198 protein-coding genes, 8 tRNA genes, 3 rRNA genes and 1 other RNA gene (2 of these 210 running past the window's edge) are annotated in these 230,686 nt (G+C 43.1%); 97 read left to right on the forward strand and 113 right to left on the reverse strand.

The genetic code is table 11. From position 1 onward, the window contains the following. Nucleotides 1-477: the 5' portion of a HEAT repeat domain-containing protein gene (locus ABWV55_RS05055; RefSeq protein ID WP_353291098.1), read on the reverse strand. The gene continues 459 nt to the left of window position 1, outside the view; 477 of the gene's 936 nt are visible here — the first part of the coding sequence; its start codon is at nt 475-477; its stop codon lies beyond the left edge, outside the window. 45 nt (nt 478-522) lie between these two features. Here ABWV55_RS05055 and ABWV55_RS05060 point away from each other — a divergent pair, with 45 nt between their 5' ends. The 3 genes from ABWV55_RS05060 (at nt 523) to ABWV55_RS05070 (ending at nt 3,350) form a co-directional block, all read left to right on the forward strand. Continuing rightward, on the forward strand, nt 523-948 hold the full coding sequence (locus tag ABWV55_RS05060; protein ID WP_353291099.1) for a DUF2656 family protein: 426 nt from the start codon (nt 523-525) through the stop codon (nt 946-948). Nucleotides 949-1,322: 374 nt separating this feature from the next. Beyond that, on the forward strand, nt 1,323-2,642 hold the full coding sequence (locus ABWV55_RS05065) for a HEAT repeat domain-containing protein (protein WP_353291100.1): 1,320 nt from the start codon (nt 1,323-1,325) through the stop codon (nt 2,640-2,642). 78 nt (nt 2,643-2,720) lie between these two features. Continuing rightward, nucleotides 2,721-3,350, forward strand: coding sequence for a HEAT repeat domain-containing protein (locus tag ABWV55_RS05070; protein ID WP_353291101.1), 630 nt, complete (start codon nt 2,721-2,723; stop codon nt 3,348-3,350). A 1-nt stretch (nt 3,351) separates the two neighbouring features. On the opposite strand, the gene ABWV55_RS05075 is transcribed toward ABWV55_RS05070, so the two are convergent. The 4 genes from ABWV55_RS05075 to ABWV55_RS05090 form a co-directional block, all read right to left on the reverse strand. Next, complete coding sequence (locus tag ABWV55_RS05075) at nt 3,352-4,194, reverse strand: HEAT repeat domain-containing protein (RefSeq protein WP_353291102.1); 843 nt, start codon at nt 4,192-4,194, stop codon at nt 3,352-3,354. A 194-nt stretch (nt 4,195-4,388) separates the two neighbouring features. After that, nucleotides 4,389-5,270, reverse strand: a complete 882-nt coding sequence (locus ABWV55_RS05080; protein ID WP_353292590.1) for a phycobilisome rod-core linker polypeptide — start codon at nt 5,268-5,270, stop codon at nt 4,389-4,391. Nucleotides 5,271-5,463: 193 nt separating this feature from the next. Further along, nucleotides 5,464-5,961, reverse strand: coding sequence for a class 2 C-phycoerythrin subunit alpha (mpeA, locus tag ABWV55_RS05085; RefSeq protein WP_353291103.1), 498 nt, complete (start codon nt 5,959-5,961; stop codon nt 5,464-5,466). 50 nt (nt 5,962-6,011) lie between these two features. Next, nucleotides 6,012-6,548, reverse strand: coding sequence for a bleomycin hydrolase (locus ABWV55_RS05090; RefSeq protein WP_353291104.1), 537 nt, complete (start codon nt 6,546-6,548; stop codon nt 6,012-6,014). A 1,349-nt stretch (nt 6,549-7,897) separates the two neighbouring features. Here ABWV55_RS05090 and ABWV55_RS05095 point away from each other — a divergent pair. From ABWV55_RS05095 to ABWV55_RS05105, 3 genes are read left to right on the forward strand one after another with little or no spacing between them, the layout of a single operon-like run. Continuing rightward, on the forward strand, nt 7,898-8,218 hold the full coding sequence (locus ABWV55_RS05095; RefSeq protein ID WP_353291105.1) for a hypothetical protein: 321 nt from the start codon (nt 7,898-7,900) through the stop codon (nt 8,216-8,218). Further along, nucleotides 8,218-8,520: a Nif11-like leader peptide family natural product precursor gene (locus ABWV55_RS05100; protein WP_353291106.1), complete on the forward strand. Its 303-nt coding sequence runs from the start codon at nt 8,218-8,220 to the stop codon at nt 8,518-8,520. The genes ABWV55_RS05095 and ABWV55_RS05100 overlap by 1 nt, the downstream gene beginning before the upstream one ends. A gap of 29 nt (nt 8,521-8,549) precedes the next feature. After that, nucleotides 8,550-8,771 carry a Nif11-like leader peptide family natural product precursor gene (locus ABWV55_RS05105; RefSeq protein WP_353291107.1) on the forward strand — a complete coding sequence of 74 codons (222 nt, stop codon included), beginning with the start codon at nt 8,550-8,552 and terminating at the stop codon, nt 8,769-8,771. 3 nt (nt 8,772-8,774) lie between these two features. On the opposite strand, the gene ABWV55_RS05110 is transcribed toward ABWV55_RS05105, so the two are convergent. The 7 genes from ABWV55_RS05110 to ABWV55_RS05140 form a co-directional block, all read right to left on the reverse strand. Beyond that, entirely contained in the window at nt 8,775-9,080 is a 306-nt protein-coding gene (locus ABWV55_RS05110; RefSeq protein ID WP_353291108.1) for a CpeR family transcriptional regulator, read from the reverse strand. Between the two features lie 3 nt (nt 9,081-9,083). Then, nucleotides 9,084-9,695 (reverse strand): chromophore lyase CpcT/CpeT, encoded by a 612-nt coding sequence (locus ABWV55_RS05115; RefSeq protein WP_353291109.1) that lies wholly within the window; start codon nt 9,693-9,695, stop codon nt 9,084-9,086. A gap of 13 nt (nt 9,696-9,708) precedes the next feature. Beyond that, nucleotides 9,709-10,245 carry a phycobiliprotein lyase gene (locus ABWV55_RS05120; protein WP_353291110.1) on the reverse strand — a complete coding sequence of 179 codons (537 nt, stop codon included), beginning with the start codon at nt 10,243-10,245 and terminating at the stop codon, nt 9,709-9,711. 301 nt (nt 10,246-10,546) lie between these two features. Continuing rightward, complete coding sequence (locus ABWV55_RS05125) at nt 10,547-11,281, reverse strand: phycobilisome rod-core linker polypeptide (RefSeq protein ID WP_353291111.1); 735 nt, start codon at nt 11,279-11,281, stop codon at nt 10,547-10,549. A 91-nt stretch (nt 11,282-11,372) separates the two neighbouring features. Continuing rightward, nucleotides 11,373-13,016, reverse strand: coding sequence for a phycobilisome rod-core linker polypeptide (locus ABWV55_RS05130; protein WP_353291112.1), 1,644 nt, complete (start codon nt 13,014-13,016; stop codon nt 11,373-11,375). Between the two features lie 60 nt (nt 13,017-13,076). Further along, entirely contained in the window at nt 13,077-13,961 is an 885-nt protein-coding gene (locus ABWV55_RS05135; RefSeq protein WP_353291113.1) for a phycobilisome linker polypeptide, read from the reverse strand. Nucleotides 13,962-14,137: 176 nt separating this feature from the next. Further along, nucleotides 14,138-14,836, reverse strand: a complete 699-nt coding sequence (locus tag ABWV55_RS05140; protein ID WP_353292591.1) for a pentapeptide repeat-containing protein — start codon at nt 14,834-14,836, stop codon at nt 14,138-14,140. Nucleotides 14,837-15,238: 402 nt separating this feature from the next. Here ABWV55_RS05140 and ABWV55_RS05145 point away from each other — a divergent pair, with 402 nt between their 5' ends. Next, nucleotides 15,239-15,367: a hypothetical protein gene (locus ABWV55_RS05145; protein WP_353291114.1), complete on the forward strand. Its 129-nt coding sequence runs from the start codon at nt 15,239-15,241 to the stop codon at nt 15,365-15,367. A gap of 197 nt (nt 15,368-15,564) precedes the next feature. On the opposite strand, the gene ABWV55_RS05150 is transcribed toward ABWV55_RS05145, so the two are convergent. The 12 genes from ABWV55_RS05150 to psbB form a co-directional block, all read right to left on the reverse strand. Then, a complete protein-coding gene (locus ABWV55_RS05150; RefSeq protein WP_353291115.1) occupies nt 15,565-16,131 on the reverse strand; it encodes a phycobilisome polypeptide in 567 nt (188 codons plus the stop codon). 996 nt (nt 16,132-17,127) lie between these two features. Next, entirely contained in the window at nt 17,128-17,760 is a 633-nt protein-coding gene (locus ABWV55_RS05155) for a VTT domain-containing protein (protein WP_353292592.1), read from the reverse strand. Between the two features lie 1,404 nt (nt 17,761-19,164). Continuing rightward, nucleotides 19,165-19,237: transfer RNA gene (locus tag ABWV55_RS05160), tRNA-Phe, on the reverse strand. Between the two features lie 629 nt (nt 19,238-19,866). Continuing rightward, entirely contained in the window at nt 19,867-20,151 is a 285-nt protein-coding gene (locus ABWV55_RS05165) for a DUF2470 domain-containing protein (RefSeq protein WP_353291116.1), read from the reverse strand. 222 nt (nt 20,152-20,373) lie between these two features. Then, nucleotides 20,374-21,276, reverse strand: a complete 903-nt coding sequence (locus tag ABWV55_RS05170; RefSeq protein WP_353291117.1) for a phycobilisome rod-core linker polypeptide — start codon at nt 21,274-21,276, stop codon at nt 20,374-20,376. Nucleotides 21,277-21,435: 159 nt separating this feature from the next. Beyond that, entirely contained in the window at nt 21,436-22,680 is a 1,245-nt protein-coding gene (locus tag ABWV55_RS05175) for an FGGY-family carbohydrate kinase (RefSeq protein ID WP_353291118.1), read from the reverse strand. Between the two features lie 7 nt (nt 22,681-22,687). After that, a complete protein-coding gene (metK, locus tag ABWV55_RS05180) occupies nt 22,688-23,920 on the reverse strand; it encodes a methionine adenosyltransferase (protein ID WP_353291119.1) in 1,233 nt (410 codons plus the stop codon). 24 nt (nt 23,921-23,944) lie between these two features. Then, on the reverse strand, nt 23,945-24,718 hold the full coding sequence (locus ABWV55_RS05185) for an HAD-IA family hydrolase (protein WP_353291120.1): 774 nt from the start codon (nt 24,716-24,718) through the stop codon (nt 23,945-23,947). A 15-nt stretch (nt 24,719-24,733) separates the two neighbouring features. After that, nucleotides 24,734-25,840, reverse strand: a complete 1,107-nt coding sequence (locus ABWV55_RS05190; protein WP_353291121.1) for a 30S ribosomal protein S1 — start codon at nt 25,838-25,840, stop codon at nt 24,734-24,736. A gap of 102 nt (nt 25,841-25,942) precedes the next feature. After that, a complete protein-coding gene (nrdR, locus tag ABWV55_RS05195) occupies nt 25,943-26,419 on the reverse strand; it encodes a transcriptional regulator NrdR (RefSeq protein ID WP_353292593.1) in 477 nt (158 codons plus the stop codon). 217 nt (nt 26,420-26,636) lie between these two features. Next, on the reverse strand, nt 26,637-26,732 hold the full coding sequence (locus ABWV55_RS05200) for a photosystem II reaction center protein T (protein ID WP_353291122.1): 96 nt from the start codon (nt 26,730-26,732) through the stop codon (nt 26,637-26,639). Between the two features lie 38 nt (nt 26,733-26,770). Next, a complete protein-coding gene (gene psbB / locus ABWV55_RS05205) occupies nt 26,771-28,330 on the reverse strand; it encodes a photosystem II chlorophyll-binding protein CP47 (RefSeq protein ID WP_353292594.1) in 1,560 nt (519 codons plus the stop codon). A 200-nt stretch (nt 28,331-28,530) separates the two neighbouring features. Between psbB and ABWV55_RS05210 the strand changes: the two genes are divergently transcribed. Together ABWV55_RS05210 and psbM are read left to right on the forward strand one after the other, a co-directional pair. After that, nucleotides 28,531-29,007 carry a 2Fe-2S iron-sulfur cluster-binding protein gene (locus ABWV55_RS05210; protein WP_353292595.1) on the forward strand — a complete coding sequence of 159 codons (477 nt, stop codon included), beginning with the start codon at nt 28,531-28,533 and terminating at the stop codon, nt 29,005-29,007. 59 nt (nt 29,008-29,066) lie between these two features. After that, nucleotides 29,067-29,171 carry a photosystem II reaction center protein PsbM gene (gene psbM, locus ABWV55_RS05215; protein WP_353291123.1) on the forward strand — a complete coding sequence of 35 codons (105 nt, stop codon included), beginning with the start codon at nt 29,067-29,069 and terminating at the stop codon, nt 29,169-29,171. Between the two features lie 24 nt (nt 29,172-29,195). On the opposite strand, the gene ABWV55_RS05220 is transcribed toward psbM, so the two are convergent. Next, complete coding sequence (locus ABWV55_RS05220) at nt 29,196-30,047, reverse strand: universal stress protein (protein WP_353291124.1); 852 nt, start codon at nt 30,045-30,047, stop codon at nt 29,196-29,198. A 440-nt stretch (nt 30,048-30,487) separates the two neighbouring features. Here ABWV55_RS05220 and prmC point away from each other — a divergent pair, with 440 nt between their 5' ends. The 3 genes from prmC to ABWV55_RS05235 are packed head-to-tail and all read left to right on the forward strand — an operon-like array spanning nt 30,488 to nt 32,141. Next, nucleotides 30,488-31,381: a peptide chain release factor N(5)-glutamine methyltransferase gene (gene prmC / locus ABWV55_RS05225; protein ID WP_353292596.1), complete on the forward strand. Its 894-nt coding sequence runs from the start codon at nt 30,488-30,490 to the stop codon at nt 31,379-31,381. Continuing rightward, a complete protein-coding gene (locus ABWV55_RS05230) occupies nt 31,378-31,986 on the forward strand; it encodes an L-threonylcarbamoyladenylate synthase (RefSeq protein WP_353291125.1) in 609 nt (202 codons plus the stop codon). The genes prmC and ABWV55_RS05230 overlap by 4 nt, the downstream gene beginning before the upstream one ends. Further along, nucleotides 31,983-32,141 (forward strand): hypothetical protein, encoded by a 159-nt coding sequence (locus ABWV55_RS05235; RefSeq protein ID WP_353291126.1) that lies wholly within the window; start codon nt 31,983-31,985, stop codon nt 32,139-32,141. Before ABWV55_RS05230 ends, ABWV55_RS05235 begins: the two co-directional genes overlap by 4 nt. Nucleotides 32,142-32,166: 25 nt before the next feature. Here the strand turns inward: ABWV55_RS05235 and ABWV55_RS05240 are convergent. From ABWV55_RS05240 to ctpZ, 5 genes are all read right to left on the reverse strand, one after another. Further along, nucleotides 32,167-32,238, reverse strand: a tRNA-Thr gene (locus ABWV55_RS05240). Nucleotides 32,239-32,317: 79 nt separating this feature from the next. Continuing rightward, complete coding sequence (minE, locus tag ABWV55_RS05245; RefSeq protein WP_353291127.1) at nt 32,318-32,596, reverse strand: cell division topological specificity factor MinE; 279 nt, start codon at nt 32,594-32,596, stop codon at nt 32,318-32,320. Between the two features lie 4 nt (nt 32,597-32,600). After that, nucleotides 32,601-33,413 carry a septum site-determining protein MinD gene (minD, locus tag ABWV55_RS05250; protein WP_353291128.1) on the reverse strand — a complete coding sequence of 271 codons (813 nt, stop codon included), beginning with the start codon at nt 33,411-33,413 and terminating at the stop codon, nt 32,601-32,603. A gap of 56 nt (nt 33,414-33,469) precedes the next feature. After that, entirely contained in the window at nt 33,470-34,135 is a 666-nt protein-coding gene (locus ABWV55_RS05255; protein ID WP_353291129.1) for a septum site-determining protein MinC, read from the reverse strand. 446 nt (nt 34,136-34,581) lie between these two features. After that, nucleotides 34,582-35,871 carry a carboxyl-terminal processing protease CtpZ gene (gene ctpZ, locus ABWV55_RS05260; RefSeq protein WP_353291130.1) on the reverse strand — a complete coding sequence of 430 codons (1,290 nt, stop codon included), beginning with the start codon at nt 35,869-35,871 and terminating at the stop codon, nt 34,582-34,584. Between the two features lie 68 nt (nt 35,872-35,939). Here ctpZ and petB point away from each other — a divergent pair, with 68 nt between their 5' ends. Further along, nucleotides 35,940-36,596, forward strand: a complete 657-nt coding sequence (gene petB, locus ABWV55_RS05265; RefSeq protein WP_353291131.1) for a cytochrome b6 — start codon at nt 35,940-35,942, stop codon at nt 36,594-36,596. A gap of 51 nt (nt 36,597-36,647) precedes the next feature. Beyond that, complete coding sequence (petD, locus tag ABWV55_RS05270) at nt 36,648-37,130, forward strand: cytochrome b6-f complex subunit IV (RefSeq protein ID WP_353291132.1); 483 nt, start codon at nt 36,648-36,650, stop codon at nt 37,128-37,130. A 43-nt stretch (nt 37,131-37,173) separates the two neighbouring features. Here the strand turns inward: petD and ABWV55_RS05275 are convergent, their stop codons facing one another. Continuing rightward, nucleotides 37,174-38,679 carry a glycoside hydrolase 100 family protein gene (locus ABWV55_RS05275; RefSeq protein WP_353291133.1) on the reverse strand — a complete coding sequence of 502 codons (1,506 nt, stop codon included), beginning with the start codon at nt 38,677-38,679 and terminating at the stop codon, nt 37,174-37,176. A gap of 681 nt (nt 38,680-39,360) precedes the next feature. Here ABWV55_RS05275 and ABWV55_RS05280 point away from each other — a divergent pair. The 5 genes from ABWV55_RS05280 (at nt 39,361) to rrf (ending at nt 44,694) form a co-directional block, all read left to right on the forward strand. Then, nucleotides 39,361-40,846: ribosomal RNA gene (locus tag ABWV55_RS05280) — 16S ribosomal RNA — on the forward strand. A gap of 187 nt (nt 40,847-41,033) precedes the next feature. Continuing rightward, nucleotides 41,034-41,107: transfer RNA gene (locus tag ABWV55_RS05285), tRNA-Ile, on the forward strand. Nucleotides 41,108-41,117: 10 nt separating this feature from the next. Continuing rightward, nucleotides 41,118-41,190, forward strand: a tRNA-Ala gene (locus tag ABWV55_RS05290). 413 nt (nt 41,191-41,603) lie between these two features. Next, nucleotides 41,604-44,471, forward strand: a 23S ribosomal RNA gene (locus tag ABWV55_RS05295). Between the two features lie 106 nt (nt 44,472-44,577). Continuing rightward, a 5S ribosomal RNA gene (rrf, locus tag ABWV55_RS05300) occupies nt 44,578-44,694 on the forward strand. Together the 16S, 23S and 5S rRNA genes with 2 tRNA genes alongside form the textbook arrangement of a ribosomal RNA operon. Nucleotides 44,695-44,760: 66 nt before the next feature. Here rrf and ABWV55_RS05305 read toward each other — a convergent pair. The 4 genes from ABWV55_RS05305 to ABWV55_RS05320 form a co-directional block, all read right to left on the reverse strand. Further along, complete coding sequence (locus tag ABWV55_RS05305) at nt 44,761-45,597, reverse strand: DNA-formamidopyrimidine glycosylase (RefSeq protein ID WP_353291134.1); 837 nt, start codon at nt 45,595-45,597, stop codon at nt 44,761-44,763. Nucleotides 45,598-45,608: 11 nt separating this feature from the next. Continuing rightward, nucleotides 45,609-45,818 carry a photosystem I reaction center subunit IV gene (locus tag ABWV55_RS05310; protein WP_353291135.1) on the reverse strand — a complete coding sequence of 70 codons (210 nt, stop codon included), beginning with the start codon at nt 45,816-45,818 and terminating at the stop codon, nt 45,609-45,611. Between the two features lie 672 nt (nt 45,819-46,490). After that, nucleotides 46,491-47,450, reverse strand: coding sequence for a LysM peptidoglycan-binding domain-containing protein (locus ABWV55_RS05315; protein ID WP_353291136.1), 960 nt, complete (start codon nt 47,448-47,450; stop codon nt 46,491-46,493). A 95-nt stretch (nt 47,451-47,545) separates the two neighbouring features. Continuing rightward, nucleotides 47,546-48,925 (reverse strand): aldehyde dehydrogenase family protein, encoded by a 1,380-nt coding sequence (locus tag ABWV55_RS05320; RefSeq protein ID WP_353291137.1) that lies wholly within the window; start codon nt 48,923-48,925, stop codon nt 47,546-47,548. Nucleotides 48,926-48,979: 54 nt separating this feature from the next. Between ABWV55_RS05320 and ABWV55_RS05325 the strand changes: the two genes are divergently transcribed. Further along, nucleotides 48,980-50,641: an alpha-amylase family protein gene (locus tag ABWV55_RS05325; protein WP_353291138.1), complete on the forward strand. Its 1,662-nt coding sequence runs from the start codon at nt 48,980-48,982 to the stop codon at nt 50,639-50,641. Here the strand turns inward: ABWV55_RS05325 and ABWV55_RS05330 are convergent. Then, nucleotides 50,584-52,161, reverse strand: a complete 1,578-nt coding sequence (locus ABWV55_RS05330; RefSeq protein WP_353291139.1) for an FAD-dependent oxidoreductase — start codon at nt 52,159-52,161, stop codon at nt 50,584-50,586. The two genes, ABWV55_RS05325 and ABWV55_RS05330, sit on opposite strands and share 58 nt — an antisense overlap. Next, nucleotides 52,142-53,659 carry a glycerol kinase GlpK gene (glpK, locus tag ABWV55_RS05335; RefSeq protein ID WP_353292597.1) on the reverse strand — a complete coding sequence of 506 codons (1,518 nt, stop codon included), beginning with the start codon at nt 53,657-53,659 and terminating at the stop codon, nt 52,142-52,144. Before glpK ends, ABWV55_RS05330 begins: the two co-directional genes overlap by 20 nt. A 52-nt stretch (nt 53,660-53,711) precedes the next feature. Here glpK and ABWV55_RS05340 point away from each other — a divergent pair, with 52 nt between their 5' ends. Continuing rightward, nucleotides 53,712-55,163, forward strand: coding sequence for a glycoside hydrolase family 13 protein (locus tag ABWV55_RS05340; RefSeq protein WP_353291140.1), 1,452 nt, complete (start codon nt 53,712-53,714; stop codon nt 55,161-55,163). Nucleotides 55,164-55,166: 3 nt separating this feature from the next. Here ABWV55_RS05340 and ABWV55_RS05345 read toward each other — a convergent pair. Further along, nucleotides 55,167-55,238: transfer RNA gene (locus ABWV55_RS05345), tRNA-Thr, on the reverse strand. Nucleotides 55,239-55,248: 10 nt separating this feature from the next. Further along, nucleotides 55,249-55,330: transfer RNA gene (locus ABWV55_RS05350), tRNA-Tyr, on the reverse strand. An 85-nt stretch (nt 55,331-55,415) separates the two neighbouring features. Here ABWV55_RS05350 and aroQ point away from each other — a divergent pair. The 6 genes from aroQ to ABWV55_RS05380 all read left to right on the forward strand — a co-directional run bounded on the left by aroQ (nt 55,416) and on the right by ABWV55_RS05380 (nt 61,830). Next, nucleotides 55,416-55,856, forward strand: coding sequence for a type II 3-dehydroquinate dehydratase (gene aroQ, locus ABWV55_RS05355; RefSeq protein ID WP_353291141.1), 441 nt, complete (start codon nt 55,416-55,418; stop codon nt 55,854-55,856). 1,003 nt (nt 55,857-56,859) lie between these two features. Then, entirely contained in the window at nt 56,860-57,054 is a 195-nt protein-coding gene (locus ABWV55_RS05360; protein WP_353291142.1) for a hypothetical protein, read from the forward strand. Beyond that, nucleotides 57,044-58,000: a DnaJ C-terminal domain-containing protein gene (locus tag ABWV55_RS05365; protein WP_353291143.1), complete on the forward strand. Its 957-nt coding sequence runs from the start codon at nt 57,044-57,046 to the stop codon at nt 57,998-58,000. Before ABWV55_RS05360 ends, ABWV55_RS05365 begins: the two co-directional genes overlap by 11 nt. Before the next feature lie 39 nt (nt 58,001-58,039). Next, nucleotides 58,040-59,041 (forward strand): porphobilinogen synthase, encoded by a 1,002-nt coding sequence (hemB, locus tag ABWV55_RS05370; RefSeq protein WP_353291144.1) that lies wholly within the window; start codon nt 58,040-58,042, stop codon nt 59,039-59,041. Between the two features lie 4 nt (nt 59,042-59,045). Next, nucleotides 59,046-59,426 (forward strand): VOC family protein, encoded by a 381-nt coding sequence (locus tag ABWV55_RS05375; protein WP_353291145.1) that lies wholly within the window; start codon nt 59,046-59,048, stop codon nt 59,424-59,426. Continuing rightward, complete coding sequence (locus ABWV55_RS05380; protein WP_353291146.1) at nt 59,389-61,830, forward strand: endonuclease MutS2; 2,442 nt, start codon at nt 59,389-59,391, stop codon at nt 61,828-61,830. Before ABWV55_RS05375 ends, ABWV55_RS05380 begins: the two co-directional genes overlap by 38 nt. Nucleotides 61,831-61,920: 90 nt before the next feature. Here ABWV55_RS05380 and ABWV55_RS05385 read toward each other — a convergent pair whose 3' ends face one another. Further along, nucleotides 61,921-63,147 carry an ABC transporter ATP-binding protein gene (locus ABWV55_RS05385; protein WP_353291147.1) on the reverse strand — a complete coding sequence of 409 codons (1,227 nt, stop codon included), beginning with the start codon at nt 63,145-63,147 and terminating at the stop codon, nt 61,921-61,923. Nucleotides 63,148-63,206: 59 nt separating this feature from the next. Between ABWV55_RS05385 and obgE the strand changes: the two genes are divergently transcribed. Further along, nucleotides 63,207-64,196, forward strand: coding sequence for a GTPase ObgE (gene obgE / locus ABWV55_RS05390; RefSeq protein ID WP_353291148.1), 990 nt, complete (start codon nt 63,207-63,209; stop codon nt 64,194-64,196). Nucleotides 64,197-64,444: 248 nt separating this feature from the next. Here the strand turns inward: obgE and ABWV55_RS05395 are convergent, their stop codons facing one another. The 3 genes from ABWV55_RS05395 to ABWV55_RS05405 all read right to left on the reverse strand — a co-directional run bounded on the left by ABWV55_RS05395 (nt 64,445) and on the right by ABWV55_RS05405 (nt 68,011). Beyond that, nucleotides 64,445-64,663: a CP12 domain-containing protein gene (locus tag ABWV55_RS05395; RefSeq protein ID WP_353291149.1), complete on the reverse strand. Its 219-nt coding sequence runs from the start codon at nt 64,661-64,663 to the stop codon at nt 64,445-64,447. A gap of 1,711 nt (nt 64,664-66,374) precedes the next feature. Beyond that, a complete protein-coding gene (locus ABWV55_RS05400; RefSeq protein ID WP_353292598.1) occupies nt 66,375-67,031 on the reverse strand; it encodes a DUF2301 domain-containing membrane protein in 657 nt (218 codons plus the stop codon). Beyond that, nucleotides 67,031-68,011: a glutathione S-transferase C-terminal domain-containing protein gene (locus tag ABWV55_RS05405; RefSeq protein ID WP_353292599.1), complete on the reverse strand. Its 981-nt coding sequence runs from the start codon at nt 68,009-68,011 to the stop codon at nt 67,031-67,033. Before ABWV55_RS05405 ends, ABWV55_RS05400 begins: the two co-directional genes overlap by 1 nt. A gap of 91 nt (nt 68,012-68,102) precedes the next feature. On the opposite strand from ABWV55_RS05405, the gene ABWV55_RS05410 reads away from it, so the two are divergent. Continuing rightward, the gene (locus tag ABWV55_RS05410; RefSeq protein ID WP_353292600.1) at nt 68,103-69,014 is read left to right on the forward strand and encodes an aspartoacylase; all 912 of its coding nucleotides are present in this window, start codon (nt 68,103-68,105) and stop codon (nt 69,012-69,014) included. Nucleotides 69,015-69,032: 18 nt separating this feature from the next. Here the strand turns inward: ABWV55_RS05410 and ABWV55_RS05415 are convergent, their stop codons facing one another. After that, nucleotides 69,033-69,362 (reverse strand): hypothetical protein, encoded by a 330-nt coding sequence (locus ABWV55_RS05415; protein WP_353291150.1) that lies wholly within the window; start codon nt 69,360-69,362, stop codon nt 69,033-69,035. A 232-nt stretch (nt 69,363-69,594) separates the two neighbouring features. Between ABWV55_RS05415 and ABWV55_RS05420 the strand changes: the two genes are divergently transcribed. The 3 genes from ABWV55_RS05420 to ABWV55_RS05430 all read left to right on the forward strand — a co-directional run bounded on the left by ABWV55_RS05420 (nt 69,595) and on the right by ABWV55_RS05430 (nt 71,213). Beyond that, entirely contained in the window at nt 69,595-69,765 is a 171-nt protein-coding gene (locus tag ABWV55_RS05420) for a hypothetical protein (protein ID WP_353291151.1), read from the forward strand. Further along, the gene (psbA, locus tag ABWV55_RS05425) at nt 69,728-70,807 is read left to right on the forward strand and encodes a photosystem II q(b) protein (RefSeq protein ID WP_353291152.1); all 1,080 of its coding nucleotides are present in this window, start codon (nt 69,728-69,730) and stop codon (nt 70,805-70,807) included. The genes ABWV55_RS05420 and psbA overlap by 38 nt, the downstream gene beginning before the upstream one ends. 214 nt (nt 70,808-71,021) lie before the next feature. Next, complete coding sequence (locus ABWV55_RS05430; RefSeq protein WP_353291153.1) at nt 71,022-71,213, forward strand: hypothetical protein; 192 nt, start codon at nt 71,022-71,024, stop codon at nt 71,211-71,213. A 2,068-nt stretch (nt 71,214-73,281) separates the two neighbouring features. Here ABWV55_RS05430 and ABWV55_RS05435 read toward each other — a convergent pair. Then, entirely contained in the window at nt 73,282-73,551 is a 270-nt protein-coding gene (locus ABWV55_RS05435) for a hypothetical protein (RefSeq protein ID WP_353292601.1), read from the reverse strand. Between the two features lie 202 nt (nt 73,552-73,753). Here ABWV55_RS05435 and ABWV55_RS05440 point away from each other — a divergent pair, with 202 nt between their 5' ends. The 3 genes from ABWV55_RS05440 (at nt 73,754) to ABWV55_RS05450 (ending at nt 76,423) form a co-directional block, all read left to right on the forward strand. Further along, the gene (locus tag ABWV55_RS05440; RefSeq protein ID WP_353291154.1) at nt 73,754-73,996 is read left to right on the forward strand and encodes a hypothetical protein; all 243 of its coding nucleotides are present in this window, start codon (nt 73,754-73,756) and stop codon (nt 73,994-73,996) included. A gap of 1,179 nt (nt 73,997-75,175) precedes the next feature. After that, the gene (locus ABWV55_RS05445; RefSeq protein ID WP_353291155.1) at nt 75,176-75,850 is read left to right on the forward strand and encodes an SDR family oxidoreductase; all 675 of its coding nucleotides are present in this window, start codon (nt 75,176-75,178) and stop codon (nt 75,848-75,850) included. Between the two features lie 90 nt (nt 75,851-75,940). After that, nucleotides 75,941-76,423, forward strand: coding sequence for a DoxX family protein (locus ABWV55_RS05450; RefSeq protein ID WP_353291156.1), 483 nt, complete (start codon nt 75,941-75,943; stop codon nt 76,421-76,423). 2,195 nt (nt 76,424-78,618) lie between these two features. Here ABWV55_RS05450 and rpsU read toward each other — a convergent pair. Then, the gene (rpsU, locus tag ABWV55_RS05455) at nt 78,619-78,795 is read right to left on the reverse strand and encodes a 30S ribosomal protein S21 (RefSeq protein WP_009790002.1); all 177 of its coding nucleotides are present in this window, start codon (nt 78,793-78,795) and stop codon (nt 78,619-78,621) included. Between the two features lie 1,185 nt (nt 78,796-79,980). Here rpsU and ABWV55_RS05460 point away from each other — a divergent pair. After that, the gene (locus ABWV55_RS05460) at nt 79,981-80,103 is read left to right on the forward strand and encodes a hypothetical protein (protein WP_353291157.1); all 123 of its coding nucleotides are present in this window, start codon (nt 79,981-79,983) and stop codon (nt 80,101-80,103) included. A 310-nt stretch (nt 80,104-80,413) separates the two neighbouring features. On the opposite strand, the gene ABWV55_RS05465 is transcribed toward ABWV55_RS05460, so the two are convergent. From ABWV55_RS05465 to ABWV55_RS05480, 4 genes are all read right to left on the reverse strand, one after another. Further along, nucleotides 80,414-80,626, reverse strand: a complete 213-nt coding sequence (locus ABWV55_RS05465) for a DUF1499 domain-containing protein (RefSeq protein ID WP_353292602.1) — start codon at nt 80,624-80,626, stop codon at nt 80,414-80,416. Between the two features lie 1,129 nt (nt 80,627-81,755). After that, nucleotides 81,756-82,076 (reverse strand): hypothetical protein, encoded by a 321-nt coding sequence (locus tag ABWV55_RS05470; RefSeq protein ID WP_353291158.1) that lies wholly within the window; start codon nt 82,074-82,076, stop codon nt 81,756-81,758. A gap of 16 nt (nt 82,077-82,092) precedes the next feature. Further along, the gene (locus ABWV55_RS05475) at nt 82,093-82,860 is read right to left on the reverse strand and encodes a fatty acid desaturase (protein ID WP_353292603.1); all 768 of its coding nucleotides are present in this window, start codon (nt 82,858-82,860) and stop codon (nt 82,093-82,095) included. Next, nucleotides 82,850-83,806 carry an orange carotenoid protein N-terminal domain-containing protein gene (locus tag ABWV55_RS05480; protein WP_353292604.1) on the reverse strand — a complete coding sequence of 319 codons (957 nt, stop codon included), beginning with the start codon at nt 83,804-83,806 and terminating at the stop codon, nt 82,850-82,852. The genes ABWV55_RS05475 and ABWV55_RS05480 overlap by 11 nt, the downstream gene beginning before the upstream one ends. A gap of 2,977 nt (nt 83,807-86,783) precedes the next feature. Here ABWV55_RS05480 and ABWV55_RS05485 point away from each other — a divergent pair. Next, nucleotides 86,784-87,563: a DnaJ domain-containing protein gene (locus ABWV55_RS05485; RefSeq protein WP_353291159.1), complete on the forward strand. Its 780-nt coding sequence runs from the start codon at nt 86,784-86,786 to the stop codon at nt 87,561-87,563. Nucleotides 87,564-90,133: 2,570 nt separating this feature from the next. Here the strand turns inward: ABWV55_RS05485 and ABWV55_RS05490 are convergent. After that, nucleotides 90,134-90,361, reverse strand: a complete 228-nt coding sequence (locus ABWV55_RS05490; RefSeq protein ID WP_353291160.1) for a DUF3136 domain-containing protein — start codon at nt 90,359-90,361, stop codon at nt 90,134-90,136. A gap of 429 nt (nt 90,362-90,790) precedes the next feature. Between ABWV55_RS05490 and ABWV55_RS05495 the strand changes: the two genes are divergently transcribed. The 4 genes from ABWV55_RS05495 to ABWV55_RS05510 all read left to right on the forward strand — a co-directional run bounded on the left by ABWV55_RS05495 (nt 90,791) and on the right by ABWV55_RS05510 (nt 97,698). Further along, nucleotides 90,791-91,477: a response regulator transcription factor gene (locus ABWV55_RS05495; RefSeq protein WP_353291161.1), complete on the forward strand. Its 687-nt coding sequence runs from the start codon at nt 90,791-90,793 to the stop codon at nt 91,475-91,477. Nucleotides 91,478-92,505: 1,028 nt separating this feature from the next. Further along, the gene (locus ABWV55_RS05500) at nt 92,506-92,829 is read left to right on the forward strand and encodes a hypothetical protein (protein WP_353291162.1); all 324 of its coding nucleotides are present in this window, start codon (nt 92,506-92,508) and stop codon (nt 92,827-92,829) included. A 694-nt stretch (nt 92,830-93,523) separates the two neighbouring features. Beyond that, complete coding sequence (locus ABWV55_RS05505; protein ID WP_353291163.1) at nt 93,524-94,390, forward strand: NAD-dependent epimerase/dehydratase family protein; 867 nt, start codon at nt 93,524-93,526, stop codon at nt 94,388-94,390. 3,182 nt (nt 94,391-97,572) lie between these two features. Then, nucleotides 97,573-97,698 carry a hypothetical protein gene (locus ABWV55_RS05510; RefSeq protein WP_353291164.1) on the forward strand — a complete coding sequence of 42 codons (126 nt, stop codon included), beginning with the start codon at nt 97,573-97,575 and terminating at the stop codon, nt 97,696-97,698. 2,335 nt (nt 97,699-100,033) lie between these two features. Here ABWV55_RS05510 and nth read toward each other — a convergent pair. After that, entirely contained in the window at nt 100,034-100,705 is a 672-nt protein-coding gene (gene nth / locus ABWV55_RS05515; protein WP_353291165.1) for an endonuclease III, read from the reverse strand. Between the two features lie 199 nt (nt 100,706-100,904). On the opposite strand from nth, the gene ABWV55_RS05520 reads away from it, so the two are divergent. Beyond that, nucleotides 100,905-101,786, forward strand: a complete 882-nt coding sequence (locus ABWV55_RS05520; RefSeq protein ID WP_353292605.1) for a metal ABC transporter substrate-binding protein — start codon at nt 100,905-100,907, stop codon at nt 101,784-101,786. Then, nucleotides 101,786-102,526 (forward strand): metal ABC transporter ATP-binding protein, encoded by a 741-nt coding sequence (locus tag ABWV55_RS05525; RefSeq protein ID WP_353292606.1) that lies wholly within the window; start codon nt 101,786-101,788, stop codon nt 102,524-102,526. Before ABWV55_RS05520 ends, ABWV55_RS05525 begins: the two co-directional genes overlap by 1 nt. A gap of 1,085 nt (nt 102,527-103,611) precedes the next feature. Here the strand turns inward: ABWV55_RS05525 and ABWV55_RS05530 are convergent. Beyond that, nucleotides 103,612-103,734 carry a hypothetical protein gene (locus ABWV55_RS05530; protein ID WP_353291166.1) on the reverse strand — a complete coding sequence of 41 codons (123 nt, stop codon included), beginning with the start codon at nt 103,732-103,734 and terminating at the stop codon, nt 103,612-103,614. A gap of 17 nt (nt 103,735-103,751) precedes the next feature. Between ABWV55_RS05530 and ABWV55_RS05535 the strand changes: the two genes are divergently transcribed. Continuing rightward, nucleotides 103,752-104,621 carry a metal ABC transporter permease gene (locus ABWV55_RS05535; protein WP_353291167.1) on the forward strand — a complete coding sequence of 290 codons (870 nt, stop codon included), beginning with the start codon at nt 103,752-103,754 and terminating at the stop codon, nt 104,619-104,621. A 280-nt stretch (nt 104,622-104,901) separates the two neighbouring features. Then, a complete protein-coding gene (locus ABWV55_RS05540; protein ID WP_353292607.1) occupies nt 104,902-105,210 on the forward strand; it encodes a TIGR03894 family protein in 309 nt (102 codons plus the stop codon). 1,081 nt (nt 105,211-106,291) lie between these two features. On the opposite strand, the gene ABWV55_RS05545 is transcribed toward ABWV55_RS05540, so the two are convergent. From ABWV55_RS05545 to ABWV55_RS05560, 4 genes are all read right to left on the reverse strand, one after another. Beyond that, a complete protein-coding gene (locus tag ABWV55_RS05545) occupies nt 106,292-106,711 on the reverse strand; it encodes an NUDIX hydrolase (RefSeq protein WP_353291168.1) in 420 nt (139 codons plus the stop codon). After that, complete coding sequence (locus ABWV55_RS05550) at nt 106,712-107,200, reverse strand: hypothetical protein (protein ID WP_353291169.1); 489 nt, start codon at nt 107,198-107,200, stop codon at nt 106,712-106,714. 225 nt (nt 107,201-107,425) lie between these two features. Next, the gene (locus ABWV55_RS05555; protein WP_353291170.1) at nt 107,426-107,611 is read right to left on the reverse strand and encodes a hypothetical protein; all 186 of its coding nucleotides are present in this window, start codon (nt 107,609-107,611) and stop codon (nt 107,426-107,428) included. Nucleotides 107,612-107,752: 141 nt separating this feature from the next. Then, nucleotides 107,753-108,064, reverse strand: coding sequence for a hypothetical protein (locus tag ABWV55_RS05560; protein WP_353291171.1), 312 nt, complete (start codon nt 108,062-108,064; stop codon nt 107,753-107,755). 3,468 nt (nt 108,065-111,532) lie between these two features. Between ABWV55_RS05560 and ABWV55_RS05565 the strand changes: the two genes are divergently transcribed. Next, the gene (locus ABWV55_RS05565; RefSeq protein WP_353291172.1) at nt 111,533-112,189 is read left to right on the forward strand and encodes an SAM-dependent methyltransferase; all 657 of its coding nucleotides are present in this window, start codon (nt 111,533-111,535) and stop codon (nt 112,187-112,189) included. A gap of 2,668 nt (nt 112,190-114,857) precedes the next feature. Here ABWV55_RS05565 and nadA read toward each other — a convergent pair. Then, on the reverse strand, nt 114,858-115,790 hold the full coding sequence (gene nadA / locus ABWV55_RS05570) for a quinolinate synthase NadA (RefSeq protein WP_353291173.1): 933 nt from the start codon (nt 115,788-115,790) through the stop codon (nt 114,858-114,860). Between the two features lie 60 nt (nt 115,791-115,850). Between nadA and ABWV55_RS05575 the strand changes: the two genes are divergently transcribed. Next, on the forward strand, nt 115,851-116,693 hold the full coding sequence (locus tag ABWV55_RS05575) for a TIGR04168 family protein (RefSeq protein ID WP_353292608.1): 843 nt from the start codon (nt 115,851-115,853) through the stop codon (nt 116,691-116,693). A gap of 1,007 nt (nt 116,694-117,700) precedes the next feature. Here ABWV55_RS05575 and ABWV55_RS05580 read toward each other — a convergent pair. After that, on the reverse strand, nt 117,701-118,510 hold the full coding sequence (locus ABWV55_RS05580) for a TPM domain-containing protein (protein ID WP_353291174.1): 810 nt from the start codon (nt 118,508-118,510) through the stop codon (nt 117,701-117,703). A gap of 31 nt (nt 118,511-118,541) precedes the next feature. On the opposite strand from ABWV55_RS05580, the gene ABWV55_RS05585 reads away from it, so the two are divergent. Continuing rightward, nucleotides 118,542-119,735 (forward strand): SAM-dependent methyltransferase, encoded by a 1,194-nt coding sequence (locus ABWV55_RS05585; RefSeq protein WP_353291175.1) that lies wholly within the window; start codon nt 118,542-118,544, stop codon nt 119,733-119,735. Here the strand turns inward: ABWV55_RS05585 and aroB are convergent. Further along, complete coding sequence (aroB, locus tag ABWV55_RS05590; protein WP_353291176.1) at nt 119,689-120,804, reverse strand: 3-dehydroquinate synthase; 1,116 nt, start codon at nt 120,802-120,804, stop codon at nt 119,689-119,691. The genes ABWV55_RS05585 and aroB overlap by 47 nt on opposite strands. A 47-nt stretch (nt 120,805-120,851) precedes the next feature. Here aroB and ABWV55_RS05595 point away from each other — a divergent pair, with 47 nt between their 5' ends. From ABWV55_RS05595 to ssrS, 3 genes are all read left to right on the forward strand, one after another. Next, nucleotides 120,852-121,724 (forward strand): sugar ABC transporter permease, encoded by an 873-nt coding sequence (locus tag ABWV55_RS05595; protein ID WP_353291177.1) that lies wholly within the window; start codon nt 120,852-120,854, stop codon nt 121,722-121,724. A 77-nt stretch (nt 121,725-121,801) separates the two neighbouring features. Next, the gene (locus ABWV55_RS05600) at nt 121,802-122,962 is read left to right on the forward strand and encodes a 5-(carboxyamino)imidazole ribonucleotide synthase (RefSeq protein WP_353291178.1); all 1,161 of its coding nucleotides are present in this window, start codon (nt 121,802-121,804) and stop codon (nt 122,960-122,962) included. A gap of 7 nt (nt 122,963-122,969) precedes the next feature. Next, nucleotides 122,970-123,150: non-coding RNA, 6S RNA (gene ssrS / locus ABWV55_RS05605), on the forward strand. A 39-nt stretch (nt 123,151-123,189) separates the two neighbouring features. Here the strand turns inward: ssrS and ABWV55_RS05610 are convergent. Together ABWV55_RS05610 and clpS are read right to left on the reverse strand one after the other, a co-directional pair. Further along, nucleotides 123,190-123,465, reverse strand: a complete 276-nt coding sequence (locus ABWV55_RS05610; protein WP_353292609.1) for a DUF2103 domain-containing protein — start codon at nt 123,463-123,465, stop codon at nt 123,190-123,192. A 340-nt stretch (nt 123,466-123,805) separates the two neighbouring features. After that, nucleotides 123,806-124,102: an ATP-dependent Clp protease adapter ClpS gene (clpS, locus tag ABWV55_RS05615; RefSeq protein ID WP_353292610.1), complete on the reverse strand. Its 297-nt coding sequence runs from the start codon at nt 124,100-124,102 to the stop codon at nt 123,806-123,808. A 70-nt stretch (nt 124,103-124,172) separates the two neighbouring features. Between clpS and petN the strand changes: the two genes are divergently transcribed. After that, on the forward strand, nt 124,173-124,274 hold the full coding sequence (gene petN, locus ABWV55_RS05620; RefSeq protein ID WP_353291179.1) for a cytochrome b6-f complex subunit PetN: 102 nt from the start codon (nt 124,173-124,175) through the stop codon (nt 124,272-124,274). 943 nt (nt 124,275-125,217) lie between these two features. On the opposite strand, the gene psb29 is transcribed toward petN, so the two are convergent. Next, the gene (gene psb29, locus ABWV55_RS05625; protein WP_353292611.1) at nt 125,218-125,865 is read right to left on the reverse strand and encodes a photosystem II biogenesis protein Psp29; all 648 of its coding nucleotides are present in this window, start codon (nt 125,863-125,865) and stop codon (nt 125,218-125,220) included. 79 nt (nt 125,866-125,944) lie between these two features. On the opposite strand from psb29, the gene clpP reads away from it, so the two are divergent. Then, a complete protein-coding gene (clpP, locus tag ABWV55_RS05630; protein WP_353291180.1) occupies nt 125,945-126,538 on the forward strand; it encodes an ATP-dependent Clp endopeptidase proteolytic subunit ClpP in 594 nt (197 codons plus the stop codon). Beyond that, nucleotides 126,538-126,693, forward strand: a complete 156-nt coding sequence (locus ABWV55_RS05635; protein WP_353292612.1) for a DUF2256 domain-containing protein — start codon at nt 126,538-126,540, stop codon at nt 126,691-126,693. The genes clpP and ABWV55_RS05635 overlap by 1 nt, the downstream gene beginning before the upstream one ends. Here the strand turns inward: ABWV55_RS05635 and ftsH (ABWV55_RS05640) are convergent. From ftsH (ABWV55_RS05640) to ABWV55_RS05655, 4 genes are read right to left on the reverse strand one after another with little or no spacing between them, the layout of a single operon-like run. Then, nucleotides 126,683-128,599: an ATP-dependent zinc metalloprotease FtsH gene (gene ftsH / locus ABWV55_RS05640; protein WP_353291181.1), complete on the reverse strand. Its 1,917-nt coding sequence runs from the start codon at nt 128,597-128,599 to the stop codon at nt 126,683-126,685. The two genes, ABWV55_RS05635 and ftsH (ABWV55_RS05640), sit on opposite strands and share 11 nt — an antisense overlap. Before the next feature lie 59 nt (nt 128,600-128,658). Further along, complete coding sequence (locus ABWV55_RS05645; protein ID WP_353292613.1) at nt 128,659-129,888, reverse strand: ABC transporter permease; 1,230 nt, start codon at nt 129,886-129,888, stop codon at nt 128,659-128,661. A gap of 31 nt (nt 129,889-129,919) precedes the next feature. After that, the gene (pyk, locus tag ABWV55_RS05650; RefSeq protein ID WP_353292614.1) at nt 129,920-131,371 is read right to left on the reverse strand and encodes a pyruvate kinase; all 1,452 of its coding nucleotides are present in this window, start codon (nt 131,369-131,371) and stop codon (nt 129,920-129,922) included. Next, nucleotides 131,307-131,450 carry a hypothetical protein gene (locus tag ABWV55_RS05655; RefSeq protein WP_353292805.1) on the reverse strand — a complete coding sequence of 48 codons (144 nt, stop codon included), beginning with the start codon at nt 131,448-131,450 and terminating at the stop codon, nt 131,307-131,309. Before ABWV55_RS05655 ends, pyk begins: the two co-directional genes overlap by 65 nt. Here ABWV55_RS05655 and ABWV55_RS05660 point away from each other — a divergent pair. After that, the gene (locus ABWV55_RS05660) at nt 131,423-131,545 is read left to right on the forward strand and encodes a hypothetical protein (RefSeq protein ID WP_353291182.1); all 123 of its coding nucleotides are present in this window, start codon (nt 131,423-131,425) and stop codon (nt 131,543-131,545) included. The two genes, ABWV55_RS05655 and ABWV55_RS05660, sit on opposite strands and share 28 nt — an antisense overlap. A 432-nt stretch (nt 131,546-131,977) precedes the next feature. Here the strand turns inward: ABWV55_RS05660 and ABWV55_RS05665 are convergent, their stop codons facing one another. The 3 genes from ABWV55_RS05665 to ilvA are packed head-to-tail and all read right to left on the reverse strand — an operon-like array spanning nt 131,978 to nt 134,368. After that, nucleotides 131,978-132,274, reverse strand: a complete 297-nt coding sequence (locus ABWV55_RS05665; RefSeq protein ID WP_353292615.1) for a YggT family protein — start codon at nt 132,272-132,274, stop codon at nt 131,978-131,980. Between the two features lie 25 nt (nt 132,275-132,299). Beyond that, a complete protein-coding gene (scpB, locus tag ABWV55_RS05670; protein ID WP_353291183.1) occupies nt 132,300-132,797 on the reverse strand; it encodes an SMC-Scp complex subunit ScpB in 498 nt (165 codons plus the stop codon). 41 nt (nt 132,798-132,838) lie between these two features. After that, nucleotides 132,839-134,368 (reverse strand): threonine ammonia-lyase, biosynthetic, encoded by a 1,530-nt coding sequence (gene ilvA / locus ABWV55_RS05675; RefSeq protein ID WP_353291184.1) that lies wholly within the window; start codon nt 134,366-134,368, stop codon nt 132,839-132,841. Between the two features lie 80 nt (nt 134,369-134,448). Between ilvA and dxs the strand changes: the two genes are divergently transcribed. After that, nucleotides 134,449-136,374 (forward strand): 1-deoxy-D-xylulose-5-phosphate synthase, encoded by a 1,926-nt coding sequence (dxs, locus tag ABWV55_RS05680; RefSeq protein WP_353291185.1) that lies wholly within the window; start codon nt 134,449-134,451, stop codon nt 136,372-136,374. Between the two features lie 827 nt (nt 136,375-137,201). Here dxs and psaK read toward each other — a convergent pair. From psaK to ABWV55_RS05695, 3 genes are all read right to left on the reverse strand, one after another. Next, complete coding sequence (gene psaK / locus ABWV55_RS05685) at nt 137,202-137,459, reverse strand: photosystem I reaction center subunit PsaK (RefSeq protein ID WP_353291186.1); 258 nt, start codon at nt 137,457-137,459, stop codon at nt 137,202-137,204. 69 nt (nt 137,460-137,528) lie between these two features. Next, nucleotides 137,529-137,816, reverse strand: coding sequence for a DUF3593 domain-containing protein (locus tag ABWV55_RS05690; protein WP_353291187.1), 288 nt, complete (start codon nt 137,814-137,816; stop codon nt 137,529-137,531). A 3-nt stretch (nt 137,817-137,819) separates the two neighbouring features. Further along, entirely contained in the window at nt 137,820-138,095 is a 276-nt protein-coding gene (locus ABWV55_RS05695; protein ID WP_353291188.1) for a DUF2499 domain-containing protein, read from the reverse strand. A 63-nt stretch (nt 138,096-138,158) separates the two neighbouring features. Between ABWV55_RS05695 and csaB the strand changes: the two genes are divergently transcribed. Next, the gene (csaB, locus tag ABWV55_RS05700) at nt 138,159-139,214 is read left to right on the forward strand and encodes a polysaccharide pyruvyl transferase CsaB (protein ID WP_353291189.1); all 1,056 of its coding nucleotides are present in this window, start codon (nt 138,159-138,161) and stop codon (nt 139,212-139,214) included. A gap of 21 nt (nt 139,215-139,235) precedes the next feature. Here csaB and ABWV55_RS05705 read toward each other — a convergent pair whose 3' ends face one another. From ABWV55_RS05705 to ABWV55_RS05765, 13 genes are all read right to left on the reverse strand, one after another. Further along, nucleotides 139,236-140,207 (reverse strand): ABC transporter ATP-binding protein, encoded by a 972-nt coding sequence (locus ABWV55_RS05705; protein ID WP_353291190.1) that lies wholly within the window; start codon nt 140,205-140,207, stop codon nt 139,236-139,238. 701 nt (nt 140,208-140,908) lie between these two features. After that, a complete protein-coding gene (locus ABWV55_RS05710; RefSeq protein ID WP_353291191.1) occupies nt 140,909-141,133 on the reverse strand; it encodes a hypothetical protein in 225 nt (74 codons plus the stop codon). 518 nt (nt 141,134-141,651) lie between these two features. Beyond that, on the reverse strand, nt 141,652-142,485 hold the full coding sequence (locus ABWV55_RS05715; protein WP_353291192.1) for a carbohydrate ABC transporter permease: 834 nt from the start codon (nt 142,483-142,485) through the stop codon (nt 141,652-141,654). Next, the gene (locus ABWV55_RS05720) at nt 142,482-143,348 is read right to left on the reverse strand and encodes a sugar ABC transporter permease (RefSeq protein ID WP_353291193.1); all 867 of its coding nucleotides are present in this window, start codon (nt 143,346-143,348) and stop codon (nt 142,482-142,484) included. The genes ABWV55_RS05715 and ABWV55_RS05720 overlap by 4 nt, the downstream gene beginning before the upstream one ends. Next, nucleotides 143,345-144,622, reverse strand: a complete 1,278-nt coding sequence (locus tag ABWV55_RS05725; RefSeq protein ID WP_353291194.1) for an ABC transporter substrate-binding protein — start codon at nt 144,620-144,622, stop codon at nt 143,345-143,347. Before ABWV55_RS05725 ends, ABWV55_RS05720 begins: the two co-directional genes overlap by 4 nt. After that, nucleotides 144,619-146,109 (reverse strand): glucosylglycerol-phosphate synthase, encoded by a 1,491-nt coding sequence (gene ggpS, locus ABWV55_RS05730; RefSeq protein ID WP_353291195.1) that lies wholly within the window; start codon nt 146,107-146,109, stop codon nt 144,619-144,621. Before ggpS ends, ABWV55_RS05725 begins: the two co-directional genes overlap by 4 nt. A 51-nt stretch (nt 146,110-146,160) precedes the next feature. Continuing rightward, nucleotides 146,161-146,721 (reverse strand): peroxiredoxin, encoded by a 561-nt coding sequence (locus tag ABWV55_RS05735; protein ID WP_353291196.1) that lies wholly within the window; start codon nt 146,719-146,721, stop codon nt 146,161-146,163. Between the two features lie 12 nt (nt 146,722-146,733). Continuing rightward, on the reverse strand, nt 146,734-146,970 hold the full coding sequence (gene rpmB / locus ABWV55_RS05740; protein WP_353291197.1) for a 50S ribosomal protein L28: 237 nt from the start codon (nt 146,968-146,970) through the stop codon (nt 146,734-146,736). A gap of 80 nt (nt 146,971-147,050) precedes the next feature. Beyond that, nucleotides 147,051-148,955, reverse strand: coding sequence for a molecular chaperone HtpG (gene htpG / locus ABWV55_RS05745; protein ID WP_353291198.1), 1,905 nt, complete (start codon nt 148,953-148,955; stop codon nt 147,051-147,053). A gap of 713 nt (nt 148,956-149,668) precedes the next feature. Next, nucleotides 149,669-149,896 (reverse strand): ferredoxin family protein, encoded by a 228-nt coding sequence (locus ABWV55_RS05750; protein ID WP_353291199.1) that lies wholly within the window; start codon nt 149,894-149,896, stop codon nt 149,669-149,671. A 30-nt stretch (nt 149,897-149,926) separates the two neighbouring features. Next, nucleotides 149,927-151,105, reverse strand: a complete 1,179-nt coding sequence (locus ABWV55_RS05755) for an ATP phosphoribosyltransferase regulatory subunit (RefSeq protein ID WP_353292616.1) — start codon at nt 151,103-151,105, stop codon at nt 149,927-149,929. 22 nt (nt 151,106-151,127) lie between these two features. Beyond that, on the reverse strand, nt 151,128-152,015 hold the full coding sequence (locus tag ABWV55_RS05760; RefSeq protein ID WP_353291200.1) for an inositol monophosphatase family protein: 888 nt from the start codon (nt 152,013-152,015) through the stop codon (nt 151,128-151,130). Then, nucleotides 152,015-152,386: a 2Fe-2S iron-sulfur cluster-binding protein gene (locus ABWV55_RS05765; protein ID WP_353292617.1), complete on the reverse strand. Its 372-nt coding sequence runs from the start codon at nt 152,384-152,386 to the stop codon at nt 152,015-152,017. Before ABWV55_RS05765 ends, ABWV55_RS05760 begins: the two co-directional genes overlap by 1 nt. A 50-nt stretch (nt 152,387-152,436) precedes the next feature. On the opposite strand from ABWV55_RS05765, the gene ABWV55_RS05770 reads away from it, so the two are divergent. Further along, nucleotides 152,437-152,523 (forward strand) — tRNA-Ser (locus ABWV55_RS05770). A 106-nt stretch (nt 152,524-152,629) separates the two neighbouring features. Here ABWV55_RS05770 and pstB read toward each other — a convergent pair. The 3 genes from pstB to pstC form a co-directional block, all read right to left on the reverse strand. After that, the gene (pstB, locus tag ABWV55_RS05775; protein WP_353291201.1) at nt 152,630-153,448 is read right to left on the reverse strand and encodes a phosphate ABC transporter ATP-binding protein PstB; all 819 of its coding nucleotides are present in this window, start codon (nt 153,446-153,448) and stop codon (nt 152,630-152,632) included. A 71-nt stretch (nt 153,449-153,519) separates the two neighbouring features. Further along, nucleotides 153,520-154,437, reverse strand: a complete 918-nt coding sequence (pstA, locus tag ABWV55_RS05780) for a phosphate ABC transporter permease PstA (protein WP_353292618.1) — start codon at nt 154,435-154,437, stop codon at nt 153,520-153,522. Between the two features lies 1 nt (nt 154,438). After that, the gene (gene pstC, locus ABWV55_RS05785; RefSeq protein ID WP_353291202.1) at nt 154,439-155,377 is read right to left on the reverse strand and encodes a phosphate ABC transporter permease subunit PstC; all 939 of its coding nucleotides are present in this window, start codon (nt 155,375-155,377) and stop codon (nt 154,439-154,441) included. A 155-nt stretch (nt 155,378-155,532) separates the two neighbouring features. Between pstC and dnaK the strand changes: the two genes are divergently transcribed. The 4 genes from dnaK to murQ all read left to right on the forward strand — a co-directional run bounded on the left by dnaK (nt 155,533) and on the right by murQ (nt 159,878). Beyond that, complete coding sequence (dnaK, locus tag ABWV55_RS05790; RefSeq protein WP_353291203.1) at nt 155,533-157,524, forward strand: molecular chaperone DnaK; 1,992 nt, start codon at nt 155,533-155,535, stop codon at nt 157,522-157,524. After that, nucleotides 157,508-158,416, forward strand: a complete 909-nt coding sequence (locus ABWV55_RS05795; RefSeq protein ID WP_353292619.1) for a DnaJ domain-containing protein — start codon at nt 157,508-157,510, stop codon at nt 158,414-158,416. Before dnaK ends, ABWV55_RS05795 begins: the two co-directional genes overlap by 17 nt. 83 nt (nt 158,417-158,499) lie before the next feature. Continuing rightward, nucleotides 158,500-158,922, forward strand: coding sequence for a DUF3110 domain-containing protein (locus tag ABWV55_RS05800; RefSeq protein ID WP_353291204.1), 423 nt, complete (start codon nt 158,500-158,502; stop codon nt 158,920-158,922). A gap of 11 nt (nt 158,923-158,933) precedes the next feature. Beyond that, nucleotides 158,934-159,878: an N-acetylmuramic acid 6-phosphate etherase gene (murQ, locus tag ABWV55_RS05805; protein WP_353291205.1), complete on the forward strand. Its 945-nt coding sequence runs from the start codon at nt 158,934-158,936 to the stop codon at nt 159,876-159,878. Here murQ and mtnP read toward each other — a convergent pair. After that, nucleotides 159,869-160,780, reverse strand: coding sequence for an S-methyl-5'-thioadenosine phosphorylase (gene mtnP, locus ABWV55_RS05810; RefSeq protein ID WP_353291206.1), 912 nt, complete (start codon nt 160,778-160,780; stop codon nt 159,869-159,871). The two genes, murQ and mtnP, sit on opposite strands and share 10 nt — an antisense overlap. A gap of 62 nt (nt 160,781-160,842) precedes the next feature. On the opposite strand from mtnP, the gene ABWV55_RS05815 reads away from it, so the two are divergent. Continuing rightward, entirely contained in the window at nt 160,843-161,286 is a 444-nt protein-coding gene (locus ABWV55_RS05815) for a peptidylprolyl isomerase (RefSeq protein ID WP_353292620.1), read from the forward strand. A gap of 17 nt (nt 161,287-161,303) precedes the next feature. Here ABWV55_RS05815 and ribBA read toward each other — a convergent pair whose 3' ends face one another. Next, nucleotides 161,304-162,905 (reverse strand): bifunctional 3,4-dihydroxy-2-butanone-4-phosphate synthase/GTP cyclohydrolase II, encoded by a 1,602-nt coding sequence (gene ribBA, locus ABWV55_RS05820; protein WP_353292621.1) that lies wholly within the window; start codon nt 162,903-162,905, stop codon nt 161,304-161,306. Between ribBA and ABWV55_RS05825 the strand changes: the two genes are divergently transcribed. Together ABWV55_RS05825 and argC are read left to right on the forward strand one after the other, a co-directional pair. After that, a complete protein-coding gene (locus tag ABWV55_RS05825) occupies nt 162,828-163,049 on the forward strand; it encodes a hypothetical protein (RefSeq protein ID WP_353291207.1) in 222 nt (73 codons plus the stop codon). The two genes, ribBA and ABWV55_RS05825, sit on opposite strands and share 78 nt — an antisense overlap. Next, nucleotides 163,043-164,116, forward strand: coding sequence for an N-acetyl-gamma-glutamyl-phosphate reductase (gene argC / locus ABWV55_RS05830; RefSeq protein ID WP_353292622.1), 1,074 nt, complete (start codon nt 163,043-163,045; stop codon nt 164,114-164,116). The genes ABWV55_RS05825 and argC overlap by 7 nt, the downstream gene beginning before the upstream one ends. Here argC and purN read toward each other — a convergent pair. Further along, on the reverse strand, nt 164,107-164,799 hold the full coding sequence (gene purN / locus ABWV55_RS05835) for a phosphoribosylglycinamide formyltransferase (protein ID WP_353291208.1): 693 nt from the start codon (nt 164,797-164,799) through the stop codon (nt 164,107-164,109). The genes argC and purN overlap by 10 nt on opposite strands. 314 nt (nt 164,800-165,113) lie before the next feature. Here purN and ABWV55_RS05840 point away from each other — a divergent pair, with 314 nt between their 5' ends. Both ABWV55_RS05840 and ABWV55_RS05845 read left to right on the forward strand, forming a co-directional pair. Next, nucleotides 165,114-166,811: a signal protein PDZ gene (locus tag ABWV55_RS05840; RefSeq protein ID WP_353291209.1), complete on the forward strand. Its 1,698-nt coding sequence runs from the start codon at nt 165,114-165,116 to the stop codon at nt 166,809-166,811. Next, nucleotides 166,793-167,719 carry a peptidoglycan recognition family protein gene (locus ABWV55_RS05845; RefSeq protein ID WP_353291210.1) on the forward strand — a complete coding sequence of 309 codons (927 nt, stop codon included), beginning with the start codon at nt 166,793-166,795 and terminating at the stop codon, nt 167,717-167,719. Before ABWV55_RS05840 ends, ABWV55_RS05845 begins: the two co-directional genes overlap by 19 nt. Before the next feature lie 398 nt (nt 167,720-168,117). Here the strand turns inward: ABWV55_RS05845 and ABWV55_RS05850 are convergent, their stop codons facing one another. Next, a complete protein-coding gene (locus ABWV55_RS05850) occupies nt 168,118-168,294 on the reverse strand; it encodes a hypothetical protein (RefSeq protein ID WP_353291211.1) in 177 nt (58 codons plus the stop codon). On the opposite strand from ABWV55_RS05850, the gene ABWV55_RS05855 reads away from it, so the two are divergent. Continuing rightward, entirely contained in the window at nt 168,293-168,421 is a 129-nt protein-coding gene (locus tag ABWV55_RS05855) for a hypothetical protein (protein ID WP_353291212.1), read from the forward strand. The genes ABWV55_RS05850 and ABWV55_RS05855 overlap by 2 nt on opposite strands. A gap of 28 nt (nt 168,422-168,449) precedes the next feature. After that, complete coding sequence (locus tag ABWV55_RS05860; RefSeq protein WP_353291213.1) at nt 168,450-170,048, forward strand: glucose-6-phosphate isomerase; 1,599 nt, start codon at nt 168,450-168,452, stop codon at nt 170,046-170,048. Nucleotides 170,049-170,113: 65 nt separating this feature from the next. Here ABWV55_RS05860 and leuS read toward each other — a convergent pair whose 3' ends face one another. Next, nucleotides 170,114-172,735: a leucine--tRNA ligase gene (gene leuS, locus ABWV55_RS05865; protein WP_353292624.1), complete on the reverse strand. Its 2,622-nt coding sequence runs from the start codon at nt 172,733-172,735 to the stop codon at nt 170,114-170,116. A gap of 2,283 nt (nt 172,736-175,018) precedes the next feature. Here leuS and dapF point away from each other — a divergent pair. The 5 genes from dapF (at nt 175,019) to dacB (ending at nt 179,723) form a co-directional block, all read left to right on the forward strand. Next, on the forward strand, nt 175,019-176,008 hold the full coding sequence (gene dapF / locus ABWV55_RS05870; RefSeq protein ID WP_353291214.1) for a diaminopimelate epimerase: 990 nt from the start codon (nt 175,019-175,021) through the stop codon (nt 176,006-176,008). Beyond that, the gene (locus tag ABWV55_RS05875; RefSeq protein ID WP_353291215.1) at nt 175,995-177,167 is read left to right on the forward strand and encodes an aminotransferase class V-fold PLP-dependent enzyme; all 1,173 of its coding nucleotides are present in this window, start codon (nt 175,995-175,997) and stop codon (nt 177,165-177,167) included. Before dapF ends, ABWV55_RS05875 begins: the two co-directional genes overlap by 14 nt. A gap of 25 nt (nt 177,168-177,192) precedes the next feature. Then, a complete protein-coding gene (locus ABWV55_RS05880) occupies nt 177,193-177,846 on the forward strand; it encodes a DUF1995 family protein (RefSeq protein ID WP_353291216.1) in 654 nt (217 codons plus the stop codon). Between the two features lie 102 nt (nt 177,847-177,948). After that, entirely contained in the window at nt 177,949-178,458 is a 510-nt protein-coding gene (locus ABWV55_RS05885) for a DUF4330 domain-containing protein (RefSeq protein ID WP_353291217.1), read from the forward strand. Next, a complete protein-coding gene (gene dacB, locus ABWV55_RS05890; RefSeq protein WP_353292625.1) occupies nt 178,458-179,723 on the forward strand; it encodes a D-alanyl-D-alanine carboxypeptidase/D-alanyl-D-alanine-endopeptidase in 1,266 nt (421 codons plus the stop codon). The genes ABWV55_RS05885 and dacB overlap by 1 nt, the downstream gene beginning before the upstream one ends. Here dacB and ABWV55_RS05895 read toward each other — a convergent pair. Together ABWV55_RS05895 and coaD are read right to left on the reverse strand one after the other, a co-directional pair. Further along, entirely contained in the window at nt 179,704-180,603 is a 900-nt protein-coding gene (locus tag ABWV55_RS05895; protein ID WP_353291218.1) for a hypothetical protein, read from the reverse strand. The genes dacB and ABWV55_RS05895 overlap by 20 nt on opposite strands. A gap of 1 nt (nt 180,604) precedes the next feature. After that, nucleotides 180,605-181,096, reverse strand: a complete 492-nt coding sequence (gene coaD, locus ABWV55_RS05900) for a pantetheine-phosphate adenylyltransferase (RefSeq protein WP_353291219.1) — start codon at nt 181,094-181,096, stop codon at nt 180,605-180,607. Between the two features lie 75 nt (nt 181,097-181,171). Between coaD and ABWV55_RS05905 the strand changes: the two genes are divergently transcribed. The 6 genes from ABWV55_RS05905 (at nt 181,172) to ABWV55_RS05930 (ending at nt 187,013) form a co-directional block, all read left to right on the forward strand. After that, nucleotides 181,172-181,654 (forward strand): flavin reductase family protein, encoded by a 483-nt coding sequence (locus ABWV55_RS05905; protein ID WP_353291220.1) that lies wholly within the window; start codon nt 181,172-181,174, stop codon nt 181,652-181,654. Between the two features lie 43 nt (nt 181,655-181,697). Then, on the forward strand, nt 181,698-183,638 hold the full coding sequence (gene uvrC, locus ABWV55_RS05910) for an excinuclease ABC subunit UvrC (protein WP_353292626.1): 1,941 nt from the start codon (nt 181,698-181,700) through the stop codon (nt 183,636-183,638). 9 nt (nt 183,639-183,647) lie between these two features. Further along, nucleotides 183,648-183,803 carry a hypothetical protein gene (locus tag ABWV55_RS05915; protein ID WP_353291221.1) on the forward strand — a complete coding sequence of 52 codons (156 nt, stop codon included), beginning with the start codon at nt 183,648-183,650 and terminating at the stop codon, nt 183,801-183,803. Nucleotides 183,804-185,206: 1,403 nt separating this feature from the next. After that, nucleotides 185,207-185,779 (forward strand): protoporphyrinogen oxidase HemJ, encoded by a 573-nt coding sequence (gene hemJ, locus ABWV55_RS05920; RefSeq protein ID WP_353291222.1) that lies wholly within the window; start codon nt 185,207-185,209, stop codon nt 185,777-185,779. Nucleotides 185,780-185,798: 19 nt separating this feature from the next. Continuing rightward, nucleotides 185,799-186,431: a PHP domain-containing protein gene (locus ABWV55_RS05925; protein WP_353292627.1), complete on the forward strand. Its 633-nt coding sequence runs from the start codon at nt 185,799-185,801 to the stop codon at nt 186,429-186,431. 27 nt (nt 186,432-186,458) lie between these two features. Continuing rightward, entirely contained in the window at nt 186,459-187,013 is a 555-nt protein-coding gene (locus tag ABWV55_RS05930; RefSeq protein ID WP_353291223.1) for a hypothetical protein, read from the forward strand. On the opposite strand, the gene cobN is transcribed toward ABWV55_RS05930, so the two are convergent. Next, nucleotides 186,982-190,758 (reverse strand): cobaltochelatase subunit CobN, encoded by a 3,777-nt coding sequence (gene cobN / locus ABWV55_RS05935; RefSeq protein ID WP_353292628.1) that lies wholly within the window; start codon nt 190,756-190,758, stop codon nt 186,982-186,984. The two genes, ABWV55_RS05930 and cobN, sit on opposite strands and share 32 nt — an antisense overlap. 59 nt (nt 190,759-190,817) lie before the next feature. On the opposite strand from cobN, the gene ABWV55_RS05940 reads away from it, so the two are divergent. Continuing rightward, nucleotides 190,818-191,732 carry a branched-chain amino acid transaminase gene (locus tag ABWV55_RS05940; protein ID WP_353291224.1) on the forward strand — a complete coding sequence of 305 codons (915 nt, stop codon included), beginning with the start codon at nt 190,818-190,820 and terminating at the stop codon, nt 191,730-191,732. Nucleotides 191,733-191,786: 54 nt separating this feature from the next. Beyond that, nucleotides 191,787-195,416, forward strand: a complete 3,630-nt coding sequence (gene metH / locus ABWV55_RS05945; protein WP_353292629.1) for a methionine synthase — start codon at nt 191,787-191,789, stop codon at nt 195,414-195,416. A gap of 325 nt (nt 195,417-195,741) precedes the next feature. Here the strand turns inward: metH and ABWV55_RS05950 are convergent, their stop codons facing one another. Further along, the gene (locus ABWV55_RS05950; RefSeq protein ID WP_353291225.1) at nt 195,742-195,972 is read right to left on the reverse strand and encodes a hypothetical protein; all 231 of its coding nucleotides are present in this window, start codon (nt 195,970-195,972) and stop codon (nt 195,742-195,744) included. 129 nt (nt 195,973-196,101) lie between these two features. On the opposite strand from ABWV55_RS05950, the gene ABWV55_RS05955 reads away from it, so the two are divergent. After that, nucleotides 196,102-196,479 carry a DUF2237 domain-containing protein gene (locus ABWV55_RS05955; RefSeq protein ID WP_353291226.1) on the forward strand — a complete coding sequence of 126 codons (378 nt, stop codon included), beginning with the start codon at nt 196,102-196,104 and terminating at the stop codon, nt 196,477-196,479. On the opposite strand, the gene ABWV55_RS05960 is transcribed toward ABWV55_RS05955, so the two are convergent. From ABWV55_RS05960 to ABWV55_RS05970, 3 genes are all read right to left on the reverse strand, one after another. Further along, nucleotides 196,461-197,189: an SDR family NAD(P)-dependent oxidoreductase gene (locus ABWV55_RS05960; RefSeq protein WP_353291227.1), complete on the reverse strand. Its 729-nt coding sequence runs from the start codon at nt 197,187-197,189 to the stop codon at nt 196,461-196,463. The two genes, ABWV55_RS05955 and ABWV55_RS05960, sit on opposite strands and share 19 nt — an antisense overlap. An 11-nt stretch (nt 197,190-197,200) precedes the next feature. Further along, nucleotides 197,201-197,371, reverse strand: a complete 171-nt coding sequence (locus tag ABWV55_RS05965; protein ID WP_353291228.1) for a hypothetical protein — start codon at nt 197,369-197,371, stop codon at nt 197,201-197,203. A gap of 96 nt (nt 197,372-197,467) precedes the next feature. Next, nucleotides 197,468-197,614, reverse strand: a complete 147-nt coding sequence (locus ABWV55_RS05970) for a hypothetical protein (RefSeq protein WP_353291229.1) — start codon at nt 197,612-197,614, stop codon at nt 197,468-197,470. 174 nt (nt 197,615-197,788) lie between these two features. Here ABWV55_RS05970 and ABWV55_RS05975 point away from each other — a divergent pair, with 174 nt between their 5' ends. Together ABWV55_RS05975 and ABWV55_RS05980 are read left to right on the forward strand one after the other, a co-directional pair. Continuing rightward, on the forward strand, nt 197,789-198,004 hold the full coding sequence (locus tag ABWV55_RS05975) for a hypothetical protein (RefSeq protein ID WP_353291230.1): 216 nt from the start codon (nt 197,789-197,791) through the stop codon (nt 198,002-198,004). Nucleotides 198,005-198,040: 36 nt separating this feature from the next. Further along, nucleotides 198,041-198,946 (forward strand): ATP adenylyltransferase, encoded by a 906-nt coding sequence (locus ABWV55_RS05980; RefSeq protein WP_353291231.1) that lies wholly within the window; start codon nt 198,041-198,043, stop codon nt 198,944-198,946. 591 nt (nt 198,947-199,537) lie between these two features. Here the strand turns inward: ABWV55_RS05980 and ABWV55_RS05985 are convergent. Both ABWV55_RS05985 and ABWV55_RS05990 read right to left on the reverse strand, forming a co-directional pair. Next, complete coding sequence (locus ABWV55_RS05985; RefSeq protein ID WP_353291232.1) at nt 199,538-199,780, reverse strand: sigma factor SigF; 243 nt, start codon at nt 199,778-199,780, stop codon at nt 199,538-199,540. 1,054 nt (nt 199,781-200,834) lie between these two features. Then, entirely contained in the window at nt 200,835-201,017 is a 183-nt protein-coding gene (locus ABWV55_RS05990) for a hypothetical protein (protein ID WP_353291233.1), read from the reverse strand. 3,518 nt (nt 201,018-204,535) lie between these two features. Here ABWV55_RS05990 and ABWV55_RS05995 point away from each other — a divergent pair. Next, the gene (locus tag ABWV55_RS05995) at nt 204,536-204,976 is read left to right on the forward strand and encodes a DCC1-like thiol-disulfide oxidoreductase family protein (RefSeq protein WP_353291234.1); all 441 of its coding nucleotides are present in this window, start codon (nt 204,536-204,538) and stop codon (nt 204,974-204,976) included. A gap of 2,020 nt (nt 204,977-206,996) precedes the next feature. Here the strand turns inward: ABWV55_RS05995 and ABWV55_RS06000 are convergent. From ABWV55_RS06000 to pheT, 5 genes are all read right to left on the reverse strand, one after another. Then, nucleotides 206,997-207,578, reverse strand: a complete 582-nt coding sequence (locus ABWV55_RS06000; protein ID WP_353291235.1) for a hypothetical protein — start codon at nt 207,576-207,578, stop codon at nt 206,997-206,999. A 410-nt stretch (nt 207,579-207,988) separates the two neighbouring features. Further along, complete coding sequence (locus tag ABWV55_RS06005; RefSeq protein ID WP_353291236.1) at nt 207,989-208,312, reverse strand: Nif11-like leader peptide family RiPP precursor; 324 nt, start codon at nt 208,310-208,312, stop codon at nt 207,989-207,991. Between the two features lie 827 nt (nt 208,313-209,139). Next, on the reverse strand, nt 209,140-209,385 hold the full coding sequence (locus ABWV55_RS06010) for a hypothetical protein (protein WP_353291237.1): 246 nt from the start codon (nt 209,383-209,385) through the stop codon (nt 209,140-209,142). A gap of 310 nt (nt 209,386-209,695) precedes the next feature. Then, on the reverse strand, nt 209,696-210,190 hold the full coding sequence (apcD, locus tag ABWV55_RS06015; RefSeq protein WP_353291238.1) for an allophycocyanin subunit alpha-B: 495 nt from the start codon (nt 210,188-210,190) through the stop codon (nt 209,696-209,698). Between the two features lie 1,231 nt (nt 210,191-211,421). Next, nucleotides 211,422-213,845 carry a phenylalanine--tRNA ligase subunit beta gene (gene pheT, locus ABWV55_RS06020; RefSeq protein WP_353291239.1) on the reverse strand — a complete coding sequence of 808 codons (2,424 nt, stop codon included), beginning with the start codon at nt 213,843-213,845 and terminating at the stop codon, nt 211,422-211,424. Between the two features lie 116 nt (nt 213,846-213,961). On the opposite strand from pheT, the gene rpmG reads away from it, so the two are divergent. From rpmG to ABWV55_RS06035, 3 genes are all read left to right on the forward strand, one after another. Then, the gene (gene rpmG / locus ABWV55_RS06025; protein ID WP_353291240.1) at nt 213,962-214,156 is read left to right on the forward strand and encodes a 50S ribosomal protein L33; all 195 of its coding nucleotides are present in this window, start codon (nt 213,962-213,964) and stop codon (nt 214,154-214,156) included. A gap of 39 nt (nt 214,157-214,195) precedes the next feature. Beyond that, nucleotides 214,196-214,417, forward strand: a complete 222-nt coding sequence (gene rpsR / locus ABWV55_RS06030) for a 30S ribosomal protein S18 (protein ID WP_353291241.1) — start codon at nt 214,196-214,198, stop codon at nt 214,415-214,417. Between the two features lie 327 nt (nt 214,418-214,744). Beyond that, a complete protein-coding gene (locus ABWV55_RS06035) occupies nt 214,745-216,064 on the forward strand; it encodes a ribonuclease catalytic domain-containing protein (protein WP_353291242.1) in 1,320 nt (439 codons plus the stop codon). Here the strand turns inward: ABWV55_RS06035 and ABWV55_RS06040 are convergent. After that, the gene (locus tag ABWV55_RS06040; RefSeq protein ID WP_353291243.1) at nt 216,052-217,854 is read right to left on the reverse strand and encodes an FAD-dependent oxidoreductase; all 1,803 of its coding nucleotides are present in this window, start codon (nt 217,852-217,854) and stop codon (nt 216,052-216,054) included. The two genes, ABWV55_RS06035 and ABWV55_RS06040, sit on opposite strands and share 13 nt — an antisense overlap. A 124-nt stretch (nt 217,855-217,978) precedes the next feature. Between ABWV55_RS06040 and metG the strand changes: the two genes are divergently transcribed. After that, complete coding sequence (gene metG / locus ABWV55_RS06045; protein ID WP_353292630.1) at nt 217,979-219,523, forward strand: methionine--tRNA ligase; 1,545 nt, start codon at nt 217,979-217,981, stop codon at nt 219,521-219,523. A 3-nt stretch (nt 219,524-219,526) separates the two neighbouring features. Further along, nucleotides 219,527-220,702 (forward strand): LPS export ABC transporter periplasmic protein LptC, encoded by a 1,176-nt coding sequence (lptC, locus tag ABWV55_RS06050; RefSeq protein ID WP_353291244.1) that lies wholly within the window; start codon nt 219,527-219,529, stop codon nt 220,700-220,702. Here lptC and ABWV55_RS06055 read toward each other — a convergent pair. Then, on the reverse strand, nt 220,638-221,297 hold the full coding sequence (locus tag ABWV55_RS06055) for a cofactor assembly of complex C subunit B (RefSeq protein ID WP_353291245.1): 660 nt from the start codon (nt 221,295-221,297) through the stop codon (nt 220,638-220,640). The two genes, lptC and ABWV55_RS06055, sit on opposite strands and share 65 nt — an antisense overlap. 62 nt (nt 221,298-221,359) lie before the next feature. On the opposite strand from ABWV55_RS06055, the gene ABWV55_RS06060 reads away from it, so the two are divergent. From ABWV55_RS06060 to ABWV55_RS06075, 4 genes are all read left to right on the forward strand, one after another. Next, nucleotides 221,360-221,767 carry a hypothetical protein gene (locus ABWV55_RS06060; RefSeq protein ID WP_353291246.1) on the forward strand — a complete coding sequence of 136 codons (408 nt, stop codon included), beginning with the start codon at nt 221,360-221,362 and terminating at the stop codon, nt 221,765-221,767. 31 nt (nt 221,768-221,798) lie between these two features. Continuing rightward, nucleotides 221,799-222,470, forward strand: coding sequence for a TPM domain-containing protein (locus tag ABWV55_RS06065; protein WP_353291247.1), 672 nt, complete (start codon nt 221,799-221,801; stop codon nt 222,468-222,470). Between the two features lie 1,119 nt (nt 222,471-223,589). Next, nucleotides 223,590-224,105, forward strand: a complete 516-nt coding sequence (locus ABWV55_RS06070; protein WP_353291248.1) for a bifunctional adenosylcobinamide kinase/adenosylcobinamide-phosphate guanylyltransferase — start codon at nt 223,590-223,592, stop codon at nt 224,103-224,105. Between the two features lie 563 nt (nt 224,106-224,668). Next, a complete protein-coding gene (locus ABWV55_RS06075) occupies nt 224,669-225,727 on the forward strand; it encodes a M23 family metallopeptidase (protein ID WP_353291249.1) in 1,059 nt (352 codons plus the stop codon). An 88-nt stretch (nt 225,728-225,815) separates the two neighbouring features. On the opposite strand, the gene ABWV55_RS06080 is transcribed toward ABWV55_RS06075, so the two are convergent. Then, nucleotides 225,816-225,889: transfer RNA gene (locus ABWV55_RS06080), tRNA-Met, on the reverse strand. Between the two features lie 49 nt (nt 225,890-225,938). After that, nucleotides 225,939-226,232, reverse strand: coding sequence for a hypothetical protein (locus tag ABWV55_RS06085; protein ID WP_353291250.1), 294 nt, complete (start codon nt 226,230-226,232; stop codon nt 225,939-225,941). Between the two features lie 126 nt (nt 226,233-226,358). On the opposite strand from ABWV55_RS06085, the gene ABWV55_RS06090 reads away from it, so the two are divergent. Beyond that, entirely contained in the window at nt 226,359-226,961 is a 603-nt protein-coding gene (locus tag ABWV55_RS06090; protein WP_353291251.1) for a peroxiredoxin, read from the forward strand. A 1,743-nt stretch (nt 226,962-228,704) separates the two neighbouring features. On the opposite strand, the gene ftsH (ABWV55_RS06095) is transcribed toward ABWV55_RS06090, so the two are convergent. Beyond that, entirely contained in the window at nt 228,705-230,456 is a 1,752-nt protein-coding gene (gene ftsH / locus ABWV55_RS06095; RefSeq protein ID WP_353292631.1) for an ATP-dependent zinc metalloprotease FtsH, read from the reverse strand. Between the two features lie 135 nt (nt 230,457-230,591). On the opposite strand from ftsH (ABWV55_RS06095), the gene ABWV55_RS06100 reads away from it, so the two are divergent. Then, nucleotides 230,592-230,686 carry the 5' portion of a 50S ribosomal protein L32 gene (locus tag ABWV55_RS06100; protein ID WP_353291252.1) on the forward strand. 82 nt of this gene lie beyond the right edge of the window, so 95 of the gene's 177 nt are visible here — the first part of the coding sequence; the start codon lies at nt 230,592-230,594; its stop codon lies off the right edge, out of view.

Genomic DNA, 230,686 nt, shown 5'->3' on the forward strand with positions numbered 1-230,686 from the left:
AGGATTGTCTAAGACAGAAAGAATAGCTGTAACTCCATCCGCACCAGTAGATGCTATTGCTCCCATAGCAGATCCCTGAACAACAGAATCATTATCTGAAAGGAAAGCATTAACAAGATCTGGTAAACTTACAGGATCCGCTATCAATGTGAGTGTTTTTGCCGCCGCCCTTCTAACTGTAACTTGATTACTAGTTAGCATCGCTTGACAGAGAGCAGGTACTGCTGCTCTTCCAATGGAGCTAAGACTATTTGCAAACCGAAGACGCAGAAGTCCCCGCGGGTCACCGAGCCCAGCCACCATCGTTGCAATTGATTTTGGATCTGACTCAATTGAAAGACCAGCCTTTAGTTTTTTTCTGAGATGTGAGGCTAAGTCAAGAGCTTCGGCTTCATCCAGCTGGATATCAATGAGCGTTTGAGACTTGATTGCAGCGGAAAATTTTTGTTCCTGATCAAGTGTAGGCTCTATTGTCACTCGCAATCACTCCATTCAAGCCAATGACGACCATAGTCCTTAACCATGACAATTTTTGTAATTTCTCATAATCTTCAAATTGAGTCGGCTCTCGTGCCTCCAATTTCTGCGCAGGACCTGGCAGATGAGATCTTGGATAGCTCAAAATCTTTTCACTCAGTACAGGTTCTGAATCATCCTCATTGGCTGGTACAAAGCGAATCTAGCTTGTCAGCTCATGAGATGGCTGTTGCATTAATCAAAGCTTGGAAGCAATATCGTCAAAAGCAAGGGCATACTGTTAAGCACCATATGCTGGCACTTGGAGGTCGTAAAGATACTGCTAGTAATCCCGGATCTCCACTCTCGATTGGTAGTTGGGGCGTGGATGTTGTTGAATGTAGTGCCCCCGATAATTTTTTAAAGAGCATTAATTGGAGTAACCTTAAAGCTAAACGTTCTTTGGATGCAGTATTTGAAGTAAGAAATTAATTTGCTAAAAATTACTTCCATTATTTATTTCTTGCTAGCAAGAATATAGTTTTTTTGATTCTAGAATTTTATGATTTTGACTATAGTTTATTTAGTTTAATCTCTAATTTAATAATCTACTTAAATCACATTTTTTTATTTTAGAAAATAGCTTTATTAAAGCTAGTGATTAATAGACTAGTACAATGCATAATCTCATTTCCTTGTCTGGCCTATTAAAAATTTTAAATATATTTCTTAATGCAATTAGTTACTTTAAATAATAAGCTAAGCATTAGTGTAGTTTACATTTTTGATTAGGTTTTTAATAGTTTTATAATAAAATTTAAGGCAGGTAATCTTATATAATAAATACACAATTTCAAATTCTAACAATGAAACAATTTAACAATATTCATCCTGAACTCACTTGTGAGCGTGCATACAATATTCTTTCCACACCGCTTGATAAGATTGTTTCTCAGAGTGATTTTTATATGGCTGCTGCACATTTAATTAACTGCCACGGAGCTAAAACAGAGTATGCATTATTAAATTTGCTTGAGAAATCCTCTAATAACCAAGCGGTAAAAATTGCTAAAAGAAAAGCAGTAGAAGTGCTTGCTCGTCTTGGCTATATTTCTGCAATCTCTGCAATTGGTAAGTGTCTTTGGTCTGAAGATATCTATCTGGTTGAGAATTCAGTTTGGGCTCTTCAACAACTTCAGTGTAATGATTCAAAACTAATTGATCGAATGTTATACCTTTTAAAGGATGAAAATCAAAACCAACGTGTTTTGATTCAGTGTCTTGCAGGCTTAAGAGTTCAGTCAAGCCTTAAACTAATTCAAACCTTTCAGTGTTCTAAAACTCCAAATATTAGAAGTGCTGCGATTTCTGCAGTTGCCCAATTGACAAATAATATATCAGATGTACCAAAAATTATACAATATTTGACCTTTCCGAATCAAATGGATCGTCAATGCGCTGTGCAAGACTTAATTGATGCGAACGCGTCTGAGTTTCTACCGGCAATTGTAGCAGCACCAATTTCACCGTCTTTTCGGATGCGTGCTTGTCGTCAATTCTTCAACAAATTAGGCGTTGAATCTATTAATAATACTATTTTATCTTCAATTGATAGCATTTTAAAAGATGATCCAAATACTATTAATATTATTCATACATATAAAGATAAACCAAGTGTGAGATTTCTTATAAATAATTTATATAATACTGACTTTAGTCGTTGTTATCTAGCTCTTATTAATTTAAATCGATATCCAACTAATGTATTGTGGCCACTCTTAAAAGAATCTTGGGAGCAAAAGGCTAATAATGATTATGGAGCTCATTACTTTTTTATGCACGTACTAGGCTCATGTTGTAATTGGCCACTAACTGGACAAGAGTTTATTTTGCAAATATTACAAGAATCAGTTGTTAATCGCAGACCTCAGTTCCGAAAAAGTCGCTCTGCTGCGATCCAATCTCTCCAGTATCTTTATCCAAAACAATTTCTAGACTTTATTTTTGATTTTCTCTCTAAAGCTATTAATTTACCTTGGGATTGTCGTTATGTAATTATTATGTGCATTGAAAAGTTTTCCTATATAGATTATCATACAAAAAAACAGGTCTTAAAGCTATTGTTAAAGGATCCTGACACTTTTGTTCGTGCTAGGGCAGCTAAAAGTTTTTCAGAATTATTGTAGTCTACTTGCTACAGAATTACAATCTAATAGTTTTGTATGATGCTATAGTCAGATTGATTAGAAATCTTTGGTGTTGATATGAATTCCTTGCCTCCTTCCTTTAAGTCACTGATCCATGATCTGTCCCATCCTAATCCTAATATTAGAGATAAGGCTTGCGTCTTAATGGCTAAGCACTATGCCACTGAAGCTATGCCATATCTTTTTTCCCTGTTACACAGTCCAGATCCTATTGTATATCGTACGGCTGTAAAAGGACTGGGCGTTCTAGGTCATCAAACAGTTCCTGATATAATACAAACATTCAAATCATCTGATAGCAGCACGATAAGAGCATGCTGCATTAAAGTTATCGTGCAAATATCAGTCAATTTTCCTAAGGTTGCTTTCCCTCCAGAAATAATATCAATTCTTGAACAAGCTTTAGATGATTCTAGCCCTGTTGTTAATCAGTCTGCATTAATGACTCTTGGACATCTTTCTAAACATGATTCAGAAAAAAAACGTACTATTGATCTTCTAATTCAAGTTTGTGATAAATCTAATATTGCTCATATACAAGGCGCTACAATGGCACTAGCAGAGCTGGATTCTCCCTTGGCATCAGCATGCCTTCGGAAGTTAGCATCTGATAATTTGAAGGATCCTCTTGTTCGCGAAGTAGCCAAGGCTAGCCTTGAGAGAAGGGAAAGTCTTAATCTTCAATAGCCTAGTTTGATATATTTTTTAATTGATTCACCGCAACCTTCATTACAGCTTTAACGTTACTGTTTCGTTCAGAGGAAATTGCTTTATTCAAATGACTGACTGAGTTGACTGCTTCCATCTTCATTAATGCTAACGCGGTATTTTTTCTTACTTGCATACTGTTATCTTTTAATAATTGATTAAGCTTTTTAGCTACATCTTCTTCTGGTTCTAAGGATTGTCCTACCACTATTGCTGCTTCTGCACGTACTTCGTTGTCAATATCATTTAAGGCTTGTATTAGAAATTGCCTAGCGCTTTTATTCTTTGTTGATCTAACTTGCTCGGCTAGTGCAGTAATGGCAATAATTCTAATTGCTGGCCTTTCTGATTGAAAGGCTTGGCTAAACGCTTCGGGGGTTTTTGAAGCAATAAAATTTAATGCAAGATTAATAAGACCAATTTGAAAAGCACTACAAGTTTTACTTGTTAACATCATTAATAATGACTCGATTGCGGGTATACCTATTGTTGCCATTGCACCCGCAGAAGATCCTTGAACAACGGGATCATTATCGTTTTGGAAAGCCTTCACTAAACTGGGAAGTGCTTTTTCGCTACCAATAATATTCAGGGTTTTTGCCGAAGCACGTCTAATTAATACGTTAGGATTGCTTTGCAGTGCAGTACAAAGGATAGGTATAGCTTCTTCTCCAATAGAACCTAGACTTTGTGCAAATGTAAGTCGAACAGCCCCTCGCTGATCTCCTAGTCCTGCTACCATCTTTCTAAGTGAATCTTGATCCGATTTCGGCACTTTTTGCATTGTAAGTTGTGATTTTAAAGCTTCTGCCAGTTCAAACATTTCCTGCTCTGTCAATTTGTTAGTGTTGTCTGTCAAGTAACTAGTGGTTTTTTTAGGCACGAGCAACAGGATCAAATTTCATATTTAACTTAGTTGATTTAATATCAAACCCTCTTATCCAGTTATGCTTATAAAAAACTCTTCCGTAAACTACGAAGCAGCTTACTATACTCAGTCTTCTTAATTTTATATAATTAGAAGTGTACTCCAAAAGGTTGAAAAGGTACATAATCTGTCACCTTTACAGGATTATGACCAGTGTATTGCTGTTGCGGCAATTTGACAGGTATTCGAGTTATTGATGTGTAGCTAAATGGCATTGGTTTGGCACTTTCACGGGCAGCTATCGTAAGAGTATTAATCGTTCGACTATTCCGACCCTGTGCATTGTCGCTAATAGCAACCTTCGCTCCACCTAATGCTCGCATCATATTGAAGGACCGAGTGAACATGCCAGCATATGAATCCTTAGTACGCTCGTAAGGGACAATGTTTTTACCAAATACTTCAGTATATTCAGCTGAATTAGTCAGACTATCGATTAGTGCATTAAAGCCTGACTCAGCTTGAAGCTTGATAGCAGATTGAACTTCGCTTTGATCTAAAGGTGCACGTCCAAGCAAATGTTTAAAATTCAACTCGATACCGCGCTGTGCACCTACAGTATAGAAAAAATTTGATTTATAGAATTCAGATTTTGCTAAACTATTCACAAAATCTCGAATGTAAATTTCTCCATTTAGCAATCTAGCCTCTAATGACGTCTCACGTTGATTTTCTGTTAGAGAAAGGTTACCGAAAACTTGTCTATATGAAGCTGTGATTGAGCGTCTAAGAGCTTCACCATCACCCGGAGTGAAACTGTCAGCAATTACACCGAAAGGACACTCAGAATGAAGACGAGGGCCGATGCTAATTCTCATGGATGCGCAATGGTTGCGCTTGTACTCAGCAATAGTATCTTCGACAGTTCGGGGCATAGTGTTTCTGCCTGCCTTGCTATCTGTGGCAAATGAAGCAGGACCTGTACTTGTTGCTGAACTAAGACCTCTTAGGCTAGTGTCTATACCAAGCATGATAAAAAGAAGGGTTAAGAATACATATAAAATAAAAATATGAGGCTCTTTTAATATGCGGTAATCGCTTATGGTGAGATTCAAAGATCTACTGACATATAGCTGTAATTCTTGCTTAAGATTAGTAAAAAAGGATGGGCATCGGCCCACCCTAATTATTTGATACGTTCTAATAACACCCAAATTGATAGGATCAGCCGAGAGAGTTGATTACATAATCCAGCAGATTGTTATAAGCGGTCAGAGCCTGGGGGCTCATATCGCGAGGTGCACAACCGTCATTACGCATCTGAGAGAAGCCAGCCACATAGGTACCAGGATCGATGCTAAGAGCTTTATAAACCTCTTTCTGACCGTTGATAGCTAGCTCATCCAGGGGACCAGTGCCACCTGTAACCAGGCAGTAGTTGATCAAACGCAGATAGTGAATGAAGTCACGCTTGCACTTTTCTTTACCTTCAGTGGCGCACTGGCGAGGCTGACGACCAGTAGCGCCGTTAGGGTATTGAGCGTACACAGCGTCAACAGCGCGCTGTGCTATGGCGTCGTAGTTAGAAGCTAACTTTTCAGCAACTTCTAGGCGTGCAGCAGCACGTTGTATGGAGCCCTGTACAGACTCCATATCGGAAACAGAGGGAAACCGAGAAGAGCTGTCGGCTGCGCCAACAACAGTGGTAATAACAGACTTCATGGTCTATGCAGATTGTTCAGTGATAGTGGATAGTTTCGGTTGGATCTGGTTCAGCTGATAGCGCTGATTACCATGTCGAAATAGCTTGCCGCTTCGCTCGACAAACTGGCGCAGTCACCCTGGGTCACCGCAGCTTTCTTTGGTTGGCTGTTGGTATTTGTTATCAAAGCGCTAGAGGCAGCCTTCATGATTGCAACAGCACGCGCAGCAGACCCGGTAGGAACGCCCAAGGCTGCATAAGTTTCGCGTAAGCCATTCAAGCAACGGTCTTGCAGGACAGAAGCATCGCCAGCGAGAAGAGCATAACTAACATAGCGAAGGACGATCTCACCATCGCGAAGGCAAGCAGCCATCTTGCGGTTGGTATACACACCACCGTTAGGGGCAGTTAGACCGGTGTTCTCGCAACAGATGCCTGCAACAGCATCAGAAACGATGCAGGCAGCGTTGCTCGAAATAGCATTCACTGCATCAAGACGCTTGTTGCCATCAGCAATGAACGACTTTAAAGAGGACAGCTCGCCTCCGCCGATAAAAGCACCGCTGGCATCGGCCGAAACGGCCTTCCTGGAGAATGCGTCGAGCATAGTTAGGGGAATGTTTGGGTGGAATGCGAATTCGCATCAGGCTGACAGTAGCCCTAGTTTCTTGTCCACTAACGCGATGTAGATGTGTAGATAAAAAAGTTTGCAAACGCGAAATCTGATTTAAATATAAATATGAATCCGAATGAGTTCGCTTTTGCTTCTGACTTAAATTCTTTTCGAAAAATTCTATTCCTATTTATGATAGATTTAGTAGTATCTACCCGCAGTTTCCAGTTAAACAGTATACAAAATCTTAGTATGTGGTGTCATCTTATATTTTTTGTCAAGCTATTTGGCCTAATCTAAGAAATTAAGCTTTAATGAATGTGCATATTCGACCTGTTACATGACAGTAATTTTAATTAAGGAAATACAAGCTTAATCGTCGGACTAAATTTAGTTTCATGAGCACTATGAGTTATCATAAGGAGTTGACTAGTTTTGTAGTTATTTTAGTGATATGTCTGTAATATATAACTTAATTATATTAATCTATCTCTATTTATATATTCTTGATAAGCCTAAGTCCACTCTTATAATAGCTTTTGGCATATAACTATTGTATATTCTAATTACTTACTTGAAATAAACTCAAGCTGATTTTTATCAAAGTCAGTTGCTGTTATAATACGTAACAAATTTACAGAATGTATTCTAACTTTGTGATAAGTAACAATAATGCTGATACTATGTATTGCTAAACATTATTAGCAGGCTAACATCTTTGATTTAAATCAAAATCAATAATAATCAACTAATTTTATAGCTCCTGGCTAGCTAAAAAATTAGCTAGCTATCCAATAGTATGTTTTTAGTTTTTTAGTTTTCTTAAAACTAATGATTGCATATATGCAAATAAATTTGATAATTAAATACATTTAAATTATATTTTAGAAATTATCTGATTTACCGTTGTGATTGATCAACCACATTTGAATTCAAGTAATTAATTTCTTTATTATTGCTACTTTACTATTTTTCTAATTTTTGTTAACTAGTTATACTAATTGCTAATAATTTATTATTAAAAGCTTAGAATATTAAGTTAGTTACAGTAAAAACTTTTTATTTTTTGGTACTTAAGCGATGCGGGGGGCATTTACATCTTTAATTAGTTCTGCTGGTAAATAGTGACTATAAGAAATAACAAACCTAATGGTCGTAAATAGTTATCAACAAAGTTAGGAAAATTAAATATGATTATATCATTATCAATTTAACACTATATCTAGATATAATCTAACTTTAATTATATTTTTTAATGGGTAATTCAGATATACTTCATTATGTCTCTAATATTGTTTTAGAGGTATCAAGTCTGTTAGCCTATGCGGGGTTATATACATGCGATGCCAATTACTGCCAAAACAAATTCAGCCCTGTCTCATTGTATCGCAGCAATATCAAACAGTTCTAAAATTCGGGATGAATTGAATGAGGTCGACAGTTTGATGAGTCTTCGCATTATCATCCAATCTATCGATAGTTCTCTTACGGGAGCTGCTATTATCTCTTTAGAGCAAGCTACTCGTCCCCCAAAAAATCTTGTAGGTTCAGGTGTTGTTTTCAACGAAATACCCTGGCGTTTACTAAGCTGCACTGGCGGTCCTTTAGTGTTGCAATTAATTTGCAAAAAAGCTAATTTTGCTATTTGGGTTGAAAGTTGCTGATGGTCAACAATGACTTAAGTAGTTTTGTAAATAGTGTGGTTCGCTTTCATGAATTAGCCAAAGGCCTTAAATCTCTCAAGGATCATGATGAGATCATTGCTTATGGCCAAAGTCACGGTTTTCAGTTCACTAAATCAGACTGGGAGCTGTTTTATCAGACGGATCTAAGTTTGCAGTCAAACTCGGTGCGGAGAAAAATTCTGTTGGCAAATCCAGCTCATTGGTCGTGGGCTTTTCGACAGCTTTCAACATGGAGAGCTATGCTTATGGAGGGGGCTGATGACGGCAACGCCTCAATCTAGAACCTAACACTTTCTCATTAACACTTGCTATGTCAGATTTAGAGCAAGATCAATTATTGGAACAATTTATATCTTTGGCTCGTTCAGATAAAGAGCTTCGTTTAAAGATTAAGTCTGCACTGAACCAAGATGCAATACTTGAAATTGCACGTGAACGAGGATTTATACTTGAATCCACAGTCATATTGCGAAAGTGGAGTCAGCACACTGATTTTTCAAAACCTACGTGGTTGGGATGGTTTGATGAGTAATATTTAAGTATTAATCTCTGAATACCTTGTTTGTTGACTGCCTCGTTCAGCCCAATAAGTTACAAATGCTTCACCACCTGGACGTGGAACACTGGCAACTGCTCTTAATATTTTGAACGATCTTTTAGGTCCCATTGGCCAATTTCCTACTGCTTTAACTGTTCTAATTTTTCCCCCTATTGATTCAATATATCGTTCAAACTTTTCTAATTGAGTTTGGTCTACTGTTTCAAAAACAAAGTTATTTCTCTCGCAAATTAAATGCTGTGATCTAATCCATGACTTAATTTGTTTTTCAATATCGAGCATTTGCTATTCCTTATTTTGAATCCAACTTGAATTAATTATTTCCGAAATATTCTTTATGCGTTTAAAACGTAACAATCCATGTTCAGATCCCCATCTTGGCTGATTAGTTTCGAGATCAAAACCACGATCTCGACTAATCCAATTGTCTTGATCTACTTGAACTTCGCTAACTAAATATGTTAAGTAACCATCTCTTGGTATCAAACATTTTTTACCAGGTTCAACTGATCCTATGTAACAACCACTGGTTTTTTCTCTAAAATGCATAGCGCAACCAAAACGGCAAGAAAGACTATTAATGTTTAAATATTGCAATAATTCTGGATTGCGTCCAGCACCAGCTATTCGTTCCTTATCAGCAAATCCGTAGTTATTTAGAATATAAATTTTCTCTTTAACTTCTAAGCGATGAATGCCTTGTCGATAAGGTTGCCATGGAGCATAATTATAATATTGTTCCGAATAGAAACCAGGACCATTAAAAATTTCCCATGGGAGTGGACGAAATACAATATTTATCCTAGCGAAATTTTTTGGACTCTTTTGTGACTGTGCATAATTGTCATAAATGCCTGCTAGTGTGTTGGCAAATTTAAGACGTTTATTTATATCCATAATAATAGTAGCTTTAAATTTTTATTTTTCTTACTTCTGAAGCAAATGATGATTGCAATATACCTGAGCCAGCTGAAGTATTGAGAACTGAGGAGCGACAACGAACATTGTCTGAGACAAACCAAATTCTTTCCTCTGTTATAGATTGTTCATAATTAGTACTTAAAACAAAAGTGCCGTCTTCAAGAAATTTATAATTCGATTCTGCTGGTACTGATTCCGCATAACCAATACTGCGAAGTATTTGGCCTGAAGTTTTATTTGTTGGAATAGGAACAATGATGCATGAACCATTCGAAACCTGCGAAGGATCATCTGGTTCCCAATCACTTTCTGCCTGCCATTCAATTTGAAATGGAGAAGAAAATATACTATCGTCTCGGAGAGATGATGATCTAATTAGTTTTTTTATTATTTGATTGTTAGTTTTAATGCTTTTGATTGAGATCTCACTAAGAACATCTTCAAATTGTTGAAAAGCTAGTGAATGACCAGACCTCATTGAACGCCAATTGCCCAAACTTTGAGCAACAAATCGCTCAATATCCATTTTCATCTAGATTTAGTTTAGTAGCATTGTTACGTATAGAAATAAAATTATTCTGCATCATGTTGACTAAAGAATTAATCATCAATGACATAGCCATAGGGACCGATGCAATAGACTTGTTAAACGCTTCATTTTGATTAGACTGGCCTTTCGTAGTGTGGCGAAGGATGGGCATAATAAAAATTTAAATTAATAGAGTGTTTGCTAGATTAATTTATTTTAAGTAAAAGTTTGAGGATTCAGCACAGATTATCTATAATCAATTTTTCATAAGTTAAATGATTAATAGATACTTAAAAATTTAGATTTTTGAAATGGACAGAACTCGTCCGCCTTGACTCAGGATGCTCTGGATTGTCCTCGACATAGAGGTTTGAGCAATTACGGACTTTTGAATAGAGCGACGATTTGCTCCAACCTGGCGGTTAGAAACCCATCTGATACTTAAAGCATTAGAATTACCGATACCCTTTCTGTCAATGATACTTGGAGAAAGACCTGTCGACAAACTATTTAGTAATTTTGAATCTTTTTCGGCTCCATCAAATCCTGCATAACCTGCATCAAAAGCTCGTGCACGTGAGAAGCCAATTGTTCGTCCGCCTACATTAGTCTGTCTAGAACGATTGTAGGGCACTTGATCAACACCGAAAACATTAAGATATTCTTTGCTATAAGTGTAACTTACAATTTCTGCCTCATAACCGTCTCTATGCATCAATCGAACATGTGCCATAATCTCTTGCTGGTCATGTGGGGCACGGCCAAGCAAGTGTTTACAATTAAGCTCTACAAAGCGATAAGAATTGTTTGGTTCTAGAAATAATTTTTTATAGGTTTCAGATTGAGCCAGTGCTGAGACAAATCCCTGAACGGTGAGATCTCCGTTCATGAATAATGCCTCGAGGGAGGTGTTAATATCTAACTCCATCATATGACGGTTGCCAAACACTTGTTTATAAATATTTTGAATAATTTCCTTAGCGTGGTCGAGGTCTTTGTTGGCTTGAGTTGATAGCCTCTTAGCGCTTGTCATTACTATACTGGGTTAGGAAAAATGGCGTTGAGCTAACAAACCCTCTAGCAATTTGGAAAATAAAGGGTTTAGAAAAAACAGTAGATTCAAGCTACATTACTTCAGTGATGGCAATAATTTTTCCACCGCGTGCATGAATATACTTCATTTGACTAGACATGTCTTTACCTGAGACTAAGTAGATATTACCTGCGGCACGCTGACGTCTACGTGGCGCTTGGGCTCCCACAACGATGCGAAAACGCTTCTTGGTTGGATCTGAAGCGCCGGATTGAGTGCCTGTTCGGTTGATCCTAGTGGCAGTAGAAGTCCATCCTCCTGGCACCATACCAGTGGCGACAGATGTTACGAGTGCAGAACTGGACTGAACAGTGTCGCTAGCGGCGAAACCCTCAGCAAGTTTGAGGTGACGATTAAAAGCAACCTGAGAACGGCCGTTTTCAGACAAGATACGGGCGAATGGAACGATGTCTTCGCCAAAGGTGCTTTGATATTCCTCACAGTCGACGTAGCTCGAGATTTCAGCCTCGTAGCCACCTTCAGCTAGGATTCTGGTGTGTTCACTAATCTCTGATTGTGATTTAGGAGCCCTGCCAAGGAAGTGCTTGAAGTTCAGTTCGATAAACCGATACGGTGCGTTAGTTTCGAAGAAGCGTTTTTTGTATTCGGCTGAGAGTCCGATTGCTCTCACAAATTCACGGGTACTGAGGTACCCATCGATAAACTTGCTTTCTGCCGAGATGGCTCGCTCGAACTCCATGAGATGAGGATTACCCATTACTTGTTTATACGATGCACGGATCAGTGCGTTGAGCTGATCTGGAGTATCGCCTGGGCATCGCTGGAAGACTTCCTGCTCGCGCTGGCCTAAGCCGAAGAATACATAGGAATCACCGCGTATAGGCGCAGTATCTTTGCCGCTAGTAATACCGGGAGCCTTGCTAGCAATACGAAGGCCAACAAAGCTGGCAGACGGTCTTATGTTAATCGCCTGGGAGGGGATACTAATTCGTGGCGCCACGCCACGTCCGAGGCTGGTGGTAAGAAAACCACGTCGGCCGCGGGCGCTGTCGCTGCCGGCGAAACTCTTTTGAATAGTCGCCAGCATCGGAAAAGCTGCGGTTGAGAGGTCTGCGGGTGAACTCCATGCGCGTGCATAGGGGACTATCGCGCTGCCAAAGACCTCGAGATACTCAGCCGAGTCGATGATGCTATCGATCAGAGCATCATGTCCATACGCTGCTTGTAACGAAATTTTTGAAGACATTTCGGCCTGTGAGTGAGGTGCACGGCCTAAAAGATGCTTGAAGTTAAGTTCAATTCCCCGCTGTGGGGCGACTGATGAGAAAAAACGGTTCTTATAAAAATTAGACTTAGCAAGGCCGCGAATAAAATTACGAACATCGAGATTGCCATTGCGGAGCTGGGCCTCTAACTCCGCGCAGCGCTCATAATCCATGACATGAGCATTACCAAACACTTGTCGGTAAGAAGCAGCAATTACCTCATCTAGTGATAGTGAGTCGTCAGGGTTGTAGCAATCGGTTGTAATGCGGTGCGGACAGTCCTCATGACTCCGGGGTCCCACACCAATAGCAATTTGGTCGCACGATTGTTTAAGGAACTCACCAGTAGTCAAAGCAGCTCTTTTGCCCTGGCCTTTGCGTTCAAATCTGACTGGGCTACTCCACTTGGTTTCAGCGCCGAATTCGGTTGAGGTTTGGTTCGTGTCCATAATTGGAGAAGTATGAGGAGAGGTTTTAAGGAGTTAAAGCTAAGTAACTTTTGAAATGGCTCAGGTCACTGGAGTAATGCTTGCGATCTTTCCACCTTCGCGGTGAATTCGCTTGAATTGCTCAGAGAGTTTTTGGAAAGGCACGTAATAGACACGATTACTTCGTACGTAACGAGAGATTCGGCGCACATTATTGGCGCTGTACCCGGTTACTTCGATGCGATAAGTGATCCCTTCTTCACCGGCACCCACGCCGAGGCGGGTTGGTGCATCCTGTAGATTTCGAAGCGGACGGAAACTCCAGCCGGTTGTCCTAATAGAGGATGGAGGAACAACGGGGAGGGGACGATTTTGATAAGCGGCACCACCAAGCTTGCTGCTGACCCCGGCCAAATCACCTTTAAGGCTGCTGCTGCTATTACCTCGCAATAGCTGAAAACTCCAAGTGAATTCCTGAAGGGTGGCGCAACTCTCTGTCCTCCAGCCGCGCTGGAAGGGAACAATCCACTCACCGAACGTATCTTGATAGTCGGCAGAATCACAAAAGCTGTCGATATCGGCATCGTATCCCTTGGCGTCAAGGCGTTCCGCGTGGTCACGCATTTCCTGGAAATCCACGGGAGCACGGCCCATCAGATGACGAAAAGCCAGCTCGATGTAGCGGTATCGGGTGCATGTTTCAAAAAAACGACTGCGATATAGATAGCTCTTTGCAATGCGACGGACCAACTCACGCACGCTGATCTCGCCCAGCTTGAATTGAGACTCAGCGACAAGTTGACGCTCACTCTCCATGACGTAGGCGTTGCCTAATACCTGCTTATAAACAGCGCGAACAATCTGCTCTTTTTTGGCGTCCTCGTCGCCGGAGAGCAGCTCTAGAGGCGCCTCACTCTCTTCCGAGAAGCGCTCCACCCCAAGAAGTGAGGCAGGACCAAAAGGCATGAATGATCTCACGTTAGCACTATGCAATACTCTGTCAGAAACGCTGCCGTAGAACTGCTTCTTTATAAACCTCAATCAAGTATTTCTGAGTGTTGCGTGACGCGTTAACTAATTCTCTCTAAAAAGACTGTTGGGTGGATTTGGTACTATAGGTCTACGTTAAAAGCAGTCGGTCCTTAAATGTCGCGAAGTGATTCCAGGCTATTTCTAGTTGTGTTGCGCGTGAGAGGATTCCAATGGTCTAGTTCGGCGGTGGCCCGATTTAACAAGGCTGGTAGTTGGTCGTTCAGGCCGAAGCAACCACTGAAATCAGCTCCTTTGATTGAGTCAACGCTATCCAAAGTTGCACCTTGGAGATCAGCGCCGCGTAGATCGGCCATATCTAGTTGACTTGTACCAAATCGGGTTTTACGGCACATCGCGCCTCTCAAAGCAGTGAAACGGAGGTCGGATCCAGCCAAAGATACGCCGTCTAATAGTGCACCGCTCAAGTCAGCACCGCTCAGATATGCTCCCATGAGCATAGCCCCACGTAGGTCAATTTCACGCAGGTCAGAGTTGTTGAGGAAGGCTCCGTTAAGTTTAGCCCCCGGGCCAACGGCACCGCTGCTGCACAGATCGAAGCCCTCAGGAACTCTTGTTGCTCTATCAAAACGGGCTAAGCGAAGATTGGCTCCATCAAGTTGACATCGACTTAGGTTGCTGCCGCGCAGGTCACACCTACAAAGATTAGCGTTGCGCAAATCGTGTTCCCCGAGGTCTTGCTCACGCCAATCTGCACCGCGCGCATCGGTGGACGAGTCCCGAATCTGTTCAGGTTGAAGCGTTTCTGGGGCAGACCAAGTACGCAAATCGAGATAGCCTAAACCCACTATCGATAACCCAGCCGTGCACTACTTAGAATTGTGATGACAAGAATCATTCTAAGGATTTTAGAGCCGTTGATCGCGAGAAGCATAGTCAAAAAATTCAGCATTCAAGTAAGGAAGCTAGCCGTGCATCTACGTCAAAAAGTCAAAAATGTGAATGAGGCTGATGCTGTCAATTCGCCCTTAATCACAATCTTCTGCCAACTGAACTAAACGCTTCCTTATTCTACCCTATGAGCGAGAAAATTGCTGATGTATGGAGTCTTTACTAAACTTCTACCCGAGGTAAACCGTCCTTTTTGCTGAGGAAACGGATCATAAATGAATAGACCCAATATATTCAGTGCCATGCCATTGTGCCAAGTATATACAATACAGAACAAATTATTACTCAATTATTCAACGATCGTGACCAGCCCGGCGACTTGCTTTGTTTTGAAATGCACTAGGCCTGATTCAGCACCTGCCCCCCTACCGACTCTTGCCGGTAAGTTGGGTCGCATTATTTTGGTGAGTAGCCTTGCTAAAAATGCTTAGAAATAACAGGTTGTGAATGAAAAACTTCACATGACACTACCATTTATAGGTATAATTTTAGCATTCGACTGCAGCGCATCCTTGAAATCTTTGGGGGGGAACAGGACCGCGAAAGCATAGCTATGTCGTCAAAAGTAAATATTGCACTGCGTTCATCTCATACTTCTAGCGTTTTTTTGATTGATGCACGTCAGTCTTTAAACAAGATTCGTTTGTAGATTGCTTGTAAGGTGAGTGAAACAAGCCCTAATTAGAATTTGCTCTTCTAAGCTCTGGATTTCAAGCTGAGTTAAATTCAACAGTTCATTTAAAGCAAAATGAATTGCATCCACAGGTACCCCTATTAACGCATACAGTTCACGTAGAGCAGCCATCCCTTCCGGATTTGTGAATTTGGGTCTTCTGCAGGCCACGGCATAGACGATCACTCGGAAAAATTCTCGACAGTCTCTCCAACAGGCCTCGGCACGTTTAGGTTGAAATAAAGTACCGCCTGGTTGAACTAAATGCGATTGCTTCATCAAAAGAAACCGACGAGCTTGGTTAACCAGCCGGTCTGCGTTGTTTTGTAAGTATTCCGGCAAGTCTACGGCAACCTTTGAAGAGCTGCAAATTTGTTGCATTTCGCCGGTCGATAAAGGACGTCGCTCTTTATTAGCTTGACGTAGGATCTGGCAGTCGGCGTCTGGCAGCGAAGAGTCATTGTGTAACCCCAGTACCTGAACTGATGCTATGAGCTGCTGCTGCATCAAAGCCTCGGGCATGATATTGGGCTCAGGATTGAATAGATACTACAGGCGTCGTAATCAAGACACCCTGCCATTCTAAGTAGAAAGCCTAAATAAAGTTTCTCCCCAATCCTGGGCATTGCTCAATTGTTGTTTGGGCAAGTTCATAATTTATCCTCTATAGCTCGTATAGAGTCGTAGAACCTTGGTTAGAGAATCAACGGTGGTCCCACGGATTGCTGAGCCTAGAATCCAAGTGAGGCGAGTATTGATAAGAAGGCCCACATTATCTTCACATGTCAGTAAGAGATTTGTGGAGTCCATCATTTGTTCAAACGTTTTTTCCAAAGTTGAATATTGTTATCTCGTAAGTTGATACGAAAGCAGACGAGAACAATCGGAAAAATTAATTCATTGATTACATCTGCATGCTGTCGGATTGCCTCGATTCTTGGATCCACGAGACAATTCATCTCATTTGCATTAATTCAGAGGACCTCAGCTTAACCAATGCCGCAGCGTTTACTGCTTCTAGTTGTCATTGCTAATAGAAAAATGCGAAATTAGGTGCTGACCTTAGAAATATTTTTAGGTATTTTATTAGCAAGTAGAGCTAATTATACTCAGGTAAGTAGGCACGAGTAAAAATTTATAACAGAAAATTTTGAATTTCGCTAATGAACGAAGAGCTATCTCAACACGAGTTTTAAGCTAATCCTAACTTGTTTAGATTTACAAACTATAGTAGTACAAAATCTTACCCGAGATGCTCTACCTTTAGAAACTAAGTTAATTATTGTATCATAGAACCGTTTTCTTATTTAGTGCCTATATATTCTATCTTAGATTATCTAAAGTGCAATTAATGTAGCCGTGAATAAATCTAATTTGATTCAAAATTTTTAAGAGAATTAAATTTATAATACATTTTTGATCTCGCAGCAAGGATAACTATTAAAGAATAAGCATGTAAATATTATATGTTTTGATTTATATATCGTCAATACATATATTGAAATGCATCACTTATGATCATGAGTTATTTCTTCTTAGTATTCCGGTTAGTATTGCTAAAATAAACATGGCGAGTAGAACAAAACCCAACGTTACGCTTGCTCCTTGAGTAATCCCTGCCCCAACAGCAACTAGTATGGAATCACTGATTAGTACACTGATTAGTAAAGCTGGTGCAAAGACCTTCCAATTAGTTTGGCTAATTCCAATAGCATAACTTAGAAAGTCAAAGAGACCAGTCATTAATAAACCAGTTATTAAGAAGAAGTTACCCTCCAGTTGATTTTGACTGAAATTATCGATACGTTCCATGGCACGTTTTCCTACAAGTCGACTGACAGGTATACGTCCCCAAATGCGTGCCATAAAAAATGCTATATTGCAGAATGTTAGATCAGCTAAAATAATAGTTAAATAACCTGTCTTAAATCCTAAAAGAGATCCGGCTAGCAAAGAGTAAACTGAGCTGGGTAGCGCCGGTAAGATAATACTAATTCCACGGAGCAGAGCGATTCCTAGAGGTGCCCATAACCCCATATTTATAACAACTTTTTGCAAAGGCTTGATACCATATCGCTGTAGATAAAAAACGGTTATTATTAGAAATATTGTGATTAAAAATACTTTTAATCCGTTTTTAATACGTTGCATTAATAAATCGTAATAATCTAAGATAAAGTTTAAATCAGAAGAGATACTCACAAGAGATTATGCGTTTTTCATTCATACAAAGTTTTTTACACGCCATGGCCGGCCCTCAATAATTATCATAATAATGAAATCATTTTCATGATACAGACTAATCGAATTAAACTGGATAAGGTTAGGTTTATCACCGGTTATCTGTCGTAATTATTATGCATAGTTTATATGAGGCTAGCTATAATAGCTTAACGCAGTTTTATTCTGCATAAAGATTTAATGTGAACAGTTGATTTTAAGTGATAAGATCAGTAAACTATCTAATAGTTAAGTCTTTAAGCAATTATTTTCTCTTCTGTATTTTTAGTGTTCTAAGATAAGCAAGAGTTGCTTATTTAACTTCCCAGATTCAACAAAATAGCAAAAATCTTGAGAGATCAAGTTTTAGCTTTTAAAACAAAGTTACGAATTAATATAGAAAAGATTATTGATTCAAAATTATAGAACCTCAATACTCTATACAGACTAGCAAATTTTTGCATTCTATAAACGGGTAAAAATAAATTTATTTCACAATTATTTAGTTTCTAAGCAATACTCTTATAATCAAGACTCTTTAATTATAGATTAATTAGGAATTAGTATGTATTTACTGATAAAATCAGATCTCTAACTAAGATAATAGATAGGTTTACTTAAATAACTATATGAGATATAAAGATGAACTACGAATTTTTTGTTTAAAAAATTAAGACTGATACCAGTCAATATATATTTGGGATTCAACTATTTCTAGAGGTTCATAAAGTTTTAGTTGATCAGAAAAAATTATATTAAATAGGCTATCTTTTTTAAAAGCATTGATATTTATAGTAGAATACTACTTGCAGCCTTAAGAGTGGAAGCAGCTGGAAAAACATGTATGATAGGCTAATCCGCTAAATATCGCATCGGATATTAAAAGCTACTGCTAACGATTTTTCTTACATCCAGGTTAAATATGAAAAGATAAGTAAACTGATTTATCGAGTAAGTAAGCGTAAACATAATTATTTATTTGATCGTGAATATATTAGAGATCTTCTAAACCCTGTCCAATTTATAGGTTTGGTATTTGTCCCTATAAAAAATCTAGTTGAATACATAATATATCTGACTTATTCTTAGCAAAAGGGATAAGTTTTTATAGAAAAGTTTGCGGAAAACCTCTTTATTTCGTGTCTTGGTATTAGAAGGGTTGGAATTTGCGATCATGCTGCCTAAAAACTCTAGGCGCTGCAAAATCACTTTTATATTACCAATACTTATATTACTAGTTAATTATCCTCGCTTGTGCGAATACTTTTAGCGAGGACAGTGTGACACAACACAGCAAGTTGATCTCTACCTGGTGATGTTTGGATATTTTAAAAATGCCAGGACCCAGATTTGAACTGGGGACACGGCGATTTTCAGTCGCCTGCTCTACCAACTGAGCTATCCCGGCACGCCGCCTCGACAACAGGCTGAGTCTAAGTCACTGACTAAAAACAGCTGCATCACGGGAATAATGATCCCATGAGCAAGGATGCTAGTGATCCTATGGATTGATCTAATCAAAGACAGCGCCTGAGTCAGGTTAAAGAACTTCCTTACCCATTGTATACGACAACCATGCTAATGGGTGACGTTGGATGATGGCGAAACGGTAGCATTGCGGTCCGTCCGGCTGCTAGTGATGACCTAGAGGGGGTTGTTAAAGCAAATGCATACCGTCTGGAAGATTTTAGAAATAGATCGGAGATGGAAGTTTCTTTAAAGTTGCTACCCTAATGATGGATTAGTCAACATTGCCAGCCATAGCAGCAAGCTATCAATACTTTGACTCAGTAGACAAGTCCGAGCCGATACTTTGCACGGTCTAAATGTGTGATTAGTCGATGTAAAATTTTAACACAACTTGCAATCAACAGATTTGATCGCTTCGGTTTATGCCGGTCGTAGAACTATTTAGGAATCGTGGTCTCAGCTCGTTTATTGTAAGGTGATCGGCCGAATTTACATCTTTGAAGTTGCTGCGGGCTACGTCACAATTTTCAATAAAGTTCACTTGTAGCTTTAGGAAGGGATTTTCCCTTACGAGTCTTTGCCATTGCTACAGGGCATAGCTCTAAGCATAGCTACTAGAGTCCGGTGAGCATCCTCACTGTCCTTCAGGGTATGGTCAAACGGGATTTGAAGAGTGCTCCCATCGACCTCAAGCGTCATATAATCGGCCTCAACAGTAAGCATTCGAACTTGTTGAGGTGATTCTGCTCCTCCATAATACCTTGAGTAAGCTGCCACAGCATCAGCGTGACTATCATTCATATGGGCGCAGATACGCGCACTCACAGCAGGAGTTAAAGGATCAGTAGACATACTAGAGATTACAAAAGATTAACCCAGATACTGCCAAAGCAGTGCACTCAGCCGAACAACACTAAATCCAATGTAGCATGATAATATTACAAACAAGAGAATGGAAATCACTTTTTGTGGTTTTGTTGACATGATAAAATAGAAGAACACTATAAAGCATCGAGACTATGTGATTATAATGTTTTCATTCAAGACGATCTTGAAACTAAATACAAAGTGTATTCAGGTTAGAAATTTTGTCGTTTTCGGTGAAAATATTCTAGCAAATGCTCCAGAAGTTGGATCATTCATTGCACGTGAATAAGAAAAAGCTAGGACTTCATAGCCACCCTCGGCTGTACTCAAACGCCTAGCATTACTGAATTCCATTAATAGCTGACTGCGACTCTCGATCGTGGTGTCTGAAGCAGCATTGCCAGGAGTGACTCGTCCAAGGTTGGTAAATGTGGAGCAATAGGTACCTGCTGCCGAGGTCCAAGCGCGTAAATAAGGAACAGTATTGGTTCCAAATATTTCCAAATACTCCTCTGAATGTGTGATCTTCTCGATAAAATTATCAAACCCTTGCTCGGCGATAAGAGTGATAGCTGCGCTTACTTCAGTCTGATTGATTGGTGGGCGCCCAAGGAGATGTTTGTAACTCAACTCGATTCCACGGATGGGAGAGACTTGGAAGAAGTAATTTTGCTTATAAAAATCGGATTTGGCAAGACCAGCTACAAAATCGCGGATAGAGATACTTCCATGCCTCAATCGAGACTCAAGCTCGATACAGCATTGGTTTTCTGTTAGTCCAAGGTTTCCAAAGATTTGTTTGTAAGCCGCCGTAATGGCAGCTTTTAAGGCGTCATTTCCCGTAGAGGCAAATTCATCTGCATCCACAGTGAATGGACATTCGCTGTGGATGCGCTGGCCAATGCCAATGCCGGTGGTGTTGCACAAATTTTCCTTATATTGATAAACGGTTTTGGCAGCGAGTCCCTTTGTCAGAACTGGCTTACCAAGTCTTTCCTCTTCTCGATAGCGATTGATAGCAGTCTTTTGCTTAGGTTTCGCAACGTTGTTGAAGGTATATGAAACTCGGCTTAGACTAGTAAAGTCGCGTATCGGCTTGATGACGACCATTGGTGAGTTTTATCGAGAGACTTAAGTGTGAGAATAAAGCTATGCGGTTATTCAGCCTCTTGAGAGGGGAGGTTTGCAACAAAATGCTCGGCACGCAATTTGCTTGGGTTCTTATTTGAAGAATTGATTCTTTTTACAAATTATTCCATTTAGTCTTGCTTAGTCGATTGTTTGACCTTGGCCATCGCTAAGAGCTAATCGAGCTACTCCTGCTGCAGGCGGCTGATTACAGGTGATTACTGGACAGCCCAAACGACGCTCTCTGATCCTCCGCCACTGCGGATTGCGTGCCCCACCTCCAAGGCTGATCACTCTCTTGGGGCGATTCGCTCCTAAACATGCCAAGGTTTCCCAGCCTTGTGCCTCGATTTCGGCAAGTCCTTCTAACAAACCATGAAGATACAGTGCGTCACTTGTGGGGCGTGGTTCCAGTATTGGCTGCAGGGTCGGATCATCCACCGGGAACCTTTCCCCGGGTCGGGGCAGTGGGCGAAATACCAAGTTACTATCACTTTCGGGATTGATTTGGCGACTGAGTTCGTTTAGCTGCGTATCGGTAAAGAATCGACGCAACACGCCTGCTCCAGCATTGGATGAGCCGCCACAGAGCCATTTTCCTCTGATGTAGTGATTTGTTACGCCTTGCCCTTGAACTGGGTGCTTTGTGAAACGTTTCATCGCTAGGGTAGTTCCCAAAACTGTAACGCCGTCATCTTCACCGGGTTCTGCGGCTAACACCGCGGCATTAGAATCCGTCGTGCCAGTGCAGACTTGAAGATCAGCAGGAAGTCGAAGCTCTTTTGCTCTTGCTCTCGCTATTGTCCCCAGCCTAATGCCGCTGGAGCGAATGGTGGGCAGTCGGTTCTGCCATACTTGTTCAGAGAGTGAATTAAGCCAGCAACTATTTTCTGGGTTCCATCCCAAGCGGAAGTTGTTGCTTGCTTCGCCCCATCTCCAGTCATTTAAAAGCCAGCCACTGATCCAATCCGCCTGGTGACGTAGGAGCGTGGATGAGCCATACATTTTGGTTAAGTGAAGTGCACGTGCCAAGCTGCCACTGCTACTTGCAGCGGGGCCTCCTTCCGGTGCTAGCTCCTGCAGCTGCTGCTCATACCCCCGACAAGTCTGCCAATAGCCTAGAGCAGGTCCACAGGCCACTCCCTGCTCATCACAAGCGAGCAAAGTGCCCGATGTACCATCAACTGCGACGGCCCTAATTCTACGTCGTTGGTCAAAGGGGATCCCCTTGATTAGCTTTGAGCAACTCTGTATCCAGTCTTCGGATCTGCTTAGACCAACGTTATAAGAGATGGATTGTGAGTATCGGAGAGATTTCTTCTGATCAAGGACGGCAACACGAACACCACTAGTACCCAAATCGATGCCAAGCACCAAAACATTCATAACTCAATCAGGCCTTGCGCAGTTCTTCCGCTTTTGCGTCGACGTCTTCCCAGGGAAGATTGAGATCATTGCGGCCAAAGTGTCCATAGACCGCGGTGTTTTGGTAAAAGCGCCCGCCGCGTTGTTGAGGTAAATGACGCAATCCAAAGTTTTCGATAATGGCGCCTGGACGTGGATCAAAATGCCTTTGAACAAGGGCAGCTAGATCTTCATTAGATGCCTTTCCGGTGCCAAAAGATTCCACTAGAACTGAAACGGGTTTGGCAATACCGATTGCGTAGCTTAGCTGAACCTCAGCCCGTTTAGTTAGACCAGAGGCTACAAGAGCTTTGGCAACAAAGCGCGCAGCGTAGGCAGCTGAGCGATCCACCTTAGTAGGATCTTTGCCAGAAAAAGCGCCACCACCATGGCGAGCGTAGCCACCGTAGGTGTCTACGATGATTTTGCGTCCGGTGAGACCAACGTCCCCTTGAGGGCCACCCACGACAAACTTGCCTGTAGGGTTGACGAGGTATTTAGTGTTTTTTCGATTGGTCTCGAGGTCGAGGTTGAGACCGGAAATAGCAGGAATTACCACATGGATCCAGAGGTCTTCAGTGATATACCTGCGAATAGCTTGCTCGTCGCTCATTCCGCCCACTTCTGCAGTGTGCTGAGTAGAAATTAGAATTGTGTCAATGGCGACGGGTTGACCGTTCTCGTAAACCACGCTGACTTGGGTTTTACCATCAGGTAGGAGATAGTCGAGGGTTCTGTCGTGGCGCACTTCAGCAAGGCGACGTGCTAAGCGGTGCGCCAAACTGATAGGCAACGGCATCAATTCTGGAGTCTCATTACAGGCGTAACCGAACATAATCCCCTGATCACCGGCACCAACCTTGCTGAAAGGATCACCAACATGGTCACCTGCTTCATTCACACCCTTAGCAATGTCTGGAGATTGCTGATCCAATGCCACAAGCACAGAGCAGCTGCTAGCATCGAATCCGCTTGCTCGGGCTTCGCTATATCCGATTTCTTTGATCACATCCCGAACGAGACGGATAAAATCCACTCTCGCTTTTGAGGTTACCTCACCCATAATCATGCAAAGGCCAGTATTTACAACTGTTTCGCAGGCCACACGACTGCTAGGGTCTTGTGAGAGTAAAGCGTCCAGGATGGCATCACTTACCTGATCGCAAATTTTGTCCGGATGGCCTTCGGTAACAGATTCCGAAGTGAAGACGTAACGGCTCATGCAGATTGATGTCTTGCAAGGACTTTACAAGTCAGCTTCAAGATCAAGCTCATTCCAATGATCTAACCGATGGATCGCAGAAGGTAGATCGGGATTCAACTGCCATCCGCCAAAGTAACCAATGATGCAGCCAATACCGGCCCCCTTCGCCATCTCTAAATCTGTCTCCGCATCGCCGATCAAAGCGCACTGATACGGAGCAAGATTGAGGCGAGTACAGAGTTGTCGCACTGCATTCGGATCTGGTTTTCTTGGTCGATTATCGGCACTCCAGCAGTCGACGATGAGTGAATTAATGTCTTGATTTCGCAGAAAGGCTTGAATCGCTACAGTGGTATCATTGCTGATCACTGCGTTCTGGATGGATGCACGAGCTAACTTTTCCAGCAGTGCTTTTGCGCCTGTTAATAGCCGACGCGAGTCCCCACCATTATCGTGCTGCTGATCAACTTGTTTAAAACAGATATTTGCTAAAGCAATAGCTTCAGGCCAGCTAGAACCAAAAATGCATAAAATGGTCGCTGTTGAGATGAGATTATCCTGGCGAGTTGCTACGGCAAGGGTTCCTCCTGGATGAAGTGCTCCTCCTCGAAGTCCAAAGGCTTTACGTAAAGTGATCTCAAGTTGATCAAGATTAGAAGACCCTTTGTATTGGATCCAGAGATCCCGAATTACGCTAACCCTTCGCTCAAACAAGTCAAGGAGATATGGCTCGCTATGGCAGAGGGTGCCGTCTTTGTCAAACAGCACCCCGTCAACCGTACCAATGGGCTGTCCCTTTAGCAGTAAGGTAGCCATATAGCCATCAGCGACTCAAATCATCATCGAGCTGATTGGATCTTCTCCTTCTTCGGCTTGTTCTTGAAGCATCTGTTTGTAGCGAGCAGCCATTTCCTCAGCCTTGTCAAATACCTTCTGAGGATCAGTAAGCATGTCACCCGGTTCAGGTTCAAGAGCTTTGGTAGAAAGGGAAATGCGACCTCGCTCCGCATCAAGATCAATTATCATCACTTTCATTTGGTCATTCACATTCAGAACCGAATGGGGTGTTTCAATGTGCTCGTGACTAATTTCAGAGATGTGCAACAACCCACTTACGCCGCCTATATCGATAAAGGCGCCATAAGGCTTAATACCACGAACCGCGCCAACTACTACTTCACCCACTTCCAAGCGATTCATCTTGCGCTCTACTAAGGCGCGGCGATGACTCAAGACCAAACGGTTGCGCTCTTCATCCACTTCAAGAAATTTAAGTGGAAGGAAGTCGGCGACTAGCTCTTCTTTTGGCTTGCGTGTACTGATATGAGAGCCAGGAATAAAGCCACGTAATCCTTCGACGCGAACTAATGCACCACCGCGATTGGTTGCAAATACTTCCGAATAGATCGTAGCGTCTTCTTTCTGAAGCTGGCGAACCCGTTCCCAGGCGCGTTGATATTCTATCCTTCGAATGGAAAGCGCTAGCTGTCCGTCTTCATTTTCTTCGCTCATGATGAAGAATTCACGGATTTCTCCAGGTTGGAGAACATCACCTAAATCTTCTACCCGATTAATCGACACCTCTTGTAGAGGCATAAAAGCTGCTGTCTTTGCTCCTATATCAATCATAGCGCCTTTAGATTCCAGCGCAAAGACAGTACCGTTAACAACATCGCCGGGTTTAAAATTATAGTCGTATTTACTGAGCAATAACGCAAACTCATCTAAAGTAAAACCGGCATCCTCGAGATTGTTGCGGTTGGCCCTGTTGCTGGGATCATCAGCTGTCGGAACATCTTCAGGGAGACCCAGTTCTTCTATTTCGAATACTTGCTCAGTAGTAACAACACTATCTACCGCGGCAACAGCAGAGACTGCTGCGGTTGATGTTGCGCTGCTGAGATCTTGGGTCTGCTCTTCAATGGGCGTTGCGGTCATGGAGATCTGGCGGTCTACCTCGTGTGGGCAGTTCGAATAATTCACGCAGAACACCCGCCGACGCTCTACGGACAGTGTGCAATTCTACAGATATATTAGACTTCAAACCACTGCGGCCAGGTGCCCTTGTTCAGTATTCATTGTTTCAAGGGTGGAAACGAAATCGTCAATACCGCGAAACTGTCGATAAACAGAGGCAAAGCGGATATAAGCAACTTCATTGATCTGTTTGAGTCCTTCTAGAATCAGTTCGCCAATCTCAGCGCTTGCGATCTCTTTCTCTGCACGTTGCTGAAGGTGTAGCTCCAAGTGCTCGACTAGATTTTCGATCCGTGACTCATCAAGCCTTATTTTATCGCAAGCACGGTTCAGACCGTGAAGTACTTTATTGCGATTGAAGATTTCTCTGCTCCCATCGCGTTTGATAACCATGATTGGAACAGTTTCAACTCGTTCATAGGTAGTGAATCTAAAATCACAATTGAGACACTCCCGACGACGTCGCACACTGCGCCCACCATCTGCAGCCCTGGATTCAAGGACTCGGCTATCTGTGTTTTGGCAAGAGGGACACTGCAACCCAGTTCCAAAATGAATATGCATTGACTGTAAGCATTGATTTGTGACTTGAAAAGGGCAACCGCTCAATGTCTATTTTCAGTAAGAGTTTTTTGGCAGACTTGGACCGCTTCGTTCGGTTTTCGATAACTAAGTCCATGGTGCAACTGAACTTGCTCACATTTGCTGTTTGATTAAGCATAAAAAACCCCACCGAAGTGGGGTTTTGCCAATCTGATTACTTACCGATCTTTGGCGGATCGCGAAAGGCGATGGCAAAGAATAATGTCGCAATTGCAAAAAAGAGTATGAGGACGTAAGCGAAGCTTTCCATCGAGAGTTCTCCTTGACTTAATTAGATAGGAAAGATCATCAATTAAGAGGTGTCCCCGCTGGAGGTAGGTATCCCTCAGGCAAACGGCGTGTGGATCTGTCTCCTAATTTGGCGAACAAGCCGAACTCAACTTGATCACCCAGGTCTGGGTCAATACCCGCGAACACATCGCGATACAGGGTGCGAGCACCGTGCCAAATATGACCAAAGAAGAAAAGAAGCGCGAAGGTCGCGTGTCCAAAGGTGAACCATCCGCGAGGTGAGCTACGGAAAACACCATCGGACTGGTAGGTGTCACGGTCAAAGTCGAACGCTTCACCCAACTGAGATTTACGTGCCAAGCGTTTCACGTCTGCAGGATCAGCAAATTGCTGGCCATCAAGTGCTCCGCCGAATACCTGAGCGGTAACTCCTTGCTGCTCAAAAGAGTACTTGGCTTCAGCGCGTCGAAAAGGAATATCAGCACGAACAATTCCTTGTTCGTCTTCCAAAACGACCGGGAAGTTCTCGAAAAAGTTAGGTAAACGTCGCACTTGAAGTTCACGGCCGTTGCCGTCGGTAAACACGACATGACCAAGCCAGGATGTAGCTAGACCATCGCCATTCACCATGGGGCCAACTCGGAACAAGCCACCTTTCGCTGGGCTGTTACCGACGTAATCATAAAACGCTAGCTTTTCGGGAATCGAAGCAAAAGCTTCTCCTCGAGTAGCGCCGTTATCCATAGCAACTTCAACACGACGATTAATTTCCGATTTGAAATAACCCTGATCCCATTGGTATCGAGTAGGACCAAAAAGTTCAACGGGGGTGGCGGCAGAGCCGTACCACATAGTCCCTGCTACGATGAATGCGGCGAAGAATACTGCTGCAATTGCGCTAGCTAAAACGGTTTCAATATTGCCCATTCTCAGAGCTTTATAAAGACGCTCAGGGGGACGGGTTGTAATGTGGAAAATTCCAGCAATGATTCCGACAATTCCTGCAGCTATGTGGTGTGCAACGATGCCTCCGGGGTTAAAAGGATTGAATCCTTCCGGCCCCCAAGAAGGCTGCACAGCTTGCAAGTGACCTGTAATACCATATGGATCTGATATCCACATGCCAGGCCCAAACACTCCCGTGAGGTGAAAAGCTCCAAATCCAAAACAGCCAAGACCAGCCAGTAGAAGATGGATACCGAAAATCTTGGGTAGATCAAGCGCAGGTTCTCCGGTTCTAGGGTCCTGCCAGATTTCAAGATCCCAGTAAGTCCAATGCCAGATGGCGGCCAGCATTAGCAGACCAGAAAAAACTATGTGGGCGGCAGCAACACCTTCGAAACTCCAAAAACCTGGGTCAACCCCGGTTTCACCAGTGATGCTCCAACCACCCCAGCTACCGGTGACTCCTAGGCGGGACATGAAAGGCATCACGAACATGCCCTGACGCCACATCGGATTCAAGATAGCGTCAGACGGGTCAAAGATGGCCAATTCGTACAAGGCCATGGAGCCGGCCCAGCCGGCAACCAGAGCTGTATGCATGAGGTGCACAGCCAAAAGGCGACCCGGGTCATTAATGACGACGGTGTGCACCCGATACCAGGGCAATCCCATAGGTACAAGTTCGGGGGACAAGGCCACGTAAACACGCAGCCAAACGAAGGGGATCCTAAAGGTTTCTGTTCGGTAGTTGATCGTAATTATTGCGAATTCCGACAGTCCTGCAACTTCCGGTCACAAGGTTTTCACTCTACGAATGTGCACAAAATGCAAACTTTGACTACATGATGGGGGCTTGTGTGACGTTTAACCTCATGCCGGCAATCCGTTTTGTTCGTGAAGGTCGTGACGTGGAGTGCTACCCCGGAGAAAATCTACGTGAAGTAGCCCTACGTGAACGCATCGAGCTTTACGGTCTTAAAGGTCAGCTTGGTAACTGCGGTGGATGCGGTCAGTGCAGCACCTGCTTTGTTGCCGTCATTGATGGGAGCGATGCTGATGCTTTGACGGCTCGCACTCCTGTAGAAGACAACAAGCTTCGTCGCCGCCCTCAAGATTGGCGCTTGGCCTGTCAAGCGCTTGTTGAAAAATCGCTTTTGGTGTTGACCCGTCCTCAAGTGCGCTTACCAGAAGCAAAAGCCCGCCTTGCAGCTGCTCGTCAAGCTCCTTTACCCACAGGACCTATTGCCTGGCCAACTTCTCCCAATAGCGAGCCTGAAAGTGAAAAAGACATGGTCGGAAACGACTCTGATGAGAAAGTTTCGGGTGCTACCGCCAATGAAGAGGCATAACCCTGCTGCGCCCTTAGTCACCTGCCAGTGATACCTTCGCGGATACTCCTTCAGCGACCATGGAAACCAACGATCTCGGATTCGTCGCCAGCCTCATGTTCATTCTGGTTCCGGCGATCTTCCTGATCATCCTCTACATCGGTACAAATCGCAGCGAGAGCTGAATATTATTTCCATTTAAAAAACTTTTAACGACGTTCTGGTTCACGGACAAGCAAAACCGGAGCAGGAGCGTGGACACGGATGTAATCGCTGATAGATCCCCCGAGCAGCTTGTCGAGGTCGACAAGTCCACGTGCCACAAGGGGACGACGGTCTTGTGATGCAATTACGAGTAGGTCAGCATTTACGCTTTTGGCTGCTGTACACACGCAGCGGCCCACATTGGTCCCTTGGGCACGGATGGTTTTGATGCCTACTCCCAGACCCCGCGCTTTTTGAACTGCCGCATCGAGTACGTTGTCGTTATTCTCGGTTCGTCCTTCCCGGGATGGGGTTGGTTCTTGTCTCACCACATGCACACCGGTCAAGGTTCCGCCAGGTATATCGTTCACTAACTGGCAAGCGACTCGAATAGCATCGTCACTCACTCCGGTGCCGTCAATTGTCACCATCACTCGGTTGATGTGACGTATGTACAAGTCATCTCTTACGAGCAGCATCGGTCTAGTAGAAAGTTGAAAAACATACTGACTGGTGCTGTTGGCGAGGATAGACTGAAGGCGTCCAAGTCCTCTCGATCCCATCACAATTAAGTCGGCATCTAACTCATCGGCCACCTTGAGCACTACTTGTTTGATGTCACCCTCACGAACTAGGGTTCGGGCAGATCTAGGTTCAAGGCCCATGAGGCTGATCGCTCTGTCGAGAATGCATTGAGCGTCATTACGGTGTTTCTCGAAGCCTGCTTGGCTTTGCTCTGGCACGACATGCAGCAAATTTACGCGCGCTGCTTTTATGCTGGAGATGTCCTGCAACATGCGGATCATTTCTTCTACGTGGCCCTTACCTGAATCAGCAATAAGCAAGTTTCTAAACATGACTGACGAAGCAAACTCTGCAGAAGCTTACGGGCAGCAGTGATGTTGTTTCAGAGCGTAATCGATTAACATCAGCGCCGCCGCGATCTCTCACATAGGTGGAATATTCTAAGCGTGGTGTTGGCTTAATTTGCAAGTGACTTAATTTTATTAAATTAGATACCCGTGCAATTTGTCTCTCTCTAGGCCATACACGTCGCTGACTGTCCCGTGTCAGCAAGGCATCTAATCCAAAACCAAGCCGCCTTACTGATCCTATGAATTATCTCGATCCAATATTCAACTTAATTTGCTTTAGTGTGAACTCGCCCAAGGCGCACTAGATTGGCATCATTAGAAATTGAAGTGTTAGTCGTCCCACCCTTCAGATTTTGATTCTTAGGCATCAAGAGGTGTTGGCATGTGAGGCTGAAGGGTCTTTAGCGAAAGCACAGATTTTGATGGCATCGCAGCTTCTTGCTAGTACAGACCTGCTGAATTGGCGTCGCCATCAACTTCAGCGTGGGGGGCGTGCTGCAGATCTTGACTGGCTATTGGATCTTGGTGCCGGAGTATCCCGTTCTGTTTTGCAGCGACTTCTATTGGACCCTGAAGGAGAAGAAACTGTGCCCGTGCAGAAATCATTGAGCAAGCTGGAAAAGCTCTGGTTGCGCCATCTTGAGTATTCCCAGCCGCTTCAGCATTTGGTTGGTGTTTGTCCTTGGCGCGACCTACTGCTGGAGGTATCACACGCGGCCTTAATTCCTCGTCAAGAGACTGAGATTCTAGTGGACTTGGCCTTAGCTCATGCGGTGAAGCGACCACCGCGATGTTGGGCTGACTTGGGAACGGGTTCAGGTGCTATCGCTGTCAGCTTGTGCAGAGCCTGGCCCCATTCGGAAGGACATGCAGTGGATTTAAGTAGTGGTGCTTTATCGCTGGCAAAGCGCAACCTCCAGGCCTTAGCACCCCAACACAAATGTAGAATTCATCGCGGATCTTGGTGGACTCCATTACGCCCTTCATGGGGGCAAATTGAAATGGTGATTAGCAATCCTCCCTACATTCCCCAACCGCTAATGAGTGGGCTAGATCCAGTGGTGCGTGATCATGAGCCACACATCGCATTAGTAGGCGGAGAGGATGGCCTTGATGCGATCCGTTCTCTTCTTGCCGATGCACCGCGCGCTCTAGCTCCTAATGGGGTGTTATTGCTGGAACATCACTATGATCAAAGTGAGCGGGTTCGGAACTTGATGCTGGCATCTGGGCTGGTGAACGTCACCGCCGCTTCTGATCTTGAGGGGGTGTTGCGTTTTGCTTTGGGGCAGCGAGATTCGCGATCGGTCCCATGACCGTTCCTTTGAATCCAATCATGCTCGGCCCTACGTCTTTAGTGCGCCATTTACAAGCTTCTGAAGTAGTTATCATTCCGACAGATACATTGCCTGGATTGGCTGTTCTGCCTGAATATGCCCAGCGAATTTGGGAGTTCAAACAACGGCCTGCTGATAAACCACTGATTTTGATGGGAGCGACAGCTGATGCTCTCTTATGCGAAGTCGATCCTGTTTGCTACGACGATGCCAGGGCTCTGGCGGAACAGCATTGGCCTGGTGCACTTACTTTAGTGCTCCCAGCACAGGGAAATTACGTGGACCATCTTAATCCTGGTGGTGTCAACCTTGGATGTCGTCTCCCGGCCTGTTCAATGACACGGGAATTGCTTACTTTGAGTGGTCCTCTTGCCACCAGCAGTGCAAATCTATCTGGTAAGCCTGCCGCCACTAATGCCTTTGAGGCTGCTCAATGGTTTCCGGCTGTTGCTCAGCTTGGACCACAGCCCTGGCCATTGCATTCTGGCCAGGCCAGCACCATCTTGATCTGGACAGGTTTACACCGTTGGCACGTTGCACGCCATGGTGCTGTGATGCCGGAAGGATTGAATGAAGCGGAATGATCGCGCTAATTGGACTTTGTATTTTTGTAATGACGTTTCTCCACTGGGTAGTTGAGCCACTGGAACTCGCCTTAACCCCTTTATTTGAGTTCACCGTATTCCCTTGGCTTTTGGTGGGGTTCGGTCTCTGGTTGTTGGCTGCCCAAGACAACTAAGGACGGAAACTATTAGTTCCTCAAAAGCCGGCTAACGGACTTGAACCGATGACCTTCGCTTTACAAAAGCGCTGCTCTACCACTGAGCTAAGCCGGCACTCACACATTTTATCGATCAGTCTCTACCAGGCTATTTCGCTGAACTGCTTAGATACAGTAAAATAAAGTGTTTCTATTTATCGCCGAATACCCGAACAGCTTGATCCTCGAATTGGAAGATTTGCCACAAGGGTGGTCACACGGTCCTCGGTTTCGAGGCTCACCTCACCTTCTTCGATATCGATCTCAACATAACGAGCTACAACTTCAAAGATCTCGCGACGCATCTGCTCCAGCAGCTCTGGACTAAGATCGCTGCGATCGTAAGCTAGCATAAGGCGTAAGCGCCGCTTAGCTGTACTAGCGCTGGAGTCCTGGCGGCCCAGTAGTTTGTCGATGAAATCTTTGACAGTCATCGATTTAAAAAAGTCTGGTTTGCATCAGTTGACGCACCCTGGCGCGGATCCCTTGACGCGATTCAGAGGGATCTATCATGACAATGTCTTCTCCCTGGAGCCTGCGAGCAACATCGCTATAAGCTCTAGCCACGGGGGATCCACTATCTACCAGGGTTAGGGGCTCGCCCCTGTTAGTGCTAACAATCACTTGTTTATCCTCAAGAACTAAGCCAAGTAATGGAAGGGCCAAAATGTCCGTAACGTCATTAACGGAAAGCATCTCTTGGTTGGACATCATTTTGGGTCGCACCCTATTCAAAACCAGCTGTACTGGCGCTACCCCTCGAATGTTGAGAAGGCCAACGACACGATCGGCGTCGCGAACAGAGGCAACTTCAGGGGTGGTGACAACGATAGCCTCACGAACAGCTGCAGCTGCATTTTTAAAGCCGTCTTCTATGCCCGCAGGGCAGTCGATCAAAACATAATCGAACTGTTTTTCTAACAAAGACACAATTGCTTTCATGTCGCTTGGAGTAAGCCACTCGAGCATCCGAGGATTGCCAGCAGGCAATAAGGCTAGGTTGGGCTCTTGTTTGTGTTTAACGAGGGCTTGCTGCAACCGACATGTCCCAGCCAACACTTCCTGAGCGGTGAAGACGATCCTATTCTCGAGACCTAATAACAGATCAAGATTGCGCAGGCCGAAATCAGCATCCATAACAACAGTCCTTGCACCGAGCCTGGCTAAGGTGATACCGAGATTAGCTGTTGTGGTCGTCTTGCCGACACCACCCTTGCCGGAGCAGATCAGGATCGTTCGGGTCGTCGACACCAGGATTCCGCTTTGTTCTGATAAGAATAATCTCCTTACTGGGTGTGGCAATAAAATCAACCACGCCGAAGACTATGTACTTCGGCTGGCTCGATTGTGATGACGCCATCGATTAGAGTCGCCTGCTCTGCAAGTCCAGGTTGGGGAAAATCCTCTGGCCCACGGGCCACAACATCAGCAATACGTAGTTGTAAGGGTCGCAGTTGCATCGCCACGATCCGAGCACCAGTTCTCCTATCCAATCCAGCACCAGCATGGGCTACACCCCGTAACCGTCCCCATATAGAGATGTCTCCCGACGCAGTGATAACGGCCCCAGGATTGACGTCTCCATAGACAAGGACGCTGCGATCACTCTGAAAGTGGTCACCTGATCGCAACGTGCCAAAATGGAATGTCACTCCTTCGAGCTGTTGGCTCGAAATTTCGGAGGAGACTTTAGGCTGAGATAGTTCCACGGCATTAGGACAGTCCAGCTCTTGCAGACTCGCTTCTAAGCCCAAGGCTGACGCGCTCACTACAGTTTCGGGAATACTGCTAATCACGCGTCCCAACTGCCGCCCACTTTGATGGACTCTGGCTATCATTGCCTGTAAGTCCGTACAGTTAAGTAGCCAGTTTCCACAGTCAATGTCAACCCTCTCAACGGTTGAGGCGTCGAGCAGTTCCGTTACGGCCTCTTGCCAGTGTTTAGATCGATAGTCTGGAAGTTGCAATCTCATCCTTTAGGTTTTCGGTTCACGCTAGAAACTCATTCAAAGACTTTCACTTGACTCGCCGACGACACCGTAAGTGAGACGCGGTTTAGGCACTTGAATTCACGTACACTCTAAAGGAAGATCATAAATTGGTCTCGCGCGATGGTGCTGAAGTAACTCTAGCGTTTGGGATACTGGAATGGACTGGCGGAGCCCCGGCCCTGAAGCTTATCGGCAGACAGACTTAAAAATCGTGAGAAACCGAGTGAGATATATCCGGTGCAAATATTAAGTTAAGTCAGCTTGATTTGGCTCTATAGACCATGATCGAAGCTGGAGAACGCAAAACAAAACACCCGATTAATATCATTAACATAAAATGCAATGCCATTAGAGTCGGCAGTGATTTACTTTTAGTCATGCGGAAGCGTTGATCTCCTGGCGCAGCGGACCACGGTGCTTGCACTACTTTATGAAGTTGAAGAATTGTCTTTGAGTGCTAATAACGACGTCATCCACTGCTCAGCCTCGTTCAACCAACGGTCTCCTTCGCCACCCGGATTGAGGGGTTCCGGACTCGACAAAAATTTATCGGGTTCGATTCCTGCATTCTGAATATCTCGACCGCTGGGGGTCACATAACCAGCCACTGTGATAGCAAGCCCGCTACCGTCGCCCAGGCTGGTGAGCGTTTGGATTAGACCCTTCCCAAACGTGCGATTGCCTAGCAATACAGATCGACTGCTATCCTGTAAAGCACCAGCAAGAATTTCACTGGCACTTGCTGTTCCGCCGTTTACGAGAGTCACCATTGGTCCGTCGTATAGTGTCGATGCTCCGGCCTGAATGGTATCTGTGATTCCTTCTCGGTTTCGGGTTTCAACGATTGCGTTGCCACTCAGGAAATCATCAGCAACAGTCAGACCGGAGCTTACTAGACCTCCGGAGTTATTGCGAAGGTCCAGTACTAATCCTTCAATCTCCTTCTCCTGAAGTTCATTCAACGCCTCTGACACCTGCTTTGGCACCCCTTCTGTGAACTGCGTGACTCGGAGATAACCGAGAGTGTGGGACTCGGTACGTAAGCGGCGCGTGCGTACGGGGCGAAGGTCCACGTTGCGCCGTTCCAGAATCAACTCCTTGGGTTCACTGCTTCCCTGCTGCAGTGTCAAGATGACTTGTGTGCCAATTTCTCCTCGGAGGGCATTGGCAGCGCCTTCCAACCCAAGACTTTCAACTTCTTGTCCGTCCACCGCCAGTAGTCGCGTGCCACTCATTACGTCTGCATCAGCGGCAGGAGATCCATCCAAAGCCGAGATCACAATCAACTGATCCTGGCGATCATCAGGTCCAAGTCGAAGACCCACCCCACTGAGACTACCGTTAGTGCTATCTTTCAAGGCTGCATAATCTTTTGGCCGTAGTAGTCTTGTGTATGGATCGCCGATTTGTGCCAACATACTCTCTATAGCGGCATACGCCTCTTCGCTACTCTGAATAGTCTTCTCTAAGGTCCTTTGGCGTTGACGTCGCCAATGTACGTCTTCAAGCCGTTTTGGGTTCCAATAGGCTTGATTTATAAGTTGCCAACTGTCTACCACAAGTTTTTGGCTATCGCTCAAGGCCTGAATTCTAGAGATGGGCGTGAGTAGTAAACCAATCACCATTACAGTGGTTGCTAAAGACTCCACCAGCCGTCGGACTGCTCGAGATACAGCGTGTTGCGGGTATTGTGAGGGATCGTTAACAATTGGATACATCAGAGGTCTGTTCGCCTCAACGGTTGAAGCGTTTTTAGTAAACTTGCGTAACTTAAACTTGCCTGTGTATGGCGAACTCTTCGCCCGTTTACGACTGGTTCCAAGAACGTCTGGAAATCCAGGACATTGCTGACGACATCAGTACCAAATACGTGCCGCCTCACGTCAATATTTTTTATTGCTTGGGCGGCATCACCTTGGTGTGTTTCTTAATTCAGTTCGCGACCGGATTCGCGATGACTTTTTATTACAAACCGACTGTCGCTGAAGCCTACACATCTGTTCAGTATTTGATGACTGACGTCAGTTTCGGCTGGTTGATTCGTTCGGTGCATCGGTGGAGTGCCTCAATGATGGTACTGATGCTGATTTTGCATGTGTTCCGTGTTTACCTAACAGGCGGTTTTAAGCGTCCGCGTGAACTCACTTGGGTCACTGGAGTGACCATGGCCGTGATCACCGTTTCCTTCGGCGTGACCGGTTATTCCCTGCCTTGGGATCAAGTCGGTTATTGGGCTGTCAAAATCGTCTCTGGCGTCCCAGCCGCTATCCCTGTAGTTGGAGATTTTATGGTTGAGTTACTGCGCGGTGGTGAAAGCGTTGGCCAAGCTACCTTGACTCGCTTTTACAGTCTCCATACGTTCGTAATGCCTTGGTTGCTTGCGGTCTTCATGCTAATGCACTTTTTAATGATTCGTAAACAAGGCATTTCCGGCCCTTTGTGATTACCGCTTACCCCTTAACCGTTTCTAATCAACGCAACACCAAATTAATCGATGCACATTCTCAAGAAGCCAGACCTTTCTGACCCCAAGATGCGCGCGAAGCTCGCGAAAGGGATGGGCCATAATTACTACGGAGAGCCCGCTTGGCCCAATGATTTGCTCTACATCTTCCCTGTCGTTATTCTTGGGACGATTGCCTGCGTCGTGGGATTAGCCGTTCTTGATCCAGCCATGTTAGCTGACAAAGCAGATCCCTTTGCTACTCCCCTAGAAATACTCCCCGAGTGGTATCTGTACCCTGTATTCCAGATTCTTCGCGTTGTCCCTAACAAGCTGCTCGGAATCGCATTGCAAACTTTAATTCCTTTAGGATTAATGCTTGTCCCCTTTATAGAGAGTTTTAATAAGTTCCAGAATCCTTTCCGCCGTCCTGTAGCCATGACCGTTTTCCTTTTTGGGACAATTACGACGGTCTATCTAGGCATTGGTGCTGCTATGCCCATTGACAAGTCTTTGACTCTTGGCCTCTTTTGATTAATCGTTCCGCAACCATTAAAGCAAGAACCCCAGTCTTTTATTAGTTTGGGGTTTTTTTATTCCTAGTCGTTTTTATTTTGTACGGATTCGATCTGCTTGGTCCTGCATCTAAGTTTAACATTAGAGCGTCGTCAGAATTAACCCGGAGGAAATGATGTGTAAGCAAGAAACCTACAATAGTCCAAGTTTGATATGTTCGAGATTGCTGTCCAACCCACGTTCCTGTTGGTCCATCAAAATATTCAGCCCACTGTTGGCGTGGAAGCTGGTTGAGATGGGTTCGGTAGCACTCGTCTAAGAGAGTTTTCATTTGGCCCATCAACAACACATCAGCATTAGGATACATTTGTTCGTGCAAAAGGACTGAAGATCCAAAAAACCAAAGCAGACTTGGCCAATGCCCACCGTTGTGGTAACTCCATGGCCAATTTTTAGGGTCTGATCCCGTTTTATTTTCCCACTCAACCCCTTCCATGGGAGGGTGACAAATTCGCATAGGCATTTGTGCTATCAGGTGAGCACGGTTGTGTTGAACAAGTCGAAATAGAGCTCGTTGTTGTGGCGCAGTTAGGAGTCCAAACATAGATGCGAGTGAATTCCCAAGACTGTAAAAACGAAAATCTGGCCTACCAGTTCGGATGTTGCCAATTAAATATCCACCACGATTCTCAAGCCAATCTTGTAGCCAGTCGGGGATAACCTGCGGCTGAACGTTAAATTCGTTTTGGTGTTGATTATCTCCATATTGCTCAGTAGGACGTCGTCTAAGTACCTGTATAGTTTTGCTTGTAACCCAATAATGTTTCAGCAAAAATTGACGCAAATCATGTGTCCATTGTCGACTGAGTCGGAGCCGTTCTGCAAGAAGAGCGCTGGTATCATGACGTTGGCATAGCTCCATTAACTCTATGCAGCTACGTAGTGAGCCGTATAATAAAACTTCTACTTCGAGCGGCGCTCCCCAAACGTCCATTGGGCGGTCGATCATAAAAGCACAATCTGGAACGAATAGAACTGGCGTACCTTCAAAGCTAGGGTGGAGTACGAGATCAAGAAGCAGTTGAATACCACGCTGCACCTCAGGGCTACGGCCGAAGTCTTCATCGCCAATGCGTTTTACGTAGATCCAACAGAGAATTGGCCACCAAAGGCTGGCATCTACTGATGTGATGCGACCGATTGATCGCTGTCCGTAATCAGCAACAAGATTTCCTTCTTCTTCAACAAAGCTGGTAGGAAAAACACCGCGAGTTTGAACACTTGTGCTTTGTAAAGATAAACAAACCCGCAGAAATTGTTTGACAATAGAAAAACGACCTTGTGCCAATAGATAGATCATGACAGGAACATTATCCCTTACAAAAATCTCGCCGTAATTTAATTTTGTGTCGGCATTGCGACTCTTAAGAGCTGCAACGCTGCCAGCTAGTTTTCCCTGAATTGCTATCAAAGTGCGTTCGAAGTGTTCCTGGGCTCTCTGCACCACCTGATCTTCTTTAGAATTAAATCGAAACTGCCGACTTTGTTTCGTGAATCGCGTCTGCATCCCGCTTCGACTCCAGGTTTTTTCTTAGAATTCAGAGATAGCAACGTATTTAACTTGTAGGAGCAAGTTTACAGATGATTTCGTCGAATTACCCCTTGCGGATGGGGAACGAGTGGTGTTATACTACAGGCTTGCGCGGGACCGAAAGGCAAGCGCATGAAAAAGACCAAGAGCACTAGATGACGAAAGCCTGAAGGTGTTTTGAGGTCGGCTTACTAAGCTGAGCAGGGAGTGATCCCGTGATGTTGTAAGCTTCGGAAGTGGTTGCTTGCGACCACTTTGATCAACCGTTTACTTCCGAAAAGGACAGAAGCGTTAGTTGATCGCACCTAGACAACCGAAGTTTAGAAACCAGCGTTTTCATCGTGTCTAATTCTGAGTTTTGCCATAGAGCAAAATTAAGAGAGCGATGAAAGCGTGAAGTCCCGTCAAAAGTTTTTAGTTGCATAAAATACTGTGTATGTAGCCAAGAAGTCTTCACGAAACCTATTGGTTACCAATATACTCGGTATGTAAAGAAAGCAACGACCGGATCTGAGATCCTGGAAAGTCACAAAGAGAAATCTAAAGTGCACTCTTAAGAACCCCTCTCTGCATAACAGAGAAGGTTGCATCAGCTGTAATCAATGAGATGCAGATGAAGCAAGTCAAGTTGCGGCGAAAGCCAAAAGGATTTGATCTACAACGGAGAGTTTGATCCTGGCTCAGGATGAACGCTGGCGGCGTGCCTAACACATGCAAGTCGAACGAACCTTCGGGTTAGTGGCGGACGGGTGAGTAACGCGTGAGAATCTGCCCTCAGGAGGGGGATAACGGTTGGAAACGGCCGCTAATACCCCATGTGCCGCGAGGTGAAATGAATTTCGCCTGAGGATGAGCTCGCGTCTGATTAGCTAGTTGGTGTAGGTAATAGCTCACCAAGGCATCGATCAGTAGCTGGTCTGAGAGGATGATCAGCCACACTGGGACTGAGACACGGCCCAGACTCCTACGGGAGGCAGCAGTGGGGAATTTTCCGCAATGGGCGCAAGCCTGACGGAGCAACGCCGCGTGAGGGATGAAGGCCTCTGGGCTGTAAACCTCTTTTATCAAGGAAGAAGATCTGACAGTACTTGATGAATAAGCCACGGCTAATTCCGTGCCAGCAGCCGCGGTAATACGGGAGTGGCAAGCGTTATCCGGAATTATTGGGCGTAAAGCGTCCGCAGGCGGCTCTTCAAGTCTGCTGTTAAAAAGTGGAGCTTAACTCCATCATGGCAGTGGAAACTGTTGAGCTTGAGTGTGGTAGGGGCAGAGGGAATTCCCGGTGTAGCGGTGAAATGCGTAGATATCGGGAAGAACACCAGTGGCGAAGGCGCTTTGCTGGGCCATTACTGACGCTCATGGACGAAAGCCAGGGGAGCGAAAGGGATTAGATACCCCTGTAGTCCTGGCCGTAAACGATGAACACTAGGTGTCGGGGGAATCGACCCCTTCGGTGTCGTAGCCAACGCGTTAAGTGTTCCGCCTGGGGAGTACGCACGCAAGTGTGAAACTCAAAGGAATTGACGGGGGCCCGCACAAGCGGTGGAGTATGTGGTTTAATTCGATGCAACGCGAAGAACCTTACCAGGGTTTGACATCCTGCGAATCTCTTGGAAACGGGAGAGTGCCCTCGGGAACGCAGTGACAGGTGGTGCATGGCTGTCGTCAGCTCGTGTCGTGAGATGTTGGGTTAAGTCCCGCAACGAGCGCAACCCACGTCTTTAGTTGCCAGCATTGAGTTGGGCACTCTAGAGAGACCGCCGGTGATAAACCGGAGGAAGGTGTGGATGACGTCAAGTCATCATGCCCCTTACATCCTGGGCTACACACGTACTACAATGCTACGGACAAAGGGCAGCGAGTTCGCGAGTACAAGCAAATCCCGTAAACCGTAGCTCAGTTCAGATCGTAGGCTGTAACTCGCCTACGTGAAGTAGGAATCGCTAGTAATCGCAGGTCAGCATACTGCGGTGAATACGTTCCCGGGCCTTGTACACACCGCCCGTCACACCATGGAAGTTGGCCATGCCCGAAGCCGTTACTCCAACCCTTGTGGAGGAGGACGTCGAAGGTGGGGCTGATGACTGGGGTGAAGTCGTAACAAGGTATCCGTACCGGAAGGTGCGGATGGATCACCTCCTAAACAGGGAGACAAAACAGCAGTTTTGATGTCTAAGTACTTTTATTCTTTAGGCCAAAACCTTGTCACCTTAGGTCGATCGGTACTTCAAGATTCATTTCGGTCATCTATGAGAAATCATTGAAAAGCTGGGAAGAATATCTGGTTTCTAAACTTGTCTAGGTCACGCCCCGCAAGAGAAAAGTATCCTGGGCCATTAGCTCAGGTGGTTAGAGCGCACCCCTGATAAGGGTGAGGTCCCTGGTTCAAGTCCAGGATGGCCCATTCGGTATTGGGGGGTTTAGCTCAGTTGGTAGAGCGCCTGCTTTGCAAGCAGGATGTCAGGAGTTCGAGTCTCCTAACCTCCACTGCCCAGCAACTTGGAGGATCAATTTAAGTGAGTAAGTGAGCGTGATCTGGATATTTCCGTTAGATAAGATCCTAGCTTCTTATCATTCCAAAAGAAAGATTAACTTCAAACTTTGGTTGGTAAGACGCTAGGCTCCTTAAGCTAGTCGAAAGACTAGCTTGATAGTCTGGCAGAACCTTGACAACTGCATAGGTAAGTCTGAACAACAAAGCATCTTACAGATGTATTGTTCTGGGTTTGAGTTACCGTGAGGGACTCAGATTTAGAGCAGTAAAGATTCTTTTGCACAAGAGCCGAGTCTTTTGAGTGTTTTCTTGGTTTGTATTGAGCGAATCAAGTCTCACTTTGTTTTTAGTGATAAAAACTTATGAGTCTGCTTTTAGCAGCATTAAACACTTAAGAGATTGAATTGGTCAAGCTACAAAGGGCTCACGGTGGATACCTTGGCACACAGAGGCGATGAAGGACGTGGTTACCTGCGATAAGTCTCGGGGAGCTGGAAGCACGCTTAGATCCGGGAATTTCCGAATGGGGCAACCCTTAGTACGGTCAACTGAATTCATAGGTTGATACGAGCCAACCCAGCGAACTGAAACATCTTAGTAGCTGGAGGAGAGGAAAGTAAAAACGACTCCCTAAGTAGCGGCGAGCGAACGGGGAAGAGCCTAAACCGATGGTTTCGACCATCGGGGTTGTGGGACAGCGACATGTATTAGTGATGTTAGGAGAAGTGTTTGAATGGCACGCCACAGAGGGTGAAAGCCCCGTAACCGAAAACTAAACTGAGCTAGCTGTATCCCGAGTAGCACGGAGCACGTGGAATTCCGTGTGAATCCGCGAGGACCACCTCGCAAGGCTAAGTACTACTGTGTGACCGATAGCGAAACAGTACCGCGAGGGAAAGGTGAAAAGAACCCCGGGAGGGGAGTGAAATAGAACATGAAACCGTGAGCCTACAAGCAATGGGAGCCCTACTCATAGGGTGACCGTGTGCCTGTTGAAGAATGAGCCGGCGACTTATAGGCACTGGCTGGTTAAACCGGATATGGTGGAGCCTCAGCGAAAGCGAGTCTGAATAGGGCGTTTGTCAGTGTTTATAGACCCGAACCCGGGTGATCTAACCATGGCCAGGATGAAGCTTGGGTGATACCAAGTGGAGGTCCGAACCGACTGACGTTGAAAAGTCAGCGGATGAGCTGTGGTTAGGGGTGAAATGCCAATCGAACCCGGAGCTAGCTGGTTCTCCCCGAAATACGTTGAGGCGTAGCGTCTCGTGCTCCAGCAGGGGGGTAAAGCCACCATTTCGGTGCGGGCTGCGAGAGCGGTACCAAATCGAGATGAACTCTGAATACCCTGTGTGTAGCGAGGCAGTCAGACTGTGGGGGATAAGCTCCATGGTCGAGAGGGAAACAGCCCAGACCGCCAGCGAAGGTCCCCAAATCAACACTAAGTGATAAAGGAGGTGGGATTGCATAGACAACCAGGAGGTTTGCCTAGAAGCAGCCATCCTCAAAGGAGTGCGTAATAGCTCACTGGTCGAGCGATCCTGCGCCGAAAATGAACGGGGCTAAGTGTTGTACCGCAGCTGCGGATTTTTATGGTAGGGGAGCGTTCTGTGTGGGGCGAAGCACTAGCGTGAGCGGGTGTGGACTGCACAGAAGTGAGAATGTCGGCTTGAGTAGCGAAAACATGGGTGAGAATCCCATGCACCGAAACCCTAAGGGTTCCTCCGGCAGGCTCGTCCGCGGAGGGTTAGTCTGGACCTAAGGCGAGGCCGAAAGGCGTAGTCGATGGACGACAGGTCAACATTCCTGTACCGGTTGTGCTTTGGGAAGAGGGACGAAGGAGGCTAGCCAAGCCAGATTCTGGTTCCTGGTTTAAGCGTTCAAGGCGTTGAAGAGCGGTGAAAACGTTCTGAGCTAAGGCGTGAGTACGAGCTGCTACGGCAGCGAAGTTGGTGACGTCAAACTTCCAAGAAAAGCTCTATACCCGTTAAGGCATAGCTGCCAGTACCCGAAACCGACACAGGTGGGGTGGTAGAGAATACCGAGGTGCGCGAGGTAACTCTCTCTAAGGAACTCGGCAAAATGGCCCCGTAACTTCGGGAGAAGGGGTGCCATCGTAAGGTGGTCGCAGTGAAGAGGCCCTGGCGACTGTTTACCAAAAACACAGGTCTCCGCTAAGTCGCAAGACGATGTATGGGGGCTGACGCCTGCCCAGTGCCGGAAGGTTAAGGAAGCCGGTCAGCGTAAGCAAAGCTGGTGACCGAAGCCCCGGTGAACGGCGGCCGTAACTATAACGGTCCTAAGGTAGCGAAATTCCTTGTCGGGTAAGTTCCGACCCGCACGAAAGGCGTAACGATCAGGGCGCTGTCTCGGAGAGAGGCTCGGCGAAATAGAATTGTCTGTGAAGATGCGGACTACATACACCTGGACAGAAAGACCCTATGAAGCTTTACTGCAGCTTGGTATTGGGCCCGGGCTCTGAATGCGCAGGATAGGTGGGAGACGTTGATCTCGTGCTTGTGGGTACGAGGGAGTCAATGGTGAGATACCACTCTTTCAGAGCTAGGGTTCTAACGTTCACCCGTTATCCGGGGAGCGAACAGTATCAGGTGGGCAGTTTGACTGGGGCGGTCGCCTCCTAAAAGGTAACGGAGGCGCGCAAAGGTTCCCTCAAGCTGGTTGGAAATCAGCTGACGAGTGCAAAGGCAGAAGGGAGCTTGACTGTGAGACCTACAAGTCGAACAGGGACGAAAGTCGGCCTTAGTGATCCGACGGTTCTGAGTGGAAGGGCCGTCGCTCAACGGATAAAAGTTACTCTAGGGATAACAGGCTGATCTCCCCCAAGAGTTCACATCGACGGGGAGGTTTGGCACCTCGATGTCGGCTCATCGCAACCTGGGGCTGAAGTAGGTCCCAAGGGTTGGGCTGTTCGCCCATTAAAGCGGTACGCGAGCTGGGTTCAGAACGTCGTGAGACAGTTCGGTCCATATCCGGTGTATGCGTAGGAACATTGAGAGGATTTCTCCCTAGTACGAGAGGACCGGGAGGAACGCACCTCTGGTGTGCCAGTTATCGTGCCAACGGTAGACGCTGGGTAGCCATGTGTGGAGTGGATAACCGCTGAAAGCATCTAAGTGGGAAGCCCACCTCAAGATGAGTGTTCCCATGGGGTAACCCAGTAAGGTCACGGGAAGAACACCCGTTGATAGGCTCTACGTGGAAGTCTAGTAATAGATGCAGCGGAGGAGTACTAATAGACCGAGGGCTTGACCAATATTTTGGTACTTGTCTGAAGATAATTTTTTGTTTGATTCAGATGTACAATGTAAATTGTAATCCTATGCAGTTCTTAGGGCTCGCTCTCTAAAGAATGTATCTATCCTGGTGTTCATAGCGATGTGGAACCACTTCGATCCATCTCGAACTCGGTTGTGAAACGCATAAGCGGCGACGATATTTGGGGGGCAGCCCCCCGAGAAAATAGCTCAATGCCAGGTTAAAACACTCTTTTTATTAATTAAATTATTTTTATCCAAGTTTATTAGAAATCTTATCTTCTGTAATCACTGTTGACAGTCTGGGCACCAGTGAGTGCTGCGGCCTGATAACTTTCCTCGGCAAATGAGAGCTCCGCAGCGTTGACAAGGCTGTCCTCCGCGTTGATATACTAACAATTGTCTTTTATAGCTTCCATTGTTGCCTTCAAGATCTCGAAAATCACTAAAAGTAGTTCCTCCAGTTCTAATACTGGTCTTCAGTATACTTACAATCTCATCGCGCAAACGGTTGAGCTGATCAATCGTTAGTTTTTTCGAGGCTGTAAGTGGTGAAATTTTTGCAGCAAAAAGACTTTCATCGGCATAGATGTTGCCAACGCCAGCAACGAGAGTTTGATCAAGTAGAGCCATTTTAATCGGTCGGATTGAGTTCATGAGACGCTGTTTCATATAGTTTCCCGTAAACCTTTCGCTAAATGGCTCTGGTCCTAAGCGTTTCAATCCCGTGATTACAGTACTTAATGGTTCTCCTTCTTGTACCCACCACATTTCTCCAAAATTACGAGTATCTACAAAACGTAGTTCTTGTCCACTGCAATTCCATAGTCGCACACGCGTATGACGACAAGGCGAAATGGGCTCCGAACACCACTGAAATCGGCCTGTCATCCGAAAATGAATCCCCCAAGTACCTCGCTTGGGCTCCAGTTTTGCCAATAAATACTTCCCGCGTCGCAGCCAGGTTCCGATAGTTGATCCTTCTAAACCAGCCTTGAACTGTTCGATGCCACCCGGGCTTGCAATCACTCTAGATCCGTATACTTTCAGCCTAAAAATCTTGAATGAAACAAGACAATTCGCCAATCCTCGACGTATCGTCTCAACCTCCGGTAGTTCTGGCAACGGCTTTAGCTTTAAACAGATTCAAGTTCCGATTCAGAAAAATTATTGGTATTAATGCCACCATCAATACCCTGCATAACGCTGTAATTGACTTTTTCGAAGCGCACCACGACGGGGTAACGGATTCCTGAGGTATCCACAGTGGCAACTGTGCCAACTTCGTTAAACCAGTAAGACTCAGGACGCTTAATGCGCACCTTGGTTCCGCGAGAGATTGCCATCGCTGAATATAAAAGGGTACAGCTTTAAGTGTATCTCACTAGGTGTGGATAAGGTTTCTACTTTACAGAATGTCGTTTCTTTCCCTAATTTATTCAGATTCAAGAAAACGTTACATTAAGAGGCTAATGAATCCAGGGGTCTGTTATTCAAACTTTTTAACACAAGAAATTTGATTTAGAAAAACCGATACAAAGTGCCAACGCATAAATGATCCTGGGTTCTTCCAGAGGGCGGCTATTGGCTAGGTGCAAATCTAGAGTCGGTTGTCCGAGCACGTTTTCCAGCATCAGTTTGGAGACTTCGAGACAGCGGTAGTAATAACGCGTTCATTCCTTATCTCTTTAATGCATTAAACGATCTGGAATCCCTCAATGCAGTTACTACAGACCCTTTTCAGGCAAGCTGTCGATAAGCAAATAGGACAGACTCTCTCCTCCTACTAACCACACAGATCTAGCTTGTGACAAGCTGATAGCTGTGATTGTGCTTTCAGCAGTATTGATGGATGATACGGTGAGCGCTTGCTTTTCCAGTTACGGTCACTCTTTCGGCGACTCGTCTGCTTGTTATAGGTCTCTATCCAAAGTGCAGGTGACAGGTTGAAAGCCACTTCGCGGTAGTAGTCGCAATCTTTATTCTTTAGTCATTGAATTACACGGCTTGAACTTGTATTAGACTTTGAGCTGGCAACGATCTTTAACCAAGGCCTTTTCAAAGCGGTTTTGAGGATTGATCCATACTTTCCAGCTTCCATTAGATTCTGTGGCGTTGATCTTTTTGGCGAAGCAGTTCACCGCTAAATAAAATGCTTGGTCCTGAGCGTTAAGTGCAGGGACGACTTGACTGTCACCCATCAGTTGCCAATTTGCCCAGTCCACTTGAAGAGGTCCATATGTTCTCCAATCTGTCGATTTGGCAAGCTGAGTTTTGGTGGTTCTGGTTACAGCTGCTGCAGGTTTTTCTACGTTCGCTTTAGTTTCAACTGGTCGATTTACCATTGGCTTTGTTTGCATTGATAAAGCTTCTGAGGTAATACCTTTGGTTACTAAAGGAGTACTATGTTGCTTTAAATAAAGCCGTGTGCCAACTGTAATTTCGTTAGGATTAGTAAGTTCATTGATATTAATTAATGTGGCGATCGGAATTTTATAGGCTTTGGCTATTTGGGTAAGGGTTTGCCCTTTGGCAACGATGTGTTCTGTGGCCCCTAACACAGGTTTCACTGCAACAGGCTTAAAGCTAGACTTTGGCAACACTGCATTACTAGGTAATTTTAAGCTTTGGCCCACTTCCAGGTGATTAGCATTGTTGAGGCTATTCAGCATTATTAAATCCCATTTGCTCACTTTGTAACGTGCGGCAATAGTATTCAGGGTCTCTCCCCTTTGGATGTAATGCATCCCTTTACCTGCTTTCGTCCTAAGATCGCGCACTCGAAGCCGACTTCCAACTTCAATGTGGTCAGAACTATTTATGCTGTTTAGCCTCATCAAGTCTCTCACGCTCACGTTGTAGCGATCGGCGATCTCTGAGAGGGTTTCTCCCGATCGCACCGTAACCGTCGTAGCGAAGGCCGATAAAGGACACCACAGAGCTGTTAACGCAACAACGGCTAGATGAGAGCGGCGCATTTAAATACTTACAGATTCCTAAACCATACGCTTTCCGAGACAAAATGCTCTCCTTGTGGGATAGCTGCTGCGAAAGGAACGTTTCCTTACAGAAGTCATCCGACCATTTGCCTCAACGTTTTGAGGCCAATGTTATAAGGCGGATACCGTAGTTTGAAATCGAAGCGGAACCCTCGTTTCAACACTGCTTTGTAGTGGCTAAAAGTCCGAAAACCATTCTGACCGTGATAGCTTCCCATGCCGCTGGTGCCAACACCTCCGAAAGGAAGTTCCGGAATGGCCGCTTGCATGATGACGTCGTTGAGGCATACACCACCTGAGCTAGTGGTCCCCAAAATCTCCTTTTGTTGGGCTTTGCTTCCTCCAAATACATATAAAGCCAATGGTTTACCTTGACGTCGAATCTCTCTAAGGGAATCGCTAAGACTACCGATTTGAATTATTGGCAACAGGGGGCCAAAGAGTTCTTCTCCCATGAGTGGATCTTGGCGATCTTTCACATCTATTACTGTTGGAGCAATGCGGTTTTGCTCACGGCTGATTTCACCGCCGATCAAGATCCGGCCATCCTCTCTTGCCTGTTCGAGTAGCTTTTCGAGCCGATCGAATTGTTGTTGATTAATGATTTTCCCAAGTTGATCAGAAGCCAAAACATTCTCGCCGTACATGCGAGAACGTTGATTATGCATTGCGTCGAGCAATCCTGAACGTAAACTAGGCTCTACTAAAATATGATCGGGAGCAATGCATGTTTGCCCAGCATTAATGCCCTTGCCCCAAATTAAACGTCGAGCGCTCACGCTGAGATTAGCTCCTTGAAGAACTAGGGCTGGACTCTTACCCCCCAGTTCAAGAGTGACTGGTGTAAGATTTTTTGCGGCCCCAGCTAATACTTTGCGACCAATATTCTCCCCGCCTGTAAAAAAGATATGATCAAAAGGCATAGCTACTAGCTGTGCCGCGACAGTTCCGTCACCCTGTTGAACTCTGACGACTTCAGGTTCGAAATGATTTTCTACAAGTCGAGCAATCAGTGCAGAAACAGTCGGTGCATGTTCTGATGGTTTGAGAACAGCCGTATTGCCAGCTGCTAGGGCACTAATCAGCGGACGTAGCATTAATTGAAAAGGATAATTCCATGGCCCAATTACAAGAACACATCCCAGTGGTTCTGGAACCACCTGAGCTTGACCAGGGCTGAGAGTGATCGGAACTGGTATTCGTTGCGAGCGCATCCAGCGATGAAGATTGCGCTTTGTAAGTTTCAACTCTTGTCGTAGAGCAGCAATTTCAAAAAAGGCTTCTGCGGCTGGTTTCCCTAGGTCTGTTTTTAAGGCATGGAGAACGTCTTGTTCATGTTGTTCCACCAATGACATCAGACATCCAAGCTGCTTGTGTCGCCAAGCCAGCGATCGGGTGATGCCAGAGCCAACACTCTCTTGCATTTTTGTGATTTGTGGAATGGAAAGGACCACAGAGCTGACGATCGGGTCAAACGGGTCTAGCAGTGGTGAATCCGCATCCGAGAGATGACCACAAAACAACCATGGTGGTCAGGAACAGTCATTTATCAACTGATCGTTCGTAGTTATTCCGATGGGAATAGTGATGGTATCGGGGATTTCGATGGCTTGACAGCGCGTTTGTCGTACTTGCATTGGCTTGGAGTGAAAACCTTGTGGTTAACGCCTGTTTATCCATCGCCGCTTCGGGATAGTGGATATGACATTACCGATTTCAAAAACATCCACCCGGATCTTGGGGATTTAGCTTCTTTTCACCAATTTTTGACAGCAGCTCACAGCAAAGGGATACGAGTAATTCTTGATTTGGTTCTGAATCACACCAGTGATCTCCATCCTTGGTTCCAGCGAGCTCGTAGAGCTCCTAAAGGCAGCTCTGAGCGTAACGTTTACGTCTGGAGCGATAATCCTAGACAGTACAGTGATGCCCCTGTGCTGTTTTGGCATTTCGAATCATCTAATTGGGAATGGGATCCGGTAGCGAAGCAATACTATTTGCACCGCTTCTTTCGTCACCAACCGGATCTCAATTACGCCAATCCCCAGGTTCAAGAGACGATGCTTGAGATCGTTGACTTTTGGCTTGAGAAGGGAATAGACGGTTTTCGTCTTGATGCTGTGCCATTTCTATTTGAAGCAGAAGGTACTCGCTGCGAAGGACTTTTTGAAACCCATGCATTTTTGAAGCGGTTAAGAAAGCGAGTGGATGCCCATGGGCGTGATGTGCTGTTACTCGGTGAAGCAATTCAACCTATGAATGAGGTCGTACCCTATTTGACCGACGACGAGCTAAAGGGAGCCTTCAATTTCGTTCTCACAGCTCATCTGTTTGCTTCTATCGCGAGTGGGACTACTCAAAACTTATGCCAATGCCTAACTGAGGCTCAGCAGGCGGTCGATGGACCACGGTGGGCCATTCCACTTCGCAATCATGATGAGCTTTGGCTGGGAGATGGCTACTTGATCGCCGATGAGGTGATTCAGGCAATCCGCGCTGGGCTACCCCAAGGACAGGGGCACTGGTTGAACTGGGGCATCAACCGACGCCTTGCTCCTTTACTCAACGGAGATCCGCGGTCTAATCGCTTGCTACACAGCCTGCTATACAGTCTGCCTGGGATGCCTTGCCTTTACTACGGTGATGAGCTTGGTATGGGTGATTGGCCTGGTTTGAAGGATCGCGATACCAATCGCACTCCTATGGCATGGACCGCATCTAACGACGATTGCACATCGATGGGTCCGGGCTCTTTGCCGATGCCATTACCAATCACTACTCCTGGATATGACCACCGGGTAGTAAATGTAGAAGTACAAAAGCAGTTGCCTGATTCACTTTTGAATTGGCATCGGCGAATGCTGGCCTGCCGGCAGTTACTGCCACCTTTGAGTCACGGAGATTTCTTGTTGCTGTCTAGCAGCCATTCAGGCGTACTCATTTATACGCGATCAACGGAGAAAATGACTATACTGGTCGCTGCTAATGTGACCGCTGCTGGTGTTTCGTTAACTTTAAATCTCTCGCCTTGGCAAGGACAGCGAATTTGGGAGGTTATGTGGGGTTGTGAATTTCCGATGGCTAGTGACAAATGGTTTGTGAGCCTGCCGCCCTATGGATTCAACTGGTGGTCGATTGGCGAAGCGAAGGTAGTCGCCAACCCCGACTGAGCTAGATGTTTCTCAATAACTGGTTCTAATCGCTGAGCCTCTGTCAAATCCACCATGGCTAGGCGACACCGGCGCGCTAGCACGTCGGTGCTGCTTCGAGCTTGCTCCGCTCGAATTGCATAGGAAACCTCGGCTTCACATAGGGGAATTACATCGCTGAGGGGTTCTCGATCAGCGGGCGCAGCGGCTTCGATGAGCGGTAGAGCCTGAAGTCCATAGTTGCTCTGTAGGTGAGCAATCTGAGCACTTCTCGAGAAGGTATCTGGCAAGAGAGCTTTCAGTTGTGCAACCTGTTCTTTTAGGAGTCGATACGTGGTAGCCACAGTCGCCCCGCTTCCCCAAAGCGATAAAGCTTTAGCAGGAGGAAGAGGCCGCCCCCTCTGCCGCTCCACGGCAGCCAAGGTGTCGATCGCCATTGGCCGGCAGGTGGTCCATTTGCCGCCCATCACACTAACTAACCCGCAGGGCAGAGTCTCCACTTCGTGGTCTCGTACTATCCTGTTTTTGTCTATTCCGGCCCTGGAAGGCCTTAACAAAGGCCTACCGCCAGCCCAGCGACTAGTAACTTCTGGTTTTGTGACGCTGGGAAACCACTGGTGGACGTAATTCAGCAAATAGGCCTCCTCTTCCGAAGAGGGAACATTGGCCGTACCCAATTCACAGACTTCATCTGTGGTTCCTACTAACGTACGTCCAAAGAACGGCAGCATGAATAGGACCCTTCCGTCAACGGTGGAAGGAACAAGAAGCCCAAGCCCTTGTTGACATAGGTTTTGCTTCAGTACGATGTGACTGCCACGGCTGGTGAGCATGCGAGCCGGAGCTGTGGGGTCAGCCATGTGACGGAGCGTATCTGCACCCGGTCCAGCAGCATTCACAATAACGCGGGCGTTCCACCGTTCTTGTTGCCCATTTATGGTTTCACTAATGGCAGCAGCAACACGCCCAACGCTGTTGCGTTCAATAGCCATTACTTTGCAGCGGGTGCGCAGCACAACGCCGGCGCGCTGGGCAGTGAGGGCTAATAGCAAGTTCAGCCGAGCGTCATCGAATTGCCCATCGTTGTACGCGACAGCTCCTTGACAGGGTTTCAACTTCGGTAAGGCTTGCCTTAGTTGACGCCTGGATAGCAAGTGGCTGGATCCAATGCCTTGATGTCCAGCGAGAGCATCGTATATGCCGAGGCCAATGCGGTAATAGGCCTGGCCCCAGACGTTATCTGTAGGAAGTGCTAGGGTGAGTCGTCGGGCTAAAAACGGGGCTTGTTTTAACCAATGGCTGCGTTCTATTAACGCCTCTTTTACAAGCTTCAATTGCGCCGGGTTGAATGTTTTAAAAGCAAGTTCCAAATAGCGTACGCCGCCGTGTAGTAGCTTTGTACTGCGACTGCTGGTTCCTCCACCAATGTCTCCAGCCTCTAAGAGCGCAACGGATAAACCGCGCCGAACTGCTTCGTAAGCTACACTAGCGCCACTAGCCCCAGCTCCGACTACGAGCAAGTCAGTGGTATGATCGGCCATTCCAGTTTAAGCTACGAGCTAAAGCATCATTCCAATGTGTCCGCCAGGCGCGTCTATGATCAGCGCTGATACGCGGTTGAAACAGCTGAGCCCCATCATACCGACTTAAGGCCAGTTGTTTCAAGTCGTCAATGACTCCAGCTTGCAGGCCCGCGAACAGAGCAATACCTCGCGCAGTGCTTTCTGTATTGGCGGGGCGTCGTACAGTTAGACCTGTGCTGTCGGCCTGGGCCTGTAGAAGCGGATTGGATGCTGCTGCACCGCCGTCGACGGCGAGCTCCCTTAACTCACGGCCGAGTGCTTGCTCAGCAAGTTCCACCAGTGTAGCTACGGATAAAGCGATTCCTTCCAATGCAGCTCTAGCAATGTGACCGCGTTTGCTATTGCGAGTAAGGCCGACTAGTAAACCTCGAGCATTAGGATCCCAATGAGGTGTTCCCCAACCAGTAAAGGCTGGCACTAACATTACGCCGCCAGCATCGGAAACCTGTTCAGCGAGGTCGTTCACCTGTTCTGCTCGCTCAATGATTTCTAAACCGTCACGAAGCCACTGAATTACAGTGCCAGCATTAAAGAGACTGCCTTCAAGGCAGTAAGTGGGAACCCCGTTTGCGTCGGTCCATCCCAGAGTACTCAGTAGTCCGTTATCAGACCGATAAATATGTTCTCCAGTGTTGATCACGAGAAAGGCACCAGTGCCATAAGTACATTTGCTGTCACCAGGTTGCAAGCAGAGTTGCCCCAGAGTTGCCGCCTGCTGATCACCCAATATCGCTTGAATCGGAAGTCCTTCAAACGGCAAGCCTGAGGCGATTTCCCCAAAGTCTCCGCGGCAAGGAAGCAGCTCAGGTAAAGCGTTGGCTGGCAGCCCGACATGGCAGCGAAAATCTTCAACCCACTGAAGTTGCTGGAGGTCCATCATCAGTGTGCGGCTGGCATTGCTAAAATCGCTACCGTGCCGTTTTCCCTTGGTGAGTTGCCAGAGCAGCCACGACTCCACCGTGCCAAAGCAGAGGTCGTCTGCAGCTGCGGCTGCAGCAGCTTCCCCATGGTTGTTCAGCATCCAACGGATCTTGCTAGCGCTGAAATAGGGTTCCAGTAGCAATCCGGAACGTTGGCGCCAGTCGTGTTCCAAACCTTGGCATTTCCATTCTGCACAAATCGCCTCAGTGCGATTGTCTTGCCACACCAGTGCTGGTCCGCAGGGAACACCGGTACTGCGCCGCCATAACACTGTTGTTTCCCTTTGGTTTGTGATGCCACAACTCACAATTGCTCGGCGCTGGGCGTCATTCAGCTTTTGATAAAGGTCGATCTGGGCTTGCTGTTGGCTGGCCCAGATCGCGAGCGGATCCTGCTCTACCCAACCATTTGCTGGGTATTGGATTGGTAATGACACGCTGGCGCTCGCGACAAGATCACCTGCTGGATTGAATACAGCGGCTCGGGAGCTACTGGTGCCTTGGTCTAGAGCTAACAGGAGGGTCTGCTGTGCCATGGGCAGTGTTGTTTCTTCCCTGCTAGCGAGAGGATTGTCATTTGCAAAGGTCGTGAAGTTTGACACATTGTTTTCCAATCCACCGGTTTGGGTTGCCACTTCGGTGATCTACCAGATTTTTCCTGATCGTTTTCGCCGTAGCAATCGAGTCGAAACCCAGAAGAATCTATTTCTCAAATCTTGGGGCTCTAATCCTGAAGATGATGGTTTTCAAGGAGGAGATCTGTATGGAGTAATCGATGGCTTAGATCATCTTCAGGCCATGGGTATTAATTGCATCTACCTTACGCCGATCTTTAGTTCAGCGGCCAACCATCGCTACCACGTCTACGACTACTTCCAAGTTGATCCGTTATTGGGTGGCAATGCGGCATTGATCTCCTTAATTACCGAGGTTCATCAACGCGACATGCGACTGGTACTTGACGGTGTATTCAATCATTGCGGCCGTGGCTTTTGGGCATTTCACCATCTTGCTGAAAACGGGAAGTCATCACCCTATCGGAGTTGGTTTCATGTGCACCAGTGGCCGATTCGACCTTACCCATCAAAAGGGGAAGATTGCGGATATAAGTGCTGGTGGGGTTTGCCAGGTCTACCCAAGTTCAATCATGCCGATCCTGGGGTGCGTGAGTATTTGCTGGCGGTGGGTCGCTACTGGCTAGAGTGCGGGATCGATGGTTGGCGGCTTGACGATCCGGCAGAAGTACCCGAAGACTTTTGGGTTGCTTTTCGACAAGAGGTACGAAAGGTTAATTCGCAGGCCTGGATCTTGGGTGAAATATGGGGTGACGCGCGACCTTGGCTTCAGGGCGAGCACTTTGATAGTGTGACGAACTACCGTCTGGGTTGGAGTAGCCTTTGTTGGGCGGCCGGTGATCGATTATGTCAGAACTATCAAAATCCTGAATATCCCCTTAGTCCCATAAGCGGTAAAAAGTTAATAGAGATTTGGCATACAACGGCTGGTTGGTATCGGCCCGAGATCAATCGGGCTCAAATGAATCTCCTGGACAGCCACGATGTTCCAAGGGCACTACACACCCTCCAAGGCGACGTGAAGGCCCTAAAGTTATCGCTGCTTTTGCTCTTTCTTCATCCGGGAGCTCCCTGCATCTATTACGGCACCGAAATCGGCCTTAACGGTGGACCAAACGCCAGCCATTCGAATGGTCCGGAACCGTATTGTCGGGAAGCCTTTCCCTGGGATCAATTATGGGATGTTGACCTTTGCAACTACGTACGACGCCTCAAACAGTTGCGCGACAGCCGGCTCAACTGTGGTCAGGGGCCCCTTGTTTGGCAAGTAGCCGGGTTGGATAGTTTGGTAGCTTCCTCAGTAGGTTGGCAAATCTGGATTAATCGTAGCCGAGAGTCTGGAGTGGCGCTGCCAAAGCAAACCGAGATTCAGGAGTCGTTCTGCGGCACGTGCTGTGATGGCACTTTGGGTGTGCAGAGCGCTGTTTTAATTACAGCTACTAACTGTTGCAGAGTTGAGAGTTAATTAAGCCCTCGACGAGACTTGAACTCGTGACCTCTCCCTTACCAAGGGAGTGCTCTACCGCTGAGCTACAAGGGCGTGTGGAAGGTGGGCCGGGTTGGATTTGAACCAACGTAGGCAGAGCCAACGGATTTACAGTCCGCCCCCATTAACCACTCGGGCACCGACCCGAACCACACATTGAGAATGTACCAGCCGATGCGTTGTACCTGGTCATATCGATACGATCGGGCTAAATGAAACGGCTGCCCAGCCATGCACGTTTTGCTTGTTAACGGTCCGAATCTCAATCTGCTTGGGCAGCGGGAACCTGGGATATACGGTTGCGATACTCTGGCTACAATTGAGGCAGAGCTAACTGTTGAGGCCCAGGCGGATGGGATTAAACTGGCTTGCTTCCAGAGCAACTTTGAGGGAGCGCTTGTTGAGCGAATTCATCAAGCCATGGGCGTTAGTCAGGGAATCCTGATTAACGCAGGTGCTTACACCCATACGTCAATTGCGATTCGCGATGCTTTAACTGGCGTGGCTATCCCTTTTGTGGAGCTGCACTTAAGCAATACTTATGCAAGAGAGCCATTTCGCCATCGTTCATATCTGTCAGATCAAGCTGTTGGAATAGTGAGCGGATTTGGTTCTAAGAATTACTCGTTGGCACTGCAGGGCTTGACTCACTACTTGCGGCGCAATGGGTAAACGGATCTATCAACAGCGGTTTGCAGGGCACGGTTTCAATCCACTAAATCGATTGATTGCGTTGAATAGCTGAAGTTGAGTGGAATAAGCTAATATGCGACTTGACTGTTACATCCAGTTTGGTTAGCAAGCAACAGATTAAGAAGCGGTTCAGGTGATGTGTTTTATGCGTTCTACAAACCAGGCTTTTTAGATCTGTATAAAGTTTTGGTAGAGGAGCATTTCGGGTAGGAGGCACCACGGAGTGCTTGCGAATTTAAATAAAATGTCCCTAAATCTTCTTCTTAAATTTCAAGACTGACGCGAAAATTCTTGCAGTTCAGGTTGACAATAATAATCAGGATTCTACTTTTAGCTACCTGAATTAGCGTGCTACCCGCTAAATAAGTGGAGACTCCGAATGTATAATAAAACTAAAATCTTATAGTCTTGTATTTACACACAAGAATCATACGGTCATAACAAATTCAGATTTGAGTACACTGCGTTAACAATGTCAACTAGGTTTTAGCATTCATACCTTAGAGAATAAACCAACTTAACTAACACTGCTCAAACCAAATTATGAAAAGCTACCCCCGAAAAAACAGCGTGCATCAGCATCTCGATTCTGTTGGATATCCAGTCGGCTCATAGCAAAACCGAGAAGCCTTAATTAGAGGATATTTCAATCAATCTTGAATTAAGCTTCTGCCAGCAATGCTTTATAGATCTACGCAACTACGAGGATTAATGTCTTTGGGTAATCGTTTTTGTTAATCTCACAGTCAACACCTTGTAGAAGGAAGCTGTTAGAAACACAATATCCAACACAATATAACTCTTTTTCTCAGTCTATTAACTAAGCAAATGCATTTAGCGAGAGTAGAATGGACAATTAAAAAACCTATAAAAATAAGGTTAGACTATATTTAAGTGCGTTACCAACACGGTGCCTTGATTGCCAGATGGTCAAAGTAGTTTGTCGATAGAGTTTCTCTATGATTGGTCGGTTGAAACAGGTATGACTCAGCAAGCAGAACTCACAGTTAGTTCTGAAACAACAGCCCACTCAACTAACGACTCTCATGCTGTCGTTATACGACTGATAGGAGCCCGGCTAGACGGAACCGTTCGGACTTCCCTCCATCACGGATTCGCGCTGATAGCGCAGCTGCGGAGAATATTAGGTTTAGGGGACGTGAATCATGGCAGGTAGCGGATACAAAGATTATTTCCAGGTGCTTGGCGTCGATCGTTCGGTTGACTCCGAGGGCGTAAAGCGAGCGTTTCGGAAGTTGGCACGTCAGTACCACCCCGATGTAAATCCTGGCAATCAAGCGGCTGAAGAGCGCTTTAAAGAGATCAGCGAGGCGTATGAAGTCTTGTCTGATTCAGACAAGCGTCGCCGTTATGAACAGTTTGGTCAATATTGGAACCAGGTGGGTGGGACAGGAGGTCGTGCCCCTGGTGTGGATGTTGATTTCGGTCGTTACGGTAACTTTGACGACTTCATTAATGACCTACTCGGCCGTTTCGGGGGTTCCGGAGGTACACCTGGATTTCAGGGTGGTGGATTTCCCGGGGTCGGATTCCCGCGTGGAGGTCAGGCAGCACGTTCGCCGGCGAATCTTGATGCTGAAGCCTCTGTGAGGATCACATTTACGGAGGCTTATCGGGGTGGAGAGCGTACGTTGTCAGTAAATAACGAGCGGGTTCAGGTTCGTATTCCGGCAGGTGTACGTGATGGATCGCGTCTACGTCTTAGAGGCAAAGGTAATCTGCAACCCGGGACAGGTCGCCGTGGCGACCTCTACCTCAGTCTTACGATCAAGCCACACGCGATCTGGCGCTTTGACGGAGATCAACTTTGCGCAAATTTACCAGTGAGTTTCGATGAACTGGCTCTTGGTGGGGTGGTTACCGTAATGACTCTGGATGGAGAGGTTCAGGTGTCTATTCCAGCGAGGACTCCCCCTGGCCGTAGTCTTCGACTAAAGAATAAAGGCTGGCCTCTCAAAAATGGCCGCGGCGATCTCCTGTTGACGCTCTCACTAGATATGCCCAAGTCATGGAATGCAAAAGAACAGCAGTTGCTGGAGCAGTTGCGACTGCAGCGTTCCACTAATCCTCGCCATGATTGGTTACGCTCCGCCACTCTTTGAGCAGCCAGCCGTACGATCGCTCACTCCTCTTTGGGTCTGATGGAGCTCACCTATCGCCCCCGCCGTTTGCGTCGTACACCGGCACTGCGCTCCATAGTGCGCGAACACGCTCTTTCTGTTACTGACTTCATTTATCCGCTCTTCGTTCATGAAGCTGATACAGTGGAGCCCGTTGATGCTATGCCCGGCACTAGCCGATGGAGCATTTCTGGACTTGTTAGTGAAGTACAGCGCGCCTGGGACTTGGGTGTGCGTTGTATCGTACTGTTTCCTAAGGTCCCCAAGGAGCTTAAAACCCAAGATGGTGCGGAATGCTTGAACGAGGATGGTTTGATCCCTCGAACGATTCGTCGAATTAAGCAGGCGGTTCCCCAAATGATCATTATGACGGACGTCGCCTTGGACCCTTATTCCTGCGATGGTCATGATGGAATCGTGAGTGAGGCTGGGATAATCCTTAATGATGAGACAGTTGAACAACTTTGCAGACAAGCTCTCGTTCAAGCTCGTGCTGGTGCTGATTTAATCGGCCCAAGTGACATGATGGATGGGCGAGTAGGTGCCATTCGCGAAGCCCTAGATAACGAGGGTTTCGCCCACGTTGGCATTCTTAGCTATACTGCTAAATATTCTTCAGCTTATTATGGCCCCTTTCGAGAGGCCCTTGACTCGGCACCTAGTCCTGAGATTTCCAAGCCGATTCCGGAGAACAAAGACACATATCAGATGGACCCAGCCAATGCTCGCGAGGCCATTGTCGAAGCTCGACTCGATGAACAAGAAGGTGCTGACATCATTATGGTGAAACCTGGCCTGGCTTATCTGGACATTATTCGTTGTCTTCGCGAAGAGTCCACGCTACCGATTGCAGCGTACAACGTGAGTGGTGAGTATTCAATGGTAAAGGCGGCGGCCGAACGGGGCTGGATTAATGAAAAAGCTGTGGTTTTGGAAACTTTGCTTAGCTTTAAACGAGCCGGTGCTGATTTGATTCTCACGTATCACGCTTGCGATGCAGCTGTTTGGTTAAAGGAGGACTGATTTAGTGCTTTCTGTCGATCGCCTTGGTCATGTAGCTATTCGCGTTGAGGATGTAGAGCGCGCGGTAACTTTTTATCAAGGACTAGGCATGCGATTAGTTTGGAAGGCTGATGACTGGTGTTATCTCGAAACAGAAAAAGGTCGTTATGGGCTCGCGTTGCTCGGACCAAAATACAAGGCAGCAGGCCCTCATTTTGCTTTTCACTTCCGTGATCGTGCCGAAGTCGATGCTGTCCACGATCGACTCATGGCACAGGGAGCTCACGTGGGTAGGGTGCACGATCACCGGGACGGGACTGCTTCATTTTACTTAAAGGACTCTGAAGGTAATTGGCTCGAAATGCTTTATGAACCCCCCGGTGGTATTCCCTCCAACTGCAGTTGACAGCGTAGATGGCTGGGATCGTCAGGCTTTCCTCGAAACCCTTGAATTATTGGAGTGGCATTTAGTTTGTGAGCATCTGGCTAGTTTTGCTAGCACGCGTATGGGCATCGAGGCGGCTCGGACAGCGCCCCTGCCATCTTCTTTAGCCATAACGTTGCGACGTCAGGCAGAGACAGCCGAAATAGCGGTGTTGGACGAACTCATAGAGGGCGGACTCAGCTTTCGAGGGATACAAGATTTAAAGCCAGTGCTTTCGCGCTGTAGTAAGGGTGGTGTGGCTGCCGGGGAGGAACTCTTGACGGTAGCGGAGACCCTGGCTGCCTCCAGGAGACTTCGCTATCAAATTGATGATCGTGAGTTACGCCCAGTGTGCTCGGCACTGGTTGAAGCGATGGTAACTCTGCCTGGTTTGGAACAACGACTGAAGTTCTCTCTGGAGGAGGGAGGCCGCGTTGCGGACCGAGCCAGCGCTTCTCTGGCCGCTTTACGTCAACGTCGGCATGTATTGCGCCAAGAGCGTCGAGACAAGCTTCAGGCTCTTTTAAACAGCTGCGCCTCATTCCTACAGGATTCGGTGATTGCGGAGCGTCAAAGTCGGCCAGTTTTAGCAGTTAAGGCTGGTGCAGTCGGCCAAGTGCCAGGACAAGTTCATGACAGTTCAGCATCAGGCAACACTGTGTTCATTGAGCCTCGCTCAGTGTTGAGTATCGGCAATCAATTAGTTGATTTGGAGGCACGGATTAACGAAGAAGAGCAGCGAGTTTTAGGTAAGCTGAGTGCATTAATCGCGGCAGATGAGTTAGTCCTCAAAACCCTTGTTGATAGTTTACTGACCCTGGATTTGGCTTTGGCTCGTGGGCGTTACGGTCGTTGGCTAGGTGGAACTTGCCCAAGGCTAGAAGACACACCAGACGCCCCATTCCAACTAAACAATCTACGCCATCCTTTACTGGTCTGGCAGCAAAAACGGTCCGGAGGTCCCGCAGTGGTGCCAATCAGCGTGGATGTGTCGTCATGGCTGAGAGTTGTGACGATTACTGGGCCGAACACCGGAGGGAAAAGTGTTAGCCTCAAGAGTGTGGGACTCGCAGCTCTTATGGCTAGAGCTGGGATGTTTCTTCCCTGTTCTGGCCAACCTTCATTGCCATGGTGTGCTCAAGTCTTAGCTGACATAGGCGACGAGCAATCTCTTCAGCAGAGTCTATCCACCTTCGGTGGCCATGTTAAGCGTATTAGTCGCATTTTGGAGGCGCTTCAATCTGGCCCGGCTCCTGCTTTGGTGCTTTTAGATGAAGTAGGCGCAGGAACCGACCCCAGCGAGGGTACTGCGCTGGCTACCGCTTTGCTCAAGGCTTTAGCCGATCGGGCCCGGCTCACCATTGCTACAACCCATTTTAATGAACTTAAGGCTCTTAAGTACAACGATACTCGTTTCGAGAATGCTTCAGTGGCATTCAATGCTGAGACTCTGTCTCCGACATACGAGCTCCTTTGGGGAATCCCCGGCCGTAGTAACGCTTTGGCCGTCGCTACGTGCTTAGGTCTTGATCCAATGGTCTTGGAGCAAGCGCGAGCTCTGTTGGCACCGACACCTGAGAGCGAGGTAAACTCAGTGATTCAAGGACTGGAAGAACAGCGTCAACGTCAGCAAACCGCAGCGGAAGACGCTGCAGCTCTTTTAGCTCGTACGGAGCTACTGCACGAGGAGTTGCTTTTGTGCTGGCACAAGCAAAAGCAGCAGACGGCCTTATATGAAGAGCAGGGACGCCAGCGCCTGGAGCACGCAATTCGTGAAGGACAAAAGGAAGTGCGTTCTCTGATCCGACGCTTACGGGATGACAGCGCTGATGGCGAAACAGCGCGACAAGTGGGTCAACGGTTACGCAAGATTGAAGGTTATTATCGTCCAAATCGTGAGAAAAGTACGTCGAGATCTGTCTGGCGTCCTAAAGTAGGAGATAGGATTAGGCTGCTTGCTTTGGGGAAAGCAGCGGAAGTTTTGTCTATGTCAGATAATGGTCTACAGCTTACAGTTCGTTGCGGTGTAATGCGGACAACCGTAGACATTGGCTTGGTCGAAAGCTTGGATGGTAGGAAGCCAGAACCGTTTCCACCGCCGGTAGTGAAGGTAAAGGCTCGTCCTCAAGCAGCAGGAGGAGCACAGGTTCGAACGACCCATAATACCCTGGATGTTCGCGGTATGCGTGTGCACGAGGCCGAGGCAAGCGTCGAAGAACGGCTTCGGAATGCCAATGGTCCAATTTGGGTTATTCATGGAATAGGTACAGGCAGGCTTAAGCGAGGATTACGGACCTGGCTGGGTACCGTCCCTTATGTAGAACGTGTGGTTGATGCTAGAAACGAGGATGGAGGTCCCGGTTGCAGCGTCATTTGGGTATATTGATCCTGACTCGAGCTTCCGAGTGACTGAAGGATTGATAAAGCAATTGTTCTGGTCCAATCGTTGATTCAATGTCCAATAACTTTTGCCGAACTACGGCATCTTTGACGGTCGAAGACTTGGTGCCACTGCTTGTCCTGGTAACGTAACTATATTGCCAGTCTTATCAAATAACCTCCACCCGCTAGGATCTGGGGATAGATGCAAAATTTGTCCAGAATGGACGGCTGAATCTAGCTGGGTACGTATTTGGATTAAATGATTGTCTTTAAGTAGACGACAAGTGATTACTTGTTCATTTCCTAGCGTTTCACAGTGGTTGATTTCCGCGGACAAGCTATGGCTTGTAGCAGGGACTAGTCTCCACCCCTCTGGTCTTAATCCCGCCGTTAGTGGCTTCCCTTTAAGAGTTGATAAGAAAGATGCCATCTGACCTTCAACTGGAATTTCTCTGTCGCCGAGAAGCAAAGTGGAATTGGGTCCTACACGAACGGGTAAAAGAGCCATCGGCGGGTCACCAATGAACTGGGCAACAAACAAATTCGATGGCCAGTTGTAGAGCTCCATCGGGGTGCCTAGTTGCTGGAGCTTGCCTTGGTTTAAAACCGCAATGCGGTGCCCCATAGTCATGGCTTCAGCCTGATCATGGGTGACGTAGATTGTAGTAGTGCCGAGCTCTCTCTGTAATTCAATTATGCGGGTGCGCGTGCTGTTGCGGAGTTTGGCGTCGAGGTTACTAAGCGGCTCATCCATTAAGAAAACTGCTGGCCTCCGCACCATGGCACGACCTAAAGCTACGCGCTGTTTTTGACCTCCAGATAGCTCCTTTGGTAGCCGGTTAAGCAGTGGACCCAACTCCAAAACCTCAGCTACTGCTTCAACTCGTTCTGCAATTAATCTTTCTCGATCTGACCTGATGTGGAGTGAACTTGGCAGCTGGCGAGTGACGCGACTGCACTGATCTTGCAGCTGTTGCAACAGGGAACGAGTTTGACTCCGGCGTAGTCCAAAGCTGAGATTGTCCCTCACACTGAGATGAGGGTAAAGCGCGTAGCTCTGAAATACCATAGCCACGTTTCGATGAGCGGGTCGCACAAGGTTGACGGGACGATCGCCGATCAGGATTTCACCAGAAGTTGGGCTGTCCAAGCCTGCCAGCAAACGCAACAGAGTGCTCTTTCCGCATCCCGAAGGTCCCAGTAAGACAAGGAATTCGCCATCCTTAATCTTGAAATTAAGCCGTCTTAATACCTCTATGGGTGCTTGTCCGCGTCGCCTAGGGTAGGTCTTGCTGAGAGCTTTAAGGTAGACGCTGGACAATCGAGTGTTGCACCTAGCTTTAAGCCTAGGATCGGAGGCTAAATCTGAATCATGCTGCCGTGCAGTTTATTGATCAGGCGCGCGTCTCGGCGCGGGGTGGCCGCGGTGGTGATGGTATCATTAGCTTCCTCAGGGAGAAGTACGCTCCTAATGGGGGCCCTTCAGGGGGGAACGGCGGACATGGCGGACATGTGGTGTTGGAAGCAGATGGCAATTTACAAACTTTGTTAGATTTCAAATATAAACGTTTGTTTGCAGCAAACGACGGCCGAAGAGGGGGTCCGAATAAGCGCACCGGACCATCTGGGCGTGAACTAGTTGTAAAGGTGCCCTGTGGGACAGAAGTGCGTCATTTCACCACCGGTATTCTCCTGGGGGACCTTATTAACTCAGGGGCTAGGCTGACCGTAGCTTACGGGGGGCGCGGTGGCCTGGGCAACGCGCATTACTTGAGCAATCGTAACCGTAGCCCAAAGACATTCACTAAAGGTCATGATGGGGAAGAATGGCTCCTGCAGCTGGAGTTAAAACTACTGGCCGAAGTAGGAATTATTGGATTGCCTAATGCTGGTAAAAGTACGCTAATCGCTGTAATATCGGCAGCTCGTCCCAAAATAGCAGATTATCCTTTTACCACTCTCATCCCTAACTTGGGTGTAGTAAGACGTCCCAGTGGTGATGGCACCGTTTTTGCAGATATCCCAGGTTTAATTGCTGGTGCTGCTCAAGGTGCGGGCCTCGGTCACGATTTCCTCCGACATATCGAAAGAACGCGCCTGCTAATTCATCTCGTGGATGCTGGTTCTGATGATCCCGTCGAGGATCTGCGAGTGGTTGAACGAGAGTTAAAGGCATATGGACATGAACTGCTTAACAAGCCGAGACTGCTTGTATTGAGCAAAAAAGAACTCCTTCAAGAGAGTGATCTACTGAGAGTTTCAGCTGACCTTGAATCGGCCAGTAAGCGTCCTGTTCAGGGTATCTCAGCAGCAATTGGGGCAAATCTTAGCGGTCTACTTGACAGCGTTTGGAGTGAACTCGGGGTCTAGTCATGAATTCAATGTCTCAAGTTGACCATATAACACTGAAGTTGGCAACATTATCCTCGAATAGTTGCTAATTTTAGTCTCAGATACTAAACAAATAGAACTTTATTTGTGAAATCGGCTTGATGGTATGACGCAAAATGTCTAATCACGCAGACTCTTTTTCAAAAATCAGGGACTGCTAACCGAACTACGGAAATAAATACAGCCCCTTAAAACGCAGTTTTGGTTTCTAAGTTCTTACTGAACGCTCAATCATCATAAACCCGGCACTCATCAGCATCAGGATTTGCGTCGCAGTAGAGCTCTAGTGAGGTCGGGTCGTGCTTATCTTCAGGATTATGCTCTTTGTACTCCTCGAGTGATTTTAACTCTTCGGTGAGGTGGCGGAGCTTCGCGCCATCGCCAGTGGCCTTGGCTGCTTCGATTTCGGACTGATCCTTCTGAATGTGCTCGTCGATGGATTTCATAGATTTAATTTTTGGCCTTGGGGGACTTTAATCGGGCTTACCCGGTTTTTTGCGTTGCTTTCTTGAAGCCATGACCTTCTGAAAAAAGTAAGGTCAGCTGCTAGAATAGCCTGACCGGTAAGTATCGGCAATTCGGTTGATACAGGTTCGATGACAGTCATGTTTATACTATTTTCGAAAAGACATTCCTCTACAGTAAAACTTTCTTATTTTAGATTACGGTAGTTCTTTTATCAGGCTGGTTCGATTTTGTATTTCACTTGCTTGGCTGCCTTAGCTAACACCTTGGTGGGTGGGGCCTGTCAACAATTCTTCTAAGAGTAAGTTTCCGCTTCAATAGTACCATAACTTGGCGATCTTTCTGATTCTAGTGCTATCATCTTTAATGAATTCGTTCAATTAAGCAAGTAGTCTATACAAGTTTATTAAGAAATTCCTTAGAATATTAGGTTTCTTAGTAATCAGTTTAACAAAATACGACTTTGACTTGGAGTAAACAGGAAGCATTTAAAAGCTCTCGAATGGCTACCTAATTACTTCTCAATGCAATCGAGTTTTGCTTTAAAGAAATTAATTACTTTAGGCTTTATTCACTTATCTCGGTTAAACACCTTGATCTTTTGGTTAGAAGAATCGGTCTGCACAGCTTTCCCCAATCTAAACGCAACTTACTCTTAATTAACCTAATGTCGTCTGTCGATGTCCATTGATAAACTTAATAAAGTATACTTTTTGCTTTTGTTGAGGTTAAGAATCAAATGTTAGCGTGATATTCTAAGCTCAATTCACAAAAAATCAAGCCTTCCATATAAAACAAGCTGTCAGCAGTGTTTATCGGTTGCGATGCTGAGAATTTTTCTTAAAAATTCGTTTGTTTGGTTAGGATATTTAAAACGGCTATTTCAAGTTTTTTAGTCTGATTTAGTTTTTTCGCCAGCAAACAAACATATCTTCCTAGTTTTTTGAAATTAAATTTCTTGTACTGTTCGCTTTACCAAAGCCAAATAAACTGTTACAATGTACCTAAAAATTTTGCAGCTGCAGTTTTAAGTCAAGTCTTTTTTCTCCCCTGTATTCTAGGATTTTGCTATAGTTGTTTTGCCTACATATGAGTTCGATCGCTATCTATTTTTATTATCTGACAGCTTATATAACCGAATATATAATGATTAACCTCCTAAAATAAGGCTACCCTGGTTGTCAGTCTCTAGGATTCTCTCTTTCTGGTCTGATTTCGCAACCACCTTGTAATTGCAGCATAGTTTGTAAGTTTATTTATATAAGGGTACATCTGGATGAGATGTGAGTTTTGTAATCAATCTGTCAGTATATTGTCGATACTTAATTTATTAGGTTTTTATCTCAATAAGGCTTTATCATTTATTAAAGCGGTAATTATACATTATTTACAACACTAAAGAAATAGTGAAAATAATACTTAACTCTACCTTTACAGTGCTTACTTCAGAATTGTCGCTCTTGATGTAACCCATGCAGTTGTCCTAGCTAACTTACTAGTTTAATGCAAAATCTAGGAGAACAACACTGTTCGTTCTTTTCACAAGAATCGGTTTCCAGAGAGCAACTTTGGCAACGTGGATCTCCTAGGGTTATTTGAAACGATTAATTTGAGACGTTTTTACTCACTAATATTGTGAGGTAAAAGTTGACTAACAAGATTGGATTTAGACGTCGAAGTTTTTTGAATCACTCATATAGGTTGGTCGGATTTGCTATGTGCCCGCGATGTGCCAGCCCTTAGATAAGCAAACACACTTTTGTCTCCCACATCTGTAGATGCTTCCATGCCAAACTTGCGAAGAGCTAACAACACCATTAAAGCCCCTGCTGTTAGAAGAAAGCCGGCACATAACTTGATACTTACCATTCCCACGAGTCGCCCTAGGAGAGCAATGGGCAAAAGCAGAGTAAGACCGATGGCTTCTGGTCGTCGGAAGCAGAAAAATTCTTTAAAGCCAACACCCGCTAACGCTGCAAAAAAGGGGCCGATTACCAGTATCCACGACGGTCGAACAGTCAGAGCGGCAAGCGCCTCGCTTGGCCCGACTCGCAATAAAAGTGCTCCCCAGCCGAGAGATCCCAATAGCCAAAGTAACTTGAGAGTATTGTGTAAAGGTTGCATATAAATATGAATCCACTGTAGAGCCATGCCGAGCCCAGTGATGAGCGGTAACAGCCATAACCACGCCCAGTGATTTCCAAATTGCCACCAGTGCACAAGTCCACTTGTCATGGCCAGACCCGCCACTAATAGGGCAACGCGGTATCGCTGCACTTCCTGTCGATCTGCCGCAGTGATCGTATAGGGGCCATAAGTGCCTTCAAACTGGGGGTCAGGCATGGACATCACCTTGGAATATGTGGAATATGACTATTAACCAATGTGGTCAGTTCCGGTCCAGTTGGGACAATTCCACTTGGGTTCAGCGGAAACAAAGCACCAAAGTAATCATGCCTCCAGGCCTTATCATTACAACTTGCCTGAACTCCTGGTTGCTTATAGAAGCGAAGGCGCCAATCCCAGAGTTGTGGAAACTGCCAAAGAGAGCGACGACTGCAACCAAATAGCGGGGCATAAACCATCTCCCATCTAATCAAAGTAGGGAATAAACGGATATCCGCCAACGTGAGCTGTTCCCCACAAAGCCATGGACCAGACCGCACCAGGCTTGCCTCAACGTGTTCGAGAGCCTCGAAAAGCGCTGTTTCGGCTAGATCGTATGCAGCTTGATTGCGAGCGAAACCGCAGCGGTACACCCCATCATTCACAGATGATTGCAACAGGTTTTGCCAGTTTTGAATACCCTCCTGAAACTGTGGCGGAGCGAGATCAAGGTCCTCTGTTGCGGTAGGCCAGCGGTTAAGCACTTCTACGAGTTGGGCACTTTCATTACCAAGAATTTTTGGTTGCATTGGATCCACTAGCACCGGCACAGTTGCTCGACGAGAGTGAATTGCCCCGCAGCGTTGATAGAGTTCGAGCAAGCTATCGCAGCCTAACCAAGGCGGATCGAGTTGCCATCTTCCGGCACTATGATCCGCTTGGGCTACGATTAGATTGAGGCTATTCTTAAGACCACGCATCTGATAGACAAGCCAAGCACGGTGAGCCCATGGGCAGCTGTGGCTGACAATTAAGCAGGGACGTTGGTCAGTTTTACGAAACTCAAGGTCTGGAGGATTTGGCAGTTCAGCTTGAAGGTAGTCACTGCTAGGTCTACGATAATTGCCCTCGGCGTCAGCGGGGCCAAGACCGTCCATCAGCTGCTGCCATTGCCAATGCCAACCGGCCCTGGCTGCCATTACAACGACAGGTGGAATCGCCATAAATCCGTCGCCAGCGTAATGACTGTGGTTGTGACAGGCCAACGTTACCTTGGCTCTGTGCTTCAGTCAGGCAAAAACCCTCCCACACCCTATGGCCACCTGTGATGTCCTAATTGTTGCAGGGACCCATGGTAATGAGATCAATGCCCCTTGGTTGCTCGAACAATGGGCTCACCAGCCTGATTTGATAGATAAGGCTGGGCTTTCTGTTAGACCGTTAATTGGGAATCCTCAGGCGCGAGCCTCAATGCGTCGCTACATTGATCGCGATCTCAACCGAAGCTTTAAAACGGATCTTCTTCAACAGCAAGGCGGAGATGTGGAGATGCAACGGGCACAATATTTGCTCGCTTCGCACGGGCCGAGTGGAATTGAGCCTTGCGCAATAGCTCTTGATTTGCATAGCACCACTGCAGCGATGGGAAGTGCTCTTATTCTCTATGGACGTCGGGCTGCTGATTTAGCCCTGGCAGCTTTAGTTCAAGCAGCCTTAGGGCTACCAGTTTACTTACACGAAGCAGACTCTTCTCAAACAGGTTTTCTAGTTGAATGCTGGCCTTGCGGTCTCGTGATTGAGGTGGGACCTGTACCGCAGGGGGTTCTTGAGGCCCGTATCGTGCGCCAAACCCGACTAGCGCTTGAAACATGCTTGGCAGCTCTTGCTGGAGTGCGTTCCGGTGTAGCCCGTCTCCCAAAACACCTAGTGGTCCATCGACATCTCGGTAGCTGTGACCTACCCAGAGCAGAAGCTGATCAACCACAGGCTCTACTGCATCATCGACTTCAAGGCAAGAACTGGGTTCCCCTGACGCGAGCATCCCCGGTCTTTGAGACAGCCGACGGGATGAGTATGCAGAGCAAAATCCTCGAAGATCAACAGATTCCCGTCTTTATTAATGAAGCGGCCTACGCTGAGAAGCGTATTGCATTTTCGCTAACAAATCGGGAGGTGTGGGCTGTTAAGACCAACTGGCTGCAGCGACTGGCAGAGATTCTGAAGTAAACAGCTCCCTGCCAGTGGCTAACCACAAGCCCAAATTCCGTTTCCCTCTTGACTACAGGTCAGATTACTAGTTTGCCCATCACCCCAATACAACCGAAGTCGATCATCTTTGGTGCCCATTCTAAGTGTGAGAGAGCGCAATGGTCCAGTCGGTGTTTTGCTGTCTGGAGGGATGGCGGATCTTCCTATGTCGTTGAGCTGATGTTCAAGCTGGTTCACCCTCAGCTCAAGCCGTTCTAACATTGCTTTAAATCCTCTGTTACCGTTTGATTGAGGGGTTGACTGAGAGCAACCTGACAAAGAAACTGCTACTGCAACAAACCAGCTAAGTCGCGAAAACCGGGCCACCTAATTCACCTAGAGCTGATCTCAGCCTCGCAATTGGATCAGTCGTTGACCAGTATCTCTCTGTGGATAAGCCACTACTTGTTCCACTCTTAACTGCCTATACTGAGGAATAATAGAGCACAGACAAATTTAAAATAATTTCTCGAAAGCACAGCTCAAAGCACGGTTGGCGTACTAGAACCGCGTCAAAATCCAGCTTTTGAAATCTTAAGTCTTTCTGAATCGCCCAGTTATGACGGGACTTTCGGATCCCAAGCTCACAAAGCGTATTGCCAAACAACGCAATATTGCTTTACAGTCGCCTTGGGCAGGGCTTCCTGTCCCTTCCCTAAACCGTCCTTTCGAGGACACTTCTTTCCGTTCTCATGACCACAACCATCCAGCAGCGCTCCAGCGCTTCTAGTTGGCAGTCTTTCTGTGAGTGGGTCACTTCCACCAATAACCGTCTGTATGTCGGTTGGTTTGGTGTACTGATGATCCCAACTCTGTTGGCTGCCACCATTTGTTTTGTCATCGCTTTTGTTGCCGCACCTCCGGTTGACATCGATGGCATCCGTGAGCCTGTCGCTGGCTCTTTGATGTACGGCAACAACATCATCTCCGGTGCTGTTGTTCCTTCCAGTAACGCCATCGGCCTGCACTTCTATCCCATTTGGGAAGCAGCCTCACTCGACGAGTGGCTGTACAACGGCGGTCCTTTCCAGCTCGTTGTTTTCCACTTCCTTATCGGCATTTACGCCTATATGGGACGTGAGTGGGAACTGTCCTACCGCTTGGGTATGCGCCCCTGGATCTGTGTTGCTTACAGCGCTCCTGTCGCTGCTGCTTCCGCAGTGTTCCTGGTCTACCCCTTCGGTCAGGGTTCATTCTCAGATGCAATGCCCCTGGGCATTTCTGGAACTTTCAACTACATGTTGGTGTTCCAAGCAGAGCACAACATTCTGATGCACCCCTTCCATATGTTGGGTGTTGCAGGTGTTTTCGGCGGTAGCTTGTTCTCCGCAATGCACGGATCACTGGTGACTTCCTCCTTGGTGCGTGAAACGACCGAAAGCGAGTCCCAGAACTACGGCTATAAATTCGGCCAAGAGGAAGAGACTTACAACATCGTTGCTGCTCACGGCTACTTCGGTCGTCTGATCTTCCAGTACGCATCTTTCAATAACAGCCGCAGCCTTCACTTCTTCCTGGCTGCTTGGCCCGTTGTTGGCATCTGGTTCACCGCTCTTGGCGTGTCAACCATGGCCTTCAACCTGAATGGTTTCAACTTCAACCAGTCCATTCTTGATGGTCAAGGTCGTCTCTTGAATACTTGGGCCGATGTGTTGAATCGTGCCGGTCTTGGCATGGAAGTAATGCACGAGCGCAACGCTCACAACTTCCCTCTGGATCTAGCAGCTGCCGAATCCACTCCTGTGGCTCTGCAGGCACCTGCAATTGGTTGATCTAAAGTCAATGTAGACAGCCCGGTTTCGATTAACCGAATCACCCGAAACCTCCCAAACCTCCGTCTTCTGACGGAGGTTTTTTTACTTTTCTACTCTGTTTCCTTTATCAATCTTTACCCTTGATTAATTCTTGTGATTAGACACTATAGTATCATAGAGACTTATGATTCACTTTTAGTTTAAGGCGTCTTTAAGATGGGACAATTAATGCATGAACGAACCTCTTCCTAGATTGCAATTTGATTTAGATATTGATGCTATTCGTCTTTTGCATCGATCAGTAAATTTCTATTTGGAAAGGTGGCCTGGTGGGCCGGATCCTCAAGAGCAAGAAGCGCTACAACGAATGAAAATTCTGCTTACAGCTGCGTTATTAGAATGTTCTTTTGAACAAGATGGATAACATTAAACAACAAACTCAAAGTAAAATAATTATTTATTAGTAACCTTGGCATATAAATCAAGCTTCTATTTATGTTAGGCTTATAAATTAAAAAACATATCTTGAATTTTATTAAATAATTTTAATATTAAAAATCAGCTAAATATTATTGAGATAATAATAAAAAGTTTTTACGTCAACAAACTTTTATACTGAATTATTCAGAATTAATTAGTTTATACTAACTTAATTATTTTATTACTTGTACTATAAAAAATTAGATTAGTATATATGTTGACTAAGTTATATCTTATCTTAAGAAAATTGTTAGTTGTTTAATCAAGTATTTATCACCATACTCTAAGTGCTTAAGCATTATTATGTACTTTTATAGCGCAATTATTTATAATTAGACTCAAAATCCGTCAGCCAGATTTAATCTTTTAAATTAGATATATAATCATTTTATTAAGAATTAAATTCTTTATCTGATTTTTATCTTTTATCTTTTTAAATCAGTCTAATTTCCTAGCTGATTATTTTTATAATTAGACTATTAAAGTCTTTGTTTATATTAAGTATCTTTTGTACAGCTAAAATAATAGGTGTTTTAGAGTGCTTAATGTCTTAATAAATTAATTTTTTTAATTAATCAAATATTCAATTTATTGTTCATTAATTTTTCAGTAAAATTAGATGTATCTAGTTATCGAGTTATCTAGTTATTTTATATTTAATAGTTATCTTATAAATATAGGCTAGGAAGAAGCCTTTTGAGCACTAGCTAACTTTGTAATCTAGTTTACATCAGTCAAATTAATTCATTAATATGATTTTTTACTATCTATTCTTATATGTTAATTTTACAAATCTTAAGGAATAGAGTAGCGATATTTTTTACTACATCAAATTTTCTGACTAACAATCAAATTTAAAATATAATAGACAATATCTATTAAACGATTTAGATAATCTATTGGAGTAATTATTAAATTTAATATTTTTAATACTATTAAAAATATTAAAAGCAAATCTAAGTTTAAATTTTTGACTATAGTTTAATAATTAAACTAATATTAGTCTAAGTTTATTGTCATTTTATATTCTTATATAAGGTTCAATTAATTATTAAAATTCTAACAAAAAACTTAATTCTGTATAGTAAAAGCTAGAATTAATTTTAATTAGAGTTTTATTTTCTTGATATATATAAATAATAACTGTTAATTTTCTATGATCAAGTCAACTTATTTAAAGTTATTTTTATATAACAATTAAATTAGACCATATATTTTATTAACTAAATTTTTTAGTAAGTGCTAAAAATAAGTCTTGCTAATATAAATATTATTTTAATAATACAAAAATAAGTAAATCCTGAATATTAATTATCTAACTCATAAAACTATGTAATAGTTTTATCTTATTTACAAATTAAATCTCTTAAGTTAAATGTAATTACAAACGCTATATTATTAACTCTAATAATGTAGTATTACTCAAATGTAATTATTTATATGATTAAAAAACTAGACCTTAGCACAAATTACTAGATGCTAGTAGTTAATTTTATTAATAGAAATAAGGAAATATTATCCTATTGTTTTTTAGTTAAAAAAGCCTTTCGATTGAAGCCAAAATCCAATAGCTATTAGGGGCCCACAGCTTGCTACTAATAGTGTGATTTTTAAACGAAGTGACGATACCTGTTTTCGATTTTCGCGTAAGGGCACGGAGCATTTGTTCACTAGATAAACTTAAGGATAAGGATATTGCCATTCAGTTACAACCCAAGTAAGTGCTCAAATATGAAAGCTTTTGCTAAAATAAGTATTTCATAATCTACGCAGCGCAAGTACCTAGAAATGATCATTTTATCCCTTTATGGTTGCTAGTCAGCCACTAATATCTAAAAACGACAACATAAATCAATTTATAAGTGTTATTGCTGATAATTAGTTCTAGGATCAATTCTACTCTAACTTACAGATTTATCTGGGTGTGACTATTGCTATCTACTCAAATAATCTGCTTAACAGATTTATCCGAATCCGTCAATATCTCAACAGATTAATTATAATCATTGCTTTTACAGTTCATATTCTTCTTCAAAATTTTTAATAAGCTCTTGATAAGAAGATAGCAAGCTTTCGGTTTCTCTGCAAAACCCGTCGGTAGTGTATTTAGCCACGAGATTCACTACAACCGAACGTATATGAATGAAAGCACTCATATACTCTTCTTGGATCTCCTCATCGCGAATGTCGTTGATCAGGGCACTGATCAATTCGATTTTCCGTTTGGCTGCGGTCATATCCGCTTCCATCTCTTTGCTCAGTTTGCGGCGCTTTTTTGGCATCATTTATTCCCTGTACCAGTAAGATTAAAGGAGCATCTGATCGTTCGGGCCTTATGAACAAATTTAACTTGGTGGACCGTTCTAAGAAACAAGAACACTTCTAGAACTTGAGTTAACTATCTTCTTCAAAAGAGCATGGCAAGTAAAAACGTACCGCAGGTTTCCTAGTCTTCAAAAAGTCTTGACACTGGCATACGCCCCCATGAACTCAATTTTCCGACGAATCGCTTATGTATCTGTTTGCGTTACAGCTTGGGGAGTAGTTGCTTCTCTTATGGATTGGATGCTCCTTGCCGGAGGTGTGTACACAGAGGGCACTCTTGGTCAAGCATTCACATTCATGATTTATGGAGCCACTGCCGTAGTCTTAGGGATTCGATTCTCAAGCCGATTTTTAAAAGATATCGATTCTAAATTAGATCAAAAAATTTCGAGCGAAGAGTGATGTCTATAAAAATAAAACTAGGATTTTGAAAACTTATTTGTGATCTCCGTGTACACGAGAAATAGACACTGAGATGTCTTTTCAAAAAGAAAACATATCTAATATACTGCCCTATGGCTCAAACTTTAAAGCCTTAACATGCTCCTATCAGAGCAAGATACGAGTGGATATCAGCATACGTCTGATTCAAATCTAAGCTTTTAGACTATTTACAAAGTTATAAATAGTTAAATATCAAAGCTTTTTAATAACTCCAATAAAAATTAACTATTTTATCTTTACTTAACTAATATGTAGCATAAATTTGCACGGGCTTTTAGCAAAGTTGTTATATCTTTATTTTAGAGATTTTTCTAACAAAAGTTTATTTGAATGCCATTACCTATTAGATTAAGTGATAGCTAGTAAAGAGTCGGGTTATATTATAAAGAATCACAATTAATCTGACTATAAGAAATCAAAGTTTCTTATTAAGCTCGAACAATCGATTAAATATGGCAGCATTAATTTAGGTTCATATTAAATCGAAAGAATTAGCTAAATAGAAATTCTTGGGTTTATAATATTATTAATTTGAAATTGCTATAAACTTTTACTCTTTATAATCAAAGACAAGAAGCTATTGCTTAACACATTTAACGCAGCTGAGCTTAAACTCAGGGTGTACAGATAATTAATACATGTGTCAAACCACTTTGATAAAAAGCGTAATGTATTTTATACTAAGCACAAGGCCTATCCAAGATAGAAAAATAGTTGTTATCAAGTAAATTCTATTCGAAAAAGCATAAGTTAAATTAGTTACATTCAAAGTTTTTAGATCGCTTATCAAATTAACAATAATTACATTAAAAAGTATAAAACTCAAGGATTTTTGATACTATCTTGAAGAGATTAGAGATGTTTGAGCGGCCAATTATAGTTATATTTATTGAAAAATAAACTTTTATATTGACTAGGGTTATTTTACAATAATTAATGGGTATTCTTAATGAGATTGAGATAGGTCTTTACAATCCCATTTTACTGTAACAGAAATGTTGCATGATTTACATGGTTTTTTGTTCCTATGTTTGTTAAACATGTACAATCTAAATGAACGAAAATATCTTGTTTGCTATTATTAAGTAAGCTAATTCAGTAGACTTAACAGATCTACTGTGGCTTTGGGGTCAAGTTATGACAGGTATCGTTGCCGTTAGCGGAGCATCAGGGAAGACTGGATATCGAGCAGCTGAAGAGCTACTGATAGCAGGATTTCAGCCAAGATTGTTACTCCGTGATAAATCGACTCTACCCCCATCTCTTTTAAACTGTGATCAGGTTCGCTTCAACCTGGGTGACTCTAAAGCACTTGACCAAGCCTTGATCGGGACCGAGGCCCTGATTATCGCTACTGGTGCTCGCCCCTCAATTGACCTCAGCGGGCCTATGCGTGTGGACGCATGGGGGGTTCAGCGCCAAATCAATAGTTGTCGACGTGTTGGTGTGAATCGAGTAGTGCTAGTTAGTTCCCTGTGTGCTGGCCGTTGGCGACATCCACTCAACTTGTTTGGCCTAATCCTCGTGTGGAAAAGGATTGGTGAACGGGCGCTTGAGCGCAGTGGATTGGAATGGACAGTAATTCGTCCTGGTGGGCTATCGGAACGAGATTGCAATCTAGATACAGAGGGAATTTACTGGAGCCGAGCTGATCAACAGGAAAGTAACTCTATTCCGCGTCGACTTGTAGCACAGTGTTGTGTAGAGGCCCTTAAAACACCTACATCTATTGGTCGGATTATTGAAGTTACCAGTAATAAAAGCCTTCCTTCAGTATCAATGGCTGAAGCGCTTGATCAACTGTACTCTTGAGTATAAATACTGATTTTCTAATAGAGTAGTGCAGCAAGCCCACGTAGCTTTATAAAACTTTTTTAAACTAAATAGAAGTTAACCAAATTTATGATTCGCTCTATTCTTACCCGTCCTTATCTATCCAATTTCGGGCTTTTACTACTTAGAGTGTTCACGGGTACACTTTTAATCCATCATGGATACGAAAAGTTAATCAATATCGAAAACTTTGCAGACGCGTTTGTTCGCCCCTTACATCTTCCATTTCCAGTTCTATTAGCATATATTGCAGCATTTTCAGAGATTATTGGTAGTTGGTTTTTAATCACTGGCTTGTTCACACGGTTAGGGGCATTAGCTATAGCTGGAACAATTACCGTTGCTATCTATCATGCAATTGCCACGGCTGGATTTAATATTTACTTACTAGAACTTTTAGGCCTTTATCTTGCTGCAGCTATATCTGTATTAGCCTGTGGTCCAGGCCTATTCTCAGTCGATGAGCTAATTGTTCGATGGCTTGAAACAAACCCCAAATTGCTTACCCGTCTTTCTAGTAATTTTTCAAAATCTTCAACAATATTAAAATAAATATTCATAATTTATTGATTTAGCTATAGCTTCCCTAATTATGAATAAAAATTCTAAATTTTTCGTTTACAAACTCATATAAGATCATAATTTAACTCATGATACTCATAGCTAACATAAACATTTTTGTGTATTTCTTAGAGTAAAGACTGTCTAATTGACTATTATAGTGAGTTCGAAAGATTCAGTCTTTTAAACTAGATGGAGACTCATTAAATTCCAGATATTAATTATTTTTTACTAAAGTATTTAAAGCTGACGGCAGAAGTAAATGTCCATACTATTAATAGTTATTATTAATTACGTTTAACTTTTTACTCACTCAGATCTATTTACATCATTTAAATTATTATTTGCTTCTTGATATGTAACAATCGCACACTTGCTCTTGAGGTCTTGACGTTATTAGTAGACTTGCGGATAAGAATATTATTTGTTTCCTTCTCTTCGAAATGAAAGAAATCAGCATGCTTGAAATGATTGGGCGCTCCTTAGCCAAGATTGCTGTTGGTGCAGGAATTGCAGCATTTTTAATTTGGTTGATTTATATAATGCTAGATTTTGGCCATATGCAGTCTGGCTTCACTTTACCTCGATCTACATACTGATTCTTAACACATTAAAACGGCACTACGCTCATTTTTTTATCGCTAATAGACATTGTGAATAACTTAGATATGATCTATCCAGCTCTTAAGATCATAAGAAATAATACTAACAAATTTCTTTCTTTAATTAGACTGAATTTTTATTTAAATCTGTAAAGTATTCTTGGATAAAAGTTCTAAATATATCTTAATTATCTGCTCTTAGGTGTATTACTTTTTTAGTATATTGCCATAATAAAGTACAATTCTATTGTTAATAATTTTAAATTTTTCTGAAAACATGTTATTCGATTTCTCCTCCCTCGTACAGGCTATTAGCTCTCAATATAGGCCAAACCACACTAGTTACAGGTTTTGGGGCTTAGTAGCAATTGACTTTAGGTAGTATTATTAATTAACCGCCTAATTATCATTTCATTTTTTACTGTTAATAAGTTGACTTGATTACAATTTTAATCTTAATGAAAAATAGCTAAATAAAGCCTAGAATAACTAAATGCAGATATTATTTTTGTAGCATCAACCTTAACTATTCCAAATATTTAGTAGAAGTTTAAAGGTTATCTTCTAAGTTAAAGCTGAAAATTAACTACTAATCTGATCTTGATATTTAAAACAAGCTGAATAAAATATATCTTAACAAGATTCAATCCTTATCTTATCTAATTTAGATTATATTAAAGTCTTTTTTAAACAAATAATAATATTATTATGATCTGCACGAATGCTAATGCTTAAAATAGTAAATGGTCTTAGAAATATTATTTTAAATCTATATTTTAAAAGAGTTAAAAAACTCATTTTAAGCGATAAAGCCTATGTACTTTATTTATTTGAATGATTTTTTGCTTAATTAATTTACTAGATTGATAACAATATTTAAGCTGTTAACTTTATATTAGGCTGAAAAATAAATTCAGTTTATAGTTATTCTTTGTGTTTTAAAGCTAATTCTATTGCAATTTCTAAAGAACTAACTTCTTAAGAGCAATTAAATATCTCTAGTTACTAACTTTCCATTACAAAATTTTAGCAAACAAAATTCAAGTTAAACTAATCATGACAGAGTACTAAATTTTACAATTAAACTCTCAAAATTGTCAAGTTTTTGAGAGTTTTTGTAACTGTATCTGTGTTGGGTATTGGACTGGGTATAAGAAATATATTTTTACAGAAAAAGATTAATTCAATGTCTGTTTTTAAAGATTTTGTCTTTGCGTAGAAGCGTAAGCTACTGCCCCTACCCCGCCAGCCACGACTGTAAGAATACCTGTACTGATGAGACCACCTATTAAGATAATAAATCCGATCAAAGAACCTAAAATCGACATTTTAACACGAAGAAGGTTAGATTTTATCAGCATGGCAGTTAATAGAACGACTGTTAGTTTGAGGCTAATAATCTTAGCTGCACTGATGTAACAGAATGGTTTGAATAAAAACATTAGGGAAGGCTAAAAAAGCATTGACTTTAGTAAAGCAAAACCAGCTTGCGTGGGGTAGCTGAGCGAAATTTTACTCTTGCAACAGAGTTGAAAATTAGTTTCATAGAGTAGAATCCCCAATCTTGTTTGGGTTACCTTGAATTTAGCGACGACGATTACGAGAACGTTGCTTCAACTTACGCTTGTACTTCTCGACGGGAGTTTCATGATGGCGGATGCGACGAAGGTCTGAAAAAATGCCAGCTTTAGCAACAGAACGTTTGAAACGCCGTAAAGCTGATTCAATACCCTCATTTTCACCAACTGTGACCTGACTCATCCATCTGTTCTCCAAAACAAAACAAGAACCCACTTTATCAGTCTTCTTGTCACCACTGCTTTTTGTGGGATGAGTAGACTTGTCTATGGCTGTAGCTAACGACTCGACTAGACAAGATAAGTTTGGGACATGTCCAGTCTCTATGTGGGAAGAAATTTCCTTTCTGCTAATGACTAAATATAAAACCGGCTAATTTGACCGATTTACTAATTTAATTTCAATTGCATGCCTCTTACTATAGCCACTGTTTATAAAATATGATTTCCCATTTTAATCTTTCTCAACTATTTTTTGCTAACTCTTAAGGATTTAAAAAAATTAAGCGCTGTCCTATAACTCTAGCCTGATACTATACGTTCTACTCGATGGAGAACTGGCTTACGCTACCATCCATTTTATATAAATAATTTCGTTTATACTTCCAGTAATTTGCATTATAGAATTGCTATATGGCATTTTGTAGCTAGATTCTAGTCAGCTACACTGGTCCTCATCTACATTGCCCATATCCTTATGAATTTGGGCAGTCTTATAATGATGTTTGGGCTTTGTAGAAAGACAAAGAAATAACCTCCCTCAGGTATTTTTCTGAGTTATAGGAGTTAGACAAGGCTTACCTGTATGACCTACTATCTAATTTTTTTGGGAAGTACACAGCAATTAGGGAAAATTGACTGTGCATATTGAGATATGCTTGATACTAAGTATTTTGTATCGTCGGCAAGTCAATCAACGGTTTTTTAGCTTCAGGAACAAATCGAATACAGACTAGGGAGATGCAATACCTTGTTGGCCATTGTATGAATTATACTCGTCTATTTCGTAAAGAAAGTTTATAGAGTATGAGATAAAACTCAAATCTCTTGCAATGAGTTTTAAAAAGCATGAAGAAGTCATCACATCAATGCGTTTGAATCAAGTCTGTTCTGTTAAAATTTACTGACAATAATACTTAATACATAATGCTTAAAAACATATCTAAGAAAATCAACAGTTTTAATGAGTAATTTTACTCATTAAAAGCAAATTGTATCTACCACGACTTTTTGTAACGTCATGTGAATTATCTTTGTGTAGTCTTGCGACAACATTATGACAACCTTTGTAGTTGCCACCGTATTCATTTCCTTTCTTACAATCGTAACGGATACATTGCCCGGCAAAGACTATCCTAATCCTAATTGAATGGAAACTAAACTTCTAGCTCTTCTAGCATTTGGTGCTGCTATTACAACTCTTTGGGCTTGGTTACTTGCTAATCTCCCGCAGACAGTACCGGACCAAGATAAACCGAATAGTCGTCATTAGTTTTATGCAGGGTAAAAGTACTTTCTTGAATAAGAGTTTTACATAGATTGTGTAAAATTTTATCCTCTAGTATAGACGTTTACGCAGCAATCTTAGAAACACTAACAGAACTAAATTATTTTTACCTTAAGTAAGATTCTATAATTTCAGCAAAACAAAATATACATTATTTATAACTAATATTAAGTTAATAGGTCTATATGCTAATGTACTATTGACACAATGAGAATTAAATTTATCATATTAACTTTTATTCTTGTAAAACTTGCGATTATTATTTAAAATGAGCCTAAAATCTCTATCATTACAATTAATAAACAATAAGCATTTTTAATGCTCGAATTCTCATTATGTTAATTTCGAAACCTGAATAATTAAAATGCAACATAGATTCAACTTGAATTACTTTGGTTGAGATATCAGCTAATAGTTTCAAGTTATTAACAAATCTGAATAATTTATTATTTATTCTGACATAAATATAATTTTTATCTTTATAAGTAAAATTTGCATATAGAGTAATTTACTTACAATAATTAAAATTTAGAAATTTACTCAAGAACTTAAATTATTCTAGATCTGATTAGAGCAACAGATAAAGTTTAGCTATAAGCTAAGTTAGCTATTATGAATGCTTAAATCGATAAATATAAAGTTTAACTCAATAAAACAATATCTACATTAAAGTAATTAGTATTGTAAATATTGAGGAAATTTAGTACATTCGTATTTATTATACTTTAAGGCTATTTAAATATAAGCGTTGTAGATAAAACAATTAAGTTAATTTAAATTGTTTTTAAATTACGAAAAGTAACTAAGTGTACACACTGATGATATTATTATCCAAGTAAAAGAATTATAGATATATTAAAATTAGTTAATTTTAATCTTTACCGTTCATAGTTAAAATATAAGTATTATAATACCGTATACTAGCCTTTCCTGTGACCTGTCAAATACGTATTTAGTATAAATAAACTGACGATACCTTTCTAGGTTAATTTTATTAAGATAGTTCTAATATTTAGCAAAATTTAATTGTCTAGATTAGTATTCTTTACAAGAAATCGTATCTAAAATATAAATCTTAGTCAAACAGTTAAATCTTTAAAATATTTTATTTTTGAAGTTATTTGTTATTAGTTGATCTAGCACATATCTTTAATTTTAATTAAAAGGTTTTAATACCATATAATTAAACTAATAAACAATTATGTTTATTGGTTTAATTTTTAAGTAAAGTTTAAGAATACATCAAAGAATCAATGTTATTGTATATCAATCTAAATCCCTAAAGTTAAAATTATGGCTGTTAATATAGTGTTTCAGCAGTAAGATTACTTAACTACTAAACATAATGCCACATATAAAAATATACGTTAAGACTATAGTATTTCATGCTATTTGCTCGATTTATTACTCTATGTTTTAAGGTTAATAAATTTTTAGAATAATAAAATACCACTAATTCACAGCTCTTGCAATTTATTTAAGTTAACTTAAGATCAGATTTAAGTTCTTATTTCAAAGAAATTACTTAGTATTTTATTCATCTCTCTAGGCTGAATATTTAAGAAATTTAGGTTTAGACTAACACATAGAAAAATAATCTTGTACTATAGGAATTAGAATGCCAAGAGTGTATAGGACTAGAACATTGACATCGCTTTAATCTTAGCAAGTTTTTTAGGATTTAATCCTTTTATTTCTTCTAGAGTAATCAATTGCCGTTTTAGTAAATCAGCCAGTGTAAACAGAATATTATTATAGTCAAACTCTGATCTACCTTCAAATATATGTCTCTCAGTGCTAAGAAAATCATGTAACGTCCATACTGATTCATCAGTATCAAGAGTTGAGCATTTCGATTGAAGAGTTGAAATCAATAATTTAATTGAACGCTGTTTTCCTATATTAAATACGTGGCGAGCAACTTGTTCTTCCTGTGATGTCCAGTCAGCGGGCGTCATGAAATGATGTGGGAATTTAAAGAGCACGATCAACGCTAACGCTAGCGAGCTCACTTTTCAGTGATGTACGATGTAGATCAGGTAGTTTGAACCATGGCGTATTCGGGCTCAGATGATGTTCTAGATGGTAGCCAAAGTGATAGCAAGCTGCAAATGAGATAATTGGATGAAGTGAAAGACTGCTTGGAAATCGTTTTTTAGAATTAGTCCCCGTTTGTTTATGTGGTAACCATGTACCTACGGTAAATAATTGAAATGAGCTAATGATTAATGGCAATATACAAAAGAAAATTATATTTTTAATAGAACACGAATTTATTATTTGAAGCATAAAAAACCAAGCACTGACTAAAATAAATAACTGCTTATAGCCTAAATAATTCATTAAAAATTTAAAATACCAGTTAAAAGGCATTGAGCTTACAGACAAATGAAAATCAGGATCAAGCGGTGACTCAGGAAATTGATGATGAAGTGAATGCTTTTGGGAACAAGATTCAAAGGATAAACCTGCATATAAAAATAAACAAATTTTTCCTATTTGATTATTAAGTTCCTTATTTAATGGTGCTAAACTATAGTGCATAGCATCATGAGCAAGAATAAATAGTCCCGTGTGTAGAAATGATCGCAATATAATAAAAGTTAAAATCCAAGCTACTGTCCATTGATGAATATCCCTGGATATAGCGATTACTAAAGTTAATAACCAAGCCAAACCAACCAAAGTTGCTATAAGTAAACTTTGGCGATGGATTGGAACTAGATCTATTTCATTTGCCACCAAGTTTTAACAGTTCGGCTGGAGAAGCAAGTAAATCAATAGCAACAAAATAAATTTTATCATTTTCATCTAATAAAAAACGCCATGCAACATTCATGCCAACCTCTTGGCCAAACCATGGAGTTTGTACTTTTCCAGTAACTTTAATTTGGTTAAATCCACTATCTGCAGGTTCACTAAAGCCGCCCTGTGGCATTAGCTTCAAGTTCTGACAATCACGACGGAAAAATTTCAGTATGGCTTCTCGTCCAACGATAGGACGTTGAAATGGAGGTTGAAGAGCTCCGTCGTCTAGAAATAGGTTAATTAGTTGATCAAAATCATTAGAATTAAGAAGCTCCATATAACTAATAATTGTTTGGTTTAGAATACCTGGAATAAAAATCTTTTCACGTTTATCATTCGGGGTAGGCGCTATAATTGGCTCAGCCTGTATTTGATCATCTGTAACATCTGGATCAAAGCCCATATCAGCTACAAAGTTGCGTAACAAACTAATTTGTTGACCTTGTTCAACTTTCTTGACAGCTTCTAAGACTGAGGATGCGTTAGCTGAAAGTTTGTAACCGGGGGGGATTGGTGCAACTTTACTCGCACGCATAAGCTCTCCGAGCTCATACCAGAAGCCCAGCTTAACATTAATGGACCAAAATGCATAGCGCGTTGCAATCGGAGAGTTGATTTTGCTTGCGAGATCGCACATCACCTTAGTCTGTTCATCAAAGCTCATCTCTAAAATTTCGTCAAGAGTAGGACGAGCAAGAGCCATTCGCGCTGCACCAGGGGCAGCAACGGTGATAGTTTGACCCATTTCAAGATATGCAAACCAAATTAGTGCCAATTGGTCTTCCGCACTCAGCAGCTTGAAACGGGCGGTGATAGCAGGGACAGCATCAGCTGTTTGAGTATCCGGAAAAATTTGACGAGCTTTATCAATCGTGTACATTGCATTTTGGATTTGTGATGTAATGAGGTTATCACCATACAATTGATTATGTCTTAGTTTGCCGTAATACTCTTATTTCTAAGCATTATATGTACAAAATCTAGTTTCTCACACTGTTAAGATTTGCTATTAGCAATTCTTTTACACACTTGTAGGGATTGCTAGAGGATTTTGAATGTAAATAAGTCTAAAAATTTCTAGTTTTAAGTAGAAATTTTGACTACGAGATTACTACATTAAATAACTCTATTTGATCTGTCTATTAAAATCAGTATTTTCAATAACTTAGGCAAAAGTTTAAATACATGAGATATTAAGAGTATTAGATTTTCTTTAAAATTAATTTCAATAAAATTTTATCTTCTAAAAAGTTCAATATAAAGCTATGTTTGATTGAACGCTTTTTCATGAACCAAAGTACTTTTATGTTTTTACCAAAATTTTTGAAGCAGAAAGTCAAATCTAATTAATTTTAATTGTCTCTGTTACTAAAACATAGAATTTGTTGTCAATTAAACATGTTAAGCTAACTTAAGCTAAAGTTAGCAAGAGTAATTAGATATTTATTTGTTAATAAAAGATTTTATCTCAAACCGCATGAAAGTTTTTATATTAAAAGGCTATTATACTTGATTGTCAGATAATTATTTGAGATTTTTAGTTTCAAGAACTAAACTAATTATGAGAAATATGCAATCTATAATCAGATAAGATTAACTATGTCTTGACTAAATTTTAAATTTATTACTCTTTATTTATTAAAAAATGAGCTCAATGTTTTAATTATACCCTAATCAATGATTTTTAGTATGTTGAATAGCTTGTCAAGTTTAAAATTTAACTTCTTTATAAGAAAAATATGAATTTATAGCAATATCATACTAATACAAATTGTTCTTACCTTAAGTTAGCAATTTTGTGCCAAATTCTTAATATTTTAATCTATAAACTTTCAAAGGATATATAGTCTAGTTCTTTAAATTAATTAGTTAATATATGTAACTAATTTTCTTAAAATCTATAGTAACTTTTATTGCAAGCTAATAATTTTAGTATCTGCTAATTATTAATTAAAAATTTAAAGTAATCATTTATTATAATATTAATAGGTTAATCCTTAACCATAACTCTTAAACTTAAACTAATGAATAAAACTAAATACTAATATAAATTTTTAGTTTAAGCTTATTAAGCTCTAACTTATTGATTGATATCTTATTTTGATTTGATTATCTCAGAAGGATCATATTTATACAAATAAAATTTATATTGCTTATTTAAAAAATAATTAGTTTCTTATAGGTTTTATACATGATAATTTTGTTATCTTATAGAATTTATTCTGTATTATTAACAATTTTACTTATTGAACTAATTCTTAACTCTTTAGTTTTATTGTAAATGCATTTTGCCTCAGTTATTTAGTAAATTTACAGCTACTGCTAAGGTAACTGATTCAATACATATAAATATTAGCTAGAGCAAATACTGTTATAAATAAAATAAAGATATTTACGTAAAATTTGAGTTATTTAATGTTAACTAGTAAATTATTATTATCTAACTTAAAAAATGACAATATTTAGCATATATTCTCTTAAAATATTTAGATTATTATTGTTAGGATATTCTTATTTTTTATTGTTCTGAAGTATATAGGTTAAATATTAAAAATCTTAACTACATAAAATTTGATTCGCCTCATATTATTTGCCTTAGGAAAATTTACATACTTTATTCAGTTTACGCTATTAAATTAATAAATAGTCTTTAGCGATAGTATTCAATACTTTATTGCACTAAATAATTTTATATTTTTTGCATGAATAGTGATTTTTTATTCTATAAGAATTAATTACTGTGTTTTTAGTATACAACTGATCTAAAAATTTTAGCGTATGTACTAGTTCATGACTTCTAAAAACTAATAATATTTTAACTGCTGTTAATAGTTATTAAACAAGAAGACTTTTTATGCGTTAAGTTTATATTGATCTAAAAGTAATGTACTAATCAATATAAACTAAGTTATTGTTAACCTTTAATAACATTAAATAAAACATAATACAGTATTTTATTAGTCTTTCTATTATTCAATGTAATTATATGAATTTTGCCATGCTTTAATTATTGAAGACAGATTAAAACTATTAGGATTGTGGACATTATTGTACGCTATAATTAATTAATATCTTTATATAGAAATAATAATTGCAATTCTTTCAAAATATACTTAAATACATATATTGCGATAACGCTAATCCACTAAGTAATATAAAATAGCTGTTTTCATAATTTAGTTTAAATCTCAAGAGATATTATCATTAATTACGAATTAAATTAGTTTATCGTAATTTATTGTAAAACTAATTTTAAATTTGAGGTGCTCTATATATAAATTGAGACAAATATTAAATCTAATAAATCTTTGATTGTTTACAATCTAAGCACTTAAATTGATAATTTTTTCTAATAGTGTAATTTTTATAGCGAATATATTACCCTCTATCAGACTGGATAAGTTTAACATACATACCGTCTGCCGTTAGATTAAAATTAATATCCTTATTTATTTATCTTATTAATAAAAAGTTTTGAGCTAAATATCTTATACTTCCTAATTAGTTTTGATAATCACTTAAGTAAAATTTATTAATGCTAATGGTTTACGCAGTTTATATGAACATAAAATGCTGAAACTAGCTTGAATATCATTGATAAACTGTTGGTTATTAGCTTAAAATATTTATATAAATAATAGCACTTGTTGATTCTAATTCTGCTCAATGTATTTTATTGCTTTTAATTCTCATAAAGTTAAGTTCTTAACAATCATTATAATAACTACTAAATAAAGCTTATATCGCAAACTGACAAACCTAGTTCCTTTTGGTGTTCTAATCAAGAAATTTTGCCTTGACGGACTTCGGTCAGCGCTACATTAATGACAATGACCTTCTTATGTTAAAAGCAGACCATGGGCTTTGATCCCCGTCAATGGTCCGCTGGAGCTCATTCATATGCTCGTGGGCGGGTTACGAGCAATGTTGAGTCGCTGTTAGCGGAAAACGAATTACTGCGCCAAGAAGTACAGTCGTTGCGTCGACAGCTTGACGAGTTTCGGTGTCAGCAAAATTGCCAACCCAAAGAAACCCAGACACCCCGTTATAAGGAGAGAAACCCCAATATACTGATTCCTAGGGTCACAGTATCTCAAGTAGAGGGTTGGGGTAAAGCCATGGCAGAACAAAAGGGATGGCATAATCTCCACCTTAACAATCTTTTGACTTTAATTGAACAATTGAATAGTAGTAGCTTTTATCCTCAGCTTAATTTACAGCAGCGTCTTGATCGTTTGATGCCAAGACTTGGCAGTGATCTTTATTGTGCAATATCTGGCTCGCTCACCAAAAAGCATAGTGCAGTGTTAGCTGCTTTCGCTCTTTATGGAATACGTACTAATGAATGGCTTGATAAGGATCCACAGCGGGTAGTAACAGAGTTATGCAACCGTCAAGAAATGAAGTCTTCTAGACGATATACAAGGACCGATCGACGTTCTAGCGACAGCTACGATCATAATCCTCAGGACCCAAGAATAGCTGCCCTTAAAATTCTAGGCCTTCAAATTGATGCATCTACACAGACGATCAAACAGGCACATCGTCGTTTAGTGAAGCAGCACCACCCGGATCTTGGTGGATCAGTTGAAACCTTTCGTCGTGTAAATGAAGCCTATCAATTCTTACTAAGTTAGGTCTTCCATTGAACATCTTTAGCAGTTAATTCTCACTTGAAAATTATTTTTTAATGATTGATATAAAATCTTTTGCTTTTGAAATGCTATCTTTTAATTAATTTACAAACTTTGTTAAAAACCTAATAATAACACTTAATTAATGTTACTAGCCATCTACTTTCACATAAAATTATTCAAATTAAATGTCTATATAATGACATTTATTAAAGCTAATATATTGATAACTTTTGCAATAAATAGTAAGTTTGGCATTTACAAAAAATGAAATTTATCTTCGCTCAATTAATTACATGAGCATTTTGCTAATTAATAATATATATATTATTATTTTGTAGTTTTTATTTATTTAAATTTAGCTTATACATTAACTTTTTATGATTTTTTAATCTAAATTTTTAGCTTAATAAATATTAATTCAATAGTTTTCTATTGATAAAATAAAAGTAGAATTACTTTATCTTTTTAATGTAAAATTGTCTATAATTAAAAGAGTAATTTGTTATTATACTATTAATTATTAAATCTAAATATATGTGATATAATACTACAAAATTAATAGACTAAAACTAATTAAACTCATCAATATTTTATTTTCTATAATAAAGTATATCAAGGCTAATAATCTTAATTAATATTGGCAACTAAAATTACTAGTTTACAGCTAAGTATTATCCTTAATAAATTTTTAACTTAATGCTTATTATTAATAAATTTATTTATCTAGCTTTAGCTCATTAAAGTACTAATATTTCTCAAATTCTAGTGTAAATTACTGCTATAAAAACTTAAAATTAATTTTATCTACTAAGAGAAGTATAAATATTCTTTCATAGAAAGTATTTTTTCTAATTTATAGTAATTTTACTTGATTTTTAACAAAATTAAAATAATTAACTATTTTAGATATTTATATATCATTGTAATAACTCTTTACAATTATTTTAAAGATATTGCTTTAAGTAAATATATTATTCAATATAATTAGAGCTATTCTAATTATTTTTTAAGCAAAATTATAATGGACAAACTAATACTAAAAAATAAATGGTTAATTTTTATGAGCAAAAAATGACGTCTAGTATCTAGGATCTAAGAATCATTATTCTTTTCTTGAGATGGCAAATCTGAGGGCTGTATCAGTACGTATACAACAGCAACAGTAAAAATTACTCCTACGATAATTAAAGCAGTAATTGCCATAGTGTAGTCAGTCATAAAGGTGCTAGTAATCATTAAAATTTTAACACTTCTATGTTGCTAATAAAAATAATTATTGAAGTCCTAAAATTTTGCCTGATTTTATTATTTCGAATTAAATTAATTTAGTCTTAATAATTGGAACTGAGGATAAATAAAGTTTGACTTTAATAACATGATTAATAAAGCTAAACACTTAATTTTTATAATTATTTGTTATTATTAGTCTTTGTTCAGAGAAATAAATTTTAGACTCGCGAACTGTTTACAAAAACTTATTTATTGAAGTACAGATACTTTAATATTGCTCATAATTTTTAGCGTTTAAAGTCTTTTTTGATAATTGTAGCGGCTATGTAATGTATTGCGATTAAAACTAACTATGAGGTCAAAAGTTTTAAGCTGCATTAGCCTTGATTTAGTTAAAATTAATATATAAATATATCTTAAAAACTTTATTAATATTTTGTTTTGGTAAGCTATAGAATAATTATTTTCTTATGTAAGTTTATATTATTCAGCGGAAATTTAATTTTGACTGTGAAACTTTTAAATTGAATAAAATTTGAGTTTCTTATTTAAGATAGTAAAGCTAGCAAAAGATCTTGTTTAATTAGATAATTATGTTATTTTCTTGGATCCATGGTTTTAAATCTTCTCTTTTATCAAAAAAATAATACCTCCTAGTCTAGTATTATCATATGATTTAGTGAATAATAAATTTTTAATCAATTACTTTTTATAAAAAATTTTAATTGTACCAGCTTAGACATTATGTAAATTTATTTTATTTAAGCATATTGTTAATACAAGCATAGTATATAGTTCTCTTCTTTTACAGAAATTACGTAAATAGTAATATTTTACTTGTTTTTTTATTCTATTATTTTTGCGTGTCTACATTAGCATTACACTTTTATTGTATTAAAGTTTTTATTTATATTATCTTAGCTATTTCTTATATTTATTAGTACTAATTCTAATTTATTTTACTAGTTAAATTAGAAATCTAAATAGTTTTATTACGCTTTTATAGATTAAGATGTCTTATTTGTATTCTTAACTAACAAATAATAAGAGTATAATTATTATATTGGGTCTTTAAAAGATTAAAAAACTAGTACAATGTAAAATACTTTTAAATTTGGTATAAAATTTTTTAGTTTATCTCTTTACGTAATGAATTATATTGTTTATTCAACTAACTCTTAATACTTTATTAAATACATTTAATCATTGATTCTAGCTTTTAAACAATCATTAAAACTAGCCCTAACATATTTTATTATAATTAGCTTTTATACCTATTAGATTAGACCTTACCCCAAAATTTTTAATTAATTATTATGTATATTATTGATTATATTTTATTATTTAGTTCGTTTACTTATGATTTCACTTTGCATGATTTGCATCAAACGCTCCGGGGACTTATATTGTTTTGGTAATGAATGATGTAATTTCTCAAGTCGTTCCCAACATAACGTTCGTCTCAAACGTTCAGGCTTTTGTCCGTCTCGTAGTAAGAGCTTCATAGCTTTGCAATATAACGGATATTTGGCTTCGAGTTCACCAATGGTCAGTGTTGTGGATGGCATTTCTTTCTATCCGGTTATTTGCTCCCAAGTGTGGCATGTCCTTAGCTACCCCCCAAAAGGGGACAGACTAACTGTCCCCTTTTGGGGGATCAACGTACTCCCAGCTTATAGTCTGATTTTTAAAAGTTACCTTGTTTATATTTCTTAAATATAAAGTTTACATGTATATGAATAAAAACTATTAAATACTTAAAAGTTTGTTAGAGCAATAGTGAGCATACATAGTGATATTATTTATATAATAAGGCTTAAAAGTAGAGATATATTAATATAATTTTTTGAAAAAGCATAAGAAGCTAATTTTTGATAGTTAATTATAATCTTAATTTAGACTTCTCTACATGCATTGATGTTTATAATGGCTAATAATGTTATCACTTAATAAAGGTAGATGCCTTATAACAATAATTTACCAGTTAATTAAATCTAATGGACCTTACTCCATATCTTCAAGCTCTATCTCCCTCAACAGTTAATAAAGCTTTTCTACCTATAGCAGTCAATGGTAAGGTTGCATTAGCGGTAAGGGGACGTTTTTTTCTACGTTGTTTTTATGAAAACTTTAATGAAAGATCTCATATTGGCTGTGCTGTCACCGATGAGAAAAGTTGTTTAAAGTATTTAACTAATCAGGTATTTGAGTTATTGATTTGTACTGATCAGCTTGAACACGGCAACGGTTATGAATTGGTTCGTAAAGCTAAAAAACGACAACCTCGCCTTAAAGTTATCGTCTTAGCCCTTACGGATGAGATTCCTTCAGAATATGCTAACTCACCATGGCTCGAAGCTGTTGTTGCAGAAACTGATATAATCAGAGAAGTAAAACCACTAGAAGCGGCTTTACTTGCTGTTACCGAACGTCACTGCTATCGCAGTCCTTCTTTGCGTTTGAGAGAGTTGTCTTCTTTTAAATGTCCCCGTCTTACTCCTCGTGAGTATGAGGTTTTAGATCGATTGGCGTGCGGTATGACCGATAAAGAAATTGCTGAAGCATTGGTTATTAGTGAACAAACCTCCCGAACTTATACTAAGCGTTTGCTTAAAGTACTTAAGGTTAATAACCGTATTCAAGCTGTTTTAAAAGGTGTACGTTGTGGAATAATTCAAATTTGATATACGATGGTACTTAAAATATTTTAATTAGCCAAAGATATATTTATTTCCAGGTATCTTAATTTATTAATTAAATAATAATTTTAACTTTCGACAAAAATCTTTTGGAGTTTAAGTCGCTTCAAAATAAATAGGTGTAGCCATCAACTAAAACTTGAGTGATGCGAGACTGATTATATTGATCGCTCATTTTTAAAGGCATTATCCAAATATTTTCTATTGAACCTACTTATCTAATTTTAAGATAATTATATTTTACTAGTGCAGGTAATAATATATTAAAATACTTTGATACCCTTTGATTAATTCTCCAGTTATTTTTATTAGTAATTTTTCTTCAAATACAAAAAGAAACAATCTTATTTCTCTATCTTAGTTAATAGGCTAGGGCTAGCGAGTGCTGAATATCCTTTAACTAGAAGACTAGTTACAGATACTAATTTGTTTTTGTTGATTCTAACTGATAGCTTTGTTAAAAAGCTGCTGTTAATAATCCTTGCAAATATTGATATAGGTAGGATAAATTATTTCTGTTATACAATTGAATTTTATGATTAAATTTTTATTATTTAAACTGTAATTAACTCTTTAACTAAAATTTTTCTAAAGCTTATCTTGGCAGATATGACGAAATTAGTTTTATTAGTCTTGCTATATCTAGAATTATTTTATTTTTTAGTATGATTTTGACTATAAAAATAATGGTTTTTATTTATTAGCTTCTGCAATAAAAAATATAAATAAAGTAGCCAATAATTATGTCAATTTTAAGGTTTGAAAATAATTAATCTATCTTAATATTTTACTGACAGTTACAGAGAGAAAACAAAGAATTTCTGCTATCAATTATTAAAGTATCACTTTTATTAATAAAAATTAAATATTTTATGACTAATTTGCTGTTTCAGCATCAAATTTTTTAACCAATTATTGATTAGTTGTTTTATCTTTTGTTTAATAATATCAACCATACGCTTTAGCTTACAAAGCAGTTTACTGGGTATACTGCTTTACATTAAGTTCTCCTGATGCCACCGTCGCGCTCTAAGAAACAACTTGAACGTGATCTTCAGCTTGCTAGGGATCAAGGCCGTTGGCTAAGTGAGGATGAACATTTAGAATTTGAAAAACGAGAACAGCTGCGTACGAAACTACTAGTTCTCACTGGAGTCTGTATTCTCTTACCTCCTTTTTGGCCATTTGCTTTCGGCCTTATACTCTACTTGCTTTTTCCACGATCAATTTCGCGTATTGGCATTGCGGCAATAGCCGCAATGGTCGTAGGTGGACTATTAATGATGGCATTATTTATACTGATTATAATTAACTTGGTCAATGTTCTTATTCGGTAATATCTTTGTAAGATTATAAATAAATGATGATACATAGTTATTAGTTTCTCTGGCTCTATAATTTATTATTGTCCAGTATTTGTGTGAAAGTAAATTGTTAGTAGTTATTCTTCTAGTTCATTTTACCTTCAAATCTGCTACATTTTTAAGATGAACTGGATCCTGATTTTAAATTTTTCGCGCCTGATAGCCAAACTTTATCTTACTACTAGAGAACTAATTTTATTACGTTAAAGGATAACTAGTTAATATAAATAATAAATCTTAACTTTGTCATTATTAAATATTTTATTACCATTATGATCGTGTTAATTAAGGTTTATGAGAGTTAAAACTAACGATACGCTAAGTTGTACGATGAACGCGAATTATTATATAGAACAGACAAAAACTACTCGAATGACTAATAGTGAGTTACTGGACAATTAGAATACTTCTTGATTATCTCCGAATTTATAATGTCAAAATTATCCTGGCTATGCTAATTAGTCAATCTTTAATCTCAAGAAACTAGAATAAGAATTTGTCTACAGCTCAGGATAGCTCGACTAATAACTCTATGGGTTTAATATATTAACATTATTTAGTTTATACTATTTCAATATTACACTTGATAATATAAAAAGATACTGTATTAACTTGCTCTCCGTTAACGCCTTTTCATGTTAATTTTTGTCAAGGTTATTAATCTGTAATGATGTCCGGCTGCTTTGGGATTGTAGGTTGCGGTTACGTTGGTTCTGCGGTAGCATCATACTTCCGGTCTAAAGGTTTTGAAGTCACAGGAACGACTAGAAACCCATCTCGGCTGACTTATATTTGTGATTTTGTCGATCATCCTCGAATTTATAGAGCTGAAGATTCTGAAGCAGATGTCAGCTTCCTTGACGGACTTGATGGTCTTTTGATCGCAGTCGCCCCTACCTTAACAGATTCGCAGGAAGACACTTATCAGATGGTTTATGGAAAAGGAGTTCCAGCTCTTATAAATTCTCTCAATCAACGTTCCACGGATCGTCCGCTTCATGTCATCTATCTGAGTAGTGCAGGGGTTTACGGCAACCAAGGTGGGGCAATGTGCGACGAAATTACGCCTCCTGATCGGTCTCATTCTAATAATGCTATTTTAGCTGGAGCCGAGGATGCTGTCCTAAGTTTAAATTCATCTTCCATTAATTCTTGTATTTTACGCCTCGGCGGAATTTACGGTCCTAACAAAGATATTGCGTCTTTTATCTGTAGTGCATCTGGACAAATCATTCCAAAAAATGGAGATCATATCAAAGCTTGGATACACTTAAATGACATTATTTACGGAGTTTATTTTGCCTTTCAAAATCGTTTAGAAGGTATTTATAATCTTGTGGATGATCTTCAATTGTCTCGTAGAGATCTTTCAAATATGCTTTGTGCTAGAATGGGAATAGCGCCGGTTATTTGGGATAACTATGATCAACCCGATTCGCATATTTTCCATGCGCGTGTGAGCAACTCAAAGTTGCGGGCGCTTGGATTTCAACCCTCCGTTCGTTCGATGTTTGATTTCCTAGTAGCGGCCTAGACCAATTACTACTTCGCCCAGTAGCTTAAAAAAACCCAGTGCCATGACCTGCTTGTATGTCAGTTGTTATGGATCCTGCCCTTCTCACAGTTTCTATATTAGAAGCGTATGTATCGTTGAATTATTAACCAGTGTTAGCAGATATCTACTGCACAACTTAACTTGATAAATCAGTATAACCACTATCCCTATCGCTTGACTAATTTGTAGGAGGAGTATTGCCAAAGTGTTTTCAAGACCAATTGTATGACTGCTTAGGAAATATTAAATTACCGTTCTTTTTCTTGTAATAAGATAAATATTATTAAGCTCTATGTTTTAGCAGGCAATTTTTAAATTGATCATCCTAAAACCCGTTCGTTTTAAAGTTAGTATTTGTTGTTATCAAATTAAGTTTGCTTTAGAACTAGTTGCCCGTGAGCAATAGATGATAAAACTATCGTAACAAATCTAAATAATTAGAAAAATCTGTTACTCTATATTTTAGTAAATAGTTAAGCTTTAATAATTTAGTTTATATTGCGTTAATTTTTGCACACGGGCAATCTTACTTTTCTTCTTGCAGCGTTTTTAAACTCTGTAATAGCTTGGCTTTTACTGAGCAAGTTTTTTTGGTTTGTAAATTGGAGTTGCGTAAAGCCACGTTTACCCTACTCAGTTGATTAGAACTTGTTTGTTCCGTTCTGAGAATTTGTGTTGGACGATTTTTGTATTGAATTTGCTTACGCCTTAGCAATTTTGCTGATCGAGTTAAATGCTGAACTAGAAGATTTTGCTGAACAAATGGATCAGCTTTCGTTAGTGAAACTAGATAGCATTCTCTGATTTACCACCAAACGTTTTCTGCTGTTGCATACTTCTTCAACTAAGTATCTAGGCTTAATCTGATGAATCAGTTTAGCTTGTTCGTTTCAACTTACTAGACTGGGATCTAGCTGCATAACATATGAAAGATATTTAATATTTCAAATAATTAATTATTTTTAAACTTGTTGTTGTACTAGCCTAAAACTCACAGATAGTTATCGATGGTTTTAAGAGTCGTGTACTAACCATAAGTAACTATTTTTAACTTTAATAAGCCAAATTAGCTATCTAATTCTAATCTAACTAAATATTTACTTACGCTAAGCATCGACTGTTTATCAATAACAATCTTAAAAGATCATGAATTCATTATAATTTAAATCATCAGACACGGAAAGGTTGTAATTAAGCTAACTATAGACCTGGTCAAGTTCTTAATATTGACCTTAGCAATTTACATTAGCAGCAATTTTGTAAAGGATTAAGATCAAATTATTATACTAAAATAAGGTTGAGAAAAGTAGTTTAAATATGCAGTTTTCGCTAGGAAACTCTCTTAAGCAACCTCAAGAGTTAGTAATTTAGTAATATATATTGATGTGATTCTGATATAATTTTACTTTCATGATAACCATGCACACTATCAATAATAAGTATTGTTATATTAGCTAATGATAAACCTTAATTGCTTAGAATTCACCGCAAGATTCAATTAGTTTATCTATCAACAATTTAAGTTTTAGCAATAAAATCACCTAAATCTAGTGTGTATTGTAAAATCCTTATAAAATTAGCCTCGACCATTATAAATGGAGATCAGTTATTGTAGCTTAATTTTGTCATCTGCTCCTCTTAATAGTTGTTTTTATGCTCGTAATTAATTTTATTCGTTATAACTAATGATATATCCTAGTGAGAGCATTCTACTAACATAAGCGATTTGCTAAAACTACTAAATCTTCCGGGTTGATTCAAAAGCTGCTTAATAAAGTTGATTTAATCAAACTCTTTTTTAGCAACAGTGGTCAATCCTGACTTCATTAATGTCTCTATTAACATAATACTGCGGAACAATTTTTATATCAACAACGCTGAAAGTTCCTATTTAGGTAACTACTTAATAACGGTATGAAAAATATTGTCTAGGATGCTCAAGTAGTATGCTCTGCTACAATGCGCCGTCTTATTACCGCTGTCTCATCCAGCATATATGGTTAACTATTGATCGTAATCCCAACGATTATGACTGCTATAACAATGATTATGTTAACAAGGTTAATCACTTAGTTGTATACTTTTATAGAATAAAATTCTAGAAACTAACTACTCTTTGTATAAAGAGTAATGTAGTAAGCATACAGCCAATATCGATAAAAATAACCAATCTTGCTAGGGATAAATATGGTGTCGGATATTGCAGTAACCCAGCCTATTAGGGTTAAAGTATTGACTGACATTAACCAAATAAGTTTACCTAAGGTATTATAATAATCTCGGTTACCTAATTGTTTCGCCTGTTTTTGCAGGCTATCCTATAATACATTTGACAAGCACTTTAGCAGAATTGACGGGTGATTCATAGAATTTGTTGTACTTTCTGGGCTAATTAAAGAGAATCTAATAGCTTTAAGTAAGTCTCGCTTTTTACTATAATTGTCGGATTATTTCTGTTATTTTAGAGCTGATATAAAAATTGTTCTATAGAATATCTTCTTGTGATTACTCTAAGATTGATTTTGATATCTATTTATTTACTTTAATAAAAATAAATTATGATCAATTTTATTGGTAATGCTAAATTACCAAAGCGATTAAAAGAGCTTTGTAGAACATGAAGCGATAAAACAAGAGAGATCAATATTTGAAATTTAATTTTGTTACATATTGATTAAAATGTTTACTGCTAAAATTATTTAACCTATATTTTTTGCTTCTCTTTACGATACTTTTTGTGTTGATGATGAATGAATGCGCATTCTTTAATTTATTGACATAAAGTTTTTCCTCCTTAGATTTCTTAAAGCCTAGTAGATATTCTCGACGTGAGAAGTAATCTTGGCCTTCTGACGTTGCTGTGTGAAAAGTTGTTTTTTGTGTGATTCTATTTCATTAAATGGTACATTATTATTTAATTAATCTCTTAAAATTAATATTAATTTGTGTTAACATATTACAGATACTGTCTACATCTGTGATATTCACTCATTAGCATTAAATTAACAAGATATCATTGGTTATCTTTATGCCTGAAACTTAAGTGTTGGTGGTGTTGAAGGGATAGAGCTAATCACTCACTTCTGCAAAGAACATTTGCAATACTGTGCATAATGGTTAGAACCAGGCAACGTAAGTACTCGTTTCTCCACAGTTAGTCCATGTTGTTATTTGCATCTCAGACGGCTCAGGGCGGTCCTACTGTCATTCTGCCCGCTCTTTTGATTACGGGATTGCTAGTGGCAGCATCCCAGGCATTTGTGCCAAGGGGCGGTAACCAAGACTGACCGATTTAGAGGAATCAAAGGGTTAAAACTAATTTTCGACTGGTTTCAATCCTACAACGATTTTGACTTTCAACTCATTGATAAAGATCAATTGTTTAAAGCATTTATTCCAAATGCAGGCTATAGCAACTTTTTGATTTGGGTACTGAGAGTAAGCACCCTTCATAGGCTTAAACCGGTCAATTGTTCATGCTAAATTAGTTTTTTCATTCTAAGCTTAGTCGTTAATAGAATTTATATTTTCTTATTCTTGAAACTCTGGCTGTTACGCAATATATAGTGAGCTTATTTTTTTATGAAAGAGTCTAATTGCTATTTTAAATCCTATTATTTAAAATACAGTAAGTTAAAGCGAATCGGTTACTGCTACCAATCTGCTTCAAACATTACCAAATAAACTATTTCTAGAAGAACAAAATATTCCTTAAATTCGTGATTAATTAATGGTAAAAATAACGCTAAAAGTTATTATTAGTTAGTTGCTAAATGTAATTTGCTACTGATTATATAGATAATTACCGCTAACTTTTGGCTTCTCAATAACAATTTGATCATTGGATTTTAAAATTTGTGAACATTCATAAAAAGTTAGATTGCTATTCATCTTGAAGAGATAAATTAATATGAGTATGTTACGTCGATTTTATTATGTTAGTGTGATATTACAATTAGTTGACTAATTTTTCGTCTTGATCTCGAATAATAAATTTTACCAAGATATGAGTTAAGTTTTAGTTATTGGCTATATCAATTGCTATTGTATCTAGACTAATAACTAATTTATAAAAACTCGCTATAGCTCAATTATTTGCACTACATTAATAATATGGATAGATTTGAAAAAAGTGGTTTGACTTTCTTAAGGCGTTGCCTATGAACTGTTCAGGACTTCGTCGATAAATTTTTTAGAGATGATATTGTTATTTTGATTAATAGTTTCCATTGAATTTTCGTATGACTGAGATTCTTAATGGTGATGCGAACCACTGCAGCAGCATCATGCCTAATTCATCCACGGCAAATTTACCTGCAACTTAAGCCACCTTAAAAGATAGCTTTACAAATTTTAATACAAATAAATAACAAGAGTTTGCTCACATATCCATATTTTTTATACCACATAGGTACGCCCGAGTGACAATTTTGGCACTGTGGCAGTAGTTCTCGAGCTAAGTATTCAAAGTGTACTTAGCCTAGAAGAAACCAGACATGGTAGCGGCGATTGTGATAACAACAAGGCGCTAATATCCAGTTTAAATGCATAATAATATTTAAAGTTTAATTACTAGTGTACTTATTGTTTGCATCCGCTTGTATTAAAGAGGTGGAAGCATAGCTCCCATTGCAACGCTTTAGAACCATTTGGCTACACTATAATCTATACCGCGATAACAGAGATTTTTGCTACCAGCTATTGTTTGTTGTTGAGCGATCGACTTGTAAACTACTCCTCTGTAACATAATTGCTGCTTACGCGAATGAGTTAATGGTGTATGCTCGGAGTCGATGTAGTTGGGATTTTGGAAAGTACGGTTTATTGTGGTCCGTGCGCGATCAATTATCCAAGTATTGATAGTATAGCTTTTAATTAATTGAAGTGTGTTCATAAGACACTTTCCCTCGATTGCCCATACCCCCGTTGCTTGGCATGGATCTGACTGCAGCTTTGCAAGAAAACTCAACGTAACCATATTATAGCATTTCTACGTTAACCGTTGCCTCCTGAATTATTACTATGTACTTCTCCTCATAAGAGTAAAAGTTTTATGGCTAGACTGACGCCTTTGCTAATTAACTTATTCATTTATTTATATATAAAATGTAATATAGAATAGACTTAATCTTAGTAATTATTAAGGTAAGATTACGGACTTAGTTTAAATATTAAGACAGATATAATCTATTCAAATTTAGTAAAAAAATTGAATCAGTTACGATATAAATGAATAGCATTAATATCAATTATTGAAAATTTCAGCCTAAACGATGACTGTATTGAACATCACATTAGTAATTTAACTAAATATTAAGTTAAATAATTGACTCGTTTAAACTTTAGCTAACCTATTAATATATTTCATATATAGCAATGTCCAAAACATTTAAATCAGTGAAATTGCTAGTTCTCTCCTTATTAAATTAACACTAATTTTTGGACAGAATTAACTCTTTTATTCATCAATAGTAGATTAGTAAATTTGTTTATGCTAAACTTTTTATAAATCATATTTAATTTTACTATGTCTATGCTAATATTATTTTTAATTAATTTATTTTATCCACATAAGCTACTTCACTTTAAACTATACAATTGCTGTTTAAACGACCAGCTTGTTTAAGCTTTTCGTGTGACTACTGGTTTGCGGCGTTTAGGGAACAACTCTCGACAAAGAGGGCAGACTCGTCCATCACACCCTCGAGCTGTACAAAATTCTCTACCGTAAAAAATGATTTGTAGATGGAGTCGATTCCAGTGTTCTCTTGGGAAAAGTTGCTTTAGATCCTTCTCGGTATTAATTACAGTTGAACCATCACTCAAATCCCAACGTTGAGCGAGGCGATGAATGTGAGTATCCACAGGAAACGTAGGTACACCGAAGGCTTGAGCCATAACTACGCTTGCGGTTTTATGACCAACCCCTGGCAAAGCTTCGAGTTCTTTCAAGCTTTGAGGTACCGTACCTGCATGGTTCTTCATCAAGAGTTCGGCAAGCCGGCGCAAGTGTTTGGCTTTCGTCTTGGCCAAGCCGAGTTGACGAATGTGATTTGTGATGGTTGTTTCATCGAGAGAAGCCATCGCAGCAGGATCTGGACCCGCAGCTAATAACGCGGGCGTGACTTCATTGACCTTTTTATCCGTACATTGAGCGCTCAATAAAACTGCCACTAGCAGGGTGAAAGGATCCCTATGGTTGAGTGGGCTTGTCACTTCTGGGTAATATTGATTCAACCTTTTCAGGATGATCTTGGCTCGCTCAGATTTGCGCGAAACATTATTGTGTGACACTATGCTAGTCTCTAGCCAGCCAGACCTTACTTAAATAGATGCGGCAGTGTGGCCGAATTGTATCAATATCTGGTTCGCACTATACCCCCGTCACGTGGTTTTTAGTCGAGGTATCTGAGTGAGCGGGTCGTCCAGACATAGAAGCCTGGCAGCATCCCAGCTGACCACTCGAGTTGCGACAACATTGGTTGCTCTAGGTCTGCTGATTTGCGGATGTGGTAACCGCTCTCAAACCACTCAGAACGATCAGCGCCCCAGGGTCCTTGCAACCTTCACGATCCTAGCAGATTTGGCCAGAAATGTAGCCGGTGATCGGCTTCGAGTAAGTTCGATCGTGAAGGAGGGTTCCGAAGTCCATGGATATCAGCCAACGCCTAGCGACATTGAACGATCCGTGGGAGCAGATCTTTTAATTGAAAACGGACTAGGCCTCGAACTCTGGGCTCGTCGATTCACAATGGCAGCAGGAAATATTCCTACCCTGACTATTTCTCAAGGGATGGAGCCCCTTTTAATTGGAGAGGATTCCTATGCAGGGAAGCCAAATCCCCACGCCTGGATGTCGCCGCGACGCGCTATGGACTACGTTGACCAACTGCGAGAAGCCTTTATCCGGCTAGACCCCAAAGGTGCTGAGTACTATTCAAATAATGCTGAGATTTATAAAAAGCAACTTCAGGTCTTAGATTATGAGCTTCGCCTTGCCGTTAAGACAATCCCACCTCAACACAGAATTTTAGTAAGCTGCGAGGGCGCTTTTACTTACTTAGCAACTGATTACGGACTTGAGGAGGCCTATTTGTGGCCGGTCAATGCGGAAAGTAGGATTACACCCAAGCGCATGGCCCGACTGATCAATACAGTGCGCGATCGTGCAGTTCCTGCGGTTTTTTGTGAGAGTACGGTCAGTGATAAAGCTCAGAGAGAGGTAGCCTCGGTAACCAATGCTCGCTTTGGTGGCACATTTTTTGTAGACTCAATCTCCGAACCAAACGGACCTGCGCCAACGTTATTAGATCTACAACGACACAATGTAAGGCTGATTCGTGAAGGTTTGACAGCTCCAGGAGAACGCAGTTGATTCGCATTGAAGCTAAGCAACTTTGCGTTGATTACGATGGCATCACAGCGCTGTACGATGTTGGCCTACACTTACCGGCCGGTTGCATCTGTGGTTTAGTCGGGATGAATGGGGCTGGCAAATCCACGTTGTTTAAAGCTCTCACCGGTTTTGTTCGCCCATCTCAAGGATTGATTCGGATCAATGGTTGCAGTATGCGCAAAGCCCAGCGCCAGCAAGCGGTTGCTTACGTTCCCCAAAGCGAAAGGATTGATTCTCAATTCCCCGTTTCGGTTTGGGATGTGGTGATGATGGGTCGCTATGGGGCGATGAACCTGTTGAGGATTCCGCGCAATTCCGACCGAGCTGCTGTTCGAGACGCTCTTGAACGTGTGGAGTTACTGGAACTTCGTAACCGTCCAATTGGTACCCTCTCTGGTGGTCAACGTAAGCGTACCTTTTTAGCTCGAGCAATTGCCCAAAGAGCTGATGTGTTCTTGTTAGATGAACCATTCAACGGTGTCGATGTACGCACTGAAAAGTTGATGGCGCAACTGTTTGTTCAATTTCGCGAAGATGGATATACTATCCTAATTTCTACCCATAATCTTAACCATGTGCGAGATTTCTGTGATTTAGTGGTACTGATTAATAAGACGGTACTCGCCTATGGTGAGACTTCTAAAGTGTTTACACCTAAGAACCTTGCGATGACTTTTGGCGGGCTGCCGCCAGATTTACTGATTGGCAACGGCTCATAAAAATTTAGTTTAAACCATTGACTACACTTATATCTAAGCGTCCGCTATTTGATGCCGACTTAGTGACTCTCTAGACAAGCTTGGTTCCGTATTCACGCCTTACACCGTTCCACTTCTACATGCTCAAGATTTGTCGATTCCATATCAAGTGTTAGCAATGTTATCAAGGCTTTCGTCACAATCCAGTGCTTCATAAAGACACTTAATTAGGGGAATGGCGTAAAACATAACGCTTAGGTTAATAAGCAAGTGCTTGCTTGATTTTTGATCTCCAAGGAAAACTAGGAACAATACTGTATTAAGTCTTTGTTTACTTGGAGTAAGCGAACTCCAGGTCCGTGTTGTAAGAAGGTAGTCAGCTTGGTGAGAGGAAAATTTGCTCCTCATTAGCGTTCGCCAATCAAACCGAGGGAAATCCAGGAGCAACCTAGTACAAGTAAGCCCGTTAACATTCCAATAGTTCGTGTAGGTTAAATCCTACAAGTTTAAAAAATCGGGAGGATGCAACAAACTAGTCAAGATATTGAAGCGTCCTTCTCCTTGCAATTGCGGATACCACTATTACTGTAAGGGCAAGATTGACCATCACATAGCTCACAGCCAATAGGTTGTTTATGTTGCACTTACCTAGGCTTTAGGTCGGTTGTGCTGAGTCTGTCCAAAAGGATTTGACTGGTCAGAGGTTACTCAAGAGCGTTTAGCTGAGGACCCTCGTAGCACCCAGGTTCCTTGCCTAACCACAGATTAGACTAATGAGGAAAATCCAAAAGTCGTTTTAGAGCGCGACCATTCCGTTTCGGTATCTCCCGCGGCCTACAAGGCTGCTGGTTGTGCTGACCTCAGCTTCTGTAGTATTTTGTATTCCTGCGTATTTATGCAATCACCACCTGAACCAGGCCATTAAAGGCTAATGACCATCGGCGGCATTGCTACTATCCACGATCTTTATTAATTTGGTAGAAGCTTAATACACAGGTTGGGTGTCTAGCTCGGGGAGCTGTCTAAAAGCTGGTGCATGTGTCCGAGTACAAGTAAATTCTGCTTCCTGGCATTGGGAGATAATAAGAAGCAATTAGAGGGTGATTTCATTGTCCTGGCATAGATAAAGTTATGCAACGGGAGGCTTTGCTAGGTAAGCAGGCGACATAGAGCCCAGCCAAGCCGTACGAATTAGTTGGACTATGGGGAGCATCATGCCTACGGCTCATGTGCTCATACTGAATTGATGGACTTTCTGTTGGAACCGCTAAGGCACTCCTTCATGGTGCGGGCGTTGATGGTGAGCGCTTTAGTCGGTGGGGTTTGCGGATTATTATCCTGTTACATGACCCTGAAAGGCTGGGCTCTAATGGGGGACGCGGTATCACACGCTGTCCTTCCAGGAGTTGTGGTTGCCTATGCTCTTGGTCTGCCATTTTCTCTCGGTGCATTTGTATTTGGGGTGGGGTCGGCCGCTGTCATTGGGTTTGTAAAACAAAAGTCGCGGGTAAAAGAAGACACCGTAATTGGTTTGGTTTTCACCGGCTTCTTTGCTCTCGGCTTGGTGCTTATGTCAAAGACTCGAAGTAACATCGACCTCACTCACATCTTATTTGGCAATGTCCTTGGGATTACTTCTGCAGACATTTTTCAGACATCGCTGATTTCTTTACTAGTGCTGTTGCTGTTGCTTATATTTCGCAGTGATCTGATGCTCTTTTGCTTCGATCCTACTCATGCGCGCTCCATTGGCATCAATACTGGAATTCTGCATTACATGCTTCTTGGCTTGTTGTCTCTTGCTGCTGTAGCGGGGTTGCAAACAGTTGGAATCATTCTTGTTGTGGCAATGCTCGTGACTCCAGGGGCTACGGCCTACCTATTAACTGATCGCTTTGATCAAATGACACTGCTAGCTCTGTCTAGCAGCGTGTTGTCTAGCTCAATGGGCATATTCATCAGTTACTGGACCGATAGCTCTACAGCTGGTTGCATTGTACTAGTTCAAACCACTCAATTTCTCCTTTCGTTCTTATTTGCTCCCCGTCATGGCCTCCTGCGCCATCGCAGAGCTATCAACCCTTTAAGCAATCAAGACAAGAGTGAAGCTGGTTGATGTAGTTGTCTTTACTTGCCCTCTGTCTATTGTAACGTAAATTCGCGCTAGGAATTAGGTACAAACTCCGAGTTTGTGTCATGCAATCCTAACCTCTCTCCTATCATGATTGTCCTTATACACATTATCAAACCGTGAGATTATTGAACACCCGTCTAACAAAATGAAAAAAGTAAGAATAGACGGGTTTTTGCTGAAAGATTTCTAGTCTACGCTTCGTAATAGTTGTTTTTTTCGTCCATCCGATGTGCTTCCTTGTTAAGGATCCGTTTAACCAATGATGACCACCGACAGGGAGCTGCTCACAGAGGTAGCACTAGAGCTTTGGAAAACCACGAAAAAACTTCGACCTACCTTACCTAAAGCCCCAAGAGCACAACTTGTTCTTAAGGCTCTATTAACCATCGGAGATATCAGCGATCAGCTTCAGGCTGCAATGATCCTGGGTGTGATCGAAGCTCAAGAACCAGATGACAAGACTGTAGACAACAAAGTTGGTGAAGAAAAGTTCACAGAAGATAATATCGTCACCGTCGAAGAATCACGGTCGACACCTCGTGTTGTCCGAAAAAGAACTAGTGCTAGTTAGCTAGCATCTCAATTCTGGTTTCTGCTCAACAGCTTAGACCTGACTAACAAGCATTTGCCACTGATTAATAGTAATATTTTTGGAGCATCAAAATCGCCAAGCCGACATTTGAAGTCGAATTAGCCATAGCTTGTCTTATCTAGATTGCAATTGCTTCTAAGCTCTACCTGTATATTATCCAAGTGAGACGTTCATCTGGTTTCTTTTTTGGTCGTGATGATAGCAACCAAAAATTTGGAAACAATTTCTGTAACGATTAAAAATGATAGATAAGTTTGTCATATCTTAACGCCCACAAGTTCGTCGTGAAGATGTTGCCGTAGAAGACTTGTTTAGATAGGTATTGCTTGTGAAAAGCCAATAGATTCCTCCAAGGATGTGAGAGAAATATTTCATGAAAGGAGCTTAGTTTCACTAAAGTAAGCATCTTAAAAAGATGTCATTTACAATAATGCATGACTCTGGAAAGGATAAAACTCACTGCGGTTTAAGTACGATAGCGTCAATATAGTAGATTACTTAAGCCGTACCAACGCTATTGCGATAAAATCAAGCAGTACGTTAATAATTTAGTCACGCCTTTTAAGATCAAAGAGCCTGATTTGGCTTGTTGAAAATCAACACCTCAGGTTCGTAGACGAAAATCCCTACGATTGAATGGCTGTCGATATTGGTTATCAGACAGTTGATTATAGAGCTGATTCTGCTTGATATACTTGATGACGGTCACGTCGCCCAAAAGTTCAGATTTGAGGATCAGTTAAATTATAGTTGTATCGATCTAAAGAACTAACTCAGTAGCATTTTTAGGTAGTTATTAATTCTAGAAGAGGTTTTTTAACTGCCTATTATTTAGCATTGTCAGAGATTTACAGCTGGACTATAAATGCACATTGTATTAAATATTTAGATTTAATAAGTAACCTATCCAATTTATCAAACTATTATTACTAATAGTGTTCAGTACTAAAATTATGGCGAATTCATGTATTCATAATCCAAAATCTAGATAATAAAGCATAGACTAACCGCTAAGTCTAAATCTATTACGATCAATTTCGAGCCGCTTTTTAATGCCATTTCAATTATTCAATAAACGACTGATCACTATATTGAGGCCTGGCGCAATTGGCCGTGCTTGAGCTAAAGTTTCACTCCAAATCTTGCCTTTATGTAGTTCATTCAATGATGTTAGTTTGAGGTCTTGACCTTCAAGCAGCTTCAACCGTTGTACTGGCACCGTGAGCGGTCCTCGAAACACGTGCACGACGCTTTGTCCACTACTGTTACTAAACCAGTATTCCAAAGGAGCAGTAGGGCTCCAATTGATTTCTTCGATCAATTCGCGATGTATAGCTTGAGATGGTTTCTCTCCAGGATTGATATGCCCTCCGAATAAACCCCAGTGACCTGGATAAAGGACAGATTCAAAATCGTCCCTGAGTTGAAGTAACCATCCATTGTCCCGCTCAAGCACGGCAAGGGCGATTTCGCTATTCATTCAAACCTTTAATTGACTTGTCCAAAGAGCTAACCCGCCGCCTCTGCCACGAGCAATCAACCAGCCGTGCACGGGATCCAGGCTAATTAAAGCAAAAAATGGCTGTCGTTGAAAGGCGGGTGATTTAATGGCTTGCTTGAGTAGCGTTTGGTTGCCAAGCTTCAACTCTATCACTACGAACTTGAAACACAGCAAAGGGCGCTTTCCTTTGAGATGTGCCAATCCTTGAAAACTCAGTTGAAGACTGCCTAAGCTAACTTGATTTACAATTTTAAAGCGGTCATTCCGAATCGATTTGGTGAGGATAAGGCAAGCGTTCAAAGCACATAGAAGAAAATCGATTGCTTGAGCTGATGGATGACCGCAACGCTTCCAAGTAGAGCGCAATCGCCAACAACCACTGAGCTGGTCTGCTTGAACGCCACTGCCGAAGCGTCGGGCCTCTTGTTCAAGTCTCAACAAAGTTGCTCTACTGGGAAGTGGTGCCATTGAAATGATGGAATTAGGTAATGCAACCACTTCCTCGAAGCCAGGCTATACAACTAAAACTAGACCGGAGTGACATCCTAACGATCTGTATTTCACGTAGTTTTAGGATTGAGGTAGGTTGCAGCCCTAATACTTAGGCGGTCACATGACAGCCAAACAAATGCTGAGCTAACCGCTTTAGCCTGGCTGTTGTTTGCTTAGGTTATCAAAAAAGGTGCTCGGCTTTCAAGCCTCTGTCCTAAGAATTGAGTCGATGCAATTGGGGTGTTGACGGATGTAAGTGTTTAACTCCATGGCCCACAGCCTAGCTTCAAAGGCGTCACTGGCATAAAAGCAGGACTCGAGTTTTTTTCCGTCTGATGTTTTATGCCGAACGGTGTAAGGTTTGCGGCTCGGATCCAGACTGGACATAAATTTTTCCTTTACAACTTCACTGTGACATCAATCATGGCTGCAGCGCCATAATCTTTCGTTCATGTTTGCGTTTCAACGCTTCGTAAAGTTATAAAACGCTTTGGCTCTTTAGAAAAGCCCGTCGATCTGCTAACCGTGTCAAGCATCTGGTGATAATACAAAAAAGTCAATTATTAAGTCACCATTGTCATCTCGATTAATGCAGAACTTGAATTTCTCCACACTGCCCGACCAAACTCCGCCGTCTGGATCAGCTTGCTTGCCCTGACTATATTCAACCTTATAGTCGTAAAGCTCTTGAAAGATATGGGCAGCAACACTTGCAGCCATGTCTGCGTCCATCTCATCGAGTTCATGGGCTGCGACACTACAGCCTTCAAGCATTTCGGAGTGAAGGACATTTCCTTTTCCGATATCTTCAACAAGTGCAAATAAATCTGGACGTTCCATTTAAGATCGTATACCTCTGTGAAATTTGTCAAAATAGCTTTCTATAATCAGCCTCTTGAAAAGAGCAAAGATAAGCTAATTATCTGGATTTAAGTACCATTGTACAAGACGCTGACGTAACATAAGAAAACAGTTAGGTAAAGATACAGGCACGTTACTAGAATAGCAACATAATGGTAACTGTTTTTAAATAAAGTAAAGAAGAGGGTTTATTAATAATTGATCGCTAAGTTAATTTTTAGTTAATCATATCTTTACTTTTTAATTATATTGAATATTATATAAATTTCAACAAGCTAAATAGTTTAGCCCAATAATTAGCAGTTTTATTTATAAAAAAAAGAGGTTAATAAAAACCGCAATTAATTATATATTAAGAATAATTTAAAAATTTAATACTATAGTTAGACAGACTTAACTCAACCAGTTAATAATTAGCCTGACTAGATTGCAAAAAATATTGCTAATGCAATAAGATATTTACTGTATAATTTGTTTGTGAAATAAAACTATTATTAATGATATAAGTATCTATCCAATAAATAGTTCCCGCCAAAAATTTTTTAAAAGTTAAAAATATTCATACTTTTATGAGCTTAGGACAAAGGGCTAATCCTAATAAAACTTATTTTTATAATCACGTCATATTTCTGAATTAAAATCTTTAAGAATTCAGTTTTAACTATATTAATCAAACTAAGGTTAGATTATAGACACAATAACGCTTGTATTAAAGATTTTATAGGATTGAATGATTTAAATATTATTATAGTAATAAGGTAATTTAATTACGATAAAATCTCTATAAGAGATTAAACATACACTCATAATTTTTTTCTATAAATTAAAAATATTAACTTTTAATCAGTACTATATAAGATGTTGCGATAGTTTAATAGACATGCTAATAACAAAATTATATAATATAGTATATTTAAGTATACCATACTATATATGGATAATTATCGTGCAATTTAGTACATTTGTATTTCTTAGAAAATTAATCTAAAATCATATTATCTAAACTTCTAAATGAAGATTTAGGCAAAGTAAGATAATGATAAAACACGATATAATAGTAACTATATATAGATAATTATCCATATTAAATATTAAGATTTAAACCTTTATTAAGTTACTATTTTAAATTATTAATTTAGAATTATCAAAATTTCTTTGAGATAAATAGAATTAATTTCCATCAATTAAAATTTGCATACCTAAATAAGTAATTATAGCAATCATTCGAATACTTACTAATTAAATTAATTAAATATCTTCAATTTTTAAAGTTTATACTTTTAAGGTTAAAAAATTATTGATTAGACTGACTATCCAAGACAAATTGTTTAATATTTTAATTTAGTTTTACGGTAAAAATTACTATAACTATATTCAGAGCTTATTATATATCTGACATTTCATTTTCTACTTTTGATCAAAAAATTTTTATATAAATTAAAAATAAGATTTGTCATTTATTCTTAATTTCGGATTAGTTTAATAATAAAGAATCTTGATTTAGGATAGATAAGAATTGTGATAGTTTCTAATAACTATAGTTTTTGGCATATAAAATTTGTATATGTTTTTCTAAATAAAGTTCTAAAAAGCAGATAGCTGGCCTAATCAGCTAATATTTTATAAATAGCTGTATATGCTGTTTTTAATTAAATATTTTAAATTATTCAACATAATAATATTTTTTATTTCTATAACTTGATACAAAGTTATGTATTTATTCTTAAACCATTCTATATCATAAAAGTTATCATTAACTGATATTAATTTTGTTTAATTAATGATAAGCTTTAGGATACATCAATGAAATAAAATTAATTATAATCTTTTACTTTTAGATGGAGCCAAGGCTATAATTGTGGGTAAAAAATTTAATTCTAGTTTATTTATCTGGCAGAAGTGCCAATAATTTACTGTCTAAAATTATCTTCTACTAAATTATTTAAGTACTAATTTTGAGTTAAAAAGTCCAAAATAATTAACCTCACTAATTTTTGTGGGTATTAATAACTGCCTTTCATCTAATAATTTTATTCTCTTAGTAAGAATCTTTTTATAATTGCATTTAATCAAATTAGGACAAAATTTTATCTTTTAATACGTATGAACAATAAATATTCTATCGATCATATAATATCTAACTATTTACTAAAATAGTTAGAGATAATCAGCAATTCTATATTGAGTTATTCAGTAGAATTTATTTAATTAATAAGTTAATATTATCTTATAATATACGAATTTAAGTTAACTATTAAGTAATTTTTAGAAGACTAATTTAATTGATTTAATTATATTTTTATCTTAAATTATACTAAAGTATTAAGAATAAAACTGGTAAACAGCTCATCAGCTGTAGAAATAGCTCTTTATTGAAAGAAATAGAATGTAGTGTAAGAATTAATAAATCTCTAATTAAAAAATGTAACTAAAATAAGGTTAGTAACAGTAAAGATTTAAGGGAAACGCCATCATATTTTATGATTTATATCTTAAATATAAGTCACTTATATGATTTTAATAGTAAAGACTAAGCTAAACCATTGATTATGAATTAACTTCATGTTTAGATTTTTATTAATATATTTAATTACCTATTATTTACATAAAAATGCTAGTCAAATAGACTTTGATATATGTTATCCACCAGTCAACACTAATTAACAACTATTTATATAGCTGATAATGACTTATCATTAGATTTACATTTATTAGGCAAAGAAATAACCTAAATTCCTAAAATTGACTATTTTCTAATTATTTAGCTAACGTAAAAATTTTACTTATTTATAAAAATGCAACAATTTTTTCTATCTTATTTATTTTTGAGATAAGAATATTTAATTTTATTATGATATGACTCCTTAACTTTTAATTTGTTAAGCTTAATTCATGAATTTAAGTGAACTCTATCTGCAATTTTTTGAAATAGCAAGGTTTCGACATGTTCATAGTCATTGGTCTACTTTAGATTCATCTAAGTGTTGCTTCTGGGCTTTGCCCTTTTCTCTAATGGCACAAACACGTAAAGAATTAGTATTACTAGGCGGAACCTTTTTAGTAGGCCTTAGTGCCCTTGAAATTTGTCTACGAATAGGAGGCTTTTGATACATTAATTTATTTATCAGATTTAGGACTCGCCAAAATTAATGTTATTATTGAACTGTATTCAATACGCTTAATATTTTAGCTAAGGTTTAATTAATATTGCTTATTCCTATGACTTGACCAATTTTAGGCACAAACCAATAGAATTGGTTAGAGATATTGCAAAAAACTCGTTTGTGTATTATTTAAAGCTTATAAAGCTAGGTTAGTGAATAACTATATAGCTATATTAGAATTTACAGTTCCCGTTATTGAAAGATCAGTGATTACCATGTACGACAGCTTGACTAAATCGGTTTGCTTTGATCGTGTTTCATCATTTAGAATGTGAGTTCGCTTATGTCTGCTACTCAAGTTCTTAAAGAACACCAACGCTACAAACTTGATAACAATGATGACGCTCTCTTTTATAGTGAGCCTCGCTTCGTTTATCACTTAGACGCTGGATTTCGAAGTCGTTTAACTACCCTATACAGACAGCGCATTCCATCTTGCGCTGTCGTTCTCGATCTGATGAGTAGTTGGGTCAGTCACCTTCCAAAGGATGTAATTTATGATAAGGTAATTGGCCATGGACTAAATACTGATGAATTGTTGGCGAATCAACGTTTAGATTCGTATTGGATACAGAATTTAAATCGTGATCAACGTCTTCCCCTGAATGACACCAGTGTCGATGCTACATTGATCGTAGCTGGTTGGCAATACCTTCAACAGCCAGAATATATCGCTAGTGAACTTTTACGAATCTCTCGCCCGATGGGGCAAATAATTGTTGCATTTTCTAATCGAATGTTTTTCACAAAAGCACCACAAGTGTGGACTGATGGTGATGATAATGATCATCTTAATTATGTAGCATCAGTATTAATAGCTCAGGGTTGGCTCACTCCAGAGATTATTGTAGAAAACAAGTGCTCTGATAATTGGATGAGATTGTTTGGAAAGAGATGTGATCCATTTTTTGCTGTCATCGCTACTAAACCAAAACCGTGATTGACTCAATTCTGAGTGATAACAGTCTCTTCTTATATGATTCTTGAATCTGTAAGGTACATTTTTTACTGTATAGCCCTCTCTACTACAAAATAATCAGTTTATTTTTAATTTAGCAGTTCTCTGTACATCCTAAACTTTATTTATGCTATTTAAAATTTTCGTTTGGTTTATTATGAGTTCATATTTTGCTGTGTACATATATCTTCTGAAATCTAGTCATAGTAATAGACCTTAAATCACTAACAATCAAATGTTTGATAAGTTACTCTTTCTTGTAAAGATCTCAAAAATGTGAAGCAATTTCTTTCTCTTTTTAGTAAGAGAGTAGCTCAAGTGATTCATCTAAAAACTCTGATTAAGATGCGTACAAGATTTTAAAGATTTACAAGCTTTACTTTCTAAAAGCAGATATTTTCCTCAATTTTTAAGATAAATTGTACTGTATCTTAATCTTAACATATTAGCACGGATAGCAATGCGCTTTATATTGACCAAATTATACTTTAAACTTGGTATCTATATAGATTTTATATTTCCTATTTTTGCAACCTAAAATCTCTGAATGTAATCTTTCGGTAACAGTGAAACTGAAAATTCACTAAAGAATCCCCACTGTCTAAGTATGATTTAATTATCAGGTAATGATAATATTTTTCTTAGTTATGAATTGATTTAAATCTTTAGCATGTATTTATTAACTATGATTTTGCTATTTGCAGTAATTGACTGATTTAATTTGTTGTTAGCTAACTTGTTTTTATTTGCAAAAGTTATTAATATTGATAAAATTTTAATATCTTATGAATTTAATTTAAGGGGCAGTAATAGGAAGTTTGATAACGAGTGTAAATGCCTAGGCTTAGATTAACTTATATAAAGCTAATTTTGGATTTGACTTATCTTCGGATGCCATCCGTTAATAGAAAAATCTATTTTAATTAATCATAAATCTAGAAATACAATATTTTATTCATCTTAATCAGCAACTTTCTAAACGTTTTATAGTTATATCGTCTTGCTAAGCCCCGTCTCTACCCTCAAATCTCAAATTGTGAGACTAAGTAGTAGTGGCAAAACTATTGAATTTTAAAAGCAACAACACACTTGATTGAAATTAACACGTAGCATCAAATTCTTGTCAGCAGATTTGATGAGCTATGATCTTTGTCAGTTTAATTTAACTTTTCTGAAGGGTATAAGGAGTACAAGTCTTTAAAAAACTATCTATAGCAACTTGTTTAAACATTTTTAGCGCAGGTTAGCCAGATCCTAATTAATAGCTTTCTTACTTTTCTCTTGCGTAAGTAGCTTATACTCAGATCCTGACAATCGTTAGACTAAACCTATGAGTATGCAACAACAAAATAAAATATCGATAATAGCAATAGATTCCAATAATTATCAGCCAAAAACACGCCAAGATCTTGGTATTCTATGAATTAGCTAATTCATTAAATAGTGAGTCAAACTAATGTATAAGTTATTTATTAATAATTGAGAGCTATCCTAGTAAAGATAATAATCTGATTCTGATAACCGATATTAATACATTTGATTCATATAGTTCTGAGGTTAATACACAGAATACTAAATGGAAGTAAAGTCAATTTAATTATTAATCCCATACTAAAATAAGAACAGTCAACAGAGCAGCAAATACTAGGAATGGGGTGATGATGGTCAAAATAGATTGTGTCATTATCAGTAATGCCTGTACCCTATAATTATTCTTGCAGCATGTGTGAACTGTCAATTTTCTGAAATCGACTGAGATTTTTAAATAGCCTTAATTATTATTAAATATATTTGCTTAAATAAATCTGTTTACTTTAGCCCGTTCTAAACTATATTTATTCTGGTGATTTTAAAGATTAAATATAATTTAAGAGAAAACTCTAACAAATAATATTAACTTTGAAAAAATTGAAGTCTAAGTCTGATTCCAAATTATAATTAGTGTTTTAGTTCAAAGTCTGCTGACAGTGGCATCAAAATTAGCAAATTAATTGTGTTTAATCTTTATTTAAGTTAATTAATAGTGTTTTAATTAAAAAATAAATTTGGTGACAACATATTACAAAAATGAGCAGTCTTGCCTATTATCTGGTTTGTATTTCTTATTAATAAGTTACAACTTTGTTGCCAATTCATCTTTATATCAAATTTGTAGTAATTTAAATGCAAATTTGATGTCACGATCTTAAAGAAAATTTTATATTCTCTGTATTATAGTTTTTCTATGTAATTTTTTGGATGCGAATTAACATTTTTATTTAAGTAGTTACTAACATAATTTTCTTTGCTTAGTCATATTAATTGCTAAATATTCTGTATACTTTCTAGATTAATTTACGCGGTTATCGTGGTCGCAGGTGATTAAAATGCAAAAAATAAATTTTATGAGTCTGGTTAAATGTTCACAGTGCAATAATAAATTTTAGTATACTCAATCAACCCATGGCTTTTAAGGCCACATTAATTCCGCAGATTAATAATAAGGTATAATTAATTTCTCTTGAGATATGTTGATAATTCACTGTTGCCATACTGTGTATCTGGTTACTGGTTAGTTAAAAGACTTAATTTATAAATTGTATAACCTGTATATCAAGGTGAGTTAATGTAAAGTTAGCTATCATGATAAGAAGCGGTTTTTTAACCATATTTAACTACTCATTTCCAGCATCTTTCGAATCGGGAGTAAAGCCTTTTGTCTCAGGCTTTCTTCCATTTCGATAGTGGGTTTCAAGGTATCGAGGCACCTATGCAATTTTTCGAGTGTGTTTAAACGCATGTAAGGACAGGAATTGCAACTACATCCATCCACACCCGGCACCTCTATCAGAGTCTTGTTAGGAACCCGTTGCTGCATTTGATGAAGAATTCCAGGCTCCGTTAGAACAATAAAGGCTTCTGAAGAACTGATTTCAGTGTGATTCAGCAACTTGCTTGTAGACCCAATGAAATCCGCAAGCTCTAATAAATGCTCTTGACATTCGGGATGGGCGATGACTTCAGCTCTGGGATGTTCAAGTTTTAGTTGAAGTAAAGCTTCCTCGCTAAAAGCTTCATGCACCGTGCATCGGCCCGGCCATAGGGTCATCGTCCTATTACTTTGTCGTTGCACCCATCGACCAAGATTCTGATCCGGCGCAAACAAAATCGGACGATCTTGCGGTAGTTGGTTAATGAGATCAACAGCATTACTGCTAGTGCAAATTAAGTCACTTTGCGCTTTTACAGCAGCTGTACAATTGATGTAACTCACAACAAAATGGTCTGGGTATTGATGCCGGAATGCAGCGAAAGCATCGGCAGGGCAGTCATCAGCCAGTGAGCATCCGGCATCAAAATCAGGAATGACGACGGTCTTGTTTGGATTGAGTATTTTAGCAGTCTCTGCCATAAAGTGAACGCCACAGAAAGCGATCACATCGGCTGTAGTAGCAGCAGCTTTTCTAGACAACTCGAGTGAATCACCGATGAAGTCAGCGACGTCTTGAATTTTAGGAGACTGATAGTAGTGTGCCAGCACGACTGCATTGCGCTGTTTTTTGAGCCGTTCGATCGTTGCGACCAGGCCGTTGTCAGCGATCATCGGGACCGGGAAGCGGCAGGATGGAGACCAGCCTAGGCAAAAGCTCTGACAGATCTACGAATCGCGATTGCTGGAGACCTTCACGGCGCTTGGGGAGATGCGGATGAAAAGCTACTGAACTTACTCCGGCCGGATGCGGTGTTATTTGTCGGAGACCTCAGTAATGGGAATTTGCATCTGACACGAAGGATTGCTTTACTCCCCCACCCTGTGGCTGTGATCCTTGGAAATCATGATTGTGGGTTTGACAAAAACGGAGGGATTCTGCACCAACAATTAGTTCTTTTGGACGATTGTCATTGCGCATGGAGGGTACGTCGGTGGGAACGTCTCTCACTTTCGGTAGTTGGTGCTCGACCTTGCAGTTCCGGTGGTGGATTTCATCTTTCTCAAGCTGTTAAGGCAGTTTATGGACCAGTGACGTTGGATCAGTCAGTAGAAAGAATTCTTTCTGCCGCCGCCTCTGTTCCTGCTGACGAACCTTTACTGATACTGGCTCATTGCGGACCAACGGGGTTGGGATCCAATCCCGATAGTCCCTGTGGACGCGACTGGAAATCACCAGCAATCGACTGGGGAGACCAAGATTTATCGATTGCAATCGATCGAATGGCGGTAACACGCCCGCCTGATCTGGTGATCTTTGGTCATATGCACCACGCTCTTAAGCGCGGTTCAGGGTATAGGCAAAGCCTTACACAGGATCGACGCGGCACTGTTTATTTAAATTCAGCATGTGTACCTCGAAGTGGTCTAGATCAGCAAGGTTGCCCCTTTTTCCATTTTTCATGGGCTGAATTCAGCGGTACTTGTTTAACTCACCTTAGCCATCGCTGGTATGCACCAGATGGTAAAGTCAAGTATAAGGAAACGTTTCCTTTAATGAGACCTATGCGGCACTGAATCCATGTCTGCAGTAGCGGTCACACGTGTGATCACTTAATTTGAGATGTGGTTGTTTTATAATAATTGCATTGGTTTAATGGCAGACTTTTAGTTTCTTTTTTTATTATGCTTGCCTGACGATATACAGGCCAGTTTTGCTACTAGGACAGCAGTATAACCTAGGTTAATGTATTCAGAATTGGTTTTGATTTAACGCTTGGTAATCTTAACCTTTGAAAGCAATTCTTTCAGAGCAGATTAGGATAGAGATCAACTAACTTAAAAGTTAATTGATCTCTATCTCCGGAGTTGTTCTGTCAGCTATAGTAAATTCGGCAAAGAGTAATTAAATGCCCCTTTCGCTTAGAATGATGTTCCCGTCAAAGTAAGATTACCGGCCAATTAAAAGCCATTCTGATGCCTAGGTCGATTCGCTTTGGTTGTGTATAGAGAGGGAAACTGCCATTGCACTGTCTACCTTCTTTGAAGATAAGCTGGAAACGTGTAGGACAGAAGTTTAGGTTGCATGTACTTTATGTTAAATCTGCTTTTGTCTACCTTCGCGTCTAAAGAGCGGCAGCTTTAACGGGCTTGACCCTGCTTTTTGTTGGTGTTTAGTTGAGTTATTAATTGTTGATGACATCCATGGCATATTACAGATTAGGCACTAAAGCTTTGATAATGTCCCAATTTATTTTGTTTATAGAAGCTCTATGCTGTCCAAGAACAGTTTTTATTTAACGTTCAGCACTCAGTAAGCTTTACTTCAGTATCTTCGCGAGGCTATCGATGAAGCAAAATTTTGCATGTTCCAGATCTTATTAGGAGTCTTAGCGCTATTTACGATTTTGGATTCCACGATCACTACCGAATTACATTAGCCTGAAATTGGGAATGCTGGTCAGGCCCTATTATTGTGGTCAGCCTCTTAAGCTAGGGATCGTTTTGCAATATGCTAAATTGCTAAACAAATAATTTGCACAGGATCCAGAATCCGCCCACACAGCTCGACTTCGAATCAACTTTTACCCGTTTGATTTATTCTGGAGTCGACGGCCTATGGTGGCTTGCGCGATAAGGTAGGCTGCTGCCCCTCCTGATAAAAAGCCGAGGGCGTTTCTGATTAGGGGCAGCCATTCCTCTGTGCGGGTCACCACCGGAGCGATGCCAAAAATGCCGAATAGCATTGCCCATAGAGGCGATAGCAAAAGCAGCCAGGCCCAAGCAACTGTTTCAGTCTCTTTGCGTGGGTAAGCCGCAAATCCAGCGATGAGTCCTCCTAAAACTGATGTACTGAAAGTCCAAAGCCATTGCTCAAGGGGCAGCCCGGGAACGACCTGACATCCGCCACGATCTAAGCAGATTTCTATTGCATCAAGTGCACCCAAAATGGCACCATCCTCACCGTGATCTTTGACGTAGTATTGATTGCCAAAGCGGGTCTGTAACTCAACCCAGTAAGTTCTGGGCATCATGGCGAAGTAAGCATCACCAACATTGATGTTCAGCAGATTACCGCCCCTGGGATCCGCTACTACCAGAAGACTTCTTTCGTCGAGTCCCCAGAATTCACGAACGGCCAGGCCAGGCGTTCGTTCGTATTGCGTCAGCACTCGTAGTTTCCATCCTGTGCGTTCTTCTAACTTTCCTAGCGATTCTTCTAATCGAGCTTGTTGGGTGTCGCTAAAAATGCGAGCCAAGTCAATGACAGGTGTGGGGTGATCGGGTAATAGATCGGGATTATCGTATGCCAGCACCGGAGCCGCAACGCCCCATAACCCAATGGCCGTAGCCAGCACCGTGCCCCATAGGACCTGAATGCAATGTGTTCCCATGGACCTGCTGCATTGACGAGCATTCTCTCCAATGGAACCGACGTCTGCGGTGTGCCCGACCTGGCTTGCGATGCATCTGAAACAAGCCGGCGGTGTGATCCCGTTCCGCCAGTTTATGCACCTGGCTTTAAATGATCCAAATCATGGCTTTTACGGCGCTGGAAGAGCTCTTATAGCGCCAAACGGAGATTTTGTAACTTCTCCGTCTCTCGGATCCGATTTCGCTGCTCTTTTGGCGGCACAAGTTATGCGTTGGCTTCAGGCATTCCCGGTTGAGATTCCAAAACTCTCGCTTGTAGAAATCGGTCCTGGAGAAGGAGATCTCCTTGCCGATCTGATCGACGCCTTGATAGATCAGGCGCCTCATACTCTCCATCGTCTCGAATTGGTACTTGTAGAGACCAACCCTGGAATGCAAAAACGGCAACGGTCACGCTTGTCGAATCAAGTGGCGGTGCCGATACGTTGGTGTTCGCTGGATAACCTTATGGCTTGTCCAGTTCAGGGCATTGTTTTGGCCCATGAATTGCTGGATACCTTGCCAGTGGAGCGACTGTCCTTTCATGAGGGGATGATGTGGCAGCAACTCGTGGCACTCAATGCAAATGATTTTTTAACGTGGTCGCGACGCCCCGTGCCACCCCCTCTAGCCGAGGAAGTGGCACGGGTATGCCGACGATGTAAAATTGCTCTGCCTCCTAGAAGCGCTAAACCAGGTTGGACCACAGAATGGCACTGCGAATCTCCGAGGTGGTTCGGCCAAGTGAGCCGTGCTATCAGGAAAGGGATTTTACTTGTAGTGGACTACGCTTTGGAGGCGAGGCGTTATTACTCAGCCTGTAGATACAATGGGACGTTGATGGCTACCCGCGCGCAACAAGCTGGTTTGTCTCCTTTGCAATGTCCCGGTTTTCAGGATTTAACCGCTCACATATGCATTGACATCGTCCAAGATGCAGCTATTCGATCCGGCTGGACACCTCTCGGTCAGATGAGGCAGGGTGAAGCGTTGCTAGCTCTCGGTCTTGCAGAGCGGCTGCATAAATTGCAATCGCTACCGGCCACTCAGTTGCCGGAAATACTGCGGCGACGGGAAGCACTCCTTCGATTAGTGGATCCAAGCGGACTCGGTGATTTCCGTTGGCTGCTTTACGGCAAAGGACTGCAATTAGATAGATTTAAGTTGACAACCGCTCCAGACAGTGAAGAATTTCCTCGCGAGTAATGTTGTCCCGAATATTAACTGTCCCGATTGCTGTGGGCATCACTAAACGAAGTTGCTCATCTCGTACTTTTTTATCACCCTGCATAGTTTTAATTACGTCATCGGGCCTTAGATCCGGCCAAACAGTAGGTAAGCCTGCTTTGACAATTAAACGACTTTGGCGATCGGCATCGCAACGCGACCAACTGCCTAGTTGAACAGCTAGTTCGCCAACGGCAGCCATACCAATTGCCACTGCTTCGCCATGAAGCCAAGTGCCATAACCACAGAGGGTCTCCACAGCATGACCAAAGGTATGTCCATAATTCAGGATAGCCCGTAATCCACTCTCTCGTTCATCAGCGATCACTACACGCACTTTGGCTGCTGCGGAGCGTTGCAGAATTGATTCAAGTTGAATTTGTCCTAATCCTTGAGGGCTACTAGGATCTTGACAAGATTCGAGTCCGTTAAATAATTCAAAATCCCCGAGCATCCCATATTTAATTACTTCAGCCATCCCTGCCCGGAACTCCCTGAGAGGAAGGGTATTGAGAGTACTTGGATCAATCAACACCAGTTTTGGCTGGTGAAATGCACCAATTAGATTCTTCCCACCAGGGTGATTGATACCTGTTTTGCCTCCGATCGCTGCATCCACCATCGCTAATAACGTTGTCGGAATTTGTATAATCCCGATTCCCCGTAACCAAGTAGCTGCTGCGAACCCGGTTATATCGCCAACGACGCCACCACCAAGAGCGAGCATTATCGAGTTGCGTTCTAATTTACAAGCGAAAGCCGCGTCGTGGATTTGAGCCACGGTAGCCAGATTCTTTTGTTGTTCGCCAGAACCAATTGTAAGCATTTCAACGTTGAAATCCTGCTTTTTCAAACTATTCAGGCAAAGATCACCATAGAGCTCAGCGATATCTGAGTTACTGACAACAAGAACTTTACTGCCTGGTTTTACGCTACCAAGCAGTAGTTCTTCGCCGACATTCCCTAGGACACCATTGCCAATCACAACGTCATAAGGGTTGCGCTCTAAGCCGACATTAATTCGGCAAGGTGTGACAGTCATGGCCATGAAACTGATGGAATCCCTATTACTCTCCCAACAGTGAACTTAGATCTGTGCAAGATAATCTGACGGCTTGGGCATTTTTACTGCCGGCACTGCTTTTGATCAGCTTATCGATTTTGATCCCAGCTGTAATGACATTGGTGATGAGCGTCAACGCTACAGGTCTAGATGTCAGTGAGCCATTTCAATTTATTGGCCTAGCGCATTTTCAGCGGCTTTTAGTTGATCCAATGGCGCGGCAAGTAACACTTACCACATTTATTTATCTTTTGGGTGTAGTGCCTCTCACTATTGTGGGATCCCTAGCATTGGCAGTCCTAGTAAATCAAAGGCTTCCTGGTAAGAGTTTTCTCCGCGGTGTGTTCTATACGCCAGTACTCGTCTCAGTTGTTGTGGCAGCAATTGCTTTTCGTTGGCTCTACGCTGAAAACGGGCTAATCAATGGTTTGTTGTCGGTTCTTCTCGGAGAAGCTTTTTCTCCTATTGGTTTTCTAACAGTTCCTCAACTGGCTCTTCCTGCTGTAATGCTTGTCACCCTCTGGAAGAGTCTTGGCTATTACATGGTGATTTTTCTGGCAGGGCTTCAAGGCATTCCAAAAGGGTTATATGAAGCTGCTGAACTCGATGGAAGTGAGGGGTGGAGGCAGCACCTAGATATTACTTTTCCGTTAATGCGTCCTTATATCATACTTGTGGCGATTGTTTCGTCGATTGCAGCAACTAAGGTGTTCGAGGAAGTGTTTTTGATGACGCAAGGCGGTCCAGCCAATGCAACTCAAACCATAGTTTATTACGTTTACGACCAAGCTTTTACTGAACTAGAAATTGGTTATGCCTGCACACTAGGATTGGCCCTTTTCCTAATGGTACTAGTCTTGACTTTAGTACGATTGGTGTTTGCTGGCGATCAACCCCCTGCTTAGTAAATGAGTTTGTTCAATGAAGTACCGAGTTGCAATGACAGGGTAGCGCTGGCCCTGGCATGTTCAGTGCAAATACAATGATTGGCGTAGTCGGTGGTGGGCAGTTGGCGCGGATGTTGGTGCAAGCAGCCCGCACGCGCTCGATCCCTGTAGCAGTACAGACCAAATGGGAAAACGATCCTGCCGTTGATGGTGCTGAGCGTGTCGTAGTTGCAGATCCGCGCGATGTGGCTGGGACACTCAAGCTTATGGAGGGGTGTGACGGAATCACCTTTGAAAATGAGTGGGTGAGTATCGATGCTCTGATTCCCTTAGAACGACAAGGGGCTTGCTTTTATCCAGCTTTGGAAGCTTTTGCGCCTCTGGTCGACAAGCTTTCTCAGCGTCAGCTACTCGAAGATTTAGCAATTCCAAGTCCTCTCTGGTGTCCGCTAAGCCAGATTTCCCAGGCTCAGCCAGGCCTACCACAAGGTTGGGATTTTCCCGTTATGGCGAAAGCAGCCCGTGGTGGATATGACGGCAAAGGCACTGCTGTTATTAACAATGTCGATGCTTTGGCACAATTGCTCCGCTCAGTTGAAATCTCGGGTTGGTTTTTAGAAGCTTGGGTCCACTTCGAACGCGAACTGGCCCTTGTGGTTAGTCGAGACGCTAATGGTCGACTGAGAAGTTTTCCACTCGTGGAGACCTACCAAAATTCCCGGGTTTGTGACTGGGTTTTGGTTCCAGCTTGTGTAGAACAGGCTGTTGAAGCATTGGCCTACAACATGGCCGCATCGCTCCTTACCAAACTCAATTACGTAGGTGTTCTAGCTCTTGAGTTCTTTTATGGTCCCTCTGGACTACAAGTGAACGAGATTGCACCGCGGACACACAATTCTGGCCATTTTTCGATTGAGGCCTGTACTAGTAGTCAGTTTGATCAGCAGGTTTGCATAGCTGCAGGTCTGCCGACACCGATTCCAGAGATGCGAAGTGAAGGAGCCTTGATGGTTAATCTCCTCGGTCTCGATCCTGCACAAGCCACCCCACTTGCGCAGCGTCTAACAGAACTTCGACAACTTCCTAAAGCTCACCTTCATTGGTACGGCAAGTCGCCGGAATCACCAGGCCGCAAACTCGGCCATGTGACTGTACTACTAAATGCCAAAGACGCAATTGGACGGCAACGGGAAGCTCGGTATGTCTTAAGGGTTGTCCGACAGATTTGGCCCGGATTGTCAGTCCATCAAGACTAGACTCGCAGACGAACTGCTGTGTTGGTGACAGCCTTCTCTAGTGCTCTGATCTGACTCTATTTCGACTTGGGGAAGCTGTCGTGATGGTGACGTAGACCGGTCTTGTAACCGGAAACGAAATCACACTTTGACTCCCCTTCTGGTTATCCAGGTCGATCACGGTTGGCTCACGGCATGGCGGTTCATCTTGATTATCACTGCGATTAGTGTTTGACATGATCAAACCCTTAGGGTCGATGCCGCTCCAATGCACTTTGAAGTTGCGCTTGCTCCAAATTGGTCACGATGAAGACTTCCTGAACGCTACTTCCTTTGCGAGCTACCAATTTGTAACCTCCACGAATCGTGGTTGATACCCTCAGCTGAAGCGATTGGCTACGTCCCTTTACTCGGTTAATGACTGCTGGCGTGATGGTCTGGATACCCTGCTCACAAGCAAGCGACTTCAACCAAGGGATCAACCCCTCGACGTAAGTGCTATGGGTAATCACGACCCTCCCCACACTCAAGCCAAGATCCAAGAACCAGTAGAAGATAGCGGGTATAGCTATCCCAGAGAGGGAGGGTTTTAATTTTTGAGCTGTAGTTTTGAGGTTGTATTTAGTACTTTGCGTTTTCTCGCTGCCGGTGGGCCCCTAGTTAATGCTCATAGTGATTATCCGGTTCACCTACTGACGGCGAAGGGTACGCCAAGCAACGAAATTATTGGTAGAGATAGAAAGCGTGGTCCGGAGCGTACAACGATGCGGTTCATCGTTACTACGGAGAACAACACATTTGAGAACTATAAAAGGCCTCTACGCCTCACCAAAGCGACGCGTAGGCTTCACAGTTTTGATTTACTTAACAGCGATCCAATGGAGCCATCGTTAAGCCCTCCATCTGCAGTTGTTGGTGATAGAGCTCCGCCTGTTCCAACGGACCACGCCACACCTCTGCAGATCCCTGTCCATCAATACGGTTTGCGAGTCTCCATGCATTCTCTTCACTCATCCCAGGGATGATTTTGCGTAAACAGTCCACAACATGTTGAAAGGTGTTGATGACGTCATCGAGGACGATGACACGCGCCTCTGGGTAGCACTGTGTAGTTTTCTCTCGCTCCAGTAGCGTCGATGAAGAGGAACTAGAAATAGCCATGACAGTAGTCGTCAAAAGATCAAAGTCGGTCTGAGACCTGGGTAGAATGTAAACGATTGAACCGTAAACAATGTTATTCACCGTGGCATGGGCATCACTCGCTGCTGTATTCAGCTTTTCTATTGCAATGGTTGTCTGGGGTCGCAATGGCGATGGCACCCTAAGATTCTGACCACGCTGCGTCGTCGGGTCCTCCAATGTTGAACCAGTCACTTATGGCAGTAGCAGTATTTTTATTGGTTTTCATTAGCGTTGCTGTAGTTTACCTTTCTGCTGTTGAGTGGCGAGATCGCCGTCGCCGTGCGGCCGGTCAATCCACCCGCTAGGCTAAAGCGTTCAAACCTGTCCCGTTTTTTAGTTAGTCCATCGCCACTTTTACCTCTTAATTTGCCCCTTTACCCCGCTTGCATGTACCATACTTTGTAACGCGAGGTAATTTTGGATAGTCTGACAAAGATTATGCCGGGAACGTTGCCCATGGTTCAAACTAACACCATTGGATCGTCTACCTAGCAATAGGTATACAATATTATCAGTTTTAGGCTTAAAACTTCTTACTGAGGAATCTGGTTAGAAGAATATTTTAATCCAGACCCAAGATTTTTACTCAGCTTAGAAAGGCTTGAATCTTGGCTTAGGACAGTGCCCATAAGCTTATTGATATTACAACCATAATATACAATTACTTGGCTATTTTAGTAGCCTTTATAGTAAGATTTCGGGCTTTTATTTAGTTAATTAATTAAGTAGAACGACTGGAAACCAGATAAGCCTAGAAACTCATCGCAGGGTTTAAGTAAGGGTTCTAGTTCTACTATCAGACTCTGATCTGAGTTGAACTTGTCTCGAGATGCTAAACAACGCGCTGAGTCTGCGATAGTTATCGTTGGATATCAGCTAAGCGAAAATAATACTTAGAATCTACTCTTTGGCAATCAAGGTATTTCTATCCAGACACGAAGTCGATGGTCTCTAATATGGTTGTTAACCGTCGGGAGGATATTTAAGTGACACATTACCAGATCATGCCCACAGTTTGAGATAGGGTAATGCCTTAATTTAGCGATCGAGAACTATTTGAATCGGCCTCAAACATCTTGGTGCCAACTTGAAAGTCAGGTTTCACTGCGTTGCACTTGTTCGGCCTGGCGACGCTCTTTTTTACGACGTTCTGCCGCAACAGTCTCCTTAACAAGCTCAATAGACATTGTCATACGTTCGCTATTGGATGCAAAAAGACTTAGATCCTTTTCTAATCGTTCTGCCGGAAGATTAAGACTGTCGGCTAGCTCCTTGCAACGTTTGCGTAAATCGGCTTCGTTAGGCTGATTTACGCCACCTTTGGCTGTTTGAAAAAGGCGAAAGACACCAATGGCCATAAGTCTCGAATAATGAGCCCCATCAGCTAAGCGTTGTGAGGCCAAATAGGACTTCATCTCATCAACGGATTGTAATTTGGCGGCAGCGAGGCATGATTCTGATTCGCGTCTTAACGCGTCGGCTTCGAAGCCGTTACTACTGCAAAGAGCCTTAAAAAGCCGACTGATTTGATCTTCGGGTCTGTACCCCCGCGAAAAAGTATCAAAAACAGTGCATAGCCCTACTGCAAAGAGCGGAGTGGTTATGAAACTGCTTTGGTGACTTAGAAGATGCAGCTCCACTAGAAGTTCATCAGCAAGGCGCCTATACAATGGTCCAATGACATGGGGGAAGGCCTGATGAAACGCCCGTTTGCTGTCTGCTATGGTCTGACGTTCGGCCAATGTTGAATTCCAGAATGGATGGCGAAACCTTAGCGTCGCAGCCATCGCCGTTAGGATTATCCGGTTCGCTGAAGTAGACATGATCCCGATCGTGATTGAAGAGTCCGGCCGGGGAGAAAGGGCCTTTGATATTTATTCACGCTTGCTTCGTGAGCGCATTGTGTTTCTGGGCGAGACCGTAACTAGTGATTCGGCCAACCGGATAGTTGCCCAGATGTTGTTTCTCGAAGCAGAGGATCCTGACAAAGATATTTATTTGTATATAAATTCCCCTGGCGGTTCTGTTTACGATGGATTAGGAATTTTTGACACCATGCAGCATATCAAACCAGATGTGCATACCGTCTGCGTTGGACTTGCTGCAAGCATGGGTGCTTTCCTCCTATGTGCTGGTGCACAGGGAAAACGCAGTAGTCTTCAGCATTCGCGTATTATGATCCACCAACCCCTTGGTGGTGCAAAAGGACAAGCAAGCGATATTCGCATCCAAGCTGATGAGATTCTTTATCTAAAAGAGCGTTTAAATACAGAACTTTCTGAACGAACTGGTCAGCCTTTGGATCGTATTCAGCAAGACACGGATAGGGACTTTTTTATGTCTCCTTCTGAAGCTGTCACCTATGGTCTGATTGATCTAATTATCAACAAGCGTCCTGTACAAGCTATTACTTGATTATTCAACACCCACCAAAAATATGTCCTGTGTGTAAACTTCCTTTTAAGTACCGTAAGGCCTGGAATAAGTGTTGGGACAAAGTTATTTACTGTTCCGAACGGTGCCGTCGACGTAAGAATTTAGTCAAAGGCAAGAATTCAGCTAAGCATTAAGGATAGTACGTTCCTTTTCAGGAATATCAACAAATTCAGAAACAACCAATTTAAATTCATCGCCACTCATTGTTTCTTTCTCAATTAAGATTTCTACTAGTTGATCCATTGCTTCGCGATTAGCTGCTATTAGAGCAATAGTTTCATCGTAATAACACTTTACCATGCTGCGGACTTGAACATCAATTTGTTGAGAAATTGATTCGGATATTTCATTCCGGGACATCAAATCTCTACCAAGGAAAACTTCTTGACCACCACCTTCAAGAGCAATGGGGCCTAAGTCACTCATCCCGAGACGAGTCACCATGTTTCGAGCCATTGAGGCGACTTGTTGAATGTCACCACCAGCACCGGTCGTGACTTCCTGATGACCGAATACAACATCTTCAGCTGCTCGACCGCCCAGTGCACCCATTATTCGAGCTTTAAGTTGTGAACGGGTGACCAAGGTTTGTTCTTCGTCGGGAGAAAACCAAGTCAGACCTCGAGCCTGTCCACGAGGAACAAGAGTAACTTTTTGGACAGGATCATGATCTTTCACTAAAGTACCAACGAGAGCATGGCCAACTTCGTGGTAGGCAATCAATCTCTTACTGCGGCCGTCGGTGAGGGGAAGTCCCTCCATACCGGCGATAATTCGATCAACAGCATCATCGACTTCACTTAATCCGATCGCATCCTTACGACGGCGAGCTGTTAAGATTGCTGCCTCATTCATCAGATTCGCAAGATCAGCACCCGTAAACCCAGGAGTTCGACGAGCAATACTTTCCAGGGATAGTTCACTATCAAGCTTCTTGTTACGACTATGAACAGTTAGAATGGAGAGGCGGCCTTTGATGTCGGGAGCGTCGACTGTAACCTGACGATCAAAGCGCCCCGGGCGCATTAAGGCTGAGTCGAGAACATCGGGACGGTTAGTAGCCGCAATAATTATGATTCCGCTATTCCCCTCAAAACCATCCATCTCCGTGAGTAACTGATTGAGAGTTTGTTCCCGTTCGTCGTTACCACCGCCGATACCAGCTCCCCGCTGACGGCCAACAGCATCGATCTCGTCAATAAAAATCAAACAAGGACTATTTTCCTTCGCTTTTTTGAATAAATCACGAACGCGACTTGCACCGACTCCCACAAACATCTCAACGAATTCAGATCCGGAGAGTGAGAAAAAGGGAACACCGGCCTCACCAGCAATGGCCTTTGCCAAAAGCGTCTTACCTGTTCCAGGTGGTCCAATAAGCAGCAAACCGCGCGGAATTTGAGCTCCAACAGAGGTGAAACGCTCTGGTTGTTTCAGAAACGTAACGACTTCTTGAAGTTCCTGCTTTGCCTCAGAAACACCAGCAACGTCGTCAAATTTTACTCCTGTTTCGGCTTTCATCATAAAAAGAGCCTTGCTCTTACCGAATTGCATGGCCTGGCCAGGACCGCCGGGCATGTTGCTATTGCGACGAGCCAGAAAAATCAACGAACCGATCAGCAGCAAAGGGAAAAGAAGATTGCCCAACAAACCAAGTGCCGGTGGAGCGCTCCGCGGGGGATGTATATCAAAGCTAATCCCCTCTTTTTTGAGTGTGTTAATTAACTCTGGGGCTAAGCCAGGCAGGTCAACGCGTAAACGTTGAACGCGGTTGTCTAAATCTGAATCGATAGCTTCTACAACAGCACTGCGGCCGCCGTCGTAGATGTCTACTGCCGTCACGCGTCCGGCTTCGACATAATCAAGAAAACGACCGTAGCTCATCCGTGCAACCGCTGTGTTGCGAGGAGCAGTGATTTGACCGCCGTTATTGGTGCCCATTACGCCGATCCCACCATTGCTTACGACTTGCCAACCAATCAGTAACACAACGCTGATCGGCAAAAGCCAGAGAGCAACAAGGCGCCAGCGCTGGTTCATGAGCCCGCGAAGATTGATGCGTAAGCTTAAAGGGAATTATGAGTCCACCGAGGATGATCTCAAAGGCTTCGGAGCGCCACGATCGGATCTAAGTGAGCCGCCCTGCGCGCAGGCAAAACGCCGAAGAACAGTCCGATCGATCCCGACAAACCAACGGTGACAAACACTGTATTCATTCCGATGTTTGCTGGAAGAGGTGTCACGGCTGCCATCAAACCAACGGCACCAAGGCCAACTGCTGTGCCAAATACACCGCCAAGGCTAGAAAGCACTAGGGACTCCACCAAAAACTGTTGGAGAATATGACTACTGCGCGCACCAAGTGATTTTCGTAAACCAATTTCTGCAGTTCGCTCGCTCACGGACACCAACATAATGTTCATGATTCCGATGCCACCTACCAGAAGGGAAATGCCCCCGATGGCCGCAAGCATTAACGTCAACCCTCCGGTGATAGTTCCAACGATCGTGAGAGCATCTTTTTGAGACCTCACAGCAAAGTCATCATCTCGAAGGATTCGATGGCGCTGCCGCAGGAGGTTAGTAATTTGAAACTTCGCCGCTCCAGTACTACTGTCATTCCTAGCCTCGACACTGATGAAACTGAGACTAATCCCGTACGTTGGATCTCGACCGGTGAAACGATTTACCATTGTACTTAAAGGTATGTAGGCATTTTCGTCCTGATTACTTCCAAACACAGCCCCTTTTGAGGCCATGATCCCAATGACTTCAAAGGCTTGACTTCCAATGCGCACCTGCCGACCGAGAGCATCACCGGTAGGAAAAAGTTTGGTCTTTAGGTCAGGACCTAAAGCAACCACAGCTCGCGCCGATTTTTCATCTTCGTTGTTGATGAATCGTCCGCTGGCGATCTCAAAACTTCGAACAGGAACAAAGTTTGCAGTGACCCCAGAGATGGAGCTCGTGGCACTTCGAGCTCCTGCCTGAACTACTTGACTGCTTGTGATTTGGGGGGCTACCCGCTTCACGCTAGGAACCTGTTCTTCAATTGCAGCCGCGTCTTCGATCACCAAGGTTTTTGGGAGAACAGTCCCCCTCCGACGGGTGTCACCGTTGCCTGGCACAACGAACAGTACATTTGCACCAAGGCTGCTGAGCTGTTCTTTAACAAGTTCTTGGGCGCCACGACCAACACCTACCAGAGTGATAACCGAGGCGTTACCAATTACAATGCCCAACATAGTGAGCAAACTTCTTAATCGATTGCTTCGTAGGGTTGTGAGCGCCATCCGCACGGTTTCCGTTGGAGGCATCCGGCGAACCACAACGTCTGAGCTTCCAAGGTTGTTTGCCAGACTAAAAAAAGTCACCGGTGTCGTCTGAACCCACGATTCCCACTTTTACCAAATTGGTGGAGCCTGAAACGCCGCAATGAGTTCCTGCGGTTTGAACCACAAGATCTCCCACCTTCAAAAGCTTAAGATCCTCGGCTTTGCGCATGGCAGCAACAAAGGTAGTTGTCGTATCCTCCTCTTCGGGAACTACAAGCGGCGTAACACCCCAGACGAGCTGAAGACGGCACGCCACAGCCCTATCGGGAGCAACTGCCAAAATCGGAGCAGCAGGACGGAATTTACTGACATTGTGCGCTGTCGCTCCGCTCTTGGTAAGCGGAATAATGGCAGACGCATTCAATTGGCTGGCAATGGTACTAACCGCACTGCTAAGAGAGTTCGGTATGGTGCTGGGTAGGTTGCTGTCGATAGACCGCTGAGGGTAATCCTTCTCGATCCTTCGAGCGATCGTGGCCATGGTTTGTACGGCTTCTACAGGGAAGTCGCCAACCGCCGTTTCGTTGGAAAGCATAACTGCATCGGTACCATCGAGGATGGCGTTGGCAACGTCACTCACTTCAGCCCGGGTTGGACGCGGACTAGACGCCATTGAATCGAGCATCTGGGTTGCTGTAATGATCGGGATACCAAGACTGTTGGACTTGCGTATCAGTTCTTTTTGCAACAAGGGGACTTCTTCCGCAGGCATCTCCACACCGAGATCACCACGCGCCACCATTACTCCGTCGCAAAGCGGAAGAATGGCGTCGATTTGATCAATGGCCTCGAATTTTTCGATCTTGGCCACTACAGGCGTTTCGTAACCGTGTTGCTTGATTAAACCTCGAATTTCTTCCATATCGGAAGGATTACGCACAAAACTAAGCGCAACCCAATCGACGCCTTGACTCAGACCAAAAGCTAGATCTTCTTTATCTTTGTCAGTCAGCGCTCGAACGGAAAGCTGTACGTCGGGGAAGTTGACGCCCTTGTTGTTAGAGAGAGTACCACCAACTGTGACACTGCAATGAAGTGTTTGCTGCGTTTGATCCACGCTCTTGACTTTCATCTCTACCCTGCCGTCGTCTAGAAGGATGCGACTGCCTGCCGTGACTTCGTCGGCTAGTTTGGCGTAAGTCACCGTGGCGATAGTCTGGTTGCAGTCCACCGGACGTGAGGTAAGCGAGAAAGAATCGCCGTCAGCAAGAGTGATCGGGCCGTTTGCAAAACGACCGAGCCGAATCTTCGGTCCCTGGAGATCTTGGAGAATGCCGATAGTCTGTTCAAGCTCCTTGGAAACTTGTCGAATAGTGGCGATTCGCTTGGCGTGATCGCTGTGGTCGCCATGGGAAAAGTTCAACCGGAACGTTGTAGCCCCAGCCCTAACAAGCTCCTTGATCCGCTCACTACTATCCGTTGCGGGCCCGATCGTGGCCACTATTTTGGTCCGGCGGTCTAAATCGAACTGGCCCATATCGAGGCTGGAAATCCTTGCGGAAACTACCACCCGGGGCGTTTCGATCAAATGGATGTCTATCGCGCAGCTTGTCCACAAACCATCAGATGCCTCGATGAAAGGGAAGAGCCCTGTTTAATTCACGCTTATGGCTTGCTGAAAACTGGTGAGGTAACGAACGAGATTAAGTAAAGATACTATGAGATCGAAGGAAGATATTCAATAAAATTAACTTATTGAATGACCAAACTCGAACTTAAAGATAAGGTTTGGTGTGAGGAAAATACTGAGAGTCAACTAGGTTTAAGTAGCCTATGGATAACGAGTTATTCTATACCTCACAAGTCGATCGAAAACCCTGGCCGCAAAGCAATCGCCGACACCGAACATATAGGGAATGTATTTTGATTTTGGAAGGAAGTGATAATCCGATGTTATAAAACAGAACACCTATTAACTCGATTGGTGGTGTGTAATTTAGAAATCCGAATTGTATTCTTTTGCATTGCGATTTCTATACCAGCTGGAACTTCAGGCCCTCTTGACAATAGGATTGTTAACAACGGATATGACTTGCCGTTTTTCAACCTCAAATGGTCGCCAGATGGTTGATTTTTTGTACGATTACCAGTTACTCCCTGAAATGTAGAAGGCGTTGATAGATTGGGCAACCAGGTTTTGAAGAAGGTTTAGAGCAAGAAAAGCTAGGAGAGCAGAAAGATCAATTCCACCTAGCTGAGGAATTAATCCGCGAAAAGCATTAAGATAAGGATCGGTGATGGCGCTTACACTACTGAGAACTGGGTTTCCCCAATCCAAATTGGGAAACCAGCTCAACAGCACACGGACGATTAGCACGAGCGAATAGACTTGTAAGGTTTGAGCGAGCACTTGCAATAACGTGACAAGAAACGATTCCATGACGGGGGCCAAATCTTTTACAATTTTATGCAGCTCTTGCCGGATCGGTAGAGTCCGGCCCGGGTAGTACAGAGAACGTGTGGTGAAATTTTTCCGTAGGGGTAATCCAGTACGATCGACCACCCTCTTGTTTTCGACGTTCAATTAACTCTTGCGCGAGCAATTCTTTAATGTGGTCGTAGGCTCCCGATCCTCGAATATCAACAAGGTCTGATTGAAGAACCGATCCTTTCAAAGCGATGACGGCTAGGGTTCTCACGGTTGCTGTTGAAAGTTTCACCGGCAGTAAGTCCTTCGCTAAGTCTGCAAGTCCTGCATGTATTTGCAGTCCAAAACGATCATTCTGTTTAATAATTTCGAATGCTGTCTCTCTCTGGGCATAAGATACTGTGAGGTTAGTAAGAGCTTTTTCCACTTCTTTGTGGTCAGTTTGAGATAACTCAGCTAGTTCATTAATACTTAGAGGGCGGCCTTTGAGATAAAGAATTGCTTCTAGGCGAGCAGTTAGAGATAAGGACAACATTACGCAACCTCTGAAAATGTTTCAAGGTACTGTCTAGATCCTTAGAGAAAAAGGCTATAGGCAGGATTATCGTTTTCTTCCCAAAAGAGATAGCCTAAATCATTAAGAAAGTGACTCCAACAATCCATCTCGGCTTTTGGGATCAGTACCCCTATCACTATTCGACCTACATCAGCACCATGGTTTCGATAATGAAAAATGCTGATACTCCAGTTAGGACGGAATGCGTTAACAAAATTCATGAGAGCACCGGGCCGTTCTGGAAATTCGAAACGGTAGACTAGCTCGTTGCAATCTCCCGCACAGGCCCGACGGGCCTGTGCGGGAAGACGACCTCCGACCATGTGGCGAAGGTGAACTTTCGCTAATTCATTGTCACTAAGATCAAGACAGGGGAAGCCACAATTTAAGAGCTCTTGAACAAGTGCGACTCGATCATGTTCATCGTTAACCCGAACACCAACAAAGATCTGAGCACGACATCCCTCCGTCATGCGATAGCTAAATTCCGTAAAACTTCGTCCATGTAGTCGTTCACAAAGTACCCGAAGACTTCCAGCAGTTTCAGGTATTTCAACCGCCAGCATTGCTTCACGTTTTTCACCTAGTTCGGCCCGTTCTGCAATAAATCGCAGACGTTCGAAATTCATATTTGCTCCACATGCCACCCCAACAAGACGTTTTCCTTGGATGTTTTGATCTGCTATGTCTTTTTTCAGGCCAGCTATGGCAAGCGCACCGGCCGGCTCGAGAATGGAACGAGTGTCTTCAAACACATCTTTAATCGCTGCACAAATAGCATCCGTATCGACGATGACCATGCGATCCACATAGCGTTGCGCTAACTCAAAGGTGTGTTCTCCTACCTTCCGTACTGCAACGCCATCGGCAAATAAGCCTACTTGAGCTAATTCGATCCGATGTCCACGATGCAATGACTGCGTCATTGCATCGGCATCGACAGGTTCCACTCCAACAACCTGTGTTTCAGGCCAAAGTTGTTTTACATAAACTGAAATCCCCGCAATCAAACCTCCTCCTCCTACAGCGACATAAATTGCATCTGGTGGCTCTTTGCTTTGTCGCATGATCTCCATTCCTATCGTTCCCTGCCCGGCGATGACCTCAGGGTCATCAAATGGATGGATGTAAGTAAATCCCTCTGCTTTACAGCGTTTTTGAGCTTTTGCAGAGCACTCGTCGTAAGTCTCGCCGTGAAGAACTACTTCACCACCAAGATCACGCACGGCGCGCACCTTGACTTCGGGAGTTGTTTTTGGCATCACGATCACTGCACGACAGCCAAGCCGACGTGCGCTAAGCGCAACCCCCTGACCATGATTCCCAGCACTGGAAGCGATGACACCGCGTCTGAGATCTGCCTTAGAAAGCTGCACCATGCGGTTGTAAGCACCTCGCAGCTTGAATGAAAACGCTGGTTGTAAATCCTCTCGTTTCAGCCAGATTTTGTTGTTCAACCGTCGACTGAGGTTCGGAGCTGGGTCAAGGGGTGTTTCGCGAGCGATGTCATAAACGCGGGCACGGAGGATCCGCTGCAGGTAATCGGTCATCCCTTCATTGTTTCAACCTGTCAGTAATCTCATCAGTAGGGATGGACCCCGTAGATTAATGAGCAGGGAACTGATTGTGCATGCACCTCGGAGATCTCAAGCATCCGAACGAGTTGCGCGGCCTCAGTCTTGCTGCACTCGAAGACGTAGCGCTTCAAATTAGAGAGCGCCACCTAAGTGTGGTGTCTACCAGCGGTGGTCACCTCGGTCCTGGGCTTGGAGTTGTGGAACTCACCCTTGCTCTTTACCAAACTTTGGACCTCGATCGGGATAGGGTGGTTTGGGATGTTGGCCACCAGGCATATCCCCACAAGTTGATCACTGGTCGTTTTAACAGCTTTAGTTCCTTACGCCAGCGACAGGGAGTTGCCGGTTACTTGAAACGGTGTGAAAGCCGATTTGATCATTTTGGTGCCGGTCATGCCAGCACCTCAATCTCAGCCGCATTGGGAATGGCTTTTGCCCGAGATAACCGTGGCGAGAGTTTTAGATGTGTAGCTGTAATAGGTGATGGTGCTCTTACAGGTGGTATGGCTCTCGAGGCAATTAACCACGCCGGCCACCTCCCCAACACTCCGTTTTTGGTAGTTCTGAATGATAATGACATGTCAATATCACCTCCGGTAGGTGCTTTATCGAACGTGTTGAATCGGGCAAGGCTCAGCCCTCCGATGCAATTCCTCTCGGGGAGTGTTGAAGAAAGTGTTCGTTATCTCCCATTCATAGGAGGAGAACTTCCCGCGGAGCTTAACCGTCTCAAAGGCAGCGTACGTCGCTTAGCGGTGCCCAAAGTTGGTGCTGTTTTTGAAGAGCTCGGCTTTACTTATATGGGACCGATTGATGGTCACGATATCCCCGAGATGATACGAACCTTCCAGGCTGCTCACCGTGAAAAGGGGCCTGTTTTAGTGCATGTTGTTACTAAGAAGGGTAAGGGCTATCCCTACGCTGAAGCTGACCAGGTGGGTTATCACGCTCAATCAGCCTTTGACCTCAATACCGGCAAAGCCATTCCATCAAATAAACCGAAGCCCCTTAGTTACAGCAAAGTTTTTGGTCAAACTCTGGTCAAGCTTTGCGAGCAAAACAGCCGTGTGGTGGGCATCACCGCCGCCATGGCAACTGGAACCGGTCTCGATCTGCTCCAAAAGGCATTACCAAGTCAATATGTTGATGTCGGCATTGCCGAGCAGCACGCTGTCACACTTGCTGCAGGCATGGCCTGTGAAGGTCTTCGCCCTGTTGTTGCAATATACAGTACCTTTTTACAGCGGGCTTTTGACCAGCTAATTCATGACGTCGGAATTCAAAAGCTACCAGTAACATTCGTTCTTGACCGAGCCGGTATTGTTGGCGCCGACGGACCAACCCACCAGGGCCAGTATGACATCAGCTATTTGCGGGCCGTCCCCAATTTCACCGTAATGGCTCCAAAGGATGAAGGAGAGCTTCAAAAAATGTTAGTAACCTGTCTAAACCATGATGGTCCAACTGCCTTGCGGATTCCACGTGGTGCTGGAGAAGGAGTCCCATTAATGGAAGAAGGTTGGGGCGCTCTTCCTATTGGTCGCGGTGAATTGCTGCGACAAGGAAATGACTTGGTGATCGTGGCCTATGGCTCCATGGTAATTCCAGCCATGGCTACTGCGGTTCTTTTGGAAGAGGTGGGATTATCTGCCTCTGTCATTAATGCACGCTTCCTTCGGCCTCTTGACCAGGCTTTAATTCATCCCCTAGCACGTCGGATACAGCGTGTTGTAACCATGGAGGAAGGCACGCTTTCAGGTGGTTTTGGCGCTGCAGTGCTCGAATCACTCAATGACCATGACATTAACGTCCCTGTTTTAAGGATTGGTATTCCCGATCAGCTGGTCGATCATGCTACGCCACAGCAGAGTAAAGAAGCTCTCGGCCTGACTCCTAAACAGATAGCCATAAAAATTCAACAACGTTTTGCCAATTCTGACGATCTGCATACGTCGACCCCAGCAAAAGTAGTCTACTAGACCTGACCTTTTGTCTAACTAGGCCAACAGTGACATCACTATCCATGAGGCATTGAGATTAATCCAGGACATTCTTTTGGCTAAGTCGCTATCCATAGTAAACCGTAAGATTGTAGTTTTTGGATGCTTAACAAAGGCTCAATCAGAATCAATTTTCGTAGCTATACACTTTACACTTTCGCACTAGTAAAACGAGCGGTTTAGAGTCCTCCGAAGATAATAACAATAGCTATCTAATGAAGTTGTTATTCATCTGATCCCGGTGGCTACAAATTCAATAAATAGTAGATAAGCTACCAAAAGCTGGGCATGATTTAAATACTGTTTGTTTGCAACCAAACTGGTAGTCGCTCAACTTAAACTTTTAGAGCCGACAGTCTCGACAAAACAAACAGTCTGAGATGAGTGCCAAAACAAGTCGGTATCCATACCTCATCTTGACGGACCGACGAACCGAACCTGAGCCTCGGCATAGCGCGAATCATTAGTGTTCGCAGGCCTTCCACAAATCCATTAAGTAATTATATGTAGCACTTGTACCTCCACCTTCTTCATTTAATTACTTATACGGAGAGGAGACAGTACTAAATCGATCTTCTCTAATCCGACAAGTAAACTACTTCCCTATCAACACTGTCGTGCTAGATTTTTCCGGAGCAATCGGAGAAATAAACTTCAATCGGATACCTGTCCCACACCTAATTTGTATAAGACCCATTGATCTTGTGCAGGGCTACCGTCTTAAAACAATATTCCGGATGGGAAACGTCTGGATCTAAATGATGCTTAAAGAAGAGTTTCTTCCACCCATCGAAAGGCGCAACTCCTCAGAGCACACCGCGAGCCGCTAAGCCCTGGATAGCTCCAATGCCGATAATGTGTCCGAGACTTGTCGTACCAAGAAGCGCAGCGTGACTCATACCACCAAAAAATGCAGGGCTAGGGAGTTGAGCACCAACATTGGGCTGCTTAATAGTCGCCTTACCAATGCCGATAGCGATCACGTTGCACACTATCATCACCAAAGCAACCTTCGGAGACCAAGTCAAAGTGGCCGGTGTCATCGCGAAGAAGCAAGTCAACATTCGAAGTCAATGATCAGCACGCCATCATCTGAGAAAAATGATATAATTGCCAGAAGGCTTAAGAGTTGTTCATTCTTTCTGTTGATGGTCAGCCAACAGCCCAATTACTAAAACAGTGTTTGCAAGAGTGAGAAAAGCCTCAGCCCCTCCGTGCAGGACATCAATGTCGACAAGTTGCGCGTTACAACAGCTCGAAGCCACGATTGCGGCAGCAATAGTGACTGCTACGAACAGCAGCGTGAGTTGGAAACCTCGTTGTGCTAGAATAGGAAGTGCTTTGCTTTTGCGCAGCCAATAGAGAAAGAAAAAATAAGGAATTAGAGAAACAGCAAAAACTGGAGCTGGGTCAAACCTCATATTTTAAGTCACCTTTGTAGGTAGCAGTTGCCGGGCGGCGAGAGCTAGCGTACAGTTGCCGACCAGCGTAGCCCAGGCTTGCAAGGTAACCAAGCTTCGCAGTGATTCGGCATTGTCGAATAAGTGCCAAGTACAGGCAGCGGTCGCGCTGACCAAGGCCGGTAGCATTGCCAGAGCCATACCCTTTAAGCCGCGACGCTGCATCAAAATAATGGCCAGGGACCACTCGATCACCGACGCTATATGTATCCACCAGGTACCGAGAGATAAGGAATGCATGAGCGCACTCTAGAAACGCATATCTGCGGATAATGACTTAGGTATACGAAAATAATTAGCTAGATGTCCCGATCCACGGCTCCCGTGCTGCTGCTGTGCGGGTACTACGGCGAACACAACCTTGGAGACGACGCTCTACTGCAGGTATTGCTGCAGTCGTTGCCCAAACATGCCTCCCTAAAGATCACAGCCCACGATCAAGATGAGGTGCAGTTGCTTGCACCGCAAGCCCATATCATTAGGCGTCGTTCTCTTTGGGATATGCTGACGGCGGCGCTTGAAGCGGATATACTGATCCTTGGAGGTGGAAGTTTGCTCCAAGACGGTACCAGCTTTCATAGTCTACTTTATTATTTGGCGTTAATTACTTTGACGCGGTTGCGTCGGCGTCGTGTGCTACTTTGGGGGCAGGGCCTGGGTCCGTTGCACCGTGCACTGAGTCGGTGGCTCGTGCACGGTGCATTGTCCTTCTGTACCGCAGCAAGCTGGAGAGATCCAGGATCATTCGAACTTGCTCGACGCTGGGCTCCAAATTTACCAATGCGCATGGCTGCCGATCCGGTTTGGCAAATGCCAAGTCAAGACTGGGTTGGAGGGGGTGCAATCATTCTGAGTTGGCGGTTGAGTGACCTGTTAGACGCCATACGCTGGCGAACCTTACTTCAGGCCCTGGATGGTCTGGCATCCAGACTTGAAACCTCTGTGTGTTGGATGGCTTTTCATCGGGACCAAGATTCCTCTCTACTCAAGAGGCTCGTTCAGCGACAGTTAGTGCCTCATCGCCTGCTGGCCCGCAGCACAACGATGATTCCACGCTCACCAAATGCGGTTTTTGAACTTGTTAAGACTGCTCGTCTCGTGCTTCCAATGCGTCTACATGCATTGATTTTAGCCCGGCTGTCGGGGTGTCCTATGATCGCCCTGAGCTACGACCCTAAAGTTGAGTCTGCAGCAGCGTTAGCGAAAGTACCTTGTATTCGACTTGACGAACTACCATCTGTCGAAAGTCTGGTTGTTCAATGGGAAAAGGAAGTTGACCGAGAGGTTGAACAGCATGTTATTGACCAGATTCGGTTTAACGCATCAGCCCACAATGATATCCTAGCTCAATGGGTTTGAGAATGAATCGAACGCTTGATACTAATTGAGGCGTTGGCCGGTTTGATTATCAAAATGATGCTCAGCTGCTTCAGACCAACTGACCCTAGGTTCTGGTTCAATCGATTGTTCTCCGGAACAAACAAACCGGAGCTGTCCATGTTCACAATTGATGAGTAATAGTTGACTCGCTCCATGCCATTCACTGCTCACTACTTGACAAGGAAGCCCAACTGAACCGAGTCGTAAATCTTCTGGACGAATACCTAACGTCCAGCCCTGTTGTAACTTTATCATATTCATCTGAGGCCGCCCGATAAATTGGGCAACGAAGGTAGTAGCTGGATAGTGATACAGTTCTCTCGGCGTACCAACTTGCTCAATACGTCCACAACACATCACAGCAATTCGATCAGCCAAAGCCATAGCTTCTTGCTGGTCATGGGTTACATAAACTACAGGATGAATACCACCGAGCATTAGACGTTTAAGTTCTGGACGCAGTTCTTCTCGCAATTGGGCGTCTAGATTACTCATAGGTTCATCCAAAAGATAAACCAAGGGATCGCGTAAGAGAGCTCGAGCCAGAGCGACACGTTGTCGCTGGCCTCCCGATAGTTGTGATGGACGTTGATGTGCTTGCTGGCTTAGTTGAAGTACTTCTAAAATTGCATTGACGCGACTGTTTCGTTCTCTAGATTTCTTGCCGCGTAAGCGCAGACCAAGTTCCAAATTCTCGCGCACATTCAAGTGTGGAAACAGTGCGTAGCTTTGAAAGACCATACCAATCCGCCGTGTTTCGGCAGGAACGTCAGTCATGTCATTGTCATCGATATAAATGATTCCACTATCAGGTTGATCCAGACCTGCAATGAGACGAAGGACTGTACTTTTGCCACAGCCGCTCGGACCTAATAGAGCAACACACTCGCCGTCTCCAACCTTAAGATCGAAATGGTCTAAAACTATTCGGTCGCCAAATTTTTTGGTGATGGCTCTGATGGTGAGTGTCATCCCCGAGTTGCTCCGCCGAAAAAGTGGATACCTATTCTGGCAATTGATTGAATGATCATTGGGCCTCTGACTGCACAAATAAACAAGTCGATTAATCGTAAAAACCATAGAGTCTAATTCAAATCTTGTGCAACATTTGGTTAGGTTTTATTGAGGAAATGGGCCAGATCTAAATCAAGATGGCTGAAGTGAAACCCAGTATTAGTACACATCAATTCACTTGATTCGTACAAATCGTGAAGAATAAGCACATACATCGATTACTGCTTCTAAATAGCTCTCCTATTAATTTAGGACTAACGGTCAATTTTCGCTTTTATTAGCTAACATCTTTGACAAAGTAGTTAAGCTCTATTAACCTGTCTAGACTTCATATGCTAAAACCAAATTGGACAATAAAAACGGAGATCCAGATGTTAACTGGGTCAAATATCGTCCACGGTAATTGAGTAGAAGACTGCATCCCTGGTCCGCTTAGCGAATAATGTTAAGTTAACTTAGCTCTATACTAATAAATAGTAGTGTAAATAACAAGATTCACTGAACCGTTGAGGACTCTACTCTAATAACATTAGTTGTTTCTCATGTTGAAAGGTGATCTAATGGTTTAAACGATAATACCTAGCATTGGGAACGAAATCCAATTAATAATGAAGCATTAATTTAAATAAATATGATAGCGTACTACTCAATGTTACTTTCTAATTTTGTCCCCAGTTGAAACCAAAGCTTTTTACTGTGGTTGTCTCGATTTCTTCTCTAATTTGAGCCACCGTTTCACGAGCAAAAGCTTTTTCATTTTCTTGAGCGATAAGAATTTGCTTAATAAGCCCACGCAACTTTTTAATATCATTGCAGGCATCGATCTCTCTAAATGCTGCTTCTAAATGAAATCTTTGTTCCATTGTCAGATGATAATTTGTCATGTTGTTTATTGAGGGAGTAAAATATTCCAATAAAATTTATTGATTAGTTCATATCAATAGCTTTTAAACTCTTTAGTTTAATTACAATAAAATTCTGATCTTGGAGTGTCGGAACCATAAGTGACGAAAATCAACATGGATACAATTTTCGTTGGCCACGCGCTTGTATGTGGCATGGAAAACCGAACCATACACCGAACTACAATCTCCCTACGTCTTAAGCTAATCGGTTGTTAGTTGGATTAGCCGGCTGCTAAGTAATACTTACTATATTAATCATTAATTTCATAAAAAACTAAAATTTTCGATATAGTTATCTATGAAGATAATATCAAAAATACATGTCTATTTTCCTTTAATTTATTTAACTTTAAGACTTGCTAGAAAGTATAACAATATCCAGTTTCTAACCAGACTATGCTCACTTTGTTATGCTAGATTTAATGAAATTAAATCTCTTCAAATTTTTTGGTATCCTTAAATCGCTAGCCGAAGCAATATAATATTAAGATAACTAATTATCCTTTAATTGCTCCGCTAGTAAGACCACTCACAATTTGGCGTTGAAATAACAACACCAGAACAAGAAGAGGGATTGCTCCAAGCACTGTGGCAGCTGCATAGCCACCGTAAGGAACGGTATATACAGACGACCCTGCAATTCGTGCCATAGCCACCGGAAGAGTCAGCAACTCACTACGACTAAGCCAAGTCAGTGCGACAGGATATTCATTCCAAGCAAACAGAAATACAAGGATTGACGTACTAGCAGATGCTGGGGCAATGAGTGGAAGTATTACCCAGCGTATGCGCTGACTGAGTGTAAAGCCTTCAGTCCGTGCCGCATCTTCCAATTCTTTTGGAAAACCCTCGAAGGCTACCGTTAAAAGTAGAAGTGCCAGGGGCATAGTCAGTCCGCTATAAGGTAGAGAAAGAGCTAAAAGACTATTTCCTAGATGAAAGGTTCGCGCTAATTCAAGAAGAGCAAGGAAAAGAAGGACATACGGAAATAAAGCGGTAATTGTGATTAAGTTTTTAACCTTGCGACACCACTGTGTAGGAAGCTGGGCTAGGCCATAGGCAGCCGGCACAGCTAATACCAAAGTGAATGCGGTCGAAAGGGCCGCCACAACAGCACTATTGAATAAATAACGCCAAAAAGGTGGATCGGTAAACAGCAGCTCGATGTAGTGCGCGAGGGTCCAGCGCTCTTGAAAAGGGACGGTACTGTCTATTAGTGCACCCGACGCCGTAAAGGAACTGATGAGCTGCCAAAGCATCGGGGCCAATGACCAAGCTATCAGTAGAGTGATCCAGAGAGTAAGACGAACTGTTATCCCTGGATTACTCATAGATGCAAAAATCGAAACGATCCCGTTGACCGCAGTAAAAGAGTTCCAAATAGGACAACCACACTAAGAAGAATAAACCCACCGATCATTATAGTAGCACTGTATCCAAAATCAAGAAATCGCATACCATTGAGATATGCATATAAAGCCAAGCTTTCATTACTACCAGCAGGTCCTCCTCCGGTGAGAATCTGGATCAAGTCGAATACGCCAAAGGCTTGAGCTAATCTGAACAGCAAGCCGAGCAATATATAAGGTAGGAGAAGAGGGATGGTGACTTGCCTTAGCGCTTGAATAGAAGTCCCTCCCTCCAAGTGAAATGCGGCATACATATCTTCGGGAATTGTCTGCAGCCCCGCTAAAAGGATAAGGGCAACAAAAGGAGTAGTTTTCCAAACGTCAGCTAAAACTGTTACCATCCAGGCAAATACAGGACTGGAGAGGAGATTCATCGATTCGATCCCTACATTTTTCGCAAGTTGCTCAATGGGACCATAAGGACTGTTAAAAATCCATCGCCAACCCAGAGCCATCATAGTTGTAGGAAGAGCCCAAGGTAAAAGAGAAAGAGCCCTTGTGGCGCCGCGTCCTCGCCAGCGCTGGTTGAGGAGTAGAGCAATGGCAAGAGCCAATATCAGTTCCAGGCCAACAGACACCAACGCGAATCGAAAAGTCTGGTAAGCATCAAGCCAAAAGCGGGTATCATTGAGCATCCTTGACCAGTTGGCGCCTCCGTTGGCGACCGGGACCAATCCAGTTAAAACAGAGCTAGCATGAAAACTTAACCAAGCGTAGTAGAGAATTGGCCAGCCAAATACGATGGCTATTAGTAGAAAAGCTGGCAAAGTAATGAGTATGTTCACAGTTTAGCTCCTGTTGCTTTCAAGATCAGCTCGCTTTTTCTGTAAGTACGTTCCATAATTCGCTCTACTGAGTCTTTGGCTTTTACCATCCGGATGGTTAGTAATCCGTTTAGTTGACGTTGCAGCACATCACTGAGCTGAGCGTAGATTGGGGATGACGGACGTTGAACTGAGTATCGTAAAGCTTTGGCAATTTCTGGTAAGACCGGCGACATAGCGACGAGTTCAGGATCTGAGAATAGGCTTAGCTCAGTAGGGGTGTAACCCTGATCCCGGAATCGTTGGCGTTGTGCTGTTTCGGATGTAAGGAAGCGAATCGCTTTAACGGTCGCTTCGCGATGGCGTGATTGTTTCAACAAACTCAAACCCCAGCTTCCGATGGTGGCAGCGGGATCATGATCTGGTTCAGCAACCATCAATGTGACGCCGACCTTGCCGCGTACTTTACTCTCGGGCTTTTGCAGCTCAGCCCAAGCGTAAGGCCAATTACGCATTAACGCTGCATCACCATATTTAAATGCCTGTAGTGATTCCGATTCTGATTGATTTGTAACTGCCTTCGGACTGGCTCCATCGCTAATTAACGTTCGCATCCATTGTGCTGCTCGAGTTGCAGAGGGCTTATTTAATTCAACCTGCCCTGTAGTTGGGTTAATCCAAATGCCACCAAATGCATGAAGTATTTCAACGAAGTTACAACTCAGACCTTCATATTGGCGACCCTGCCAAACAAAACCGTTAGCCACACGCTTGGATTTAACAAGGTCAATAGCCATATCCGATAAATCTTGGGGGGTGGCAGGAGGTTCTTGCATCAGATCGGTTCGCCAATAAAGAAGACCAATGTCCGCTACGAGAGGCCAACGATATAAATGGTTGTCGTAATGATTACCAAGTTGGGCACCCAGGACCAACCCATCCAGGGATGTTTCGTCAAACCAAGGATCTAAAGGTTCCAGCCATCCTGATGCAGCATATTTCGGAAGCCAGGTCACATCAATGAGCAATGCATCAAATGCTGTATCTCCTAACAGCAAGCTGCTGATCGCTAAGTCAGAGATAGATTCTGTTTCCAGCGGGCCACGAATTACGTTGAGGTGAATCTTGCCTCGGTATTCACGGTTAAATGCTTTGACCAGGCCAGCGTTTGCATCTGCGTAAGGTGCTGGCATTAAAATTGAGACTGGTTCGGCTTGTGAGGCACCAGACCGAACAACTCCGGCACAAATCAACAAGAAAATCAAGCCACTGAAAAACTGGACAAATAGTTTCATGTTGGTGTGGGTTGATTTAAACCAGCAAGCTGTTCTTGAGCCCAGTCCTTCACGGTGTAATTCTCAACAGCTGTACACATACGGCTCATACGATCTCGTTGGGCTTTTGCACCCATGAAAAGTGCTGATTCAATTGATTCATCCATACGACGATTAGAGTAGGGGTTAGTGAGAATCGCACCATCTAAAACTACAGAAGCGCCTGTGAACTCAGAAAGAACGAGGACACCCCCACGGTTCCGTCTTGCTGCTGCGTATTCCTTGGCCACAAGATTTAAACCATCTCTTAGAGGGGTAATCCAACAAACATCAGCTTGGCAAAACCATGCCACCATCTCATCGTAGGGAATCCTTCGGGTCGAAAACCGGATTGGGACCCAATCAATTTGGCTGAATCTACCATTGATTCGACCTGCCATTTCCTCAATTGCACGCTGCGTATCTTCATAGATCTTCATTCCACCTGCAGCAGCTACACACGCCAGCATCAATACGATCGCACCGTGGAGATCTTCTCTCCTTTCAAGAAGACGTTCAAAAGCAAGAAGTAATGCCTCATTACCCTTGGTGTAATCAACTCTACTGGCAGAGAGAATTAACTTGCGCCCTTTCTTTGTATCTTGAACAATTAATTCTCCGTGGCTTTCGACCGACGCACTCCAGCTTAATTCTTGAATTACATCAGGTGATGTGCCAACAGGTGAACTCAAAAGACGAATATGTTGATCCTTGTATTCAAGGTAGCTGGTTACAGTGCCTTCAGATAGTGCCGTTCCTACAGGGATAAATTTTGAATCAACAGGAACTTTTGGACCCCGTTTAGCCCCAACAATAGTACTTGCTGCACGGGCAAAGTTTTCTGTATATCGAGGAATATGAAACCCAACTACATCACAACAAAGCAAACTTTCAAGAATTTGTTCTCGCCATGGAAGTATAGCGAATACGTCGTTACTTGGGAATGGTGTATGATGAAAAAAAGCAATCTTTAAATCTGGTCGCTTACAACGAATATATCCAGGAACAAGCCAAAGATTGTAGTCATGAACCCATACAGTTGCTCCTTCAACAGCCTGATAGCAAGCAGCATTTGCGAAGTAACGATTAACATCTTCAAAAATCCCCCAATCTGCATTATTGACGTTAAAGTGTGTCGGAAAAGTATGAAGAATTGGCCAAAAGCACTCTTTCGACGTGATGTGATAGAAGCTAGATATTTGCTTGTCTTCAAGTGGAATTCTGCAGAGGGTGAATGGTGCAGGATTTTTCATTTCGATAAGTTCATCTTCTGCATTATCAGTTTGATTAACACGCCTCCAAGCTATCCAGGTACCATCTTCTTGGTTTCGAAATAAATTTCTTAGGGTAGGAATGATTCCGTTAGGGCTTTTTTGATCAACCCACATTCTATTCCCATTCGAATCGATTGACTCGTCAAATGGTGTTCGATGATAAAGAATAATGAAGGAACTTCTGCCTTTGCTCATAGTTTATTTCCCAATTTAATTGAAACACCTTTCATGATCCAACTAAATTGGTCAAACAGAAGTCTTATTTTGGAGATTCTTTAGAACATCTAACACTTCCTGGGCGTGACCACTTGGACGAACGGCGACCCAACGTTGCCGTAGCACTCCTTCAGGATCTATCAAAAAAGTATGTCTTAAAGAATAGGGCGCCATCCAAGAGCCATAGGCCTTACTGATCGCACCTTCTGGGTCGGAGAGAAGCGGGAAACTCAGCCCTTCGCTTTCACAAAACGATTCATGATCGTCAAGACCATCGGCACTGATACCAATAACTTCAGCACCAGCAGCGAGGAATTCGGGATGCAGCGCCTCAAAACCACGAGCTTCGATTGTGCATCCTCCCGTGAAATCCTTTGGGTAAAAATAAATGGCTAGCCAGCGACTCCTGTAATCCTCCAGAGACCAACTAGTTTGTTCAGGCTGCAAGCGGTTTGCTCCAGCTAGTTTGAATGTTGGAGCCGGTGCCCCTACGTTCAGAACATTTCCTCCGAGCGCAGAGACTCGTGAGGGCCTCAAAAATATAGCTGTCACCAGAAGACCGGTCCTGAGGATGAGATCTCGCCGGCGCACGTTCTTGATGGTTCAGAGTCTCGCCAGGTTAATGCCTAGAGATTTGGCATATGGGCCAAGACCTTTTTTCTGGATCGTTTTTAAAGCGCGAGTTGTAACCCGCAACTTCACCCAGCGCTTGCCCTCAGCCCACCAAAGGCGGCGCTGCTGCAGATTAGCCTGCTGTAACTTTTTGGTACGGATATGGGAGTGGCTTACGGCCATGCCATTGTTGGCGCGAGTGCCTGTGAGCTGGCATACTCGAGACATAGATCTTTCCTGTTGCTTAAGGTTGTTTTAAGAATCGAGTCAATAAATCTGGATCAGGAGATTACCAATAAGGTTGTTGATCATAGACCCCGCTGCAGCAAAGTTGCCATCAGCTCGATACTGCGACCTTGAAAGACTGCTAGCTCATTAGGCTTGAGACCACCAACACTGAGACGGGCCATATCATAGAGATGCCTTGCAAGATCTCTAGAAAGGCTCTGAGTCGGTGAGGTCCCGCTGCTATCCACAATAACATTACCCGTCTGGAGTTTGAGCAGTCCTTCCACCAAGGGATGGCGACGGTTAACCAGCAAAACGTGATGATCGGGAAGACCAGGGAGACGTTGTTCCATGAGTGCCCCCATATCATTAATGCGGCGCATTTGTTCCGGCAACAAAATCATTGTTGGCGGTGCCGCATCAGCTTTAAGCGACTGTACCTGAACAGTGACTTTATCGTTATTTAGAGCATCTTTGATCAGCGTGCGTAAGCTCTCGGAGTCAGTTTTGCCGTTCTGATAAGCAAGTTCTGACTCGTTTTCCTTGAGGCTTTCGTCAAGTTCAGCATCTACCCGTTGGAATTTGAGATCTGTGTAGCGATGCTCAAGCCAAGAGATGAACTGTGTATCAATCACCGTCTCTAGCTTCAATATTTCAGCTCCTTGAGAAGCCCAAAGGCTTAGAGCTCCTGCTTGGGAGACATCATCAGTACTGTAGAGAATTCGATTGTTGTTATCATTTAGTAAGCGACTTTTATAGCCCTCTAGTGTGGTAAAGGCTTTGCCATTAGCACCTATAGGGTCTTGATTGTCCCCATCCTTAACAGCTGCTGTTGTTCCAAATAAAATCGATTCAGAGATTTGATTAGCAAATTTTTCATCTTCCATGGCACCAATTTTTACGAATGGTTCCAGAAACTCCCACGCTTCTGCATAAGCTTTAGGATTATCTTTTTTAATATTGCAAAGACGATCGGACACTTTTCTCGCTACAAAACTACCAATTGATCGAACACGACGATCAGTCTGTAAAGCGCTTCTGCTGACGTTTAATGGGATGTCTGTTGAATCGATTATACCTCTTAAAGGAAGAAGATAACGAGGTACAAGTTCTTTGATAGAATCGCTAACAAATACCTGGTTGCAATAAAGTTTGATGCTGCCTTTTTCCCAGTTAGCTTGACTAGTTTGCTTCGGAAAGAAGAGAATTCCTTGTAAATTATATGGATAGTCCGTATTAAGGTGAATCCAAAGTAATGGATCACCTTGAAACGGATAAAGATAATTATAAAGATCAGTATAATCCCGATCGGTCAGTTCTTGAGCATTCTTGCGCCATGGTGCAACCGTTTTATTGATTATTTCTCCTTCAAGCTTTACCGGCACTGCCATAAAATCGCAGTAGGTATTGATCAGATTACGGATTCTTGCTGGTTCTATATATTCCAACTCTTCCTCCATTAGATGAAGAATCACATCGGTACCCGCTTCTGTACGATCAGCATTGGTCAGGGTGAAATTAGGTGACCCGTCGCAGCTCCAACAAACAGCTTCACTGTCAGGTTTTGCCGATTTGGTAAGCAGTTCAACGCGTTCCGCCACCATAAAACTTGAATAAAAACCCAGTCCAAAATGACCTATAATTGCGTCGTTTTCCTGTTTGTATTTCTTCAGAAAATCCTCAGCACTAGAAAATGCAACCTGGTTGATGTAGCGCTTCACTTCATCGGCGGTCATTCCAATTCCATTGTCGGAAATAGTGAGCGTTTTCGCTTTACGATCGGCGTGAATCTTGATTGCACCATCTTCTCCCTCGCTGCAATCAGATGCCATGGCAGCCATACGCCGCTTGCTAATCGCATCAACACCGTTGCTTACGAGTTCTCTCAGAAACACTTCATGGCCGGAGTAAACCGCCTTTTTTATGATAGGAAATATATTTTCAGTGTGTATTTGAATCTGGCCCTGCTCATTTAACATCGTCATGGTAGCAACATGAAAAACTAAACCTTAATAATAAAAGCTATTGATGCTCAATAGTGTTTTTAGAGGGGTCTCCGAACCAAACCGGTTGATGTTAAGCCCATAATATGCGTTTCAGGCGATGAGTATGACGTTACAGAACTGGAGGGGCTTTGCTGTTCTTGTCCCCCATCCTCTCCCTCCTAGCAACCATTCGTTCAACATCGAATTAGAGTGTTGCTTCTACCAGGCGCTATTAACGGCACTAGTCAGGCTTTTCTAATCTTCTTCTCGGCTGTTTCGATAATCTTCAAGGCTTCACAGTCTCTATCCGTCAATGTTGGCCTTTTAGAGTACTGTGTGGCGAGTATTGAATCTGCTCAAGTACCGTACTCGCTGTACCCGTTGTCATTCTCTTGATTTATTTTTTTGATCCCTACTTGAATAAATAATCAATGGGTCAATAGTTGCTAGAAGCGTGACACACGTGTTTATAAGCCTCATATTTGTACGTTTAAAGTGATAGCGCTTAGCAAAAATGAAAAGAGAGTAAACGACTAAAAGATCTTTATTTGTTAGCAATAACTAAATCGAAAACATTTTTACTCACGTAAGACATAGCCATAAAAGTCTATTTAGGTTTCCCCCACATGTTTTGTGATCAGGCTTTTACTTATTTCGATATGATCTGGAAGCACAGGTCACAAAAACTTTGTTTAGTTATGTACTCTGAGGATTTACATCGATGCCCTCTGGAGCTCCGGACGCTCTTCTGGAAGAATTGCCCCTTCTACTGGGCAAACTTGTAGACAAATTCCGCAATCAATACATGTTTGAAAGTCAATCCAGTAAAAATCTGTTCCTTTTTTATTTTTACCATTGCCCTGATTGATACAAGCTATAGGGCAAGCGTCAATGCAGTCGGCAATGCCCTCACATATATCGGTAACTATGGTGTGAGTCATGGTGGTGTTGCTTTTCTCTTTTAAGTAATCCTACGGACCGATCCAGTCTAGCTGAAGTTTCCCACGAGCTTGGGCGAGCAATTGTGCCTCATCCACTGACTTGATCGGATGCAATTCGATTACAGCTCCCCGACCAGATTCGTGCCAACCACGTTGGCGTTCAAGCGCCTCTTCCAGATTCGATTGTGAAGAGTAGACCACTATCACATCTGGCTCCGCTTCAGCCACAATACCTCCATCGGCCATAAGTTCTCGTATCGGATCTATAGCTAGGCTGAATCCTGCACCAAAGGCCTGATTACTGGGAGCACCACAACGCTGAACAAGATCATCGTAACGGCCACCACGGGCGATGACGACGGGAGCGGAGCGTCCATTACAAACTAATTGGAACACCCAACCGGTGTAGAGCTTAAATCGAGGTTGAAAACTGGGGTCGAGTTGGACCACGATCCCTTGTTCAAGGGCTGTTCGCCTCAAAAGCGTGCACAGGCGACTAAGGTCGTTAAACACGGGTTGCTGGCCGAAAAAAGTTTGAAGTTGACGTAGAACCTGCTCGGGGGTACCACGACAATCAAGCAAGGTCAGTAGTACTTGTCGCTCTTTAACCGACAACTCCATAGTCTCGATTGCCAATCGGTCAAAATGGATCAGAGCCGAACGCACAGCATCCCGTTTTGATCCTTTAAAGGGCTGGAGAATCAGTTCCATGATTCTGGTATGCCCTAAAAGAAGGCGAGGACAATTCATAGAACCAAGATTTAGAACAGCCACTGAAGCCATCAGCAGGCTTAGTAATTCCATCTCTGCTTCAATGGCTGCCACTCCAAAGAGTTCAACGCTGCTTTGCAGGTTTTCTTCGATACGCTGACCGCCCTCGTCTGCAGCCCTTGACTGGAACACAGTTCCCGAAGCCCATAAACGCATTGGGCGTGGTCTATTGGCGAGTCGAGTACTGGCTGCACGGGCAATTGAGGCCGTCATTTCCGGCCTTAATCCCAGCGGGTCGTCTGCCACAAGACGCACGATGTCACGGCTTGCAATAGCGCCGCCAGCCATCAAGGTTTTCATCCGTTCGATCCGCGGTGGTGACACCTCGTCGTAACCCCAGAGTCGAAACACGCGAGCGAGTCGCTCAGTAAGATTCCGATTGGTTTCTACTTGACGCGGATTCAGATCCTTTGCGCCAGCTGCCGGTTGCAGCGCCATCTTCGGAACATTCGCCTTGTGTTCAGGATCCCATAACCGTGATTTCGGGTGCTCCAAACGCCTCGCCGCTCAGCGGTGAAACCTGAGCAAGGACATTCAGTATAATTGGATGGAGGGATGGCCCCGCAGCAACAACTCTGCCGTTATTGATTTGACATACTTCACCTTCGTATCCACTGACACAACCTCCTGCAAGTTCAACTAGAGCCACACCTGCAGCTAAGTCCCAGGGGGATAAGCCGCGCTCCCAATAACCATCCTGTCTGCCTGCGGCTACAAAGGCCAAGTCAACAGAAGCGGCACCGCTCCGCCTTACGCCACGAGTGCGATGTGTAAACCAGCAGAATTCAGCATAGTTATTGTCTAGCTGCGAACAACGATCATAGCCAAATCCTGTTACAAGTAGAGACTCCCCAAGATGCTCACAGGAACTAGTCTTGATAGCGCGTTCATTGCAGAAAGCTCCGATTCCTGGTGCACCCCAATAGGTTTCCCCTAAAAGGGGGATTGCAATAGCACCAAGCAAAGGTTTTTGGTTAAAGGTAAGACCGATGGATGTAGCAAAGAAAGGATATCCGTGAGCAAAGTTGGTTGTTCCATCAAGCGGATCCACACACCAGCGCAGTCCATCTTGTGCGCCTATGGCGCCACTTTCCTCTGCCAAAACAGCGATGTCAGGAGTCTCTTTAGCTAGAAAGTCCAAGACAACCCGTTCCGCAGCAAGGTCTGCGTTAGTGATAAGGTCTCCCGCACGACCTTTATTTTCAATCAATGAGAGGCGGCCGTAGTGGCGCATGAGCTCGGCTCCGCCTTCTTCGGCAGCCCTTCGAGCAATGCTAACCAGCTGAGATAACCTTGCTTCTTCCAAAGAAGCCTCAAACGCTGCTGTGGTGGTGAGTTGTTGTTTCATTAATACTCCTCATCTAGGAGAAAGCCGTGGCCGATTTTGCCGTGACCAAAATGTTGTCCGAACTGGAGATCGTAAACTTCGTCTTCGTCTTGGGTCTCTGCCTCTAAAGGACCAATTGCTCTGGCAACGCATAAAAGCCCGTAGCCTTGGCCGCGGAGTTTGTGGGATAACCCTATAGCTTCCCCTTGGTCGAGAGTGCCGCTCCGAACTCTGACGGCACAGCTTGTGCAGCATCCATTGCGACAAGAAAATGGAAGGGAGTCCCCTTGTTGTTCAAAGCTCTGCAGTATGTACTCCCCTTCTGGGACCTTGTGGGTGATAGTGCGGTTCTGCTGCCGCCAGTGAATGGTGATTTGGTGGATTGAGCCCATGCCATCCATTCGGAAACGCCCTGCTACATTGGCATCTGGCAAAAGCCGGTGGAGAGCTGGCCGAGTGGTCGAAGGCGCAGCACTGGAAATGCTGTATAGGGGCAACTCTATCGAGGGTTCGAATCCCTCGCTCTCCGCTTTTCCAGCCCTTGCGCGCCAGTCTCTCTTGCGCAGATGCTGCATTTGGAAGACCTTGACGACGAGGATGAAAAACTTTTTAATCAGCGTCAGCTAGGCCAAGATTCAGCCGAAGCGACCGGATACATAATCTTGGGTAGCTTGTTGCTGCGGCGAGTTAAAAATTCCTTCCGTTTCGTTGAACTCGACGAGGTAGCCAACCTTTCCACTTCCACCTTCAACTGGCTCGGCATTATAAAAGGCAGTTACATCGCTGACGCGAACAGCTTGCTGCATATTATGAGTAACAATAACAATAGTAAAGTCTTTCTTGAGTTCGTGCATCGTTTCTTCGATCTTTAGCGTGGAGATCGGGTCTAATGCCGAACAAGGTTCGTCCATCAGAATCACTTCTGGTTGAATCGCAATTGTGCGTGCAATGCATAGGCGCTGCTGCTGGCCACCTGACAGAGAATACCCACTATCATTTAGCTTGTCTTTACACTCATCCCACACAGCTGCTTGTCGAAGTGAGCGCTCTACTAGTTCATCCATATCCCCTATGAACCCATTGATTCGCGCTCCAAAGGCTATGTTTTCGTAGATGCTCTTCGGAAAAGGATTGGGCTGTTGAAAGACCATACCAATGCGTCGTCGGACTTCCACTGGATCAACTTCTGGTGCGTATAAATCAGAACCATCAAATAAAACTCGACCCTTAAGTGCGCAGCCATCAATTAGGTCATTCATACGATTAAGAGAACGCAAAACCGTTGACTTACCACAACCAGAAGGGCCGATGAAAGCTGTCACTCTGCCACGTGGTATATCACAGAAAACATTTCTAACCGCCTCGGCACCACTGTAACTAATAGTCACATTTTGTAGTGAGATAATAATTTCCTCTTTTTTATTGTGTTGGATTGTTTTGGTGACGTTAACCATACCTCGTTCAGATAGCAATTGTTGGCAGAAGGAAGATTAATTGCATGCTAGATAAGTTCAGATTTGAAAAATTATTTAGAAGCAATTCGCACAAGTAAGCGTGAAAATAAATTAAGGCAAAAAATTAATAAAACTAGTATAAAAGATGCAGCCCATGCCAATTCATTTTGGGCTTTAAGAGGCATAATTGAGAAATTATGGATTAATACTGATAAAGTAGCGATCGGAGAGAATATGCTGTCTCTTGATAAAAGATCAGGCCAATAAGGAGAAAACAAGGCAGTGAAAATTAGTGGGGCTGTTTCACCTGCTGCACGAGCGATAGCCAGTACAATCCCTGTCGTAATAGGTGTAAGTGCCATTGGGAGAGTGATTTGTACGATAGTGACAAATCTTGAGGCCCCAACTCCAAGAGCGCCACGTCTAAGATCGTCGGAAACAAGCTTAAGCCCTTCATCGGTCGTCTTGATTATCGTTGGCAGCATTAAAATAGACAGAGCTAAGCCACCAGCAAGAGCGCTATAAGTGTGTCCAAATATTAATCGGTTAACCACGATTGTCCCGTAGATAAAAACACCAGTGATGATCGATGGAATGCCAGAAAGAGCATTTGTTCCGAACCGAATGAATTTAGCAAACCAACCGCTTTTAGAATATTCAGCAAGGAATATTCCTCCTCCAACTCCTATAGGAATGGAAACAAACGCGGCAATAGTTGTAACAACAAATGTTCCAAGTAGAGCATTGCCAATTCCACCACTCTCTAATCCGGGTGATGGTGGAAGTTCCGTGAATAAACTTAGGCTGATTTGAGACGAACCTTTGATTAAAATGTAGCTAAGTACAAGTATCAATGGTAGAATGGCAATCACCGAAAACAATCCGGCAAGCATCGTCATAATCTGATTGCCGATATTTCGGATTAAGTATGGATTGTAATTGAGGTCGGTTTTTTTATTAGTTAATTGATTGAAAATAAAATATATCATATCAGTATTTAAAGCTGAGATGTTTAACGAGCCACTGGGCAAAGATATTTACCGACAAAGTCATTATGATCAGGACGAAGGCGGCGTACATAAGCGATGAAACCTGTGGTCCATCAGCTTCACCAAATTGGTTAGCAAGCATTGCAGCGATGGTGTTACCCGGGGCCAGCAACGAAAGACTGAGGTTATTAGAATTGCCAATAATCATTGTTACAGCCATCGTTTCACCCATTGCCCGCCCCAGCGCAAGCATGATTCCTCCCACAATTCCAGATATCGCACCAGGCAAGATTACGTTCATAATAGCGCCCCATCTCGTTGCTCCTATACCATATGCAGCCTGTATTAATTTTTCAGGTACCTGATCTAGTGAATCACGAGAGATTGAAGTAATAATAGGTAGAATCATTATAACTAAGATAAAAACTGCCGGCAGTGTTCCTGGCCCCATTGGTGGTGTACTGAACAATGGGATCCACCCTAGATAATTGTGTAGGAATTCTAGAAATGGCCGAATGAATGGTTCCATCACAAAGATGGACCACAAACCAAGAACAACTGAGGGAATTGCAGCAAGGAGTTCCACCATTAAGCCAATAAGATTTCTAATTCGCCAAGGGATAATGTTTTGAGTAATAAAGATGGCAGTTCCTACACCAAGAGGTATTGCAATCAGAAGCGAAAGCAGTGATGTAACTAAGGTTCCATAGATGGCTGCACCTGCACCATATTCATCATCGATAGGGTTCCAGTTAGACGTAGTCAAAAACCTTAAGCCGTAGCGACCCATTGATTCGAGACTACCCCTAAACACAACTATTAGAATCGCAAAAAGAATTAAAGCAACCACTGAAGCTAAAGCGACCATAAGATTCTTGAACCCAGCGTCCAACAACTTTTCGGATCGTGGTCGATTTCGAAGAAGATATGGATAGTCCATGGTTCTGGACAGTTCCCGTAAGGTCGCACTTAACCAAAGTATCGCTGAGATCGCCTGAAGCCACTAAAACGACTTAAAGCTCGTTTTTTAGTCAAGATATGGAATGGATCTGATCTGGAATCGGCCGTTAGCTTGGGTTTCCACTATTTGCGGGTATGGGGCGGATCGTCGGGATCGATCTGGGGACGACTAATTCGGTTGTTGCCGTGTTAGAGGCGGGACGACCACACGTCATCGCGAATGCCGAGGGTACTCGCACTACACCATCTGTGGTCGGTTACACCAAGGACCAAGAGCTTTTGGTTGGCCAACTAGCTCGACGTCAGCTTGTCTTAAGTCCCCGAAATACCTTCTCCAATCTTAAGCGGTTTGTGGGAAGGAAATGGGATGAGCTCGAAGACAGTAGCCTTTCGGTTCCTTACACGGTTCGGGCAAATGATCGTGGCCAGGTACGTGTGCCCTGTCCTGTCACTGAACGCGAGTATGCACCCGAAGAGTTAGTTGCTAGCATCATCAACAAGCTTTCGGATGATGCTTCTAGCTATCTGGGTGAAACAGTTGAAGCAGCGGTTGTTACTGTTCCTGCCTACTTCAACGATACCCAACGTCAGGCAACTCGTGACGCGGGACGATTGGCGGGGATTTCCGTCGAGCGAATTCTGAATGAGCCTACTGCCGCTGCCTTGGCTTATGGATTTGATCGTAGTGCTACACGGAAGGTTCTTGTATTTGATTTAGGTGGCGGCACATTTGATGTCTCCTTGCTTCAGATTGCTAACGGCGTGTTTGACGTTAAATCTACCAATGGTGATACACAGCTCGGTGGCAATGACTTTGACCAGCGTATTGTTGATTGGCTGGCGGATTCGTTCGAGAAAAACAATGGTCTCGACTTGCGCCGTGATAGGCAGGCCCTACAGCGCTTAACCGAAGCAGCAGAGAAGGCAAAGCAAGAACTATCTGGTGTTTTAACAACACTAATCTCGCTCCCGTTTATTGCTACGGGGTCAAAAGGGCCACTCCATATAGAAACAAAGCTGGATCGCACCACCTTTGAAGGGCTTTGTCCTGATCTGTTAGATCGTCTTTTGAATCCTGTACAGCTTGCCTTACATAATTCCGGATGGTCTGCAGATGACATCGAAGATGTCGTTCTAGTTGGTGGAGGCACCCGAATGCCGATGGTTCAACAACTTGTCCGCACGTTGGTTCCGATTAATCCTTGTCAATCAGTTAACCCTGATGAGGTAGTTGCAATCGGAGCTGCTGTTCAGGCCGGGATCCTTACCGGTGAGTTGCGAGATCTTTTTCTAAATGATGTGACACCGCTTTCTCTTGGTTTAGAAACTGTGGGCGGATTAATGAAGGTTTTAATTCCACGTAATACGCCTATTCCGGTTCGTCAATCAGATGTGTTTAGTACATCCGAGACCAATCAATCTTCTGTTGAAATTCACATTTGGCAAGGTGAACGCCAAATGGCGTCCGACAACAAATCTTTGGGGCGGTTTCGTCTTTCTGGTATTCCTCCTGCGCCCCGTGGTGTTCCCCAAGTACAAGTGGCATTCGACATCGATGCCAATGGCTTGTTGCAGGTGAGTGCTATTGATCGGACCACGGGACGCAAGCAATCCGTTTCGATTCAGGGCGGCTCGAATCTCAATGAAGAAGAAGTAACGGCGCTTTTAGCCGAAGCCGAGGCAAGAGCGGACGAAGATCGTCGCACGCGTAATCAAGTTGAAATACGTAACCGTGCTCAAACCCTGTTGGCTCAGGCGGAACGTCGCTTACGTGACGCGGCGCTGGAACTTGGTCCCTACGGTGCAGAGCGTCAGCAACTCGCCGTAGAAATGGCCATCCGTGATGTGCAGAATTCCTTGGCGGCCGATGCTCTACAAGAGATTGATCTCTGTGTTAGCAGTTTGGAAGAGGCCTTATTTGGTCTAAATCGGCGCCTCTCTGCTGAACGTCGGACCGATGGAAGTCCCTTTCAAGGTATTCGCAGCACCCTGAGTTCGCTTAAAGACGAATTTTTTTCAGATGATTGGGATGACGATCCCTGGAGTGCCCCTAGTCGACCCTCCGATCGAAACCGTGGCACGAATCGCCGTGATTCATCTGCTTGGGACGATGACATCTACCGCTGATCCCGATTACTGGTCTCTGCTGGGAATCCAACCTGATAGCGATGCCGATCAACTCAAAAGAGCATTTCGTCGAGAGGCCCGTCGTTGGCATCCAGATCTCAATGGAGATGATCCATCTGCCGAAGAAAGATTCAAGCTTATTAACGAAGCCTATGTCGTCTTGAACGATCCGCAACGGCGTGACGCCTGGCAGAAAGGTCGAGGAGTTATCGCTGCCAATAGCGACTGTTTCTCTAATGGGTTTCCTGATTTTGATGAGTACCTTGATGTAATTTTTGGCACACAGAAACGGTGTAATCAGCCTGAGCCTGCAGCATCGTTTTTTGATCAAGAAAATAATTTCCAATCTTCGGAACCAACCGCGGCAGTTTCTCCACCACCACCACCAGTGCGGGCCGTGGAAGATCTTGAATCTTTGGTTGAACTCACACCAGATCAGGCACTTCTAGGGACGCAGGTAGAGTTGACCCTGGGTGATGGCACCATAATTCAGCTGAATACACCACCACTCGCTGGAGACGGCTGGCGTTTGCGCTTGGCTGATGTTGCCCCTGGTGGTCGTGATCATTTTTTGCAGTTGCGTGTAGTTACAGGGGAAGGACTACGTGTTGATGGACTTTGCATTCACTACAGGCTGGAACTCTTCCCACCCGATGCAGTTCTCGGATGCGCTGTTGATGTACCCACACTTGAAGGACCTGTGACGTTGCAGGTTCCCCCTGGATCATCTAGCGGACGACTTCTTCGTCTTCGGGGTCGTGGTCTCGGTTTTAACAATCAACAAGGGGACCAATTAGTTGAAATTGTCGTGGTTATTCCTGCGGATCTTGGAGAAGCCGAGCGCGCATTATACCGACGCCTCCAAGAGTTAGCGCTTGAATCTGAGATGTAGTGAGGTAACTCCGCGGCTCATCGAATTGGTTTATCTATTAGTCGATGAGAGACTTTGTTTAGTGTTTACTTGGTGGTTCTGGAATGCGCGTTCACGTGCTTTTGTTTGACGCTGGCACGGACAGCGAAGGCATTCATTCATTGGAGATCGCCGGAAGGACTGTGGTGTTGTTGTTTGAGAACCCAGAAGATGCGGAACGTTATGCCGGCCTGCTCGAGGCCCAAGACTTTCCAGCACCTACTGTTGAGAAGTTGAATCGAGAGGATGTGGAACTGTTCTGTCAAAATGCAGGTTATGAGGCTCGATTAATTAAGACCGGTTTTGTTCCCAGTACAGATGAGGAACGTTTGTTCATGGCACCCCCGGAATCCAACCGCGATACGAGTCAGTGGAAGGATATAGCTCCTCAATCTTTGGATCAGCTCTCGACCATTGATCCACCGATTGAATCCGAATCGAACCCTGAACTTGACGCGCTGCGTCAGCATCTCGAGGATTTGCTCTAATACCGGTCACTGTGTTTGACTCAAAAATCCAGCCTTCTAATGATCGTGGTCACCTGCTTACGGAACAAAGTAATCCTCGCAGTACCCAACTAGATCGACTTGCGACCACTGACCTGGTCAAGCTGTTTATTAAGGAAAATCGGTTTCCTCAGCAGGCTGTCGCCGCCGCCGCTAATGAGCTTACAGCTGCTGTCGATGCTATTTCAGATCGGCTGCGCCAGGGTGGGCGTCTTTTTTATTTAGGCGCTGGAACCTCCGGTCGACTGGGAGTGTTGGATGCAGCCGAATGCCCCCCAACATTTTGTAATGACCCCAGCCTTGTACAAGGGGTTTTGGCCGGAGGGAGCCCCGCCTTGCTACGAAGCTCCGAAAGCCTAGAGGACTTAGACGAGTCTGGTCGTGACGACTTGCATCGACATGGTTTTCAGACCGGTGATTGTTTGGTGGGTATTACAGCTGGGGGGACAACGCCCTACGTACTTGGTGGTTTGTTTCATGCACGCTCCATCGGTGCTCTTGCCATTGCGATTGCCTGTGTTCCATCAGATCAAGCCCCCCTGCCTTGCGACATCGACATTCGGCTTTTGACAGGTCCTGAGCTGCTAACTGGATCGACCAGGCTCAAGGCCGGCACCGCAACGAAAATGGCTCTCAACATTTTGTCCACAACGGTGATGGTTCGTTTGGGAAAGGTTTATGGCAACCGAATGATCGATATGGCGACAAGCAACGGTAAGCTAATGGACCGCTCACTTCGCATTCTAAGAGACCTAGTTGGTGTGAAGCGAGAACAAGGTCTAGCACTGTTGGCCTCTTCTGGAGGGTCGGTGAAGCTTGCTTTGTTGATGAAGGCAGCTGGTCTATCCAGAGATCAGGCCAGACTGGTTCTTGAACAGCATGATCAACATCTTCGTGCTGCGCTGGATTCGTGTGGGGTAACTCTTACTCAACTTTGATTGCAGGATCCCCAATAAGGAGTCGTAAGCAAATCCAGCTTGCGGCGAGTTTTAGGAGGCACATTATTTTTTGAAGTGATCAGAGCATTCGCCAGCGCTGTGTGCGCTGTGGATGCAGGACGCTCCTCGCATAAGCGCTGCGTGAACTTATGTAGAATAGCTTTTGTGGATGCGGTATTGGCTTGAAGGTTATCCATTGCTGTGCGCGCCATCACGGCATCGTGGTCCCGATGCCAACAATCGAAGTCGGTCACCATGCTCAGCGAGGCATAGGCCAGCTCAGCCTCTCTGGCTAGGCTAGCCTCTGTGTGATTTGTCATGCCGATAACTGAGCATCCCCAACTGCGATAAAGCTCGCTCTCTGCGCGTGTGGAGAACCCAGGCCCTTCCATACACAAATAGGTACCACCGCGGTGCAACACACGCCCGTGAGGCATAGACGTCTCTCCTGCATCTGCTAATAACTCACTCAGTTTGATACAGAAAGGATCAGCAAGACTAACGTGAGCTACGCAACCTTCCCCAAAAAAAGTTTGACGACGCTGTTTCGTGCGGTCGATGAATTGGTTGGGTATCACTATATCCCTGGGCTTCACGTTTTCTCGTAGCGATCCAACGGCTGACACTGAAACCAGCCAGCGCACTCCTAGAGAACGCATCGCCCAGATATTAGCCCTGTAAGGTACATCTTGCGGCAGCAGTTGGTGGTACTTTCCATGGCGAGCCAGGAAGATGGTGTCCATGCTTTGCAAACGTCCAATTCGGAGAAGATCTGATGGAGCACCAAAGGGCGTCTCAATCGCAAGCTCTTCTTCAGTTTCGAGTCCGGCTATTGCATAAAGGCCAGTTCCTCCGATAATTCCTAAGCGGGCGTTCGACAGATTGAGACTTTGGGTATTCATCCATGCTGTTCCGACTATTACATCCTGCCTTGTTCTTAGACTGGTCCTTTGCTCGTGCCGCCATGATCAAGGCCCTGATGGATACAGAGGCAGGCCTAATCAAACTCGAATTATTTGAAGCCGATGCTCCCAACACCGTCGCTAACTTCGTGACGTTGGCAAGAGATGGTTTCTACGATGGTCTCGCTTTTCACCGCGTCATTCCTGGCTTCATGGCACAAGGTGGTTGTCCGAACAGCCGTAAAGGTTCTAAGAGAATGGCTGGCACAGGTGGTCCTGGTTATCAAATCGATTGCGAAATAAATTCTCAAAAGCATCAGGCAGGAACATTGGCTATGGCTCATGCCGGCCGTAATACTGGTGGCTCACAGTTCTACATCTGCCACAAAGCCCAGCCTCACCTTGATGGTGTTCATACTGTGTTTGGTCTCACCAACAATATGAACGTTGTTTTAAAACTAAGTAAAGGTTCTCGTATAAATAAGATAACGGTTCAAGACGACTAAATCCCATTGGATTGGTGTCACATTTGAGCGTGACGCCAAAGCAACAGAACTGGACTAATCATCATTAGCTTGGCTTCCTCTTCGGTCTCCAAGTCGGAAAGCTGTCTATCCAGGCGTTCTAGCGTTTGAGGCGGATGTAACGCTATACGTTCGCTCGAAACGCGCATCAATCCTAATTCTTTGGTAGCCTCAATTGCTGCAAGTGCACGAATGAAAGGCGCAGGATTTAAACTTCCTGGAACGATTTTCCAAACAAACTGAGGGCAGTCCCAGAGGGCAAGCAGCCTGGCTTCATGAATGGGTTCTAGTCGAAGTTCATGCTTATTAGCCAGGGCTTCGACTTGCTCTCGCACGGCTGACCAAGACTCAGATTGCCCTAGAATTGTCATTGACAAAATTGTGCATGGGTTATTGGTTTCGAATAAGTGCCCGAGCTTGTCACGTTTGACAGCGAGATAACCAGCATTGTGGTACCCTGGATCCATAATAAGAGGCACACGTTCTTCGACTTGTAGGCCGTAGCCGCCTAAACCGGCAATTTTACGTGGGTTGTTGGTAAGTAACCGTAAGCGATGGATTCCGAGGTCAGAAAGAATCTGCGCTCCAACCCCGTAGTTTCGAAGATCAGCTGGAAAACCTAAGCGTTCATTCGCTTCCACGGTGTCCAGTCCTCCATCTTGGAGACTGTATGCCCTCAGTTTGTTGATTAATCCGATTCCACGACCTTCCTGTCGCAGATAAACCACTACCCCCGCACCCTCGATTTCGATTTGGCGAAGGGCTGCCTCCAATTGAGGGCGACAATCACAGCGGAGGGATCCGAATGCATCGCCAGTGAGACATTCAGAATGCATACGAACCAAGACTGGTTCGCTTAATGAGTAGAGACTTCCCTTAACCAAAGCAATGTGCTCAGAGCCGTCAAGATCATTGCGGTAACCAATCGCTTTGAAAGTCCCGAATTGGCTGGGGAGTTTTGCATGGGCAAGTCGCTTAACAAATCTCTCATTCTCGAGCCGGTAGCGAATGAGATCGGCAATGCTGATAAGCCTCAGGTTCCACCGATCGGCATAGACTCTAAGTTCGGGTAAACGGGCCATAGACCCATCGGTATTTTGTATTTCACAAATGACGCCAGCGGGACTGAGACCCGCCAACAATGCAAGGTCTACGGCGGCCTCTGTATGACCGGCGCGCTTCAAAACTCCACCTGAGCGGGCTCTTAATGGGAAAACATGACCCGGACGGTGTAGATCAGCCGGACAGGTTGAAGGATTCAGGGCGACCTGAATTGTTCGAGCGCGGTCGTCTGCAGAAATGCCTGTTGTGACACCATGCTCAATCCCGGCATCAATGCTCACGGTGAATGCAGTTTTGTTGGCATCGGTGTTGCGATTCACCATGAGGGGGAGATCGAGTTCATCCAAACGCTGACCTTTCATGGCCAAACAGATGAGGCCTCTGGCATTTGTTGCCATAAAGTTGATTGCTTCCGGGGTGGCGAACTGCGCTGCACAAATCAGATCCCCTTCATTTTCACGTTGTTCGTCATCAACAACCACTACACAGGCGCCGTTGCGAATCGCTACAAGAGCGTCTGCAATGCTGTCAAACCGGATCGGTTCGTCCGACTGAATGGAAGAACTAAAATTCAGGAGCCTGAGACCGTGGAATCAATTCTCATTATTGATCTCTATACGATCGATTGGTCTGTGAGCGCCCCATGGCAAGTAATAAACCGTCAACCATGGCTGAAATGGTAGGTGCAGCCGATGCTCGTGTTGCGGTCATCGGTGCTTCCGGTTACGGAGGGATTCAAATCATCCGGTTACTTCAAGGACATCCTTCCTTTTCAGTGACCTACCTCGGCGGAGAACGTAACGCTGGTCGACCCTGGAGTTCGGTCTGTTCATTCCTCCCGATTCCGGACGATCCACTTGTCCAACCGGTCAACCCTGAACAAATCTCCGAGGTTGCAGATTTTGCCATTCTTAGCCTGCCGAGCGGTCTGGCGTGTCGCTTAGCCCCACGATTACTCAATCGTGGTACTCGAGTTGTGGATCTCTCGGCTGATTTCCGTTATCGGTCACTGGACCAATGGATTCAGGTTTATGCCCAGGAAGCGGGCAAGCTTAATCGAGAAGATAGAGATCTTTGTCGAGATGCCGTGTATGGTTTGCCAGAATGGAATGGACCTGCCATCGCAGAGGCGAAGCTTGTTGCGGCACCTGGTTGCTTTCCAACAGCCAGCCTTTTGCCACTGCTTCCTTTTTTGAAACAAGGCTTGGTCGAGACTGATAGGATCGTCATCGATGCAAAGACAGGAACTTCTGGCGGCGGAAGGATTCCAAAAGAAACCATGCTATTGGCTGAGGCTGCAGAAGCTATAGCCCCCTATGGAGTTATTGGGCATCGCCACGCTTCTGAGATTGAGCAGATAGCTGAAGAGGTTGCCGGTCACACCATCCATATTCAATTTACTCCCCATTTAGTACCGATGGTAAGAGGACTTCTCTCAACGGTGTATGCGCGTCTTCGTGATCCAGGCCTGACAGCCGAGGACTGCACTACGGTACTCAACGCGGTGTACCGCCACCACCCATGCGTCTCCGTGCTTCCTGTCGGCACCTACCCCTCTACGAAATGGGCACGGCACACAAACTTAGCCTTTCTTTCAGTACAGGTTGACAGTCGTACCGGCCAATTAGTGCTGATGAGTGCAATTGACAACCTGATCAAGGGCCAAGCTGGTCAGGGTGTGCAGTGTCTGAATCTGATGGCAGGCCTACCCCCAGAAAATGGTCTTCCTCTACATCCTTTCTATCCCTGACGCCAGCGATGGGCCATCTGTTGCAACGTCGCAGGCAGTAGGATGTGCTCTTGCATTTGGATTCTCCTAGCTAGGGATTTGTGATCATCATCATCGAGGACTGGTACGGCGGCTTGAGAAAGAATGGGTCCAGCATCAAGCTCGGTGGTGACTAGGTGAACCGTGCAGCCGCTAATGCACACGCCTGCTTGGAGTGCTTGACCAACGCCATCCAGACCGCGAAAGCTGGGTAGAAGTGAAGGATGAATATTGATCAGCCGTTCAGAAAAGCCATTTACCAACACATCGGTAACAATTCGCATCCAGCCAGCCATCACTACAACATCGACCTGATTCGATTGAAATAAATTCACGAGCTGACGATCGAGAGCTTGCCGATTTGAATATCCCCGATGATCTACTACCTTTACAGCAATGCCATGGGCTTTTGCTCGTTTTTGTGCCATGCAGTCCGGATTATTTACCACTAAGAGCGGGATTTCCGCACTAAGCCAACCGGAGTTGATTGCTTGAATTAGAGCTTCGAAATTTGTTCCATTTCCGGAGGCCATCACACCAATCCTTAATGGAGGGCTTGTCGAGGGCACTATATTGACGTTGGGATATAAGAGGGCCCGGTCGGTAGGTTTTTGCTGACCAGGCTGGGTCAAATCAAGTAATTGGTTCATGTCCTGTCCCTGCATCCTGTCAACTCTCTAAGTGTGGCTCGATTATTTAGCTCCTGATTTGATCTAAACTTGTCTTGATCCAAAAAAGTTTCAAGCTTGATCAAAGTAACTATCTTGAGAATATCGGGTGATTGTTAGCTTATGCCGACATTTACCACTGTTCATTACGAGACCTACCCGATCAACTGTATTTGTCGGGCTGATAGCGGCGTTAGTCTCCACATTAGTATTCACTAAAACGTCATCGTACGCTGCTTTCTGCCGTCTATTGGAAAATCTAAAAAGTGACTTTGTAAGAATGGTTGAGTTAACACCTCGGCAGGGTTGACGTGAGCGGTTCGGTTCAGATTCGGCTTGACTTGAGCCAGCCTTCCACCCAAACGGTCTGGGTCCAGATGGAGTGGGAGCCTCAATGGCACCGCCAAATTCTGCAGTTTCCTGTATGGACGCCTGGGTCCTATACCGTTCGGGATCATGTGCAGCATCTTCACAGCCTCACACTGCACAGCCTAGGTACCCCTCTAAGCATCCGTCGTCTGGCCCCGCATAAGTGGCAATGCGACCTGGTCGATCTTGATCCGCTTACACTGACCTACGCGGTTGAATCACGAGACCTAAGTGTTCGTACGGGACTCATTGATCCGGATCTTGCATCTCTCGCCCTAGCGTCTGTGGTACTGGAAGTCGAGGGGTTCCGCTGGTTACCTCATCGCTTGCAAGTGGTAGTCCCAAATAGTTGGCAGGTTCATATACCCTTGACGAGGTTGGAACAGGGTTGGTATGCCGAGGATTTAGATGAACTCATCGATAGTCCGCTACATGCTGGTTTGTTTGGTTTCCAGTCCTTTACCGTCCAGGGGTATCGTCACGAACTTCTACTGATTGGTTCACATCCTTTTGGTTGGCCAGAAACATTTGTTGTTGATTTAGAGCGCGTTTGTAAAGCCACTTGTCAACTCATGGGAACGGCTCCACCCGCTGGCGACCGTTACCATCTCGTGCTGCAGCTCCTTGAAAACGGATACGGAGGTCTTGAACATGATTACAGCGCTGTTTTGCAGTACAGCTGGTCCGCTCTAGCAACGGATAAGGGATATCGAAAACTTCTTCAGCTAGTGGGGCATGAATATCTGCATCAATGGAATGTGAGACGCCTTCGACCAACGGAATATCGGCCTTATGACTATACCCGTCCGGTAGTTAGTGAAGGATTGTGGTTTGCGGAAGGAATCACCAGCTATTACGACTTGTCTCTTCCTCTATTAGCTGGTTGTAGCGATCGGTCCATGCTCTTGAGCGATCTCGGAGAAGAACTGTCAGCTGTCCTAATGACATCAGGAAGGTCGATTCAATCCCTTTCAATGAGCGCGGAAGAAGCTTGGGTCAAGCTTTATAAATCAACTCCAGCATCTCGAGACTCCCAAGTAAGTTACTACCGACTCGGCACTGCGGTTGCCTTTTGCTTGGATGTTCGCCTACGGACCCATGGATCTTCGCTCGCTCAACTGCTGCGCTACCTTTGGGAGCGTTACGGGCGAACTCTGCGGGGCTATTGTCGACAAGATCTGCATTGTTGGCTGGCTTCATTAGCTGATGGTATCTCTGCTGATCTTGATCATTGGCTAGATGACACTGATTCGGTTCCTCTGGAACAAACAGCCCAGTCGATAGGACTGAGACTCGTTCCCGTGCCCTCGAAGATGCCACACCATGGACTGACTTTGAAGGAGTCATCTGGTGCTTTAGTCATTCAACGTGTAATGCAACAAAGTCCTGGGATGAAGGCAAGCTTGGTTGTGGGAGATGAAATTTTAGGTCTTAATGGTTTTCGTGTTCAACACCTGGACACTATTCCCTTGCTGATGCGGAATCAGAAAGATGTGCTGGTTACCTTTGCTCGGCGCGGCTCGATCCAAGAAACGTATCTTTCCCCTGAAACAGGGGTGGAGCGTTGGTGTTTGGATTGGGATTCAGGTGCAACATCAGATCAGCTGGCGTTGCGAGAACAATGGTTTCAAATTCTCTAAACCGTAGCCTGAAGCAGGCCCCTGCGGCCGTTCAGAGCGGTCGATGGGTCACCATCTCTGTAATAACCATCGGTTCAATCAGTTGTTTGATTTTGGGCTGGTCCGTGATTAGGACCCAGATGAGGTCTTTGACAGATGATCGCTCGATTCTGCTGGAGTTGCTTGATCGAGTCAGCAATGGAGGCGATCATCGGCTGCGAGAAGCTCCATCTAGTTCTATACCACCGGCACCCCTTTCCCGTTCTTGGCACTCTCCTTTAGCGCGTCAATGTTCAGGACTAAATAAAGAGCTCCGATTCCGATTAGAGGATCTCCAGGAACGTTCCGATTCTTGGCGAACTTTTATTCCGATTGATCCAACCAATTTTGGTGAGCGATTTACCAGGGATGCATTCGGCCGCCGACTCGACGCCACACCCAGGATTATTGTTTTACATGAAACGGTGTATTCGGTTAATTCGGCCGTCAATACTTTCTTGACACCCCACCTGCGCGATGAAGACCAGGCGAGTTACCATACGCTTGTCAGCCTGGATGGGCGTGTTCTTGATCTCGTTGATCCTTTAAAACGTGCTTACGGAGCCGGCTTTTCAGCTTTTCTCGGTGAGTGGGCCATTACTAATAAAAACTTGAAAGGATCGGTGAATAACTTTGCTCTTCACCTTGGTCTGGAAACTCCACCTAGTGGCGCTAATGCTCATTCAACTCATAGCGGCTACACCCCCAAGCAATACGATGTCCTTGCCATTGTATTGTCGGGCTGGATGAGGGTCTTCGACCTGCCTCCAACAGCTATAACCACCCATAGCCACGTTGATGTGGGTGGCGAGCGGGCCGATCCTAGGAGTTTTGATTGGTCAGCGCTTCAGATGCGCCTGGCGGCTCTCGGGCATCTCTGTATTTCTTAAGCTCAGACTGGTTTCGGGTATACAGGCCCGCCCACCTTAAGTAGATTCAGGCATGGAATTTAGGGTCTTACGTATAGCGCAGAACCCGAGCTGGACATTCAAGTCTGCTGTTATGCAAATGGCTAATAGTGGCAATTACTTTGGCGCCTAAGTAGGAGTAGCTGGCTTAGCGCCTGCAGTTTCCCTACTAGAAACTGAACATTTCATTTTAGATCTAATACGTGCAATTAACAGCGGTCCTTCGCCAGGTTTTGAATGTTGAATCTTATCGAAAAGAATTGCGGTGATCAGCATGAGATTTACTCGATACTTGGCTACTTTTTTGAGAATTGTTGGCTTAAGCGCATGCGGTCGATCAAGCGTACGCAAACAGAGAGGCTAGAGTTTGATCCATTCTGTCAATAAGCATCCGTACAAGAAGCGTTTGCGATCGATGTACGCCAAAGTGCTGTTGCAGCATTTGTAACTTTTTGGCGGTGAAATCGATCGGGTTCAGGCGGCCAACCACAGTGGAAGGCTCCAGCATTGATGGATTCGATCTTCAACGTCGTTTGAGCAATCCCTAGCAAGACCATGGCGCAGGTCCCTATTCTAGGAAGCGCAGATGATCATGAATCGAGGCGTGACGCCAACGCGGAGGCATTGAAGCTAAGACTAATTGGACTGTTCAAGGGGTACGCATTCCGCCAGATCTTTGGATAGCTTCAGCTTGATCTCAACATCCAATCCCGTGAGCTTTCCGGATTTCAGCGCTAGTGACGCTCAAATTCAATGGCAGCGGTTTTGTGATCTGCTGTGGTACCACGACGACCTTGAAATGTGGCTGGATATCAGCCGAATGCATTTGAACGCTACGCAGCTTAACCAGATGCAATCGGCTATGAGTGTTGCTTTTTCAGCTATGCAAAGTCTGGAGGCGGGTGCAATTGCTAATCCAGATGAAAATAGACAGGTAGGTCATTACTGGTTGCGGTCTCCGCATCTCGCTCCTTCGGAAGCTATTCGTAGTCGTATTTCTTACGAGGTAGGTCAAATTGAAGCCTTTGGTCGTGACGTGATCCATGGAGTAATCAAGGCCCCCAACGGAGAATCATTTACTGACGTTTTATGGATTGGAATCGGCGGCAGTGGTCTTGGCCCTGCCTTGATGATTCAATCGCTTCAAAACAAGAATCAAGGACTTCCATTCCATTTTCTCGACAACGTTGACCCAAATGGGATGAGCAATATTTTCAGTGTTTTGTCAGAAAAGCTTAAAACCACACTGGTGGTGACAGTGAGTAAGTCTGGGACGACGCCGGAACCCCATTTAGGGATGGAGCAAGCTCGTTTTCGCGTTGAGGAAGCCGGTGGGAATTGGACTAGTCAAGCTGTCGCAGTTACCATGCTGGACAGCCTTCTAGACCAGCAGGCTCAACAAGAGAATTGGCTTAAGCGGTTCAATATGTTCGATTGGGTGGGTGGCCGCACAAGCATAACTAGTGCCGTGGGATTGCTTCCGGGCGCATTGATTGGCTGTGATATCAAGAATTTTCTATCTGGTGCAGCGCAGATGGATGCAGCCACTCGGGTAGTCGATATCCGTCGTAATCCGGCAGCTCTAATGGCTGCGGCTTGGTATGCAGCTGGCGATGGTCAAGGTCGCCGTGACATGGTGGTGTTGCCATATCGGGATCGCCTCGAAGTTTTTAGTCGCTATCTCCAACAGCTGGTTATGGAGTCCCTCGGCAAGCGTCTTGATCGCAATGGCAAGGTCGTACACCAGGGAATTGCTGTCTATGGAAACAAAGGTTCCACTGATCAGCATGCATATGTCCAGCAGTTGCGCGATGGAGTGGACAATTTCTTCGCTACGTTTATCGAAGAGCTGGAAGATATTCAGGGAGTCCTTGCGATCAAGGATGAGCATCCTGGTGATTTTCTTAACGGTTTCTTGCAAGGTACGCGCTCTGCGTTGACGGAAGGAAATCGACAAAGCATGAGCATCACCATGCGGCGCTTCGATGAACGTCGTCTTGGAGCTCTGGTTGCCTTATTCGAGCGCGCGGTCGGACTTTACAGCGAGCTTATCAACATCAACGCCTATAACCAACCCGGTGTTGAAGCAGGTAAGAAAGCCGCCGCGGCAGTTCTCAGGCTACAACAGAGCGTTGAAGGTTTGCTTGAAGACGGCTTGTCACGATCCGTGGCGGACATTAGGCACGCTCTTGGCGATGGCAACGATGAATCTATTTTTTGGATTATGCGTCGTCTCATTGCCAACAGAGACTGCTACAGTGCCCAAGGGAATTGGTCAAATCCCGCCGGCATGCGTTTCAACAAATCTTGAGGAGCTACCAACCGCTCCTCTATGCTCTAGGGATAGAGGATGTTGCGGCACTAAAATTGTGAAAATCAGGTTACCAAATTAACTAGTTTACCTGGCACGGTGATCACGCGCTTCGGCAAAGCTCCCTCGAGCCACTTGTTGGCCACGTCGCTGCCGAGAACCATTGCCTCAAGTGTCTCCTTGTCAATATCGATGGGAACCTGTATGGTCCCGCGCACTTTGCCCTTTATCTGAATCACGATGGTGAGGCTATCCCGCACTAATGCGGTGGGATCTACCACTGGCCAGCTCTGGTGATGCACGCGGCCCTCTCCACCAAGGCGACTCCAAAACTCTTCCGCTAAATGAGGCGCAAATGGAGCGAGTAGGCGAATCAAACCAGAAAGTGCTTCTTGCAAAACTGGAGGGCGAAGAGCATTTTCTCCTGCTGCTATTATCGTATTAGAGAATTTCATTAATTCAGAAATTGCTGTGTTCAACTGAATATCGCTACGGAGATCCTCACTCACAGCTTCAATTGCCAAATGAAGAGCCCGATGGACTGCGATTTCCTCATCTGTCAGGTCGGTTGGTAGCTCAACCTCAGCCAGCGAGTTTACTGTTACTGAAGCAGCGTTTACAAGACGCCATAGGCGTTGGAGGAAGCGGAACTGCCCTTCAACATCGTTATCGTCCCACTCGAGATCTTTTTCAGGCGGTGCTTTGAATAGAATGAACATCCGTGTGGTGTCGGCGCCATAGCGATCAATAACTTCTGCAGGATTAACACCGTTGTGTTTCGACTTGGACATTTTTTCAAACAGCACCTCAAGCTGATCACCGGTGTTAGGGTCGTGGGGATCATCCGGATTTTCCACATCTGCTGGTGCGATGTATTTGCCGGTTTTTTGATTGCGGTAGGTCACCCCTTGCACCATTCCCTGGGTGAGCAGTTGCTCGAAAGGCTCATCTAGATCAATCAAACCGCTGTCTTTTAACGCTTTAGTAAAAAATCGAGCGTAAAGTAGATGGAGGATAGCATGCTCAACTCCTCCTACATATTGCTTCACTGGCAACCAACGGTTCACCGCTTCCTTGCTGAAGGGTTGCTCTATGTTATTTGGATCGGCGAAACGAAGAAAATACCAAGAAGAGCACATAAAAGTATCCATCGTGTCGGTCTCACGCTTGGCCGCCGTTCCACAACGAGGACATGGCACGTTGACCCAATCGGCCTGCAGACTGAGGGGGGAACCACCTTTGCTGGAGAGGTCGATGCCGCGGGGCAATTGCACCGGTAAATCTTCTTTCAGAACAGGAACAACACCGCAGGAGGGACAGTGGATTACCGGTATGGGGCAACCCCAGTAGCGCTGACGTGAGATCAGCCAATCCCTGAGGCGATATGTCACTTTACCGGTAGCCCATCCGGCCCTTTCTCCGTGGCCTACGACCTTGGCCTGGGCCTGGGTTGAGGTCATGTCGTTAAACGCGTTAGAGTTAATTAAGGTTCCTGGTTTGGTCCAGGCTTTGCCGTCGTCAATTGCTTCTTTGGCACCGTCAGCATCGATCACTTGGCGAATCGGTAGATTGTAAATACGGGCAAACTGAATATCTCGTTGATCATGAGCTGGGACACCCATAACAGCACCCGTGCCATAATCAACCAGGACGTAGTCAGCAATCCAAACCGGTAAGATTTCGCCGTTCAAAGGATTCGTGACGCTGGCACCTATAGCCTCTCCGCGCTTAGGTTTGTCGTCTCTAATACGCTCAGTGGCGCTTAACCGCGCTATTTGCTCGCGAAATCGTTCGACATTGGCTCTGCGATCCTCTGTTGTGAGCATGTCTACAAGCTTATGCTCTGGCGCTAACACCACGTAACTGGCTCCGGCAAGAGTGTCTGGGCGAGTGGTAAATATCGTGATCGATTGACCGATTTGATCATTGACCAAAAAAGTGATCTCCGCTCCTTCTGAACGTCCAATCCAGTTAGCCTGCATGGTCCTAACCCGTTCAGGCCAACCTTTCAACTTGTTGAGGTCGTTCAATAGCGGCTCAGCGTAATCAGTAATACGCAGAAACCATTGGTTCAACTGACGCTGTTCAACGAGTGCACCTGAGCGCCACGAACGGCCTTCAGCATCTACCTGCTCGTTAGCCAACACCGTCTGATCTACAGGATCCCAATTGACGGTGGCATTTTTTCTATAAGCCAACCCGCTGTCTAGAAATCGAAGGAAAAGCCACTGAGTCCAACGATAGTAATCGCTGTGGCACGTAGTTTGTTCACGGTTCCAGTCAATCGACAATCCAAGTCGATCGAGTTGATCACGCATTTGGTTAATATTCCTGTTAGTCCAATCGCTGGGATCGGTATTACGTTCGATCGCAGCATTTTCAGCAGGCAATCCAAAAGCATCCCAACCCATGGGATGCAGAACTGCCATGCCTTTCATACGTTGCACTCGCGCCATCACATCAGTGATCACATAGTTCCGCACATGGCCCATGTGTAAGCTCCCAGATGGATAGGGAAACATCGATAGGGCAAAAAAGGCCGGTTTACTATTATCAGTATCCGTAACATCAAGACCCTCTTGCTTCCATCGGGCTCTCCAACGCCGCTCAAGGGCGGTTGGGTCGTAGCGATTAGCGTATGGACTGTTGTCAGCCGAAGATGAGGCAGCGTTCACGAAACACAGCATGTGGTATGAATGCGATGGTGCCACACGCCTGTTGCTTAGCCAGTTAAAGAAGTTGGATAGGTTAAATAATATGCTAAAAGACTCACTAAGATTAAGAAAACTTGATCTAAGTAGTTAAATGACATAAAGTTCCATAAAATCAACCACCCATAAATTTAGCCTTGGTCAAGATAACAGCTATGTCTACCAATAAATCCTGACGGTAGGTTTAACTTTATGACTTTTATATATTCAAAGAATTGAGATTAGAATTAATTTCTGTGATTTGGCGACTTTTGTGTTAATAGGATTAAAAACATTTGTTAAATATATCTTAATGCATAAAAAGCCATGAAGTATTAATCTCATTTAGTATCAAATGGCTTTGAACACCTCTAGATCTTTGTACAATATATACTTTGTTTGGCTTATAGGATTTAATTAGTAAACAAAAGATATCATTTTTGGTATTAAGAATACTTAAAGTAAGATATTAGTTTCTTGATTTAATAGCTATCCTTAGCTTTAAGGAAAGATTTAATATTAGCGGGAATAAAAATGAATAGATTAATTAAATTCTCTCACAAATATAAAATATGGTAATTTAATAAAGTTTAAATGAATAAAGTATTTATCCCTTTTTAGAAACCATGAAGTTAAATAAACATTATTCTAAATAAATTGTAATCTTTATATTATTAAGAGTTTTTACTTTAAGAATAAGTAAATTTTTATACTAATTAGATAGCTATATACATACAATTTAAATAGCTTAATTATAAGATCTTAAGTAGTAAAACAGTCTATTAGTTACAATAAATATCTATGGATTTTGTGCATATTCTTAAATTAATTGCAATAAGTAGGCAAAAATAATTAATATTGACTAGGAATTAGAAATTATATGCAAAATTCAGAAATTTAAATAACTCAATTAATATACGAAGTCTTGTCTGAACCTTCTATAAAAACAAAATTACTGTTGTGATAAAAATTAATTTAGTTTTTAATTTATTTTTTAATAACTAATAAATTGTAAGCTTTTATTTAGTAAATAAATTAAAATAACTTCAATCAACAAATTAGTCTTTTAGCTTTACTTTGCATATTATGATTGGAAATCAAATAAATAATATCTGGCAAAGTAAAATGTATTTCTAGATAATTATTGTTTAGAAAAACTTTGATTTCTTTACTTAACTATTCTGTCTAGAATATTTTTAGATTAGCGATAAACAAATTCTACCTCTATAAAAATAAGGTAGATCAACTCTTGGTTTATTAATTACCTTAAATAATGTATTAATTTTAATAATAATCAAAATTTACTTTTTTAGTATTCATATAAAAGTAAAATCTTATAAAGCTTTATAAAATTAATTTTAATCTCTTTATATATATTTTTAAATATTAAAATACAAAATACTGCCGTTTCTGTGTAGTTAAATACATTATAAAGTTAGTATATTAGAACATAGTTTAAACATGAATTTTTTCACTAATAAAAATTTATCCTATCACCCAAAGTTTAGTTACTTGTTAAGTTTTATTATTTTGAATAGATTTATAACTTACATAGTAAAATACTGCATTAAATAATAAGTCTTATTGCTAAATTTATACATTCTATAATTATTAAAACTAATTTCTAAAATTTTCTATTACTAAAAATTGTCAGGATTAATAATTGACCTAAACTGTCACAATATTGCACATTATAGATATTATGAAGAGCAATCTTTTATTTTTAATTAAAAGCCTACTCTATAAAATTTTTTTTCTAGTTTATTAGACGACTGTTAGCCATCTTATATAGACGTCGGAAGAAAATTTTGTTCTAATAAATTTTTATAATTAATTATGATCAAACAAAGATAAAAAACAACTTCCTAGCTTTTGTCCGCGATGATTTGAGCTGTTGCTACTCGTTGTCTGAAATATAGATCAAGGAGCAAACCCGCAACATTTTTGAGTTCACTAATATCACTGGCTTTTTCAATAGTGCCTTGGAGTTGCTGTTTCTCAAATTGAAAATGAAGAGGTAGATCCATTGCTAGATCGCAAATAGAAACTCAAGATAACAAATCGTAAAGATTAGGATTGTAGTTATTTTTACTTATCCTGGGTCGGTTCCACCGTAACCCTGTTTCAGGGTCTGTTATTTGCCTAATTAAGACGCTTGGTAACTCATTGAGGAAACTAAAATGACCATAGCTATTTCTCTTATGATCAATTCAAGTTATAGATATGGGATAGAAGGTCAAGCCACACACTTACCTATTATTACAGTTCGGGTCTCTAGCAATGCTGCAATTCAGTAAGTACCAAGGTCTCGGTAATGATTTTGTGATTTTTGAAGGGCGCCATAATCAGCTTCCTTCCGAGATTATTAATCCTGAGCCCGCTTGGATTCGGCGAATCTGTGACCGGCGCTTCGGCGTCGGAGGCGATGGGATCATTTTGGCCCTTCCACCCCAAACTGATGGAGACTTGCGCATGCGCATCTTCAATGCAGATGGCACTGAAGCGGAGATGTGCGGCAACGGTATACGTTGTCTTGCGTGTTACTTGGCCGATACTAATCGATCAATCGCGGGATGTCGTTGGGTGATCGAGAGTTTGGCAGGAATGATTCAATCTGAGCTGATGCCGGATGGTCGGTTTCGAGTGGATATGGGTGCACCGTTGTTACAGCCAAACTTAATTCCAACAACGCTTAAATTCGAAAATGGATTGCCCCGGGGCGTTTTAAAGATCGGAGGCTTACCGGTTAACGTTGTTTCGGTTGGAATGGGTAATCCCCACGCTATTGTTCCTGTCGACGATTTAGACACCGTTCCTTTCGAGGAGTGGGGGTCCGTGTTGGAAGCTCACCCCGTTTTTCCAGACAAGACTAATGTTCATTTTTTGAAAGTACGAGCACGTAACCGTTTAGAGATCCGAGTTTGGGAGAGGGGTATTGGTCCCACTCTCGCCTGCGGCACAGGCGCCTGCGCGACCCTCGTTGCGGCCGTCCTTCTTGATCTTGCTGATGAGCAAGCCGAAGTCATATTACCTGGAGGTTCGCTACAGATTTCTTGGCCCGATCAGTCCGGTCCGGTCTTAATGACTGGACCAGCTCAAGCCTTGTTTAACGGTGTACTCAAGTTAGAATCAGTCCCGGGTGATGAAACAGTCGCGCTTGAACAGGCCCAGGCATTTTTGAATAATACTTCTCTTGAATCAATGCTAAAGCTGGCCAGTAATTCTTTTGAACAACGCACACGATCTCGGTTAAAGCGTGGTGGAAGCTGAAATTTATTTGGATGCTGCAGCAACGACACCGCCACGCTCAGAGGTGATTGATGTTGTAGTTCAAGTCCAACAGGCTGTCTGGGCTAATCCCAGCAGCCTACACGTTGCAGGACTAAAAGCAGCAGAATTGCTAGAGCGCTCACGATGGAAACTTGCAAGGCGGTTCGTTGTATCTCCAGAGCAATTAGTCGTCACCTCCGGTGCCACTGAATCTGTTCATCTTGGCTTGCTTGGCTCAGCGGCTGCGCTACAGCCAAGTCGAATCGTGGTGTCTGCGGTGGAGCATCCAGCAGTGTTAGCTGCTTCTGAACAATTGAAAAAACAGGGATGGACAATTGCAGTTTGGCCCGTAGATGCCACTGGGCACATTCGACTAGAGTTAATGGATCAGCTCCTGGCGCCACCCACCAGACTAGTTTCACTTATTGCGGCGCAAAGCGAGGTGGGCACTCTTCAACCCGTTGCCTGTGTTGGAAAGGCCTGTAGAGAGCGGGGGATTGTGTTTCATAGTGACGCCACTCAATTAATTCCTCAAGGTTGCCCTCAATTCAACAGCCTCAACGTTGACTTACTTAGCCTATCGGCTCACAAGTTTCAGGGTCCTCGAGGGATTGGACTTTTGATCCGTCGTCCGACTCTCGCTATACAACCTCTCCAAAGTGGAGGTGGTCAGGAGTTTGGTCTGCGTTCAGGGACAGAACCTGTAGCCCTTATCGCTGGAATGGTTGAGGCACTTTCTGCATTGCCCACCTTTTGTCCCGAATATCAATCCGTTCCGCCAGGGTCCGGCCCAAATGTGCGCCAACAGCGCGATCGACTATTGCAGTCCTTACTAAAGATTCCTGGGTTTAGGCTGGTTGGTCCTGATGTGAATAATCGTCTTCCCAATCATATTGCTGTTCTTGCGGGCACAGATCGGGGTTACCCAATTTCAGCAAGGTCGATGGTGCGAGAGTTGGCACATCGGGGCGTGGCATGCAGCAGTGGTAGCGCATGCAGTTCCGGGAAGCGAATAGATAGCCCCATCCTCAGCGCGATGGGAGTGGCAAAACCCTGGCGACAGTCGGGCCTGCGCTTCACTCTTGGCCCCTGGTTAGATGATGTTGCTTTAGATTTAGTTCCCGATGTTGTAAACGCCGCGCAGCGGTCTCTCTCCTAAGGCACTTTAAACATGACATCGCCTTATGGCTAAACAGGACTCACTCCCGGCTGATCTCCTAATAGCAGAACATCAACTTCAAGATGCCATATCGGCTGCTCTTGCTACCGGTAAGGCTCAGCGATGGTCCGCCAACCTGTGCTTTGAGAATCTTCGTGTCCTTCCCGTAGCTTTGCGTTTGGCCCGTGCTCTGGTAGATCAAGGTTTTTCCCTATTAATAGCCTGGCCGGACGCTGGCACGGCAGCTCTGGCTCGTCGAGAGGCTGATGATCTCAGCGCATTGATTATTGACTTTAAGCGACTTAATCAGATCAAGTCCAGCTTACCTGACGCTAGAGTCCTGCTCGCTGTTGCCCCTCAACCATTCGATTACGAGACTTTTCAGTCTGTGTGTGATGGCTATTCTGGCCCGGTGGTCATGCTGAATGGACGACTGGAGGATGCAGCTGTGGGAATAGGCAGCGTGGTACGTAAACGCCGTAGGAGCTTTATCCTTACGTGGCATCAAGCGTACTGGCTGCAACCTCTGGAAGGGGGAGCGCTAATGCGCTCATATCCCAAGGAATGGACAGTGTTCCGCCTCGATCAGGATGGTTATCGCCAGTTATCCACATTTAATGCCCGACCAGATGCAGAAACCATTTTTGCACTTTTGGCTAAAAAGAATCAAGTGACTTGAGATAAAGCAGTTTTAGTGGTGCAAACTCCGTTCGGATCACTTTCGCCCACGGTTTAATCGCTGTTTCAGCTGTCTATATGGTTAATCTCCCAAGAAGAACTTATGGCCCGCTTAGTTTGGCTCCGCGGTTTGTCGCTAGTAGATACTGCAGCGGCAGCAATTGCAGCGCTTGCACTCGCTGGTGTGGCTTGGTCTCCAAAATTGGTTTCTACCCTGGCAAAGGCGACGGGGACATTGGAACCTGTGACAGTAAGCGTTGATATCCGACAACTTCAAGTCGCTGATCCTGAGACACTACTTCAGTCAATTCGTGATGAAGGCAGCGTGAAGATTACGATTCGGAATCAGCCGGCTGGTCGGGTGCAGTTACTTAATGTTCTAAATCTTACCCCTCCCTTGGTTGCCATTCAACCAGATGGTCGAATTGTTGAAGCGAAAGATCCCAATCAATCTCAACGGCTTTACGTGCGCTTTTTACTAAAAGCGGAAGCTGAGTCCAATGCATCGGGCATTATTTTTGGTGGGACGAAGTTAAAAATCGGTGTTCCGGTCGATGTTGAAGGTAGGGTCTTCAGCTTTAGGGGTATTGTCAGCGGGGTGACGTTCCCATGATGCGGCGGCTAGTGGTCGTGGCCTTGTTTGCATCGTTTCATGTTGCTGGTACGGTTGCTCAGCCTTTGTTGACTCCTCCTCCGGTACAAGAACAGCAAGAGCGCACGCTGCTGAACCGAGGGACAATTTGTCCGACTCTCCAGAGTTCTTTGTTGGCAGCCGTTAAGGCACAGAGTTGGGCATGGAGCATCAGTGTAGTGAACGATCGAGGTCAATTACTTGCTGATCTCAACGGCAAGTTGCCGCGTATTCCGGCTTCTAATCAAAAACTTGTCAGTACGGCATTTGCGTTGGACCGTCTTGGACCTGACTTCCGTTTGAAAACACAGCTTTTGCGTCATTCGAACGGTAACCTAGAGCTCGTTGGAGAGGGCGACCCTGATCTGAGCGTTGCTGATATTCGACGCTTCGCCATGGTTGCATTAAGCCAGAAGAAATTGCGTCAGACGAAATCATTGATACAACCATTGAAGCTGATAGTGCGCGAAGAGCCTCGGCAGCGCTGGTGGCCAAGTGACTGGCACCCTGCGGATCGTTCTCACACTTATGGAGCACCGATCACCCGATTAGCACTTGCTAGTAACGCACTGCATATGGCTGTAATGGATCCCGCTTCTCGGTTGCAACGGGTCCTTGACGCCGCATTAAATCAGCAGGGTGGACGGGTATTGCTCCAGTTAGTGGACCATGACTACCGTACATTTACGGTGAGTCAAAATAAGCATCCAAGTGTTGTGCTTCACAGTGAAGACTCGGCACCAATGCATGCGTTGTTGAGTCTTGCGAATACGGAAAGTCATAACTTCACCGCTGAAGTTCTCATGCGTGAAGCCGCAGATAGCTGGGACGTACAAGACGCTGCTTTGGCTGCAACACGCTGGCTCCAATCCCAAGGAATTCCTATGACAGGGCTCCGCATTCGCGATGGAAGCGGACTATCTCGCGGGAACCGTCTCACCAGTCAATCACTCGCTGTACTGCTCTGGCGGATGACTCAGCATCCCCTAAGTAGCTATTATCAGGCCTCGATGGCGATTGCTAGTCGAAGGGGAACGTTGCACAAACGATTTCATGGAACTTCGCTACAGGGCAAGTTCTGGGGAAAAACAGGAACCTTGTCCGGCGTTCGATCTATGTCGGGAATCCTTGCAACAAGCCATGGACCTCTTTATGTGAGTATGATCTCGAATGGTGGACTGGATACGGCTGCTGTGATGAAAAGAGTGCTGCTTGCGAGCCAACAAATCAACCGGTGCCCTTCATGAACCGGAACTGGGATGTCGCGCGGGGAACTCGATTAATTGGAACAGCCAACTGGTTTTCATTCTGTTTCATAGACCCATGGTTAGAGCAGGTGGGCTGGTTTTTCGCCAACTCTTGGCGGCCGCTTACCACAACTTGAGCCACTTCTTGCAGGCGCGCTTCTAAATCATCTAATGTCCGCTCTGCATAGCGCTTGGCACTGTCCTGGACCCTGGCTGCTTCTTGGCGGCTGCGTTGAATTAATTCCTCACACTGCTGCTGCGTCTGACGTCGGAAGTGTAGGGCATCGTTATGAATGCGTTCAGCTTCGTCACGACATTCCTTTTGAAACCGCAAGCTTTCGTTTCGGATAGTTTCAAGATCTACTAGAGCTTGTTTTCGGTCAGCTTCATGCTGGTCAACAGATTGCCGGCGCAATTCAATGACTTCCTGCTCAAGCTGTTGACGACGGACAGCGAATTGTTGTTCTTGCGCAGCCACTCTCATTTGAATCTCTTGATCAAAGCGGGCGCCCTGTTGCCGTGTTGTTTGCAATAGCTGTTCACATTGTTGACGGGTTTGATCGCGAAGATCACTGGCTTGTCGTTCAGCCTCTTTCCAAACCGAGGAGTTGTTGACCAATTGCTCTCGCTGTCTTTGGGCCTGTTGAACAATTTCTTCGGCTTGCTGACGAGCTACGTTGATAAAATCATCACGGCGCTCAATCAGTTGAGCTGCTCGTTTAAACTCGTCCGGTAATGCCTCGCGAACTGCATCGAGAACCTCTACAGCATCGCATTCATTAACAAGACGTCCCCCCGTAAACGGAAGCCGGCTCCCCTCTAGAACGACTTCCTCAAGCTGATCAAGCTGATTAAGAACGGTGAACTGGACATCGTTCATCTCAGGTCGGTAAGAAAGCTGAATTAAAGAGCCTGTTCAGGTCAAACGCCACCTCTGATGGGACCATATGTTCGATAGCACCGCCAAACCGTGCCACTTCCTTCACTACCGAACTGCTGAGGAAGCTGTGTCGCGCAGATGTTGTCATGAAAACAGTCTCCAAGGAATCCTCAAGTGAACTATTCGTGTGGGCGATTTGCAATTCATATTCGAAGTCGCTCATGGCTCGCAATCCACGCAAAATCAGGTCTGCTCGATGTGTTTTGGCACAATTCACAGTGAGACCTTCAAAATTGATAATCTCGATTCCACTAAGGTGACGCGTCGAAGCATGGATTTGGGTGATGCGTTGCTCGATGCTGAACGTGGGACGTTTGTTGGGGTTACGTAACACAGCGACAATCACCTCTCCAAAAAGAGACAAGGCTCGTTCGATAAGATCCATATGACCGTTGGTTAAAGGGTCAAAACTACCGGGGTAAAGCGCCCGCATTATGAGATTGGCATCCTCCTATATCATATGTACGCGAACATTGTCTAGATTTCCTGTAAAGCCAGGGAAAATGCTATGAGCCTCGATACCGACGCTAAGAAAGTTCTACTCCGTAAGATACCTCATGGTCTATTTATCTGTGGCGTACGCAATGGTGATGACATAAACGGGTTCACCGCTAGTTGGGTAACACAAGGGTCGTTTGAGCCGCCTCTGGTGGTGATGGGTGTGCGGGCTGATAGCAGCAGCCACGCAATCATCGAATCTAGTAAACGTTTTTCACTCAATGTTTTGAGGTCCAATCAAAAGGATCTTGCGGCGGTGTTCTTCAAGCCTCAGAAAGGTTTGGGTGGACGTTTCCAAGCTGCACCATTCACCGAGGGTGACTTAGGACTTCCCTTGCTTGATGACGCAATAGGTGGTGTTGAATGCGAACTGGTCGGATCGATAAAGCATGGAGATCACACAGTTTTTGTTGGCGCTGTCAGATCGGCTCGTTTAATTGCTGACGGTGAGGCCCTCAATCTAGCTTCTACTGGTTGGAATTACGGTGGCTGACCAATTAGCTGATGCAGTATCTCATGCACCTCTGCCTCTATTGATGCAGCCAGAACGTCTTAAACAGCAATTAAAAGATATTCCAGCTGAACCAGGTTGTTATTTTATGCGTGATGGTAATGATCGTATTTTATATGTCGGTAAATCTAAGTCTTTGCGTAGTCGTGTGCGCAGTTATTTCCATCGTCGGCATGGTTTGTCACCGCGGATTCACCTAATGACACGACAAATCTATGAAATTGAATTCATCGTTACAGATAGCGAAGCAGAGGCTCTTGTTCTTGAGTCTAATCTGATTAAAAACCATCAGCCACATTTCAATGTGCTGTTAAAGGACGATAAGAAATATCCCTATCTATGCATTACCTGGAGTGAAACCTATCCACGCATTTTTATTACTCGTCGTCGACATTCCCGCAACTCTCTTGATCGCTTCTACGGACCATATGTAGATGTTGGTTTGTTACGCCGCACGTTACTTCTGGTCAATCGTATATTTCCGTTGCGTCAACGTTCAAGGCCACTCTATTCCGATCGCACCTGTCTGAATTATAGCATCGGCCGATGTCCTGGTGTGTGTCAGAAGAAAATTAGCTCGGCGGATTATCACCACACCTTGAGCAAGGTGGCAATGGTCTTTCAGGGCCGAAGCAATGAACTTCAGCATCTGCTGAATAAGCAGATGCAACGCTACGCCGAACACATGAATTACGAAGCTGCTGCGCGCGTTCGTGATCAGTTGCAGGGACTAGGTCAACTCACAGCAAATCAAAAAATGAGTCTCCCTGACTCGTCGATTAGTCGCGATGTGCTTGCTTTAGCCTGTGACAAACGACTTGCAGCAGTCCAGATATTTCAGATGCGAACTGGAAAATTAGTAGGACGGCTTGGTTACACCGCCGACGCATCAGGCCTAGATCCTGGCCTCATTTTGCAACGGGTGATTGAAGAACACTACAGCCAAGTAGATCCGGTTGAAGTACCTCCAGAATTGTTAGTCCAGCACCCGCTACCGCAGAAGACACTCCTAGAGGAATGGCTTACAGAGCAACGAAAACGTATTGTCCGTATTCATTGTCCCCAACGACTTCAAAAAGCTGATTTAGTCGAATTAGTTCAACGTAATGCTGAATTTGAACTGCTTCGAACTAAGCAAAGACAGGAACGACATACCCTTGCCACAGAGGACTTGGCCCAGCTTTTAGAGCTCCCGATTCTGCCGCGTCGTATCGAGGGGTATGACATAAGTCATATCCAAGGCAGTGATGCAGTGGCATCGCAAGTAGTATTTCTCGACGGCTTACCGGCCAAACAACACTATCGCAAATACAAGGTCCGCAGCAGTAGTATTTACGCTGGCCATAGCGATGATTTCATGGCAATGGCAGAAATCATGCGAAGAAGATTTCGTCGCTGGGCACGAGCTAAAGCGGATGGTATTGACGTTAGTACTTTACAACGAGGAGGAAGAAGTGTATTACAAACTCACGGACTGAATGATTGGCCTGACTTGGTGGTGATTGATGGCGGAAAAGGTCAGTTGTCGGCGGTAATAGAAACTCTTCGCGAACTGAATCTCCATGAAGATCTCAATGTTTGTTCCCTCGCTAAACAGAGAGAAGAGGTGTTTCTGCCAGGTGAAAATCAACCACTTGATAGCGAACCCGATCAGTTGGGAATTACTTTACTCCGACGACTGCGTGATGAGTCGCATCGTTTTGCAGTTGGTTTCCATAGGCAACAGCGGGTTAAACGGATGAAGCATTCATGTTTATCAGACATTCCTGGCATGGGGCCAAAGCGGGTGAGGGATCTTCTCGCTTATTTCCGTTCGATCAATGCAATTCGACTTGCATCTGTGGACACCCTATCGAAGGCCCCTGGCGTTGGACTAGTACTCGCTCGTAACATCTATCACTTCTTCCATTTAACAGAGTCTGATAATAGTTGGCCAAGCTCTGACTTAGAAAAATATAATTATTGAGTGCAGCGCATGACCCGAGTTTTCTGTTGTTATCTTGCTGCCTTACTTTGGTTCACACCTCCAACCTTGGCTTCTCCAGGGTTATGCACAGGATCTGTCTACGCTGAAGGAATCACCCAAATTGCAAAGAATCACTGGCAGCTGTTTATCAAATTTAGCGATTAACAAAGTAATCGTGAAAAAGCCAAGATGAATTGCCAAGCAGGCATACTTAGTCCCCTTGTAGGCCAGATTGATCGCAAGCATGCTACCGATCTCGGTCAACAAGTGTGTCGATTAGTTAGAGAAAGCGACTAACTATGAATACCATTACTGTTGATCTCTAATAACTTTCGCAGGGCACTCTGTCATCATCTAGAGCAACAGCACCGTTGCGTTTATTGACGGCTCCTTGTTTTTAGAGGTAACCTAAGGTGGTCAATTCTTTTGTGTGCGCAAAGATAGCTAACCTCTCGTTTGTTGACATCAGCCTACGGCAATAACCTGAAACGAAGCCAGTTCAACACAGAATTAGTGCCATGATGGCTTCTCTGATACCTTATTTACCTGCAACTGCTGCACAGTGTTAGCTCTGTAGATTTCATTCCGTTGATCACATGAATTATTTTTTAATAAATGCCTTAAAAATTTTCTTCGAACTTCGGTTTCTGAGTTATGATTAAAGATGCACTCTAATTATTGAAGCTTATCTCTATAACCAAACAGTAAGTTTCTTAGGTAAAAACTTTATAATTAAACTGTGTAAAATGCAGCTCAAATATTTAGATTCTTCGATTAACAATATTGACTTTTCAATTAGAAAACAATAGAGTTAATGCTGATAACAGCGAAAACAATTGAAGATAATTATTATTAACTCGATTATCACTACGAATAATATAGTATTGACTTATTTAATTTATACTCTAGATTTAAGCAAAGATCTATTGATTTTCGCCAGTAATAAGCAGTTTCGTTGTCTGTTTTTACATAATCGAGCAATTTAATAGGTTTCTGAACAAACAATTTTAGCACTTTAGAGGTTATTAAAGGTGTTACTAACTTCTAAAGTTTAAGTGATACGGTGCCGTGGTTGAGGTTCTTTATTCCCAGGTTTGATATTTATCCGCTAGCTTCTTAATAAATTTTCAAATATATATTGAAATAAACTAAATGATCTAACTTGTTCTTAGGTTAACCAGAAAATTTTTTGATAGATTATCGTACAATACGAAACCATATTCTAAATGGGTCACGTAGTGTGGAAATCTGTAACGGCAGCTTTTGACAACTTGAGAGTCAACTTATTCCAGAAGATGTTTATATATCTACTTAATAAGATTAGCCCTTATGAAACGGCGCATAGATCTAGTCTAATATGTTCAATGGCGATGTCGATACATAACAATAGATCAGTATGATAAAGAGATTTTTCCTCAGCCGGTGTTGTCTGGTGATTATGGATTATGGTTTGCAATCCCAGACCCATTGGCACTTAAAGCACTCATAATCTATCGACAAAGTTTTAACAACTTTCTTGACAGTTTTACCTGAGAACCGCCTAGGGTTACTTTAGCGTGGTTGTCCAAATGACGCTTCCTCCCGAGGCTTACCTCTGGTTTAAAACACTCCATATAGTTGGTGTGGTTGTCTGGTTTGCAGGTCTTTTTTATTTGGTTCGACTGTTCATCTATCACGTTGAAGCCAAGAACCTAGAACCGTCGTTACAACAACCATTTTTTGCTCAGTACACGCTGATGGAGAAGCGGCTGGCAAACATAATTACAACCCCTGGCATGGCCGTAGCAATGGTCATGGCTATTGGCCTCCTTGTGGTTCAACCTACCTGGCTCCAGGAAGGCTGGATGCACGCCAAACTTGCCTGCGTCATAGCCTTGCTGGGATACCATGCTTTTTGTTATCGGCTTATGCGAAAGCTCCATGCAGGGACCTGTCAGTGGTCTAGCAGGCAGCTGCGCATTCTAAACGAACTCCCAACGCTACTACTGGTTACTGTTGTAATGCTTGTAGTGTTTAAAACACAGTTTCCGACGGGAGCTGCCACTTGGTTGATTATTGGGCTTGTAGTTTCTATCGCAGCGTCTATCCAGTTTTACACTCGTTGGCGTCGCCTGCAAGCTGAAGCATGGGCAGAGTTGTAGAGTGAAGAACCACCCCCTAATGGAAGTATTGGCCCAAGTGGGGCCAGACAGCTGTCCTAGCAAGCTGAATTTCCATTGTCACACCGTCTACAGCGACGGAAGCCTTGACCCCTTAATGTTGATACAACAAGCTTCAAGTCTGGGTTTAACTCATTTAGCGGTTACTGACCATCATAGTTCTCATGCTCATGCACAAATGTTGGCTTGGTTAGACAAGCGACGGACAACGGGTTTCTGTGTGCCAACACTTTGGAGTGGTATGGAAATCAGCGCCCTGCTGAAGGGTTGCTTGGTCCATATACTGGCGCTCGGGTTCGAGCTCAACCATCGAGCGCTAAGTCCCTACAACTGTGGTGCCGCTGCGGTGGGCCAGCCTCTGCGGGCAGAAGCGGTGGTGAGTGCGATTCATCAAGCAGGTGGTTTGGCTGTGTTGGCGCATCCTGCTCGCTACCGACTTGGATATAAGGTCCTTATCGAGGAAGCTGCTCGTTTGGGCTTTGATGGAGGGGAAGCTTGGTATGACTACAATATGCTTCCGACCTGGCAGCCAAGTTCACTCATCTGCGAAGCTATTGATAGCCAACTTTCCAAACTTGGACTTTTACGTACCTGTGGCACGGATAGCCACGGGACCGACCTCTGCGGTCGCTAAGTTCTACGTGCCATTGTAATTTTTAATATGGGCTTCTTTGATCGTTTTCTGAGAAAGGATTCACAGAACTCTGACCCTCTGCTTAAGCCGCGTAAGCCTGCCAAAGACAAGCCGGAAGAATTTTTTCTGGATGCCGACTCATCATCCTCTCTGGGCGATGTTGATTATATGCGCGAGTTGAAGACAATTCGTCGCACTTTCCCGGGCAATGTAAATAGCCCCGGTGTCAAAGAACAAGTCATGGAAATTGCGGCGGAGACCGAGAAACTCGAAAAACGCAGCCAGGGGCTTGGTGGAACGGTAAAAAGAGAGAAAGTTGTCGACCTCACTGCTGGTATTCCAAAAACGGTAAAGAAAACCTTTGCCGAGAAGGTCACCACCAAGGAGATGAATGAACGACTTAAGGGCACTGCGATCACAGGTGTCAATACACCAGCCCCAGCCAATGCTTCGACAAATGGACGTAAGAAAGAGCTGAAGCCGACGGTGGGGCCTGTGGCAAAAGCCGGTCAAGCTGGCACCTCACAAAAGCCTGGCTCGATCGATCCTTTTAAGCAGATGGTTCGTGATCTGAACAAGTAATTAATTCACCTTGCTCGATTTGGGCTTCACTGCTCACTATGAGCTTCTTCAAGTGTTCAATTTGATCAATCCTGGCTTTTTGCCAACAACCACGGTTGGATGCTTCAAGCAAGCGTTCTGCCATATCTCGAAGAACCCAAGGGTTGCTCTGCTCTAGAAATCTCAAGATGAACGGGTCGTTGAGCCACTGATCACATAAAGCCCCATAACACCAGTCAGGTACGCGGTCAGTCGTCGCATCGTAGGCAAAGAGATAGTCAAGACTTGCTCCCATTTCAAATGCGCCCTTGTAGCCATGTTGTTGCATGCCTTCTATCCAGCGTGGATTAAGCAAACGGCTGCGCATTACTTTGTCGAGCTCGTGCTCCAACCGATGCATACGAGGCCGCTCCTGTCGTGAATGGTCCCCGAACCAAAGTTGCGGACGTTTCCCTGAACTCTTTTCTACCGCTGCACTCAAACCACCATGAAATTGGTAGTAGTCGTCGGAATCGAGCAAATCATGCTCTCGGTTGTCCTGGTTATGAAGCACGACTTGAACTCGTCTAAGAGCAGATTCCAGCCCTGATCGATCCTCAGAAGGCTCTGACGATTGGTTGTAACGCCATTGGCTCCAACAGAGGAAGGCTTCTCCGAGGTCATTAGTACGCGATTCCCAAGATCCATTGTCTATAAGTGCTTGAAGACCAGCTCCATAGGCACCAGGGGCTGAGCCATAAATCCGCCATTGCTGGCCCTGTTCCCTGGTAAGGGCCGCTAGGGGGTTTTGATCCGCTGGCTCATCAAGAGACGCCACCAGTGACTGGGCTTGATCAACCCACGCTATGAGCTGTGGAAAAGCATCTCGAAACAGCCCTGATATCCTCACTACCACATCTACCCTAGGACGACCTAAAAGACGAAGGGGAATTACTTCTAGATCCACCAATCGGCGCGTCGGTCCATCCCAAACAGGACGGACGCCGATTAAGGCCAGGAGCTGGGCGATATCTTCCCCGCCATTCCGCATTGTCGCGGTACCCCACACCGAGAGCGCCAGATACCGCAAGCACTCGCCATGCTCCTGCAAGTGCAAATTCAGAAGTTGCTCCGCTGAGCGCCGACCAAGATCCCAAGCTGCCTCCGTAGGCAAACCTCTGAGATCAACAGAATAAAAATTTCTGCCCGTCGGCAATACATCCGGACGCCCTCGACTCGGTGCTCCCGACGGACCTGCTGAAATTCTTTGGCCACTGATCCCACGGCAAAAGGCCGATTTCTCCGATGACGCACACTGGATCAAATTTGGCCAGAGGTCTTGAATAATTGCAGAGAGAGTGAAGTTTTCATCGGGTTTTTGAATCCAGTTACAGAAGGGTGCAGCAAGCTCAGTTCTTGCTCCGTGGTCATGGTTCAGAATGATTGAGAGAAGGGTCAGCGCTTGATCTTCTAACCAAGCGACCGCGTCACCAACGCGTTTGCGCCGTTCACAGCCCAGCTCATCCAGTAGAATTTGATCGGCTTCCTCTAGTAGATCTCCTTCCTCCTGGGTCCAGGGATCAAAATCTGTACCGATCTCACGGGCCATGGCCTGTATAAGGCCTAGCCGGCCGTTAGCCGGTGGGCGAGCTAAAGCAAGAAGAAGTTCTAGCTCTAACTTTGGCGCTGGTCGCTGACCGAAGCGATGAAGTCCCGTACGAATCTGTGCCTCCTTAAGTTCACAGAGATAAGTTTCAGCGGAATTGAAGCAACCATTGACACGTTCGGGATGCCACTTGAGCTCCTCTTTGCTGGGTACATTGGGCCAATTCAATTCTCGAAGTGTATCCAGAATATTGGTTTCAATTAATTCGGCCCGCTCAGCACCAAGCTGTCTCGCCACCATAAGCTCATCAAGCTGGTCTTCTAGCCGTTGCAGGGGGCCATACAGCCCTGCGCGGCCTAGAGGCGGTGTGAGGTGGTCTAACACTACGGCCTGGCCACGCCGTTTTGCCTGTGAGCCTTCACCTGGATCATTCACAATGAATGGGTATAGCTGAGGAAGTGCGCCAAGGGCTAGATGAGGGCCGCAACCGCTACTGAGGCCTACCGCTTTCCCGGGCAACCATTCCGCGCTCCCATGTTTACCCACGTGTACTACAACGTGGGCTTTGTGCACCACATTAACCCAAAGGTATTGCGCCAGATAGCGGTGAGGAGGGGGTAGATTCGGAGAATGCAAATCGGCGATTTGATCAGGGTCATATCCGCGATCCGGCTGAATTAAGATCGCCACATTGCCAAAGCACAGGCCGTGAATTGCGAAGCCCCGTTCAGGGTCGTGATCACAGGCAGTACTGGGAACCCCCCAACGTTCTTGGCTTTTAGATCGTGCTTGAGAGGGAATCGAACGCCACCAGTCCTCATAAAGGGCTAGTGGCAGATAGTCTAAGGCTGGTCGATCCTGCCCCTCGGGTGCGTTAGTCCGACCCTGAAGCAGTCGTTGCATCAGCATATCGCCGCTAACAGGTAGAACTTCTGTCCCAAGGTTGTAGCCAATCTTCTGCAACCACTGCATCATCGCGACGCAACTCGCAGGCGTGTCGAGGCCGACTCCATTAGCGACCCGACCATCACGAATCGGGTAGTTAGCCAAGACCATCACTAAGCGACGATCGCATTCTGGGGTTTGGCGAAGTGTGATCCAGCGCTGGCTATGCTCGACCAGCCAGCTGATGCCATCGGAGTCCGGGACTTGGCAGGGCACCGCGGCTCCCATGTATGGTGCCGTTGCCTGATGTTCTCGAAATGCACAAGGTCTAGTGGTCACCCTGCCATCCAATTCAGGCATCACTACCTGCAGTGAGAGATCAAGAAAATCGAGACCACGTGTACTCTGCCACCAGCTCTGCCGGCTCCGGTTACTACTTAACAATTGCAGCACGGGTACATCAAGTTGTTCCCATAACGGACTACCCAAACCTGCTTCGGATGTTCGTACAGAGGCGAAGGACGTACCCGTAATTACAACCTCAACGTTTTGACTGCGTAACAAATCGATCACTTCGACTTGCACAGCTGAATCTCGAAGGCTGCTTACCCAGAGCAACCGTGGGCTTAGACCACGCTCTCGACAAGCCTTGCAAAGGGATTCAGCAAGTGTAAATTCACCGGCCTGAAACTGAGCTCTGTACAGGATAAGGCCGATGCGTGGACCGGATTCCTCACGCCAATCCCATGGGGAAGGATCTGAAAAGGAATGAAGTTGACATTGCGCTGGATTGGGTTGTTGTCCTAAGAGCAGGAGTTGCAACGCTGCAAGAACCTCCTCTAAGTTGGCGAGACCACCTTGGCGTAGTAATTCAGCCAAACGATCAGCAAGGGCCTGCGGGATGGATCCCAAGCTATGAAGTTCCGCGCTTTGATCGGCTGTTCCCGCCAGGATCAGCAGTTGACGATCACCTTTGACCTCTTTCCAGCGCTGCAGTTGCTCAAGGCCGTATCCCCAGTGTCCACGACCACCGAGTAGACGAACGAGCACAATTCTAGCATGTTGAGCCGTGGTCGCCAGATAGTGGTCAAGCTGTGCGGGATGGGACAGGCAATCGAGAGACAAACCCCGCAACTTGTTTTGCCAAGCAGAGCCTTGGGGGGATGCCAAATATGTCGCTAAGGTATTGAGATCAGTCCAAGCACTGGAAAGGAATAGAACGTCCGCTGGTACTTGTTCTACAAGAACTACATCCTCAGGGGGATCAAGGCCGGGACAGCTGGCAAGACGATGCATTATTCCATTGTCCTGATGGTTGGTGGTAAGAAGATTTCGAGAATCAGGTCCCTCCTGCGATGCATCAGTTCCTGCCCTATGCCTGGTTCCAAAACCAGTGCGTCCCATTCGAGGAGGCCAGTATCTCCATCGCCACTCATGCACTTCATTACGGCACAGGTGCTTTTGGTGGGATGCGCGCCATTCCGGATCCGCAGAATGCAGACACGATGCTTCTGTTTCGGGCCGATCGTCATGCGCGTCGACTTAGCCAAAGTGCTCGACTACTTCTCACAGACTTGAGTGAAGAGATTATACTCTCCGCCATCACAGCGATGCTTCGAGCAAATAAACCCGGGCAACCGGTCTACCTCAGACCGTTCGTTTACACCAGCGATCTGGGTATTGCCCCTCGCTTGCACGATATCGAAACCGACTTCCTAGTCTACGGATTGCCCCTCGGTGATTACCTTTCACCTGAAGGGGTGAGCTGTCGTATCAGCAGTTGGACGCGCCAAGAGGACCGATCTTTGCCGTTGCGGGGCAAGATTAGCGGGGCCTACATCACCAGCTCGCTAGCTAAAACAGAGGCTGTGCAAAGTGGATTTGATGAGGCATTACTGCTAAATAGTCGCGGCAAGATCAGCGAAGCCAGTGGTATGAATCTTTTCTTGGTTCGAGATGGTCAGCTGATTACTCCTGGTGTCGACCAAGACATCCTCGAGGGAATCACCCGAGAGAGCGTGATGGAGCTCGCAAAAGCTATGGAGATCCCTGTCATAGAGCGCCCTGTCGATAAAACTGAACTGTTTATCGCAGATGAGGTGTTCCTGACCGGAACAGCGGCTAAAGTTACCCCTATTCGGCAAATCGAATCGACTGTTCTTCAGAGTCAGCACCCTGTGATGCAGGCCCTCAAAGATAGGCTGATTGCTATCTCCGAAGGCCGGGATTCTGCTTATGAGCACTGGGTGACCCGGATCGCTACTCCTTAGGGCTAGAGAAGGGCTTTTCTTAAAGTTGTGAGGTTCTCAGATGACTGCGCAGCAGTGACACAAGCAAAGGCTTCCGTCCCCGTCACTGCCTCTCGTTTTCTCGATTACCTCAACGGTCCTCGTCGGCCGGTTTTGGTCTTTGACGGCGCGACGGGGACAAGCCTTCAAAGTTTAGGTCTCACGTCTGATGATTTTGGAGGTCCTGACCTAGAAGGGTGCAACGAAAATCTAACGATGACTCGGCCGGATGCAGTTCAAGCCGTTCACCGTCAGTTTCTTGATGTGGGCTGCGATGTAATCGAAACCGATACATTCGGCGCCGCATCCATCGTTCTCGCCGAATACGGCTTGCAAGATCAGGCTTTCGAGCTTAATCAACGAGCCGCTCAGCTGGCTCGAAAAGTTGCTGATGAATACAGCACCTCTGAAAAACCGCGGTTCGTAGCGGGGTCCATGGGACCAACAACAAAGTTACCGAGTCTCGGGCAAATCGATTTCGACACGATGCGTAATTGCTTTCAAGAGCAAGCGGAGGGATTGATAGCTGGAGACGTCGATCTAATGATCGTGGAAACTTGTCAGGATGTGCTGCAGATCAAAGCAGCACTCCAAGGAATTGAGGCAGCTTTCGGGAGTAGTGGTAAACGACGACCCTTGATGGTTTCAGTAACCATGGAGACTACCGGAACCATGCTTCTTGGCACTGATATTGCTGCTGTAGTGGCAATCTTAGAGCCTTTCCCCATCGATATCTTGGGCCTGAATTGCGCTACTGGCCCAGAGCAGATGAAAGAACACATTCGCTATCTTTCTAAATACTCTCCCTTCGCTATTAGTTGTATTCCCAATGCTGGTCTTCCTGAAAATATTGGCGGTGTAGCCCACTACCGGCTTACTCCAACTGAACTAAAGATGCAGATGATGCATTTTATCGAAGATCTTGGCGTACAAATTGTTGGAGGGTGTTGTGGAACGACTCCATCCCACATCAGAGCACTTACCGAGCTGGCCTCAGCACTTAAACCAGCAGATAGATCTGCTCGTGCTTTGGCATCAAATCAGAAAGTGCGCTCCGCCTTTAATTATGAACCAGCTGCTGCATCAATCTATGGCGTTACTCCCTATTACCAGGACAACTCATTCTTGATCATTGGTGAACGCCTTAATGCTAGTGGTAGCCGAAAGGTACGTGAACTTCTCGCACAAGAGTGTTGGGATGGTCTCATCTCTATAGCACGTGGTCAAGTTAAAGAAAACGCACATGTTCTTGACGTTAATGTGGATTATGTTGGTCGCGATGGTGAGCGTGATATGAATAATTTAGTGAGTCGCCTGGTAAACAATGTAGATTTGCCATTAATGCTCGACTCTACTGAATGGCAGAAAATGGAAGCTGGCTTAAAAGTGGCAGGTGGTAAATGTATCTTGAATTCGACTAATTACGAAGATGGGGACGAACGTTTTTTCAAGGTGCTTGAACTGGCACGTAGTTATGGAGCTGGCGTTGTTATTGGCACTATTGATGAAGACGGTATGGCGCGAACGGCTGAAAAGAAATTCTCAATTGCTCAACGCGCTTATCGAGACACTCTCGAATTTGGAATTCCTGCCTATGAAATCTTTTACGATCCTCTTGCACTTCCAATATCTACTGGAATCGAAGAAGATCGATTGAACGGCAAAGCCACAGTAGACTCAATTCGGATGATACGTGAAGGCCTGCCTGGTGTTCACATTATTCTTGGTATTAGCAATGTGAGCTTTGGCTTATCACCCGCAATACGCATCACTCTCAACTCAGTTTTCCTTCATGATTGCTGTGAAGCAGGGATGGATGCAGCAATTGTGAGTCCAGCAAAAATTCTTCCCTTGATTAAAGTCAGCGAAAAACATCAGCAGGTTTGTCGTGACTTGATCAATGATAAACGATGTTTTGAGAATGGAATTTGTGTTTATGATCCACTTATAGAGCTAACCAAATTGTTTGAGGGAGTCACCACGCAACAAACGCGTGCTTCGGACATTTTTCTCATTGATCTTCCAATTGATAAGCGTCTTAAACAACACATTATTGATGGTGAACGCATCGGCCTTGAGCTCGCTCTTGATGAGGCAATGAATAATTATGCACCCCTCTATATTGTCAATTCATTCCTTTTAGATGGAATGAGAGTTGTTGGAGAACTATTTGGAAGTGGTAAAATGCAGCTTCCATTTGTGTTGCAAAGCGCTGAAGCCATGAAGTCGGCTGTAGCTTATCTAGAACCTTATATGGAGATGACTAAAGGAAAAAGCAACAATAAGGGAAAATTTTTAATTGCTACTGTAAAAGGCGATGTTCATGACATTGGTAAAAATTTAGTTGATATTATTCTTACAAACAATGGATATGAAGTAGTTAATCTTGGTATTAAGCAGAGCTGTGAAGCAATTGTCGAAGCTCAAAAAGAACATCAGGCTGATTGTATCGCTATGAGCGGTCTCCTTGTGAAGTCCACGGCATTTATGAAAGATAACCTAGAGGCCTTTAATGAAGCAGGGATCAATGTCCCTGTAATTCTCGGTGGTGCAGCTTTAACACCACGTTTTGTTCAAAGAGATTGCCGTGAGGTTTATAATGGAAAAGTTATATATGGTCGAGATGCCTTCACCGATCTGCGTTTTATGGACGCACTCATGGAAGCTAAACAAAAAGATAACTGGAGTAACACCATTGGCTTTCTTAAAGATGCACCGTTAGGGATAGGATTCGACGAGTTATCAGGGCATGATGTCAGCCATTCTGTAACCACGTCATTCGCTTTAGTTAATTCAGAAACGCCCAATCTACAGGAGTCCGTCTCAACAAAGTGTTCAGAAGTAGTTTTTCCAGAGCCCATACTCGTAGCACCTTTCCTTGGGTCAGCTGTCCTGAATACAATGGATCTTGATTTAAAAGAAGTGTTTGCTTACTTGGATCGCAATGCCTTATTTGCCGGTCAGTGGCAATTCCGTAAGACCAAACAACAAAGTCGAGATGAGTACAAAATCATGTTGGCTGATAAGGCTGAACCCGTTCTTGATTATTGGATTAATCGTTGCCTCAAAGAATCTCTATTGGCTCCTGGAGTCGTCTACGGATATTTTCCTGTGGGGCGTGACGGGAATTCTTTAAGGGTTTTTGCGGCTGACGGCGTGACCGAACTAGGGCGCTTTAACCTACCGCGTCAACGTTCCGGCAATCACTATTGCATTGCCGATTTCTTCAGGGATTTATCTCCTGAAGGCACGCCTAAAGATGTGCTACCAATGCAGGCTGTTACGATGGGAGAAAAGGCCAGCATCGTGGCTGAAGAGCTGTTTCGAAGTGATCAATACAGTGATTATTTATACTTCCATGGCTTAGCTGTTCAGATGGCCGAGGCCTTGGCGGAGTGGACTCATGCTCGCATTCGGCGCGAACTCGGTTTTCCCGACCCTGCGTCTATGCCTTTGTGTGATGTTTTGGCACAGCGCTATCGAGGAAGCCGCTACTCCTTTGGATATCCAGCATGTCCGAATATCTCTGACTCTCGTCAACAATTGCGTTGGCTTGGTGCCGATCGGATTGGTTTAAGCATGGATGCAAGCGATCAGTTGTCTCCAGAGCAGAGTACGACGGCACTTGTGACTTTGCACAGCAAAGCTCACTATTTCAGTGCCTGAGTTCTAGTTTCCCTCAAATAGCCTGAATAGACGTTCAAGAGTAACCAAAGAATTACAGACAGGATTGGACGGGGTGCGATTTTCAAAGCTGGGCCGAAGAGCTCTTCTACAACAAGGCGATTATCTTGAAATACCAGCCCAATTTATCAATCAGTAGCAGGGTGCTTAAGTCGATGCAAAACCGGTATAAAACAAAGCCAAGCATTCCAATCAAGCTAACCTGAGTGAGCGACTGATCTAAATCAGCTGAGATAGCCTTCATGAGGAGAAGACTATCTCCTTTTACAACTGGCAGAAGTCAGATGATGAAGACGATCTGGAACTTTCAGCCTTGACAGAGTTTCTCCATAGTTTCAATCACTTCCTGTTGAAAGGCTTCCAAAGCGTTGGATTCACTCAGGTCGATCCCTTCTCCCGCCGCATTCTGCGCGAGGTCTTGAAAGTGAAATGCACCTTCTCCGTTGGCTAGGAACTCAATTGCCGAGCTTTCGCCACTCTCGCGAAAGGCGTTGCAGAGCACCAGAAAAGCGGCATCTTCAGTAAACTCCCAATCCATCGAGTGGACATAACTTAGTGACCTCTAACGCCTGCCCCTAGGGGTTCGTCAACTACCTGTCGTCAAAATGTGCCACTCCTTTGTCAAACTTCCGCTGTCGTTTCCCCTTAGTGTTTACCAACCGGCCCTGTGTATCCAGTGACTTTGAATGTTCTCGGTGCTCCTTTGCTGATCTGCGGATGTGATCCAAAAACTGGGTGGTTTCGTAATGGTCTTTGTCAAACCGATCCTTCCGATCGAGGCCAACACAGCATCTGCTGTGTCATGACGGAATCGTTTCTTCGCTACAGTAAGGCTCAGGGTAATGACCTCTCTACTCCGGTGCCGGCTTTCCAGTTCTCTGGTCTTCGCCCAGGTGATCACTGGTGCGTCTGTGCATCGCGATGGAAGCAGGCTTACGACGATGGAGTAGCTCCATCTGTCCGATTGGAGGCAACAGAGGAGACAGCTTTGTCGGTAGTCACTTTAAAGCAGCTCAAGGAACATGCTCACCAGTCGATCGGTTGACCATCCCAAGCCAGAAATGCACCGCTTTGTTCAGGGGTCTGGGTAAGCAGCACTGTGAGGAGCCGATCCGCTGCCTGATCAGTGGTGAAAAGCTGTTCAGATGGAACAAAGGCCTGAAATGGTCTGGATAGATCAGTATCAGTGGTACCAGGATGAAGGAGTGTCACCGTGGCCTTAGGCCAACGCCTTGACCATTCGATACTCAGACATTTTAGCAACTGATTCTGAGCAGCTTTAGCGGCCCGATAGGAGTACCAACCACCACTGCAGTTATCTCCAATACTTCCGACCCGAGCGCTCAGGCTCGCAAAGTGGAACGGTTGATCGGACCGTATTAAGGGCTCAATGGCTCGTGCCAAAAGCACAGGAGCGGCTGAATTAATAGAGAATTGCTTCATCAGCTGGCGTCGTTCAACTTGTCTTAGACGTTTTTCGGGTTGTAACTCTGGACCATGAAGACGCCCACTACAATTGATGACTAAACGCAGAGGCTGGCTTAACTTTAAAAGAGTGGTGCTGAGATTCTCAAGATCATCATCTGATTCCAAATCAAGCCGAAGGTCGTGTTCGGGACGCCCACGTCGACTGGTAGTTAAGACGGTGAGTAATGGGCAACGCTGTCGAAGTACAGATGCAAAAGCAGTACCGATGCCACCGGCACCGCAGACCAAAGCAATCCCTCTCCATGTGTTCAGATTTTGAGTTGCCATAACTAGTCGCTTCATGATCCTTGTCGCCTAAAGAATTGCCGGAATGACTGAAAGCCAATATGGTATGTGTCGGCAATTGTGTATAGGTAGGTTTTCATTGAGGCTTCTTCCCTCCTCGGTAATGTAGTGATCGGATCGGTGCGAGCTTGATGGGAACGGCGTGACGTCAAGTTGAGGATCAAGAATGCAGCCTATCTTTTGAACTTTCTTAATGGGAGCTTAATTTCTCTTACTGCTACCATCCCTCAAGTTAGTTAATTCTGAGGTGATGTCGACTATCAATCGAAGTAGAGCCGGTTAATCGAACTTATCCGCCGATCCAGAGCGATTATTACCTGTAATCCTTCGGATGGCACATTGATTTGCTGCGATAGTTGATACGCAGGACGACGACGAGATGAGCATAACCCAGCAACCTTAATCATACGAATAAAGCCTTATACAGAAGAAGAGAGATGTATTTGTAATTCAATGCCGAGATGCTTGACTCATGCTGAATGGCATTAGTCAAGCAAGGCACGTAACTAAATACCCGCGAACCCTACAACGTTTACACAGCTAGCATCAAGTTATGAGCCACTGCGGCAAGCTTTTCAACTTTGGTTGGCCCGAACCTACAAGTATTAAGGTTGTTATCTGATCGACACAATAGACAGCTGGCCTTTCTGACCGACTGTCACATTCAAGTCCGTCATGAATTACAGCGCATTGAGACACGCAAAGCTGAAAATGTATCGCAGGAAGGGCTGCGTGCCGCTAACCAAGTCGTGGCCAGCATCGAGACTGATTATCATTCGGGTGAGAGCATGGACTGACAAGAAACGTAACAACTGGGCTCCTTTGGCATTGTTTTGGATGGGATTCTCAGAGTGTTTACCGGAGAGCATTCATCGTTTAAATTCAGCGTGATGGGCAGTGATCGGCTGCTGGAAAAGGCTTTGGTTGTAACGGAACGTGCTTTGCGATGTGAAGCGCTCGTTCCTTTACAAACAACTCTAAAAATGCTGCTGGGTAACGATGATACAATGTTTGAACTGCGTCACCTACCTGGGGCTACGCCGAAGCATTTGCGCGTAGCCGGACCAAAACCCAATCCTTTCCGACCCTGGGACCAACGTCTTGAGGTGGAACAAATCGGACCAGACCACGTATTGATTCTGAACAAGTTTCCGGTTCAGATCGGCCATATGCTTTTAATCACACGCCAGTGGGCCTCCCAAAGCGGCTGGCTCAACAAGAATGACTGGTCAGCTCTGGCATCTGTGGATCGGGACACGACAGGGCTTTGGTTTTTTAATAGCGGTCCCAACGCTGGAGCGAGTCAACCCCATCGACATTTTCAACTACTTCCTAGGTCCGAGGGGGAATCCAACTGCCCTCGTGAACACTGGTTCCTCAACTTTAATCGAGATAACGCTCGAATTTGTTTTGGTCCCCTGCGTCAGGCCGTACGAGTCCAAAATCTCGAAGAGCCCATAGAAGATAATTTGTTATGCAAAACGTATCTTAAGCTTTGTGAGGATCTTAATCTTGGTTCACCAGATCGAGATGAATGTCCGACAGCCGCTTACAACCTCTTGCTAACACGATCTTGGATGGCTGTAATTCGCCGAGGCAGGGAGGGTGTCCACGGCTTTAGTGTGAATGCATTGGGCTTCGCCGGTTGCTTATTAAGCACTCAAAGTGCTGATTTGACTTGGTTGAATGAATCAGGCCCAGATGCACTACTTCGTGCTGTAATCCTTCCAAAAGACTAATCTGGTCGATTCTATAAAGACACTAATACAACGACTGCTAAATTAGAGTTAGCACACCCAAAGACGATAGAGTGTCGATATTTAGACTGAAATATTTCGCTTGCGCAAGACTAAATTTTAACTATATGACCATCCATTTAATTAGCATTTTTCCTCTTAAACTATCCTACGGCAGTGTACTAAGCCTAAGCCAAGTGCATATGAGCTGATAAACGACTTAAATAAGGTAAAATATCTCAAATTATTACTTTCATTTACTATGAAAATTCAAAAGGTATGTCATTATCGATTGTCACCAAGTTCCTAGGCAATATTTCGTATTGTCTGTGAAATCAAGTAAGCTTCACAAGTCTGACTTTGCCAGTGGATAGAAAAACAGAATTTACACTTACATAATCGAATAAAACTGCTCTACAGACACATATCAGCGTGTAGTAAACTGATACAGAGGACAATCAGGATAAATTAAAGTTCAACACAAAATTGGGTTTGCAATAGCTAAACAAACGTTTAGTGTACCAATTATGACTGTTCGACTCTGCATCAAACAAACACTATTAGTACATCTAGTCAAAGACATCACGAGGAATTTTAGTCGGGCTGATGTGACTCGCGGTTGATTTGCTGTTCTAACATATCAATAGCAGCATTCAGAGCAGCGAGTTGCCGCTCAACTCCGTCGCGCCATATCGAAAGCATGGCATGTTTGCGCTGTTGATACTGACGCTTCATGCTCGAAGGATCTGATGAAGTGTTGCAGCAGAAGGGAGGAAGCACGAGTTGAACTGTCTTTAACAAATACTGACTAATTTTTAGCGCTGACGTGAGCCTCAAGCTATCGAATCGAACCTAATTGCGGACTTATCGTTGGAATTTCAAGCAAATGAGATAGATATCACCGTTAACTTTTTCATGAATCTCATATAAGTCTCAATATTTGTCAAGATGTATACTTTGCTTACGACAACAAATATTTTAGTTTTTTCAACAGCATCAACGCGGTTGGCTCCTGTAATAGAGCAACATATGTAGATGCCGGTAACACGTTTAATAATATTTTGCTCTTTATTATAATCAGTTAAGAATTATCACGATATCAGCAGATCTTAATTTAGTGGTGTACCTAAATTTATTATAAGTTCTTAATAAAACTAAAAATTAATAGATACAAGTACAATGGCCTCAAGGCTAAATTCTTGTTATCTTGTAATTGACTTCCAGCGAATACAATATAGATTTATTAATTAATAATAATGCTTAACTAAGCCTAAGAATTATGATAAGCTCTTTCAAGCTAGACCAGTAGTCGATTGGTTTACCAAAACTAAGACAAGAATCTTAACGAAGAGTCATGATTAGCGGTCATTAAATGTAAATATTTATGCTAATATAGTTAAAATAATTAAAATTTATTTCTAAATGTAGAAAAATTGTATAAATTTTAAGTAGAAAGAAACTATAATGCGGAACAAAAATTAGACAAAGTTGCTTTACACTATTAAACATACTTATCTTGGACGGATAACTAAAAGTTTGAAGAAGCAATATTAAAATAATTCTTACGATATTTAGCATAAAATTAGTTACCTATTAAATTTTCCTAAAGTTTTACTTATAGACAGAAACATTAGTCATCTAGGTGCTTTAATCAAATAGCTTATTTGTAAAGTAGATCTCATACGAAAAAACTCAGATTCAGTATTATGATTGAACAAACTAATTAAAAGATTTTAACTTACGAAAGTTCACTATTAGCAATATTCATATTTTAGTAAGCATTTAATTAGTAATTATAGATAATTTTAAACATATACTTATAGTGAGTCGATACTCTCAGCTTTATTTTACTCTAATTTATATTTAAATTTTAACTGGTTAAATACATAACCTAGAAAAATATTTTCCCTGAAATCCAGGCTTCAAATGGTGCTCTTGCGCTTTCAATTATCGCTAAATAGCATGTGGTAAATACCCCAACTAAAGTTATTCCAACTCCAGTAATAACTAAAATCTGATAAAACTTTTGAGTAGCTGTTGCTTCAGAATCGAGGAAAAAACGACGACGAGTCATACATGCTCCTAGGCTCTTCCATTCTGACTGCCATTTTCTTTAGCGACAAATATATTTAGTCAAAGTCAGGAAGTCCTTGCTTTGTAAATTTTGTTTAATAACTAAGATTGCAAGCCTATATTTTTGATTAATTCCTAAACTAGGAATAATTAAGGTTAATAGTTAATAAAATTAGTTACAAATCTAAGTTTAGATATAATTCTCTCATTTAAGAATCTAACTCTAGTTTAGACAAGAATTAGCTAATATTATTCTAGTCATTATCAAAAGATTAGGTAACTGATAAGATCAAGTGTATTTAATTTCATTAGTAAATAAATAGAGCCCCAAATCTATGTATTTAAAAAGTTTAGTGACTATATATTAATTATTTTACTGCACAATTAATTCTGGCTAGGATTATTCTTTTGTTCAAAACAAAAACTTTGTAAGGTTTTAAGAATAATATTGCTTACAAAAACTAATTTTATTAGTATTCGAATTTAAACTTATTTTTTATTCCTCTTAAGCTTTTGTTAATATCCTTGCAATCCTTTTGTTAGAGTTATTGTTATTAGTCTTGGCATGATTCAACAGATCAAGTTATCTTAATTTTTTGATCAAAAATATAATTAGAAATAAAATACTACAGAAAAAATAAAGATTATTAATAATAGTCCTTATTGATTCTTTAATCTAATTTTTCTTGCTAAAATCTGCTTAATAATTGAGATATAAAATCATTTTTATTATTAAAAATAATATTCTCATAATTGCTTTTAAAGTTATTGCCTAATAGTAACCAAGATTTTTCATAACGAATACTAAGTTTAAGCTAGCTCATAACAAAAAATCCTGATTTTAATAGTACTAAAAGCTAGTATAAAACTTGGCTAAGTAAGTCAAAAATCTTATCATCTATAATTAAGTATTATTTAATCAATTCAAATAATTATAGCTAACATAATTTATCTAGAGAAAATCTTAAAAATTATAAGAGATTTTAAAAGCAGACTTAATTTAATTGGTTATTAAATTTTACTTAAAAGTAAAGTTACCATAATACTTAAGTAGTTAGCAATTTATTAAAGTTACTTAACTTTAATTATATATTTGAGTCATAAAAAATTTAAATAGAACTTTTCTTAAAAAGCTTTATTTTAGTGTATATGTAAGAAATTAATCAGCCTGATAGTAAGTCTTTAGACATTAATCGCTTCGTTATTTATAATGCAACTATAAAGCAGCAATAAATTATAATTTAATTTCAATTATGCACTTACTTTGATGTTTAGCTTAAACAAGAATTAAATTGTCTTTTATAAGCTATTATCTACAGTTTCAGGTTTTTAGGCAGTTATTCATTTTATTAATAACTACACAAAATATGTGTTGTCAACAGTAAATTTATTTAGTAACTTTATAGAAATCTTGAAGAAATGTGCAAAGTTCTTAAATACTAGAAAACATATTTTGGATTTAAATTAAAAATAAGTAGTCTAAACAGATTTATTATTAAAGTTATTTTTTATCGCAATAATTATATATACAATGGTTTTAGTAGATTTAGAGTGTTAGTCAACAATAATATTTGTAAGAAAATTACTTTGTATTTTTTATGATATAAGAAGTAATTTACAGTTTTATTTTAGTATTTTAAAGAATTAAAGTTATTATTTAGTCGATTATCTTGTTATCTATAAATTAATTAAATATCTAAATAAAAATTTAAACTTAATTAAATTATTGGCTTATTTACTATGGTAAAATATCTGGTAAGTATACATATTAATATATTATACTTATCAATATTGAGCCATTAGTAACTTACTAAATTTTTACAAAGAAATTTTTTAAAGCTCCTTATCTATCTTTTATTATATTTAATTATAATAACAATAAAATGATAAATCTAATATCATTTATTATTTTCAGTATTAAACTATGCTAAATAATGGCTAATGCCAAAATAAAGCTACAAATCTTCTTAAATTTGCTACAATATTACAGTTTTAATTAATTAAATATTTGCTATACTTAGTTTTTATAGTTAAAAACTAACCTTATAATTATTGAGCTAAATAAATAATGTAAAAACCAAAAAAATTAATATAAACTATACTAATTACAAATGCCTTCTTACCAAAATTAAATTCAGATTATAATTGTAAGATTAATTATTATAGATATTTCATAAACTTATTGAATTGCAATAAATAAATAAATACAGAGTTCAAGAATATAATGATTAGCAAAAGATTTACACTTAGGCCTTATTACAACAATTATATTATATATTTTATTACATATATTCATTATATTAACTGGATATATTTGCAATAAACTATAATCAATTATTCTGTATCAATAAGAATTGTAAATCAACATTAATATATAACCAGATGTAAATTTTACTTTAATTGCTCAACAAGACTTTTATTTTGACTTCGTATCATATAGAAATCCCTATATAGATACAACTTTTATTATGAGAAAATATTTTGTTAATATTAACTTTAGTGACTTTAGGAACTTAACTATTATCTAAGACTATTAAAAGTTTTAAAAACAGCAAAGAACTAATAGATATTTCATCTTATGATAAAAGATTGTAAATCATACTATAGGATAAGATGAGTCAGATTTTAAGATTATCTAAGAGTTACTAATGAGAAGAGATTACTTTCTAGTATAATCTACATATCTTCAACCTTGTAAGTTATTCTTTAGTGATATCGTTATAATCGTAATTACAGTAATAATCACTTTTCTAAAGTTGTTATTATGAATAATTATGATTGTGTTAAAAAGTACGATTATATAAAGCAAACAAATTAGCAGAAACTAAGATATTAATTATTTGTAAATTAAATAATTCATTGCTATAACGGGATCTAATTTTGTAATATATAAGTGGTCTTAGACTCATTCTTTAACCTATCTTAATTGAGAGATAAAAACAGTTTCTTAATTTGTGGCTTTGAAGTAAGTTAACTAAAATGATGAAAGTTAAGTAAATTATTATTTTAATTAAATTAGCTAGAAAATTTAATTTTCTTCAAAAAGAAATTCTTATCTTAAAGTTTACTAAACTTTCTAAAAGTAATATAAAATTATTGAGAAAACTAGCGATTCTTTTAATTTCTGTTTACCGTATGTGACTGTTCTAATTCTAGTATTTGTTTTGTTAAAAATATTTATAGGGTTATTTAATTATTTTTTATTCATCAGATACTAAACATAAGATTTTTTACTATTACTAACTACTGATATAATCAAAAATTTTATGTTGTCTATACAAGTTAATTGTAAAGTTTTTCTTTATTACTTAACTAAAATTTTGCTATCTAAGTAAGTGTCATTAAAATTATTTGAGGTTCTATTTGAGAAGCTGGTTGTATTTACAACTTCTCTAAATAGTTTAATAATCAGTTAATTGTCGTTATTAACCGAAGAGCCAAGAATTACAATATGTTCATAGGTAACAAATTTGTTACAAGATACATACTAACTTAAGTAGTGAACACTAGGATAGCTTAATGAAGCTTACGTTAGTTTACGACGGGGGCTGTATTTTTTGTAGCCATTTTGCTTTACGTAGCGAGCTTACAAGTGGTATTGCGAAGCTAAGAATTCGGGATGGACGTAAGAATCGTGATCTGCTCGCAAAGCTTAAGGCTCGTGGTTTTGATTTGTCTCAAGGAGCCATTCTGACAGAGGGAAATACTGTTTGGCATGGGAGTTCGGCAATCGTGGAGCTTAGTCGACGTATGAAATCAAGCGATCCTTTACTTGATCTCTTAAGCCAGATTTTTAGAGTTAAACTAGTGACTAACGCTTTTTATCCAGTTTTTCTCTTCGCTCGTAGAGTTGTGCTGAAACTTCGCGGTTTGCCTCTAGATCCAGACGATAAGACGCCTGGAAATTTTAAACCGTTCTTACTCAGAACTCAAAAAAGTGAATCAACTTCTTATAATTAACTTTTTGTAGAGTGAAAATAATTTGATAACATTTTTTACAAAAAATCAAAAAATTATAATCAATCAACGGTAACTTAATTATTAAACAATTTCTTTATATAGTTTCTAATAATAATTAGTTGGTTAAATTAAAAAGGATTTAAAATAAAACTTGTTATACTTTCTAAGATTAAGTCTATGAAGACATACAAGAAATAAGTACATAAAATCTATAAATAGCCGGAAATCTAATTTATATGCTTAAATCAATTCAACGAGGATATGAGAATTTTTGTATCAGCTATATTAGCATAATTGTAATAACTGTTAAGAAAAACTACTCTAATTAAGTATCTTTAAGAAAGCTAAATAGATTGGAAGTTCGGCATAATAATTTCATGGCTAGTGATCATAGTTAACTATCTGTAGCGCTTTACCTCTTGTAGAACATGTGGTTATCGGACATCATTTTTCATTAAGTTACGAGTCAGGTATCTTTGAATATCATGAAAGCCTTTAATCTTTAAAATAAACGTGAGTTAGCAACATACCCTATTGCCGGTGTGCGCAATTAGTAGAGTACTCATAAGTTATGCAAATTTACACTCTCTCAAGGCTAACCAATCTGTAATCACTAATGCAGTTTAACAACTTTACTCTATCTGTCTAAATACAGATGTATTAATTGAGAGTCACTAACTATCTAATTGTATTTACACAAGTTAAATTTCGTTAGAATAAGCACTATTTTTAGTGCTAACGCTAAAATCTTTTTTCTCATAAAGAACTTTAAGTTCCTAGACCACATCTCTGGGTGACGACTATCAGCAAATACGGTCTGCTATAAGCTCTAAAATCAAGAGTATACTGAGCTAGAGCTATCAGATTCTAATCAAGTTAGGTTAGCATCAATCAACGTGAATAGATTAAATTACTAAGTATTCAGTTTATAAGTTAGATACTGGTAAAATTTTAAAGATAATTAGCGATTTCACACTAGCTAAGTTATTAACTAGATTCAACAAAATTTTTCTAAGTTAAAAACCTTGCAGACATTGAGAGAAAATTGGGCAATCTACATTCAGTAACGCGACACATTAATCAAATTTGCTGATAGTCAAATTTACAATTAACTTAAGCGATTAGGTAATCTGAATTAATAGTTGAGCAGATATCTCATCTCAAGATATTATCTTACCTACCGTTGTATTAGTGAAACCAAATCCTGCTCAGATTTTATCATTGATCAGCAGAATTTGTTCAAATATTAAACTTATAAAACCAAGATAACCTTAGTAGTTAACAATTGTTTAATCATCAAGAATATTTGTTGCTGTATTGAAATAAACAAGCTTAGTATATTTGATTTTAAATCCATTTCCTACTCGATGAAATTAACCTTGCCTTCTGTTACTACATCTTTTAACAAATCTTCTTGCAGTTTTAAATAAGTTAATATGTGCTTTTTAAATTTTATTTTATAAAAATCCAACACTATTTATATAAAATATTCTCTACTTTTCCTCGGTTTTAAAGTCAACTTTATATAACTTGGTGAGAATTTAGTTAGGTTTAAGCTATTAAAATTTTATATAAATAACAAAAAACAATATGACTAATTAAATATTTTTATATCTTCTGGTTTTAAGTAAAGTTTTACAACTATTGAGTATCAAAAACTTGACGGTCAAGTTCATAATGGTGCAATTGACCTTAACCAGATCTAATTCTTTCGTGTAATTGTGGTCAGCAAGTCTATGAATAAGAATAAACTATGCTGCAAGCTAACTGTTACACATAACAAGTTGTGGTTAAAACATTTAACAATTAGTTCCTTAATTATTACCATAATAACTTTAATATCACCTAGTGTAGAGCTTCTTAATTACAGCTATCTCCAGCATATAGATTTGTTTTTGTACGTCATGCCAAACTTTGTGAACAGCTCTCCACTAAACATCTTTTATGGTGACTAAATTTAATCATTAATGTTTAGCGATTATGTATGAGTGCCAATCGTATACTACTATTAAAGCAATTTTTAATACGAAGTTGGTACGGGTATTCCTTTGCCTGGCGTGAATCGAAAGTCAAAGCTAACGCGAGTTGATCTTGTATTATTTGTGTGCGAGCCATGGCGAATGTTAACGCCATCAAAAATTAGCGCTTGTCCATATTCCATTTCTACAGGTGAATAATCACTGTTTCCTTCGTTGCTTTCTATCCAAAGGCTGTTATTACCCCATACAGATGTTAACGGCACCCAAACATTTATTCGTCTGCTTGCAACCCCAAAATCTTTGTCACGGTGAAACACGCTACATCCAAGGTCATTATAATGGAAGCGAAAAGACGGTGGTCTTTGGTATCTCCTTACTCCGTTACAGGCTTGTCCAATAATGTTCTTAACAAATAAATCATATAAATCAAGTATTCCAGCAAATGCGTTCGCAAGTTCATTAGTGGTTGGACTGCTATTTTTACTCTTAATTCTGGTTGATAGATGAATTTTCTCAAGATTGTTTACTTTTAATACATCGCATGCCCACTCTCGAAACCGAAAATCGCTAGTGTCATAGTCAATAATACGAAGCAAAATTTGCAGCTGCCCACGAATTTGCACACAATATATTATCAACACAATGTATCTAAATGGTAGGATAACTATATTTACTGAACTTTTCTTAATGCAAAGCTCATAACGTTAACCTAGACATACCTCAGGGCAGTATAGCTAGCAAGGTAGAGCTTCGGCCAGGCAGCTCTTGGGTTGTTGGGGAGTGTAACAGCAGTTTTAAAGAGCATTGTGTTCAATCTAAGGCTGGATTGTATATAAAGCAATGCCTAGCCATAAGTGATGATTTGGGTTTTGATAGAGTTAAATAATGACAAAATAAGATACTAAGCCTCTAAAATATAAAATTTAACGTTAAAATCTTAACAAGAATACTTAGAACTTGTCCTAAATAGGGTGTCTATCAGAGATCTGATAAAGCCCAAAAAGTTTAAAGCCTCTATTCATTACGCTAGCAGTTAGTATTTCTGACCTGAGCGAAAATCATATTCTTCTTCATTAAGATTCACTGAACTACAAGTTGACTGAGCGTAATGAATCAAATTTTTGTATCCACTTGGTATTAACTTAGGACAAAGTTCGCCCACCTCAATCGCCTGAGGACAAAAATAAACGCCTTTCCATTGGTTAATAAATCTACCTTTGATTTCATCAGAAAACTGAAATCCTTGCTGCTTAGCAAATTCCAATATCTCTGTGGCATTAAGCTGAGCCAGATGTGCTCTAAATTTCTTGTCCGTACGACCTCTTTGAATAAAGGCAAGAAGCTGAGAGTGAGACATTTGCTTAAAGGACACTTTCTGCTCTTACATTAGAAGTTTGATTAAGACAAGTACAGCATCTGCTTTTTAAATAGTTACGTTATTCACTTAACTATACAGTTGTAGAAGCAAACACTACGACTATATTAGCTCTCAACGCTGTTATTTCAGAAAACTTAGTTTATCGAAAAGGCCTGAGAGGATACCTCAGGACAGCATCATCGATGCCTGGCAATAACGAGACCTCTCAGCAATTGCTGGGGCGCCACCTTTACTAGCCTTCTGGTGCTATTGACTAGGCCTAATCCAAATCGCCTGTTGGGAAGTACCAAGATCGACTAGCTTCTTAGCAAGCTGGGGATAGAGTAATGGTCTCCTTGATAACCCTTTTAGGTTAAGTTGATTAGTAGCAGTTGGTAACCCAGCCCAGCCGCAGCGAGTTATGTATTCGCTTTGGTATTTTTTCGTTATCGTTAACTAGCGATCACAAAATTGGTCGGAACTGGCCTGATCTTTCTGGTACAAAAAAGATACTCTTATCCCGATAGCAGGGGAGCTAGAGCGCCGTATCCATGTGAACGACAAACCATCGCTTGGGTAAAGCACTGAGCCTTTGTGATGAGGCATCAGCGACGGTTCGATGCTACTCGACCGTTGCCGCTTTGCTTTCACCCAACTTGGTTCAGCTCTAGCACAGAGAGTTGCTGTTGAGTAACACAATGGTAATGCTCAATCGTCCCGCTGCCGTCGCTTATCAATAGATGGCACTATCATTGTCTCAAAAGTCACTGATATTCAGTGATCCCCTGCTTCAAGGTGTAGACTCTTTATCTCTCTAGCCCTGCAATTTATATCAACGGCTGAAAACTGCTCTTTTCTCGGCCACACCTACAGTTCTCAGCTGATCTTGCGTATTCACCGATCGCTACAGCTTTTGCCTGACCTTGCTGAGCAATTTTCTTGACATCCATAGCAGCGGTGATGAGTTGTTTGTCTGCTTTTGAGTTTAATAGTGATTTTTTGTGATAACCGACTACTTTTTTCTGATGCGTGAATAATATCAAAATCTGATAAATTTGAGCATGTGTGGTCATTAGTGATTAATATGGCCGTTAGCTTGACTCTCAGCTATGCAGACAAGCTTATAATCACTTAATTGATATAATACACTAATAAACATTATTCACTCAATCTTACCGATTGAAGTAACTCATCTCGACTGAAAATAAAAATAAAAGTATACCTATAATTTTACCTAAAGTTAATAACTTATAAATCAAATATTAAGAGATATTTGTGAATAACAATAAAATATACAAAAAGACTAGTGAAAAATTTATGCGCTGAATTGAGAAGACTAAGTTACTAATTTTTGCGATCTCTATGTTTCAAAACTTGGAAAAATTAAGTTGAAGTCTGCATACCTTGAATTAGAAAATCGAAGTAAGGCGATGCAAGCTTCACCTGTTGATCAGAAAGGAGAACAAGTGAAGCATCTTTCATTGTTTTCATAGCTTCCACCATACCAAGCATTGGAACGCCAAGACTGTTGTACATCTCCCGCGCACCAATTAAGCCAATGTCCTGGATCATCTCGGTACTGCCTGCCAAAATCCCATAGGTGACTAGCCGCAAATACCAACTGTAGTCGCGTAAGCACTGGGCACGTTGACGCTGACCGTAGGAATTACCCCCTGGTGCAACGTATTCTGGTCTTCGACTGAATAACTGCTTGGCTGATTCACCAACAATTTTTCTCTCGTTATCTGTCAAAACTTCGACTATTGCAACGCGCATTGGACCTTGACTGAGAAACTCCACCATTGAACGCAGTTCGCCACTGGTGGGATACCGCAGATCGCCATCGGCCTGAAGGATGAGATCCCGGACAACGCTCATGAAACTTGATAGACTGCATGTAATAAGTTTAGTGATCTCAAGCTGACCTTCAAGCCATTACTAACCTTGGTGTTACACCTTTGCAATAGCTAAAGATCGAAGAATAAACCAATAACTTGCTTCTTGCTTTAAACGATGCCAAGCTAAGGCATGGCTTATGTATTTTTCCTTAAACACTAGGATTTTAACTATTGTGATAAAGATAAGATATTATAGGGGTTAGGCTGCTCTCGTACTAGATCCATTTCTAGAATAAGGAGTTGAGGTTTAACTCTAGTAACACCAGCAACCAAGGCGGTTAAACTTGGCGATCAAACCACTTAAAATTTTCAATCATTATTACTGGTTCTCATGGATTCTCTCCTCTAACTCTAAAGATTTTATTTTTCAAGAGATTAGTAATCAATGCATTAAGGTAGTGAGATTTATTAGAGTAAAATTAGTTTACGATGTCAGTATTATTACCCTGTGCTTTTCATCTTGCTTTGAAATTGATCTAGACGCAACCCGCTACCTCATTAATCAAGTCCTAATTTTAGAAGTTAGTTAAAACTTAAGTTGCGATTATCTATTAGTACTAACACCTTGGAAATCTGGTTTGTTAACCGATAAGGAGAAGAGACGAGAGGAGTTTATAGGATCGTACTAAATCAATAGATTCGGTTTCGCGAAAAAGGTAAGCGTCTATTTAATATCAATTAAAGGACCTGCTAACTGAATTTAGTAAACCCTTATAGAGAAAAGTTAACCAGGTTCCTATTAATATGTTTAAAGGTTTGATGCTCATCAATCTAAAAGCATTTTTACGAAATTAAACTAATCAAACGGCTTCGTGAGTTTTCGATAAATTCTTTACCACATATGAGATTTAATCAACTAATAGTAAATAGTAAAACCTAAACTAATCAAGAGCTTAGCAACAGTATAACCAAGTGAAATAAGATAAAACCTGATAATATTTAATCGACAAGTACAGACACCATAGATAAAGTTAGATACAATCGTCGTAGTTTCAGAGCGTGTACATAAAGACAAAACTTTTGGTCGGGTGTTTTTGGCCAGGAGTCTAGCAATTCACCCCAAGAAGAGCAACCCACACCCGATAAAACAACAGATCATAAGGACTATGTTACCGTGGCGTGAAACCCGTCTAACGTCAAGCTATACATATCATTTCATAGTTTGTTTGTCCAAATAGTCAGCCTAAAATTTTTAGGGCTACTAGAATCTATTAACTTCGCAGCTCCGCTTTAAACTGTTTGATGAGAGTTGCTTTTACTTTTTCGTGAACGAGCTGAATCTTGTCATCAGTAAGGGTTTTACTCTGATCTCGATAGCGTAGACGAAACGCTTGGGAAACCTTGTGTTCCCCAAGCTTCGCTCCTTTAAAATAGTCAATCAACTCTACATGTTCCAATAGAGGCTTACCTGCCTTTCTAATGGCTTGAATCAAGTCACCAACGGCGTTTGTGTAATCCACCACAACAGCAAGGTCTCGTTCACTTGCAGGAACTGTGGGGAAAGACTTGTATCTTGGTGTCCAGCGATAACTGTGCGTTGCAGCATCAAGCAAGTGATCTAGATCTAGCTCAAAGAGATATGTGGGTTCTGGCAGATCCATTTCATCCGCTAGGGCCGGATGTAGTTGACCAAAACATCCCAGAGGTTTGTCTTCCAGTACGAGAGTTGCTGCTCTACCAGGATGCAAGCGCTTATCTTTCTTAAGCGGGCGATCACTTAACTTTAGACACATAGATTCCATTACACGAGTCAGAACGCCTCGTGCCTCGTAATAATTCGGGGCTTTAAATTTGCCGCTAGTGCTCCAACGTTCGAGTCGACGGTCTCCACAAATCACTCCCGATAGAACCCCCGACTGTTGAACTGATTTAGAGGAACCGCTATAGGTGTAACCAAGTTCAAAGATTGAACATCCGCTTATGGAAGCTTTTAGGTTGCGGACGCAAATTTGAAGGTGCTCCTCCCACAGATTGGTACGGAGATAACTAGTTTCCGCTAACAGAGGATTGCTGATCGCAATTTTTGAATTATCTCCTGAGGGACTTACGAGAGACAAGGTGGTGATTTCTTGAAGTCCAGTCGAACAAAGCTTTTGACGCAACCGTCTTTCAGCTTGTTGGCGTGGCGTTAACACCCCAGGAGCGATAGGGTCGGGTAAGTGAGATCCAAATTGATTAAGACCAACCAGTCGAGCAACCTCTTCAATCAAATCAACCTCTCGGTGCAAATCTTGGCGACGTGAGGGGGGCGTGGTGACTTTCCACCCCTCTTCGCTGGGAGTTAACTCACACCCAAGTGCAGACAGGCAACGCTCAATGGTCTCATCATCGAGATCAACAGGCCCAGCATCGGAGTTCAACGGGCCTAAAAGTTGATGCAGGGCCTTGCGCCGCAACATCAGTGGGACAGCGGCTTTAGGGACGTCACCACTGACCCAGCGCCCTTTCAGCCGACAAGAAAACTGATCTTTGAGCAGTTGAAATGCCCGTTCTGAGCAGGGTAGAGTTGTTTCGCAAGGTAAACCCTTCTCAAAGCGGCTGCTAGCATCTGTCCGTAATCCAACAGCCCGACTCGATTGACGAACTCGGATCGGTGAGAATACAGCCGATTCAAGCCAGATATTGGTAGTGGATGTGCGCACAGCACTACCTCGACTACCTATCACACCTGCGATCGCAATGGGGTGATCGTGGCAAGTGACTACTTGAACACGTGGATCCAACAGCAATCGTTGATCATCAAGACTGATAAACTCTTCATTATCACGGGCTGCCCGCACTGCAAAACTGTTGGCTTCTACAAGCTGACCCGTTAGAGACTCTAGGGCTTCTGCATCAAAAGCATGTAAGGGCTGTCCCTGTTCTAGCATCACCAGATTAGTAATATCAACAACGGCATTTACCGCTTTAATTCCTGCACAAGCTAATCGCTGTCGGAGCCACTGCGGTGAAGCACGTCGACCGTCAACCCCATTAATCTGAGCTACAGTGTAGTAACAGCCATTCAATTCCACACTGAGCTTTTGGTGGTCTGGCCTGCGGTTCAACTGAGGCAATGACAGGGTCCCGTGGGTTAAGGCAGCCACTTCCCGGGCGACACCCACCATGGAAAGTCCATCAGGCCGGTTAGCCGTGATCGCAAGCTTTAGCACCGTATCATCCCAGCCGAACACCGCCGCTACTGGGGTTCCCACCGCCGGAATCGACTTTGTGATCTCTTCAAGGATAGCGATCCCTGTCGAATTGGTAGTAAGTCCTAGTTCCGTAAGGGAACAGATCATCCCATTGCTGGCGACTCCTCTCAATTCACCAGCCTTAATGGTGGTGCCCACTGCTGTGAGTACAGCACCGATGGTGGCAACCGGAACATGGATTCCGGCACGAACATTCTCGGCTCCACAGACGATTTGTAGAGGTTCATCAGCTCCGACATCTACTCGACAGACGCTGAGCCTGCTGGCATTTGGGTGTTTATTCCGTTCTAAAACTTGACCGACCACGACGCCGCTTGATCGAGTACCTAGATCGTCGATCTCTTCCACTTCGAATCCCGCCATGGAAAGGCGTTCAGCAAGCTCTTCAACGGAGTCATCAGCTTGGACCAGTTCCTTCAACCAAGACAAAGACACCCGCATCGAAAAAAATGGAGGGCTTGCGATCTTAGGAGGGACGTCATTTTGTCAACGAGTATGGTCAAGAGGTAAGCTCGTTAGTCGTCAATTCGCTTTGCGCCTGCGTCGCAGCGTTCTTTATGGCCAAGAACAAGGGCGTTCGGATAGTGATCACCCTTGAGTGCACCGAATGCCGGTCCAATCCCGCCAAGCGCTCTCCTGGGGTGTCTCGCTACACAACAGAGAAAAACCGCCGGAACACCACCGAACGGCTGGAAATCAAGAAATTCTGTTCCCACTGCAATAGGTCAACTCCCCACAAGGAAATCAAATGACTCTGTAAATCTTCATTCACCCCAACTACTGTTAAATCTATGTCAAGCTCCTTTTTCAAAAAACGCCTTTCTCCGATCAAGCCTGGCGATCCCATCGACTATAAGGATGTGGATTTACTCAAAAAGTTCATTACGGAGAGAGGCAAGATTCTTCCTCGTCGTTTGACTGGTTTAACCGCCAAGCAACAAAGTGATCTCACTAACGCTGTCAAACGCGCTCGAATTGTTGCGTTACTGCCTTTTGTTAATCCTGAAGGCTGATCTCAGCTTACAATGACCAACGGCTTCGTGAAGGTGCAATAATTTTTATTGCTTGAAGAACTACAACACAAATAAAGGTTTCAGAAAATGAAGATTATTCAGCCTTTAAGTATAAAAACAGCGCCTTTATATACTGTGTCAAAGGCATCCTTCGCTTATTAAACCTTCAAGGGCTAAGTCCAGCATAGAAAGAACAACCTGATTAGTTGGGCCAACATCTCAGTAGCGAAACGACAACACGATGTTGAAATCATTACCTAGGCGAAGTCCCTGTTTCCGAGCGCCGACTTAGACACTCTGTAACGATGATCAATTCGAAGCAGGATCGTGGATCCTTATAAGCCCTGTACTTTATCCGGCAGTGTTTGGTCGACATCATTCGGTGATGTACTCGAAACCGAGGCAAAGCGATTGATCTCCACGGCGGAGGACAGCCTTCCTGGAGATGACAATCGCCTTGATCTTTGCGCACTCCCGACTTATACCCTGGACGATGCCGGCACGTGTGAAATAGACGACGCCCTATCGCTCGAGATCCAAGGTTGCGAAGCTTGGATCTGGATTCATATCGCCGATCCAGCACGCCTGATTTTAAGAGATAGCCCCTTGGATCAAGAGGCGCGACGTCGGGCTACCAGCCTGTATCTTGCCGATGGTGTTTTACCAATGTTTCCACTAGCCCTTGCGGCTGGTCCGTTGAGTCTTCGTGTGGGTCAGCAATCGGCCGCCTTAAGCGTTGCCATTCATTTAGATGACGACGGAGCCATTGCTAAAAGCTATATTACAAGAAGCTGGGTTCGCCCTCGTTATGGACTCACTTATGCAGATGGCGATGATCTGATCGAATTCGCACCTCCCGGTGACGAAAGCTTGGCTGCATTATCAGAGCTCCTTCAAAAGCGAAGCCAATGGCGTCGTCAACAAGGAGCCCTGATGTTCGATCGCACAGAAGGTCGATTTCGTCGCAGTGATGGGGAGCTGTTACTTCAGTTAGTTGAACCAACACCAGCACGACTAATGGTGAGCGAAGCTATGCTGTTAATGGGAACTGTTGTAGCCGAATTTGGACGTCGCGAGAATTTGGTTCTCCCTTTTCGTAGTCAACCACCAGCTGAGCTTCCTTCTCAAACTGAGCTTGATCAATTACCAAAAGGTCCCGCTCGCGATACTGCAATTAAACTTTGCCTCAGCCGTAGCGTGCAGAGAACCCAACCAATGGCTCACTTCAGCCTTGGACTTTCGGCCTATGTGCAAGCTACGTCACCCATTCGCCGCTACTTAGACTTAACTGCTCATTACCAGATCATTGCCTGTCTTGAAGGCCACCCACCGACTTCAGAAAATGATCTGAGTGAATTGATTGATGATCTTGACTATCTGCTTCGCCAATCGATTCAGATCAGCCGTGAAGATCAGCACCACTGGCAACAGGTCTGGTTTGCACAACGTCAGGGAGAACATTGGAAAGCCGAATTTTTACGCTGGCTTCGTCCACATAAACGACTGGCTCTCGTTTATGTGGACGATTTGGCAATGGATCTTGTGGGCCAAGTGCCTCACGCTAAACCGAAACCTGGTGATCATTTGGTACTTAGCGTCAACCTAGCGGAGCCTGAACGCAATGAGCTGCAGCTTCAACTCAATTGATCAAGCACTCCGATCAACCTAAGCCAAGGTCCCCAAGGATTACGTACCACTCGTACGCGAACGATTTGGTTAGTCCAATCGCGGTTGGTGAGCCAGTAGTGCACCGCTGGTTCGAGCGTAATCACAGTCCAGCAGGCTTGCTTTGTGGTGAGTTCATAGTGCCCATCCTGAGTTGTTCTTAACGTCCCGTTCATTACTTCCTCCTTGGAATCACTTGGTGCTGAATTCAGGGTTGGCAATGTCAGTTCATCCGAACACGATCGGTTTAGCAGCCCCATCTCATCAATACGATCGGGATCATTCAGGGCATGTTCTTGAGCCTCACGCCAATGAGGATGCCACGAGGGCCACTGCCAAAGCGGAAGTACGGCTGCAGGTGCTACCCTGTCTCTCAGTAGGTGAAACTGGAGTAGATCCACAGGAAGATCAAGAGGCTGATAAGCAAAGCGAACAGACAACGCTGCTGCCATACCCGCTGCTTGGCCAATATTAATGATCAACGGTTGAAGTCTGGTCGCTCCGTTGGCTACATGGCTAACGCTAACACCCTTATCTGCCATTAGGAGGTTGGTGACAGCTTCGGACACCAAAGCGTCGTAAGGAATGCAGAATGGCGTACCAGTCCAACGTCCACCCCATAGGCAACTTTTAGTTGCAGGAAACCAATCCTCACCAGGGTAGTGATGATCATTGGCATACGTGCCGAAAGCGATACTGGTACAACGACCGTAGTCGTTGAGCGGCAACGGTCCCCGACGAGCGTTGCGCGTGATCGGCAAGATATCCCCTTCGGTTACGGTTGTGCGTCCAATCAGCCGACGACTTTCACGCCAATAAGGCATAAAAGCGAGACTAGATGTCCGACTCGGAAATGCAGTTCCAGGAGATAACCATCCATCGCTACACGTTTGAAGTGCCCTCAGGAAAGCTCTGCTGTGGTCCCGCATTTCAGAAGCCAAAGCTTCTCTATCCGTCAGATTGGAGCTAATAGCACGTTGTAGTCCGTGATGCCAGTCATTGCCATCCAAAGGCCAATTGAGCATCACTAGCCCTCCCGGCAACCGTCCATAAGTAATTGTACGTTTCAAACCAAAGCGTGTTAGACTATTGTTGAATAGCCCTAGCGGAGGGACAGCATCTTGGGGTGGCCCCAAAGCTGTATTTAGTTGACCCATCACCACCCAAGTCGGTGACTGAATAGGTTGTTGCTCAAAAAATAAATCATTCTTCAATCGGTGTTGGGGAGGTGCACTTGGTTCATTCCAGCGCTCTTGAGGTTCCCAACCCCAACGGTAGGGAATCTGTGTATGTGCAAGCAGGTCTCCCAGATCGCTACCGTCGATGAATACATTTGCTTCATAGGAGTTGACCTCGAACTGTTGTGTAGAACTTCGGCGGCGAATGTTTAGCCTTTGAATCTGCCCGTCCAGGCAAACAAGGTTGACCAGCTCACAGTTGTCATACCATTGCAATAGGGGCTCTGCTTTTACCCAACGCTGAAAGATCTGCTCAGCAAGCTGCGGTCGGTAACCAAAACAACTAGCCCAGTTGTGATCTAAACCAGATGGCTCGCACCGTTGAAGTTCACGCAGGAATGCTCCCCAAAGACCGGTCTGCCAACAGCTGAGCTCATGACCGTCTGGTGCGCACACCCCCGCAGCACTAACCATGCCTCCTAACCAAAGACCTGGCGTGAAAAGAATGGTATGGGAACCGCTCCTTGCCGCTTGCAAAGCGGCAGCAACACCTCCGGTGCCGCCACCCCAAACTAAAACCTCACTGCGGATCATGTGCTCGAACTTGGCGAAAGAGAAGCTGCCTGCAAGAGAAAGGAGCTCAGGACGGGATGTAAGAGAAAATTGTGGTAGTTAAAATTTGGCGTTGCTGCAACGCAGCGGGGTTATTCTCCTCACAATGCCTTACACACTTACAACTCCGCTTTATTACGTCAATGATCAACCTCACCTCGGCAGCGTTTACACGACCCTAGCCTGCGATGCCTTAGCTCGATTTCAGCGACTAGATCAGTTGGAGGTAGTGTTCATCACTGGTGTCGATGAGCACGGTCAAAAAATTCAACGCATGGCTGACCAAAAAGGCATGAGCCCCCAGTCTTATTGCGACACAATCAGTCAGCGATACCGAGACCTTTGGTCTCGATGGAGCATCAGCCAAGATCGTTTTGTACGCACAACAAATCCGCATCATTCTGAGTTAGTCGAGCAGTTTTTCGATCGGGTCCAAGCGTCAGGCGACATCATTAGCGGACGGCAAATCGGTTGGTATTGCGTGGGCTGCGAAGAGTACAAAGACAATACAGACCATGCAGTTGCCCCCAGTTGCCCTATTCATCAAAAAGCTCTGGAGTGGCGTGATGAGGAAAATCTCTTTTTCCGCCTCTCCCGATATCAAAATGAAATTGAACAACTAGTCGCTCAGGATGACTTCATTACACCGGCAAATCGTCGTCAGGAAGTTCGCAATTTTGTAGCCCGTGGATTGCGTGATTTTTCAATTTCTCGCGTAAATCTGTCATGGGGTTTGCCAGTTCCAGGACATCCAGGACACGTATTTTACGTTTGGTTTGATGCCCTTCTTGGTTATCTCACAGCACTTCTTGATGATGGTGGCTCAATCAATCTTAACCGTCTTAAAGAATGTGGATGGCCAGCATCAATTCATATTATTGGTAAGGATATTATTCGATTTCATGCAATATTTTGGCCTGCCATGTTGCTGTCCGCTGGCCTTCCCATTCCACAACGCATTTTCGGTCATGGATTTTTAACTCGTGAAGGTCAAAAAATGGGTAAATCGCTAGGCAACATTCTTGATCCCGGGCTTTTACTCAACCAATATGGAGCTGATGCTGTGCGTTGGTATCTATTACGCGATATTCAGTTTGGCGACGATGGTGATTTTCAACAGCAACGCTTTACTTGTTTAGTTAATAACGATCTTGCTAACACAATCGGCAATCTCTTGAATCGCACTTCTTCCATGGCGCGGAAATGGTTTAATGATTCTGTACCACCAAACGGTATCGGGATTCAGGTGGATCATGATCTTGCTGTAAAAGCTCAAACCGCTATTGATACAGTTTTTCGTTCTTTACCTGAATTGGAGTTTAAATCTGCTGCTGAAGCTATTTTACGACTCGCGATCGCAGCAAATAGTCATCTCAATAACACTGCTCCGTGGAACCGTATTAAACAGCCTAATCAAATAGATGGCGTTGCTGAGGATTTGTATGTTGTTCTCGAATCCACACGAATTGTTGGTTTGCTTCTCGCTCCTTTAGTACCCGATTTAAGTGAAAGGATTTTAAATCAACTTGCCTGTAAACTTGATTCAAAGAATTGGAAGGATCAATTGCGATGGGGCGGATTGATTACTGGTACCAAACTACCAAAACCAGTACCGGTTATGCAACGTCTGGAGATAATGAAAGATCATTAATTCATGGTCTATTGTCAGTCGAATTTAAAATCTATTTTAGCTTTAATCGCTGCTAGCTTTTTGATTTCTGCTTGTGGTCAGCACCAATCTAAGCAACTAACAAGTCGAAATGCCACGCATTTCACATTACGTAAGTTTGATTTAAATCAGCGCCAGTCTAATGGTTTAAAGGATTGGGATCTATCGAGTCCTGAAGCTCGCTACAATAGCGTCGCCGGGACAGTTAGAGCACGTTTGCCGGAAGGAGTGCTTTACCAAAGTGGTAGCCCCGCATTCAGCCTTGGGGCTGACTTTACCACGGTGGTGGACAATGGCAAGTTGATAGTACTTGAGGGATCGGTCAGGCTCAAGCGCTTAGGTAGTAGCTCTTTACTCATTAAAGGCGACAGGCTGATCTGGCGTCCAGCAGATTCAACAATGGTGATCAACCAACGACCAGAGGCTGTCGACCGCGATTTGAAGCTTGTTGCTGACTCCCTGACATTTTATTTAGACCGTAACCAGCTCATTTTCAATGGCCACACACAGTTATCCCGATGGGAGAATAGCCGCGAGCCCACTGCTCAACCAGATGTGATAATCACTGCTAGGGATGGAAGATGGAACCTTAAAAGTGGCACGCTCTCTGCGGCTGGTCCGATTCGCGCCGACTACCTAAGCGGCCGACGACTAATCGCATCGTCGATCCAAGGCAACATAAAGTTGGGCATTCTCGATCTGAGATCTCCTGTTCGGTTCAAACTGGAGAGTGGAAAGGGGGCCGTCAATGGTGGGAGAACCCGTTGGGATTTAACTAAAAGCAAACTCATATCTAAGGCGCCGGTAGCAGCCTATATAAGCGACGGAGAGTTACGCGGCGATGGGTTTGTAATAGACATCCTTAGGGATACTCTGATTATTCCCAGAGGTTGCCGAACCACACAGCCCAACAAATCATTGCGTGCTCAACGTTGTACCTGGAATTGGAAAAATAGTATTCTGGTAGCGGAGGGTGATATTAATCCAAAACATAGCGATAGCGGTCAATCCTTAAAAGCAAAGCAAATAGAAAGCGGTGTAGCACTAGACAGGTATATTCGCTCTGCTCCATTGGAGCAAAGAGTGCAAACTCACATCAGATTACGAAGTGGGGACAGTCAGGATTCGACAATAGGGAATCGCTCTCCAATGAAGTTCTAAGCCGTTGAACCCAACCTTGTAACCAGCGTTCATCAGATTGACTAAAGCATCGCTTCGACCATCCTCCAAGAACAACTATTCCTTCGTGGCTAAGAGGACAAACTAGGACAGCAGGAAGGTTATTTAGTACCGGATCGAATTCTGTGCGCCCGGGGAATAACGCTGTATTAACAAGCGAGATGATTTTTTGGCTTTCCATTACACGGTTGCTAATCGCTGCTGGGATGAATGCATCGTGGCGAATTAAACCGCGACGTAGCAACACATCGCCTCGCCAGTAGACCATAACCGTTGCCGCAGGGGTTGCGGTAAGTAGCATGTGGCTTCCCCAGCCAAGCTCTTCACGGAGAACTGGCGACAATCGCCTGTCCAAAATGAAGCCATGTTCTCCCGTAAGATCTTCTCGTTCAGTTGATCGGGGATTTGCCCTAGTCCAAAGAGTTGCAACGAGCATTAGACCAACTGATGCAAGCCCTGCAAGAACTTCTGCCCTTTGAAATTCAGGAGTGACGACGTCAGTCAGAGAAGCATTGATCACGGTAAGAGTGAGGATAAGCAGTCCACAGAACAAAACAACACGGGCCGGTGTGAGCATCGGTTCGTAACACTGTCAGAACGCCAATATCCTGCTCAAATATGGGCACTCGCGTTGAGCAAATGGACAATGCAGAGGCTTTTGCGGCGATTGCCTTGGCTGCTGTGGCCTGCGACGATGTTTTGGGCCGCGATGAAGCCCATGCACTTCGTTTGCAGTTGGAGTACCGATCTCTCTATCGCAACAACTCAGAAGCAGCGATGGGAGATCTATTTGATCGCCTTTTAGGATTGCTGCGAGACCAAGGAGTGATGGGCTTGATCGATTCGGCTCTGCCAGTTCTCAACCAACGTCAACAACAATCGGCACTAGCTGTCGCTGCCCAACTTGTGCATACCGACAGGAAGGTCACGGTAGAAGAAGAAGAATTTCTCAAGCAACTTGCTATTAAGGTTGACTTACCAGACAGCGAAGCAAACATGATTGTTCAAGCTATTGAGGCCCTGAATCGAGACATGCTCGACAGCTAACGGCAGACTGAACAAAGATCTGCTTAAGGCGATGCAACCGTTTCTCTACCGTTTTTTTGCCACGCTTCTGGCATTCAGCTTTTACGTTTTCGCTTTTGTTCCAGTCGGATTAGCAATTTCTCCATCTGAATTGGGCGCTTCTCCACCTGAGGCACTAGTCCTTGATGAAGCCAATGTCTTCAGTCGCGCTAGTCGAAACGAAGTAGAAGCCAAGCTGAGGAGCCTAGAAGATCAGCGCGTTAAGGCTCGTTTGCTCACACTTCGACGTCTTGATTACGGGTACAGCCTGAAGAGTTTTGGAGAGGAGCTGTTAGCGTCTTGGTCTGAGTCCTCAGAAACCCCCCTTCTACTAATTCTGATCGAAACACAAAATAAGCGAGCCGCCCTGATTGCTGACTCAGCCCTTCAAGCTCAACTCCCGGAGACGCTGCTCACAAGTACCGCCCAAACGACGATGACACTTCCTCTGCGGGACGGTGATCGCTATCGCCAGTCTTCTATTGATGGTCTAACAAGATTGTCAATAGTTTTGGCGGGCGGTGAGGATCCTGGTCCTCCAACAGTTATTGAGAGAGTGGCCCTCCCCACTAATATCCCCACCAAGATAGAAACTGAAGACAGCAATGCCACTACATGGATTATTATCTTACTAGTAGCGGGGTCGATTATCCCTATGGCTACATGGTGGGTCTTTTCCCGTTAAATGTTCTACTGCTTATAGATAGTCAAAGTTGAATCAACCTATTTAGTAATAGTTAGAGGTTTGATCTCAGCCATCGCATAATGAGTGATTTTAAATTAGATACAGGCAAAACTTATTCTTTGATCATTCACTGGTAGCTATGCTCTTACGTTCGAAGGTACATACAAGCAAATATCCTCGAACAATCCCATACCACCCTTTAAAACTAGTTCAACTATCTCATTATTGATTCAACTAGATCGAGTAAGGTTACATTTACGCATATGGCGAGGCAAGGTAGTTTTAGTGAATCAAATCTGTTGTTAGTTAGTTATAAAAGAAGCCAGCTTTCTAACAGATTTGCTTCAATGGTTGACTATACACCAGAAGTTGTATCTAAACCATTTTATTTTTTGTCCTTTCAAGTAGATTCATTACTAGAAGGAACATATATTGTTGGTTTACGTCGCCGTGTCAGAATAACACATCAATCTTGCTAAGGATTTTTTGATTATTATCTGAGTATATTTTTTCATGTAATAAGTAGTAAGACAAGTCTAAACTTGTCTTACTACTTATTAATTTTCATTGAGATTATTATTTTCTCAAAATATTCGAGATTAAAACTGAAAGAATAAATTATAAAGATATTGCAAATTATAAGCAAAAATTTAAATCTGATGTTTTTTAATTTAGGTTAATCCTTAAAAATTAATAAACTTAAACAAAACTAACTCAAAGAACAAACTAGCCAAAAGAAAAAAGCTAATAAATATAACATTCAAATTATTCAAATATTTTTGATCTATCTATACTATTTATTGGTTTTCTCTTATTCTAAAAGTCGTAATATATGGTTTACAGAAAGAACTCGAGATTATCCTATTTACCAATATATTTATAAATTTTGATAATTTTAAAAATTAAACAATTTTCTGAGTCGACATCAATAATTATATAGATTATCGTACAGAATAAGATTTAATGATATTGTTATTATCACTTCCTAATAATTGGGCAACTATTTACTGAATTTGCTGTTATTTTAATCATGTTTTATTATTTTCTATCACTGCACTTAAAGAAATGAATAATACAAAACAAGCTAGTTCCTCTTTTACAAGGAACGAATTAATTTTAGTGAGTGGTCCGTCCCGTGGTGGCAAAAGTCGTTGGGCAGAGTCTTTATTGGCCGAAGCCCCTTATGTAACTTATATCGCAACAGCTTCTGATCATCCTGAGGATTCCAATTGGCAGGACAGGGTACGCTTGCATAGGGAACGTCGTCCTAAACATTGGCACTTGGTTGAACCTGGGTTGGATTTGATTCTTGCGCTTACAGTTTTAACTGCTAATCAAGCTGTGCTAATTGATTCCATGGGTGGATTTGTAGCATCACACCTTGAATTGGATGAAATAGCCTGGTCGAGTATCTCCAATAAGCTGATCAAAACACTGAATACTCGTTCGTATAGCTGTGTGCTAGTGATCGAAGAGACTGGTTGGGGAGTTGTTCCTACAACAAAAATCGGCGGGTTGTTCCGCGACCGTCTTGGCGAGTTAACACAAAAACTCGATCGTATTGCAGATATAAGTTGGCTTGTCCTTCAAGGGCGAGCTATTAATCTGCACTCTGTTAGTTATCCAGTCCCATGAATGTTCACTCCAACTTGATGTCCTCCTATTTATCGCTCTATTTAAATCAGTGCATCCTTATAAAACCGGGAAATACCACTTAGACTCATGCAGTGTCTCAACTTTTCTCAATTTTAATTAAACCTTTAGTTTTTAAATTAATGACCGCAGTTTTCAATGAGCTAACTTTGATTACTAATCCCATGTTTAGATCACAACAGATAAAGACTTTAATGCTCTGAGACATCTGTTGTTAATACACAAACGTATATTGGTTCTGGCCAACATAGGAGAAGTCGTTTGGACGATTTTCAGTTCGAATTAATAGTACATTACCGCCTGATTGTAGAAAAATAAATCTTTCTGAAGAAGTGTGCTGACAGCGCCATGGTTGCGATGGTTAGACCAGACAATTTGGTCAGGTCCAGATAGTGTCTACAGTTGTCAGTATTTTGGTGACATGTATCCTCCTCTAGTGTATACCACCGGATATCAAGCGCACCTGTGGTGATCTCGGTACTGCGCCAAGCCCACTTGCGCTCTTAAGTTCCACCCGTTAACTTCTATCGGTCTTCTTTAATTGCATGCGCGCGTTGCTCCTGTTAGTAAGTGCAACCTCGCCCCTGATAACTTTCTTGATTTGGAGTAATCTTCCAGGGCAAGCAGATAACAACACTTTTAATCCTATAGAGCCTCCTCTTCTATCGTTGAAGACTTCCCAACCGTCAAAAACGCGAGCTTTATCACGTTTCGGCGCGACCTCTGGTTTATCTGTTTGGTTCCAGCTTACTCGCAAGAATTCTCTTACGCGTTTGGCTACCACATTAGGCTTGCACTCGGAATCTCTTGCAGAACTGAATAACCTTCCTATTAGTCATGTTTTTGGCACTAAGAGCTGGATAATCATTCCTGACTCGGTTGATAGCTTAGCTACCCGATTAGTCGATATTGATTACAAGTCTAAAAGAATATCGTCATCTCTTTTAACGCCTCTCCCCGTTTCCAGTTTTGTATCTGTTCCAAAGCAAGATTCTTTAACTGCTTTTTTATTTAGTCCCGATGTGACACAAGACCAGCTCAAAGACTCAAATCCAGGTTTCAAACTCAATGCGCCGGCGATGGGACATAAGCCCCATATCGTTAATGAATACAGGGGGAAATCCCCGCTAGCGATTCATTCATCAGTGAACGGACAAGCTCGTTGGTCAGACCACCCTTCGTTTAATTCAGAAACGACTTCTACGAAGAACATCCGCTTCGGTCGTAGCTACCTCTGGCCTACAAAAGGTGTGTTTACATCGGGTTTCGGTTGGCGTTGGGGCCGCATGCATAAAGGTATTGATATAGCTAATAATACGGGAACCCCAATCTTTGCTGCTCGTGATGGTGTAGTGGTCTTTGCTGGTTGGAGTGGTGCATATGGATATCTTGTGGAAATTGCTCATGGCGATGGGGCGTCAACTCGATACGCGCATAACAGTCGAATTCTTGTCGACAAAGGGCAGATAGTCCCTCAGGGCTCGAGAATTGCTCTCATGGGCAGTACTGGACGGAGTACCGGTCCTCATCTCCATTTTGAAATCCGTCATCCTGGTGGTGCTGCTTTGAATCCTTTGAGCAAGCTTCCCGCCCGGAGGGCTTAATCGCCCTGAAGTTTTTTCTGCATCATTACAAACCTTAAAGGCTGCTTAGGGTGAAGTAATTTGTCAACCTGTTTAGATAACGGAACAATGTCAGAGGGGAGATTTGAACTCCCGACCTCAGGGTTATGAATCCTGTGCTCTAACCGACTGAGCTACTCTGACGAAATCGCCCTTAAGACGACCACCATCATATATCCCACATGATCAGCCCTCAGCGCATTTCAATCGCATTCAGGCGGTCACGGAACGACTGAGGAATCCTGGACTGGACTAAGCTGGTTGCCTCACCAACAACGGGCGTAGGGTTTACTCCCCGCTGCACTGAACCTCGTCTCGTAGTGCCTCGAGATCCACTCCCAGGATGACGAAGCTCTGCTGTGTGTTGATCACGCTCTAGTGGGTTTTTCCTCAAGTCTCCCCTCAACTGGTTGAGCAGTCTGAAGTGGCCAGTGGAGCTAAATTTGCGCAAAAGGGAAGGATCCCAACGCGATGTTCGTTCAGTCATCGGTAGAGCGTGTGGTGCACCGTTCTGTCCACAAAGGCGTGATAATTTGATATGTGAGACTGAAAGTCGTTTCGATTACGGGTTAGTCCCTTTCGATTTTCAGTCGAACTTCACTGCACCCTGATCATGACCGACAACGGTTGCCTCCGCGTGGGCCAACAAGCTCCTGATTTTACTGCTACCGCTGTGGCGGACCAGGAATTCAAAGAGATCTCCTTATCTCAATATCGTGGCAAGTATGTGGTGCTGTTTTTCTATCCACTAGACTTCACTTTTGTTTGTCCCACAGAGATAACTGCGTTCAGCGATCGCTACACGGACTTTTCAAGCAAGAACACTGAGGTTCTTGGCGTTTCCGTAGACAGCCAATTCAGCCACCTTGCTTGGATCCAGACGCCTCGTGATCAAGGCGGCATCGGCGATATCAGCTATCCTCTAGTTGCTGATTTGAACAAAGAGATCGCTGCGGCATACAACGTACTTGACAAAGTCGGGGGTGTCGCCCTACGTGGTCTGTTCATAATTGATCCTGACGGTGTAATTATGCACTCCACTATCAATAATCTACCTGTTGGTCGGAACGTTGATGAGACTTTACGGATTCTACAGGCTTTTCAATATGTTCAAGCAAATCCTGACGAGGTTTGCCCTGCTAATTGGACTCCTGGCGAGAAGACAATGAAGCCTGATCCCAAAGGCAGTAAAGAATATTTTGCTGCTATTGGCTGATTAGACAGCTTAATCTACCGAAATTAATTTAGTTTCAGACCCCATTAACCATGGCCAGTGGGGTCTTTTATCTTATTTAAGATATTGGAAATTAATTCACGGAGTGAAACCTATTGTGATTATTTTTACCACCTATCATCATGCAGGTTGACGATGGTGATTTTCCTTCTAAGCTTTATTAAGTGAATAGGATCAGTAGATATAAAACTTAATCTCCACAATAAAAATCAAGAGACTACTTCAACTCGATTCTAATTTGCCTATATTTACTAAATCAAGAACTTTATCTACTTCATAAATTAATTAAATCTTTTGTAAAATTAATTAGCAATAACTCTTCATGAATATCATACTGTAAGCTTTGTACAATTGAGTTTAATCAAATCTAGTAGTGCAAGCAATTAAATTTAAATAAAATTATTCGCCATCTTTTTAACGGTAGACTAAAATGTGCCAAATATACTTCAGTAAAAAGTTATTCTTTGATATAGCTCCGGTAAAAAATCTGCTAGATGCTATTATTAGGATAAAAACCGTTATATTTTCTGAATAATACTATTTAAGTTATCAAATTTTATTCGAACAAATTCTTCAGAATCTGGGTAAAAATATGCTTTATATTAATTAATAATTTATTCACAGACATAGAAACCTTAAAAGACAATAACGTTTATTAAACTTAAATTCAAAAGTATTTAGACTCATCTAATAGAAAGTAAAAATTTTGACTAAATAGGTGTTAATTATAATTTTAATTGGGCTTCGAAAGTAACTATTGATAGTTTCTACTACTAGTTACCATATTTTAAAGATATAAGTAACATCATAAATATATACCTCAACTCTAGAAATAGACTTATAGTTGTGGTCTACTAATAGACTTATTGGCACATGAAGCATTTATGGTTAGTCCTAAAATACCTGTAAGATTAACCATCTTGACTTAAATTAAATAAACTATTATGAAAATTCTTATATTAGCAACATGAGAGAATTTTCAATTGATCTACTGCCAATAGCTGCAAAAAAATTGAAACCATTTTTCGGATAACCTAGTTTACTTATGGTTGCAGGAAAATAGCATATATTAAGATGGAGAAGTATGACTAAGCATAGCATTCAGGATCCATAATCTTAGGTTAACAACAATAAACTATTAGGGATATACTAATCTTAGTTTAAAATCGAAATATGTTCTATGAACAACTGACTATAAATGTTTCTCGTTTCCTTGAGTTTGTGAGAGTACAATCATTAGCTTTGGTCGAATTAGCCTGCTAGTCATCGCTCCTACTGTTGTCGAATCGTGCACATAAATCATAAAGGAGAATTTACGCTGGGAGCAGCGCTCTTCGTTTAAAATATATCCCTGGAAGCAGGGCTTATTAATGACCGATGCTAAAAGTCAATTTCAGACCGACGTTACAAGATCGATTGAAGGCTAAATCGTGCTACTAGTCAATGTTAAACTGCTTACTAACACAATAACAGGTTAAACTGCTAATTTGATTAATAGTCTTTTCTATTCTAAGACTTTTTGAAAAATAACTAAAGGCTAACTAAGGTTCAATAATGCCATAATCAAGATCGGAATTGATCTTGAATCTTGCAAAGATAAGTTAAAGTGTTCAGTGATTGAATAAGATCAAATGTCACTGAACTGGACAAACCAAAACTATTTAGTTCAATCTACAATACAAGCGACCATGATTAAGACACGGAAGCAGAATAAAAACAACCGGCTTAGGTTAGTCCGGCTAGGCTCCTAAATCGTTCGCCACTCAACGTCTCCTCTTCTATTAAGGCTTCTACAAGGTCATCCATTAGCTGACGTCGGGAGTTTAAAAGAGACATCGCTTGGTCTAGTGCGCTCTTCGCTAACGTGCGAATCTGATCATCGATGGCTTGACCCGTCGATTCGGCGTATCCGGGGCGCCGACTGAACCAGTCTCGACCTAGAAAGACTTCAGAGCCTGGACCTTCAAGAGCAAGGGGGCCGAGTGCTGAGAAGCCAAAACGAGTGACCATTTCTCTGGCTAGTTGGGCCACCATCTGAAAATCCCCGCTTGCGCCTTGCGTCACCTCTAATGGCCCAAAAACTATCTGTTCAGCTGCGCGACCCCCCAAAGCAACCACTAAATTGGCAAAACAGGAGGAACGTGTCAGCAGACCGTAGTCTGACTGGTCCTGGTCAGGTATAAACCGGGTATAGGCTCCGGCCTTATTCCTGGGAAGAAGAGTAACCTTGTCGACCTTATTAGCTGCTGGCAATAAGGATGCCACAAGAGCGTGACCGACTTCGTGATATGCGATCAATCGCTTCTTTGCGCTGTCCTGCAAAGGCCGATTGCTTAGGCCCATTGTGATGCGTTCAAGAGCACCTTCTAGCTGAGCGTCCCCGATTTCAGCTTTGTCTTGTCGAGCAGCCAGGATTGCCGCTTCATTGAGCAGATTAGCTAAATCAGCACCTGAAAATCCAGGAGTGCGCGTGGCCCAGTACTCAAGATTTACCTCAAGAGCCAGAGGCCGACTGCGGGCATGTACTGCAAGAATGGCTACGCGGCCGCGCCGATCAGGTAAACCAACATCGATGCGTCGATCAAAGCGGCCGGGGCGTGTGAGAGCCGTATCTAGCACATCAGCTCGATTCGTTGCTGCTAAGAGAATGACGCCAGAGTTTTCCTCAAAGCCGTCCATTTCCGTCAGCAACTGGTTCAGGGTTTGCTCACGTTCGTCATTTCCTCCGCCAATGCCAGCCCCCCGCTGACGACCAACAGCGTCAATTTCGTCGATGAACACGATGCAGGGTGCCTTGTCCTTTGCTTGTCGAAACAAATCCCTAACGCGACTGGCTCCAACACCGACGAAGAGCTCTACGAATTCGGATGCCGCCATGGAGAAAAAAGGTACCCCTGCCTCTCCAGCAATGGCCTTGGCTAGAAGCGTTTTGCCAGTTCCCGGAGGGCCAACAAGCAACACACCACGAGGAATCTTGGCACCAAGGCGAATAAAGGTTTCCGGTTGTCTGAGAAAGGTGACTACTTCCTCTAGTTCCTGTCTGGCATCGTTGATTCCCTCAACATCTTCAAAGCGAACCTGCAAATCTTCTTGGGGCTTCAATCGCGGTTGGCTACGGCCAAATCCAAGGGCTTGGTTAGCTATCTGCGCAGAACGACGCAGTAGAAAAGATAAACCGATTACAACAAGCAGCACTATTAAAAGAGTGCCTGCCAAATCGCGGATGGCCTGTTCACGCCGGCCATCTACGACCGTTAACGGGGTGCCAGAGCTCTCTGCAGCACGAAGGATCTGGTTGTCGTTCGAAAAAATCGGGACATTAATTCGTCGCCCGTCGTCGTACTCCACCCGTACCTCACGACGAGCTGGAACAAGATCCAATTGCTTGACTTTTTTGTTGTCGATATCCCGCAAAAGCCTTGAATAACTGACGCCCTTCTCCTTCTTCCACAACTTCTGGAAGAAAAATCCTGACACCTGCGGATCGACTGGTGAATCTGATGACTGCTTCGAACCTGGAGCCACGACAACACAGCGCTGGGATGAGCCTAGCGATTTGACGCGAGACCTCCTAAGACGAGAGAATCGAAGTCTGGAAATAACTCAGCCACAATGGCCGTCCCGAAGAAGAAAAAATCGAAAGCGAAACGCAATCAGCGAAGTGCTACCTGGAAAAGCAAGGCTGCTGTCGCAGCCCAACGCGCCAT

Origin of the sequence: Synechococcus sp. M16CYN, assembly GCF_040371545.1 — a bacterium.
Lineage (GTDB): Bacteria > Cyanobacteriota > Cyanobacteriia > PCC-6307 > Cyanobiaceae > Parasynechococcus.

Bases quoted from the DNA above. Each gene is read 5' to 3' on its own strand.
- ABWV55_RS05100 (WP_353291106.1), top strand. From the start codon at position 8,218: ATGGTCAACAATGACTTAAGTAGTTTTGTAAATAGTGTGGTTCGCTTT.
- ABWV55_RS05530 (WP_353291166.1), bottom strand. From the start codon at position 103,734: ATGAGCCGTAGGCATGATGCTCCCCATAGTCCAACTAATTCGTACGGC.
- ABWV55_RS05895 (WP_353291218.1), bottom strand. From the start codon at position 180,603: ATGAACGATGTCCAGTTCACCGTTCTTAATCAGCTTGATCAGCTTGAG.
- rpsR (WP_353291241.1), top strand. From the start codon at position 214,196: ATGTCAAGCTCCTTTTTCAAAAAACGCCTTTCTCCGATCAAGCCTGGC.
- hemB (WP_353291144.1), top strand. From the start codon at position 58,040: ATGGAGCTCACCTATCGCCCCCGCCGTTTGCGTCGTACACCGGCACTG.
- pstB (WP_353291201.1), bottom strand. From the start codon at position 153,448: ATGGTTAACGTCACCAAAACAATCCAACACAATAAAAAAGAGGAAATT.
- petB (WP_353291131.1), top strand. From the start codon at position 35,940: ATGGCGAACTCTTCGCCCGTTTACGACTGGTTCCAAGAACGTCTGGAA.
- mtnP (WP_353291206.1), bottom strand. From the start codon at position 160,780: ATGAATACCCAAAGTCTCAATCTGTCGAACGCCCGCTTAGGAATTATC.
- ABWV55_RS05200 (WP_353291122.1), bottom strand. From the start codon at position 26,732: ATGGAAAGCTTCGCTTACGTCCTCATACTCTTTTTTGCAATTGCGACA.
- ABWV55_RS05230 (WP_353291125.1), top strand. From the start codon at position 31,378: ATGACCGTTCCTTTGAATCCAATCATGCTCGGCCCTACGTCTTTAGTG.
- ABWV55_RS05510 (WP_353291164.1), top strand. From the start codon at position 97,573: ATGTTGTTATTTGCATCTCAGACGGCTCAGGGCGGTCCTACTGTCATT.
- ABWV55_RS05275 (WP_353291133.1), bottom strand. From the start codon at position 38,679: ATGCAGACGCGATTCACGAAACAAAGTCGGCAGTTTCGATTTAATTCT.
- minE (WP_353291127.1), bottom strand. From the start codon at position 32,596: ATGACTGTCAAAGATTTCATCGACAAACTACTGGGCCGCCAGGACTCC.
- clpS (WP_353292610.1), bottom strand. From the start codon at position 124,102: ATGGCTATTTCTAGTTCCTCTTCATCGACGCTACTGGAGCGAGAGAAA.
- ABWV55_RS05460 (WP_353291157.1), top strand. From the start codon at position 79,981: ATGGAAACTAAACTTCTAGCTCTTCTAGCATTTGGTGCTGCTATTACA.
- ctpZ (WP_353291130.1), bottom strand. From the start codon at position 35,871: ATGTATCCAATTGTTAACGATCCCTCACAATACCCGCAACACGCTGTA.
- ABWV55_RS05540 (WP_353292607.1), top strand. From the start codon at position 104,902: ATGACCACCGACAGGGAGCTGCTCACAGAGGTAGCACTAGAGCTTTGG.
- dxs (WP_353291185.1), top strand. From the start codon at position 134,449: ATGCACCTCGGAGATCTCAAGCATCCGAACGAGTTGCGCGGCCTCAGT.
- ABWV55_RS05420 (WP_353291151.1), top strand. From the start codon at position 69,595: ATGACGGGACTTTCGGATCCCAAGCTCACAAAGCGTATTGCCAAACAA.
- ABWV55_RS05885 (WP_353291217.1), top strand. From the start codon at position 177,949: ATGGCCCGCTTAGTTTGGCTCCGCGGTTTGTCGCTAGTAGATACTGCA.
- ABWV55_RS06060 (WP_353291246.1), top strand. From the start codon at position 221,360: ATGGACAATGCAGAGGCTTTTGCGGCGATTGCCTTGGCTGCTGTGGCC.
- ABWV55_RS06055 (WP_353291245.1), bottom strand. From the start codon at position 221,297: ATGCTCACACCGGCCCGTGTTGTTTTGTTCTGTGGACTGCTTATCCTC.
- ABWV55_RS05060 (WP_353291099.1), top strand. From the start codon at position 523: ATGACAATTTTTGTAATTTCTCATAATCTTCAAATTGAGTCGGCTCTC.
- ABWV55_RS06090 (WP_353291251.1), top strand. From the start codon at position 226,359: ATGACCGACAACGGTTGCCTCCGCGTGGGCCAACAAGCTCCTGATTTT.
- ABWV55_RS05755 (WP_353292616.1), bottom strand. From the start codon at position 151,105: ATGGCGCTGCAACCGGCAGCTGGCGCAAAGGATCTGAATCCGCGTCAA.
- psaK (WP_353291186.1), bottom strand. From the start codon at position 137,459: ATGTTGACTTGCTTCTTCGCGATGACACCGGCCACTTTGACTTGGTCT.
- ABWV55_RS05480 (WP_353292604.1), bottom strand. From the start codon at position 83,806: ATGTACACGATTGATAAAGCTCGTCAAATTTTTCCGGATACTCAAACA.
- ABWV55_RS05690 (WP_353291187.1), bottom strand. From the start codon at position 137,816: ATGAGGTTTGACCCAGCTCCAGTTTTTGCTGTTTCTCTAATTCCTTAT.
- hemJ (WP_353291222.1), top strand. From the start codon at position 185,207: ATGACGCTTCCTCCCGAGGCTTACCTCTGGTTTAAAACACTCCATATA.
- ABWV55_RS05165 (WP_353291116.1), bottom strand. From the start codon at position 20,151: ATGTCTACTGATCCTTTAACTCCTGCTGTGAGTGCGCGTATCTGCGCC.
- ABWV55_RS05695 (WP_353291188.1), bottom strand. From the start codon at position 138,095: ATGCATTCCTTATCTCTCGGTACCTGGTGGATACATATAGCGTCGGTG.
- ABWV55_RS05235 (WP_353291126.1), top strand. From the start codon at position 31,983: ATGATCGCGCTAATTGGACTTTGTATTTTTGTAATGACGTTTCTCCAC.
- ABWV55_RS05095 (WP_353291105.1), top strand. From the start codon at position 7,898: ATGCCAATTACTGCCAAAACAAATTCAGCCCTGTCTCATTGTATCGCA.
- ABWV55_RS06010 (WP_353291237.1), bottom strand. From the start codon at position 209,385: ATGACCACACATGCTCAAATTTATCAGATTTTGATATTATTCACGCAT.
- aroB (WP_353291176.1), bottom strand. From the start codon at position 120,804: ATGGCCATGACTGTCACACCTTGCCGAATTAATGTCGGCTTAGAGCGC.
- ABWV55_RS05795 (WP_353292619.1), top strand. From the start codon at position 157,508: ATGACATCTACCGCTGATCCCGATTACTGGTCTCTGCTGGGAATCCAA.
- ABWV55_RS06005 (WP_353291236.1), bottom strand. From the start codon at position 208,312: ATGTCTCACTCTCAGCTTCTTGCCTTTATTCAAAGAGGTCGTACGGAC.
- ABWV55_RS05585 (WP_353291175.1), top strand. From the start codon at position 118,542: ATGGAACCGACGTCTGCGGTGTGCCCGACCTGGCTTGCGATGCATCTG.
- purN (WP_353291208.1), bottom strand. From the start codon at position 164,799: ATGCAGGGACAGGACATGAACCAATTACTTGATTTGACCCAGCCTGGT.
- ABWV55_RS05445 (WP_353291155.1), top strand. From the start codon at position 75,176: ATGACAGGTATCGTTGCCGTTAGCGGAGCATCAGGGAAGACTGGATAT.
- psbA (WP_353291152.1), top strand. From the start codon at position 69,728: ATGACCACAACCATCCAGCAGCGCTCCAGCGCTTCTAGTTGGCAGTCT.
- ABWV55_RS06065 (WP_353291247.1), top strand. From the start codon at position 221,799: ATGCAACCGTTTCTCTACCGTTTTTTTGCCACGCTTCTGGCATTCAGC.
- coaD (WP_353291219.1), bottom strand. From the start codon at position 181,096: ATGCGGGCGCTTTACCCCGGTAGTTTTGACCCTTTAACCAACGGTCAT.
- ABWV55_RS05400 (WP_353292598.1), bottom strand. From the start codon at position 67,031: ATGTCCATGCCTGACCCCCAGTTTGAAGGCACTTATGGCCCCTATACG.
- ABWV55_RS05135 (WP_353291113.1), bottom strand. From the start codon at position 13,961: ATGCCTTTTGGTCCTGCCTCACTTCTTGGGGTGGAGCGCTTCTCGGAA.
- cobN (WP_353292628.1), bottom strand. From the start codon at position 190,758: ATGCATCGTCTTGCCAGCTGTCCCGGCCTTGATCCCCCTGAGGATGTA.
- ABWV55_RS05410 (WP_353292600.1), top strand. From the start codon at position 68,103: ATGGCCACCTGTGATGTCCTAATTGTTGCAGGGACCCATGGTAATGAG.
- ABWV55_RS05255 (WP_353291129.1), bottom strand. From the start codon at position 34,135: ATGAGATTGCAACTTCCAGACTATCGATCTAAACACTGGCAAGAGGCC.
- ABWV55_RS06040 (WP_353291243.1), bottom strand. From the start codon at position 217,854: ATGATCCGCAGTGAGGTTTTAGTTTGGGGTGGCGGCACCGGAGGTGTT.
- ABWV55_RS05705 (WP_353291190.1), bottom strand. From the start codon at position 140,207: ATGACACTCACCATCAGAGCCATCACCAAAAAATTTGGCGACCGAATA.
- ABWV55_RS06085 (WP_353291250.1), bottom strand. From the start codon at position 226,232: ATGACTGAACGAACATCGCGTTGGGATCCTTCCCTTTTGCGCAAATTT.
- ABWV55_RS05545 (WP_353291168.1), bottom strand. From the start codon at position 106,711: ATGAATAGCGAAATCGCCCTTGCCGTGCTTGAGCGGGACAATGGATGG.
- ABWV55_RS05765 (WP_353292617.1), bottom strand. From the start codon at position 152,386: ATGGGCTCAATCCACCAAATCACCATTCACTGGCGGCAGCAGAACCGC.
- ftsH (WP_353291181.1), bottom strand. From the start codon at position 128,599: ATGAACCAGCGCTGGCGCCTTGTTGCTCTCTGGCTTTTGCCGATCAGC.
- ABWV55_RS05210 (WP_353292595.1), top strand. From the start codon at position 28,531: ATGCCGGCAATCCGTTTTGTTCGTGAAGGTCGTGACGTGGAGTGCTAC.
- ABWV55_RS05485 (WP_353291159.1), top strand. From the start codon at position 86,784: ATGGGCTTTGATCCCCGTCAATGGTCCGCTGGAGCTCATTCATATGCT.
- ABWV55_RS05940 (WP_353291224.1), top strand. From the start codon at position 190,818: ATGCATCAGTTCCTGCCCTATGCCTGGTTCCAAAACCAGTGCGTCCCA.
- rpmG (WP_353291240.1), top strand. From the start codon at position 213,962: ATGGCCAAGAACAAGGGCGTTCGGATAGTGATCACCCTTGAGTGCACC.
- pyk (WP_353292614.1), bottom strand. From the start codon at position 131,371: ATGGGCCAGTTCGATTTAGACCGCCGGACCAAAATAGTGGCCACGATC.
- ABWV55_RS05450 (WP_353291156.1), top strand. From the start codon at position 75,941: ATGATTCGCTCTATTCTTACCCGTCCTTATCTATCCAATTTCGGGCTT.
- ABWV55_RS05150 (WP_353291115.1), bottom strand. From the start codon at position 16,131: ATGCCCGAGGCTTTGATGCAGCAGCAGCTCATAGCATCAGTTCAGGTA.
- ABWV55_RS05325 (WP_353291138.1), top strand. From the start codon at position 48,980: ATGACCACAAAACAACCATGGTGGTCAGGAACAGTCATTTATCAACTG.
- ABWV55_RS05925 (WP_353292627.1), top strand. From the start codon at position 185,799: ATGGAAGTATTGGCCCAAGTGGGGCCAGACAGCTGTCCTAGCAAGCTG.
- pstC (WP_353291202.1), bottom strand. From the start codon at position 155,377: ATGGACTATCCATATCTTCTTCGAAATCGACCACGATCCGAAAAGTTG.
- ABWV55_RS05950 (WP_353291225.1), bottom strand. From the start codon at position 195,972: ATGGATTGGGAGTTTACTGAAGATGCCGCTTTTCTGGTGCTCTGCAAC.
- ABWV55_RS05715 (WP_353291192.1), bottom strand. From the start codon at position 142,485: ATGAGTAATCCAGGGATAACAGTTCGTCTTACTCTCTGGATCACTCTA.
- ABWV55_RS05470 (WP_353291158.1), bottom strand. From the start codon at position 82,076: ATGACGCCCGCTGACTGGACATCACAGGAAGAACAAGTTGCTCGCCAC.
- scpB (WP_353291183.1), bottom strand. From the start codon at position 132,797: ATGTTGTCCTTATCTCTAACTGCTCGCCTAGAAGCAATTCTTTATCTC.
- ABWV55_RS05490 (WP_353291160.1), bottom strand. From the start codon at position 90,361: ATGCCATCCACAACACTGACCATTGGTGAACTCGAAGCCAAATATCCG.
- ABWV55_RS05070 (WP_353291101.1), top strand. From the start codon at position 2,721: ATGAATTCCTTGCCTCCTTCCTTTAAGTCACTGATCCATGATCTGTCC.
- ABWV55_RS05995 (WP_353291234.1), top strand. From the start codon at position 204,536: ATGAAGCTTACGTTAGTTTACGACGGGGGCTGTATTTTTTGTAGCCAT.
- pstA (WP_353292618.1), bottom strand. From the start codon at position 154,437: ATGATATATTTTATTTTCAATCAATTAACTAATAAAAAAACCGACCTC.
- argC (WP_353292622.1), top strand. From the start codon at position 163,043: ATGGTAGGTGCAGCCGATGCTCGTGTTGCGGTCATCGGTGCTTCCGGT.
- ABWV55_RS05815 (WP_353292620.1), top strand. From the start codon at position 160,843: ATGATCAAGGCCCTGATGGATACAGAGGCAGGCCTAATCAAACTCGAA.
- prmC (WP_353292596.1), top strand. From the start codon at position 30,488: ATGGCATCGCAGCTTCTTGCTAGTACAGACCTGCTGAATTGGCGTCGC.
- ABWV55_RS05175 (WP_353291118.1), bottom strand. From the start codon at position 22,680: ATGAATGTTTTGGTGCTTGGCATCGATTTGGGTACTAGTGGTGTTCGT.
- ABWV55_RS05905 (WP_353291220.1), top strand. From the start codon at position 181,172: ATGAGCCTCGATACCGACGCTAAGAAAGTTCTACTCCGTAAGATACCT.
- ABWV55_RS05970 (WP_353291229.1), bottom strand. From the start codon at position 197,614: ATGATTAAGGTTGCTGGGTTATGCTCATCTCGTCGTCGTCCTGCGTAT.
- ABWV55_RS05555 (WP_353291170.1), bottom strand. From the start codon at position 107,611: ATGTCCAGTCTGGATCCGAGCCGCAAACCTTACACCGTTCGGCATAAA.
- rpsU (WP_009790002.1), bottom strand. From the start codon at position 78,795: ATGAGTCAGGTCACAGTTGGTGAAAATGAGGGTATTGAATCAGCTTTA.
- mpeA (WP_353291103.1), bottom strand. From the start codon at position 5,961: ATGAAGTCTGTTATTACCACTGTTGTTGGCGCAGCCGACAGCTCTTCT.
- ABWV55_RS05760 (WP_353291200.1), bottom strand. From the start codon at position 152,015: ATGAAACAACAACTCACCACCACAGCAGCGTTTGAGGCTTCTTTGGAA.
- ABWV55_RS05580 (WP_353291174.1), bottom strand. From the start codon at position 118,510: ATGGGAACACATTGCATTCAGGTCCTATGGGGCACGGTGCTGGCTACG.
- ABWV55_RS05365 (WP_353291143.1), top strand. From the start codon at position 57,044: ATGGCAGGTAGCGGATACAAAGATTATTTCCAGGTGCTTGGCGTCGAT.
- ABWV55_RS05535 (WP_353291167.1), top strand. From the start codon at position 103,752: ATGGACTTTCTGTTGGAACCGCTAAGGCACTCCTTCATGGTGCGGGCG.
- ABWV55_RS05080 (WP_353292590.1), bottom strand. From the start codon at position 5,270: ATGCTTGGTATAGACACTAGCCTAAGAGGTCTTAGTTCAGCAACAAGT.
- dacB (WP_353292625.1), top strand. From the start codon at position 178,458: ATGCGGCGGCTAGTGGTCGTGGCCTTGTTTGCATCGTTTCATGTTGCT.
- ABWV55_RS05075 (WP_353291102.1), bottom strand. From the start codon at position 4,194: ATGTTTGAACTGGCAGAAGCTTTAAAATCACAACTTACAATGCAAAAA.
- ABWV55_RS05190 (WP_353291121.1), bottom strand. From the start codon at position 25,840: ATGACCGCAACGCCCATTGAAGAGCAGACCCAAGATCTCAGCAGCGCA.
- ABWV55_RS05395 (WP_353291149.1), bottom strand. From the start codon at position 64,663: ATGAAATCCATCGACGAGCACATTCAGAAGGATCAGTCCGAAATCGAA.
- ABWV55_RS05880 (WP_353291216.1), top strand. From the start codon at position 177,193: ATGGCTAAACAGGACTCACTCCCGGCTGATCTCCTAATAGCAGAACAT.
- dnaK (WP_353291203.1), top strand. From the start codon at position 155,533: ATGGGGCGGATCGTCGGGATCGATCTGGGGACGACTAATTCGGTTGTT.
- ABWV55_RS05710 (WP_353291191.1), bottom strand. From the start codon at position 141,133: ATGACAAATTATCATCTGACAATGGAACAAAGATTTCATTTAGAAGCA.
- apcD (WP_353291238.1), bottom strand. From the start codon at position 210,190: ATGAGCGTTGTCCGGGATCTCATCCTTCAGGCCGATGGCGATCTGCGG.
- uvrC (WP_353292626.1), top strand. From the start codon at position 181,698: ATGCAGCCAGAACGTCTTAAACAGCAATTAAAAGATATTCCAGCTGAA.
- ABWV55_RS05845 (WP_353291210.1), top strand. From the start codon at position 166,793: ATGGTTTCAAATTCTCTAAACCGTAGCCTGAAGCAGGCCCCTGCGGCC.
- ABWV55_RS05090 (WP_353291104.1), bottom strand. From the start codon at position 6,548: ATGCTCGACGCATTCTCCAGGAAGGCCGTTTCGGCCGATGCCAGCGGT.
- ABWV55_RS05665 (WP_353292615.1), bottom strand. From the start codon at position 132,274: ATGGAATCGTTTCTTGTCACGTTATTGCAAGTGCTCGCTCAAACCTTA.
- psbM (WP_353291123.1), top strand. From the start codon at position 29,067: ATGGAAACCAACGATCTCGGATTCGTCGCCAGCCTCATGTTCATTCTG.
- ABWV55_RS05600 (WP_353291178.1), top strand. From the start codon at position 121,802: ATGATTGGCGTAGTCGGTGGTGGGCAGTTGGCGCGGATGTTGGTGCAA.
- ABWV55_RS05170 (WP_353291117.1), bottom strand. From the start codon at position 21,276: ATGGTCGTCATCAAGCCGATACGCGACTTTACTAGTCTAAGCCGAGTT.
- lptC (WP_353291244.1), top strand. From the start codon at position 219,527: ATGGTCTATTGTCAGTCGAATTTAAAATCTATTTTAGCTTTAATCGCT.
- petD (WP_353291132.1), top strand. From the start codon at position 36,648: ATGCACATTCTCAAGAAGCCAGACCTTTCTGACCCCAAGATGCGCGCG.
- ABWV55_RS05915 (WP_353291221.1), top strand. From the start codon at position 183,648: ATGACCCGAGTTTTCTGTTGTTATCTTGCTGCCTTACTTTGGTTCACA.
- ABWV55_RS05315 (WP_353291136.1), bottom strand. From the start codon at position 47,450: ATGCGCCGCTCTCATCTAGCCGTTGTTGCGTTAACAGCTCTGTGGTGT.
- glpK (WP_353292597.1), bottom strand. From the start codon at position 53,659: ATGGCACAGCAGACCCTCCTGTTAGCTCTAGACCAAGGCACCAGTAGC.
- ABWV55_RS05660 (WP_353291182.1), top strand. From the start codon at position 131,423: ATGGATGTCTATCGCGCAGCTTGTCCACAAACCATCAGATGCCTCGAT.
- ABWV55_RS05105 (WP_353291107.1), top strand. From the start codon at position 8,550: ATGTCAGATTTAGAGCAAGATCAATTATTGGAACAATTTATATCTTTG.
- ABWV55_RS05560 (WP_353291171.1), bottom strand. From the start codon at position 108,064: ATGGAACGTCCAGATTTATTTGCACTTGTTGAAGATATCGGAAAAGGA.
- ABWV55_RS05565 (WP_353291172.1), top strand. From the start codon at position 111,533: ATGTCTGCTACTCAAGTTCTTAAAGAACACCAACGCTACAAACTTGAT.
- ABWV55_RS05155 (WP_353292592.1), bottom strand. From the start codon at position 17,760: ATGCAACGTATTAAAAACGGATTAAAAGTATTTTTAATCACAATATTT.
- ABWV55_RS05065 (WP_353291100.1), top strand. From the start codon at position 1,323: ATGAAACAATTTAACAATATTCATCCTGAACTCACTTGTGAGCGTGCA.
- ABWV55_RS05800 (WP_353291204.1), top strand. From the start codon at position 158,500: ATGCGCGTTCACGTGCTTTTGTTTGACGCTGGCACGGACAGCGAAGGC.
- metK (WP_353291119.1), bottom strand. From the start codon at position 23,920: ATGAGCCGTTACGTCTTCACTTCGGAATCTGTTACCGAAGGCCATCCG.
- ABWV55_RS05440 (WP_353291154.1), top strand. From the start codon at position 73,754: ATGAACTCAATTTTCCGACGAATCGCTTATGTATCTGTTTGCGTTACA.
- ABWV55_RS05185 (WP_353291120.1), bottom strand. From the start codon at position 24,718: ATGGCTACCTTACTGCTAAAGGGACAGCCCATTGGTACGGTTGACGGG.
- ABWV55_RS05115 (WP_353291109.1), bottom strand. From the start codon at position 9,695: ATGGATATAAATAAACGTCTTAAATTTGCCAACACACTAGCAGGCATT.
- leuS (WP_353292624.1), bottom strand. From the start codon at position 172,735: ATGCTGTGTTTCGTGAACGCTGCCTCATCTTCGGCTGACAACAGTCCA.
- htpG (WP_353291198.1), bottom strand. From the start codon at position 148,955: ATGACGATGTTAAATGAGCAGGGCCAGATTCAAATACACACTGAAAAT.
- ABWV55_RS05550 (WP_353291169.1), bottom strand. From the start codon at position 107,200: ATGGCACCACTTCCCAGTAGAGCAACTTTGTTGAGACTTGAACAAGAG.
- ABWV55_RS05850 (WP_353291211.1), bottom strand. From the start codon at position 168,294: ATGGTCTTGCTAGGGATTGCTCAAACGACGTTGAAGATCGAATCCATC.
- ABWV55_RS05495 (WP_353291161.1), top strand. From the start codon at position 90,791: ATGGACCTTACTCCATATCTTCAAGCTCTATCTCCCTCAACAGTTAAT.
- pheT (WP_353291239.1), bottom strand. From the start codon at position 213,845: ATGCGGGTGTCTTTGTCTTGGTTGAAGGAACTGGTCCAAGCTGATGAC.
- ABWV55_RS05960 (WP_353291227.1), bottom strand. From the start codon at position 197,189: ATGGCAACTCAAAATCTGAACACATGGAGAGGGATTGCTTTGGTCTGC.
- aroQ (WP_353291141.1), top strand. From the start codon at position 55,416: ATGCACGTTTTGCTTGTTAACGGTCCGAATCTCAATCTGCTTGGGCAG.
- petN (WP_353291179.1), top strand. From the start codon at position 124,173: ATGTTATTCACCGTGGCATGGGCATCACTCGCTGCTGTATTCAGCTTT.
- psbB (WP_353292594.1), bottom strand. From the start codon at position 28,330: ATGGGATTGCCCTGGTATCGGGTGCACACCGTCGTCATTAATGACCCG.
- ABWV55_RS05435 (WP_353292601.1), bottom strand. From the start codon at position 73,551: ATGCCAAAAAAGCGCCGCAAACTGAGCAAAGAGATGGAAGCGGATATG.
- ABWV55_RS05930 (WP_353291223.1), top strand. From the start codon at position 186,459: ATGGGCTTCTTTGATCGTTTTCTGAGAAAGGATTCACAGAACTCTGAC.
- ABWV55_RS05430 (WP_353291153.1), top strand. From the start codon at position 71,022: ATGAACGAACCTCTTCCTAGATTGCAATTTGATTTAGATATTGATGCT.
- ABWV55_RS05750 (WP_353291199.1), bottom strand. From the start codon at position 149,896: ATGACTCACACCATAGTTACCGATATATGTGAGGGCATTGCCGACTGC.
- ABWV55_RS05505 (WP_353291163.1), top strand. From the start codon at position 93,524: ATGATGTCCGGCTGCTTTGGGATTGTAGGTTGCGGTTACGTTGGTTCT.
- csaB (WP_353291189.1), top strand. From the start codon at position 138,159: ATGTCCCGATCCACGGCTCCCGTGCTGCTGCTGTGCGGGTACTACGGC.
- ilvA (WP_353291184.1), bottom strand. From the start codon at position 134,368: ATGACCGATTACCTGCAGCGGATCCTCCGTGCCCGCGTTTATGACATC.
- ABWV55_RS05360 (WP_353291142.1), top strand. From the start codon at position 56,860: ATGACTCAGCAAGCAGAACTCACAGTTAGTTCTGAAACAACAGCCCAC.
- nadA (WP_353291173.1), bottom strand. From the start codon at position 115,790: ATGATCGCTGACAACGGCCTGGTCGCAACGATCGAACGGCTCAAAAAA.
- ggpS (WP_353291195.1), bottom strand. From the start codon at position 146,109: ATGAGCAAAGGCAGAAGTTCCTTCATTATTCTTTATCATCGAACACCA.
- ABWV55_RS05990 (WP_353291233.1), bottom strand. From the start codon at position 201,017: ATGACTCGTCGTCGTTTTTTCCTCGATTCTGAAGCAACAGCTACTCAA.
- ABWV55_RS05120 (WP_353291110.1), bottom strand. From the start codon at position 10,245: ATGGATATTGAGCGATTTGTTGCTCAAAGTTTGGGCAATTGGCGTTCA.
- ABWV55_RS05330 (WP_353291139.1), bottom strand. From the start codon at position 52,161: ATGGCCGATCATACCACTGACTTGCTCGTAGTCGGAGCTGGGGCTAGT.
- ABWV55_RS05220 (WP_353291124.1), bottom strand. From the start codon at position 30,047: ATGTTTAGAAACTTGCTTATTGCTGATTCAGGTAAGGGCCACGTAGAA.
- ABWV55_RS05130 (WP_353291112.1), bottom strand. From the start codon at position 13,016: ATGGACACGAACCAAACCTCAACCGAATTCGGCGCTGAAACCAAGTGG.
- metG (WP_353292630.1), top strand. From the start codon at position 217,979: ATGCCTTACACACTTACAACTCCGCTTTATTACGTCAATGATCAACCT.
- rpmB (WP_353291197.1), bottom strand. From the start codon at position 146,970: ATGTCTCGAGTATGCCAGCTCACAGGCACTCGCGCCAACAATGGCATG.
- ABWV55_RS05125 (WP_353291111.1), bottom strand. From the start codon at position 11,281: ATGACAAGCGCTAAGAGGCTATCAACTCAAGCCAACAAAGACCTCGAC.
- ABWV55_RS05855 (WP_353291212.1), top strand. From the start codon at position 168,293: ATGGCGCAGGTCCCTATTCTAGGAAGCGCAGATGATCATGAATCGAGG.
- clpP (WP_353291180.1), top strand. From the start codon at position 125,945: ATGATCCCGATCGTGATTGAAGAGTCCGGCCGGGGAGAAAGGGCCTTT.
- ABWV55_RS06075 (WP_353291249.1), top strand. From the start codon at position 224,669: ATGCGCGCGTTGCTCCTGTTAGTAAGTGCAACCTCGCCCCTGATAACT.
- ABWV55_RS05380 (WP_353291146.1), top strand. From the start codon at position 59,389: ATGAACCCCCCGGTGGTATTCCCTCCAACTGCAGTTGACAGCGTAGAT.
- ABWV55_RS05405 (WP_353292599.1), bottom strand. From the start codon at position 68,011: ATGGCGATTCCACCTGTCGTTGTAATGGCAGCCAGGGCCGGTTGGCAT.
- ABWV55_RS05310 (WP_353291135.1), bottom strand. From the start codon at position 45,818: ATGGCAATCTCTCGCGGAACCAAGGTGCGCATTAAGCGTCCTGAGTCT.
- dapF (WP_353291214.1), top strand. From the start codon at position 175,019: ATGCTGCAATTCAGTAAGTACCAAGGTCTCGGTAATGATTTTGTGATT.
- ABWV55_RS05110 (WP_353291108.1), bottom strand. From the start codon at position 9,080: ATGCTCGATATTGAAAAACAAATTAAGTCATGGATTAGATCACAGCAT.
- ABWV55_RS05725 (WP_353291194.1), bottom strand. From the start codon at position 144,622: ATGAAACTATTTGTCCAGTTTTTCAGTGGCTTGATTTTCTTGTTGATT.
- ABWV55_RS05500 (WP_353291162.1), top strand. From the start codon at position 92,506: ATGCCACCGTCGCGCTCTAAGAAACAACTTGAACGTGATCTTCAGCTT.